The sequence below is a fragment of the Fluctibacter halophilus genome, from assembly GCF_020687825.1.
Taxonomy (GTDB): Bacteria; Pseudomonadota; Gammaproteobacteria; order Enterobacterales; family Alteromonadaceae; genus Fluctibacter; species Fluctibacter halophilus.
In genome coordinates, this window is record NZ_JAJEWP010000001.1 from 1,543,980 (window position 1) to 1,773,478 (window position 229,499).

The window sequence follows — 229,499 nt, forward strand, 5'->3', positions numbered from 1 at the left end:
GCTCAGGTAACCGCCATCAGCGGAGTTGAAGAAGCACAACAGCTAGCCGGCGCGCCCGATCTGATGTTGTTGGATTACCACCTGCATCACGGCCAGACCGGCGTTGAGGTTGCGGATGTGATCCGCCGGAAATTTAATTTACCGGTGCCCGGCATCCTCAACTCAGCGGATCGCACAGAATCGATCCGCAGTGCCGCGACCAATGCGGATCTGCATTATTTACCCAAACCCTTGAAACCCGCAGCATTTAAGCGCCTGTGTAAGCAATTGGCGTTAAGCGAAAACAACGCATATGCTGAATAAGTATCATCAGCCCAGGTAGGTCAACCATGTTATTGTCGCACATCATGACCACACGCCTGGTGACCGTCACCATGGACGATCGCCTGACGGTGGTCAAAGAAATCTTTGACAAAGCTTCCATTCACCACGTACTGGTTGTGGACGGTGAGGTGCTGACCGGGGTGATTTCCGATCGGGATCTGCTCAAGGCCATCAGCTATAACGTGACCAGCAAACAGGCGACGGCCAAGGATTTAGCCACATTGAACAAACGGGCACATCACATCATGACCCGAAATGTGATCACGCTGACCGCCAACGCGACCATTTTTGATGCCGTCAGTACCTTTAACCGACACACGATCTCGTGTATTCCGATCATTGACCGCCATTGTCACCCTATCGGCATCGTCAGCTGGCGGGACATCATGAAGGCGTTGGAAAAACTGCGTAAATCCAAACAGGCACCCGCCGTCTGACCCTAGCCGTCAAACGAATCAATCGCCTGATACAACTGACTGATGGCATGGCGTTCATGTTCGTGCAGGGCCGGATGCCAGATGTCAAAGATCAGAATATCCCGCTGCTCGTGACTGTCATTCCAGGCTTCGTGCTCGATGCTGTCATCAAACACCAGTAATCGTCCAGGTTGCCACTGACGGGTTTCATTGCCGACCCGCAAACGACAGCCACCTGGCACGGTAAGGGGCAGATGACAGATCAGCCGGGTGTTAAAAAAGCCATGATGGGGCGGAATATGCCCGCCGCCGACCAGACGAGAAAACAACACCATCGGATCCCTGCCCGGCACCTCGGCCAACGGCACTTTCGCCAATGCGCGCAAGGTGTGAGGGCAGCATTCCGCATACGGACTGACCGGTTGTCCGTCTTTGACCAGAAACAATGCCTGCCAGCGGTTGCTGTCTAGCAAACTATGCACATGCCCGGTCGGCCCCTGCTGGTGTTTTTGCATGTAAGGTTCAAAGCCATCGTCATCCACTAAACCTTGCAGCTCGGTGTGGATCAGCGGTGTGGATGCCATCAGCTCGTCTGCCCAGGCAAAATGGTCAGTGGGATAAAACTGCCGATGAGGCAATCCCGGGTAGTAGAAAGCCCTCGGCTTAGAGTGATAAATCTCCGCCTCTCCGCGCAACAATCGCAAGGCTTGCTGAAACCGGGGCAAGGTATTGGTGGCAGTGTCTATCGACGCATCAATATGCCGCACCATCGCTGCAGCAATACGCTGATACCGCTCAGAGACGCGCTGAATCGCTGCGCGCAGATCCGTGGGTAAATCACCTGGCTTGGGGCTGACTGCCAGCGCCGAGCGGTAACATTGCATGGCCAGACGAGGTTGATCGCAATCGTAATAGATGTCGCCTTTGAGGATCAGCACGGTCAGCTCGTGAGGTGACAGTGCCAGCGCGTCATCGAGTGCTTTTAGCGCTGCATCCGTGTCGCCGCAGCCTCGACAGGCAACCGCCAGTGACAGACACACCGCCACTGAGCGGGTTTGTTGCTGGTATTCTTCACTGATGGCAGTGCGCGCTGCCTGATAGTGCCCTTGCTGGAGCAATTGCACCACCTGGGGGGAAACGGACGTTGTCATTCAGGCCCTGAGATACGAAACCACATACAGGTGGTCGATTAAATCAGTAAAGCTGCCTTTCACCCACCCCGTTGGTCACGCCAAACCGTCAGTTGGCTGATTTGTCTTCCAATCACAGCGACTCAGGACGGTTCGTTGGCATCGGCGCCCATGGCTTGTTTGAACAGCACCCCCGCCTGGGTGCGGTTTATCACATTCAACTTGCGCAGAATGGCTGAGCCGTGTTGTTTAATGGTGGTCTCTTTGACGCCCAGTTCATAGGCAATCTGTTTGTTGAGCAAGCCGTCTGCCATCATCTTCAGCACCGTAAACTGGTGAGGGGTCAACTGGGCCAGTTTGCGGGCAAAATCCGCGCGCTGCTGTTCGTTGTCATCCACCGATGTCATGTCCATGTCGGCGGGCACCCACTGTTCTCCATCGAGTACCTGCTCAACCGCCGCTGCAATCGCCGGCAACGGCGTGGATTTAGGAATATACCCACTGGCACCCAGGGCAATGGCCCGATGGATCAGTTGTGGGCGCTCTTCAGCCGACACAATCACGACCAAAACATCGGGATAGGCATTGCGCAGTGTTGTCAGCCCAACCAAACCGTCGTTCCCCGGCATGTTCAAATCCAGGAAAATCAATTCAACATCCGGATGTTGGGCAAGCAGCGCTATGGTGTCCTGCAGGGAACAGGACTCGGCAATCTCAGCCGTGATCACCTGCCCGACCGCCTGTTTAAGGGCGATTCGGAACAAGGGGTGATCATCCGCTACGATGGCGCGCACAGAAGCTGTGGTCATAACCGCATTACCGCTCTAAGTGAGGTTGTCATCGTTGGCATAATACCATGGTTTTGACAAAAAAAAGGCGGCTTACGCCGCCTTCATGCTGGAGGTGGATCAGAAGGTATAACCCACTGTCACCTGGAACGTACGCGGATCGCCATAGTAGCCAATCAGGGTGTTATCGCCGCCCAATCCTGGCGTGTATTTGCTGATGTCGGTCGGATCAGTCGGATCCGGCGTGACGAACTGGTAACCACCGACCAGATACTCTTCATCAGTCAGGTTTTTGGCGTGCACACCCACCTGCCAATGGCCATCATCGCTGTACCAAACCGCACTTAGGTTCAGCAGTCCATAACCGTCCTGATTCAACAGGTTGTCCTGCTCAAACAGACTGTAGTCATCACGGTAGCTATAGTTGGCACTCAACACCATCTCACCGACCGACACATCAACCAGGTATTTGGCGGCAATGTTAGCGGTGTAATCCGGCGTATTGGAGATGGAGAAACGGTCAGCAATGTTGATTGGGCCATTCGCCGTTTGCTCAATGACTTCCTCAAACTCACCATCAATGAAGCCCAGTGCGATATCAAAGGTCAAATCATCGGTAGCCGCCCAGGTAATTTCTGCTTCAACCCCTTTGGCATTCGACTCACCCACGTTGCCCAGATATTGGTTCAGGTCTGTGGCACTGTCCCCCGGCAACACCGAAATGTACTGGCGGTCTTTGTGGTCGAGCTGGAACAGGGTAATGTTGGTGCGCAGACTGTCATTCCAGTCCGCCTTCAGACCCACTTCGAAGGAATCCACCACTTCCGGGTCAACCGCCGGCTCGTTTTCGGTTGCACGGGGATTGAAGGTACCGGATTTAAACCCTTGGCTGTAACTGGCGAACAACATCATGTCATTGTTGACCTGATATTCAACACCAATGCGCGGGGTCAGGCGACTCCAGCTCTTTTTGGCCGGTGCGTCCAGCACGCCATCACCATCGGTGTCGGTGCCCAGCACCTGAGGAACCAGTTGGCCGTCGGGACGGGTATAACCGGGCACCCAGCCGGACTCAGGATACACATTGTCGAAGATCAGACCGTTGTACACGGTTGCCTGCTTTTCTTCATCGGTATATCGCGCACCCAGGGTAAGACTGAGCTTGTCGGTAACGTCAAAAGACGCCTGCGCATAGGCAGCAATACTCTCACTGTTGTTGCAACCGGACACTTCACGGGTCAGGCCCGGCGTACCGAACGCAGCCCGTCCCAGGAAGCCCAGGATGGCTTCAAACTGACCGCAGGATTCGCCGTCGTAGTAATACAAACCGCTGACCAGCTTGAAGTTATCGCCCAGATAATTGGCCTGCAGTTCGTGAGTGGTATTTTCATCGTCATAGATGGCAGGTACGTCGAAAATATCAATCGCCGTGTTATCAAAGTCGATGTTGGTAGGCGAGTAGCTTTCCCGTGACGAACCAATGTATTTAAGGGTCAAATTATCGCTGACATCCCAGGATGCCAACAGGCTTATCCCTTCCAGTTCCACCTTGTTCCAGGTTGGCAAACTGGTGTAAGAATCAAACTTACTGTCTGGCACCGGCGCATCGGTCAACAGACTGGGCAACAACCGATAGCCGCCTTTGGCATTGGATTTATCGTCAGTTTTGTCCCATGCCAGACGGAAGAACAGGTCGTCACGGGGCGTGAATTCGAGGGTGATACGGGCAGCGGTAAGGTCTTTGTTGTAGTTTTCACGATCCTGACCGTCCAGTGCGGACTGCAAAAAGTCGCCATAACCATCACGATTCAGGTTGGCGTAACCAAACCCGACGTACAGGGTATCTTCTACCAGCGGGTACTGGCCGGTGACTTTCACGTTTTTCTGACCGTAATTGCCCACCGTCGCGCGCAACGTCAGGCTCGGGTCGCCGGACATGGGCTTGGTGACATATTTAACGGCACCACCGATGGTATTTTTACCGTACAGGGTGCCCTGAGGACCGCGCAGCACTTCAATGCGCTGAACATCCAGTAAGTCCAGTACCGCGCCCTGAGGACGGGCAACATAAACGTCATCAATGTAGATGCCCACACCCGGCTCGTAGCCCCACAACGGATCCTGCTGACCCACACCGCGAATGAAGGCGGTTAAGGTTGAGTTGGTACCACGGCTGGTTTGCAAGGTGGTGTTGGGTGAATACTGCGCCACTTCGGTGAGCACCGATGTGCCTACCTCTTCCAGTTTCGCTGCGCCCAAGGACGTGATCGCAACAGGCACTTCCTGCAGCGATTCAACACTTTTACGTGCGGTAACTTCGATACGCTCCAATCCTTTGGAAGGTTGGTCTGCAGCAGCATCGGTTTGCTGTGCCATGGCGTTTGAAGCAAAAGTCAGTGCCGAGGCCACGGCCAGTGCACAAGGGCGAATGTGGTAGGTACGTGCTTTCATAGTTATGTCCCTAGTTTTAACGATTATTGTTGTTTTTGTGTCTATCGCGGTCAGGAACTACTCTAATCGACTTTGTCACTGCCTGCCTCTGTACCATAGTACTATGGGCAAAAAACCGCGCTGAATGCATAGTTTGCGCTATCGTAATCTGGTGTGTTTGTCTGCGGTCACAGGCAATGGTGGGAAGCAATTCCCGCCGTGTATAACAACAAGGATTACACCATGCTCAGTTTAATTGGCTTAGTGGGCGGCCTGGCGCTGTTGATCGTTCTGACGATTCGCGGAATGAATCTGTTCATCGCTGCACCCCTTTGCGCACTGCTGGTCGCGTTGACCAGCGGACTGCCGGTTTTTATCGGCGACAACAATTTCGTAGAAACCTACATGCAAGGTTTCTCGGGCTTTATTGCCGCGTGGTTCTTCATGTTTTTGCTTGGCTCTTTGTTTGGCAAATTCATGGAAGACACCGGTGCGGCAGATGCAGTAGCACGCTGGATCATCGAACGCCTCGGACGACAGCACGCCGTCGTTGCAGTGGTTCTGGCCTGTGCCATTCTGACCTATGGTGGCGTCAGTGTGTTCGTGGTGGCCTTTTCGGTATATCCCATGGCACTGAGTCTGTTCAAAGATGCCAACCTGCCGCGCCGATTTATCCCCGCAGCCCTCGCGTTTGGCTCGGTGACCTTTACCATGACGTCCGCCGGTTCACCAGAAATCCAAAACTGGATCCCAATCAAATACCTGGGAACCTCGCCTTTTGCCGCCTGGGAAGTCAGTCTGGTGGTGGCCATCTTCATGGCATCCTTTGGCTATTGGTGGATGAAGCGCATGATCAATAAAGCGCTGGCCAATGGCGAACGATTTGACCACCGTGAGGAAGATCCGGAAATACCCGAGCGTGACCTGCCCCACCCCATTACCGGTATTATTCCGCTGTTGGTGGTGTTGTGTTTGTCGTTCCTGCTGCATGAGCAGTTGGCACAATTGGCCCTGATTGTTGCCCTTGGCGGCGGCGTCATCGCATTGATGGTGATCAACCGCCGCCATTTTCACAACATGCAGCGTGCCATCAGTGCGGGTACCACCGGCGCTCTGGTTGCGATCGGTAATACCGCCGCCGTGGTGGGATTCGGTACCATCGCCAAATCCACTGCCGCGTTTCAGGATGCGGTGACACTGATGACACAAATTCCCGGCAATGAATTGATCGGCGCTGCCATCGCTGTCAGCGTGATCGCCGGCCTGACCGGCTCCGCCTCCGGAGGACAAGCCATTGCTCTGCCTCTGGTGGGTCCGCACTACATGGATCAGGGTGTCGATCCGGAACAACTGCACCGCATCGTTTCTATTTCGTCCGGTGCGCTGGACTCGTTGCCACACAATGGCTACGTGGTAACCACCATCAGAGCCATCTGCCATGAAACCCATCAACGGGCCTATTGGGCCGTGGGTGCCCTGACCGTCGTCGTACCGGTGATGGGACTGGTAATGGCCATTGCCTTGTTTAACTGGTTCTAGGAGAGACCTCATGCGTCGAAGCCTTACTCTGATTTCCCTTGCCACTGTCGCCTCGTTTGCCCACGGTGGGTTGCCGTCGCTTAACCTCGACACCAACGCGCTCACGGTGTCAGGGCTGTCAAGCGGTGGCTACATGGCCAACCAGTTCCACATCGCCCACAGCGACTGGGTTGCCGGCGCCGGGCTGATTGCCTCCGGGGCATATTACTGCGGCCAGAATGACATCAAGGTGGCATTATCAGAATGTGTTAACCAGGCACCTGAGGACAGCGCATTAACCGCGCTCAACCAGCAAGTCGACGGGTTTGTTGCCGCCGGTCTGGTCGCCCCACTGTCGCACCTGAAAAACAGCCGGGTGTGGATCCTACACGGCACCGAGGACACCCGGGTTGCTGGTGCGGTGACCGAACGCCTGGTGCAGCAATACCAACAATGGGTAGACGCCGACAATCTGGTCTACATCAATGACAAGCCCTTTGCACATCACTTCCCGACCCTGACTAAGGGCGGCGACTGCGCGACATCCGCAGCGCCCTTTATCGGCCAATGTGATTACGACGCAGCTGGCGAGATGCTGTCTTTCCTGCTTGAGAAGGCCTCACCACCGTCAGGCCCGGCCACCGGCAAACTGTACACCATCGATCAACAACAGCGCGGCAAGGAAAGTGCCGAGAGCCTGGCCGATGAAGGGTTTGTGTATGTGCCCACCCAATGTGAAAAAGGCCAGGCCTGCCAGGTGCATGTCAGTTTTCACGGCTGCAACCAGAACGCCGAAGCGGTAAATGATACCTATGCAACCCAAACCGGCCTCAATCGTTGGGCCGACAGCAACAACCTTGTGGTGCTTTACCCGCAAACCAAAAAGTCTATGTTCATGCCCCTCAATCCCCAGGCCTGCTGGGACTGGTGGGGCTACACGGATGAGCACTACGCCACTCAAAAAGGTCAACAAATTCAAGCCGTTGCCAACATAGTCAACAGCTTAACTACGGATTAAGGATGCACATGCAAAACAAAACCATTCTGGTCACCGGCGGTGCCAATGGCATCGGTTTGGGGATTGCCCGCTACCTTGGCCAGCAGGGCCATCGCCTGATCATTGTCGATATCGACGAAAACGCTGCGCAGCAGGCTGCCGACGAATTAAAACAAGAAGGGATCAGTGCCATCGCCAAAGGGGTTGATGTGTGCGATGCCGAACAAATCGAAGCGCTACCCGCCGCACTGGGCGACTGGCAGGTCGATGTGTTGATCAACAACGCCGGTATCCAACACGTGTCACGACTGGAAGACTTTCCGGCCCAGACCTGGAAGCGATTGATTGATGTCATGCTGGTAGGCCCCGCCCTGCTCAGCAAAGCGTTCTTACCCGGCATGCGCGCACGTAACTTTGGGCGCATCATCAATGTGGGCTCTTTGCACTCTGTGGTCGCCTCGCCCTACAAGACCGCGTACGTTGCCGCCAAGCACGGCTTGCTTGGGTTTGCCAAAACCCTGGCACTGGAAACCGGTGATGTTAACGTGACGGTGAACACCCTGTGTCCCGCGTACGTAAAAACCCGCCTTGTTGAACAGCAAATCAAAGCGCAAGCGATCGAAAATGGCATCAGCGAAGAAGAGGTGATCAATAAAATCATGCTCGAACCGATGCCGAAAAAATCCTTTATCGACATTGAAGAACTGGCTGCCACCGCAGCATTTCTGATCTCTGATGCCGCCCGCAACATGACCGCACAAGCCCTGGTCATCGACGGAGGCTGGACAGCCCGCTAGCGCCCTGAGGCATGAACACGGAAGTTCATGACATTCAGCAATGGCCATGTTTATACTAGCGTCAGATTGCTCGAGCGAAGGACAAAATCCACCCATGTCATCAGCCTTACCCTTGCTGACCGTGCGTACCTGCACCCTTTTGTTACCCCAATGCACATGCCAGGAGCCCCTTGCCCATGCGCTATGAACATGTGGGACTGATTGGCAAACCTGCCCATCCGGGCGCCAATATCAGTTTGCAGGCCATCTTCGCGTACCTGCAGGATAAAGGCTGCAACGTATTGGTCGAAGATCGCATTGCCGGTGAGCTAAACGGTGGAAAATGCCAGCCAATGACACTGGATGCCATCGGTCAACAGGCGGATCTGGCCATCGTGGTAGGCGGTGACGGCAATATGCTCGGCGCGGCACGGGAACTGGCCCGGCATGATGTCGCCGTGGTCGGTGTTAACCGCGGGAATCTGGGCTTTCTAACCGACATTAACCCGGACGATTTTGCCCGCCAACTGGACCTTATCTTCGACGGCGAGTCGATGATCGAACAGCGCTTTATTCTGGAAGTGGATGTGCTGCGCGATGGCGCCGTCATGAGCACCAATTCGGCGGTGAATGAAGTGGTCCTCCACCACGGCAAAGTCGCGCACATGATGGAGTTTGAGGTCTACATTGACGAAAACTTCGTGTTCAGCCAACGCTCCGATGGGCTGATAGTCGCGACGCCGACCGGTTCGACGGCCTACTCCTTGTCGGGTGGCGGCCCTATCCTGACCCCCAACCTGGACGCCCTTGCATTGGTGCCGATGTTCCCCCACACCCTGAGCAGCCGCCCGATTGTGGTGGATGCCAACAGCCAGATCCGGATGAAAGTCTCGGCCGAAAATACTGACAACCTGCAGGTCAGCTGTGACAGCCACATTGTGCTGACCGTTCTGCCCGGTGATGAAGTCAGGATCCGCAAAAACCTTGACCGCCTGACCCTGATCCACCCGAAAGATTACAACTACTTCAACGTGTTACGCACAAAGCTGGGCTGGGGCTCGAAACTGTACTGAGATTGTCAAATACACCCGCTATCCGGGTTTAAAGAGACAATGGGTATTGCAGAGGCTGTTACAAACCCATTTGCAATCGTTCGCGTGTATCAATCTGTGCCGAGATACAGGCTGATAAAGGCCACAGAATCAACGACGCCATGAACAACAATGTTGGGCCACAGATTCTTTTTGAGCAACAGGTAGGTGAGTCCAAAAGCCACTGCAATCATGCCTGTCATAATGAAGCCGCGTATCCCTTGGTAACCGTAATGCCCGTACCCGAAAATAAGCGCCGGAACGACAATCGCGATTACCGTCGCCAGCCATGAATTGGGTAAGGCTTCCTGGATCCGCGCCACCAAATAACCACGGAAAAACATTTCTTCGCCAAACGCCGCGGATACCCAAATAATGGTCAACCACATCATCAATTTTGGCAGGTTATCTCTTACCTCTCCAAATCTCGCTTCTACTCCCTCGGATACCTCTAACAACACAGATATCTGGAAGTATTTAGCGATCAACATGACGGAGCCAACCGCAATTGCAAAGGCTAAAAACACCAACATTGCCTGGGGTAGTACCATAAGCTTTGACTTAATCCCCGGCAGCGGTTTTAAACCGTATTGAGCCCATGATTTACCACTGCGGCGCATGTACAGTGACAGCAAAATAAGGGTTGATATCAGCGTAATCGGACCCGCATATTTCCATGTCCACATTGTTATCAACGCTTTGCTGGCCAATGAAAAAACAACAAAGACCAGAATTTCGAGCACGACAAATGTACGACCTGATAACGTCATATAAAAAACCTCTCTGATGACTAAAAAGACAGGATGCAGGCGAGGCGCATCCCTGTTGACGCTCACTCGTGGGTTGACGGTGCCAGCATGTTCGACACCGCCTTTAGGCCCTTGCTGTTGGCAGGGCTAGCGCTTGATTAACAAGTAACTGGCAATACTTGACTGCAAAAGCACTAACACCCGCGTAATATGCATAGACAATGTCATCCCGATGACACCAACAAGGAAGGTGACGGGGAACCAATACCAATCGATATCGATCGCTAAATGTGGTGCAAACGCATGGATTATGGGGTCGACAACGGGCGTCACGATAAACGCCAATGACCCGATGAAGAGCAGACAAGACAAGGCAAAATATGTGGCACTCAACGGCAAGTGCAAAACACTGTAAAAAGCGGCTTTCCAGCCTTGAGGCGATTTCACTGTGCTTAACATAGTTTCCCAAGGTTTTCTGACCACTTTACCCAAACCGCTCGCCTGATTTGGCCGTCTCGGCATGCGCACTCCCAATAGGGTGTTGATCAATTGCCCCTCGATCAGCGCGAGGTAAGACTGTGACCGCAGGAACAAACTCAGCAAAGGCAAACCGACGACAACAACAGATAACACGACTGCGGGCAAACCAAACAGCACTGCCCAGGCGAAATACATAACGCTCAGTGGCAGTGAGACAAAAAAGTAACCCAACGCTTTGTAGTCTTTTACACAGAACAAGGGCTCAAAGAACCCATTGAATCTTGGTCTTTCAACGTCTTTACCATGCAAAAAGCGCTGGACCTCAGATTCCATCTGAATGTATTGGGCAGCAATGTCGGCGGGCTTTCCATAATCAGCAATAAGCGAATCTATCTGTGCTGATGCGTCGCCAGACAGGCCCTCGAGCAAATGGCTCTCCGCATCATATATTGCGTCTTGTATCAGCCCCGCGGGTTGACCCTGCAAGGCCGTTCTTAGTTCAGACAAATACGCCTGAATTTGTACGTGATGTTTAGTCATTGTTTTCACTCAAACCTACGATGTTATTCACTTGTTCCTGGGTCGCACGCCACGTCCTGAGCCATTGCTCAAATACCTTTTGACCCAAAGGCGAAATGCTAAAATATTTTCTTGGTGGCCCGCTGGCTGACAGTTTGACTTCACATTCAAGCAACCCCCGGGCGTGCAGGTTTCGCAGTACGGGATAGATAGCGCCTTGTTTGGCGTTTTTTTCTTGCTGTAAAGCCTTGGCAATTTCATAACCGTACATGGGCGCTTTTGAACGGCTGATAACAGCAAGTAGCATCAACGCAACCGTTCCGGCATTGAGCTCTTTTTGAAACTTTTTCGCTTGCTGCTCCAGCATGTCAGCATCATTGATGTGGTGAATTTTGTTCGTCATTGCCAATAGTATTCAGTTAACACTAGTGACACCTTAACACTAGTGATAACTGAACACTAGTTAGTTTCTCGTGCTAACACGTTTCTAAATGTAACAAGCTAAGGTGAACGCCCTGCTAGCGGCTCGAAACTGATGGGCGTGTTAAACGTTTAAGGGACTGCAGCGTCAGTTGTGGCGGTACTTGTGTCAGTGGTATGCGATACATAAAAGCAGCTACGTTTCATCAGGTGCGACTTTCTGATCGCGTATCATTGAAATGAGTGACTGAAGCGTTAAAACAACAACAAAATGACAGGCGCCTCTTTACAGCGCACAAAATATGTATATATTTACAGTTACTGTATATATCAACAGGATTCTGTATGTTAGCGCATTTGTCGGTTCGTGATTTTGCCATCGTAAAACACCTGGACATTGACCTCCAAACCGGGTTGACCACCATAACCGGTGAAACCGGTGCCGGTAAATCTATCGCCATTGATGCTCTGGGGCTGTGCCTTGGCGAGCGGGCTGAAGCGACCATGGTACGCAAAGGCGCCAGCAAAGCAGAGGTTGTCGCCACCTTCAACCTCACCGCCCTGCCCAATGCCAGACAATGGGTGAATAACCATGAACTGGACGATGGCGACGATGTGATCATACGCCGTATCATTTCCGCCGAAGGCCGCTCCAAAGCCTTTGTAAACGGGGTACCCGTGCCGTTACAACAGCTCAAAGGGCTTGGTGCCCTGCTCGTTAGTGTGCACGGCCAGCACGCCCATCATCAGTTGCTCAAAAGTGACCATCAGTTGCAATTGGTCGACCATGTCGCGGCGCACCCGGATAAACTCACCGCGGTCAGTGATACCTATCGGGCGTTACAAGCCGCCCAACGGGAGCTGGAACACCTGCAGGCATCACATCAACAACGGGCAGATCGTCGTCAGCTGCTGGAGTATCAGGTGCAGGAGCTGGACGCCTTCGCTTTGCAAGAAGACGAGTTCGCCCAGTTGGAAACCGAGCACCGCCGCCTGAGCCACAGCCAAACCCTGCTCGAACAGGCACAGATCAGCGCCTATCAGTTATACGAAGCCGACGAATTTAATGCCTTGGCTGCCGTGCAGAGCAGCCTGGACAAAATCAGCGATCTGCAGGAACACGACGCCAGTTTATCGCCGATTGTGTCGTTGCTGAATGAAGCCGCCATCAACATCGATGAAGCAGCGCAACAGTTGCGTCATTACGCAGATCACCTGGAAATCGATCCGATGCGAATGCAGCAGGTTGAAGCCCGTTATTCTCAGGCGATGGAATTTGCCCGCAAGCATCAGGTAGCACCGGAGCAGTTGTATGCATGCCATCAACAGTTGGTTGCCGAACTGGCGAGCTTGCAACAGGATGACGACGCCCTGACCCAACGTCAGCAAGATGTTGAACGACTAAAACTTGCCTATGTGGATGCCGCCAAAACCCTCAGTGAATCCCGTCGTCAGGCGGCCACAACCTTTGCCAACGAGGTACAAACGCTGGTTCGCACCATGAACATGCAGCAGGCGGCTTTCGAGGTCGCGGTAGACTTCTGCCCGGATCAATCCCCGGGCCTGCACGGTATGGACCGGGTTGCCTTTATGGTCACTACGAACGCCGGACAAGCTGCTGATCGGATGGAAAAAGTGGTCTCCGGTGGTGAGCTCTCACGCATTGGCCTGGCCATTCAGGTCATCACGTCCGATCAACAACAGGTCCCTTCGCTGATCTTCGATGAAGTCGATACCGGCATTTCCGGTGCGACCGCTTCGGTGGTCGGCAAGCTGCTAAGGCAATTGGGTGAGCAGGCACAAGTTTTGTGTGTCACCCACTTACCGCAAGTGGCAGCCTGTGGCCATCAACAAATGTTTGTTGCCAAGTTCAGTGACAGCGAGACGACCGAAACCCACATGATGACACTGGATGAAACGAAACGGGTTGAAGAGCTGGCCCGGCTGTTGGCCGGTGACAAATTGACCGACTCCGCGCTGGCCAACGCCAGGGAGTTACTGAACAACGGCTAAATCGGTTGAAGCCCGGCAGACAACAGGTTAGGATGCCTGCGGTCGGTTGCCGGGCTGAAGTATGCGCTCGCGGCATCGAACCTTTGTGGCATTTACCTGTCTATCCGTGAAGAATGTTCGTAGTTGATAAAATAACAATGAAGTTAAAAAATATTTGTCTCGCCCTTGTCCTGTCTGTTTCATTGTCTGGTTGCGCTGATTGGATCTACCGTATCGATATTCCCCAAGGCAATTTTCTGGATGAAAAAGACGTCAAGCAGCTGCGCATTGGCATGAACAAAGAGCAGGTGACCTATGTACTGGGTAACCCGGTGATCCAGGACAGTTTCGATCAGGACACCTGGTACTATGTGTATGAGATCAAGCGCGGGATGAGTAAGCGCGGCAAGGATTTCCGTAAAGAGCTGGTGATCTCCTTCGAAGATGGCGTGCTGACCCAGGTCACCGGTGATTTTGAATTGTCAGAAGACTTCAACACACCACTCGACCAATAACGACGATATTGCACAAAAAAGGCGCCTGTTGGCGCCTTTTTTAGTCCTCAGTTCAGTCACCGTATTGTGACAATACATCGTCAAGGAAGCTGCGTGCTGCATCGGTGTCGGTACGATAATTAAAATCGTTGCCCACACAGTTGCCGTTTTTGGCCCAGCCAAATGACGTTACCGCCACCACCATGTTGCTGTCTTTGAAAAAAGTCGGGCCGCCACTGTCACCGTAACAGGTACCGCCACCGATACCCGGGTTATTTGAAAACTTGGCGCTAGCCTCACCACTGCCACTCAGGTAGCTGTTTACTTCCAACAACCGCACAGTGCCGCGATAACGCTCATAGTCATTCATTTGAGTCGGTGGCAACGTGCCCTGACGGCCATAACCCACCGCGACAAAAGACTGACGGTCACGCCCGCGCAGGTTTTCCAGGAAGTCCATTGGTGGCAGGCTGGCGAAACCATTAGACGGATAATAGGGTTCTGACAGGATCACCACACCGATGTCATAGGTGGCTGGAAATTCACCATAGTCGGTCCAGTTTGGATGAGCAATCACCGTTTCAGTGGCCATCCACTCATTGTCAAACCACCCTTGCAAGCTCGGATAATCGCCAATCCCGGCCAATGCGTCATTGTTAAACCGTACGTAGGTCAAATCATTGGTGTTCCCGGCTTCTGACACACAGTGCGCTGCGGTCAACATCACCCGGGGAGCAATCATGGTACCGGTACAACTGAAAAAGCCGACCCCATTTTGAACAAACAGCAAGGTACCCACATTGGGGTGCTCATTTCCGTCGGGCTGGCCCCAGGTCACCGCTGTGGCATGGCCTGCCAGCAAACTCAACGCTCCAGCGAACATCAATCTGATCATGTTTTTCATGCTTTGTTCCCGTTTGTTGTTGGTTAAACTGCCTTAAAACCATAGACGGGAGGTAAGAAAACGCCAAACAATGACACAAGGAAGAGCGATAGAGGTGTCACAGCATCGTGACAGAGGGTAAAAAAAAAGCGCGGTAGCAACCGCGCCAAAAAAGTTAGGAAAGATACGTGAATGTTGTCTATGTCCGTCACAACAGTATCAACAGGGATCTCATCGCTTCACGGGGCAAATGAGGTGAAACATTCAACAGTTGAAATTACACAGTAAATCCACTGCTGACTCAACGGCATTGCGATCAACCCCCAAAATCACGGGATCAAACGCGTCATTCAGCGGTACAAATTTATCATTCCACAATACTGTGCATACATACAGCATTACTGTATGGTAGATATCGATATCATTCACGCAAACAGGAGCTAGCATGGCGATCGTGATCCAGTACGTTGTTGAACACAAAGGGGTAGAAAAATTGGTGACCACCGATAAAAAGGCAGCCGATCAATACGACAAGATGCTCGACATTGCAGACAACCTGGCCCAATACCTTGAAGCCAAGGGAATCAAACTTGACCCTCAGTCGATGGAAGAAATGACCGTGATGATGGCGAAGAATAAAACCGCCATCGGCAAGCTGTTCAAAGGCACCCCCGCCGAAACCCTGCTCAGCGACGACAGCGCTGAGGTCGTTGAGATGAAACAGGCATAAGCAGGTACTATTTGGGGGGTGTATCCCCCTATCCCCTGTCAGGCTTAAGCATTGAAGGTCGGTTGAGTGCCAGTAGTGGACATTTATGTCGGGTCGCCGACAGCGACCAGAGGGCGCAGTGCGACGCCCTCTGGACTCCCCGCAGCCCGTATCGCGAAAGACGTTCAACAGCTAGCCAGGCAAGGTGTCACCGCACCCAAAAATGAATCCCGCATCTTCGCTACTGCCTCGACCTCCTGTCTCGGCTGCCACCTTGCTGTTCTGGCTATCTGCTGAACTTCGCTAGAGCGGGCAGTAAGGCTCTGAATATGCAGTGGAGATGAGTGTTGGCTAAGTGCCAGTAGTGGACGGTGGTTAAAGCAAAAGTGAATGGGGGCTTTGCGTGAATAGCAGACTGTTAACGCCCTAATCAGCCGAGCCGCTGTTAGGCGTCGGCTGCATTTGATTGTTATGTTTCATTTTTAACCTTTGTACCAATTGTCATAAACCACAGTGACAAAAATGCGAATACAGCATATTTAGTAACCCGAATATAAAAGCCTGTTGGATTATTTTCCAAAGTGTACAAATTTCCACGACGCAAAAAAGATTCGTTTTCGAGTAACTCGATTAGGCTGCTGCAATTAAATATAACTAGTAGTAAACAGATTACTCTAACAAACCATATAGCGAAAACATTTGCTTCAATTAGGACTAAACCAAATCTCTTTTTCATATTCTCGTTCCTTAAGACTTCAATTCATCCTGAAACATAACGCCTCGCATAACGGGCTAATAAAGCTTGGCTATAATTGGTGAGGCACGAACCAAGCCAAGCTTTATTAGTCCATGCGTTAATGCGTTTGTTATATAGCATTGTACTCATGATTAAGTAACCCTAACTTTAAATCGTTGCACCAATTGCCACCTAATTTAAAGTTATCTCGAATTGTACCTTCATGAGTAAAGCCCAAAGCTTTTAGTAAATTAAATGACGGGGAATTACCTTCAGTGACAGTTGCGATCACTTTATGGAAGTTACATTGATTAAATGCATATTCAATAACGGCTATAGTTGACTCTTTGCCATACCCCTTGCCTTGAAATTTTGGACTTAGCAAGAAGCCAAGTTCAGCTTGTTGATATGGTTCCCACTCAGGATAAAAGCCAGTTACGCCAATTTTATTCCCAGTTGCTTGTTCAATGATTGTTAAAGTTAACCATTGATTTGAAGTCTTTCTCCATTCACCTAAGCGAGAATTAAATCGTTCATTTATTTCAGATTCGGTAAATGGATCGCTGACATATTTGAGTACATCGCTTGATTGATGAAGTTCCTCAAAAAGTTCCCAGTCATCTTTACTAATTGGTTTTAAAGTTAACCTTTGGGTTTCAATTTGCACTGGCTTTCCTTTGCTATATAACGCCCTAATCAGCCGAGCCGCTGTTAGGCGTCGGCTGCATTTGATTGTTATGTTTCATTTTTAACCTTTGTACCAATTGTCATAAACCACAGTGACAAAAATGCGAATACAGCATATTTAGTAACCCGAATATAAAAGCCTGTTGGATTATTTTCCAAAGTGTACAAATTTCCACGACGCAAAAAAGATTCGTTTTCGAGTAACTCGATTAGGCTGCTGCAATTAAATATAACTAGTAGTAAACAGATTACTCTAACAAACCATATAGCGAAAACATTTGCTTCAATTAGGACTAAACCAAATCTCTTTTTCATATTCTCGTTCCTTAAGACTTCAATTCATCCTGAAACATAACACTTTTATAAGGGGCCCGCGCAGTTTGCGGGTCCCTTGCCGCGCTTTTCAGCGGCAACTTGCTTGATGAACTTGTTATGTTTCATTTGTCGTCTTTGACCGGTCCTAGTAAGAGCGTCCAGAAATCACTGTTTAACCTCACGTATAGCCGAGGAAACTTCTTCTCTAATAATGGGTTAATTAGTATTAGCAACATGTCTTTAATACACCATAAAATCAACAAGCCACAGATTGCAAAAATGTAAAGAGGGTGACGCCTGTAGTCCGTGTATCCTGAGCTAAAAAGATGCCAAGACCACAAGCAACCTACTACTGCAAAAGCTATGATCAAAAGGTTAGTTAATATTTTTTTGTTCATATCCTTGTAGTCAATTTTCCTACTGAAACATAACAGTGTATTACTGCGAATTCACGGTATGCCCGTCTCAGAGACACTTCGATGTTCACAGTTTTGTATTAGTTAACCCAATACTAGCAATGGGTTAGCATGCATTGCTACTCTCACGTTGCCATCGAGATTTTGTGGAAAGTGAGAATCAAGGTTTATATAGGTCCCTGTAAATCTGTACTCCCTTAAAAATAGCGAGGCAATTCAAGTAGTTATTCACATCCAACCAGTTGAAAGCGAGAATTCCGCTGCGTGAAAGCGAGAATATTATTAGCAAATTTTCGGTTTTTCATTATAACTGTATATATATACACTTTTTTAGTGGGCGCAATTTTATGTCTGCGTTTATTGAATCAGTACGAGCAGCGTTGAGGACAAAACGTTACAGCCTACAGACAGAAAAATCCTATCTGGCATGGATTAGGAGCTTTATTCGATTTCATGACTTGAAGCACCCTACTGACCTATTCAATGAAGAAATTGAGCAGTTCCTCAGTCATCTAGCCATGAACAGACAAGTCAGTGCGGCAACACAAAACCAAGCCCTGTGTGCTCTCATTTTTATGTACAAGCACGTAGTCAAACGAGAAATTACAGGGTTGAAGTACTCATTCACAAAAAAGCCCAGAAGAATGCCAACTGTTTTGGACGTCCAAGAAGTCAGTACCATCATTGGATTTATGAAAGGCAAGTATCGACTGATTGCGGCGTTGCTATACGGGTCTGGCTTAAGGATCAATGAGGCTCTACGCCTCAGAATCAAAGATATCGATTTTACTAACAAAACCGTATTTGTGTTTCGTGGCAAAGGTGGAAAAGACAGGTACACCTTATTGCCCCAAAAGCTGGTCGAGCCAATCAAACAACAAATCGAAGTATCAAAGAAGGTTCATAAACGTGACCTTGAAGATGGGTTTGGTTTGACATCGCTGCCACCAAGTTTGATTAGAAAATATGGTAATGCGGCTAAAGATACCGCTTGGCAATATCTGTTTACTTCTTCCACTCGTTGCGAGCATCCTCATGACGGTTATGTTTGCCGGCATCATATTCACCAAACCGCATTCAGGAAAAATCTTCGCACGGCAGTTGTTGCAAGTGGTATTAACAAACGTGTCACTGCTCACACATTTAGGCATTCTTTTGCGACTCAGTTATTACTCGGTGGGACAGATATTAGAACAGTACAAGATTTACTTGGTCACAGTGATGTAAGAACGACTGAAATTTATACCCATGTCATTGGATCCCGTTTCAGCGGAACTGCAAGCCCCTTGGACAATCTCGCTTACTAGTTAGGCAGTCGTCAGCAAAGTTGTTCAACGATTCTGTCAATCGGCACCTTTAATCAGTTCTCAAAATTTGGGCTGGTCGGGTTTGGAAATCGTCAAGTGGACAAACCAGAAATTGAACGACCGCTAATTGCCTGAAGCAGACCATCACCAATGAATAAATCAATGTCTGCAATTCGCTCTTCTGCCTACCAGAGTACCCCTTTAGGCGGCCTTGTGCCTATATTGGACCGTGATTAACACTAAAGTGAATGGACGCTTTGGTTGAATAGCTGGCTTTTAACGCCCCTATAAGGAGCATTTGCTGGCCTGCGAAATTCGAGGTTCCGCATGCGAGGAGTTGTCCCAGTGAGCGCAGCGAGTGAGCTTGATCGCTTTGTTAGCTACCATGCGATGTTAAACACATCTTTTGCAAAGGCCAAAGAACGTAAAAATAAACAATGCCAGATATGCCGTTTACTAGGCCAATCATTGCAGGTAACTGTGTTTCAAAGTTAAGCGTTCCGGTTGTCGCAGGGGCAATTACGAACTTAGCTATCGCCATAAACTAGGCCAAAGCGCTCATTGTGAGTAGAAGAAAACCTAACAAAAATCTTTTAAATCCAATTTCACTGAATCGCGAAAAAAGACTAATTAAATATCGTAAAACAACTGCACTTGCCGCAAGCCCCAAAAGCATAGTGCCCGGAGAACCAACTATAATCGTCGTAATATAAATGAACTCGTTCTGAAAGAAATCTTGAAAGGCTAATGCGCATACAAAAGCCGTAACGACTGACAAGAACTGATACGCCTTAAGCTGTTTAATCTCCATGACTTTCCTTGTGGTAGATAACGCGTTTCTAAGGGAGCCGGAGCATTCCAGTGAGCGAAACGAGCGACTTAAGCAAATTGTTAGTGGGCAATGATAACATGAGCCTCCTTAGTAGAGCTTTCCGGGGGACCATAGCGTTTAGTTACATCTGCGCCCTTTGTGAATGGTGTCTCTTCTAAAATTGGCTTTACAACCAAAAATAGGCGATCTGCATCGGGCCCATACATGTATAGAAAGCCATCACTGCCATCTACTGCAATTTCATTGCCGTCATACTCACCTACACCTGATTTTGTTATTGCCTTTTCCAATTTATCTTCGAGAGCAAAAAGACGTGTGAGGTCTTTTGACCCATAGTTATAAAAGTGAACGATGACTGCTTGCTCTTGAGCAAAAACAGAAAAGCTAGCTGAGGTTAGTAGTATAAAAATCAGTAAAGAACGCACTTTATATCCCCTAACAGCGTATTTCTGCCATTTCGCGGTATGCCCGTTTCACCACCACTTCGACGTCCACAGCTATCTATTAATTATCCCAATAGTAGCAATGGGTTAGCATGCGTTGCTACTCTCGCGTTGCCGTCGAGATTCTGTGGAAAGTGAGTAGAATATCAGCAACGTCTAAAACGGCGTGATTGAATGTCTGCTCTTTGTTTGAAAACCGATCTGTCAAAGTTGAACTAATCAACGTCCACTACTCGCTCTTTATTCCCTTTCACATTACAGGTAGAGAGGTAGCTAAACCAACGTATCAAACGAAACGCTTACAACGTCCTTCCCTGCAAAAAGTTTCGTCGGAAAAATTTACAGGTTTTTAGACTTCTAATATTTTTTCCATATATATCAATATCTTAAAAATGGCCCAGCAATTGCTTATTAAATTATGTTTAACGCCGTCGTCCGGGTAGTCAACGGGTTAATTAATGGATTAGTGAAAAATTGAGAAGAGAGTAGTCGTTATGAATCTGTTTAAAAATGTAAAAGGCTTATTAGCTGCGGGCGTACTGGCTTTTGGCACACTGCCAGCACACGCTTCTATCATCACCCTCGACAGTGGATGGCAAAGTTTTTCGTTTGATGACGTTGGTTCTGCATGGAGCCAGACATTCGAATTCACCCTGACCGATACCGCTTGGTTCTCTGTCACTGACGCTTACCTGTCAGGTGATCAGTTTGAGTTCTTCGTTAACGGTGCTTATATCGGTGTTACTTCTGCACCTACCTCGCAAGGCGACCAAATCAGCAATAACTTTGATGGCGCTTTCGCTGATAGCCGTTGGAGTTCAGCGGAAATCATGCTGACTGCAGGCAGCTATGTGGTTTCAGGTTCAACCGTGCTGTCACCATACGGTTCTGGCGGCGCTGCCGTTCAACTGAGCAGCCAATCCATGGGCGGTCCGGTATTTACCGACCCTACGCGGGTTTCTGAACCCGGCACAGCCGCAATGTTGTTTTTGGCGGTAGCTGGCTTGTTCCTGCGCAACCGCAAGCACGCTGCGCGATAACATCGGGAAGCCCTCGGCACCTGAGCCCAGAGAAGGCTATTTGCCCTCTCCAAAATTAGTAAGAACATAAAAAAGCGCGGTACATGACCGCGCTTTTTTTGTTTTCGTTCCCAACCGCTGAATCAGTCTGCGCGCAGGTGATCGGCGACCAAAAAGGCCATTTCCAATACCTGATCCGCATTCAGACGGGGATCGCACTGGGTGCGGTAAGCCTCGGCCAAATCGTCATCGCTGATTTGATATGCGCCACCGGTACATTCGGTCACATGCTGACCAGTCATCTCCAAATGAATACCACCAGGGTGGGTTCCTTCGGCTCGGTGGGCAGCGAAGAACTGCTGTATTTCGCGCAAGATGTCGTCAAAGTTACGGGTTTTATACCCACTTGACGCCTTTTTGGTGTTGCCGTGCATGGGGTCGGAACTCCACACCACCTTGCGGCCTTCGGCTTTCACCCGGCGCAACAGACGTGGCAGATTGTCTTCCAGGTTATCGGCGCCCATGCGCGTGATCAGGGTCAGTCGCCCTGCTTCGTTATTCGGGTTGAGGGCATCAATCAGACGGATCAAGTCGTCGTCCTGCATGCTTGGCCCCACCTTGACACCAATCGGGTTGTGGATGCCGCGGAAGAATTCAACGTGGGCATGATCCAACTGACGGGTACGCTCACCAATCCAGACCATGTGCGCCGAACAGTTATACGGTTTACCGGTCAGGGTATCAATCCGGGTCAACGCCTGCTCATAATTGAGCAAAAGCGCTTCATGGCTGGTAAACAGGCTGGTTTCATGCAAGGTCGGGGTATTCTTGGCATTGATGCCGATCACGTCCATGAATGACAACGTATCCTGCAGGCGACGGGCCATGTCCTGGTAACGATCCTTGAGAGGATTGTTCTCCACAAATGCCATGTTCCAGCGATTCACCTGATGGAGATCCGCCAGGCCCCCCTGTGCGAACGCACGCAACAGGTTCAGCGTAGCCGCGCTGCGGTGATAGGCATCCAGCAGGCGATTCGGATCCGGGCGGCGCGCCGCTTCGGTGAATTCAAAACTGTTGATGATGTCGCCGCGATAACTTGGCAATGTAACCCCGTTAATGGTTTCAAGGTCTGAAGAGCGAGGCTTGGCATACTGGCCTGCCATGCGAGCGACCTTGGTGACCGGGCAACGGCCTGCAAAGGTCAGTACGATGGCCATTTGCAACAACACCTTAAAGGTGTCGCGAATTTTCGGCGCGTTAAACTCGCTAAACGACTCCGCGCAGTCTCCCCCTTGCAGCAAAAAACCGTTACCTTCCGCAACATCGCCCAGTTGACGAAACAGCTCTCGGGTTTCCTCGGCAAAAACCAACGGAGGATAACTCTTGAGGGTTGCTTCAACGTCGGCCAGGCGGGCCGGATCGTCATATTGAGGTTGTTGCAGGATTGGCTTACTACGCCAACTGTCTACTTGCCACTGGCTCACTGTGATTCCTTGTTCGAATGGGTTGAAATGGAGGAGTTTAAACGGCTTGTCGGCCGCACCTTGAACTTACGACCTTAACCGGCAAATTTCAACGCAATTTACGGCTTTTCTAGACTTGTTTGAAATAACCTATGCGCACAAACACCTTCGTGGGCAATAACATCACAGTCAAAGGCGCGGCTCAGGGTCTTTGCAGACATGACGTCGTGGGGCTCGCCACTGGCCAGTACTTGTCCATCACGCAGCACCAAAACCTTGTCAGCATAGGCCTCACACAGGCTTAAATCGTGATGACTGACGACCACCAGGTTGCCTTTTCCGGCCAGCCATTGCAGCAGGTGAAACAGTAAATGCTGATGACGAAAATCCAGTCCCAATGTGGGTTCATCCAGCAATACCAGTCCCTCACCGGCCATCAGTGCAGGCCAGATGGATAACAACACACGACACACATGCACGCGACGGGCTTCGCCGCCGGACAACTGATTTAATGGCCGGGCCAAAAATGGCCCTATCTCAGTGGCATCGAGCAAGGCTTCCGGCAAGGTATGGGATGAAAAGAACTGCAACGCATCGGCGGCGGTCAAGGCGAACACACTGGGCGGCTGCTGCAACAGCAGTGCGCGCTGACGGGCCAACTCGGACAGCGCATACCCATCGACATCCGTGCCGTTCCACAACACCCTTCCGTGACTGAGCGGCAGCAACCCCGCCATGCTGTGCAGTAAGGTGCTTTTACCGGCACCATTGGGGCCAATGACATGCACCATCTGGCCTGCCTGCCAGGTCATTGATAATGGCGCTAAGCGTGACGCGACTGCGGCCTCCTGCAGTTGTAAACCGTTCATCGTGCTTGTCCTGCCTGACGCATCAAGGCCCACAGGAACAACGGACCGCCCACCGTCGCAGTGATCATGGACACCGGTAATGTCAATGTCATCACTCCGGTAGACAACCAGCCCACCCATACCATCAACAGCGCGCCGCACAGCGCCGACATCGGCAGAATAATTCGGTTGTCATAACCGAGCCATTGACGCAAAAAATGAGGCACGAGCAGGCCGACAAACGCAATCGAGCCAGCGATCGAGACGGCAACGCCCACCAACACCGCACTGCACAACAACGCGGTGGCGCTGAAGCGGTGCACGTTGAGACCGGCCAGCTGCGCCTCTTTGCTCCCCAGGTATAACCAATTTAACGGTTTACCCTGCCCCAGCAAATAGCCCACACACAGCACCACCACCGGAAGGGCAATCGACAACACCGGCCAGTTGGCCTGATGCAGCGAGCCCATCAGCCAGAACAATAAGTTGCGCATGGATTCAGCATCTGAAAACAGGTGCAGCCAGGCCACAATGGCGCCGCACAAGGTGGAGATGGCGATACCAGCGAGGATCACTGTGTTGCCACCGTCAGGGGCACGACGGGCCAGGCGGTAGATCAGCAGGGTTGAGGTCATCGCGCCAACAAAACAAAACAGTGGTAGGCCGTATTGCAGGGCATGAAATGCCACGCCCTGACCAATCAACAGGTACAGGGCCGCACACAGGCTGGCGCCGCTGGTGATCCCGATAATGCCCGGATCGGCCAAGGGATTTCTGAGCAGCACTTGCAGCACCGCGCTGCTTAACGACAGCGCGGCCCCGACGATCAACGCGGTTAACAATTGCGGCAACCGCAATTCCAGCAGAATTTGCTGATCCAGCGCTGACAATGGCCAGCCATTAAGCCCCTGCAAAAGGGTAAACGTGGCACTGGCCAGCATCAACATCAGGGTTATGAACAGCAGCCGCGCGTGTGCTGTCACTGTTGTGCCTGGATGCGGTCCAACAACCCTTCGCTGGCCTGCTCAATCAAATCCAGCACATATTCGAAGCCCCGCTGGCCACCATAATAGGGATCGGGTACTTCAGCATCGGCATCACCGGTGAAGGCCAGAAACAGATCGACCTTGTGGTGCAAGTGTTCAGGACAAGCCGCGAGCAAATCTTCACGGTTGCTGTGGTCCATGGCAATGATGTAGTCAAACACTTCGAAGTCATTCGGATCGACACGGCGACACTGCACGCCGGAAAAGTCGTAGCCCCTCTGCTCGCCGACTTCACGGCTGCGAGCATCTGGCGGGCTACCAACGTGATAGCCAGCGGTACCGGCGGAATCGATGGTCAAGGTCATGCCACGTTGCCGGGCTTTGTGTCTGAACACGGCCTCTGCCGTCGGTGAGCGACAAATGTTTCCCAGGCACACAAACAACACGGCCGGTTGTTGAGCTGGCATAAAACCTCCTTCAGTGAATTAATGGGTGGCATTCTGCCATGAATGCCGTAAAAACCATGTTGTCGACCTGCGACCGGCCGACAAGACATGTTATTCTAACGGCCTGTCTTTCGTCGTCTAGCAAAAATAGGAACAGACTTTGAATTTATTGATGTTAAGCAGCTCCCGGGCCGGTACCGAAGACTACCTGGCTTCCGCCCGGCCGATGATTGAGCAGCACCTGGATGAGGTGCGTGATGTGGTCTTTATTCCCTATGCCGGTGTCACCCTGAACTGGGATGACTACACCGACAAGGTGCAACAGGCATTGCCTACGCTGAACATTACCGGCATTCATACCTACGCCGACCCGGTAGACGCGCTTCAAGACGCCAAGGCGGTATTGGTGGGCGGTGGCAACACCTTTCACCTGCTGCACACCCTGTATGAAAACAGTCTCATTGAGCCACTCAGGCAGCGTGTCGCTGACGGGCTTCCCTACGTTGGCTGGAGTGCCGGCTCTAACATCTGCGGGTTATCAATCCGTACCACCAATGACATGCCCATCATCGAACCGGCCAGCTTCACTGCATTGGCACTGGTACCGTTTCAGATCAACCCTCATTACAGTGACTATCAGCCGCCCGGGCACAATGGTGAAACCCGCGCCGAGCGGATTGCGGAATTCTGTGCGCTGAACCCAACCACCCCGGTAATTGGCATTCGCGAGGGCACAGGGCTATTGCGCAAGGGCAATACACTGCAACTGACCGGCCCGTTACCGGGTGTGGTGTTCAAAGGGACTGAGGTTTCTGAACTGTCGGCAGGTAGCAATCTGGACCACTACCTGACTGAAACGGCCTAAGCCCGCAACCAGTCGAGGTCGTTCAGATAGCTGGCGGCCTCGGCAGTACTACTGACATGGGGTACATGACCCAGACAAGGGGCAGGCAACAATTCATGTAATGTGTCGATGTTGTCCTGATGGTACAACATGGTCGGATCCACATCGTTGGCAATCCAGCCTGCCAGTGTCAGCCCATCCTGACGAATCGCTTCCGCGGTCAGTACCGCATGATTCAGACACCCCAGCTTCATGCCGACCACCATGATCACCGGCAATTGCCGTGCAATGGCCAGATCGGAAAGGTAGCCATTACCTGACAACGGCAGTCGCCAGCCACCGGCACCTTCAACCCAGACAATATCCGTTTGCAGCGCACACAGGGCATCCAATCCGTCCACCAAGGTCGGCATGTCAATCGTCACCCCCTGCCGTCTGGCGGCCAGGTGAGGCGCCACCGGATCGGCAAACGCAATGGGGTTAACCGCATCATAGGCCAGTTCCGGCTGACAATGGCGCTGCAAGCTCAGCGCATCGCTGTTGCGCAAGCCTTGGGGCGTTTGCTCGCATCCCGCTGACACCGGTTTATAACCGACACTGGTGATCCCTTGCGCTGCCGCGGCCTGCATCAATGCACAGGTAACCCAGGTTTTACCCGCATCGGTATCGGTACCGGTGATGAAATACGCTGTTGCCATGCCTAATCTGCCTTTTTAAACCGAAGTGCGGTGACGCAATAACTCAAAGGTAATCCCCGCTGTGTGCCATAACGGGCCTCATAAACAGAGGCCAGGCGGCGGAAGTCCTGTCGACTCATCGGTGCAGATCGCTGCACGGTGACCACATTTGCCCCCACGTCTTTGACCGAATGCAACAGTGAAAACAACGTGTCATGGTAGGTAACAAAACGTTGTTCAGTGGCGGATACACGTAGGCCCACATTCCTGGCGGCATTCAGCCAGCGTTGGAAAGAGAGAAAGCGATTGACCGGTGCCACCACGCCGAGCTGTTCGCAGCTGTCACGCAGCTCCTTAAAAGAGCCTTGGGTCATCATCGCATACACGCCACTGCCGCCGGCGCGCAGCACTCTTTGCGCCTGAGCCAGTACCACTTCAGGTTGTTGACACCATTGCAACGCCATACTGGAAAAGACACCGTCAAACTGGCCTTCTGCGAACGGCAGTTGCTCTGCATCGCCCCGCTGCCAATGTATGACGTCACTGCGCTGGCGAGCTACCGCCAGCATTCCGTCGGCCAAATCCACCCCGGTGACGAGATTGGCCTTGGTCAGTAACTCACAGGTTTCCCGGCCGGTGCCACACCCCACATCCAACACATGCTCCATTCCGCTTGGCAAGTGTGTCATCGCCCAGCGGGCAATGTCGTGTTGCACCTGGGCGACACCATCGTAGTGTTGTGCCGCGCGACTGAACTGCTCGGCAATGTGCTGTTTGCTCACATCCTCGGAATCACTCATCACAACTTGCGCAAAGGTCATAAGGGACTTCCTTTGGGCAAGGCCACCACCAGTGCATCAACCAGTGCTTCTATATCACGGGTCTGATGACTGGCTGACAGTGTAATGCGCAGACGCTCGGTGCCTTTGGGGACCGTTGGGCTACGCATCCCCACGACCCACAACCCCAGCTCGCGCAGACGGGCGCTGGCCTGCATGACGCGGTCGTTGCTGCCCAGCACCAGCGGCTGGATCGCACTACCTGATGGCATCAGTGACAGGTTGTGTTCGTCGGCAAGGTGGCGGAACAACGACACATTGCTGGCCAACTGCTGACGACGTTGTCGGGCATCGTCAGACTGGATACTGGCCAGCGTCGCCATCGCCTGGGCAGGCGGTATCGCGGTGGAGTAGACATAGTGGCGGGCAAAATTGATCAGGCTGTCAATCACCGTCTGGCTGCCTGCAATGAAGGCCCCGGCAGTGCCGATGGCTTTACCGAATGTCCCCATTACGACCGGCACGTCGGCCTGACTCAGGTTGTAAGCTTCCACCACCCCCAGGCCATTTTCACCCAGCACACCAAAGCCATGGGCATCATCCAGCATCAACCAGTGTTCATGGGCCTTGGCCAATGCCACCAGCTCATTCACCGGCGCTTCATCACCGTCCATACTGAACACCGATTCGCTGGCAATCAGGGTATCTTGCGGCGCTCCAGACAACCGTCGCTTCAGATCCGCCATGTCATTGTGGGCGAAGCGACTAAACTGGGCCTCACTCGACAAGGCGCCATCAATAAACGACGCATGCATGTATTTATCGGCCAGCAACAAACTGTCTTTGTGGCCCAGCACATGGCAAATCGCCTGATTGGCGGCACAGCCCGACCCGAACACCACCACCGCGTCGCGGTTCAGGGCACTGGCCAGATGCTGTTCGAGGGCATGATGGGCTTCGGTGTATCCACACACCAGGGCTGATGCGCCGCTCCCGGCGCCATACTGGCTCATGCCTTTCAACCAGGCTTCGAGCACCTCCGGCGACTGGCGCATGCCCAGATAGTCATTGCTGGCAAAATTCAGGTACGGGATGTTGTCCACGTACAGCAATGCCCCGGCACTGCTCTGCACACAATGGCGCTGACGCAATAAGCCGTCTGCAGCACGCTTGTCCAACGCGCTCTGAAGATGCGCAAAGGCCATGTTCAGTCCACGCTGGCCGGCACCGGTGTCACCGGCTTGCTGGCATCATAGAACAGCGCATCGTCATTGCGTTGTTCAATTTCTTCCAGCAATGCTGCTTCATGGGCCTCATCGGAATACTCGCGGGTTTTCTCGGTATTGATCCCCAGTTTACGGAACAGCACCACGTCTTCGTGGGTATCCGGGTTTGAGGTGGTGAGCAATTTACAGCCGTAGAAAATCGAATTTGCACCGGCCATGAAACACAGCGCCTGCATCTGTTCGTTCATCGCTTCACGGCCCGCCGACAAGCGTACGTGGGACTTGGGCATCATGATGCGGGCAACAGCAATGGTGCGAATGAATTCAAAGGGGTCCAGATCATCAATGTTGTCCAGCGGTGTACCCTGAACCTTAACCAACATGTTGATTGGTACACTTTCGGGGTGCCGCTCCAGGTTGGCTAACTGCAGCAACAAACCGGACCGGTCGTTGGCTTTTTCACCCATCCCAACGATACCGCCAGAGCAGACGTTCATGCCGGCATCCCTGACATTCTGCAGGGTATCCAGACGGTCCTGATAGGTGCGGGTGGTGATGATATCCCCGTAATAGTCAGGTGAAGTATCCAGGTTGTGGTTGTAGTAATCCAACCCTGCCTGCTTTAAGGCGACCGCCTGGTCACGGGTCAACATGCCCAGTGTCATACAGGTTTCCAGACCGAGCTTCTTCACCTCTCGCACCATTTCCAGTACGTAGGGCATGTCACGCTCTTTGGGGTTACGCCAGGCTGCGCCCATACAGAATCGGGTCGATCCGGTTTGTTTGGCTTCTTTGGCGCGCTCAATCACTTTGGCGACTTCAAGCAAGCGTTCTTTTTCCAGTCCGGTGTCGTAGCGTGCACTTTGCGGACAGTATTTGCAGTCTTCGGGACAGGCGCCGGTTTTGATCGACAACAATGTGCTGACCTGCACTTCATTGGGATTAAAATGTTGGCGATGGACGCTTTGTGCCTGGAACACCAAATCGTTAAACGGCATGGCAAACAATGCATTCACTTCTTCGAGCGTCCAGTCGTGACGGACGCTACCGTACTGTGTAGGGTTCACAGACATGTTGGGGGGATCCTTTACTTACTCTTAATGGTGGCTTAGTCTACGGGGCCTAACTCCATTGTCAATCAAAGCAGACCAGCAAACTTTACAAGTGAGCATTTTTTGAGCATACCTAGTGAACAACGCCTCGCCTTTGATCAGGCGCATATCTGGCATCCGTACACCTCAGCCATTAACCCACTGCCCTGCTATGAAGTGCGCCGGGCCGAAGGTGTCTACCTCGAACTGGCCGATGGCCGCCAATTGGTCGATGGCATGTCATCCTGGTGGGCAGCCATTCACGGCTACAATCACCCACGTCTGAACAAGGCCGTCTCAACACAATTGGAGGACATGGCCCACGTCATGTTTGGTGGCATTACCCATGCCCCCGCGATTGATTTGTGCGACCAACTACTCAACATGGCCCCCAGCGGACTCAACCGCGTGTTTCTGGCCGACTCAGGTTCGGTGTCGGTGGAAGTGGCGATGAAAATGGCGTTGCAGTATTGGGCCTGCCAGGGGGCACCTGAAAAACACCTGTTTGTGACCCCGCGTAACGGCTATCACGGCGATACGTTCGCCGCTATGTCAGTGTGTGATCCGGTCAACGGCATGCACAGTCTGTTTCAGAACGCCCTGCCCCAGCAGGTGTTCGCTCCCGCGCCGCAGACCCGATTCGACCAACCCTGGAATGAAGACGACATTGCACCGCTGGAAGAGTTGTTACAGGCCCATCAGCATCAGGTCGCGGCGGTTATCCTCGAGCCGATTGTACAGGGCGCCGGCGGCATGCGAATATACCACCCTGAGTACCTGCACCGCGCCCGGCAACTGTGCGATCAATACAACGCCCTGCTGATCTGTGATGAGATTGCCACCGGTTTTGGTCGTACCGGCAAGCTGTTTGCGTGTGAACATGCCAACATCAGCCCGGATATCCTGTGTGTCGGCAAAGCATTGACCGGTGGTTATATGACCCTGGCAGCCACCTTGTGCAGCGAAGATGTGGCGCTGGGTGTTTGTCAGGGACAACCCGGTGTGTTCATGCATGGCCCTACCTATATGGGAAATCCACTGGCTTGTGCGGTCGCGGGCGCGAGCCTGTCACTGATCAATCAGGGCGACTGGAAACACCAGGTCAGTGCCATTGAAGCGCAACTGCAACACTCCCTGCCCCGCTGTCTGACGCTGCCAGGGGTAGCGGATGTCCGGGTGCTGGGTGCGATCGGTGTGGTGGAGACCAAACAAGCGGTCGATGTGGCCGCGTTGCAGCGCCAGTTTGTTGACGCCGGCGTATGGATACGCCCGTTTGGTAAACTGGTGTACATCATGCCGCCCTACATCATCAAGCCTGAGCAGTTACAGCAGCTGTGTGACACTATTTACACGGTATTGAGCAAACTGTAAAAGCGATGTCAGGGTGCGGCTGTTCCAAGGGCCTGGATCCCATAGTAGATCCAGGTCAGGGCAACGGCCGACACCACCAGCAAAATGAACATGTTGACGCCGAGGAAATCCTGCTTTCTGCGACTACGTTGGCGCTTGAGCACAATCACCAATACCGAAATCGCCACACACACTGCCAGCAAAATCACCAGATAGCCACTGAGTCCCCCGACCCAGCCGGTGCGGCCTTCCATGCCCCAGAAGGTCTGCACACCAGAAATAAGTTCAGGCCGTGCATAGTGAAAGACCACCATGGCAACCACGAATACTACCCACGCGACAATATTGATCCCGACCACGAAGCGGTAGAATCCATCGTTGCTGCGCGGTGTTTGGCGTCTGTCGACACCGTCCCACTCAGGTTCTTCACTCATAATGTGCCTGTCCGACTGATTTTTACTTGTTTCTGCCTGTCAGCTAAGTAAGATTACACACCTTATTCAGATAGTCGAGTACGTTGCCTGGTTAGCAAGTTATGCCCAGCGTGCCGATAGCCGAAAAAATGTCGTCCGATTGCCGTATTTTGGTTTTCCCGAGTGGCCGTGCAACGGACCTGCTGTAGTGAAACGTGTGGAGAAAATTGATGGCCCATGCCCCTGTGGTTGATGTGTTGGCTGGCAAGTTCGCGATTGGCGAACAAGTCGAGGTAAAAGGATGGGTACGTACCCGTCGTGACAGTAAAGCAGGATTGTCGTTCGTTGCATTGCACGACGGCAGCTGCTTCGATCCTGTACAAGTCATTGCCTTGAATTCGCTGCCCAATTACGCCGACGTTCAGCGACTGACCACAGGGTGTTCACTGGCCGTTACCGGCACGGTGAAAGCGTCTCAGGGTCAGGGCCAGGCGGTGGAAATTGAAGCCACAGCCATTGAAGTACTGGGTTGGGTTGAAAACCCGGACACCTATCCGATGGCCGCCAAACGTCACAGCATCGAATATTTGCGCGAACACGCACACCTGCGCGCGCGCACCAATGTGATTGGCGCGGTTACTCGCGTTCGCAACTGCCTTTCCCAGGCCATTCATCGCTTCTTTCATGAGCGCGGTTACTTCTGGATCAGCACCCCGATCCTGACCGCCAGTGATACCGAAGGTGCCGGTGAAATGTTCCGTGTATCAACTCTGGACATGATGAACATTCCCAAAACCGAGCAAGGTGAGGTGGATTACAGCCAGGACTTTTTCGGCAAGGAAACCTACCTGACGGTATCCGGCCAGTTGAACGTTGAAACTTACTGTACAGCGATGTCCAAAGTGTACACGTTCGGCCCAACCTTCCGGGCCGAGAACTCCAACACCAGTCGCCATTTGGCCGAATTCTGGATGATCGAGCCGGAAGTGGCGTTTGCCGACCTGAACGACATTGCCGGCCTGGCAGAGGACATGCTGAAGTACGTGTTTAAAGCGGTGCTGGATGAGCGTGCCGACGACATGGCGTTTTTTGCCCAACGGATCAACAAAGACGCCATCAGCCGTCTGCAACAGGTTATCGAGCAAGATTTTGTGCGCATGGATTACACCGATGCCATCGACATCCTTAAAGCCAGCGGCAAACAATTTGAGTTCCCGGTGGAATGGGGTGTTGACCTGTCATCCGAGCATGAACGTTACCTGGCCGAAGAGCACGTGGGTGCACCCATCATCATGCAGAACTACCCCAAAGACATAAAAGCCTTCTACATGCGCATCAACGACGATGGCAAAACCGTTGCCGCCATGGATGTGCTGGCGCCCGGCATTGGCGAAATCATTGGTGGCTCCCAGCGTGAGGAACGCCTTGACGTGTTCGATCAACGTCTCGAAGACATGGGCCTGAACAAAGAAGACTATGCCTGGTACCGTGACTTGCGTCGCTACGGCACCGTGCCACATTCCGGTTTCGGCCTCGGTTTTGAGCGTCTGGTCGCTTACGTTACCGGCATGCAGAACGTGCGGGATGTGATCCCCTTCCCGCGAACACCGGGCAATGCAAACTACTAAGTGTTACGTTAGAAAACGTCGGCATCGCCGGCGTTTTTTTTGCCCGCACAAAGAGTGGGAAGGTCAGATGAATATTGTGTATGCTGTAAACATCGGTGGTTTCGGCGCACAAGGCTCGCAGTGAACATTCCTCAGACTCAGCCCGGCACATTAGACGCCTCTCGCATGGTGTGTAAAGAGTGCGGGCACACTGTTGACGTTCCGCCACTGGCACATAAACAACGCGCCCTGTGCCCTCATTGCCAGCACGTGCTGGTCAGCCACCACCTGCACAGCGAACAGCGCATGCTGGCCTTCGGCCTCGCCGGACTGGTACTGCTGGTACTGGCCATCCCCTTCGATTTCATCTTGTTCAGCAACCGCGGGCAGGAAAACACCATTCACGTGCTGTCCGGGGTGACGATCCTGCTGGAGCAAGGCAACCCGCTGCTGGCGCTGGTATTGTTTCTGGCCATCGTATTGTTACCCGCCGCCATTCTGGCCAGTCTGGTCGTGCTGCTGTGGCCCCGCAAACGTCCGTTGCCCGAGAGAGCCAGCAGCCTGTTGGTGCGTGTGGTTGAACGTTTGCTGCCCTGGAGCATGGCGGAAATTTTCGTGGTCGGGGTGCTGGTCAGTCTGATCAAGATCAGTGAGCTGGCGGAAGTGCACCTGGGGTTCTCGTTTTATGCCTATGTGGGTTTTACCCTTTGCGGTACATTGACCGTGATCCATCTGGACATTCTGCGCCTGCGACAACGGCTGGCCATCCCCCAGGTCACCACAACCATTAACCGTAGCCACAGTGTGCAAACCACCTGGGCGTTACTGCTAACTGCGTTGTTTCTGTATATTCCAGCCAATACCCTGCCAATCATGCATACCCGTGTACTGGGTCAGGACGAACCCAGCACCATTTTAGGCGGCGTTGTGACGTTGTGGAAAATGGGCTCATACCCGATTGCGCTGGTGATCTTCGTCGCCAGCGTGCTGGTGCCAATCGCAAAATTGATTGTTCTGGCGTGGTTGAATTACACTGTTCAAAATGGCAGCACTGGCTGGCAGCGAGAACGTATCCTCGGTTATCGCATCACAGAGTTCATTGGCCGTTGGTCGATGGTTGACGTGTTTGTGGTGGCGCTGTTGGTTAGTCTGGTGCAACTGGGGAACAGTATGAGTGTTTTACCCGGTCCGGCAGCGCTGGCATTCTGCGGCGTGGTGCTGTTTACTATGCTGGCGGCCAGAAGCTTTGATCAACGGCTCATTTTTAAAGGACATTCTCACCACGCATGACGGATCAGCAAACATCGCCCTCTCCCGCTATCGTACAAAACAGTCAATCCGTGTCCTGGGCATGGCTGGTGCCGATGGTCGCTCTGCTGATAGGTGCCTGGATGGTCTACTACCAGTGGTCAAAAACCGGACCGACAATCACGATTGAATTCCCTCGCGCGACCGGTATTGAGGTTGAAAAAACCAAGATAAAGACCCGCGACGTCGACATTGGCGTGGTGAAAAAAATCGAACTCAAGCCCGACCTGACCGGTGTCATTGTCAGCGCACAAATCGCCGCAAACGCTGAACACCTGTTACGGGAAGACAGCAATTTCTGGCTGGTAACGCCGCGGGTATCCCTCAGTGGTATTTCCGGCCTGAGCACGCTGTTGTCGGGCCCTTATATCGCAATGGAGCCGAGTGAAAGCGGCGTTGAGAGCTTTTCATTCAAGGCCCTTGAAGACCCGCCGGTAACGCCGAACGGTACGCCGGGCCTGCATGTGACCCTCAACAGCGATGACGAGTTTGCTTTTAAAGAAGGTGACCCGGTGATCTACAAAGGGTTGAAAGTGGGTGAATTTGAAGACATCTACTTTAACCTGGAAGAACGGGTGGTGTATTACAACGTGTTCATTGAAGCCCCCTACCACCGTCTGGTCACTGACACGACCAAATTCTGGAATATCAGCGGCGTACAGTTTGAACTGGAAGCGACCGGGCTCCGGGTGCAGACCGGTAGCCTGGAAACCCTGCTGACCAATGGCGTGACCTTCGGCGTCCCGGAAGGGCTGCCGCAGGGCAAGCAAATCACCCAACGGGCCTATTTCGATATCTTTCCCAGCTATGATGATGCGGTTAACCACCGCTTTAAGGCGGCTGCTCAGTATGTGCTGTTGATCGACGATACCGTGCGCGGTCTCAAGGTCGGCGCACCGGTAGAATACCGTGGGCTGGTCATCGGCGAAGTCAGAGACATCAACCCGGTGGGTAGCCAGGACGGCAACATCATGCACGATGGGTATGCCATTCCGGTGGTCATCGCCATTCAGCCCAGTCGCGTTGACCGGCCAGACAATGACGACGGTGTAAACCAGGTCAGAGATCAAATCAGCACCTGGGTATCACAAGGGCTGCGGGCCTCGTTAAAAATGGGCAATTTGCTGACCAGTGCCCTGTATGTCGATTTGCAACATTATGACGATGTCGAACCGGCGGAATTAGGCCAGTACAAAGGTTTTGAGACAATCCCCGTACGCCCCAATGATTTGGCCCAGATCACCGAGAAAGTCAGTGTGTTACTGGATAAAATGAACGCCCTGCCGTTACAACAGCTGACCGGCAGCATTGATCAGACCCTTGGTAGCGTTCAGCTGGCGCTGGAACAGTTAAGCAGCACTGCCGCACAGCTTGAAGGCGTGCTGGCTGAGGTCGAATCCGAGCAGTTGGCCGGCCAGTTGCGCCAAACCCTTGATGGTGTTCAGCAACTGACCAATGATTTAGCAAATGGTTCTGACAACCAGGAGTCGTTGATGCGAACGTTGGCTGAAATTCGCCAGACGTTCAAATCCCTGCAACCGCTGCTGCACAAACTGAACCAGGCGCCCAATCGCCTGATCTTTGATGGCGGAGACTCAACCATCCGCGAACCCCGAGGAAAATCCCCCAGTAAGGAAGACAATCCATGATGCTGCGCCGACTTGTAATGCTGTGCCTGGTGCTCCTGCTCAGCGGTTGCATGAGCCAACCCAGTGCACCGATGCGTTATTTTGTGCTCGACGAAGCACTCCCTCACGCAGAGTATGCCCGTACTCAGGAACACCATCGGCTGGTGCTGCAGCCATTGCGTCTGGCCAACTACTTGTCTCAGCCGAACCTGCCCATGCGACTGAGCTCTCATGAAGTGTACTATTCACCCAACCATAGCTGGGCAGAGCCCCTGTCGAAAGGCTTTGCCAAGGCGCTGTTACATGATTTAAACGCAGCAATGTCATCCCCCTGGGTTGCCCTTTCCTACCGCGATCCGGCTGCAGATAACGACACCGTGCAGTTGTTGGTGGAGCTGGATCACTTCGTTGCAACCGAAGACGGAAACTGCATCGTCGATGGCGTGTTCTGGTTGCAATCTGCGCAGGGAGACGTTTTGCTGAAACGAGGCTTCCACTACCAGGACGAGCTCGCTCAAGGCGGGTTTGATAACGCCATCACCCAATTACGTCAGTCCGTAACGCGACTGGCCCGCGACATCACCCTGGCCCTGGATCAGCAAACGGGTAACAATGATGGCCATTAAGCAATGGTTTATTGATTACATTCACACCGGCGTACACGCCCAGCAGGATGACGAGACGCGGCGCCAAATCACCGTCGCCAACCTGTTCTCGCTACTCGGCTGGTCAATCACCCTGGCCATGGGCGCCGCCGCCATCTGGCGTTACAACTACCCTCTGGCAGCCATACTGCTGACTGCCAGTGCCCTGTTCTATTCGTCACACTTTGTTTTCAAAATCAAACGGATCCATTCCCCCCACAAGATCTCCAGTAAACTCCTGCTGGGATGTTTACTGGTCCTGATGGTGTTTCTGATCTTCACCGGCGGACACCAGAAAACAGGGCCTTTGTGGATATATATCCTGCCCCCGGTGGTGTTCTTCTTTTCCGGATTGCGCAGAGGGGTCTATCTGTTGTCAGGCTTTGTGCTATTGATCGCTCTGCTGTTGTTCAGCCCGCTGGAAAATATTCTGCTGGTCAGTTACGCCATCGAGTTTAAAACCCGCTTTCTGTATTCCTTTCTGACCGTTTCTCTGTTGTTCGCGCTTTACGAATACTCCCGTCAACAGTCCTACCGTGACATACAGCGTCTGAGTCAGGAATTTGAACGCCAGGCCCGTCACGATCCACTCACCGACCTGCCCAATCGACGCGGCATGGTAGAGCACCTCGAATACGAATTCGAAAGGGCTAAACGTAGCCGACAAGACATGACCGTGATGTTGTGCGACATCGATTTTTTCAAGCGCATCAACGACAACTATGGCCACGATACTGGCGATCATATGCTGCAACAGATCGCTCGGGTATTTGAAAATGCACTGCGTGGGCAGGACATTGTGTCACGTTGGGGCGGCGAAGAGTTTCTGTTTCTGTTGCCCGAAACCAACGCCCATGATGCTTTTATCCTGGCAGAGAAAGTCCGCAAACGGGTTGCCAGCCACCTGTTTTCACATCAGAACGTGCAGCTCAATATGACCATCAGTATTGGCATATCGGAGGTCAGTCAGTCCGTGACCATTGATCAGGCGATTAATCTGGCCGATCATTTTCTCTACCAGGCCAAGACTGCAGGCCGTAACCGCACCATGCCCTGCAGCGAACACTTGTCACAGTAATACCCGCAAGCTCGTTGCGGCCTAGTAAACACTGCACTTTGTGAGACCCCATTCACTGTACCAAAGTGCTAAGGACAATATCTTTCCCACCTCCTACCCTTGATTAACATTTTATTAACAAGGGAGAGTCACGATGAAACGCTATTGCCGTTCATCCCTAGGGGCAGCCTGTTTACTGCTGGCCATAATTAGCGGAGCAACACATGCCGGTAGCTGGCAAAACAACCAAAGCCTTGGCGGTTTTAACCGCGTCCACATCTACACACCGGATACCACCTCAGCGATAGGTAACGGACGCGCACTGTTGGTCGTACTGCATGGCTGTACCCAGTCGATTGATGCCTTTCTCACTGCCAACCTGGAGGACGCTGCTGAGCAGTACGGCATGGTGATTGCTGTACCCGACGCTATGAATAAAGCCGGCTTTAGTTGCTGGTCTTACTGGCAAGGCACCAAGTCTCGTACAGCCGGGGACTACAAAAACCTCATTTCGCTGGCGACCACTCTGACCAATAATACCGGTTACAACATTGATGCTGATCAGGTTTATATCGCCGGACTTTCCTCCGGTGCGGCATTTGCCAATACTACTGCCTGCCTCGCGCCAGACGTTTTCGCGGGCATGGGGATCAGTGCAGGACCAAGCATCGGCACCAGCTCCAGTGGCGCCATCGGCACCTGCGAGTCTGCCAATGTCACCAGCCGCTGCCTGAGTTATGCGGGCAGCTACGCCAGTCACTTTGACAGCCAAATCGCGTCTATCGCCCATGGTGATGCCGACACCACGGTAGACACCTGCTACAACCGCCAGAATGCATCAGGGATGGCCGGTGTGTATGGCGTAACAGAGATACCCGGCAGCACGGTGCTGAACCAGGACGGCGGCAGCGCGGAGCAAATCCTGTGGCAGGACAGTCGGGTTTCCATGCTTTGGCTCAACGGCGTTGATCACGCCTGGTCCGGTGGCCAGGGCGCCAGCGGATCCTACATCAGTGGTACCGGCATCAACTATGCCAGTTACCTGGGACAGTTTTTTGCCGATAATAATCCGCGCGTGGATCGCAATCAGGCCCCGGCTATTGCTGGATTAAACGCATCGGAAAACAACAGCACCCTGACCATCAACGGCACGGTCAGCGATCCCGATGGACAGGTTGTGCAAGTGGACATCAACATCAGCGACACAATGGGCAATCACTGGGACTACTCAACCCAGTCATTCACCAACCAGACCTTCACTATCGTTACCGGCGCTTTGGCCGACGATTTGTACCAGGTTGACGCGTTTGCCACCGACGATAACGGCGCAATGTCGGCGCTGAGTACGACCTTTGCACGCATTGGACCACCGCCGCCAGCGACCGCACCACAGATGTCTGATGTGCTGGTCGCGGTCGATGGACAATGCGCCACCGTCAGTGGCTCGGTCATTGATGTGAATCAGGATCTGGTATCCGTCGACGTCACCTTCAGTACTGCAACCACAAGTGCGGACATTCAGGGGGCGCAATTCACGGCTCAGGCCTGTAACTTGCCGGGTGGCAGCCAGACTGCCGTGGTGACAGCCTCTGACGCGACCAATCTGAGCAGTGCAACTACCCTCAGCTTCGACATCGATGCGGGTCAGGTGGCGACCCTCGATCAGCACATCAGTGCGGGTCGATTGGATTACACGAATTATGCCAATTGTTACCTGGAATACAGCACCGCAGCATTCAAGCTCAATGAGATCACAGCCAGTGGCGGACTGTGCCAATGGCAGGACAATGATGCTTCCTGTGTTGGCCCGACTCAGAATTGCAGCACTGGCGGTGGCAGTGGTGGCGGAGGCTCCGGCGGCGGTACTCAACCGTGCGAAGCAATCGAAACCTACAACTACTACCATAAGACCGCAGGCCGCGCTTACAGCACTGGCAATCCCTACGCCCCGGACTACTTTGCCAACGGCAGTGATGAGGCTATGGCCGGTTCAACCTGGGGACTGACATCATTGTACTCCACTGATGACAGCACCTGGTATGTAGGAAGTTGTCCGCTTTGACGCAGACTTAATGAAAAAACACCATGGGTCGGCGCAGGCCGTCGATCCATGAAAATTTTCACGTTTAAGGCCCGAATTAAGCCATTTTTTTTTCGTTAAACCACTCTCTACACTGCACTCCTCGTTTAATCACTGGGGGTATGCAGTGCATACATTGGAATTCTTTCACGACGCGGTTTGCGGCTGGTGCTATTTGCAATCACCTCGCCTTCGAGAGGTGGTCACATCACTCGATGACAACATAACCGTCATTCACCGTAGCTTTGTATTACAGCGGAACCGTCAGGAAATGATTGCCCGCTTTGGTTCCATGGAACGGGCCAAATCCGACATTCTCGGCCATTGGCAGCAGTGTAAATTACACGCAGAACAGCCAGAACGTATCAATATCGACGGCATGCGCAAAGCCTCCTTCGAATACCCCAGTGGTTATGCAGCAGCGTTAGCCGCCAAAGCGGCGGAACACCTTGGTGGACAAAAAGGTCACTGGGACTATTTTGATCGGGTACAAACCGCTCACCTACGAGACAACCTCAACATCGCTAATCACACAGTGCTTGAGTGCCTGGCTGAAGACATGGGCCATAACCGCCTGCGGTTTCGTGAACTGATGCGCAGTGAGGCGGTGCGCGAAGCTGTCGACCAAGACAATGCCCGTGCCAAATCCATCGGTGTACTGACCATTCCATCAATACTGGTTAACGGTACGCGATTGATTTCCCAAACACTGACCAGCGAACAATTAACCGCTGTACTTACCCACCTATTCACCGAATCCCCGGCAGGAGAGCGCCATGAAACTGTTTAATCCCATTCTGTTAGGCCTTATTGTTTACTGCTCAGCAACCTCAGCGACAACCACGCCCGACGTCGGCAACAGTCCATGGGGTAAGAACGATGAACTCGGTCGCCTCAATATGATGACGGCCGAGGGACGTGCGACGCTGATGGCAAACACCGATTGGCAACAGGTTTACGATCTGGCGGTTGACTATTATGTCGGCATGCCCAGTTGGCAAGCTGCCGGCGACCCCCACTACCAGTTCTGGATGACACATACGCCCAACGGTGCCATCGTCGACAATGTTCTGCAACAAGGTACAGCCGTAAACCAACATGTCAGCTACAGTGGCAGTGCGTTTTCGATGTATACCCATACCGGTACGCATATCGACGCGTTAAGCCATTTTGGCTTGAACGGTAAGATCTATAACCACTTTTCAGCAGTGACGCACCTCGGTGACAAAGGGTGGCAGAAAGCTGGTGCAGAAACCCTGCCACCAATCATTGCCAGGGGTGTCCTGGTTGATATCCCAGCCAGCAAATCGCTAACCCAGTTACCCGACAACTACCGCATCTCAGCAGAAGATATAAAGACCGCACTGGCGAAGCAGAATACTCGTGTTCTAAACGGCGATGTCGTTTTGATACGCACCGGACGGATGCGTCAGTTCGAGCAGCCAAGCGTCTACATGAACAATGCGCCTGGGCTTGGGATGTCAGCGGCAAAATACCTTGCAGAAGAGGCGGGCGCGATGGTGCTTGGCGCTGACAATCTGAGTTTCGAAGCCTTCCCTGCTGAAATCAACGGAAACTATGTACCGGTGCACACCTACCTGCTTGCCCAAAAGGGCATTCCGATCATCGAGCTCGCGTACCTGGAGGAACTGGCTAAAGACAAAGTATACGAATTCGCCTTTGTCGCCGCATCGCTGAAACTGCGTGGTGCCGATGCGTCCCCTTTTCGGCCTATTGCGGTGCCGCTCACTCACTCAGGAGAATAACCATGGAATTACTGGAAGCCTTGCATTGGCGGTATGCCACCCGCACATTTCGCCGAGAGGTGGTCGACAACGAGACCGTTCAGGAGCTGTTGGAAACCATGCGACTGGCGCCGTCGTCCTACGGCCTGCAACCCTACCGTGTAATTGTGGTTGAGGATCATGCTCGACGTGCTTCTTTGCTGCCGCATCTCATGGGCCAGGACAAAGCTGTTGACTGCTCTCACCTGCTGGTCATCGCGACCCTAAACCACATTGATGAGGCATTTATTGAACGCTATTTTGAGCATGCCAACGATGTGCGTGGTCTCGACAACCCCATTCACCCGGGATTTATCCAGCATGTGAAAGACGCAATTCTGAGTCTATCCCCGACTCAACGACAGCGTTGGGCGGAACAGCAAGCCTATATTGCACTGGGTCAATTGACAACGGCCTGTGCATTACTCGGCATCGATGCCTGTCCGATGGGCGGCTTTGATCCAGCAGGGGTCGACAGGGTGTTAGGACTTGAAACGCAAGGTGTGCACAGCACTGTTTTATGTCCCATCGGCTACCGTCACGAAAGCGACACTGAAGCCACTTTACCCAAAGTGCGTATTCCGCTCGACGAATTCACCTGGAGCGTATCGTGACCTTCGCGCTACTGGCCTTCATCGCGGGGACACTGATTGCATTTCAGGCAAGCGTGAACAGCCAGTTGGGTGTGGTACTGAACAATCCCACGTTGGCCACCGCCGTGGTGTTTTGTCTTAGTGCAACGGTGTCAGTGTTGGCTGTTGGCGTCTCCGGCAGCGACATCCCCACCTTGCAACACCTTCGCAATGTGCCGTGGTTTTTATGGCTGGGTGGATTGATGAGTGCCTTAGGGGTGGGGTTGTTTTACTACCTCATCCCAAAGATGGGGGTTGGGTTAATGATGTCCTATGCCCTCACCGGTCAGCTTTTACTGGCCATGCTGGTCAGCCACTTCGGGTGGTTTGGCCTGCCCGTATTGCCATTATCACCAACCCGGATTGTCGGCCTGATGGCCATGATAACCGGCATTATTTTGATCAATCGGTAGCATCGTATGAACCACAAACTGCAACGTAACATCAACAACTTGCAAACTCTTTGGCATGCTTACGGGGCGTCCAGCCTGGGAAACCTGTTGCTTTCTCACCAATGGCCAAACAAAATATGGATGTCGGAACAGGCAAGAACCGATACACCAGCCACCCTGAGCCAATTGCTTACCTTACTCAAGCTGCACCCACAGCACGTGTTGAGTGTTTGGTGCCCGGAGGACAATAAAAACCTGACCAACGCCCTGCCACTGCAACCCCAAACACAATTAACGGCAATGGCACTATCACTGGACGAGCAGGCACAATCCGAGACTGAAACTATCGCCGTCAATTCAACAACGACATCACTGCAGCGGATGAGCAGTCCGCGCCAACAGTCGGACTGGTGCACGCTGTGCAGTGCAGGGTTTGGTTATCAGGTGTCTGTCCGCGCGATTACCAATGCATGTCGTCATCATAATGCTGAGCTACTTGCCCTGACAGACCACAGCATACCTGTCGCCACAGCACTGGTGCTGCGCACAGGGAAAACTCTGGGCATTCATCAAGTCGCGGTCCCGCCTGAACACCGGGGAAAAGGCTATGCTAAAACCTTGATGCAGCATATTGTATGGCAAGCCGCGCAACAATCCGTCAACCTGCTCGTTCTGCAGGCTTCTGATATGGGACGCTCGCTGTATCAGAGCATGGGGTTTGAATCACTGGCAACGATAAACCACTACTCGTTGTGACCCTCAGTGCACGGCGTTTTTTTTAAGGAGGTCCAATGCACCGAATATCGATAGAACAATGGCGTATGTTTATCGCTGTCGTTGATTGTGGAGGGTTTGCCCAGGCAGGCGATGCCCTGTATAAAACGCAATCTACTGTCAGTCACAGTGTACGCAAACTGGAACAAACCATTGGCAAAGGGCTGTTTGAAGTGCAGGGGCGTCGGGCGGTGCTAACCCCTTTCGGTGAAAGTTTGCTCCCTGCTGCCCGCGCATTAGTGTCTCAGGCCGATTCACTCGAACACGAGGCAATCTCCCATCGCCAGTCAGTGAACGCAACATTGTCGATCGCGATAGACAGTCTGTATCCCCGCCCCACGCTCTATGGCGCGCTGGCCCGTTTCAAAGACTGTTATCCTGACATTAATGTGCAAGTGCATGAAACCGTATTGTCCCGTACCGCTGAACTGCTTGAAGATGGCACCGTTGTTTTGGGGATAGCCAGTGCCATGCCCAAAAACGTGATCACTCAACTCATCACCACGGTCGATTTGATTGCCGTTGCGGCAGCAACGTCCCCGCTGCACAGCAACAGGCGGTTAACACTGCCTGATCTCGAGCAGGAATGTCAGGTAGTGATCCGAGACGCTGGACTGCGCGCCAACATGAACTCTGGTTGGTTGGGTAGTCACCGGCGGGTGACGGTGTCGAATGTTGCAGAACTCTCGCAAGCCCTCGCGCAGGGTATCGGTTTTGGTTGGCTTCCGGTGTGGGCTCAACAAGCGCAACCCCTTGTGGAGCCACTGCCACTCTCTCAGGGATTGATACGGACGGTTGCCTTGCAGCTCGGCATTCAAGAGCATATGGCTGATGATGAGCGTTTGATGCTGCTACAAAAATTGCTCCTGGAGCCTACCGATGGCCACAGCATGCGGTGAAACCGTTCAATCATGCAATCGAGCATTATCACGCATAGTTACTTCCTGAATCATCCGCTTTAAGTCGATATCAGGGGGGCAAATGATGCCCGCAACTGGGCCCCAAGTACCGAAGGCGCTATACCGATTTCCAATCCACGGCGTCCGCCGCTGACATAAAACGTTTCCAACTTGTTGGCACTGCTGTCGATATAACACGACATGTGTTTTTTCTGCCCCAGCGGACTGACACCGCCGAGGACATATCCTGTCATGCGCTCGACGTCTGCGGGGATTGCCATACTGGCCTTTTTGACACCCGCCGCTTTGGCAATCGCTTTCAGATCCAGGGTATGGGTCACCGGCACAATAGCCATCGCATACTGCTCGCCGGACAAGGCCACAATCAGGGTTTTAAATACTGTGTCAGGCGCCAGGTTAAGCTTGTCCGCAGCCTCCTGACCGTACGATGCGCCTTCGGAATCATGGTTGTATTCCAGCAACGTGTGGGGAAGTTTACGCTTTCTGAGCAAGGTCACTGCGGGCGTCATGAGCTCACTTTACTGTCATTGTCGTTGTACAGCATGGTAACGGGATAAATGCCAAATGTCAGCGGTACAACGTGCTTGCAAAGCAATGTTGGTTGATAAATGATAGCCGCCCCGATGTGCCCAATCATTTGCAAGGATCCGAATGTACATTCCCAGAAATCTGACCATGGACGGCGACGGTGTGGTCGCTGACTTTATCGCCGCGTATGGCTTTGGCATCATGGTGAGTAGCGATCTTGTGGCCACTCACCTACCCCTGCAATATGCACCATCAAAAGGAGAACTGGGCACCCTGTACGGTCATTTCGCCCGCGCGAATCCACACTGGAAAGCCCTTGATAGCGCCAAGGTACTGATCATCTTCAATGGCCCCCATGCGTACATTTCACCCCGCTGGTATGCCAACAAACCAGCGGTTCCGACCTGGAACTATGCGGCCGTTCATTGCACGGGAACGCTCTCGCTACTGGATGACGACAGCAATCATGATGCTATGAGCGCACTGATCAAACAGTACGAGCCGGAATTGCTCGACGATGCTGATATAATGCCTGCCGATTACCGCGACAAACTCAGCAAAGCGGTGGTCGGATTCAGCGTAGCGCTGGACAGTATCCAGGGCAAAGAGAAACTGGGCCAGCACCGTAAACCCGAAGACCAGAAAGGGGTCTTCGCAGCATTGCAGCAAAGCAATCACCTCGATGCAAAGGCACTGGCAGCGTATATGCAGCAGCGACAGATTGGGATTGGCCTGTAATCGCAGTTTCTGCCAAGTCCTTCCTCCTACGGGTTTAAATAAAAAAGCCCCGCTAAACAGCGGGGCTTTATAACCAATGAATCCGGCTTGAAGTACCGGGAGGGATTACGGAATACTTCCTGTATTCCGCCCTACGGGCCACCGCTTTCGCGGTGTTCCACAGCGTTCCCGAAGCTGTGCATGAACCTTAGGTTTCGAACCGTAGGGTCCGAACCAAATCCTCACCCTCCGGGTTTAAATAAAAAAGCCCCGCTAAACAGCGGGGCTTTATAACCAATGAATCCGGCTTGAAGTACCGGGAGGGATTACGGAATACTTCCTGTATTCCGCCCTACGGGCCACCGCTTTCGCGGTGTTCCACAGCGTTCCCGAAGCTGTGCATGAACCTTAGGTTTCGAACCGTAGGGTTCGAACCAAATCCTCACCCTCCGGGTTTAAATAAAAAAGCCCCGCTAAACAGCGGGGCTTTATAACCAATGAATCCGGCTTGAAGTACCGGGAGGGATTACGGAATACTTCCTGTATTCCGCCCTACGGGCCACCGCTTTCGCGGTGTTCCACAGCGTTCCCGACGCTGTGGTCGAACCGTAGGGTCCGAACCAAATCCTCACCCTCCGGGTTTAAATAAAAAAGCCCCGCTAAACAGCGGGGCTTTTTTATTTAAATATGGCGGAGAGGGAGGGATTCGAACCCTCGGTAGGCGTTAACCTACACACACTTTCCAGGCGTGCTCCTTCAGCCACTCAGACACCTCTCCGGAAAACAGCTTCGATGTTCGTCGAAGCGCGGCGTATATTAGGGAAATCCCTGCAGGGAATCAAGGGAAAAACCGCTTTCCCTGCCTATTTGCTGATTTTTACAGCAAATCAGGCATTTCCCTTCACTTTTAACTTATTTTGCGCCGAAAAATCCAACATACGGTTCAACGGGATAAGGGCTTTTTCCCGCAGCTGCGCATCGACAAATATCTCGTGGCCGCTGTTGTCGGTTAAGGCGTCATGAATGGCTACCAGCCCGTTCATCGCCATCCAGGGGCAATGGGCACAGCTTTTACACGTCGCGCCGTTACCACCGGTGGGGGCTTCCAGAAACGTTTTGCTCGGTTCCAGTTGCTGCATCTTGTAGAAGATACCGCGGTCAGTTGCGACAATGAATTTGTCATTCGGCATCGTACGCGACGCATTGATCAGTTGGGTCGTTGAACCCACCGCATCGGCCATATCCACCACACTGGCGGGTGATTCCGGATGCACCAGAATCGCAGCATCAGGATGCAGGTGTTTCATGTCAGACAACGCTTTGGCAGAGAATTCATCATGCACAATACATTCACCCTGCCACATCAACATGTCTGCACCGGTCTGCTTGGCAATGTAGTTGCCCAGATGGCGATCAGGACCCCAGATGATTTTCTCACCCATTGCATCCAGGTGCTCAACCACTTCCAACGCAATGCTGGACGTCACTACCCAATCGGCGCGGGCTTTCACCGCCGCTGAGGTGTTGGCATACACCACAACCGTATGGTCTGGGTGCGCATCACAAAATGCACTGAACTTATCAATCGGGCAGCCCAGATCCAAAGAACAGGTTGCTTCCAGTGTCGGCATCAACACGGTTTTTTCCGGGCTGAGGATCTTTGCTGTTTCCCCCATGAACCGCACGCCTGCAACGATCAACGTATCAGCATCACAATCACGCCCATAACGCGCCATTTCCAGCGAATCAGAAATACAGCCACCGGTTTCCTCAGCAAGGGCCTGGATTTCAGGATCGGTGTAATAGTGCGCGACCAGCGTCGCGTTGCGTGCTTTTAGCAATTGTTTAATGCGCTGAACATAGTCCTGCTTTTGCACGTCGCTCAGTGCGACAGGTTTGGCAGGAAACGGATATTCGATGGCATCGACACGTAACGTTTGAACCATGTGATTCTCTTTGGTTTACCCGGACTTCAGTAAAGGGGCGCAATTATACCTAAGCCGTCATCAAAATTACACATTTCACACAATAGACAAGGGTGGAACGCTGAAGTTGCGCGCTAAGGTGTCTGTACACGGCTTTGAAACACCATGCTCGGGTTACGAAGGCTGCATGGGATTGGTTGGTGTAACGTGCTGGATTACTCGTATCATCCTGATACTCGCCTTTCAAGCCGTCACTGCGTGCTCAACAGTATTCGGATATCTTTGCGTTTTTTGATCTTTCAGCAACCAACAGTTGCAACACGTCCCTGTGGCTGCTTTCCAGCCACATCGTCCACGATGTGTCGTTCAGTGCTCTCAGCGTAATTACCGATTACGCTTCGCTCGCCGCACTTCACCCAGGCATTTTTGTCGAACGAGCTGTTTCTCATCCTGCACGACGCTAGGATGATTCAATGAAATACAAAAGATACAAAAAACGAGGTATAAAAAAGATGGTGGGGTCAAACGCCGGTCGCCGAAGGCGATGTGCAGTGATAGGTAATCACTGTGCAAGGCGTTTACGCCAACACATGGATGTGTTGGCTGGGTGCGGTATCAGGGATGAGTTAATGCCGCGTTTGTCAAAGACACATCAACAACGTGCTGGATTACTCGTATCATCCTGATACTCGCCCTTCGGGCCATTGCTGCGCAATGTTAAAACGTGTTCCATACACGTTTTTCGAACGAGCTGTTTCTCATCCTGCACGACGCTAGGATGATTCAATGAAATACAAAAGATACAAAAAACGAGGTATAAAAAAGATGGTGGGTCGTGCTGGATTCGAACCAGCGACCAATTGATTAAAAGTCAACTGCTCTACCAACTGAGCTAACGACCCATCTAGATTGGACGTTGCGATTAGGGGAGAAAATGGTGGGTCGTGCTGGATTCGAACCAGCGACCAATTGATTAAAAGTCAACTGCTCTACCAACTGAGCTAACGACCCTTTTTCTCTTTCGTCCCTTGCGGCAACGGGCGCATATAATACTTATTTATCGAGGTCGTGCAACCTAAAAATTCCCTTTCTTTACGACTTTGTGACTGTTTGCTGCTTTTGTAGGCACCAACGCACAGCTTTTAACCGTTTATCACAATTTCGTAACCTGGCCATGACATTGCACGTCTGTTCATGGCCAGTATTACATCAGTCCGCCAGGCTCTTGAGACGCGCTTCAGCTAACTTACGCGACGCGGAATCCGGGTACTCAGCAATGACCTGTTCAAACAATTGTTTGGCGCGGGCCAGATTATTACGCTTTTGTGCCACAACACCGAGTTTAAACATGGCGTCAGGGCGCTTATTCGAATCAGCATAACCGTCAACCAATTGTCCAAACTGCTGTCCGGCGCCTGCCCAGTCCTGTTGATTAAACAACAGCTGGCCAAGCCAGTAATGGGCGTTGGGGGTGTAACTGCTGCCGGGATACTGCTGCAAGAACTGTTGAAAGGCGGGTACTGCCTCATTGTATTTCTTGTCACGCAAAATCAGATTCACGGCCGCATCATAGGCTGCTGTTTCATCGGGATGTTCAGCAGCGCCAACACCACTGTCGACCATCTGCGCATCATTCGCGACTGGCTGTGTCTCAGGAGCAGACGACGTAGCCGGCACATTCACTGCCGCACTGGCAGGTTGCGTCATGATGGCTTCAATACGTTTATCGATTTCCAGATACAGCTCGCGCTGACGTTCGAGGATTTGTTCGAGTTGATAGTTGTGAACTTCCAATGTGCCGCGCAATTCATTGACTTCATCCTGCATCATATCCAACTGTTGTTGAATACGGTGCTGAGCTTGTTCACGGCTCTCTATGATGCGTTCAATGGTTGCGATACGTTCATCGGCACTGACACCGTTCAGGTCCGTTACAGGCGCAGGAGCCGCATAAACTGCGGCTCCTGACATCATTAACAGACTGAACGCAAAACTGCGATAAGTCTTCATTCTACGGCTTATTGATAAACAAGCACGCCACGACGGTTTTTAGCGAATGCAGCTTCTGTGCTTCCCATAACCGCCGGTTTCTCTTCACCGTAAGACACTACGGAAATCTGTGAGGTGCTTACACCCGCGTTTTGCAGGTAAGTCGCAACGGCTTTGGCACGACGCTCACCCAACGCGATGTTGTATTCTGGCGTTCCACGGCTGTCACAGTGACCTTCAATCACAACAGACTGGCTGGGGTTCTTGATCAGGAAGTCTGCGTGCGCATCCAATACAGCCGTTGCATCAGAACGGATGTTGGAACGGTCGAACTCAAAGTAAACCACCTGGTTGTTTTGCAACGCATCCATGGCTTGCTGGCGTTGCTGTTCAGCAACTTCGCGCGCTTTCATCGCTTCTGCCTGAGCCGCTTGTTCAGCCTGCTCGCGAGCCATGCGGTCTTGCTCAGCTTGAGCAGCGGCAGCACGGTTTGCTTCCTCAGCAGAAATCTGGTCATCGTTAGTTGATGAACACGCCATCAGAGTGACCACAGGTAGTGCGATAAGCATGCCTTTAAACACTTTAGAAAGTTGCATCCTCTTTCATCCTTATAGTTATCGAAGTTCTATTCGGTTATTAACTTAGTTTATAGCAAAAACGGCGACCAACTTGGCGATTTTACCTGGCCGTTCGAGGCAGGCAACCGCGCTTTAAAACGTCCGTCCAGAGATACCAGCGACAATACCTGGGTCCCCTGGTGCAAAGTACTGTAAATGATCATGCTGCCATTGGGGGAAATACTGGGTGATTCATCCAGAAATGTGCGCGTCAGCACCAACATCCCACCAGACTCCATGTCTTGTTTAGCAATATGATAGTTGCCTCGTGTACGGTTGACCAAGACCATTTCTCGTCCGTCAGGGCTTACCGTAGCTCCAAGATTCATTTCTCCTTCAAAAGTCAGACGTCTGACTTTTCCACTTGCTAAATTTACGCGATAAATCTGCGCTTTACCACCCCGTTCTGAACTAAAAATCAAGCTCTTACCGTCAGGTGTCCATGCAGGCTCAGTATCAATTGCCCGGTTTTTTGTCACCCGACGCAATTGTTTAGACGCAATATCCATCACATAAATTTCAGGGTTGCCGTCTTTTGACAACACCATCGCCAACTGACGACCGTCCGGTGAGAACACCGGCGCACCGTTAATGCCTGGAAAATCGGTCATGCGCGTACGTTGCATGGTATAAATGTTCTGAATGTAGATTTGCGGCCTGCGGTTTTCAAAACTGACATACGCCAGTTGCTTTCCATCGGGTGACCAGGATGGCGACATCAATGGCTCTTTGGAACGCAGCAATACCGCTTCATTGGCGCCATCGTAATCCGCCACTACAAGCTGATAGGGAAATTCGTACTTTTCACGGTCACGCACAATGACATAGGCAATCTGGGTCAGAAAAGCCCCTCGCTCACCGGTGAGCTTTTCATACACCGTATCACTGATTTGATGGGCCTGATTGCGAAAACCGCGCTCACTGATCTCGGAGGTCCAGGCATCCAAAATGTGATCACGATTGGTGATCAGGCGGCCATTGCTAAGGATTTGTGTTTCCCCCCCGGTGATCTGCCCACGGATCACATCAATCAATTCCACTGACACTCGATATCGGCCAGGACCCGCTTCCTCAATACTGCCAACAACAACGGCTTCAACACCGGACGACGCCCAGGCGCTGTAATCCACTTCGCTGTCAGTACTGGGGTATTGGGGCATCATGGATGCATCCATCGGGTTGAACTTACCGCTGCGGGCCAAATCTGCAGAAACCACATTCGCAATACGTTCCGGCAGGATCCCCTGTCCCTTCCATTTAAACGGCACAACGGCAATGGGCCGCGCGCTGTCGATACCTTCGGTAATCACAATTTCCAGGGTCGCGCGTGCACTAAAGGACGCCCATCCCAGGCTGACTAATAACAAGGTGCGAAATAGTGTTTTCATGAGCCTCACAAATCAGGTTTAAACGTTACGTTTATGTCTTTTAATTCTTGGTAGACGTCGGGTTCCGACGACATGGGTAATTTTCCGGCTTTCAGGATCGCATTCTCGGTTGCACGACAGACATAAGGGTCGCCGCCCAACACTTTCACCTGTACGACAAACCCTGTGGTGGCGAGCTTGATGTTAACGCGGCAGGACTTGCCTCTCATACTGTCGTCCATCAACAAGCGGCTACTGATCGCCTGATAAATCAGCGCTCTGTATTTGTCTTTTTCTGACAACACATAACGTTGACGACGTTGGGCCTGCGCGGCACGTTCCTGCGCCATTTTCTCTTGCATGATGCGCTCTTGCTCTGCACGTTCACGGGCCTCTGCGGCCTTTTTCTGCGCTTCACGCTCACGCTTTTTGCGCTCAGCCTCTTCCCGCTGGCGTTGCTTTTCGGCTTCCTCACGTCGCTTCTGCTCGGCCTTTTTCCGCTCTGCTTCGCGCCGCTCTGCCTCTATCTTCTCGCGACGTTTTTTCTCTGCCGCTGCTTTTGCCCGAGCCTGTCGCTGACGCTCCTGTTCAGCCGCACGACGTTTGGCCTGCTCCTGACGCAGCACTTCTTGCCGGGCAGCTTCGATACTATCTCGACGTTTCTGCAATTGCTGTTCCACAACAGCCTGATCGACAGCAACGGCCTGGATCGGCTGAACGTCTGGTGCAGTGATTTCAGGCACGTGGGCAGGAAACTCGATACTGACCAGCAACATCCCGCCCAATGCCAGGTGCAGCGCAACCGACTTCCACACCGGAGACGTCAACATGCCGGTGGACAAATTAGTCTTCATCCGTCGCTGGCGTCTCTGTCATGAGGCCAACCGACGGTGCGCCAGCGCGTTGCAGGAATACCATCAGCTGCACCACATACTCATAGGGTACTTTTCCGTCGCCTTTTACCATCACTGGTGTGTCAGGATCATTCTTCAACTGAGCGGCTACAATCGCCGCCAAATCTACCGGCGACATCGGTTCGTCCTGGGTATCACCGACATTCAGGTAATACTGTCCGTCAGCATCCACCGATGCAATGATCGGTGGTTTGCTATCCTCTGACAACGCCTGCGCTTCTGCCTTGGGTAGTTCAACCTTTACCCCCTGCGTTACCAGTGGTGCTGTCACCATGAAGATGATCAGCAACACCAACATCACATCAATGTAAGGCACCACATTAATTTCAGAGACCGGACGGCGGCGTTTACGGGTATACATGGCGATCCACCCTTAGCTTTGCATCGTGTCACTGCGCTGCGACAGTGATTGGCGGTGCAGGATACTGGAGAATTCTTCCATGAAATTGCCGTAATGGTTTTCCAGCTTCTCCACCTGATGGCTGAAGCGGTTGTAAGCAATAACCGCCGGAATCGCTGCAAACAGACCCATCGCGGTGGCAATCAGCGCTTCGGCGATCCCCGGAGCAACCATTGCCAGTGTGGCTTGCTGCACCTCGCCCAATGCGATAAACGCGTTCATGATCCCCCACACCGTGCCAAACAAGCCGATGTACGGCGAAATGGAACCGGCGGTGGCCAGAAACGGTAAACGGTTTTCGAGACTGTCCACCTCACGGGATAACGCAATACGCATGGCTCTGTAAGTACCATCCATCACGGCATCGGCCGGCGTACTGGGGCTCTTACGCAAACGTACAAATTCCTTAAAACCCGCACAGAACAGACTGGCCATACCATGCACAGACTGCCGGGCAGACAACTCCTGATAGAGCCGATTCAGATCGACCCCTGACCAGAATTTGTCTTCAAATTTCTTCATTTCACTCTGCGCACCTTTGAGCACCTTGCTGCGCTGGAAAATAAACGCCCAGGACACAACCGAAGTGGCAAGCAATAACAACATTACCAGCTGCACTAGCAGACTGGCTTGCAGAAACAAGTCAATAAATGAGAGTTCAGACGACACGCGAGATTTCCCCTAAAATAGCAGCCGGAATACCCATCGGCCGCATGGCGGACAGGTTAACGCAAGCCACATGTATTTGCGCACTTACCAAACATTGATCGTTGGCATTTATAATTTTTTGATCGAACACGAGGCTTGCTCGCTTCAATTCTACTACCTGGCTTTCAATTCTCAACCGTTCATTGAAGCGGGCAGCACGATGGTTATCCATCCTGACCTGTTTGACGACAAAGCCGATGTTTTGTTCCAACAAGGTGTCCTGTTCGATACCCAGGTCGCGTAGCCATTCTGTGCGGGCCCGTTCCAGAAACTTGAGGTAATTGGCATAATACACAATACCGCCTGCGTCAGTATCTTCGTAATACACGCGCACAAAAAACTGATGAGTAGACACAGATTCTCCCGGATACAGTGCGTTCGGATCAGTCGTACAATCCCGATATACGCATAATTATGCTCTTATGTCCTTTACAACACGCCAGCAACAACAATCGACATGGCTAGCTTAGCATAGAATAATCAAGGTTTTAGCCCATATTCTAACCATCAAAGCGGTGTTTTGACGCAGATTTTTGCTGCCTTATCGCAAAATGCCTGTGCATGACTATTCAATAAACTGAATAGCCGATTAAGCAATTAGATCTTTTAACAAATGATAAACAATTGGAATATAAACAAACTTGTATATTATTGATTTTATGGCATTTTATTGATTTTCTTTCAGCAACCCCAAACTCATCCGACCTATTATGGATAAGTTTTTCTAATACTTAATAGCAAAATTTCTCAATTGTGCTCCGACCAGAAATCACTACAATAGCCAGCGTTTTCTGAGCACCGATAGATTTATCGACCAAGGCTGAGAAGCAGTTGTCAATTCTCCTGTTGACAGTTTTTGTTCCCTGGAATGAATTTTTTCCTTCCTTCAACACTTGTTGCTTTGCCCGCGTTTTACGCGGGCTTTTTTTTGCCTGCTGTTTCGTGTCAGTTGCTGTGGAGCGTTAGTCTTGCGGGGTATAATCAAGCCCAAAATGAATGAAAGCTCGCTGTGTGGCGATACGACCACGGGGGGTACGCTGTAAAAATCCCTGCTGGATCAGAAACGGTTCAATGACATCTTCAATGGTGTCCTTTTCCTCTCCGATGGCGGCTGCCAGGTTATCCAATCCGACCGGTCCGCCCATAAACTTGTCGATGATGGCCATCAACAATTTGCGATCCATGTAATCGAAGCCTTCCTTGTCAACATCGAGCATATCCAGCGCCAATGCCGCAATGTCATCACCGATTCGGCCATTCGCTCTGACTTCGGCATAATCCCGCACACGGCGCAACAACCGATTGGCGATACGCGGCGTGCCTCGCGCCCGACGGGCAATTTCTGCAGCACCTTGCTGATCCATGCTCAGATTCAGGTAATCGGCACTGCGCTGAATGATCTGGGTCAGATCCTTCACATTGTAGAATTCCAGTCGCTGGACGATGCCAAAGCGATCCCGCAATGGCGAGGTCAATGAGCCAGCGCGCGTAGTGGCGCCAACCAGCGTAAACGGCGGTAAATCGAGTTTAATAGAGCGCGCTGCGGGGCCTTCGCCAATCATAATATCCAGTTGATAGTCTTCCATGGCGGGGTACAACACCTCTTCTACCACCGGGCTCAAGCGGTGTATTTCGTCAATGAACAACACATCGTTGGCCTCCAGATTGGTCAGCAGCGCGGCCAAATCGCCAGCTTTCTCCAATACCGGACCGGAGGTAGTTTTAATGTTCACGCCCATTTCATTGGCAACGATATTGGCCAGTGTGGTTTTGCCCAATCCCGGCGGCCCAAAAATCAGCAAATGATCGAGTGCATCGTCGCGCTGCTTCGCAGCTTGGATAAAGATTTCCATTTGCTCACAGACATGATCCTGACCGGTGTAGTCGGCCAGCAATTTGGGCCGGATAGCACGGTCTATTATTTCATCTTCCTGGCTGGCAGAGGGTTGGATCAGACGATCAGCTTCAATCATGGGTGTTATTCAATCCAGTAGTAACCGTGTATTTTTATACAGTAATTTCGAAGCGCTGTACAGCGTTGCAGGTTAGCCTAACGAACGCAATGCTTCACGGATCAAGGTCTCGCTGGTCATGCCTTGCTGGTAGATCCCATTTAGCATCTTGCTGGCCTGTTGCGGCTTATACCCGAGGGCAACCAACGCACTGAGCGCCTCTTCTTTGCTGTCATTTGCCACCACCGTGGGCGAGCTGTCACCCGTAGGCTCAGCATCCACCCAGGTCGGCGCACCGGCACCCGCCTCACTCAATGCTTTCAGGCGGTCACGCATTTCCACCAACAACCGCTCGGCGGTTTTTTTGCCGACGCCAGGCAGCCTCACCAGTCCGGACACATCTTCGTGACTGACACATTGGATGAACTGCGCTGCCGACATACCAGACAAAATGGTTAATGCCAGTTTGGGTCCTACCCCGTTAACCTTGATCAGCTCACGAAACAAACTGCGCTCCGCTTTGTCGGCAAAACCAAACAGCAACTGTGCATCCTCGCGCACCACAAAATGGGTGTAGACTGTTGCCACCTGGCCGACATCCGGCAACTGATAAAAGCTGGTCATCGGCAGCTGGATTTCGTAGCCAACACCACCCGCATCGATCAGGATCTCAGGCGGTTGTTTTTCTAATAATGTACCGTGGATCAGTCCTATCATACTCTGCTACTCCTGCTGCAACGTCAGCGTCGTAATCGCCCGCGGACGGTTTTTCTCGCCTGACCCGCCATGCTGATCAGGCTTTGTCGCGTATGTCCATGACACAACGCAACGGCCAGTGCGTCTGCCGCATCTGCCTGGGGGGTAGCGGGCAATGACAATAAATGGGTGATCATGTGTTGTACCTGGGCTTTTTCAGCGCCCCCTTTTCCCACTACGGCTTGTTTGATTTGCCGCGCTGAATATTCCGACACCGGCAGATCATATTGGGTCGCAGCGACAATTGCCGCGCCCCGCGCCTGGCCGAGTTTCAGTGCTGAGTCAGGATTTTTGGCCATGAACACCTGTTCAATGGCAAATTCGGTCGGATTGAACTGTTCAATGATCTCTCTCACGCCGAGGAATATCTGACGCAAACGACCCGCCAGTTCATCACCGCTGACCCGGATACAACCGCTGCCCAGGTATTCAAAACGACTCCCCTGGCCTCGAATAACGCCATAGCCGGTAATTCGGGAGCCCGGATCAATGCCTAAAATGATGCTCAATCATTCTGTCCTATTGTTCGAGTTGTGCCAAAACATCGTCGCTGATATCCGCATTCGAGTACACTTCCTGCACATCATCGATGTCCTCCAACACATCCACCAAGGTCAACAATGTAGCGGCTTCGTCAGCATTGAGCGAGGCTTTGGTCGATGGCACCATAGTAACCTGAGCATGGACACAGTCAGCGCCAGCGCTGTCCAGTGCGTCCTTAACCGCGCCAAAGTCGGCAGGCGTGGTCAGTACCTGAACACCCTCGCTGTCCAACCTCACATCTTCTGCACCGGCTTCAAGCGCCACTTCCATCACATCCTCTTCACTGACCTCGGGGGCCATCTGGATAACACCACGCTTATCAAACAGGTAACTCACTGAACCATCCGTCCCGAGGTTACCACCGTGCTTGTTAAATGCATGACGTACTGCGCTAACGGTACGGTTGCGGTTGTCGGTCATGGTTTCCACCATCACCGCTGTACCGCCGGGCCCATAGCCTTCGTAGACCACGGTTTCCATATTGTCGCCATCGAGATTACCCGCCCCACGGGCAATGGCATTATCAATGGTATCGCGTTTCATGTTATTGGACAGGGCTTTGTCGACCGCTGCGCGCAAGCGGGGATTGGTGGACACATCCTCGCCGCCTTCACGGGCAGCCACGACCAACTCCCGGATCAGCTTAGTAAACACCTTGCCACGCTTGGCATCCTGAGCGGCTTTGCGGTGTTTGATATTGGCCCATTTACTGTGACCAGCCATTTACACCTCCAGTTAAGGTTGCGGGATAGACGGCACCCAGTGCTCAATCGCCCTGGCATTGGTATCTGACCAGCAGCGTTGCCGGGCTTCATCTTTGCCCAGCCACACATAGTCTGAATGCTCGGTCAGCACCGGCTCAAAAGGTCGAGGTACGCACAGAGTAAACAAATATTCAGTGTTGGTCACCGTACCGGGTGGGTATCGGTGCAACCATTGAGAGCGAATGGTGTACTGGCTGACGCTGCGACAGTCATGCAAGGCAAGCCCGCTGGCCTGGCAGTCCAGACCGGTTTCTTCCAACACTTCCCGTAGCGCGGTTTGGTGGGGATGTTCGTCGGCCTCCAGCGTACCGGTAACGGATTGCCAAAAAGCGGGATCATCCAAACGCTGCAGCAGTAACACCTGCCCGGCGGTGGTGTGGATCACCACCAGCACGGACTCAGGTCGTTTAAAACTCACTCGGCGTCTTTTTCGTCTTTGCTGACGGTACGGATGGCAAGTTCCTGTAACTGTTCCGGATTGGCAAATCCGGGAGCATCGGTCAACGGACACGCCGCGGTGGTTGTTTTCGGGAAGGCCATGACATCACGAATGGAGGTTGCACCGGTCATCAGCATCACCAGACGATCCAGGCCAAACGCCAGGCCGGCATGAGGTGGCGCACCGAACTTGAGTGCTTCGAGCAAAAAGCCAAACTTCACTTCAGCTTCCTCGTCTGAAATACCCAGTAAACGGAACACTGCTGCCTGCATGGCCGGTTCGTGGATACGCACCGAACCACCACCCAGCTCAACTCCGTTCAATACCATGTCATAGGCATTGGAAATCGCGTTGGCGGGATCGGCAGCCAGTTGCTCCGGGGTCATGTCGCGAGGCGCGGTGAACGGATGGTGCAACGCATAGAAACGGCCATCATCTTCTTCGAACATCGGGAAATCGACAACCCATAGAGGCTTCCAGTCGCCTTCCAACAGGTCCAGGTCTTCACCCAGCTTAAGGCGCAATGCCCCCAGCGCTTCAGACACAACGGTTGCGCTATCAGCACCAAATAACAGAATGTCACCGTCTTCGGCACCGGTGCGCTCAAGCAAGGCCATGGCGGCCGCGTCAGGCAGGAACTTCAGGATTGGTGATTGCAAGCCGTCCATACCGTCGGCCTTGGCATTCACTTTCAACCAAGCCAATCCTTTGGCTCCGTAAATACCGACAAACTTGCCATAATCGTCGATCTGCTTGCGGGACAGGCTGGCACCGCCGGGTACCTTGATCACAGCTACGCGGCCTTTGGGATCATTGGCCGGGCCGGCAAAGACTTTAAATTCAACGTCTTTCAGGATATCGGCCACATCGACCAGTTCGAGGGGATTACGCAGATCCGGTTTGTCACTGCCAAAACGGCGCATCGCTTCCGCGTACGTCATGCGCGGGAATTCACCCAGATCAACACCAAGCATTTTATTGAACAAATCCCGCGCCAAACCTTCAGTGATGGCCATCACACCGTCAGCATCCAGGAACGTGGTTTCCAAGTCAATTTGGGTGAACTCAGGCTGGCGATCGGCACGCAGGTCTTCATCACGGAAGCACTTGACGATCTGATAGTAACGATCCATGCCAGACATCATCAGCAACTGCTTAAACAGCTGCGGCGACTGGGGCAACGCAAAAAACTGACCTTTGTGGGTACGGCTTGGTACCAGATAATCCCGAGCACCTTCCGGTGTTGCTTTGGTCAGTATCGGTGTTTCAATGTCCAGGAACCCTTCCCCTTCGAGGTACTGCCGCACAGCACTGGTGACCCGGGCGCGGAATTTCAGCCGTTCGGTCATCAGCGGGCGACGCAGATCCAGATAGCGGTATTTCAAGCGCTGTTCTTCGGAGTTTTCCTGATTCCAATCCAATGGCAGTACTGCTGACGTGTTGAGTACCTTCAGACCTTTGCCCAGGATTTCGATCTCACCGGTAGACATGTCTTTATTCACCTGGCCTTCAGGACGCGCACGGACCAAACCGGTAATTTGTACACAGTATTCATGTCGTACCGCATTGGCAGCGTCAAACACATCGGCCAGATCAGGATCGTAAACGACCTGCACGATACCTTCACGATCACGCAGATCAAGGAAGATTACGCCTCCCAAATCACGTCGCTTGTTAACCCAGCCACATAATGTGACTTCCTGTCCGATATAAGTTGCGTCGATGTTGCCGCAATAATTTGTGCGCATGAAAAAACAGCCTCTGCATCGGGTCGTTGATGGCGATGGCGCGACCCTAGAATATGGTTAATAGAAAAGCCGCATAGTATAAACAAAACCGCTGCAATACCAAATAGCCCAACAGGGTTATTGATACCCACATGCTCAGAAAATAACCACTTCAGTACAGCTTGTAGCATCGCCGTGTCGCACAAAAGCGGGTTCCAAAGCGGCGGTGACAAAAACACCAGATAATTAGGTGCAATAATTCTTTTATGGATATTTTTTTACACGACCATACAGCGGATTCATTACTTTTTATTTTTCAATGCATTAGAGAATAACCAAGCCATCATGCGGTCATATTATTAGCCTTTAAACCAAAAAGCTTATGAGGTTTTAATTTTGCTAAGCTCAATTTCTTGAACTAAAGTCCAGCAGAACTACTAAGGTAAATAATTATAACTTCATGCGCTAAGTGGGTTTTCCCACAACAGGGCTCCTAGGGACGGTGTTGTCGTTCTGTTCTATCCCCGATGTTGAAGCCATAAAACGAAACGAAAACCGCAGTGCGTTTTTCGTGTGTATTGGACCAAAACAAGTAAGGATAACACCATGTCAGGACTCGTTTCGATGGCGCAGCAGTTCAGCGGACTTCCGATTAAGTCATTGATCGCCGCGCCCCTCAAAGCAGCCGCCGATGCCAATGGTATGATGGCTCGGACACAAACCCAATTTATGCTCAGTACCTGTTTCGAAAAAGGCAGCAGTGATACTGATCCTCTTAAACCGATCATGATCACGTTTACCGTGACCCGATCCATCATCAAGTCAGACGGTACCCCAGCCACACCACCGACGGCTGAAGTCACGTTCACCTTGCCGCTACTGACGATCATACCGCTCAACTCGTTGGCCGTTGACAATGTGACGGTAAATTTTGAAATGGAAGTGAAAAGCAGTACCTCGACTGACAATGAGACCAGCAGTGAACAGGAGACGGCAGCGAAGGCTGATATTACGGCCAAATACAACGCAGGCTTGTTCTCTGTTGAAGTGCACGGCTCCGTGTCCCACAACAGCAAAACGACGTCTTCAGAGAAACAGCATTACGAAGCGTCCAACCAGGCCAAATACGAGATCAATGTGCATGCCGGTCAACTGCCGTTACCCAAGGGTGTCACGACCATCATTGACGCCTTTACCAAAAACATTGACCCCATTATGTTGAAACCGGACGGTACTACCCCACCGCCTCCATAGCAAACAGGCGACGTGCAGCAGGCAAGGTGTGAAACACAGCGCCTGCTGTACGGGGCTCGCCACCCGATGGAATGCACTACGCTACCGGGCAGAGGAAAGCACCCACTATGATAAAGTTTCAAGCATTGATGCAGGCCATTCACCAGAGCATTCAGGCCGCCAGTAAGGCAGTGGAATCGGAGGGAATGCGCCACGTTGAGAGCTTTTTCGAAAAAGTAAAAACCGAAAAAGACTCAACCCAAGAGGATGACAAGGACAGCGCGTCGGCACCGTCAATTGGACGGGTTACCCATCGCCCCAAAATGGTCGCTATGGAGTTCCCACGACGCACTGCCGAGGGTGTTGAAACAGTGGTTGCTCATGTGCCACTGATCACTCTGACCCCAATCAGCACGGCCAAGGTCAAAGAAGTGAAATTCACTACTCACCTGGATATTGCCAACGATGACAACGGTGAAGATCTGCTGGTGACTTTTTCTCCCGGCGCACGGAAAAACCTGTTTGGTCGCAGCACAAACGGTGTCAAAACCACCAATACGATGTTGGAAATCACCCTTACCGGAGGAGAAACCCCGGAAGGACTGCAACAAGTCATTGATGGTTATGAACGGGCGCTACGGGCGCAGATCCCCGGATAACTGGCGTTTGCAACGAGATCCGCGATAAGGAGCCCTTACTATGGCTGACACACCTTCATCCAGCCACCTGGCGAAGCAATTTTCCGGCGTCCCGCTGAAAGCGCTGATGGGCGCGCCACTGAAAGCGGCCAGTGATGCCAATGGCATGTTGGCCCGTTCACAAACCCAGTTTTTACTCAGCACCTGCTTTGATGTTGATGAGAATAAACCGGGTTACATGATCCCCCGCATGATTAGCTTTACCCTGAGTCGACAGGTTCTGGCCAGCGACGGTAGTCATAAAACCACTGAATCGATGGATTTTGTCGTGCCGTTGATGGCGATCATCCCCATCAACTCGCTCGCTATAGAGACACTGAAGGTGTCTTTTGAAATGGATGTAAAAAGCACCACCGAATACAGCCAGGAATCATCACAAAGCCACAAGGATGCCAGCGATGATGATATTTCCCGTCCCTATCGTGGCCATCAATACAGCACCGAAGTTCACGGCAGCCTGCGTACCAGCGGGAAAGGAAAAACGTCATCGGCAGTGCGCTACGTCATAGAATTAACCGCAGGTCAGTTGCCGTTACCGAAAGGCATTACCACCATCCTTGATGTGTTCAGCAAGAACCTGACCCCCATCCCCAGTAAAACAGAGGACAGTCAATGAACATTCAGACCCAAATTCCTTGTCCCGATTGTGGCACACCGATACCGGTTGACGGTGCAATGTTGCTGACCGGCACCCGATTCAGTTGTCCAAACCCACAATGCCATTGTGCCATTGCCTTAAACAGCAACGACCGTCAGGTTGTCGCCAATGCCTTCGAGCAATTCAGCTACCTGCGAGAACGGGCCCAACACATGGCGTCCGGTCATTAACGTCTCGACGTTTGTCTTACGCAGACGCCGCTTCCTGTTTGAAGTCGGAAGATTGTAAGTCGTGTTTTTTCATCAGCTTATGCATGTCGGTCCGATTGCGACCCGCTAATTCAGCTGCGCGGGTGACGTTACCATCGGTCATTTTCAGCAATTTGAGCAAGTAGCTTTGTTCAAATGCATCGCGCGCCTCGGTCAATGTCGGCCAGCGCTGTTCTGACGAGGACAATGCCTGTTCAACCAGGTGCGCGGGGATCACTGCGGTTTGCGTGAGTGCCACACACTGTTCAACCACGTTAACCAGTTGACGCACATTACCCGGCCACGGGGCTGTGACCAGCAGTTGCATGGCATCATCGGAAAATTTGCTGACTTTAACGCCATGACGCTCTGCACTTTGCTGCAGCAGATGTCGGGCCAGCAACGGAATGTCTTCTGAGCGCTCGTGCAGACTTGGCAAGCTCAGGTTGACCACGTTCAGACGATAGTACAAGTCTTCGCGAAAATTCTGATTGGCCATTTCTTTGGCCAGGTCTTTGTGGGTAGCAGAGATAATCCGCACATTCACCGGGATCTGCTTAGAGCTACCCACCGGGCGGATTTTCTGCTCTTGTAAGGCCCGCAACAGCTTCACCTGCAGGGTGATGGGCATGTCACCAATTTCATCCAGAAATAAGGTGCCGCCATCGGCTTCACGGAACAAGCCCTGGTGCTCATGCACAGCCCCCGTAAATGCCCCTTTGGTATGGCCAAACAGTTCTGATTCGAGCAGGTTTTCCGGCAACGCGCCACAATTGATCGCCACAAACGGCTTGTCTGCCCGATCGCTGGCATTGTGCAGGGCATTGGCCAACAACTCCTTACCAGTTCCACTGGCTCCGGTGATGAGCACACTGACATCCCGTTGTGCGACGCGGTAGGCCTGGTCAAGCAACTGCTCCATTTCCAGCGAGCGAGTGATAATGTTCTGACACCAACTGCTGTTTTGCGTACCGCTGCTTTGACTCAAGGCACGGTCCAGCAGGGCACGCAAATTGTCATGATCAATCGGCTTGGTCAAAAAACCAAACACACCCCGTTGCGTGGCTTCAACCGCATCCTCAATGGTGCCGTGCGCCGTCATCAGGATGACCGGAATGTCTTTGCGCTGGGCCATGATTTCCTCAAACAGACTCAATCCGTCTAAACCCGGCATACGCAAGTCACTGAGCACGGCATCAAAAGTCTGCGTATTGAGGATTTTCAACGCCTCTTTGCCGTCCTGAGCAGAAACCACCTGATAACCTTCCCCTTCGAGACGTATTGTCATCAGGCGTAACAAGCTATCGTCGTCATCAACCAACAGGATCTTGGGCAAGGTTTGACTGTGTTTGCTCATGGCTCGATCCCCTCTCTTTTTTCCATCATGGATGCTTCAATTTTCAAAAACTGTTCGATTTGCGCTTGTTGCTGCTTCAGACGCTCTTCCTGTGCTGATAGTTTGCCCTTAAGCTCTTCGATTTCCCGGGACTGACGAGCGTTGATACGGGTCAAAATGGTCAGCGCGGATTCATATTCCAGTGATTCCTGACTGGTCGAATACACCAGCCCGTGAAAGAACCTCTGCCAATCCCCTGACAGACTCTGCAACAGACCGTCGAGTTGATTTTGTGCGCGCAGACGATCCTGGTAGGGCGTTCCCCTGCCCTGACTGAGCAACACTTTTTTCAATGTCAGCGCTGGGCTATCGCCCGACAGGCGTTCTATATGCTGCTTACGTTCACGCCAACTCAGCTCGTTGTTCTGAAACCAGAACGTCACCCAGTCCATCAACGCACATTGCTTGTCAGCGGCCACATCCACACATAAATGTTGCTCTGATACCTGCGTTGCCGGAGGCGTATTAAAGGTGCCAAAAGGTGATTGAAATGACGCACATCCTGACACTGCCAGTGTTGCTGCGCACAACCCTACAACACGCAATTTCATCGATATTCTCCATTGGCCGGCAAACAAACCCGGACACAAAAATCGGCCCCTTCAACTTCAACGATTTCGGCACTGCCGTGCATCATGCGGGCACAGTCAGCGACGATCGACAAGCCGAGGCCGGAACCCGTAACGCGGTCATTGCGACGATTTTCTCCGCGCTTGAACGGTTCAAAAAGCTGTTCCCATTGTTCTTTCGGCACGCGCTGACCACGGTTGCCAACATCCAGGACAACCATGTCACGTAACGCATACAGGTGAATATGAATCGGTCGACCGACGGACCCGTGCGCCAGGGCATTGGACAACAAATTGTCCAGAATACGCCGGTACAGATTCGGATCCACGTACACCCTGTCAAGCTCAATGTCCTGCTCCACCTGATGATCATTCTGCTGGATCGCTAATGCATTATCACTCAGTACGTCATTCACCAATGCACTGGGATCGATCTGTTGATACACAGGCTTGGCCTGCTGCAGCAACAGGTTGTAATCGAGTAATTGCTCAATCAGCAGATTGAGACGCTCCGTACTGTTGTTCAGTAATGACAGTACTTCCTGCTGTTGATTGTTCAATCGTCCAACCACCTGCTCACTTAACAACGAGCAGCCTTCTTTGATACTGGCCAGCGGCGTTTTCAGTTCATGGGATGCATGTCTGAGCAACGCGTGACGCAGGTGCTCCAGTTGGGTGAGACGGTCCGCCAACCAGTGCAGTTTATGCTCAAGTTCAATCAGCTCTTTGGGACCCGATTGAGAAATGCCCGGCAATGTTTCGTCCTGTCGGGCAATCGCACCGATCACGCGCTCGATTTTTGCTACCGGTGCAAGGATTAACTGGCTGGCAAAGACCATCAGTATCAGTGATACCGTCACCAGCAAGCCTGTTGACCATGCCTGGGTTTGTTGTACTGACGAGACATATTGCTGTTGTTGTTGAATACGGGTATCGAGTAACGAATCGACATCGTCCTGCAATGTGGACAAAGAACGACGGAACTCTGCCAGTTGCGCATCGAGTAACAATTCATCGCTGGGCTTTGGGTTGGCGATAAACCAATTCAGACGCTTATCAACGTCGATGCATACAGTCCGTTGTGGCAATTCCGTGCACACGCTGTCCAGTAGGGTGCGCAGACGATGAATCGACGTGGTGGCCAGCTCCACCAGTTCAGGCTTATTGAGCACAAAGTGTTGTCGAAGGACCCGTTCAATATCGATGGAGATCCCTTTGATGGTGCTGACATCGCGCACCATACCAACCGAAAACTGCGCTTCGCTGGCAGCAATTTCGCTCATTTTGCTCAACGTATTCTGGCTGTGCCATAGCAATACGCCCAACGGCACCAATGCCAGCATAAAGCTGCCTAGCGTGAGTTGTCTTAACGAACCAATACGCACCCGGATCCCTCTTTTGCTCATCCGTGCCAACGTCGACAATGCCCCCTGCAGTGACATTGCACGCTTGCTACGCCGAATAAGGCCATGATAGCGCAAATGAGAGGAAGGCGTCGTCACAAGAATACCGCCGGGCGAACTCAGAATGCCCGCTGTGTAATGAGATCAGAGTCGGAAACTTCGTCAATGCTCAATTTGCCGTCTCCGTTTTTATCGATTTTACCAAAAACCGCGAGCAGATTCGGATCAGCAACCGCTTCCTTAATACTGATGAAGCCGTCTTTGTCCTGATCCAAACCGGAAAAGCTGATGGTGGGTGCAGCAGTTGCAGGCATAGCCACACCAGCGCTCAGTAGTACGGCATAGTGTAAACCCCTTTGCATGATTCTCTCCCTGCATTGACCCAGGCGCATTGCGCCAGAAAAAAAATAGGCATCCCTGCCAAAGTTGGTGTCACTCATAATGAGTAGCCCCAGGGACAGCACGTTAGTTGCAAACGCCATCGCAGCCAATAACAAAACCGTTATTTGTGTTGTCCACTGTGAAGCCCGCTATCCATAAACCTTAGGAACCAGAAAGGTTGGGTTCACAACAACCCCTATTACACGTCCCGTGCCACAATTATATTTTCCTTTTATTTCAAAAGGTTAAATTGATTTATTGGGGGAAATGAGAAAAACACAAGGCATAAACCGCGATTCACCCGCAATAATGTACCCAATAACAGACATCAACAAGCGTGATTATAAAATATTTATACAAATCAATACGTTAAAAAGTATCTATTTTGCGACACCTTATGGTGGGAACGTCTTATTTTGGCGACAGTGCTATGGTTTTGCGGCCAGTTTGCTTTGAATGTAGGCGCTGTGTGGGACATACAATAAATCAGCGATTTTGCGGATCAGGTGTTCTTCCAGCGGGGCCAGGTGCGCATCAGCATAGGCAATGTGCCAGAGGCTTTCGAGAATGGCGCGTTTCTGATCACCATCACAGTGTTGATTAATCACACGGGTAAACTGAACGAAATCAGCCGCGTGTGCCGCTTCTTTCTGCGCCATCGAAATAAGGGTTTCCAGTTCATCAGCCGCCAAGGCTGTGTGCTGTTGCAAACGCTGACGGCATACCGACCATTCCTGTTCGTGCTGCTCATCGTCGGCTCTGAGGATTTCAAACAATAAACAAGCCGTTGCAACATCCACGGAATGCCCTTTGTTGTGCTCCGATGTATCGGACAACTGTTGTTGAAACCAATCTGCCAATTGTTTGAACATAGTAAAAACCCTCCTCGCCTTGTAAACATGATGGCTTGTGGGGGAAAACGCAACCGAAGCAGCGACCAGCGCGCGATAAAACGCGGGCGGTTACGGTACGGTTTCCACAGCCATGCTTTGCAGGCTGGAAGTAACCTGTTTAGCAGCCTGCCACGCGCTTTGCACCGATGCGCCTAAGCTCCAGTCACCGGCGGCAATAAGTCGCTGCTGCTGACTGACAAGAATGCCGGGAGGTTGCTCCGTAGAAAGGGGACGAGCCAGACGCCACAGATGCCGGTAATGATGCAACACTGACGGAACAGGCTGTTGGCAGATATCCGTTAACGCCTCCAGTCCGGCGCGGATAAGGCCTCCCTCGTCCAAATCCACATGTTGCTGACTGAATTCGTGATTGAAATACAGCGTCCATACATTGCCATCACCATCGCGCCCAGGCTTGTCGCTGTTATTGACCAAACACTGAAGTACCGGGTGCTTTGCCCTGACCAATGGGCCTGGTAACGACAGCGGAGCATCGAAAGCAAGGGCCAGAGCCCAACACGCTTGCCATTGCTGCTCCCCAACAAACATGCCAGGGGCATTGTCATGCAATAAGGCATGGGTCTGTGGCCAGGGCGCGGTGCAAACAACAGCGTCGAAGACACCGTATTTGTTGTGATCGTCATCCCACAGCAACCAACCACTGTCTAACGGTTGAAGATGAGACACTCTGACACCGGTGTGCAATTGGATCCCCTGAGTCAATGATTTGCACACCTGATTCATGGCAGGAACAAACACATACTGGGGTACGTCTCGGTCCGCCTTAAAGCCGTTGGCATCCCAGGTCAGCGGTTTAGCAGGCCAAGACTGGGCCAGTCCCTGGTCACACCATAGCTGCATCTGGTGATTAAAGTCCGCATCGGTGGCCGGCACGACCGGCGCCCCCATGTCCACGCTTCCCCACGACAAACGTTTGTGGGTACAACGGCCACCACGGCCTCTGGACTTTTCAAACAGTACAACCTGATGGCCTTGTGCGTTGGCTTGATGGGCACATAAACTGCCGGTCATCCCGGCACCAATGATGGCAATTTTCATTCAGCTTCCCAGACTAATCAGCAATGGCCTGTATACGGGCTACCGCGCAATGCGATCACCTTCATCTGTGGTGATTGCACCGCATCAAAACGCACTACACAAAGATTGACGGTTAAATTCCGGTAATATTATTTACCTTTCCAAGGTATTCAGTTATGCTCATATCCAGTTCCCGAGTCGTGCCCTACACAAGGCACTTTGAGACAAGGATGTCGTTTTTTCTCGGAACTCAGATAGGCGAACCCGGCGGTAACGGTTTTACTTCAAAATCTCCCTGCCACTCGCCGTTCTCCAGATACCAATCCAGATACATCGCCAATACCTGATGCTCTGAAGGCCCCTGGTGGTCTTTCAACCAACGATGCAAACGGATGACCTGAAACAGCATATCCCCTTTAACTTCCGGGCTAAGCTCGGGTGCTTCAATCGCGGTCATCACTTTATGCAGCATCAGATATGCCAGTCTCGGCATCCGAGTGCGAGTCTCCTCATCCGCATTTCGCAATAGGGTATCGAACAGGTGATTGACCACAGTCGCCGGCGACAGCCCGTTTGTGGTTGCTTGTCGCTGCAGCGCCAGGCGATTCAGGCGCTCGGTATTGAGCAGCAAGTCCAGAACATAGCCGGCCAGTGATTCCGCTGCGCTGTCTGGATCAAACACCACCCCGGTGCGCCCATGGAAGCTTTCCCGGTCACGAGACTCACCGTAGGCTTTGGGCGGGATCAATGCGGATATGTGCGCCGGTAACTGCAGATAATCAGGCGTCAGCAGTGCCAGTAGTGCGTTCATTGCCTCGACCTGACGCGCCGGTTGAACGGCCTTTTGTTGTGGTGCCGGTTGCCCCGGAGCGGGCTTGACCCAGTATCCATATTCAACGCCGCCGATCAGTTTTGCGACTGCCGCAATCTGGTAGCGGCTCAGCAGGTAAATCGGCGCAAGCCGCTCCTCCAGTGAAGACAGCGACTGCTCCGGCGGCAGCGCATTCAGTCCGAATCGACGCAATGCGATTTCACGCACACGGTTCAAGTGCTGCAATTCGGCCACTGGTGCTGCACCATTGTCCCACAAGTGACCATGAGGATTAGCCGCGCCCGCTGGACGCGCATCGGGGTCGGAAATAAAGCGATACCCCTGTGACAGAGTCTGTGCAATCTGCTGTTCCAGGTATTGGGCCTCATTCAGAGCGGGTGGCAAATCCTGATAACCGTAAGCAATCACACGCTTGTCCCATGCACCAATTCCCAAATCGTAGGCCTCATCCAACAGGATCCGGCCATCGTCAATACGCAGTTTCGGGTGAGGATAGTCCATGACTGATGCGCGGTTTTGTTCGCTGGCGGCGAAGTTATGGGCAATCCCCAAGGTATGCCCCACTTCGTGAGCTGACAACTGGCGGATACGGTTTAATGCCATCTGTTGTTGCGCTTCGGTGGACTGGTTGCCATCGACAAACGGGCTGGTCAGCCCCAGCGCAATAAGGTAGTCCTGGCGCACCCGCAGCGAACCGAGAGTGACATGACCTTTGATGATTTCTCCGCTACGGGGGTCGATAACCGAACTGCCGTAGGACCAGCCCCGGGTGGCACGGTGAACCCATTGGATGACGTTATAGCGCACATCCATCGGGTCGGCATCATCAGGTAGCACCTTGACCACAAACGCCCCTTTGTACCCTATCGCCTCAAAGGCCTGGTCCCACCAGCGGGCGCCATCTAACAGCGCGGTTCTGACTGGCTCAGGAACACCCGGGTCGAGGTAGTACACGATAGGTTCAACCGGCGCACTGATCTCAGCTTCTGGATTTTGCTTGCGCAAGCGGTGACGGGGAATAAAACGCACATCCATGCTGTCCTCCAGAGGAACTGCATAATCCTTATAACCCAGTGCCCAATAACCAGACATCGGATGGAACGCGCGAGGCTGATAGCCGTCATCCGGCAGGCGTACAAAGGAATGATGCATGTGCACAGTCAGGCTGTCCGGTGATGGCGCCACCTGTTTCACATATTCGCCGGCTTTGCTGCCACCGAAGGTGATCAGCGCTTCCAATTCTGTGTTGTCGACAAACGCCTTGGTGCGCGCTAAAAACACACCGCTGCGGGTAGGGTCGGGTTTAAAATTGCCTTGCTTGGTTGCGTCCAGTTGAGTAGCAACACCGTGAATATCTGACAGCAAAAAAGCCGTGTAGTCGACCAGCAACGCACCGCCTGATTCCGCCACAATCGGCAGACCGGCGATGACTGAAGACGCAAAGGCTTCGTCGATACTGGCCCGTTCAGCGGCATTGTCGGACACCGCACGGTAGTGGGTGTTTTTCTGACGGAGAAGAACATTGGCGCCAAACCGTTCAAACTGAACGATGCGGGTTTCACCCAACTGGCCCCGGTCGAGCCCGATATCGTTGGACCCCAAACCTCGGGGTAAACTGCTCTGAAACAAGAGTGGCGTGTCCAGTGCGTCGATATGTAAATACACCTTGCCATCGGACGGGTTGTAATACAGATCAATGAATCCCTGCTGCTCAGTCAGTGCATTCTGCTGGGCAAATTCACTCACCGTAGGTAGCGCCAACGCGACGCTACTGATGAACCATAAAACAACGCCAACCCATCGGCTCATGTGACTTTCCTCGTGTGTTTTTTTGCCAATTTAGCAGAAGAAGTCGTTCCAGATCACGTCAAATTGCATACAATTCTTGATAGAGCTGTTGAAAACAAGGCAACACCCTGTCCGCCAAATGGGCATAGGATACGTCCTTATGACCGTATAACCAGGCGGCCATGTTGGCATTCTTGGCAGCCGCCAGATCGTAGTAATAGTCACCAATGTAAACAATCTCCTGACAGGGGATCTGCCAGCGTCTGGCAATCTGCAGCAGCGCCTGGGGATGAGGTTTGGGTAATGCGTCTTCGCGGGTCAGCACACAATCAATTGGCACACTGCAGCCAGCCATTTTTGTTGCTGTCGCCTGGCGGTTATTGCGGGTGACAATCGCCACAGGAATATCACGCTGACGCAATAACGACAGTACATCATCAGCAAAGGGCATCCAGTGGGCTTGCTGCGCATCCAGCAGTTCATGGCGGGCAATTTCAGCCGTCGCAGCACTGCGCTGTGGCTCAGCAAGACTGGCAACGTAATGCAGGATATCCTGCCCCTGCGGGCATCCGACCGCCGCTCGCATCGCGGCGAAATCTAACGATGACTGCACCAGTGTTCCGTCTAAATCAAATATATAGCCTCGCATGCCCCTCTCCGCTCTCCGTATTTACCCTTGCCTTTTTGCCTACCAATGAGTACTTTGTGCAGCACTTTTCAGGATCAAATCTCAACGGTTAAAACAACAGGAATTACCATGCTTAGTGAGCAACAACTCGCCACCATGCTGCAATTGCAGGACAAGATGAACAAAAAAGTAAATCCTGCCTGGCTGACCGCCGGTTATCAGTATTTACGTGCAGCGATGATCGAGTCTGTTGAAGGCATCGAGCATCATGGCTGGAAATGGTGGAAAGCTCAACACAAAGACCTGCCACAACTGCAAATGGAACTGGTCGACATCTGGCACTTCGCGCTATCCGCGATCATCATCGATTTTGACGGTGACATTCAGCGCTCTGCTGACACCATTGCCGACGAGTTAGCCAAGGGTACTGACATTGTCACTTTTGATGGTCAGAACTATGACTTCAGCCAACAGACCCTGTTGGACAACCTAGAACTGATGGCCGGACTTTGTGCAGCGAAACGCTTCAGCGTTCCGTTGTTTATGCATATCGTTACGCAGGCAGACATGAACGCCGACAGCCTGTTCCAACAATATGTTGGAAAGAACGTGCTCAACTTCTTCCGTCAGGATCACGGTTATAAGGACGGTAGCTACATCAAAATCTGGCACGGCCGGGAAGACAACGAACATCTGGTCGAAGTGCTCAATAGCCTGGACAGTGGCAGCAGCGATTACTCCCAGGCCGTATATGATGGCCTGCAGGCGCGCTACCCTGAATAACCAACGCTGTGTACACAGATGCTTTTTCGCCACTGCACTGGTAGGATAAAATCCAGTGCAGCGGGTCCCAGACCCGTCTAGCAAGGATGCCAACCCGGAGACGTACAATGCAATGCTGGCAACGATTGGGCATTTCACCGACCCAAGACAAAACACTGATTGAAAAAGCCTACCGGGATGCCCTGGCGGGTATTGATGCGCTGCAACACCCTCAAGACATCGATGCCTTGGTTCAGGCCCGCGATGAGGCACTGGTGCAGGCCGATGCTTTGTCGCAGACCAAAGCCACAGCAGATAACACGACCACACAATCGAAACGCTGGACCCTGAACCTTGTCGTCTGGGGTGCCGTCGTCGTCAGTCTCGGCTTTATCATGTTTCGCTTTTCCAGCCATGTCAGTGAAACGGTGGCCGGAAGGGATACCGTCGACCCGGCCCTGGCACAACAACGGCAAGCCTGCAACAGTCTGGAATTGCCGGTCCCGGGAGATGCACTGGATAGCTGCATAGCACTGGCTGACAGCGGTGACGTTGACGCCCAAAAACGGCTTGCCTGGCTGTACACCCAGGAAGGCGAAACCCAGGACTGGCAACAAGTGTTTGACTGGCTGCAAAAAGCCAAACACCATGACAAGCTTTCTCGCCTGATCTCAAGCGTACTGCTGTTTGTCAAAGGGGAATCCGAAGAAGACAAAGTGGCTGGCGAGCAAGGTATCATGCAACTGAGTCACGAGGGTTTTGCGCCAGCGGATGCCTATCTTGGTGTCATGTACTTTCTGGATCGTAACACCCAACCGCGCTTCGCCAACCCGTTATGGATGCTGGAAAAAGCCCATGATGCTGACCCGTCGCTGGTGACCGTGTTTGAACTGGTCAGGATCTATTCCAACGGTTTTGCCGGGCCCGCCAATCTGGACAAGGCACGCCAGGTTTTACAACAAGCGGCAAAACGAACCTATCCTGACAATGCTAATGATGTGGCATGGTTTCTTGCCACCATGGATCGCAACCCATTGACCCCCCCTGAGTACCCACTGACATTGATCAAACCCGTGATTGAGTCGCCCGAATACGCAGACAACTTTGCCTACGTTGATACGCTGGCCGCAGCCTATGCAGCAACCGGAGAATTCGACAAAGCCGAGCAAATCCAGCATCGCGCTATCGCGCTGCTCAAAGAGGCAGGGGAAGATGAGCAGTGGTATGCCGATCAGTCAGAAACCTTCACCGAGCGACTGAGCCAATATCAGAATGGTGAGCGCCCTGTGTACTATCATTTTGAACTCGACAGGGACGAGTTTTTCGATAACCTCAAGGGCAATATCGAAAACTGGTTGCTGGACAAGCTGGGCGACCAGGGCTAGGTTGAGATTGCGTCCGACGCTGTTTTTGCGTAGTTTTAACAGACCTTGTTAATGAGGACAGCATGATGGGCACCGTGGCCGATAAAGACAGCTTTTCCAGCCTGCGCGAGTTTTATCCCTATTACCTGCAGGAACATAAGAATAAAACCTGCCGCCGACTGCACGTTGTCGGTAGCTTTCTTGTGCTTGGCATTCTTGCCTATGCGCTGGCAACCCAACAGTACGTTTATCTGTGGCTGATGCCGCTGGCCGGATACGGCTTCGCCTGGGTGGGGCATTTCTTCTTTGAAAAGAACAAGCCGGCGACCTTCAAATACCCCTTGTACTCCTTTGTGTGCGACTGGATCATGCTCAAAGACATTTTGCTCCGTAAAGTTCCCTGGTAGAACGGCACCAACGTCTTCTGCGCTATACTCAGCTTTATTGTTGTCATCGCCCTGAACAGGGTTCACAAGGAGCAGTGAATGAGCGCATTGCAAGCTCTACCATCATTTGTGTTGGCGTTGTTCTTTGTCGCCCTCGCAGCATGCAGCACAAAACCGCTGGAACATATCACCCAGTCAAATCTGGCCCCATCCCCCACATCCGCGTTACACGGCCGTTTTTTTGGTACTACCACACTCCTGATCAGCGACGGTGAAACCCACATCATGGTGGATGGCTTTTTCACCCGGCACAGTAAGTGGCACACCGTCATCAATGGCATCCAATCCGATCGCTGGCACATCGCCCAAGGGCTGCTAAAGGGCAAGGTGACAACCCTTGACTGGTTGCTGATCTCCCATGCCCATTTCGATCATGCGCTGGATGCAGACAATACCGCGACCATGACCAATGCGACAGTGATAGGTTCACAGCAATCCCTGCAACACATAACCCGTGCCCCAACACGACAGATGCAGCCTCACTTTCCGCTACACGACAGCAAATTCGATATTTACAGTTTTGATTCCGGTCATATCCAGAAGAAACCTTTCTCTCAATGGATTGAAAACACTTACGTTTGGGCTGCTCGAGGCAGTGCATTTGCCGACCCGGGAACCGTGTACAGTTTCCTGCTGACGCACCCTCAAGGTAACCTCCTGATCGTTCCCAGTGCGCGTTTTCCGGACACAATCAAACTCCCCGTTGCCGCGGATACCGTGTTTCTGGGCATTGGATTAGTCGGTAAACTTGAAGATTCAGACATCGAAGAATTATGGCAACATGCTGTCGTCAATACCTGCGCCAGGCAGGTCATTCCCATTCACTGGGACGACTTTACCCATCCTATTGCGCCGAATATTCCGCCAACTCAGCCGCCGTTTGATGACCTCGCGCACACCTTCAAAATCCTGCAGCAACTGTCTGAACGGGATGGCATCCCGATCATCTTTCCCCCCGCCTATCGACCATTTGCTGTTATCCCGGAGACAAAGCCTTTCTCCTCGTCCGACAACGTTTGTCTGCAGGTTCAAAGGCAAGATAAAATGACCAACGCTGAAACATAAGCGCGGTATTAACGGCGCAGCCTGGCCAACTGATCGATGATGGCTTGTGCTACATCTGCGGATGAGAAGCAGTTCTGGCCGGTAATAATGCGCTCTAACGCTTGTACGTGGAGGGTTATCCGGGCGCCATATTTTGGCCCCAATTGATCATCAGTTTGCCACGCCCCGTCCATCTGATCCCCCGGTTTGCTACCTAAACTGACAGTCCCAATACCGATTCAGGAACAACAATGAAAAACAATCGAAATGCTATGGCATGGTCAGGGCTGATGGTCGCAATCGGCCTGAGTGTGGCGGGTTACTTTGTCAGCCAAACCTTGTACAAATCAAAAATTGCGGTCAATGTGGCAGAAGTAAAAGGCCTGGCGGAGCGCACTGTACGCGCCACTCAAGCCATCTGGAAACTGGACTTCACCGTCAGTGCCGATGCCACGACCCCACTGGAAGGGCTGTACAGAGAAGCCGAAGCCCGCCAACAGGCGATCCGGGACTATCTGCTGCAAGCAGGGTTCACCAGCTCAGACATCACCATTGGCGTCATCGACTATGCCGTGCGGGAATACCGCAACAACAATCAGGTGCTGGTTGAACGGCAACACAGCCTGACCGGGTCGCTGGAAGTCAATTCAGCTGACGTGGGCCGTGTTGCCGATGTACGGGCGGGGGTAAACAGCCTGATTGCCAAAGGGATCCCCCTGAACAATCATGCACCCCGCTATCTGTTCACGGCATTAAACGCCATCAAGCCGGACATGCTCAGAGAAGCCACCCAAAATGCACGTATTGCCGCTAATGAGTTCGCCAGCATGGCTGACGTCAAGGTGGGTGGCATTCAACATGCCCGCCAGGGCAACTTCAGTATCCGCGATACCGGGGAACAATACGGCGATGACCGCAAAATTGAAAAAGACGTGCGGGTTGTTACCAGTATCACCTTCTACATGACAGAGTAATTGCGCCTAAAGTTGTTCAGGCTGTGGTCGATAACACCGATAACGGGAGGATTGTGCATGGACATTGTGCACCAACTCACATCGGTCGACCACGACTACCTGCAACAGCGCCAACAAACGGTGACAGCTTCTGCTGCCGGTTCGCCTGCGCTGTCGTCATCGTCGACACCCGCTCCTGTTGCATTGACCTACACGCCGGAACAACAGGTGAAGCTGCGCCTGATAGCATCACTGCATGAGGAGGCTTCCCCCGCCTTGCACCATGCTCTGTTAAACGCCCTCGCGGATACGCTTCAGGAAACCACCCTGTCCGCTCCCGAACGACAAGCAGACCCCAGTGCGATGGTACGGGTAAAAGAACACCTGTATGAATACGAAAAGTTACACTACAGCACACAACTTGAAGCGCGGCACAGTGATGGGCAGGAACACAGCCTATCCCTGTCGTTAACCTTTGAACGGGAACTGATGTACTCGCGGGAATTGACCATGAGCCTGGCGGCGTTCAAAGATCCGCTGATCGTGAATCTCGGCCACAACAGTGCATTGTTTGGTCCAGGCCAGACACGGTTTGATCTGGATGCTGATGGCATCGACGAACAGCTACCGAGGCTAAACCGAGACGTGTGGTATCTTGCCCGGGACAACAACAATAACGGTTTCATCGACAATGGCAGCGAGCTGTTTGGCGCCCTGAGTGGCGACGGTTTTGCCGAGCTCGGCACCTTGGACAGTGATAACAACGGCCTGGTCGATCAGCGTGATAGCCAGTTTAACACCCTAAAACTGTGGCGCAGCCAGGCGCCATTGAGGTCGTTAGATGATGCCGGGATCAGTGCAATTTCCACCCATGCAACATCCACCCCGTTTACCTTTACCGATCAATCAGCAAACCCACTGGCGGCATTGCGCAAAACCGCGGTATTCATTACCGATGACTTGCAATTGGGCGGGGTTCATCAGGTGGACTTTGTCGTATAACGCGCCAACAGCTTAACCGCGGACGGAATATCCATCGGTTTGTGGAACAGGAACCCCTGACCGTATCGGGCCCCCAGGGCGAGCACAATGTCCCGCTGCACGGTATCTTCAATCCCCTCAACCACCACTTCCATATTCAACGAGTTGGCCAGGGAGATGATCGCGGTGGTGATCGACTGTGACGTTTCCGACTGTTCCAGCGTGCTGACAAAAGAGCGATCAATTTTGACCACATCAATGGGTAACTGATGCAGGTAACTCAACGAAGAATACCCGGTGCCGAAATCATCCAGGATCACCCGCTGACCGGTTTTTTTCACCTCATGGAGGATGAAATTCGCTTTGCCCAGATGATTGATCAATGCCCTCTCGGTGATTTCTATGTTCAGCGCGCCGGGGGGAATACGGTGCTTTTTCAACGTTGCAGTGAAAAAATTCAGAAAGTCTTCCGCGGCGATGGAGTTACTCGACAGATTGATATTGAGGTACGGCAGTGGCTGCATTGACGGCAACCAGCTGGCCAACAACTCGCAGGCTTTTACCAGCATAAAACGGTCGATATCAATGATTTGCCCCGACTTTTCAGCGATTTCGATGAAATCTGCCGGACTCACCACCCCCTTGCTTGGATGGGCCCAACGGATCAGGGTTTCAAACCCGACCACAGCCTGGGTATCCAGATTAACGATCGGCTGCAAGTAACATTCAAATTGATCTGCTTTTATCGCTTCGGCCAACTCCTGCTCAATGATCAAGGTGTCTTTGACGTGTTGATCGGTGATCTGATGATGAAACACAAAGCAACCTTTGCCCTGCTGTTTGGCCTGATACATGGCGTCATCGGCACAGCGCAACATGTCGGAAGGCAACAAGGTGTCAGTGACAAACTCATTGGCATGTACGATACCGATGGACGTGGATGCCGGCACGCGGTATTCCCCTGCCGGTAAAGAACCGCCCAACGCCTCTATGATGCGGGTCGACAATTGGGCGGCACCGCTCATGTCTTCCACATCTTCCAGCAGGATAGCAAATTCGTCGCCACCGAAGCGGGCCAGGGTGTCTTCCTTGCGCAGGCATTGTTTGACGGTCTCACCCACGGACTTGAGCAGCTTATCGCCTACGTGATGGCCATAGGTATCGTTCACCAGTTTGAACCTGTCCAGATCCAGGAACAGAATGCAGGTCAGCTTCTGCGCCCGACGGGCATCTTTTTCCAGCGCATGGCTGAGTCGGTCAATAAACAGCGCCCGATTTGGCAGCCCGGTCAACTCGTCATGCAACGCCAGATGTTGCAATAAGGTTTCGTCGTTCTTGCGTTTGATGGCAATGCTGATTTTCTGCGCCACATAGCACAGCGCTTCCTGGGATTTTTCCGAGAATGGGGCTCGTCGCCGGGTATTTTGCACCACCACCACACCGCGGATCTGGTTATCGATCATCAGCGGTACCCCCATCCAGGCATAGGGCAACGCACTGTTGCCAGATATCCCCCAGCGGTCGGCGAGTTGCCCCAGCGTCTCAACATCATACAGCTGTGGGTGCTGCTCGGCGAACACCGTTTGCGCCAGCCGTTGGGTCAACGTCTGTTCGGCAATACAATGCTCAAAGGTGTGGCCGGCATCAGGCGCATAAGAATAAGGGCAGATGAAATGCTCACCGTTGTCGTCAGACTGGACGATGTACATTGAATCGGATGGAATGAGATCCGACAGAATGTGGTGCAACTTGATGTAAAAATCGTTCAAATCGGCCGACAAATGCACCAGCTCGGTAATATCGAACAAGGCCTTCTGCAGACGCTTCACATCCTCCAGCGCGTGAATGGTGGTTTCCAGTTTCCTTACGTTCTGCAAGCTTGCATACTTGCTGGCAATCACCGACGCGATGGCCTGTAACGTAGACACGTGATGAGGTGTATAGAAACCCTGTTGGGAATGCTCGGAATCGATCACCCCGACCAACTGCCCTTCAAACAGGATTGGTACGGCAAGCTCCGACTGACGTTGTTTGTCATCCACAATATAGTCAGACTCTCCCGACAGATCGTCAACCAGGACAGTCGTTTTTGAGGCCGCACAGCGCCCGACAATACCCTCTCCGATGTCGAGTAAGATGGGATCAAGTATGATTTTACCGTTGGGGTTTTTGTCACCATAGGCAGCGGTTTGCACCAGCTTGCCGGTGTTTTCGTCATACAGGTAAACGATGCAATCCTCAAACCCCAATTGGCCGATCACGCGCTCGGTCAGAAACCATGCGATGTCTTCAATGGAATGCATTTCCAGGGTTGAGGTGACAAACTGGATCAGCGCACCGAGGTATTGGTTGGATTGGGTGAGTGACTCAAGGGTCGGTGCCTGGGGCGCGTAATGCCCGGAGCTAAGCAGATTGGTTAACCGCTCAGTGGTCATGACAATGGCCTCTTAGCAAAAGACCAAGGTGTTCGATGTTTCCTCAATGCATCCACGAGTTATGCCCCATTACGCACTACACAAAGCAAAACATCCGATGTTCAGGGAAGTGGTTAGCTGTTGGACCTACCTTTGAGCATATCTATAACGATGGAATGTCGCAACTCCACTGATGCAAAAACCCACACTGAGGTCGGTTTCCCAGCTGACCTCGTATCACAGCCGTAACTCTCAACAGCGGTTCAGCGGACCTGCCATCGCCCATGCACGCCACCAATGACTGCCGTCAATAGGGCCACCAGCAAGCCAGTTGATAGGGTCAGCTGGACAGGTATTGTCACCGCATCAAACCCGTTGCCTAGCTCCAGGTATTGCTGATCCAGTAATATCAGCGCCAACAAAAAACCCAGCACTCCCAGTGCCGCGCCCAACATAGCGTCCAGCATAGCCTGTCCTCGCCGAAGGGTGATCGGATTGGATTGTGGATGATAAGTCGCCACCGACAGTCGCCAGGCCCCGATCACGCCCACAATGAAAAACCCGGCGAGCAGTACCACCCACCAACCCATACGCTCGGTTGATATACCCGGTGTGCCATACGCATAGAATTGCTCAACGCTGGCCACTTGCACCGCACGTCCCAGTTTGTGACTGAACACTTGCTGAAGATGGCGGTGCATATTGGCGGACAGCTGAGGCAAGTACAAAGCCTGAATACCTCCCTGCCCTAACGCAGTTTGTAACGGTACAACCGGCCCCCACAACTCGTTGTCAAAATGGGGATAGCTGGCACTGAACACGCCAACGACTTGCCAGTGCTGATCGGCAATGGTGTAACGATGTCCGATGGCCGATTGCGGGACGTCTTGTAACACCTGTTGCCCCACCACCAATTCCCGCGCCTGGGGATCGAACCAGCGTCCGGACAACAGTTTTACACCGTGCAACTCGCGGGCAATCGCAGGCACACCGCGCAACATCAGCGTTGGTGTTGACGAAGCCATTGGCTCAGCAGCCAGCTCGGTAACCGTTTCTGCAGATATGGGCATCTGCGGCGCCAGGTGATACAGGTAGTCCAGCAGGGTTTGTGTGTCAGATGGGCTGAATTGACTGTCCGCTTCCGCGCTTGCCCCATCCTCAGTGACAATGCTCAGACCATTGTCGAGCGGGATCGGCAGCGCTTTGTTGAGCCCTTTGATCACAGCCAGTTGGAATGACAGCACAAACCCCATCAGGATGCACCACAAGATGATCCCCAGCGTGGACGGTTGCCACACACGGCTCCACCTTCCGGACGTATCCATTGCTTCCCGGTAATTTTCCCTGTTCATCGATGTCTCCTGTACTGCACCCTGGTTGATCAAGATTGGAATTTGAGCGCATCAATGGGCTCAAGGTTGGCGGCCTTAAATGCCGGTGTGAAACCGAACAGCACGCCAATCACTACCGAAAATCCCATTGAAAACAGCACGATCCAAACCGGAATGACCGGACTGGGAAATTGAGCAAAAAAGGCGATGAGTTCAGACAGTACATACCCCAGTGCAATACCCGTCACGCCGCCATACAACGACAGGATCACCGCTTCGAGCAAAAACTGTAGCAATAACATTTTGCGCGGCGCGCCGAGCGCCTTGGCAATACCGATTTCACGGGTCCGTTCGGTCACCGACATGATCATGGTGTTCATGATCCCGATGCCGCCGACAATCATTGAAATGCTCACGATGCCACCGAGAACAATGGTGATGGTTTGGGTGATGCTCTTAAACGAGTCCATGAACTGATCGGCGGTCAGGATCTCGAAATCATCCTCTTCGCCCTTTTTCAGACCGTGGTTTTTGCGCAACAACATGCGGATCCGTTGCTGCACTGCCTGCATTTTTTCCATGTCCAGCACTTGCATCTGAAACCAGAAAGACGGAGAGATTTCAAATTCGGTCAGGCTGATGGCGGTATTGAAAGGGATCAGGATCAGATCATCCTGGTTCATACCCAGATTTTTGCCCCGTTTGTCCAACACCCCGATGATCCGGAACCACTCGTTTTCAATTTGCAGGTATTCCCCGGTGGGATCGTCCGGTAGGGCTAAATCCTTGACCACCTGATGGCCGACCACCGCCACTTTTCGACGATATGCGTCGTCGGCCGTGGTAATAAAGCGCCCCTTGTCCGGATAGCGTAAAAACAGCTCCTTCCAGGTCGCCGTTGTACCCCGAACATCGGTGTTGATGACTTTGCCCTGGTAGCCAGCCTGGGCACTGTAACGACCCACCACAGTAATTTCCGGGGTGATGGCATCGATGCCCTGAACGTTGTCACGAATAATGTCCAGATCACTGGCGCGCAAAGTTGCGTACTTGCCACGTAGCTGGGCCTGGTAATCAAATACCGGCTGAATGGTCAGCGAGTTGGCGCCAAAGCCTTCGAACTGTCCGCTCACCTTGCTACTGAAGCCCTGGATCACCGAGACGACGGCGATCATGGCGCCGACGCTGACCGCAATGCCCAGCGATGACAGCAAACTGCGCAGCGCATAGGCGTTGATCGAGCGTACTGCGGTGAACAGGGTATCCATGTACATAGCGGTCATTACACCACCCTCCCATCTTGCAATGTGATCATCCGTTGACTGTGGCGCGCAACCTGATCTTCATGGGTGATCACGATCAGGCTGTTGCCGTCTTTATGCAGCTGTTCAAACAACTCCAGGATCATTGCCGAGTTCTCTGAATCAAGGTTACCGGTCGGCTCGTCCGCCAGGATCAACTCCGGTTTCTTGACCAACGCCCTGGCAATGGCCACCCGTTGCTGTTGTCCGCCCGACAGCTGACAGGGCAGATTGCGCGCCTTGTCACCCAACCCAACCCGCTCCAGTGCTTCCATCGCGATGGCTTTTCGCGCTCCCCGAGGGGTTTGGTTGTACATCAGCGGCGTCATGACATTTTCCAGTGCCGAGAGCTTGGGAAACAACGAGTAGTTCTGGAAAATAAAGCCGATAAAGCGCAATCGCATGTCCGACAACTGTTCCTGGGAATACGCCTGATACACATCGGTGCCCTTAAACCGGTAAGCGCCGCCGCTGGCCCTGTCGAGACAGCCGATCAGGTTCATCAGGGTTGATTTGCCCGAGCCTGATGGCCCGACCATCGACACGTACTCGCCCTGATAAACCGTCAGTGACAGATCATCCAGCACTTTTTGGGCGATTTCACCGTTGTCATAGACCTTGTCGATGTGCTGCAGTTGAACCAGCGGCAAGGCCCGTGTGATATCAAATCCCATTGGTGGTTACCCGCGCGCCGTCATACAGGTTTTTGAGGGTCTTGTAGGGACCGGTGACGTACACATCACCGACCTTCAGACCGTCATTGACCACCTGAAACTCCTCGTTGGCATCCCCCAGCACCACCTCACGCTGGGCCACCTTGTCGCCATCAAGCACAAAGATGGTTCCGATATCCGACGCCATGTCCGACGCGTACAGGATCGCCTGGATAGGAATACTCATTTGCGCTTCAAAGCGTTGATAGGTGATTTCTGCACGCAGGGTCATGTCCGACTTGATGTGTGTGATCGGCTCTTCCAGTGCAGCCACCACTTTGTATTTGAGCGGCTTGTTGGCCTGTTTAGGCTCAGCCAGCAAACTGATCCGCTCAATGGTGGCACGGTACGCCTTGTCCGGTTCAGCAATCACCGTGATCTGGGTGGCCAGGCCCTCTTTGACGTGGGTAATGTCATTTTCATCCACGTACAGGTTGGCGTATACCTGATTGGTGTCGACCAGTTTGACCAGCTCCGAACCGGCAACATTGCTGACCCCGGCGATGGCCGTTTCACCAATCTTGATCGGAATATTCACCACCAACCCATCAATGGGGCTGCGAATGATGGTTTTGTTGAGGTTCTCTGCCGATTCATTGAGGCGATACTCAATCAGCAGCGCCTCTTTTTTGGCAATCTCGATGTTGATTTTGGAAATCGACAGATCCTGCTCCAGGATGTCCAGGCTCTCCTCGCTGACCAGTTGCTTGTCGACCAGCTGACGACGGTTCTCCACCTGCTCGCGGAGCTTCTGGTATTCCACGATAGAGCGCTCAATCGACAAGCGCTTGATGCTCAGGTTAGCGCGCTGCTGTTCAACGTTGGCTTGCAGGGTCGATGAGTCCAGCTCCAGGATCGGTTGTCCCTGGGCGACACGCTCACCTTCCTGCACCAGGATCGATTTGACCCGCCCGGTCAGCTCAGAGCGCAGGATGATTTCCTGTGCATAACCTAGCTTGCCCGAGGCAAGTATGGTCTTGTTAAACTGTCCCACATCCACCTGGGAGGTTTCGATGTTGTAGACGTCGTTGTTTTGCTGTCCCCGATTGAACAGAAAGACCCCAGCTATCACGCTGGCCACAACTGCCAGACGCGCATAGCGATTATTCAGTATGGCCGGTTTCATAGCAGTATCACTCCCGCCCAGATGCCGTAAATGATCAGAAACGGCAAAAAGGTCACCAGTAAGGATTTTGGCAATGCCACGTCAGCGGTTTTGGCAAACATCAGCGCAATGATCACCAGACTCCACAACAACGTGACATCCAGACTATTGAGCATCGTCGCCCAGGGACTGTCGGCGCTGTGATGAAAAAACAGGTTGTTGAGCGACGCCAGATTGACCCCTTCGATGGACATGTAACGCAGGTCCTGATCGGAGAAGTAAAACAGCGTGATCAGCATCAACAGGGTGGTCGGCAACGTCGACCACGACGAAATGGCAAACCAGTGGGTAATATTGAGACGACTCTTCTTGACCCAATTGGTCGCGATGGACATATACACCGAGCGGATCAACAACAGGATGCAAATCGCCAGTGAGCCGGAGAACAGGTTCACATAGAACATCATGTCGGCTGACAGGGTCGCCATGTTTTCTTCCATCGCTTCCCGGGTCATGTGCTCGTTGTCGTCCAGTGCATTGGTGATCATCTGCTCTTTGAGCCAGCTAAAGTCGACGTTGTCGTAGTACTTGCCCCACAACAGGGCGAACACCACCAGCAACATCAGTAACGGCAGCAGGCTGGCCCGTCGGCGGTTGATGATATTGTCCACTTCGGCCTGAGGTGCCACCAACACATTGAGTGCGGTATTAACCAATTGCATCATCCTGTCCTCCATGGCGGGCGATGATTTTTGCTTTGCGGATCTGGTGCAGACCCAGCAACACAAAAAACACGAAATTGATGTAGATCGGTGTCCACAGCGACACCATCACCGAATTGGAATTACCGATCAGAAAGTACATCACCACATTGATCACGAACGAGATCGCTAAGCCGGTAACACCGATGATCAGAAAAGTATTGTTGTTTTTCATAACGTGCCTGTTCCTTTTTCGTTGTCTGAAGTGGCCTCGCCTAACCCGCCGAGGTCGCCTACGTAGTTATCAATGTTCAAATCTGCACCGCTCAACAGCTGTGCAATGCGTTGCGGAGCAATCTGCTGCTGCAGATAACCCGACAGTAAGTAAGAAAAAATGATTTCCTGGTTTAAATCGAAGCCCAGTCGGTTGTGGCACAGGTGCAGCAAGCTGATCACCCGCAGGGCGGTCTGGTTGGTGACCACACCGTTGTCGTCGCGCACGATCAGATGATTAAACCGTGGCAGCAGCGACTCGAACAAAGCGCAATACACCTCACCTACCCCATCTGGCAGCATTCGGGCACTGTCCTTGTAGCTGGTCTTGGTATCCAGAAAGTGATGAAACTTCGGTGCCGAACGCTGTGCATTGTCGGCACATTGCTGCAAGGTCTGTTCATCGATGTCGAAGAAACGCACCCACTGCTGACGCACAAAGTACAGCAGGTAGTAGCTGTCCTCGTCGGTCAGCGCGGATGACAGCAATAAATCCGACAGCAGCAATCGGGCGAACAACTTCAGTACCTGACTGGAAGGGTTGTGCTTGAAAAGGGCCAGTACGCCACGACAAAACGCATCGTTAAACGCCAGGTTGTGGGCGAACGTGGTCTGCGACTCATACAATTCAGGATCTTCGTTGTGCCATTCCACACTGAAATCCCCCGACGGTCGGGTCGCAGCCGGATCCGCCCCCATGCGCTGATGTAAACGCACCGAGTACTCCCCCAGCTCATTCTTCAGACCCATCCGTGCCATATGGCTGTCGCGATACTCCTGACTCAGTTGGGCCAGATACTCCTCGGCCAGCGCGGACAGGGATGCTTCATCGCCCCGGATCTTAAGGTAAATGTGGTACCCACCTTCGGAATAGCGCATAAAATCGAGACTGACACTGGCCGCCTGCCGGTGTTCAGCCAGCTTACTGATCAGATGGCTTAGCACATGGTCTCCGGCTGGCTCCGGCGTATCACCGGTGTAGGTCGCATAGTAAAAGCGAAACACCAGGTAAGGCTGTTGTAAGGTCAACTCAGTCATGGGTCCCCCGGCTTTTGTCGACTAAAAAGCAGATGCAGGCAGGAAACTCCGACACCTTACCGGTTTGCAGGTAATCCGAGACTTCATCGTCAAAGAAATTGCACGAATGATACACCTCAAAACCCAGCAGCGGCGCCGCTGTCAGCATGGTGGTCAGCATGACGCCCGCATCAAAATTGGTGTAACGGTACGCGGTGTTCAGGTATTTGCTCTCTACCCGGTCGAAGGCTTCATTGATGATCACCGCACCTACCGCACCTTGGGGTATGTCAATGTTGCGATCATGCAGCTTTTGCAGCATTGCTTCCGCGCCCAGTTGGCTATCCACAAATACCTGTTCGAGGCTGCCATTGGGGTTGTAGTTGTAGACCCCTTGTTGCAGACCGGGAATGTCAAATGCGGCCAGGTACAAGGTCTGCGACGCCATGCTGCCGGCAGAGGGTGAAATGCGGAAACCCACATCCCAGTCATTCATGATCTCTTCCACGTGCCGCCCGCTACACAACATCAATAGTTCTTCAACCCGACGCTGGGTGGTGCGGTCTTGGATAACCGGGGTGTCGTTACCCGCCACATGGCGTGCATAGGGCGTGGCGAAACAGTCCGGCAACATGTCAATCTTGTCGATGGCAAACACCGGGCGGTTTTTCACCGTTTTATAGGCACCTGACACGGTTTTTTTGTTGTTGTCGCTGTAATGCTGCTGATGGCCTTTGGGCACGATCTGGTAAGGCTTGTGGTTGGTGTTTTCATGATAGAACCAGCTTAACGGTGCCTGTTTGGTGACCCCGGTCGCGATCACCAGATTGTTGTCCAGGGCTTCGTTCCGTTCAGGAAAGCAATGAGAACACTCAAATTGCTTGTAGATCGGGTGTTTGACGAATTCCAGGCTGTCCACGTCCATCACTTCAACGGTGTCGGTAATGGTGATCGGAATGAATTTGGTCAGTAGCGCCCACAGATAATGGGTTAAGCGCTGGGCCGCGATATTGATCGCCGCAGGGCCAAACTGATGGTCCTCGGTGTGATTGATCAACTTGTTGGCGATGTCCGCACATTCCGTGCAGGCGGAAATGTCAAAATCAACCGCCGGGCCAATCTGGATAAACCGATCACTCAGCGCGCCGTTGATCATCCACGACCCTGCAGCTTTCACTTCATCACTGAGGTTCATCACCTGCTCCGCGGTGGCCTCATTGAACAGGCTCAGGGTCAGGTTATAAGCGCCTTTGGCCAGTGCGCCAGAAGCCAGATAGCGGTCCAGTGGCTGATGCACGATATCAACCGTAAATGTCTCGTCACTCATGTGACTGGCTACGTCCGGATGCAACAGACTATCGGTGGTGGTGACAACGGTAATATGACCCAACCCCAGAGCTTTCAGGTTAGGGAGTAACAGGCCCACAAACTGGCTGTCGGTCAGGATCAACAAGCGGCTGTTTTGCAGTTTTTCCAGGCTTTCAAACCGGTTGACCGTGGTTTCGGTCACATCCACATAACGGCTGAAAAACTGCAGGGTGGAGGCATATTTACGCGCCACCTCGGGGGTGAGGCTGACGTTTGCATAGTCGCCGTTTTCGATCACACCTTTTAAGTACAGCAAGGAGATGGCTTCATCGATGATGTGGGGTGAAAACTGACTCAACAAACCTTTGATTTCATCGGTGTTGCGACGGCCATCCAGCAGCGGGATCAGGTGCGGCATCAGCAGCTCGACAGAGCGCCCTTTGAACACCGTTTCTGTGTGCCCGCCAAGGACCAGAAACAGGTTGTTATTGGCATAGAATTTCAGGTAGTCCTCTGACATTTTCGGGATGTAAGGCACCTTCATTTGTGGATCATTGGCCATCGTTTGTGAGAGTGAAGAATGGGCAGCCATGATGTTCTCCTGTTGGGTAAAAAGGTTGATTAAGCAAACGCGTGTGACGGTTGGGCAGGCCCAGCCGGTGCAGTGGGTTCAAGCACCATGTCAAAACCCGCATCAGTAGCACCGGTCTGATCCATCAGGTAGTGACAGATGGTGAACGACAGCTGTGCTTCTTTGTTGACGTCAACGCCGATACGGTTATTCAGCATGTGCAGCAAATTGGGCAAGATGACCAATGACGTAAACGGCGCCACACGGATCTGGCTGAGGCTGGCATATTTATCCTGCTGGCCCTGCACATGGTCGGTGAAATCCGACGTCAGCAGGCCCGCGGCCTCATTGTCTCGGGCTTTGCGGATGATCCGTTGCAAACTGGCAATCCAGCGCCGCCTAATATCACCAAGCGCAGGATCCCTGGCTTCAAACGGCGCGGAGGTGCCCGGCGCAGCAAACACTGCACTTAGCTGGGCTTTGTTGGCCTGGTAGCGGGCCAGTAACCGGGCGCCTAAATCTGGCTGGAACGGCGCTAACTGGTCACGCCAGAAACGGGCATACCCGTTTAATACCGTGACCACTTCCTCGGCGCTGAAGCCCAGCGTCATGACCGTTTCATGGATCAGCCACAGCGCCACATACTCGGCTTTCACACCGCCACGCTGGCTCACCTCCAGGATGTCCAGTGCCAGTGCAGAACTGTCCATAAAGTGCTGCTCAATGTCTGGCATCAATGCGACGCCACCGTACTTGCTGTATTCCGGCTGGTACGTGTCGGCTTCAATCCGGTCCAGCTGCACGGCCGCCCCTTCTGCCTGCGCTGCCTGCCAGTGTGCACTGGCCGTGCGCAGGGCATCATCAAGCTGCGCTTTACAGGCGAGATCGGGGCATAACACCCGCACCCGCAGATGGAAGCCGTTGTCGTGATAACGGATAAAGAAGTAAGGTGCGCCGTCAATGCGCTGTTGTGCGTCGGCAAAAAACGGCTTAACCACCCCATCAAGGTAATTGCGTACGCCGTCTTCAAATACGCTAACGGACAAAGTGGGCTCAAATTTGAAGAACACCTTCAGGTATAACCAGGTTTGATCAGACACGTTTTTGCTCCCAGTAGGTGATGGCCTGCTGAGCTTTTTGTTGCGCGACCACCCGATCGGTGGCCTCACGGCAGGCATGGTGTTGATAGATAAAGGCGGCGAAGCTGATCTCATCAAGCATCGAGATCCCCAGCCGGTTGTAGTTCTGGTGCATGATAGTCAGCCCCTGCATGGCAAGGATCTCCCAGCTTTGCTGGCTGAGTGGTGTGGCAGCCAGAATAGCGGCAATTTGCGCGATAGCCTGTTCGAACAATCGCCCCAGCTCAGCATCGATGTTGCGCACGGCAGCGATGGCGCTGTCGCGCTGATCAACCACGGCATTGAAGAAAGCCACATTGGCCTGGTAGTACGCGAAGCTGTCGGACAAATCCTGACGGGTAATGCCAAACAGGGCTGACCAGGTCTGCATCACGTACATACCCAGAGCAGCTTTTTCCGTACAGCAGTGACTGATCAGTGACAGGCTCTCCAGCGCAAACAGATTGCTGATGGTGGCCCGGTCACGGTAGTCATCCACCCGCTGCAAAATGGCTGTGCACAAGGCTGAATCAATACTGAGGATTGATTGCACCGCCTGGAAACAGGTTTCACTGCCGTACACCACCTCTTCGCCGGTATCGAACATCGGTCCGAATAAGAAGGTACCCGGTGGGTGCAGGTTGGCCTCACCGGTTTTGTGGCGCAGGCGTTCCATCATGGGGGTCAGGACCATCTCGCCGCTGAAGCAGACCGGGTTGTGCACGGTGTAATCGTCAATGATAGCCCGCAGTGCAGCCTCCACTTGGTGCATCTGTGCCTCCCGGGTGACCCAGAATTGCAACCGCAGATGGTTGCCCCCCTGCGAGTAGCGCAGCCAGGTGAAATGGCTTACGTCGGCCGTCCCCTGGACGAAATCCTGCAACCGCGGGATCAAGGTGCGAATGATGGCATCACCGGCATGGTCGTATTCCAGCTCATCGACATCACGCTTGAAATACAACAGGCCAACCAGCCAGCGACCATGTCGGTTCAGATCAACTTGCATACGCCACCTGCCGATTAAATTCGATTTGCAGTTCAGCGGCCACACCTGACTCGCCATGGGTGACAAAGCTGCTACTGACGCTGGGCAAAGCTTCTTCAAACTGAATCGAATTGACCGTACCTTTGGCCAGCAAGCGAGCCAGATCTTTGACCGTAAAGATGTTTTCGAAGTCGAAATAGATAGGCTTATGACCAATCTTGTTCTGACTGAAAATGTTATCCGTCGGACTGCCCGCTTCCCGTTTGATGCGAATAAAGCACTCACGGGGCAAGCCCTGGGCCTTGTGCCACAAATACAGGGTCTTAAACAGCTGATAGGGCGGCGTGGTACTTTTCAGCTCAGGAAAGGCATCAATGTCCACACACCAGGTTTCACGTTGGATCACCAGGTTCCCAACCTGCAGACGGGGGTAATGACGCACCCGTTGCGGTTGCTCGGTGGTGGTGACAAACGGCAGGATATTTTCCCTGAATTCAATCGGCTTAACCCGCTCGGCGTGATAGCCATAGGGTGTCGAGTCGAGGAACAGACGATGATAAGCCGGCAAAGCCATACCGTGGAAAAAGCCCATGTAAAGCGGTGTGAATGCCTGGCCGTTGGCAGAAAACTGCAGGGCATCCTTTTCCGGGCAATGACGGATACTGATGTCATTGGCTGACAACACCTGCTCCGGTCCAACACTGGCTTTTTCGCCAGGCAGCTCCACCAGGGTCTGGGTGGTCAGGGGGTGAACCTGGGCATTGTGGTTGAGGGTCGACAGCACTTCTTTAAATTCACCGCCCTCGGCACAGGATAACTGCGCCACCCGCGCCTGGATCTGATCACTCAGCCCATGGTTTTCATACAGCTGACAATAGCGGGTGAAGAACCGTCCATAGCCCGGCAGGGTGTAATTGAGTACCACGTTGAAGTCACCGGCCTGCAATTGCTCCAGGGAGTCTGCCGTGACCTGCAGGTGCAAGGTCACCGACTTGTCTGCCACGTCGGTCAGGCGGTTGTGAAACTCCCTGACCATCCGTTGCATGGAGGCCTTGTTGATGGAGCACACTTTGCTGTCACCGGACTGGTCGATTTCATCCAGCAAGCGCTGCATGTAGGCCAGGCTTTTGTCGTTAACCAACGCCGCTTTTTTGTACACGTCGCGGTCTTCGTAGTTGCCTCCGAAAATCGCATTGGAGAACAACTGGCATAAATCGTTGATGTCGTCGCACGTGCCCCCTTCGCCAAAGGTATTGACGAAAATGTCCTTGAACATCACGTGATTGAGGCCACCTTCATCCCGGTTGTAAATACAATCCAGGAACAGACTGACGTCTTCGGCAATGCTCTGGTAGAACTTCTGCCCCAACCGGAACTGGCCGGATTCACTGTAAGTGTCCTCGATAAACACGTTGTCGCTGTCGGCAATGCGGTACTTGGGCCCGAGGATACCGTTGACGATTTGCAGCGCTTCTTTGGCAAAACGCTTGCGTTTGAACAGTTCCAGTTCAGCGAACTGACGCTCGATATCAAGCAACTTGCTAAGGCTGGCGATCAGGGCATCCACCTCATCGGACACCTTGTCCGGCATCTGGGTAATCAGCTGACTCAGGCGGGCCTGTTGATCGGTATTGATATCGAATTCGCGGATCAGCATACCCGAACGGATCAGGCTCTCCAGCAGCCCTTCGACCTCAGCGGGTGCCACCTCCCCTGCCATTCCGGACTCACACACGGCGCTGACCAGATCGGGCATCAGATAGTGGCGCTGATGCTCATAGGCATGCGCAACCGCGGCAATGATCGGCACCACAGCACCTTTACGGAAACGGGTATAGGGTGGAAAGCCACCCACTTCCCGGGGTTGCAGAAACTTGGCCTGGTTTTGTTCAAACGACAAGGTCTGGTTCAGGCGTACCGGCACATGACGCAGCACCGCCGGGTGTTCGCTGATGGCCTTGTTCAGGCGATCCACCACCATGTGATTCAGAAACGCCTTGGTTTTGTTGTGACCAGGCTGGTAGTCCACATCCACCACCACGTCCTGCTGCTCGTCAAACTGGCCCAATGCAATCGGCCCGAAACGTCCAAACGGGCTGGTTTTGGTGGCCATACGCATCAGGTAGCGGCTGACCGTCAGCGCGGTCTGACGTTGCTGTTTCTTCCACTTACCCGGCTCGGTACTCAGCAACCGCTCGACCTGGCCGGTGAAAGATGGCTGTGCCACCTGCAGGGTCTTGAGAAAGTCGCTGTCAGAGGAATGGCTCTGCAGGTTACAACAAGCCTGCTCGTGTTCCTCCTCAAACACGCCTTCGGCTGCACTCTGATACCGGCCGAGCTTGCGGATACGGGCACAAAATTGCAGAACCTGACGACGGTCACGCTGGCTAAGCACGTTAAGGGTTTCCAACTCGGTGCTTTTGGGCAGCTTGAGGTTGTATAGCGCCCGCTTAATGGCCACCAGCGAGGATTTTGTCTCGCCGTCATGACGACCGATTTCATCAAACAGCAACTGCTCACACACCGGCCCTTTGTTTTCGTGCAGCCACGTCAGGGTGTCATGGTAGCGATCCAGCCACTGGGTGGTCTGTTTCAGTTTCAACTGCTGCACAACGTTTTGTGCTTTTCCCGCCAGTCTGAACAGGACATAAGGTGATGGTTTCCACATGAGAGTACCGTCCTTAAAAGTAGTAGGAGGGTGAGCCATGCATGCTCACCATGAGGTTGAAAACGAATTTGAACAGCTCGACAAAAATCACCAGGATGTAGGCGCCGGTCCATGCAAAAGAGACGATGGAGTAGATCACGTACTTGACCTTGATAAAGGGATCGTCGGACAACTGTTGCTGCAACGTCAGATCCGGCGCCACGTCTTTGCCGAACAGCGATTTCACGCTGTTTTTCAGGTAGCGAAAGGCGTCCCGTCTGAGGTTGGGTTTCTCCAGCCAGTCGGCCAGGATCCAGTAGCCGTCCATGCGGATCACGAAGGGGTTCAGGCTGACGATGAAGGACGACAGAGAAATCCCCGAATAGGCCAGCGCCACGGTACTGGCGATGCCGGGTTCCAGCACATAGAACAGCCACATCGCCACGCCGAAGAACACGATGTCCACCATCGGTCCGGCAAAGGACACGAACATGCGCTTGTACTTGTCGCTGATCACATAGCTGTCAGTGGTTTCGGTGAAAAAGATCGGCAGACAGCCCCATAACAGCCCAACCCCAAAGCCCTGGGTTCGAGCCCCAGCCATCCGACAGGCCAAGGCATGGGCCAGCTCATGGGTGGACAATTCGACCAGGTAGATGATCGGCAACAGCAGCAAAAACACATCCTGGTAGGAAAACGTCATCTGCTTGATGGGCGACAGCAAACCGCCCCCCTCAGGAATGGTGAACAAGCCAATGATCCCCATCACGAAAAAGCCCAGAAACAAGCCTTTGGTCAGCGGATTGAGCCACCAGGCTTTGTACTCAATGATGGCGTCCAGTAACTCGTCGGCATTGAACACCGAGCTGTACACCCCGAGGCGTTCACGCTTATTACTCTTGTCCGGACGTTTGCCGTCGTCTACCCAGGTGTCATCCGCAATCAGGCGGTTGTTAAAGCACAGGGTCAGGAAGCTGAGCAGTTTTTCCTTGCTGAAATTAAACCCGAAGTCTTCGTTGATGACCTTCTGTAGCTGTTTGACGGTGTAGTCACCGGTCAACAGCTCCAACACCTTGACGCCACTGGCGCCGGTCATGATGTAAAAGCTGTTGCTGTTGTCTTTCACCACATAGCGGGCATTGTTACGCCCGGCATCGCCTTCGCTGTAGCGCGAGATGGCGATGCCTTCCGCCGCTCTGGGCCGGTAGGCCTCCAGATCAATGTCATCCACAGAAATGGCCGGATTAAGCGTGGTCATGGGATGCCTCCGGTGCGGGACAGTAATGACCAATCACAAACCCATTCAGCACGCTGCCGTTGAAACCATCCAATCCCAACCAGCTCTCCACCTTACCCTGCACCAGACTACCGGTTGCACAGCAGGCAAGACCCAGAGACGCACCCGACAGGTACATACGTTGGATTTGCACGCCATCTTCGAGCAGCATGTAACGATAGCCACGTTCGCCATAACGCTCGGTGCTGGCTTTGATGGAACCGACTTGCAATAGCAAGACCGGTGACTCGATAAACTCGGCCTGGAAACAATACTGCTTGAGAAAATCATCGATATTGTGCCGCGATTCGGCGCGGATCAGTTTCAGGCTGTGACTGAATTCATCGTACAGATAGGCACCTGGAGCAACACCGGTGACATTTTTGATCAACAGCACCAACCGGCAACAGGTCACGTGGCCGTTCCACTGGCTAAGTGTTTGGTGTGGCAAGGCACCCGGCGTACTCGCCTTCTCGCTGCTGTCAATCGGATACGCGAGTTTGAGAAAGTGTGACAGCTCGGTGATGTCCAGCGGCTTGTCGGCGTATTTGCGGGTACTGCGACGGGTCAGAAAGGTATCCAGGCAATTCATTCCCGGTACCTCTGCCTGTGTCACTGCCGGTAACGCAACCTCGTCGAGGATCCGTTCGTCGGTATAGATGTCATAAATCCATGCCACTGCGTCTTGGGTGGTCAGTTCGGCATCGCTGTAGAACTGGCTGCCGTGACGAAAATTTTTGGTGTTTTCATGCAGGTACATACCCGGATTTGCTTGATGTTCGTCTTGTAAAAAGAAGTTGTCCATGGGCTCGTCCTCACTTGCTGGCGCGTTGTGCCGCCGGCGCAGAATGGCGGCGGGTGAATGCATCAAATGCCTGGCCGGTCGCCTGACTGCCAAAGTGGCAGGTGCGGCACCATTCCATTGGCGGAACAAACTCGCGATCTTCAGCCATGTACAGGGTGTCGAGGTTGACTTCACGACCCATGGCGATAGGCGGGTTTTGACCAAAAATGAACCGTGTGACTTCTTCGTACAGGTAGCTGACGGTCATTTCCTGAATGCTGGGTAGGTTGCCTTTGAATTCAAATCCGCGGTTGTTATTCAGAAAATGCTGCTTGGCCTCGATGCTGTCGTGCTGCTTGGTGTGAGACGCCAGTCGGTCAGTCAGGCACTGATAGCAAGCCGTGACGCCGGGAATGATGGTCGGCCCCAAGGTGATCTTATGGGCAAAGTTGTTAACCTGCGTCCAGGGCATTTCCAGCCGCACTGCCAGGGCATTAATGTCCAATAACAGTTGCGGAAAGCTGCGACCGGTGGCGACCACCAGAAAATCATGATGCTGCACATGGGGTGCGGCACCATAGACATCAAACACATGGGGTAGCACGCTCAGGCTCAGACTCTGGCTGTCCAGCCCTTCCAACTGCTCAATCAAGGCAATGTCAGTGTCCAGGACCGGGCACACGGTGAGGTGTCCGATGGGCAGTGACATCATCATGCCGGCAGCTTTCACGCCCACCTGCCCTGACACGATCATCATCACATTGCAATTGCGCGACAACTCGAGGTTGGCCGGGTTTTTCTGTTTCAGTTTTTCCCGCCATTGATCGCGGGCATCGATATAATTCTGTTCAATCATGGCTGCTGCTCCTTAGGCAAACGGTTGAGGCCAGGGGTTGAGTTTCTCCAGGGGCTGAACGTCAAACCCAAGGTTGGCCGGGGTGCTGTACAGCCGCGGCGTCTTGCTGTATTTCATGTTGTAATTGGTGGTCAACGGCATCAGTTGCGGGATGATCACCCGCACCACGTACAGGCCGATTTCCTGTAACTGAGGGATGGTCATGTCCGCCACGATGAGATCCAGGTTGTACCGGTGACAACGTTCAATCAGCTCCTGCAGCATGTGATGTTCGTCCCTGACATCGATACTGGCGGTATCTTCCAGCGCAATGGAGTCTGGATTTTTCATCAGAAAATCAAACACATGCTCGTTTTTCTTGTCACCGTAGAAGACCGCACCATCGGTCAGGCGGGTAAACGACGCAAAGTCGTTGGGATCAAACAATTTGGGTTTACGCACCAGGTGCTCCAGCGCGGTGCGGGAAGAACAGGCTTCGTCCATCACCCGGATCATGGCGTCTTCCATGTTGAAGCGGGTCGCCGCCATCACCAGCAGATTCAGATCGCTGTTCGGGGCTTTTTGCAGTGCATAGACCGTGGGCAGGCCATAGTCCATGGTGGCATCGTAAAAGGTTTGCTCAATGCCGGACGCCTGGATGCTGTGCAAACGTTGCCAGAATTCAGGGTTGGTACAGCCGCTGTAGTCGATTTGTTTGAGCGGCAGGCTTTGCAACCAGGTAATTGACAGCGCATCCCGCTCCATCACTTCAAGGGCGCCGGATACCACTGCTCGCTCATAGTTGCCGGCAATGGCACTGCCGGTGGAAATCGGCACGGTGAACGCCTCGGCACTGTAAGAAAAGGGCGTGCTGATGTACACGCTGGAAAACGGTACCCATACGTCCTTGCCTGCGGTCAGTGAATAGCATTTGTACCAACGCATGTTCTGATCACGGCGGGGCCGGAAATGAGAACCAGCCGGATTGGCATATTCCTCATCACTACCGATGGGAAAGCTATCCAGATCAACCGCCTTATCGCCCAGCTCATCGGCGGTGGTCACCACCACCTTGCTGCTGTCATAAGAAATGTTGCAGTAGCGCTCCAGTGCCTCACAGATGGCTTTGGCTTTGGCATACTCGCGGGTGGTTGATGAACCGGACCCGGCCATCGGCAAACCGTCCTGGTTCTGCAGTTCGATGTGCGGCAGGGCTTTATCCAAGGCACTGAGCATGGAGGTATACACCAACACTTCAGGGTTGCCTCCTTCCAGGCGGATTTCATTGGGTGGTGCGATTAATCCGGTCCGGGCACCGATCAGGTGCGCGGTCCGTTGTAAGATTTCGTCAGCTGACAAGTACCCGTTTTTCATGTGCGTGACTCCGGTCGAATGATTAGGAATAGAAGACTTCTTTCGGGGTGCGGCTCCAGCGGGAGCACACAGGACAATTGGGGTTTTTCAGGGTGTTGGACAAAGGTGCCCACTCCCCCGCAGCCAGACTGAAGCAACCACCCTGGCGCAACAGTGAATCAGGCGCCCACAAAGAAGCGATCAGGGATGCAATCTGTTGAGACTGCTGTTGTGGCGATTGCGCGGATGGCGCGGTCAACGCAAACGAAAAGCTGAAATACTGGGTTTGCGCTTTGGCACACGCCAGACAAGCAGTCTGGTTAAACAACACCAGGGGGCCAACCAAGGTGTCGTTTGCATTGGCAGTAACATGCAACAATGGCAACGTTTCGCGCTGCAGCTGTTTGTTCAGTTCCAGGCAACGGGACGAGATAAACGTGTCCGAGATAGCGATAACCAGAGGATTGTCATCGTCCTCAAGGGTGTCAGATACGCCGTCTTTGCTGGCCTGTTCGATAGTCATAGTGCGCAGTTGCACCCCGCGCGCCTTCAGCGCGTCAAGGGATGCCAGACAGGCAATGGTGTCATCGACGATAGATACGTTACCGTCGATGACGAGAATCAGTACGTTGGTTGCTGCCAGCTGCGTGTTTGTGTCGTTTACCGTTTGCATGTTGTATTCCTGCATTTGCTTGTGTTTGTTTTGTCATGAAGACAAGATCGATTTCTGCTCACCATGAGAGTGACCTCCCATCCCAAATCAAATCATTGGTGCCCTGCAGTTAGACCAATGGTGAAAGCATCGGATCGCTACATGATCCCCTGCCCAATCGACCCAGTGACTAATAGCTACCGATTACTTCAATGCTGCACTGCTGCACAGACAGCTGAAGCAGCACGCGCATGACGCACTTGAGGTACCGGCACTGGAAGCTGAACTCGAACTACTGGCAGAAGACACCGCGGCGGCGAAAGCTGACGCATTCAGACGCTCATCCAGCTCATCTGCAAACAAATCCAAATCATCTGATTTCAATTCGCCCAGGTTCGGTTGTTCAACGGCTTTTTCACTATTAGATTTCATGACGTTGACCAATTAGTTGGCAGCGATTGACGCTGAGCACAGGCAGCTGAAGCTACATGCACAGGACGCACTGGACGTTCCGCCACAAGATGCTGAACTGATACAGGTGGATGAAGACACGGTGCCCGCCACAGCGGCGGCATTCATGCGGTCATCAAGCTCATCCGCAAACAGATCCAGATCAACAGATTCCTGGGTTTGGTTCAGTTGGTTGTTTTGTTCATTTTTCATGATGTATTTCCTTCAATAATTGATTAAATGTTGTTTACTGCAGGGCTGAGGTAGCGGTACACGCACAAGCGATACAACCGAAGCTACACAGGCAACCCGAAGTACTGAATGACGTTCCTGAACCCAGCGTTGATGCACAACCGGCAACGGCGGCAGTGGCGTTGAGTTTGGGATCCAACTCTGAGGCAAACAGGTCAAGCTCATCGCTTGCTTCCAGGTTGGTATCATTTACAGACACAGTGTTGTTTTGATCTTTCATATAAATTCCTATTTCATTTACAGTGAAAGTTGATTTATAAACGTGTTTTAAAGCTGTATTTTTCCACCTCCAAATTGTGTTTACCGGTACATCAACAGGCTTCACCCGCAGGCTTTTTCGTTAGGTGAATATTTCATCCTATCGCCATTCAATTGCATCGCTATGCAATTGCTTTATCGAGTAAATCGATATCCTTTATTTGTGTGCCAGCACAACAGCGCGGGCTGACTGGGTGTTACCTGTTGCGCAACCGGAATAACAAAGTTGTATGTATCGAAAGTTGCGTTTCCTCGTAAAAGGCAGGTTCAGTAAACACCGTTTTTGACATTCAGGTATGAGGTAAAAAAGAGGCTTGCGTGAGTAAGGTGCAGGCAGATTATTAGGTTGCTCCCTCACACAAAATCTGTTTATTATTGGTGTTAGGAAAGTGTTATGTCCCTTTAAACCGTGGGCTTGAGGGGAGACATTTCAAATGAGAAAATGATGCCTGATTCAACCAGCAACAAAAGGCCAGCCATGCAGGTTGGCGATTATTTTATTTACCCGGAACTGTCCGTGTTGCAAACCGAATCCGGTGATGTCATTGAAATGGAATGCATGGCCATCGACGTGCTCAGTTACATGGCCAGTCGCTGCGGTGAAGTGATATCTATCGATGAGCTGATGGAGCAGGTCTGGACCGGTAAAATAGTCACCCATAGCACTGTCAGACGGATCATTAGTTTAATCAGAAAAGCCTTTAATGATGACGTAAAGTCGCCCAACTACATCCAGAACATCCCTAAAAGGGGATATGTTCTTATCGCGCAAGTTACCCATTTAACCGAAACCAATAGCCGCGCGAAAACCAATAAGGTAGATATACCTACCTTACATAAACATCCGTCGTCAGTATCACCACCGCCGGTGGAAGGTGAGCGTCCCCGTTGGCGTCAACAACATCTGGCCTTTGTGATCACACTGGTGGCCATCGCCTGCCTGGCGCTGCTGCTATTTACTACCCCGGTGCAATGGCAAACCGAACGGGACGTTACGCCGGTGATCAGTGTCAAAGGCGCCGAGAAGGACGTTGATTATTCCGAAACGCTGGGAAAAATGCTGTATGCCCATAAAGGCGAAGGTGATCCCTATTGGCAGCTATTCAGCTTTGACAACGCCAACAACCTGTCCCGACAGCTCACCACCGGGCCTTATGACAGCACCCGGCCGCAGTTTTCACCCGACGGCAGCAAAATTGCTTTTTTACGCGCGCAAACCAGCCAGTTTTCGATCATCGTTGCATCACTGAGCGCCGAGGGTGAGCTGACAGAGATGGACGCGGTGTACGACTCCCCGCTGCCGATTGGCAATATCATCTGGAATGAATACGGTGACAGCTTGATTTTCACCGCTACCGATGAGCGCTACATGTATTCGGTGTTCAGTCTCAACCTGAAAGACGGTTCGGTGAACCGTTTGACCCTGCCGGCCACCAACAGCGGCGGCGATTACTTGGTGGCGCTCAGCACCGACAAACAATATCTCGCCGTGGCGCGCCTGGCCGGCAATGAAACTGAAATCATCGGTTACCGTTTGGAAGGGTTTTCGCCCGCCTTTTTCAAAAAGGTTAATGCGATCGTCAAATCGTTGAGTTGGCATCAACAAGGGTTGCTTTACCTGAAAGGCAACACCATTTTCAGCATTGCCGAAGAGTATGACTGGGAAGAACGGGTCTGGCATGAAGGCAATAACCTGATCAGCCAGTTCCGCGCGGTCGGCGGACGGGTGTTTGCCATTCAGGGCGATCTGAGCAACAGTGAGATACGCCAGTTTACCAACCCCTACATGCAGCAAGACCTGAACAGCGATGATCTCACCATCAGCTCGCCACAACGGGACTTTTCCGGTGCCTATTCCCACACCAGTGAGCGCATCTACTTTTTGTCCCACCGCAGTGGCTTGCGGCAAATTTGGCAATGGGACGCTCAAACCGGCTATCAACAGTTGACCGACCTTAGCAACTACCAACAAATCGACAATCTGCAAGCCGCTTATCACGGTGAGTATCTGACCGGTACCATTGGCCGCCAACTGTTTATCCTTGATGTGCAAGACCGGAAACTAGACTACCTGTCACCGGACAACCACTATGTATCCCGTCCGGTCTGGTCGCTGGATGGCCAGTACATTTACTACATCAATCAATACTTGGGTGAACACGAACTGTGGCGAGTGAATACCCAAACGGGTCAGGTGACACGGTTGGATAAAAACATGACATCCATCCTGCCCTACAAAGGGGACGATGTGTTTATCGGTCACGACAACCAAGCGGCATTTATCTATACCCTCAGCAGCGGTGAACGGGACATGATTGACCACAACATCCCCCTGCAGATGAACGTGTCCTGGCAGCGCGTCAATCAGCATTTGTACTGGACACAACGCTCGGCCAGCGGCACCGACCTGATGCGCCTGGACTTGGCCACTCTGGACATCGAGCAACAACAAGCACCGGTGAGCGGTTTAAACCATCGCTTTTCAATAAAGCCGGATGAGTCACACATCCTGTTTAACGTCTCTTCAGCGCCACAAACCAATGTGGTAGAACTGCATTAGGTCAGCTGGAAACAGCTTATGTCTCCAACTGACCTGATGAGAGTTTCGTAGCGCTATAACGGCTTCATACAGCAATACCGGTGCTACTGGCCCTTGTCATTACCCGGACGGTCTTCAAAATCGGGGAAAATGCACTCAGGGAATGGGTGACAGATCATGGTGTGATCACGGGTCGGATCAACGGTGTTCAACGTTTCACTGTCAGACGTTTTAGCCTGAGAAAAGGACACGGAACCCGCCAGCATCATCACGCCAACCCACGCCAGTTTTTTGCTCATTTTTGTCATGTTCATCGTCATTTCTCCAGTTGTTCTTGATGGTTATCACACGATCCGATGCACAGGACAGTTAGCGCAAACAGGAGCATGTAACCGTTATTGGTGTTACCGCGCTGTTGCAGCCTTCACTGCGCTAGCGGTGATTTAAATCTGGTTCAGGCCAGGCAGAAAGTAAACGCTCGGCGAGTGAGGTCTTTGTTATATTGTTGCAGCGTGATTTTTTACCATATTTTTCATGTAGTTAACTTTAAATTTAAAAGTGTTAGGTCTGTGTGATTTGGTCAAATCACCGCAAAACAGTGGCACCTTCATGACAATTGTCATCCAAGGTCATGACGTTTGTGACTGCGATTACAATCGCTAACCCGCAATACTGCAGTCTCAATCCAACAGCACAGTGGGACTGCCCCAATGACAACAACCCCGTTATCCCTTGAACAGCAGCGCAATCAGTTCAAACAAAGCCGCTTCATCGCGATGCCGTTGGCAGGTACGCTGGTGTGGGCACTGATCGGACTCAGCGCGCCCTTTATGGATGCCATCGCCCAGACCTGGAGCTTGTATCTGGGCACGGGTGCCATCTTTTACCTTGGCGCAGGCCTGTCGTACCTGACCGGCGAGCGCTTTTTCGCCAAAGAGCGCAAAAATACCGACTTTGACAGGCTGTTTTTTGTCGGCATGATAATGTCACTGATGGTGTTTGCCATTGCCCTGCCCGTCGCCGCCATCGATCACACCACCGTCCCTCTCAGTCTGGGGATCCTGACCGGGCTGATGTGGATGCCGTTATCCTGGGCGATTGAACATTGGGTGGGTTACTTTCACACCACACTCCGCACACTGGGGATCGTCGTGGTCTGGTATGCCTTTCCCGATGCCCGTGTCGAAGCCATAAGCGCGGTCATTGTCTCGGTGTATGCGGTTTCTTTGGTGGTGTTGGAGCGCCGCTATCGCCAGGTTAATCAGGCACGCAGCGGTTCCCCCCAACAACCCATCGTCACGGCAAATCCGTCATGAACCCGGTCGCACTGGTGGCCGTTTATGTGTTGCTCAGTGAAGGGCTGTTTGCCCTGTTCCCTAACGCCATGGGGGGTGGTTATTCACCCATCGACATCGTTGCGATTGCAGGTATAGTGGTGCTGGCAGTGACTGTATGCTGGGCTTCGGTCGCGCACCGATGCTGTTTGGATTTAACAAGGATTAAGACAAGCGATGACAAACACGATGACCATCCCGTTGCTGGCTGAAGGACGCAAAAAGAAGTGGTCATACAGCTCACTGGTGTTTTCGCTGTTTTACTTCGTGCCGTTGTTTGCTGCGCCGCTACCTGACTCCGTAGCACTGCTGACAATACTGGCAGGCTACGTACTGTTCATTGCCCTGTATGTGACGAGCATCCATCAGCCATTGCAGCGCCTGCCCTATTGGGTCGTTGCATTGCTGCTGCTGGCCACCCTGAACAGTATCAACACCCACGGTGGTGCGGTGATGTTTGGCTACATCGCCTTTATCGTGGGCTACTACTACCGGGTAAGGACCGCTGTGTTATTGACCGCCCTGATGGCCGCGGTGGTGATTACCATCCAGATGACTGCCTATGCTGATCAGGTTGTCTTCGCCACCATTGCCACAGCCAATATGCTGGTGCTGATTGGCTTTGGCATGATGGAACGCAAGGAAACCCTGCACCAACTGCGCGAAGCCCGTCATGCGGCGTCGATGGGAACTCTGAGTGCCATTGCCGAGCGGGAGCGCATTGGTCGCGACCTGCACGATGTCGCTGGACATGCCCTGAGCAGCATTTCACTCAAGGCACAGTTAGCCGACAAATTGCTGGAAAAAGGCCGCATTGACGAGGCTCGTGCAGAAGCCCGTGCCCTGGCACAGTTGTCCCAGTCACTGCTCAGTGAAATCCGTCAGACCGTCAGTGGCATCAAACAACTTTCTCTGCATGAAGAGATTGAAAAAGCATTGGCCAAATTGCGTGAAAATGGTTTTGAAGTCAGCGCCGAGGTAGACCATGACGCGGTCAGTGCGCTGTCAGTGTTGCAGGAAACCCACCTGGCCCTGATCATCAAAGAAGGGGTTACCAATGTGCTGCGCCACAGTCGCGGCAAACAGGTGACCCTGACACTGCACGCCGAACACGGGCAACTTCTGCTGACAATAACCGATGATGGTAAGACCTACACGGTGCAGGAAGGGAATGGTCTGAGCGGGATCCGCGAGCGTGCGGCGCTGATCAACGCTGACATTGCATTCGACTGGGGGCAACAAACCCGACTCAATATTTCACTGCCGATGGAGCGTAGCGTTATATGACCACACTGTTGATCGTTGAAGACCAGGCCCTGGTGCGTGACGCCATTGCCGCACTGCTCGATCTGGAAGACGGCTTTACGGTGGTTGGCAAGTGTGCCAACGGCAAACAAGCATTGACCTGGTTGCGCGAACAGCCTGTACCAGACATCGTCCTGACAGACATCGAAATGCCGCAAATGTCAGGCCTGGAGCTGGTACAACACATCGCCAAGCAGGGGCTGCCCTGCATCAGCGTGTTTATGACCACCTTCGCCAAACCCGGCTACATCAAGCGCGCCATGGCCCTTGGCGCCAAAGGCTTTATCCTCAAAGAAGCCGACAGTGACTATCTGATCAGCGCCCTGCAACGTATCTCAGGCGGACAACGTGTCATCGACCCGGAGCTCGCACTGATGGCGCTGGATGACACCAACCCGTTGTCTGACAAAGAACAACAGGCTCTTAAGCTGGCCAGCGACGGACTCAAAACCAATGACATCGCACAGCAGTTGTTCTTATCCCAGGGCACGGTACGCAACTACCTGTCAGAAGCGATCAGCAAACTGGATGCCACCAACCGGGTGGATGCCGCCCGCATCGCCCGCCAGAAAGGCTGGTTGTAGCGCACCTCGAGCCGACGATTCGCTGGCGTTCACTCGGTTCACGGCATTTCAAACCGAAAAAATGTTTTCAGTCGCGATTCTTTTTTAGCCCGCAATGCGTCTTATGCATATAGACCTATGTTGCGGAGAGAATAAATGCTGACTTACCAACGGTTTTCACCGGTATTTCCCCACGGAAAGTTAACCGAAGTGTTTGATAACATTTGGTTCATTCAAGGAAGTTGGGATATGCCCGTGGTACTTAAACCACGCATATCGCGCTCAATGGTGGTGATCCGCTGTGAGGACGGGGCGTTGACCCTGATCAATAGCATGCGCCTGTCAGAGGAAGCCTTGTCCGAGTTGGAGGCACTGGGACCGATCAAGCATGTTATCCGGCTGGCCGCCATGCATGGCGCCGACGATAGATTTTACAAAGCTCGCTACAATGCCAAGGTTTATGCGCTGGCAGGCACCGGCTATCATAAGGGGCTGTCGGCGAACGTTGACGATAAAACCACTTACTTTCAGCCCGATATCTGGTTTGACGAGGACACGCCGCTACCGGTCGGGGAGGCATACACCTGGGTGATGAGAAGCAGTAAGCTTGCCGAGGCCTGTATCCTGTTAAAGCGAGACCGTGGCATTTTATTGTCCGGAGATATGCTGCATAACACCCCCCAACCTGATGCTTTCACCAATCTGCGGGCAAGGCTGATGATGCGGGTATGTGGCCTGACAAAAGCCTGTAATGTTGGGGTCGGATGGTGGATGATGAATCAACCCAGTGGTGATGAACTACGAGCCATCCTGTCACTACCATTCCAACACGTATTGCCCGTCCATGGTGAACCGGTCATCGGTAATGCAAAAGCGCGCTATCGTGATGCCATTGAAACCTATGCAGCAAAGGCGGACGCCAAAAATTGGCATTCCCCGCTCAAATCGCCAACCTGCTGAACAAGGAGATAAGGGTGAAAAACCTTAAACAACCCAACACCATTCGCCATGAGCAGGACTTTGTCGATCTGTTGGCAGAAGTTAGGCCCACGCTTCATCGCTATTGCACCCGACTAACCGGCTCGGTTTTTGATGGTGAAGACTTGGTACAGCAGGTCCTCACCAAAGCATTTGACCGTCTGCATGACAGTCTGCCAATCACAAACCCGCAAAGCTGGCTGTTTACAATTGCCCATAACAGCCTGATTGATCAACACCGTGCCAGACAAGCCCGTCCGGAAGGGCATCTCGCCGAAGCGCAAAACATGCCTGAAACGCCTTTGCAGCAAGGGCTCGATGATCTGGATTGGCTGATGTCACTGCCGCCTATGCAACGCAGTGTGCTGGTACTCAACAATGGTTTTGGTTACAGCGCAAAACAATGCGCCGAGCTGTGTCACACAACAGAAGTCGCCATAAAGTCCGCTCTCGCTCGGGCCAGACAGCACCTCAAGGCTTACCAACCCGCAAGTAAAGCCCCTGCGCTGTCATCCGCTGACGATGTGCGACTGCGTTTGTATACCGACCTTTTCAATCAACGTGAGTTTGACGCCCTGTTGGCGCTGACGCTGGACGAAGTCAAACTGGATATGGTGGCCAAAGCCCAGATGTCAGGCCGAGAAGACATTCGTTTCTATTTTAACAACTACAACGGCCTGGACACCTGGCACGCTGAACCCGGCAGAGTGAATGGACAACCGGCCATGCTGATGTTTGAACCACAGGTAAGCCGGACACAGCCCCAATACGTGGTGTTGGTTGAACACGAAGGGGAAGCGCTGAAACGCATACAGGACTTCCGTTATGCTCGCTACGTAATGGATTCCGCTGACTGGCAACCGTTGAATGCACTCACACAGGAGTCCCTGACATGACCAACGTCTCTTCACCCCGCCTTCAGATGGCTGCGGAAGTCGGCCTTGTGCTGTGCGCATTTTTTGGCACTCGATTTGCCCTGCGCCTGTTGGATATAAGTTACAGCGGTCCGATCGGTACCGTTGTTGCACTGGGCGCCATTTACTTGCTGTATCGCTATCGTACAGGACTGTTTAGCCCCATTGGCCTGAGAACACACCCAGGGGCAGGCCCTGCGGCTTTGAGCATTGTGCTCACCGTCGCCGTGACAATCCTGCTGGCAACGGTGATATTGCCTTACCTAAAAACCCTCACAGGATATGTGCCCTCCGATGCGCCTGGTCGGTTTGACTACATCAAAGGCAACGCTACGGCTTTGGTCCTCAGTGTGGTGGGCATCGCCTGGTTTGCCGCCGCATTTGGCGAAGAAGTGCTTTTCCGCGGCTTTCTGATGACCCGGTTAGCTGTCCTTCTGGGCGACTCCTTTACTGCCAGAAGTGTAGCTGTGGCAGGACAGGCACTGTTGTTCGCTATGCTACACGGTTCGGTGTTGGCCAATCAGTTGTTTGCAGGCCTGATCGCCCTCGCCTACGGCATCATTTACTTTACTCTGGCGAAACGTTCTTTGTGGCCATTGATCGTCGCTCATGCCATTCCGGATACGATTTCGTTTATCCAGATGTACGCTGCCCAGCGCTAACGGATTACGAAACTGACCGGCACTCAGATGACATAGATCAGACAACCAAGGCCTGGTGAACATGCTGCATCGTCTTGCGTAGCTCGGTGGTCACCCAGTGGCGCAAATTACAGATATCCGGCCGCTGGGCTTTTTCTTCGGGGCAGACAAAGTAGTAGCCGTATTTCATTTTTACCGCCCGACCCACTTGTTTGAACAGCTGCATATTGAGCATATCCAGCTCCACCAGACTTGCGCGGGCAATGGCAATACCCTGCCCGGCCGCTGTGGCCTGAAGGGTAATGTCTGAACGACTGAAGCCCTGATCTGCACGTCCGTCAGGCACCGCCAGCCCCTGAGTGCGCAGCCAGCCTCGCCAGGAACTCTCATCATTGCCCTGCTCTGTGACCAGATCCAGTAACCACGGATACTGCTGCAAGCGCTCTGGGTGGGCAATGATGTCTCGATCGGTCACCAGTGCATTGCTGGCAACAGGAAACACCCACTCATCACAAATGTACGTCATGTGCAGGCCAGGCACCTCGGTATCGGTCAGGCGAATCGCGGTATCGATGCCCTCGTAACGCAGATCGAGAATATTGTCATCCGTAAGCACCGACAGTGGTTGATCGGGATAGGCCTGATTGTAGTCACCGAGCTTTGGCAGCAACCATTTGGTTGCCAGCGAGGAGATAGTCGTCACGCTCAGCGGGCTGTCGACGGAGGCGCTGAGACGTTCAAAGGCACTGGCAATCTCGGCCAGGTTCAGGCGCGTATGATGATACAGCTTTTCGCCCAATGGCGTGATCTTCAGGTGCCGGGTGGAGCGTTCAATCAGGGTAACACCGGCAATCCCCTCAAGCTGCTTAATGCGGTGACTCACCGCACTTTGGGTCAGATTCAGATGTAATGCAGCACGGCTGAAACTGCCTTTGTCGACGACGGCGTGAAAAACCTGCAAGCAGGTTAAGGTTGCTGGGTGCAGTGACAAATTCGCTCCATTTATCTCATTTACTAATAACTAGATAAAATATTATCACTTGTTTTGCGTCTTGTACGCGGTAATTTATCGCCATTATTTTTGACTGGCGATGCGCCTGCCAACAACCAGAAAAAGGGATAGTAATGAGGTTTACCCTGAAGCAACAGACTGTATTTGAAATCACCATTGTGCTGGGTGTGATGCTACTGGTGAAAGACGTCAGTGATCGACTCGCGCTCATTGGCGCGGGCTCCATCGCCATGTGGTGTGGCATCATTGTGGCCACGCTATTTATGAGAAAACACAATATAACCTGGCGCCAGCGCGGTCTTGCCCTGCCCGAGAACAAACGCGCCTGGCTGAAAGCCTTTGGCTACGCGCTGGTGATCATCGTCGCCTCACTGGTATTTATGGGCGGCATCTTGCCACTGATCACCAATGCACTGGGACTGACCATCCCGGAAAGCTCCACAGACCGGTTTGAATTTTTCCTCGGCAACGTCTGGCTGTTTTTGGCTTACCTTGTGGTTGTGATTTGGCTCGGTGCAGCCCTCGGTGAAGAACTGTTGATGCGCGGCTTTTTACTTAACAGCCTGCTCACCCTGTTCGGCGACAACAAAGCGGGTATTGCTGCCGCCATTACTGTGCATGCGCTAATCTTCGGCCTGCTGCATATATCCCAGGGTATTCCAGGCATTATCGGCACCGGTGTCGTGGCGGTTATTCTGGGGTCAGTGTACCTGTACACCAAGCGCCAGCTTTTCCCATTGATCCTCGCCCATGGTTTGATCAACTCCATCAGCCTGACAGCCTATTTTGTGACTGACGGAAAGCTAACCTGAAGTGACAAAACCCCGTTTGCATGATTCACTGCACTAAAAAAGGCCCTGTTCAGGGCCTTTTTTGATCGTGAGGCGATATCTAGCCTGCACACTTCTTGCCACGACAAGGCTTGTCGTTCCCACCACCATCGGCGGCGGTGACCGTCACTTGTTGCCACGGCGTCCAGGCTGAGCCGCCTGAGGTGTTGACCGCCCGCACGCGGTAGCGGAAGGAGCCTTCGCCACTCAAATCCACATAGCTTTGGGTTTCCGCATCCAATACAGCAACCACTTGCAGCGACTGCCAGCGGCCATTTTTATGCTGCTTTTCCCGCTCAACTTCAAAGCCGGTTTCATTGTCACTGGCATCCGTCCAGCTTAGACTCGCGGTGCCGTCCTGACCATCAACGACTTGTAGGTTTTGCGGTGCCGCAGGTGGTGTGACCGGGGGCGGCGCAGCGTCGGTGGTGGCGCAGGCCGCAGCCGATGCAACCGTGACATTGCCACTGATATCCCGTGCGCTCACCGCATAGCAGTACTCAGTTTGCGGCTGTAAATTGCTGGCCGTGTAGGTGGCACTGGACTGCCAGGAGCTGTCAACACATCCTTGGCCATCAGCACTACAGCTGAAATGGTAGCTGACCGTACCGCCCTGATCATCCACCGCGGTTACCGCCGTCATGGTGATGTCATAGGGGCCTGTGGCGACCGGCAACTGGGCGAAGCTCATGGGGTTCGGATCCGGCGGCGTGGTGTCGGCCACACCAACGGTCACCTGGCCATTCAGGTAGTAGTGGCCCTGACTACCGTAATCAGAGGCATAGATACCCTCACTGCCGAACACCTCCAGCACATACAGCCCCTGTGCCAGCGTGGTACTCAATACGACATTGGTTTCGTAATCATCGGTAGCCTCGGCGATCAGGGCGCCGCTGGCATCGTACAGACGCAAACCAATATCCAGATTGGCACCACGACGGGTGCTGCGGGTAAAGGCATCCCACGCCGGTGTGGCGCGAAATTCCGCCGGGCCACTGCCGGCACTGAACTGGAACCAGTCACTGTCACTGATCTGTACAGTGCCTTTGTTGTCTGTCAGTGTATTGCCCGGATCCAGCTCACGGTTTGACGCGCTGAACTGACCGTTTGCATCCAGCACCAGTGCCACCGGCGTAGCGCTTGTTCCTTCACTGTCGGCGCTATCGCCCAGCTTGCCGGTGATAATGGCAATATCATCCTGGAGCTGGTTGGCATCGGGATATTCGCCGCGGCTCCATTGGGTGACGTTTTTCGCGTAACCGACACCCATGATCGGTGCCCAGCTGGACGGCTCATTGTCGGCGCCCAAACCGCGGAAATAACTCACCGTAGAGGTACCGTCGTGACTCAGACCAAAGTTGTGGCCCATTTCATGGGAGCCCGCTTCAGCCATGTAAGTTGATGCGCCACTGCCAAGGCGGTTGTAGTACACCAACGCGGGTTGATAATAGGTATAGTTGCTACGCCCCCAGACACCCACATAGGCCACACCACCCGCGCCCTGGCTGGGCATGGCGTTACCGTTGGCATCGGTGTCTTTGGTAAACAACAGCCAGCCGGTGTTCGGCCCGAAGCTGCTCGGCGCCTCGGTGGTCACGTTAACGTCAAAGGCAGCAAAATCATCGGCAATACGGGTCCAGATTTCATGAATACGCGCACGTTCAGTGGCATTAAAGTCAAAGGGATTACCGTCCAGATCATAGGGCTCGGCATCATAGCTGGCACCGCCACCCCAGGCCCGTTGGCTAATAAGGCCGCCGTTAAAATCGAGGAAAATGGTGTTGGATGAACCGGGATTGCTGTGCAAGCGGAATACATCCACCGGCGGCAGTGTGGCCTCGGCAGTATCCGCGCTGGCATCGATGGGCTCCACCAACCCTTCTTCGATGTAGAACAGCTCACCGCTGTCATCCACATCCATCAGCAACAGGTCGATGGCAGGGATCCCCAACGACGACAGCTTGGACAATACGTGTTCCTGAATGCGCGGCGGCAATTTGCTCAGGTTTTGCTTCAGTCGCCCTTCGGGCATGTTTTCCAGTGCCTGAGGCGGCAGGCTGGCAGGTGCGCCATTGCCCTGGTTGGCGAATACAAGGTTGCTGGCAGAGACGCCCATACAACCCACAAGCAGTGCCAATCTGGCGTGTTTAAACGATTTCATTCAGTGCTCCAAATTAATACAGCAAGGTCATTTGGAACGGAACGACAGTCAGCCATGCCCTCAAGACAGGCTTCCCGGCAATCCCGCTATCATAGCGCCAAGCGCCTTAGACCGGTGACTTTGCGCCCCACCCTTTCGAATGGTTTGCCAATACCACGTTGTGTGATGGCTAAAGCCTAACAGAGGAAAAACCGTTGTCGGGTATGTGTGGGTTGAGGTTTGTGTGCGGGGCAATACCTAGTTGCAAAACGGCGACACTTTTTACCTTGCGAGTCAAAAGTGTGAGACAGCCTTGCAGAAAAGACTGTCTCACATTGTCCACTGATTACGACGGCGACTGTTGCGCCATGTGATGCCAGTGGTCCGGATGCTGAACCCAGCGGTACTTAGACCGGTTCCACACACTCATGGTCGGCTCAGGAAACTCCGGATCGCTGAAACAGCCCATACCTATGCCGGTCATGCCGGCGAAGATCTGTGGTTTCATCATCACCGTGGCACCGCAACTGGGACAAAAGTACAGGGTATTCTGGTTGCCATTGCTGACCTCAAACTGATACGTGTGGCTGGTGCCGCTGATGTCCACGACCTGCGGATCGCTGAAATAGGTAATGGCCCCAAACGGCGTTCCACTTCTACGCTGACAGTTTTTACAATTACACACCAGAGATACCGCAGGATCGCCCGCAACGGTGACCCGTAGCTGACCACACAGACAGCGGGCTTCTCGTTGGATCGGTGTTTTCATGGTCATTCTCCTAGTGTTGGTCAAAGCGCGACTTGGCGGGAGATGCGCTGATGATATCAGGCGCCACGTGACGACGAGGACGCAGGATGTTGAGCGGCACAAGCTTGGAAACCCGGGCCTGATACTCTCGGTAGGTATCGCCAAATTGTCGGATCAGATCCCGCTCCTCGAAATAAATACCGATGAACACATATACCGTCCAGATAGCCGCCAATAGCAGGTGTCCTGTGGTCATGTGTGGTGTTGACCACATCACCATCAATACCCCCACATACATCGGGTGACGGGAATATTTGTACAGAGCAGGCGTAGAAAATTGATCGTCGCTTGCCTGCAGCCCTCTGAATTCAAACCAGGCTTGCTGCAGGCCAAACAAACGCCAATGACTGATCATAAAGGTTGCCCACAATACCAATCCGCCGCCGACAAGAAACGACACCACCATTGCCACTTTCGCAACACCGTCGACGGACCAGATCACGCCTGGCTGTGGCTGCCAACCAATGTACATCCAGCACAATATGAGACAGGTACCCAGCACAAACGTACTACGCTCTGCACTGGCCGGGATCACACGCATCAGCAACTGTTTGATCCCCAACCGCGCCATCACACTGTGATGCACGGAGAAGGCCAGCAGCAAGATAACATTGCTTAGCCAAGGCGCTACAGCCGGAACCGAGAACACAACCGCGCCGTCGTCCACGGTTTTGAACTGGCTCAGCAACGGCACCCACTCTGCGAGAAATCCCGCGCCCAGAAACAACACCAGGTAGGTAAAGGTTGCCAGGAAAAACAGATAGGTAGCAACGCTGTACCCAAGTTTAAAGAACTTCATGATGATCTCCTCAAGTCATGGTTAATGTGGCCACCTTGAACGACAGCCTTGATATGACGCACCGGATTGCCGTGCTCTCGCGCCATTTGTTCAATTTGCGCAAACATTCGCGACTGCACGTCTATCGGGTGAGTAACCGGCCCCATGTGCCCTACCCCGTCGATGACGTTGACTCGCGCCTGAGCAAACTGCAGTGCAACAACCTCAGTCATGCGCCTGGCATGGGCGTTGGTGTGTTGCCCCACCAACAGCGAAAATGGGCCGGTATACCGCACCGTACTCAGCAGCCCTTCGGGCTGGTTGTAATAAGCCTCAATAAAATCCTGATAAACAACCGGCGCGTAGCGCGCCAGTGAGACACGCACCCGCTGTGGCAGTTGCTGCCAGACGTCAGCTCCGTGCCAGAAATTCACAAAAGTTTCCATGCCCACCTCTGCGTGGGTTTCTTTTACCAACGCTGCCAGGGCAAGCAGATCTGCGAGCAACTCCAGATCATGTGCTTCCCCCTTGTCTTTCAGTAACACTGGGGTGACCGGTTCGAACAAGGTGACACTGTTGATCCGCTCGGGGATGACGCGCAGAATTTCCAGCGCGACTGATGCGCCGAAGGAGTGCGCGAGTAAATGCACCTGCCCGGCCAGGGAATCAATGGTTTCCAGGACCGGCACAGCCCGCTGGCTGAGTGTTGATTCATAGTCAATGCGTTGCGTGTCTTGCTCGCCATAACCTTGCAGGGTCGGTGCAACGACGCGGCGTTTGCCGCCGGCCAACTGACTCAACGGCGCCCAGATTCCCCCATTACTGGCCGAACCGTGGATTGCGACAACCGGGCTGGCTGCGCAATGGGGCGGAACGATAGGTGAAGTTTGCATATCAATGTTCCCTGTCGGGCTTGCTTCGATACGCTAATTATTCCAACTGAGCGCGGGTTTTCTTGCAGAAAGTCTGGGGAATTATGTAGAAATTTGGGGAAAAACGGGTTACAGGCTCAGCCGTGAAAAAGAAGATTGCAACAAGGTGCGGATTTTGCCAGCGCCAAAGGGCAGTGCCTTAAAAAAATAGCCACTGTCGATGTGCGGATGACGTTGCCGGGCCCGTGCAACCCACTTGGTTGCAGACGCCATGTCCTTGTTCATTTCAAACAGTGCGGCAGCCAACAAGTCCATCACCGCAATGGCTTCCGGTTGCAAAGCGGCTTTTTCGGCCCAGAAACAGGCATTTTCAATATCCTCGTCGGCCAAATAGGAAAACGCGCGTATACCGTAAAACCCGTACAAAAACGGATCGATGGGACTTAGCGACACGGCCTGGGCTGAATGATCATAGGAGCGTTGTTCGCTGCGAGTCATTAGGGTTGCCAAACCACAGGCATAGTATCCGTGGGCGTAATTGGGGTTCAGGGTCGTCGCCCGCTCCAGCCAGGCAATGCTGTTGTCGGTCTCCCCCTTCAGCCAATAGGTGCGCCCCATGACAAAATTGGCCAAGGGATCCAACCGATCCAATTCAATACTCTTCTGGGCACTGTCAATGGACGCGTTCATCGACGCCTGCCGGTCGACCCCAGCGTACTGGTTAAAGGCGTTCTGAAACTCGGCGGCTGACAGCCCGGCATGGGCCCTGGCAAATCGGGGTTCCAGTTGTACCGCCCGTTTAAACAACGCGGTGGCTTTTTGATTGTCGAGTGGCGTGAAACGATATAAGTGCATGGTTGCCAGGTGGTAGGCCTCCCAGGCATCCAGGTTTTCAACCGCTTTGAGCTGAGCCAGATGGGCCTCATTGTCTGAGATTTGCAGCTCAAGGACACCGATGAGGGTTTTGGTCAGCTCGTTACGGGACTGGTTGATATCGTCCCGCCCGACCGTGGTGCCATCGGCATACAGTACTGCCCCTGTCTGGGTATCAGTCAACTCATAATGCAGTGTCATCGTGGTTGCGGTCAGGGTGATAAAACCGGACAGGCAATAGCGTACATCGGTCAACTTGCACAGATCATTGAGGCTTGTGTGGCCCTGGGCAACCAGAAATGCACTGGAACGGGAGATCACTTTTAACCAGCGCAGCCGCGACAAACCGGTGATCAGATCATGGGCCAGACCTTGGGGCAAAATTGATGGTTCACTGTTGGCGGACAACGCAAACGGCAGCACAATGATTGACGGGCGTTGATCATCACTGCCCAGCTTCACGGCGCTATCCATATTGGGGGCAGCAATTTGCGTGCTGGTCGGTTGTGCATCGATGTGGCCGACGAACCTGAAGCCAATGCCATGTACCGTTTTGATCAACCGCTGACGTTTTCCATCATCGCCCACCGCCTGACGGGCACTTTTGATGCGACTGGAAATAGCCGCATCCGACATCACCCTGCCGTTCCAAACACCGTCAACAAGATCCTGTTTGGTCACCACTTTGTGACGGTTCTCGATCAGGGTATGCAACACCGCAAACACCTGCCGCTCAACCTTGATTGGAATGCCGTTTTTACACAGCTGGTAATTGTCGGTGTCGAGCCGGTATTGCTCAAAAGTCACGATCATAAGTATGCGTAGCCGCAATGTTAGTGAAAATCACTGTCTGATGATTATCCAGACTTATTGAGCCTAATCAGCATTGAAGAAAAATACAACAGCCACAAGGTTTTACGTCAGGGACACGAGCGCTAGTGCCCGTCAATACAGGGAGCTAGTCATCGCGGCAGGAAGCCATTTCGCAACGGGACTCAGTCAGGGCTTGTACAAAATAGGCTAGCTGGTGCTGCTCGGCGTAATCATTAAACGCGTGCATCAACAAATCAAAATGCTTCGAGCCTTTGGCAATCGCAAAATACGCATTGACGTCATGCAACTTGCTGGCGGTTATCTCCGCAGGAAACACGATGCCGTTTTGTTGTTTAATGTGCAGCACATTCGACTGGTAGGAAATCAGCGCATCGCTGCGCCCTTTCATGAACAACTGAAGGGCAGCCTCGGCGGTGGGCAAATCGATAAATCGGTAGTTTTGCTCTATCAGTTGGTTCCGCGTGCCGTCGTAATCAAATCCCCGGATTGCGGCAATGGTGGTGACCTCTTTGACATTACCGTGACGATAGAGGTTGATCACCAGTTGCTTGAGCGGCGGCTCAACAAATGCTACATGTGGCTTGAGTGCTCTGGTGTGTTTAACATTGACGGTAAAATCGACCTCGGCATGTTCTACCAGACGGTACATTCGTATCGGTAACGCACACACCACTTCAAGCTTGATGTTGTAATCGGAGAGTACCTTGCGCGCAACGTCGATGTTCTCGCCCACGCACTGCCCGGTGCTCTTATTGATGTAAGCACTTGGAGGAAACAGTGATGCGCCCAGTGTCACCGTTTGTTGCTCGGCAAACGCCTGCGACATCATTGACAGCAAACAAACACACACAATACTCAAACGCTTTTTCATCGGCTATGGCGGTAAACAAAAAGATCAGGGTTATTAGCTATAGTTGAACACGGCGGTTTTGGTTCAATTTTCACGGGGCATACCGGTAAAAACTACTCTTCTGGCGGATCAATACCCAGCTTTGCCATTACGAGGTCAGTGATATTCGATCGCTCTTCCGCAAAAAGCAGGACATCCAACCCTGCCGCCCCAGAGCTGAACACAAATTGGAATCCGTGCGCTTCGGCAACATCCCGAATCGCCTCTCCAACTTTTTCTACGGCAGGTGCAAGGAGCTGATTACGCTTTTTCAATAGTGCGGCCTCGGCTTCAACTTTAAATGTCTGAATATTCTCCTGAAGACTTTGCAACTCACGCTCTTTGTCAGCCCTTGCAGCCTCATTCATGGATGCGGCATTATTTTTAAAATCTGCGGCCTTGGCTTGAAACGCTTCGTATTTGTACTGGAGCTGCCTCTGCAGCTGCCCTTCATATTCCTTGAGTTGAGATTCTATCACCCTGGCTTCAGGCAAACGCGAGAGAATGTATTCCGCGTTGGTGTAGCCAATCTTGAGGTTGTGGGCGTGGAGGGTAAAAGAGAACACGATGGTCAACAGCGCGAGTGCACGATTTTTATTCACTTTTCTAATTTCCCTACTGAATTGTCGGGCCTGACTGACACAGGCTTTAACCACACTATAGACCGATTATCAGAAAAGGATTTGCAATAGGGCCGAAAAGTTTTGCGCGGCAGCCCACCTGAGTCAGAACGCCCGCGTATTTATGACCGGCTATTCTCCCGTTTCTCTTGGCAATTCGTACACAGCAGGCAACAAAAAGGTTAACGTTGAACGGATGACATTCTCAGAACCACTTGCTAACCTTCCGGGCACATGAAGCGCTACCGACATACCACCTTTGCCTGACAATACCCACTGTTTAAACTGCGACACAATACTCCCCCATGGTGCAAAATTCTGTGCTGGGTGTGGACAAAGTACAACCCCCACAGAACGGTCCTTCTCAGGGTTCGTCAGACAATCAATTCATGAATTCCTGGATATCGATGGAAGGTTCGCTTTTACACTCAGGACGTTGTTCCTCAAACCAGGCCTGGCGGCATATGAGATCAGCCAGGGCAAACGAGTAAGGTACACGCCAGCGCTACGCCTCTACCTGGTCGCCAGCCTTCTGTTCTTTCTGATTTTTGCCAGCTTCCAAAACATCTACGCTGCCAACTCAGCGGTCGACGTGTATTCGCGTGCGATGCTGGTGCTGTTCCCCCTCTATGCGTTGTTGATTAACTGTTTTTTTTGGAAGAGTTTTTACCTGGCTAATTTGGTGTTTTCGATGCACATACACAGCGTTGCATACGCAGTGCTAATGATCATTGGTCCGTTGGAGGCGATGGAGTCTAAGAGTGAAATGTTTGTTTTCATTCAGGCCATTCCCGCCACCTACTTTGCCTGGTATTTACTAAAAGCATTCAAGGTTATGTTCCGAGAGCCATGGTGGAAAACCATCATCAAGACCATGGGCGTATATTTCATCTACATGGCGGCCATGGGTGTCGTATTTGACGTTGTGCTGAGCTGATGACACAGAGCAAATTCGTAGCTGTCGCTATGCGACAATGTCCAAGGTAATGCTACCCACGGAATGCTTATTGAGATTTGGGGAAAAGAGAGAAGTTGGTCGGTGTGAGAGGATTTGAACCTCCGCCCCCTGACACCCCATGACTAGCAATAAAAAAGCATTTTGTATATTTTTCATATAGTTACACTATGATTTTATAATCATAAAGCAATGAAAAAGTTGAATCTCCGTTTAAACTGGAAAATTAGGAAAATCAGTAACCTAGAGCTTATAGTCACAGTATCAACTACTGTATAAAGGTGTAGACTATAAAAGTATTACTACCTCTTGAAAGGCCAAGGTTATTGACTACTTGGCCAGTGTAGTTGTATGAATTCTATCCAATCCCAAATACTGAAAAAGAGACTTATAGGACTATACAGAATACACGCGACTGCCGATAGCAAGAAAACACCTATAACCCATGGGTACAAAACTTCCTGCCACCTGTGTTCAATTGGCTTGAAAAAATCATTCTTCAACCACCACATGAACATCAATGCGGGCATGGCAAAAAGAGTACTCCCGACCAAAAAGATAGCTAATCCAACTTGGCCCACATGAAGATATGCATATAGTGAGAAACCTGTAACAAACAGCCAGCATCCCAAAAGAAAACTTGAAGGCAGCTTTAAGACAAATCGGACTTTACGAATGGCAGTATTGATTGTTTCAATATGTTCTTGATTGCGCCAAAAATAATACATCGCAGAAGCGGTCACAAAAAAGAATATAGCTAATAGACTAGTAAGCTTCTGAGCAATTAGGCTGTCTAACCTCAAAATACTATCTAAGCCTTCTACACTGTCTTTTGCCTTTATTAATTGTTGAACTGGCTCCCAAACATATATTTGCGCAGACAAATAGCCCGTTACTAAGATTAGTAATGAAATGCCTAACCTATAGAACCACTTAAAGCGCTCCCAAAATGCTACAGCGACCTTAACTGTTTGATTATGAAAATTCATCAATCGCCAAACCCACAATCCATACCTATGGATAAATTAAATTATGCTTAGCATACAAGAATTGCGCAACACCGTGAGAGTTCACCAACCCATGAAAAAATATTGAGTACCAATTATTTGGAGTTTCAAATTTTCTATCATATTTAGATAGTGCGCTGTCTAAGCAGCGTTCAAAGTCTGCTAAAGAAGCTAAATGTTCATCTGGTAAAGTGTGAATGCTCAAACTTGGATCTTTAACGAGCGAATCCCATTGCCCCTCTAACCAACCAATTAACCCTGAAGGTAATATGACTTTTTCTGCATGAAACTTGATACTTTCAATTTCAGGGTGATTAGGCACTACAAACTTAATTTTAATTTTTGCCATTGGAAATGTTGGATCTTGAGATATTTCACAAGATATAAGCCTTTGATTCAAAACATTGTCATAATACGGATGTAATACTCTCTTGTTCCCATCCTTAAAGTTAGTGCGTCTTTTTACATTGCAATCGCAAGCGGGCACTAAATTTTTTGAATAAACAGCAAATTCTGGGTAATCCTCTTTTGGAAATAAATGATCTAGTGTTCCAGTGCCCAAAGAGCCGCACATTGGACAAACAATAGGTGATGATTTTCTTAGATCTTCTATAAACTTTAAGTCTTTCGGTGGCGACTTGTAGTTCTTCTTTAAACCATCCGCCAGAACGTCGGATATGTTGACTGGCGCAACGTTGAACGCATTGCCACTATTTGTGTGATAATTCAGATATCCATTGAGAATATTTTGCAACTCGTTTTTTAGATAAGGGTAACTAGTTTCACCTAAGAGGTCGTTGTTGGAATTTTCTGTAGTTTTTTGACTATCGTCTGTTGTTGGTAGAGGAAGCTTTTTCAAAACTAAGCCTCCATCATACGTTTTAATCGCATCAAGGCTGATAGTGATATCTCATTACCAAACTGTTGCTCTACCTCAGCGAATTTTTTGCCTTTTACTTTATCGTAGAGTTTTTCTGATAGCCGTATTTCAGTATCTTCTTGAAAAACAAACTGAGAAATAGAATCTACGGTTGCACCGAATGTTGGAAGTCTTGGTCTGTCGGCGACAACTCTATCTTCTAACATCGACAAAACTACAACCTGTTCATTTGGCACTTCACGTACAAAATATGCGGAATGTGTTGCGATAAGGGCTTGAGATCCAGTTTTTTCAAGCAGGAAGTCAAGTAGTCCGATAAAATCCACAATCATGTTTGGGTGCATATGTGTTTCAGGCTCATCCATCATGACAAACGTGCCATTTTCTATATACAGGCACGACAACAACGCGAACTTTACAAAAGTTAATTGCCCGCTGCTCAACGGATAGAAGCTTTCTCCCTTCTTAACTTTCGGATCACGTGCAGAATCAACATTAGCCCACCAATTGAGAGTATCCTGTTCTCCGCCTCCATGCAGAAAACGCTCTAATGAAAGAAATCTGTCAGATTTTAACTGTACGCATACTTCTTTCGGATCTAATCCTGTTTCGGCCAGCGCTTTTAAAAACAGCTCTACACGAGAATTCCCACCGATTTCATCGGAACTTCTGGCTAGCTGTACCAAGCAATCCCCTACGTTGTGGGTGCCTTTTCGCGTAAGCACTAATCGCCGATAGAACAGTTTTTGTGTTGCTTTATTCTCTGGCGGGAAGGTGTTGGACGTTTCTCCTGGTGTTGCAATAGCAATAATGCGATTTATTTTGGGCCGACGTCCCTCGCTATCTACAAGAGACAATCCCTTGTCCTTGCGTTGCAGTGCACCTCTGCAAAATGCTTTTAATGATTCACTTTTCCCAACGCCATTCTTACCAATCACTACACAGATTCTTTTGGGCACAATACTGTCGTGATTGTATCGAAGTGCCAATTGATGAGGTTCATTGAAACCTTCAAGCTGAAACTTCAGGTCGAGCGAGCTTGAAATACCAACCTCAGTTTGCAGTTCCTCTCCAGCTAAAATACTACCTGCGTTATGAAAGGCGAAATATGGTTCAGAATTTCGCATAAAACCAAGTTTAAACACTTCAGTATCAATGGCTTTTTTTACCCACTTTGCATCTGTATCTTTATATTGAGAAAGATCATTTACTGAGCGTAAAAATAGCTCGCTTCCATCACGCCCAAACTCGCCGTAAAGGTCTCTGTAGCTTTGCATGTCAGGTAACAATGTAAAAAAAGGAGGAAGACCTTCTTGGTCGACGACCTCATTGTTAGACTTTTTCAGGTGTTCTGATAACGTTTCTTTTTGTTCATAAAATAGAAGTTCCTCTTTCTCTTCCATTTTATCAGGAGCCATAAAACCAATTAACATCGAGCCTTCCATTGGCTTATGTTTTTCAGATATACAAACCTTGAATTCACACCTGATTTTATACCCGAAGTCGTTCCACGACGTTTCCGCAGGTGAAATTATGACTTGCCCAGGTAATGGCACGTGTTCAGCTGTTTTATTCAGGCTAAATAAAACTTGAAGCAGTTCCATATAGCTTCCTTGTTTGTATTTGTCTTAATTGACTAGTGAGGATGAAATCGTTTGTGCTAACCAATTTTGAAGTAATTTAGCTTTATCAATTTGCGCATTAAGTGATTCACAAATTTCAAACAATTCATCTATTTTGGCTACTATCCTTTGCTGTTCAAACAGAGGAGGCAAAGGACAAAGCAGGTTATTCACAGCATCCTTAGTGATAGTTTGCGTCGATGTACCATTCGCAAAGCTTTTGACATAATCGTAATTGCCATTCAAGTATTTAAATATGTATTTACTATTTGCAAGTGAAACCCTAAGTAGAAACAGATTCATAGCCAAAGACATTGGTTGGCCTCTATCGTCCACATAAAATGTAGAACCAGGATCACCAATTTTGTTCATAATTATGTCATTAGGGTAAAGCTTCGACTTCTCAAGGAAGTGATACGCCTTTTCAGAAATGTACTTATACTCCGAATAGTTTTTCTTACTAAAATTTGTCGTTCTTAGCATTATTGCAAAATCTTTTTGATCTAAAAGCTGAACATTCTCTTTTAATATTTTGTAACCACCGTTGGCGTGATAATCACTAATTGTTTCAAGGACGTCTCCAACTCTGCACCAGATCCAACCATTTGGAAGCTCATATGGGAGTTCAGATTTAGCGATTGGAGTTAGCGCTTTCTGCCTCTTAATTTTCTTATCTTTTATTAATTGCTCTTTCTCAGCTGCTATTCGTTCTAGCAGTTTTGAAGCGGGTTCGTCGTTAGGGTCTTGTTTCACCAGTTTTCCCATCACTGCAAGTTGCAGGACGGTTTGTTTTAACTGGTCGATGCTGTCTTCGGTTGTGAATAGTGTGTCGAAGTGTTCGCTGATCCGCTCCCAGCTTTCATTTAATTCATCAGCGTCTTTGGCATTGGTAAGTGTCGACAGTAGTGTTTCCACAAGTGTTTTGTGCGCTTCGAAACTCGCTTCGGTTTGTGATTCGAGTTGATCGCAAATTCCCATCAACTCTTTGACCTTCGTCGCTATTCGAACTTGCTCTTCACGCGGTGGAACAGGAAAAGTCAAAGGGTTTAATTTTTCTAGTGATATGTTCGCAATATTAGTAGTTTGACTTGCACTTCCAATTAAGGTTTCTCTAGCATATGGAGTCCTTAAGAATAGCATCACATAATCAGGTAATAGTTTTCTTGGCCTGAGTACACTCAAGAAACCGCCAAAGCTCGAATTAATAGGAATAAAGTCTGCGAAAGCTACTTTGCCCACTAACTCCCTACTATTAGCCATAGACATTACAATGTCATTTTTTAAGAGATATTGGTCATCTCTCTTTACAAATGATTTATTAACATATATCAGGTCATCCCAATCAATAACGTCCTGAACATTAGCAGTCCTTAGACATGCAATGTTATCCTCGTTTGAGTCACTTTCCTTAGCGCTGGCAGGAAAAGTAATACCTCTTACAATGTCAACGACATTTCCAAGTCGCTCAAATTTCCATGTTTTGGGAATATCAAAAGGAAAATCGTCTATTGATATTGATTCTAGCTTCTTAGCTTTTTTCAGCTTTTTCTCTTTTATTAGCCGTATTTTTTCTTCTTCTATCTGCTCAAGCAATATTTGAACGGGTTCTTCTGTTGTATATTGAGGAACCAACTTCCCTCGAACTGCCAATTCAAGAATCAACTCTCTAAGTTTCTTAATCCCATATAACTCAAGCTTATTGGAAGTCCCCCTACCCGATGCTGACTTTCGTTTTATCGCCGTCGTCCAAATATCCAGGTTTTCAGTAATAACGCTTTCAACTGACATTAGCAGTCGCCCTCGCCGTTTGACGATAGTGCCGCTGCAAGAATACCTTTAAGTTGACTGCGCAACTCTTGAATTTCACCTTGTTGACTTTGATATTGTTGCAATAATTCATCGGGGTCGTGGCTTATCTGTTCGCCCACGTGTGGGTTCTTGATATCCAAATTGAAGTTACGCTCGATGACTTCACTGATGGGAACTTTCCAAGCTTGCTCGTTTTCAACACGGCTGGCAAATCCGTCTTCTTCATTGCCCCACCAATCCATTTCAGCCTGAAATTCTTCAAACTTCATTGGCTTGGTTTTGGAATAGTTTTTCACGCCTTCAGGGTACGGATGCTCATAAAACCAAATGTCTTTGGTAGGTTGTCCTTTAGTAAAGAACAGCAGGTTGGTTTTAATGCTGGTATACGGGTTAAACACGCCATTAGGTAAACGCACAATCGTGTGAAGGTTACATTCTTCCGTCAGTAGCTTTTTGATCTTGGTTTTAACGCCCTCACCGAACAAAGTGCCATCAGGCAATACAACCGCCGCACGACCACCATCCTTTAATACTTCGATAATCAACTGCAAGAACAAGTCGGCTGTTTCACGGGTTTGCATCTCAGACGGGAAGTTTTTCTCAATACCGTCTTCTTCAGTGCCGCCAAACGGCGGGTTGGTGACAATGACATCAAAATCAGCTTCCCAGCTCGATAAGGGTCTGTTTAATGTATTGTCGTGCTTGATTTGCACCGGTACTTCAATGCCGTGCAGCATCATATTGGTGGTTGCCAGTAAGTGCGGTAACTGCTTCTTTTCAACACCGTGAATTTGTTTTTGCAGCGTCTGATGGTCACTACCAGTTTTCACATAGTTGGTTTTAATGTGATCAACACTACACGCCAGAAATCCGCCTGTGCCGCAAGCTGGGTCAAATACTTGTTCCCCAAGTTTGGGGTCTACCCGATTCACCATAAAGCGTGTCACGGCCCGTGGTGTGTAGAATTCCCCAGCATTTCCTGCGCTTTGCAGATCACGCAGGATCTGCTCGTAAATATCACCGAATAAGTGGCGTTCTTTGGAATCGGTGAAGTCGACTTCGTTTAGTTTGTTGATGACCTGACGCAGCAGTGTGCCGTTTTTCATGTAGTTAAAGGCATCACTGAAGGCTTCACGTACCACAAACCCTCGTGGGTTCTTGTCAATTGGCGCTGTCAGGTTTTTCAGAGTGGGAAACAAATCGTCATTGATAAACTCTAGCAACTCGTCACCGGTAATGCCCTGGTCATCGGCGGCCCAGTTGCGCCACAAATACTTTTCAGGAATGGGCTCACGATAATCATCTATTTCAAGCTCAAGCTCTTCTTCCTGTGCATCAAATATTTTGAGGAAAAGCAGCCAGGACATTTGGCCTAATCGCTGGGCATCGCCATCAACTCCTGCGTCTTTACGCATAATGTCCTGAATGGATTTAATGACTGTACTAACTGACATAAAAACTCTCTTATTTTTATTTGGTTTAGGCCGTGAATGCGCTACGCACTTTTATCGGTTGTGCTGTATATGGCCTGTTCTAATTCTGTGATTGCCTGGTCGTATTCTTTACGACCACCAAAGCCACCTTTGACAATTTCCTTAACCGAGCCGATGTCCGTAAACGGTTGTACTTTGATGGTGTCAAACTTTTCGACTTCCAGTACGCCAGTGTCGGCATATTTGTCCAGAAGCTTATCCAACACCAGCTGGGCCTGCTCCGAATACTTGGTGAAGTAGTTGCGCTTTTTAACGTTGTTAGCACGTTCTTTACGCGTTAGAGGTGGCTGGTCAAATGCAACATGGCAAATCATGTCAAACGGGTCGATGCCTTCGCCTACTTCCTGTTCAAGTGCTTCCCAGATGATGCCTTCGCCTGCCAGTTCATCGATGATGGTTTGCTTTCTTTCGCTGGCATTCCACTTACGAATAAAGTCATCCAACGAGGCAAATTGCTGAGATAAGGTTTTGCGGGTGTAGTCTTTAAATGACTCAGTAACCAACTTACCGTCTGTATCATAATACTGGACACGCTCGGCCACTTTACTCACTGTTACGCCATTAACATGGTACTTTCGGACCTCACCACCTTCATCATCACCGCCCGTTGTCCAGTCGCCTTCATCGATGGGGCCAGAATCATCAGGGAAGCCATCTGGTTCATCATGTCCTCGCCCGTCTTCATTATCGTTATCTGTGTCAACGATAATTTCGTCAAAACCTGAATCAGGATCATTAATGTCATCCGGTTTGGTTTGGATGATTTTCTCTGGAATGCCGTCAAAGCGCTCATCAGCAAACAGTTCGGTGGCCTTTTTGAAATCTAAAATGGTAAACCAGAGTTTGCCGTAGCGGTCATCGATGCGGGTACCACGACCAATGATTTGTTTGAACTTGGTCATGGACTGAATATTCTGGTCCAGCACCACCAGCTTACAAGTTTTGGCGTCGACACCAGTAGTCATTAGTTCTGAGGTCGTTGCGATCACAGGATAGGCTTTTTTGGGGTTAATGAAGTTATCCAGTTGAGCCTTACCCACTTCATCATCGCCGGTGATTTTCATCACGTACTTGTCGTTCTTCGCCACCTGCTCTGAGTTACAGTTAACCAGTGCGCGGCGCATACGTTCTGCATGGTGGATGTCGTTACAAAACACAATGGTTTTGGCCATTGTGTCGGTGCGCTTAAGGTAGTTGGTAATGGTTTGCGCTACCAACTGCGTGCGCTCATCAATGACCATAGTGCGGTCAAAGTCTTTTTGGTTGTAGACACGGTCCTCGATTTCATTGCCGTGTTTGTCTACCTGCCCCTTGGTTGGGCGCCAGCCCTGTAGGTCAACATCGATGTCCACTCGCACCACTTTGTATGGTGCAAGAAAACCATCCTCTATGCCTTCTTTAAGCGAGTACATATAAACCGGGGCACCGAAATAATCGATGTTGCTGACTTCATCCGTTTCTTTGGGCGTTGCGGTTAAGCCAATCTGTGTTGCTGCACTGAAGTACTCAAGGATTTCGCGCCACGCGCTGTCTTCAGCGGCACTTCCGCGGTGACACTCGTCAATGATGATCAGGTCAAAGAAGTCTGGGTCGACCTGTTTATAGGCTTTTTGTTGCTCTTCTGGCCCTGTCAACGCCTGATATAACGCAAGGTGGACTTCATAGGCAGGGTCAATCTTTCTGCCTGTGATCTTCGTCATTGCCTGCCCGAAGGGCTGGAAGTCGTTTATACGTGTTTGGTCAACCAATACGTTACGGTCAGCCAGGAATAAGATGCGCTTCTTTGCTTTGGCTTTCCAAAGACGCCAGATGATTTGAAATGCTGTATAGGTTTTACCCGTACCGGTTGCCATGACCAGCAATATGCGATCATTGCCAGCGGATACCGCTTCGACGGTTTTATTGATGGCCTGCAGTTGATAGTAACGCGGGGATTTACCGCTACCATCGTCATAATAATCCTGGGTCACGATGGGCAACTGAGTTTCAGTAAAGCCTTTATATGCAGAGTACTTTGCCCAAAGCTCGGCTGGTGAAGGGAAATCATCGAGTGAAATTTCCGACTCTAGCTGATTTGGATTGGTTTTGTCATGAAAAATGAAGCCGTCGCCGTTGCTGGCAAACACAAACGGCACATCCAGTAATCGGGCATAGTCTAAGCCTTGCTGAAGACCTTTACCCACTTCATGCTTATTGGCTTTTGCTTCTATGACTGCCAATGGTATCGATGGTTTGTGGTAAAGAACGATGTCAGCTGATTTTACCGTTTTTCGCGCTGCCGCCATACCGCGCACAATCACCTTACCGTCGCGCAGCTTCACTTCCTGGCGGATCTGGGTCATATCATCCCAGCCGGCTTTTTTAACCGCAGGCAACAAAAACTTGGTGATGATGTCGGTTTCTGATAACGCTTTTTTATTGATTGGCGACATGACTTAATCCGTTAATTGTTGTCGAAACTTTTTTTGATCAGAGGTTTCGCTTTTTCTAGGTCATCTGTGTCTCTTATGACAACTTCAAGATCACCTGTTCCCCAGTGGCCTTTGTTAGTGACATCTCGTGTAAATCCTTTTTCCAATTCCATTTCAGATGGGTTTAGCTTTAAATACATCACTAACCGCTCATCTTTTTTCTGCGGTAATACGTGAAAACTAGCAAAATTCTTTATGCGCTTAAACGCCGTATATAACTTGAGTTCTTTACGCTGTGCATCATCACCCAGAGATGCGCAAAAGTCACACGCTTGTTCATATAGCTCAATTAATCGTTCACTCGCCATTTCTAAAGCAACCTCATGGCTCTTGTCTGATTGCTTAGATACCTGAGCTTTCGATGGCGGTTCTGCTGTGGAGGGTTCAGTAAATTTCGTAATTGATTTTTGCGCCGACTTTAACTGACTTACCGTTTGTGAGTTGATCAATTCGAGCAACAGCAAATCATCACCAAAGTACTTGTATCTCATTAGCTCGATATTTCTATCGATCTGCTTTATTGCATGCTCGTCATATTTGTTGAAATCGCTTGCGATACAGATTAACCGAGAGCCACTCCACTCAATATCTTCTGCGGCTTTGTTACCCAACATTTTCATCACCAACAATTGAAAATCTGCGGTATGATCAAGAAGCCAATCTAAGTAAAACAAGCCCTGATTAATAACATTTTCGTTGGAATGACGTTTGTATTCGACGATCACTGGGCAACCGTTCTCATCTATGCCTAAACTGTCGATCCGACCGCTTGTTATGGCATATTCTGAAGCAAGAAAACGCACGCCTAGGGTCGCTTCCATATTGTTTTCAATGACTTTTTGGAGTTCTTTCTCTAGCTTTGCGAACTGGGAAATCAATTCAATAATCGGTTCACCAATACCTCCTAGTTTAAACAGCTTTACATCACTCATTACTTGTCCTTGTCATGCTTTTTACCCCTCCAAACTAGCATAGCCTTCCGAGTACTATCCTAATATCGAGTAGACTCTAACCAATCTAACAATTTGGCGTGTGAAATATACGAAAATCAACAGAGTAGCGGTTTTTTATCTAGTGATATATTGTTTACGTATACTTTTCAAACAGGGAGCGTTGTCGTGCGATTAGTCATTCTCGTTATTGTTTTACTAATACAAGGCTGTGTAGTGAAAGTCGGAGATCATACACCTCGCGTTAAGACAATTGTGAGTAGTTTTGCGGCCACTAACGCTTCGAAACTAAGAACCTACCAACTTGTGCCTAGCCAACAAGGCGTATCTGAACATGATCTGCAATTCTTGGAGTTTTCCAAATATATACATAGATTAATGAAGCTGAATGGTTATACATCCGCCAATCCAGAAGAAATACCGCAGATTGTCATATTCGTCGGTTACGGAATAGGCGAACCAGAAGAATCATATAGCACTTACAGCATGCCGATACTTGGCGCCACTCCAACAGGAAACTATTCATTAATAACGCAATCGACAAGTACAGGAAGCACGACTTACTCTAATTCAACAATATCGCAACAAACTTCACTGGGTATTACTGGTTTCATACCTCATGTGCGGAAAACAGTTACTTATGCCAAGCATCTCGAACTGTATGCTGTAGATGTTTCAGCTTACCTAGAATCTAGTAAAATTATTCCTGTTTGGGAGACGAAGGTTGTCAGCACAGGACGCCCTTGGGATTTGAGAAACATTTTTCCCTATCTCGTTGCAGCTTCTAGCAAGTACTTAGCAAAAGGAAGTGGGAAAAGCGTTGAGGTGGTCGTAAGAGAGGACAACCTCGTGAAGAGATACGTAGAAGGTTTAGAGTCGTCTATACCTAATTGAAGATTGTTCATTCTGGCCAGTATGAGAGAGTGAGCAGCGGTATTCGCAGTATAATTTGAGCCATAGGTAATCGCTCAAATAGCAATGAACGACAAATCTTGGATGATTTGGCTGGTCAATGCGCCATGGATGGCATTGAAAAAAGTACGCTATGGATCCTTTTTTAGTGCGAGGATTTACTCCGGGCATCCTGCCCTCCGGCCTTCGGCCCGTTGCTTCGCAACGTTCAATTTCGTTCCAGACGAAATAGTACTCCGCACATCCTGTGCTCCGCCCTACGGGCCATCGTCGCAAAGCTCCGATGTTCCAAAACGCTCCCGGCGTTTTGGTGAACTCCGACTTCTCGCTCAACGATGACCGCTCACGCGCTCATGTCTCCGGTAATACTACCAGTAGTGGATGCTTGTAAAATTGGGGAAAGAAGAGAGATTGGTCGGTGTGAGAGGGTGAAGAGCGGTATTCGCAGAATAATTTGAGCAATAGGTAATTGCTCAAATAGCAATGAACGACAAATCGTGGATGATTTGGCTGGTCAATGCGCCATGGATGGCATTGAAAAAAGTGCGCTATGGATGTTTATTTAGTGAGAGGATTTACTCCGGGCATCCTGCCCTCCGGCCTTCGGCCCGTTGCTTCGCAACGTTCAATTTCGTTCCAGACGAATTAGTACTCCGCACATCCTGTGCTCCGCCCTACGGGCCATCGTCGCAAAGCTCCGATGTTCCAAAACGCTCCCGGCGTTTTGGTGAACCTCGACGTGGCCGCTTCGCGTCCATGTCGGAGGTAATGCTACCTGCGGAAATTCTTATTAAGATTTGGGGAAAAGAGAGAAGTTGGTCGGTGTGAGAGTTTTACTCCGCACATCCTGTGCTCCGCCCTACGGGCCATCGTCGCACGGCTCCGATGTTCCAAAACGCTCCCGGCGTTTTGGTGAACCTCGACGTGACCGCTCACGCGCTCATGTCTCCGGTAATACTACCAGTAGTGGATGTTTGTAAAATTGGGGAAAGAAGAGAGATTGGTCGGTGTGAGAGGATTTGAACCTCCGACCCCTGACACCCCATGACAGTGCGCTACCAGGCTGCGCTACACACCGACCGAAAGAGGCGACAAGGATACTGATTTTTTGCCGCTTTGCAATCGCAAATCGTCTCCTTTTGTGCCGTTTGCTGGTTGTTTGTGCAATTTCGTCAACCCTCAGGCCGATTTTTCTGCGCTGGCCCGTCGTGGCGTGGTGCCGCGCCATCCCTTGAACGCTTTGATGAACGCGCTGGCGTCGCTGTAGCCGAGACGTTCGGCAACCGTGGAGACCGACTCACCGCTGTCCAGTGCGTCCTCGGCCAGACGGCAAAGCACCTGTTGTTTGAGTGCGGCAAAGGTGGTGTGTTGCTGTTTTAGTTGACGACACAGGGTACGCTGCGACAGGTGCATACGCTCGGCTACCGCCGCCCTGTCCAGGTTGGGCTGTTCGCGCAGCAATCGGATGACTTTATCTCGGGCAGAGATGTCTGACAGCGCCGCCAGATCCGCATTGAGAATGGCAACCATACTGTTGGCCACCACCCCGTTGGCGTGTTGCAGTGCCCCGGATAAACGCTGGCGGTCGAAGATCAGCGCATTGCAACTCTGCCCGTCCCGCACCGGTTGTCCGGCAAGCCGTTGCAGCTTTTCGACAACCTGCGGTTCGGCCCGGTAATCCAGACTCATCTGCACAAGGGGCGTTTGCCCTTCACTGATCTGTGCGGCGATACTGGCAATGCTGGCCAATACCGCTTCCACCCGCACCGCCCGGGCCACCTGATAATGGGGGATATACACCAACGCGGTATGCGCTCCCTCATGACTAACGGTGATTTCGCCGCCCTCACCCACCAGCGGATAATAACGCTGTACGTAGTGCAGCGCCTGACCCAGGGTGTCCAGGCTGAGCAACAGATGGCCCAGGGTCCCCAGATCGGTGGGTTTAAGCTGGGCGCCGAAATCCACCCCCAAACTTGGGCCAAGGGCATCCGCCAGCGCCCCCCAGGCACGGTCCTGATCAACCAGCAATACCCGCTGGTTATGGCTTTGATTGACAGTCATATCAAACCCGGCCTGCTGGGCAAAGCGCAGCAATGCAGCGGCATAATACGCAGTAACGGTTTTCATCGATGGCACAAATTAACCATAAAGTCGCCACATATTAACCGTGACCGTGGGCGTTGCCAACGTACAATGTTAATTCTTTGTTAGCAGTTGAGAACCACACACATGGCAACATGCCCTTACGCATTGATCGGCGCCGGCCCGATGGGACTGGCCACGGCCCGCCAGTTGAGCAAACACGACATCCCCTTCGAAGGGTTTGAGCTGCACGCCAGCGTGGGCGGATTGTGGGACATCAAAAACCCCCATAGCACCATGTACGAAAGTGCGCACCTGATCTCGTCCAAGCGCATGACCGAGTTCAGCGAATTTCCGATGGCTGACACCGTGCCCATGTACCCCAGTCACCGTGATGTGTGCCAGTACTTTAACGACTATGCCGATACCTTCGGGCTGCGCAAGCACTACCGCTTCAGCACCCGCGTGACCGATGTACGTCCCCTCGACAACGGCAACTGGCAGGTCAGCTGGCAAGACGATGAGGGTGAGCACAGCGGCGAGTATGCCGGCGTTCTGATCGCCAACGGCAATCTGCACACCCCCAACCAACCGGCCCTGCCCGGTCAGTTTGACGGTGAGCTGATGCACGCCAATGCCTATCGCCATGCGCGGATTTTCGAGGGTAAGCGGGTGCTGATTGTTGGCTGTGGTAACAGTGCCTGTGACATCGCGGTAGATGCAGTGCACTATGCCGACAGCGTTGATTTGAGCGTGCGCCGGGGCTACTACTTCCTGCCCAAGTTTGTGCTCGGCCGCCCCATCGACACCCTCGGCGGTGCCGTCAAGCTGCCACGTAAACTGAAGCAGCTGATCGACGGGTTCATCATCAAATGTCTGGTTGGCAAACCCAGCGACTACGGGCTACCAGACCCGGATTACAAGCTGTACGAGTCGCACCCGGTGATCAACTCGCTGGCGCTGCACCACATGGGGCACGGCGATATCCAGCCCCGTGGTGATATTCAGTCAGTTGACGGCAAGACCGTTACCTTCAGTGATGGTAGTCAGGCAGACTATGATCTGATCCTGCAGGCCACCGGCTACAAACTCGATTTCCCGTTTATCGACAAGCAAACCCTCAACTGGGGCGAGCATGCGCCGGACTTATACCTGAACATTTTTCACCCTCATCATGACAATCTGTTTGTGATGGGCATGATTGAGGCCACCGGCCTGGGCTGGCAGGGCCGCGCCGATCAGGCTGAACTGGTGGCGCTGTACCTCAAAGCCCAGCAACAGAACAACCAGTCATTGCTCAACTGGTTCAATCAACAGCGTCAGGCCAATCACCTGGATACCAGTGGCGGTATGGACTACCTGCCGCTGGCGCGAATGGCCTACTATGTGCAGAAAGACGCTTATCTTGAAGCGTTGCATTCACGAATTTCACACCTGAAACAGGAACTTCAGCATGCTGGATGAGGTAACCATCCGCTTTGATCCCAACGCCCAGTTGGTCCTCAACATCATGCTGGCGTTGATGATGTTCGGCGTGGCCCTGACCCTGCAGGTGCGCGATTTCACCCGAGTGGTGCGCAAACCCGCCGCGCCGGTGATTGGCCTCATCTGTCAGTTTGTGTTGCTGCCCGCCCTGACCTGCGCCCTCACGATGGCCCTAGAGGTTCCCGCCAGTATGGCGCTGGGCATGATGTTGGTGGCTGCCTGTCCCGGTGGCAGTTTCTCCAATCTGATCACCTTTATCGCACGGGGCAACGTGGCTACCTCGGTGACCATGACCGCGGTATCGAGCCTGGCCGCGGTGATACTGACGCCGCTCAATTTCGCTTTTTATGCCTGGCTAAACCCGGCCACCCGCGCCTTGCTGACCGACATCGCCCTGTCGCCCTGGCAGGTGCTGTCACTGGTGTTTCTGGTGCTTGGCGTACCGCTGCTGATCGGCATGTGGGTCGGCCATAAATTCCCTCAATTTGCCAGCCGTTCGGAAACCCCGATGCGACGGATTTCGCTGGGCCTGTTCGCGCTGTTGGTAGGGCTGGCCTTTGCCAACAACATGAGCCTGTTCACCCAGCACTGGCACCATTTTGTCGGCTATGTCATCGCACAAAATGCCATCGCCCTGCTGCTCGGCTACGGCGCTGCGCGACTGGCAAGGCTGAAACAAAATGATGTACGGGCCCTGACCTTTGAGGTGGGAATCCAGAATTCCGGTCTTGGCCTGGTGCTGATGTTCACCTTTATGCCCGATCTGGGTGGCGCGATGATCATCACCGCCTTCTGGGGCGTGTGGCACCTGGTGTCCGGCGGTTCTCTGGCCTGGCTGTGGAGCCGTCGCCCCCACCCGGCAGGAGACAGCGCATGAAACGAATCCTGGTCACTGGCGCCGGCGGCTACATCGGACAACAACTGGCCTCGGCGCTGAGTCAGAATCCTGATTGTGCGGTATACGGGGTGGATATCCGTCCTCCCGCCGGCCTGCAGACCTTTCAATGCACCACCATGGACATTCGTGATCCGGCACTGATCGATTTGGTCGGTAACCTTAACATCACCCACATCGTGCACCTGGCATCGATTGTCAATCCCGGCCAGGATGAAGCGCTGGAATACGACATCGACGTCAACGGTACCCAAAACGTGCTGGCCGCCTGTAGGGCGCACAAGGTTGAACACCTGACCGTTACCTCCAGTGGCGCCGCCTACGGCTATCATGCCGATAACCCCGAGTGGCTGACCGAGCAACACCCGCTACGCGGTAACGAGGCCTTTTCCTATTCCCGGCACAAACGCATGGTGGAAGACATGCTCAACCACTTCAGCCAGCAGCAGGACACCACCGGGGTATTGATCATGCGCCCCTGTACCGTGCTGGGCAGTAATACCCAAAACCGCATTACCGCGCTGTTTCGAGCCAAACGGCTGCTGGCAGTCGGCCAGTCCCGTTCGCCGTTTGTGTTTATCTGGGATCAGGATGTGGTCGGTGCGCTCAAAAGTGGCGTGCTGAACAACAAAACCGGCGCCTACAACCTGGCCGGTGATGGCGCGCTGGATGTCAACGATCTGGCCCGTATCACCCAAAAACCGGTACTACGAGTCCCGAAAGCCCTGTTAAGCGGTGTGTTGTGGCTGGGTAAGCGACTGGGGCTGAGCCAGGCCGGCCCGGAACAAATCATGTTTTTGCAGTACCGTCCGGTGCTGTGCAACCACAAATTGAAAACCGAGTTCGGCTACACGCCGCAGAAAAGCTCGCGGGAAGCGTTTGAGCATTTCTATTTTGGTGCGCAGCGATGAATGGCCATGTGATCATCACCGGTGCCGCCAGCGGCATCGGCTGGGCGCTGGCACAGGTTTACTGGCAACAGGGTTATCACCTGCACCTGATTGACCGCGATGGTGAACGGCTTTTAGCCCGTCAGCAAGCTTACCGCGAGCGTATGGAGGTCTATCCGCTCGACTTGCTCGATGACGGCGCCTGCGACACGTTCTGCCAACAATTTCTGGCCCGTGACCTGCCTCTGGCCCGGCTGATCAATAACGCCGGGATCACCCACCGTTCCAAAGCCAGCCTCACCGAGCTGACGGTGTTTGACCGGGTCATGCAACTGAACTGGCATGTGCCGGTACTGCTGACCCAGCGCTTGTTGCCCGCACTGCAACAGGCCAAAGGTAAGGTGATCACCCTGGGCAGCATGGCGTCACTGATGCCGGTGCCTGGCCGTGCCGCCTACTGCGCCAGCAAAGCCGCAGTATCCCAGCATTTTGAAACCTGGCGGCCGGAGCTACGCCATCTGGGCATTGGCCTGTTGATGGTCTACCCCAGCTTCGTCAATACCGACATCGAGCAAAATGCCCTCGGCCAGCACGGTGACGGCGCATCCCATCCCCGTTCCACCATCGGCAAAGCCATCACCGCCGATGACATGGCCGCTGCCATCTACCGCGCCGACCAGCAAAATGTACGACGCTGGTTAAGCCCGGTGCTGTCCCCCCGTGTGGGGCTGTGGTTGTGGCGCATCTTCCCCCGCCTGTTTGAACGCTTAAGCTGGCAACGGTTTCGCGGGGAATGGTCATGAGTTGGGAATGGATTTTGTTCGGGGTGTTTATCTGGTTCAGCTTCAGCACCGAAGTGGCGACCGGCTTTGGCAGCATCATCATCGCCCTGGCCTTGGGAGCGCTGTTCCTGCCCATCGGCGACATGTTGCCGGTACTGGTAACCCTCAACAGTGTGATGAACCTGGTGATCCTGTCCAAGCTGTACCGGGACATTCACCAACCCACATTACTTAAACGCATATTGCCGTTGATGCTGGGTGGCATGGCGATTGGCATTGTGGCGGTGCCTTATTTGCCCGAGCGGGAAATGAAGATCGGTTTTGCCCTGTTGGTGCTGTGGTTCGCCGGCCGCTCGTTGTGGCAGTCTTACCGGCCCTCGTCCCCCTCAACGGCGAAACGTGGCAGCACTGGCTGGATTGGTCTTGCCGGGGTGACCCATGGCCTGTACGCCTCCGGTGGTCCGCTGCTGGTGCTCGGGCTGGCCTCAACAACCCTCGACAAAGCCCGCTTTCGTGCCACGTTGCTGGCCACCTGGTGCACGCTAAACCTGTGTTACACCGCATACTTTGCCATCAATGGCCAGTTGCTTGACCACGCCAGCCACATCGTGGCGATGCTACCGGTGCTGGGGTTGGCGGCGCTATGCGGGCACTGGTTACATCACAGGGTCAATGAACAGCAGTTTAAAACCCTGGTGTTCTGGGTGTTGTTGATGTGCGGCGCGATCATGCTGTTCAACGCCGCAAGATAGGGTATCAGGGGTTTTTGTCGTCGGCCGAGATGCGGCTGGCGATCGCCCCATCCTGATCTTTGTACTTGGCATCCACCCGCGCGTTATAAGGCTTGGCAGCCGGGCCAGACAGTGTTTCAAAACTCAGCGCGCCAATTTTCATTTTCGGGCGCAGCGCCAAGGGCAGTTTGCCGGAATTGAAAAACTCCAGCACGATATTGCCAGACCAACCGGGGTCAATCCGATGGGCAGTCACGTGCACCATCAGGCCCAATCGAGCCAGTGACGAACGGCCATCCAGCCAGCCAACCATGTGATCGGGCAAGGTCACCGACTCCAGCGTTACCGCCAGGGCCAGCTCACCGGGGTGCAAAAAGAACGCTTTACCATCGGGCAGAATGATCTCTTCACTCATCACTGAATTAAGCTGCTCCTGTACCTCTGCTTTAGGACCACTCAGGTCAATGTACGGCGCGGCGTGATCCTGAAACACACGGAATTTGTTGCCCAGACGGATGTCCACCGTCAGGCCACTGATGTCTTCTTCACTGGGTGCCGGGTTAATGGCGATGGTGCCTTCTTTGAGGTACTTAACAATGTCGGTGTCACATAAGCGCATGATCGGTTCAACTCGGTTGCAGCGGGACTGTGGGGCGTAAGTGCGGCCAATTATTACCCCGCACCATAAGAAGTCAACGTTTTTCCATCAGATCAATGCCCAGATCGTCGCCCAGCCCCAAATCCAGCGCCAGTGTCCGGCTGACCTGCCGGGCACAGTCACGATACGCCTGACTGACAGGATGATCAGGTTGGCTGACCAACAGCGGCGTGCCACCGTCGGCATGTTCGCGCACACTGATGTCCAGTGGCAATTGCCCGACACAGGCCACCCCTTCCCGCTCGGCCAGCGACATGCCGCCGTGCTGGCTGAAAATGGCGTGTTTGTCGCCACAGGACGGGCACTGGAAATAACTCATGTTTTCGACAATCCCCAACACCGGAATGTTGACCTTATTGAACATTGCGATGCCTTTGCGGGCATCGGCCAGCGCCAGATCCTGCGGGGTGGTCACAATCAATGCACCGGTGACCGGAATTTGCTGCGCCAGGGTCAACTGAATATCGCCGGTGCCGGGTGGCAGGTCCACCAGCAGGTAATCCAGCGCCGGCCACAGGGTGTCCTGCGCCAGTTGCTGCAACGCACGGCTGGCCATCGGCCCGCGCCAGATAGACGCCTTATCGGGGGGCACCAGATAACCAATGGAATTGGCCACTACCCCATGGCGGGACAGTGGGTGCAGATGCTTGCCGTCGTCACTGCCGGGATGGTCGTCCGGGTTGCCCAGCATGATCGGCACCGACGGTCCGTAAATGTCGGCATCCAGAATGCCAACCCGCGCCCCTTCCTGCATCAGCGCGAAGGCCAGGTTGACACAGGTGGCCGACTTACCCACACCGCCTTTGCCAGAGCCCACCGCAATCACATTGCGTACCCGGTTGAGACGCTTATGCTGGGTCTGCTTGGCCTGTATATCGGTCTCAATCGTCAGTGGCGCGGTTATCCCCGCCTGGGCGGCCTGCTGCTGCACCTGAGGGTGAAGGGTCTGGGCTGCGAACGGCAAACGCACGGTAATGCCATCACCGTGTTGCTGACAACACGCGACAGCCTCCTGTTCGGTGATGGCGAAGGTAGTGGCAAGGATCTCGGCCAAAGGCCCGAGGCTATTGTCTTTGTTGGATCGGGAAAAAATCACCGGCGGTCACCTAAAATGTCATAAATGCTGATGCAAAATGGGCCCAGTTCGGCTACCATTTGCGTCCTTTTTTTAACCGTATAACATCACACAGGGTTCCATGACTCAGCAGCAACGCAAAATTCTGGTTACCAGCGCCTTACCCTATGCTAATGGCTCCATTCACCTGGGCCATTTATTAGAGCACATTCAAACAGATATCTGGGCGAGATTCCAACGAATGCGCGGTCACCAGTGTTACAGCGTGTGCGCCGACGATGCCCATGGCACCCCGGTCATGCTCAAAGCCCAGGAGCTGGGGATCACACCGGAAGAGATGGTGTCCCGCACCCGTGCCGAGCATCATCAGGATCTGCTGGATTTCCACGTAGAGTACGACAACTACTACGTGACCCACTCGGAAGAAAACCGCGAACTGTGTGAAGACATCTACAACAAGCTGGATGCCGCCGGGTATATTTCCAAACGCACCATCAGCCAGCTGTTTGACCCGGAAAAGCAAATGTTCCTGCCAGACCGGTTCGTCAAAGGTACCTGCCCCAGCTGCGGCGCGGAAGATCAGAACGGTGACAGCTGTGATGTGTGCAGCGCGACCTACAGCCCGACCGAAATGAAAAACCCACGTTCGGTGGTTTCCGGTGCGACACCGGTGCTGAAAGACTCCGAACACTTCTTCTTCGACCTGCCCAAATTTGAAGGCATGCTCAAAGACTGGCTGACCAGCGGCGCCCTGCAAGGCGAAATTGCCAACAAGCTGCAGGAGTGGTTTGAAGAAGGCCTGCAACAATGGGACATCAGCCGTGACGCACCCTATTTCGGTTTCGAGATCCCCGGCGCGCCGAACAAATTTTTCTACGTATGGGTGGATGCGCCGGTAGGCTACATGGCCAGCTTCAAGCATTTCTGTAATGCCAACAACGTTGATTTTGATGCGTTCTGGAAAGCCGACTCCGATGCCGAGCTGTACCACTTCATCGGCAAAGACATTACCTATTTCCATTGCCTGTTCTGGCCAGCGATGCTCGAAGGCGCAGGTCTGCGTAAGCCCACCGGGGTTAACGTGCACGGGTTTGTCACCGTCAACGGTGCCAAGATGTCCAAGTCACGCGGTACCTTCATCAAAGGCCGCACCTACCTTGAGCACCTGAACCCGGAATACCTGCGCTACTACTTCGCCGCCAAACTGGGCGCTGGTGTAACCGACATCGACCTTAATTTCGATGATTTCGTACAGAAGGTTAACTCTGATCTGGTCGGCAAAGTGGTCAACATCGCCAGCCGCTGCGCCGGTTTTATCAGCAAACGCTTTGACGGCACCCTGTCTGAAGATATCGCCGAGCCTGCCCTGCTGGCCGAATTCCAACAGGCCGCAGACGGTATTGCCGAGGCCTTCGAGAAGCGTCAGTACAACCGTGCGGTGCGCGACATCATGGCGCTGGCGGATAAAGCCAACCAGTACATCGATGCCCAGGCACCCTGGGTCACCATCAAAGACGACGACAAACAAAAACTGACCCACGATGTGTGTTCATTGGGGATCAATCTGTTCCGCATTCTGATGGTGTACCTCAAGCCAGTGCTGCCCAAGCTGGCCGAGCAAGCCGAAGGCTTCCTCAACGACACGCTGAACTGGGACAGTGCCCAGCAGGTACTGACCGGACACGGTATCAATAAATTCAAGGCCCTGATGCAGCGGGTCGACAGCGACAAAGTGAACGCCATGATCGAAGATTCCAAGGAAAACCTGGAGCCAACCTCCAGCATTGATCCCAACAGCCCGTTGGCCAAAGACCCCATCGGCGAAACGATCGCCTTTGATGACTTTGCCAAAGTCGATTTGCGCATCGCCAGGATTGCCAAGGCGGAACACGTCGAAGGCGCAGACAAACTGCTGCGTCTGCAACTGGATCTGGGCGGCGAAACCCGTCAGGTTTTCGCCGGGATTAAATCCGCTTATGCCCCGGAAGATCTGGAAGGCAAGCTGACCGTAATGGTGGCCAACCTGGCACCACGCAAAATGCGCTTTGGCCTGTCAGAAGGCATGGTGTTGGCAGCTGGCCCCGGAGGCAAAGACTTGTGGATCATGGAGCCCCATGAAGGCGCCCAGCCGGGAATGAAGGTTAAGTGATCGTATCCGCTACAAAAAAAGGCGCCTGGAAGGCGCCTTTTTTATTTGCTACCTGCGTCGGTTATTTCACTTTCATGATCCCAACCAACACACAAATCACGCCGCCGGCCATTCCGGCCCAGGCTTCAATGGGTGTGTCGCCATCGAAGGTGCGCGACAACTGGGCACTGGCCGAGTCATACACGTCATAACCCCACATAGCCAGCGCCACACCAACGATGATCAAAACGATGCCGATGATTTTATTGTTCATTATTATTGTGCTCCAAATTGCGTAACGCTAACCACGGTATACTCAGCCTCGCTGTAACGCAAGCGTGATACATACCAACTCGGCATTCACTGTTTAATTTGTAACCTGTGTCCCGATTTGGCTGCCGTTCACCCCGTCACGGTTGCGCCTTGCATTTTGTTGCACTACAAATCAAACATTACCTTGGGGCGTAACGGACGACACCCTGTCGCGACCACTGTTACCCTGAAGGAGCCCTATGAACCTGTTTGCCTTGCTGTGCGGCGTCATCATTGCAGCCGCGATTGTAAAAGGACTGCATCACTGTCCCGGTGAACGTGCCACCCGACTGTATGCTGCGCTGTTAGCAACCTTTCCTTTGTATTACTGGGCCTTTGCGCTGTACGCCGGTGACAGCATGGTGCTGTTGGATGAAATGGTCATCGGCATCGGTTTTTTCGCCCTTGCCTATGTGGCGATCACGTTACGAAAGCTGGACGGCCTGATCATTCTTGCTTGCGGGTTTATTGTGCATGGCGTGTACGATTTGATCCATCCCACCTTGTTTGTGAATCCCGGTACGCCACTGTGGTGGCCGGAGTTCTGCGCCGCGGTGGACACAGCCATCGGTGTATATTTACTGCATTGGGCCATCACCGCCACCGACAAACACATGGCGTAAACGCACAAAAAAAGGCGCCGTAGCGCCTTTTTGCTGCTGTGCCTGATCAACGACTGATTAGCGCGCCGATTTTGCTCATCAAATCTTTGCTGGTGCGCTCCATCTGGGCAATCATTTCCAACAGTTTGTGATCCAGGTTGTCGCCGGCTTTGTTCAGCACCGCGCGGGCATGTTCCACCAGTTTATGCTGGGCTTGTTCCATGCCGCGCAGGTCGGCATCACCGGCTTTCTTGGCACCGAAACTTTGCGCCCAACGAACCAACTCAGATTGGGCCGGGTCGATAATCGCGTTAGGATTGCGTTCGCCATTACCCACCACGCCGTCATACACCAGGCGCTTAATGTCCATGTTTTCAACCTGGGCACTGACCAGTGCGGTGCGACCGGCGGTACGACCAATGGTTTTGGCCATGGACGTTGACATGCCAATCACCTCACTGACCTTGTCTTTGACTTCACTGGTTTTTTCTACCAACACCCGTGACTGGGAAGACACTTCGTTGATGTTGGATTCGATATTACGGGTTCCCTCTTCGATCTTTTCCACCAGGTTATTGATTTCCTGGGTGGACTCAGAGGAACGCATGGCCAGATTACGCACTTCCTCAGCAACCACGGCGAAGCCACGACCACTCTCACCCGCCCGCGCGGCTTCGATGGCGGCGTTCAGGGCCAGCAAGTTGGTCTGTTCAGCAATGGAATTAATCACGCCGACGAAACTGCTGATGCTGCTGGCCAGGCCAGACAGTTCTCCGGCATGCTTCACACCAGTGGCAGCAATCTGATCGATATTGGTCAGGCCCTGTACCGCCTCATCCAGCATCCCAGACGAACCGGTGAACAGCTCTGACGCCGCTTCTACGCGCTCACTTTCGCTGTTTAGCTGCGCAGTTGTGTGGCTGAGTGAGTCTTTGATCTGACTGAACAGCTGTTGACCATCCAGCATCATTTCACTGACAATTTGGTATTCGGATTGCTCGGTATCCTGTTGCGAGGCATGTGCTTTTGCTTCGCTGAGCTGCCCTTCCAACTCCTGTATGCGGGCCTGTAAGGCTTTGTTGTCTTCCCCCAACTCACGAATTTTGCGTTGGTCTTCTTCGTTGACTTTGTTCCACCACATGGTTCTGTTCCCAGTTACAGATAAAAACGAGTAATGCCAAATGTGACTTGGCGCGTGTTAAACCCTGTTGCATTGGTGTTGTTTATTCTGAGCATATTCTGATCGCAAACGTTGCTAGCTGGCGCAGTGAGCCCGATCAAAAAACGACAACATTGTTAAGCACGCTCTAGAGTTATCGACCATTTTTGAAATTACAGCAAACTTTTTTTCAGCCCGGGTGGCTCTGTTCGCGCATGCTGGCACCCACGGCAGAGAAGTTTGGCTTGGGCCGCCATTTGGGGCGAACAAGGGACAAGGGCCTGACACGCTTCTTGGCCACAATCAGGTATGACGAAGCTAACAGGGGTAAATAGCGTTTACACCACAACTGCCAGCGCCCCTCGATGGGGATCTTGCGTTCGAAAAACAGTTCGGAAAATACCAGCGGATGGGTTTCGAGCACTTCAAATCCGAGCAAATTCAGCCAATCTTTAAGCCGTACACTGCTGAAAAAACGCGCGTCATGGAGGATCTGGCGAGGATTAACCGGCAGGTACTTCAACAAACCGGCCAGACTGAACGGGTTAAATCCACTGATCACCAAATAGCCGTTGGGCAATAATACCCGCTCTGCCTCACGCAGGATTTGATGGGGATCCTGGGCAAAGTCCAGCTCATGGGCCAGTAGTACCGCATCCACACTGCGTTTCTGCAGTGGAAATTCACTGGCATTGCCTACTGCTGATACATAGGGTGCAGGCTCATCGGCCATGCGGATGACCTGTTTGATGGGACAACCTTTGACGGTCACCTGACAGCTCAAATCCCCAACGCACAGCAAGTAATAGCCGAACATCTGGCGGCAAATGTCACTCAGCGCCAGCTCGGTCGCCTGACGAAGCTGATCGCCAGCAGGCAATTCCTGCCACTGTCGGGGATAGCGAGGTCGTTTTCCAAGTAACGCAGGTTTCATTGATGTACCGGGTTTGGTTGCGGTCCGAGTGTCGAATTCTTATAGTACAGCAACTACGTTTGTTCACAACGGCAAGGCGATGACCCAAGCGATTCACATCACCCCTATCCCCGCATTCAATGATAATTACATCTGGTGTTTGCACACTGATAAAGACGCGGTGGTTGTCGACCCGGGAGATCCGGACGCGGTGGAAACTTTTTTGCAGCGCCGGGGACTGGTATTGTCAGGGATCCTGATCACCCATCATCATTGGGATCATACCGATGGCCTGCCGGCCTTGGGTCAGCGTTGGCCGGATGCGCCTGTGTTTGGCCCGGATAACCCGACCATTGATGGCATTACCCACACGGTTGGCGACGGTGACACTGTCACATTGGCGGGTTTATCGTTGTCTCTGGATGTCATTGCCGTACCCGGACACACCCTGGATCACATCGCTTATGTTTCAGATCTCGGTGTTTTTTGCGGCGATACTCTGTTCAGTGCCGGCTGTGGCCGATTGTTTGAAGGAACGGCGCAACAAATGCATGATTCTTTGCAGCGCCTGATGCAACTCAACGACGACATGGCGGTCTATTGTACCCACGAGTACACCGCCGCCAATGTCCGGTTTGCATTAATGGTCGAGCCGCAAAACGCTGATTTACAGGCCTTTTCCCGTTGGGTTTCAGACCAGCGGGCGAAGCCGGCACCGACCTTGCCCTCGACCATCGGCCGTGAGAAGCGGATCAATCCGTTCGTGCGCGTCACCCAGCCGACCGTGCTGGACAGTGTCAAACAGCATTGTCAGTTGGCAGATGAGGCACCGGCATCGGTGTTTGCCGCGCTTAGAAAGTGGAAAGATACTGCATAAAACGTACAATAGCGGTCAATAGACCAATAACAATAACGGGAACACTATGAGAATCTGGATGTGCCTTACGGCCGTCAGCCTGTTAAGCGGTTGTCAGTTAACGCCGCAACAAGCCGATATCGAGCGACAGCAAGAACATGAGCATCAGGTCGCTGCGACGGTCACCGCACAATGCCACCCGGGGGCTACAGACACCCCTCCACCGTCAGAACGACCCGATGACTACCTGACCTGTGACAACGTACATGAGGGCACCATACCGGTTTCCCACCCCGTTGAAGAGGTTGAAGTCGCGATAGAAACGGCGCCCCCTGTGCCCCTTGAAATCGTTGATGTGTGGGAGCGAGTCCGCCAGCAGTTAACCTTTGCGGTGCCCGACAACCGACGGGTGAATGTTCAGCGAGACTGGTATTTGCGTCACCCCGATTACATGCAGCGGGTGGCCAAACGTGCCCGCCCGTTCATGCACCTGATTGTTGAGATGCTGGAACAGGAGAACATGCCACTGGAGCTGGCCCTGCTGCCTATCGTCGAAAGTGCCTTCGATCCCTTTGCTTACTCCCATGGTCGCGCAGCGGGCATGTGGCAATTTATCCCCGGCACCGGCAAACGCTTCGGCATGAAGCAGACCTGGTGGTATGACGGCCGTCGGGATGTGATTGCATCCACCGAAGGCGCCATCGCCTACCTGCGCTACCTGCTCAACATGTTCGACGGTAATTGGTTACACGCCCTGGCCGCATACAACAGTGGCGAAGGACGGGTCCTGCGGGCAATCCGTAAAAACAAGCGAGCGGGCAAGGATACCGATTTCTGGTCACTGGATTTACCCCGCGAAACCCGTGCCTATGTGCCCAAGCTGTTGGCATTGAGCGACATTCTGGCCAACCATGAGAAGTATGCCTTTGCCTGGCCACACATCGACAACCAGCCGGTCGTGGCTACAGTGGACATTGGCAGCCAGTTGGATCTGGCATTGGCCGCCGACATGGCCGGCCTGACACTCAAAGAGCTGCACGCGCTGAATCCGGGCTTCAACCGCTGGGCCACCGATCCCGACGGCCCTCACCGACTGCTGGTACCCCTGGATAGGGTGAGCCGGTTCAATGACGCGCTGGCCAAAACGGACAAACAACAGCGACTCAACTGGGTACGTCACAAGGTGCGCAATGGCGACAGCCTGTTAAAGCTGGCCAAGGAATATCACACCACGGTGGATGTGATTCAGCAGGTCAATGAAATGCGCGGCAACATGATCCGGGTCGGCGATCACTTGCTGGTGCCGGTGGCACTCAAATCCCTCGACAGCTATGCCCTGTCCCAAGAGCAGCGCCTGGCCGCCACCCAAAGCACGTCGCATGGCCGTCACAAACTGACCCACCGGGTTGTCAGCGGTGACACCATGTGGGATCTGAGTCGCGAATTTAACGTTGGCGTACGGGAACTGGCGCGCTGGAACGGCATGGCCCCAACCGACCCGTTACACCCGGGAAAAACCCTGGTGATCTGGGTCGACAAGGTCAGTGATGCCCAGCGAGACAACGCCGTGATGCGCAGCCTGACCTACACCGTCAGACGTGGCGATTCACTGGCCCGTATCGCCGGGAAATTTAACGTACGGGTAAGCGATATTCAGCGCTGGAATCAGATTGACCCGAAAAAGTACTTACAGCCCGGCCAGAAGCTTAAACTGTACGTTGATGTAACCCGGACCTGATCACCTCAACATGCTGCGCTTCAATCGCCAGAACCTGAATAACAGCCACGAAGGACCGTGGCTGCTGCTTGACCTAGTGATGCTGGGTCTGTTGGTGATCAACCTACTGTGGCTTATTCTGGACATGCTGTACGCCAGTCGTGCAATCTATGACACCCTGGCGATCCATTGGCCGGCTTTCGTCGATGCCTACCAGCCCATTCATGACAATTTTGCCCTTATTGATTTGATTTTTATCGGCATCTTTCTGAGTGAATTCTGTTTACGCTGGGTAGTGTCCATCGTGCGCAAAGAATACCTGCGCTGGTATTTTTTCCCGTTTATCCATTGGTACGATCTGGTGGGCTGTATTCCGGCCAGTGGCGCCCGTATCTTCCGCTTTTTGCGCATATTCTCGATCCTGTATCGCTTGCACAAATACCAGATCATTGATTTACGCAGCACCCGACTGTTCCGCTTCATGGCGTTTTACTACGACGTATTCGTCGAAGAACTCAGCGATCGCATCGTAGTGAAAGTGCTCAGCGATGCGCAAAAAGACATCGCCTCCGGCTCACCGCTGTTGGAAGACATCACCCGCCAGGTGCTCGCGCCCCGGCAACGGATCCTGTGTGAATGGCTGGCGGCCATGATGGAGCATATGGGTTCGTCAATAGCCGACGCCGAGCACGGCGCAACGGTGCGTGAACACGTGCAATCGAGCGTGGGCAAGGCGGTCCGCGACAACCCCAACATCAGCACCCTGAAGCTGGTGCCGGTACTGGGCGGTACCATCGAACGTACCCTTGAGTCCAGCGTAACTGACATCGTCACCCAGTCCCTGATCAACCTGCTCAAAGATGTGACGCCGGATAAAATTGAACATTTCATCGACAACGGCCTGAACCGCTTCACGACCGAAGAGCAGGCCCTGGAAGATGAAGTGCTGTTGGTGGTGAATGAGTGTCTGGAGCTGCTCAAATCCCATGTCTCGACCCAGCGCTGGAAAAGCGCGTTTGAAACACAAAACTGATCAGGGATGTGCCACGGTGTCGTGCACCGGCACCATATCAAAATCCTGCAACAACCCGTTTAACACGCCACTTTGCTGCAAACGCGCAAAGGCTTGTTCCAGCGCCTTGATGGCGTCGGGGTTAGAATCGCGGTTGACGGCATAAAACAGATCCAGCCTGGCCACCTGCTCCCCCCGTTGCAAGGTAGCAATGTCTTCTGGGTATTCCCGTTTCAGTCGCTGAACCATGTTTTCCGCCATAAAGCCCTGTTCGGCTCTGCCGCGCACCAGCATACCCAGCGCCTGCTCCGCTTTGGTCACGTACACTGCTGAGCGTTCATGCAGCAGCTGCTGCTCAGCCAGACGTTCAATCAAGCCGCCATCGCGCAGGATCACCTGTCGCAACGGCCGCCCCTCAACAGACGCCGCCTTGGGGCTGTACCAGGCAAACACTTCAATGCCATGAAGCGGACCTATCCAGTGAAAGTCGTTATCCCGCGCCTGGTTCCTGGCGGTAGAAAACACCATACTGTTAGGCTGTTCAGTGGCAAACCGGATCGCCCGTGGCCAGGGCAATAATGACAGGGTGTAGGTATGTCCGGCTTCACGCATCATGGCGTCAATCAATGCCACGGCAAAACCGTCATACCCATCATTGGCAGCATAGCTGTAAGGGGGGAAATGTTCGGTGTAGAGTTTCCAGTGTTGCGCACACGCAGCCATGGACCAGCACAGCATGATCGCCACACCCCACACGCGTATTGTCCAACGGCTGAACAAAAACTACACCCCAACAATCATCGGATTGTTAGAGTGTATACCAGTTCCTGATCAAAGGACTAATTTAGGCCTCAGGCTTTGCGCCAGGTCGTCCCCTGAGGACCATCCTCCAGGACCACGCCCATTGCCGTTAACGCGTCTCTTGCCTCATCCGCGGCGGCCCAGTCTTTGTTGGCCCGTGCGTTGTTGCGTTTTTCGATTAACGCTTCAACCTGCGCGGCTTCATCGCTGTCGCCCTGTAAAAACTGTGCGGGGCTTTGCTGAAGCAGGCCCAGCACACAGCCGAGGTACAGCAGAATGCCAGCAAGCCGGGCCGCGGTTTCGGTTTCTTGTGCCTGTTTGGCACGGTTCAAGTCCCGGGCCAAATCAAACAACACAGAAAACGCTTCCGGCGTGTTGAAATCGTCATCCATCGCGGCATTGAAACGGGTCAGGTACTCCCCCATGTCACCAAGGGCCACGTCCGCAGGCACAACATCGCGCAGCGCCGTGTATAAGCGCTCTAGCGCAGCACGGGACTGACGGATATTGTCTTCGCTGTAATTCAGCTGACTACGGTAGTGGGCCGACATCAGGAAGTAACGGATGGTCTCGGCATCGTACACCTTCAACACATCACGCAGGGTGAAGAAGTTGCCCAGCGATTTGGACATCTTCTCCTGATTGACCTGCACCATTCCGGTGTGCACCCAGTAGTTAACATAGGGCGTGTCAAAGGCACAGCACGACTGCGCCACTTCATTTTCATGGTGCGGGAATATCAGATCAGAACCGCCGCCGTGGATGTCAAAGTGAACCCCCAGGTGCTTGCTGTTCATGGCGGAACACTCGATGTGCCAGCCTGGGCGACCATTGCCCCAGGGAGACTCCCAATAAGGCTCATCCGGCTTGGCAGATTTCCACAGCACAAAATCCAGCGCATCGCGCTTATCCTGAGAGGTCTCGACCCGGGCGCCAGCATTCAGTTGCTCCAGATCCTGGCGGCTGAGTTTGCCATAGGCGTCATAGGAGCTGACATCAAACAGCACATCACCGCTATCAGCCTGGTAGGCGTGTCCCTTGTCCATCAGGCGTTGAATCACGTCGATGATCTCCGCCATGTGGGTGGTTACCCGCGGCTCAATGTCAGGCTCGAGCAAGTTAATCGCGGCAAAATCTTCATGCATCATGGCGATGGTACGCGCGGTCAGCTGATCGGTGGTTTCCCCGTTCTGATTGGCGCGCTGAATGATTTTGTCATCCACATCGGTGATGTTACGCACATAGTTGACCGCATAACCCCGGTGACGCAGGTAGCGCACCATGGTGTCAAAACTCAGATAGGTACGCGCGTGCCCCATGTGACAGACGTCATACACCGTGATACCACACACATACAAACCCACTTTGCCTTCTTCAATTGGCGTAAACGGGATTTTGGTGTGTGTCAGGGTGTTGTAGATCTGTAACATGGTATCTTTTTCCTTAAATGAATACGTCGACTGCACAATGCAGCAGCGTGGGATTCTAGCACTGCCCTGCCGTGACTTAAATATGTCTTCACAATTGAGCACGCCACAGGCTGCACAATGGCAGTGGGATCGGTTACACTGCGCCCTTATATTTCTTCGTATCAAGGACACTACCCATGGTTACTCTCATTACCAACTACGGTGATATCACCCTGAAGCTGTTTGCCGACAAGGCGCCCAAGACTGTCGAAAACTTTCTGCAGTATGCCCGCGATGGTTTTTACGACAACACCATTTTCCACCGCGTCATTGACGGGTTTATGGTTCAGGGTGGTGGTTTCGCACCGGGTATGGAGCAAAAGCCCACCCGTGATCCGATTGCCAATGAAGCCAACAACGGCGTGTCCAACGCAACCGGCACCATCGCCATGGCGCGTACCAATGATCCACACTCCGCCACCGCCCAGTTTTTTATCAACGTGAATGACAATACCTTCCTGGATTTTCGCAGTGAAAGCATGGATGGCTGGGGCTATTGCGCCTTCGGAGAAGTGACTGACGGGATGGACGTGGTCAACAAGATAAAAGACGTACGCACCGGCAGCGCCGGTTTCCATCAGGACGTACCGGTGGAAGACGTGATCATCGAGCGCGTTGAAATCAGCGAATAAGTCAACCTGACGGGCGCCCGCCGTGGCGCCCTTTTGATGATACCCAGCATGCCATACACACTGTTCATTTCCGATTTGCACCTGAGTTCCGATCGTGAAGACATCACCGCCTGTTTTGACGCCTTTGTGCACAGCGACGAAGCCCGTCAGGCAGAAGCGCTGTACATTCTCGGCGATCTGTTTGAATACTGGGTCGGAGATGATGACGACACGCCTTTTCAGCGCCATATTGCTGCATTGATCAAACGCCTGGCCGACACCATGCCGGTGTACTTTATTCATGGCAATCGCGACTTCATGATTGGCCAGCGCTATGCCCGCCAAAGCGGCATGACACTGCTGCCGGAGCAACAGGTGATTGATTTGTACGGCACACCGACCCTGATCTGTCATGGTGATGAGTGGTGTACCGATGACGTTGAGTACCAACAATACCGGGCCCGGATCAGAGACGGTTGGCTATCCAAGGTATTGCGATGCCTGCCATTGTTTGTGCGCCGCTGGCTGGGCAACCGTATTCGTCAAAAAAGTCTGGCCCGCCAACAACACAATCCGCTGGACATCATGATCATGGACGTCACCCCCGAGGCCGTAGCCACTGATCTGCGCCGTCACCAGGTAACCCAGACCATCCATGGTCATACCCACCGACCGGCGGTTCACCGTTTCGAGCTGGATGGAAAGCCGGCAGTACGTGTGGTGCTGGGCGATTGGTACGAACAAGGCAGTGTGTTGCGGGTCGATAACACCGGATTCGCACTGCAAAGTCGCCCATTTGTCACAAACTGACTGGCTGTTCAGGTATTCTTAGACGCCCGTCGTTCTGTCATCATTCCTCAATAAATCTGACACTTAGCCGCCATCTACACGTCATGGTTCTGTCAGCCCGTGGTCATATTGGCTCTCTACCCTTGAGGCGATTTTTTTGTGGCACTGCCACCTTAATCGCGACTCAATCAACGGGAATCCACTATGAAACTACAACGGATGGTCAGCAGCTCATTAGCGCTGGCCGTATCAACGTCACTTTATGCTGGCGTGTTACCAGAACACCAATCCAATAACGACTGGTACACCGAGGCTCAAACCCACATCGCCGCCAAACTGGACACCAATAACCAGTTCAAGGCCAAAAATGTGATCCTTTTCGTCGGCGATGGTATGGGTATCTCCACCCTGACTGCCGCACGTATTTTGCAGGGACAGCAAAATGGCCATAACGGTGAGGAGAACCTGCTCAGCTTTGAACAGTTCCCCCATACCGCACTGGTAAAAACCTACAACGTTGATGCGCAGACACCGGACTCTGCCGGCACCATGACCGCAATGATGTCAGGCCTGAAAACCGACGTGGGTGTGATTGGCGTTGACGAAGACATTCAACGGGGCAACTGCGCGACCGTAGCCGGCAATGAAGTGACCACGGCGTTGGAACTGGCCGAGATCCGTGGTTTGTCGACCGGCATCATTTCAACCGCACGTATTACCCATGCCACACCGGCTGCAACCTATGCAAAGTCGGCTGACCGCAACTGGGAAGACATCTCCGACATGCCACAGGATGCCGTTGATGGTGGCTGCGTGGACATTGCCGACCAGTTGGTGAACTTCGAAACCTACCTTGAGCAGCGCATGCCTGGCGTTGACGTCAATGGCATTGAAGTGGCCTTTGGTGGCGGTCGACGCCATTTTCTGCCCAAAGACGCAGCCTATAACAGTGCTGATGCCGCGAGCAGCGTTGAAGGGGATCGTACCGATAACCGCGACCTGACCGCAGAGTGGCAGGAACGCTATCCGACCGGCACCTATGTAATGGACCAGGCAGGTTTTGATGCCATTGACCCAGACACCACCTCCCATGCTTTCGGCCTGTTTAATGAGTCCCATATGCAATACGAAGCCGACCGCGCCAACGATATCGCCGGTGAACCCTCGTTGAGCGAAATGACCGAAAAAGCCATCGACATTCTGGATAACAACAATAACGGCTTTTTCCTGATGGTGGAGTCTGGTCGCATCGACCACGGTCACCATGCCGGCAGCGCCTACGGCGCATTGACTGACACCATCGAGCTGTCTAATGCGGTGGCCAAAGCGGCGGCAATGACCGACCCCAGTGAGACGCTGATCCTGGTAACCGCTGACCATGGTCACGTGTTCACCATCGCCGGTTACCCCAAGCGCGGCAATCCGATCCTTGGCAAAGTGGTTTCGGTAGGTAGCGAAGAACCCAGCCTGGCCGCCGACGGTATGCCCTACACCACCCTGGGTTACACCAACGGTCTGGGTTATCGGGATTTGGGCGACGAAACCAATGCCGATGCCAGCTATGCCGACGCCCCCAACACCGGACGTATGGATTTAAGCGGTGTCGACACCACTACCAGCGGCTATCACCAGGAAGCCTTGGTACCGATGGGCTCTGAGTCACATTCCGGTGAAGACATTTCACTGCACGCCATGGGCCCCGGTGCTCAGCTGGCACAAGGTGTGGTGGAGCAAAGCACCGTCTACCACCTGATCAATCAAGCCCTCGGTCTGGTCGAAGAATAAGGATAACGTCATGAAACATGCAACATTGAATAAGCTTTTTGTCGGCCTGTCCCTGGCCTTGTCTCTGACGGCCTGTTCCGGCGACGATGGTGACACAGGTCCTGCGGGTGCCAACGGCAGCCCCGGTACCAACGCACTCATCGACCAAACTGCCCTGGCGGTGGGTAACGAAAACTGCCCCAACGGTGGTTTGCAAATCGATTCCGGGCTAGATAGCAACGCCGATGGCGTGCTGGGCAGCAGTGAAATCACTGAAACCCAGTACCTGTGTACTCCAGGGATTACCCAGGTGACCGCCGCGCAAATCCGCAACAACACCAGCAACCCCTGGTACAGCGACGCAGCACAGCAGGTGGAAGCCGCCAAAGATCGCTGGATGGAGGCCACCCAGGGCGCTACTGCCGCGACAGCACGTGCGGCCACGGCAGCAGCGGCAAAAGCCGCGGCCAGCAAAGGGGCGGCCAAAAATGTGATCCTGTTCGTGGGTGATGGGATGGGGATTTCCACCGTCACGGCGGCACGCATTCTGGCTGGCCAAATGCAAGGCCTGCAGGGTGAAGAGTATCAGCTTAGCTTTGAGAAATTCCCTTTCGCCGGTCTGGCCAAAACCTACAACGTTGACGCCCAGACCCCTGACTCCGCCGGTACCATGACCGCGATGATGAGCGGCGTGAAAACCGACGTCGGGGTGATTGGCGTGGATGCGGACATTGAGCGCGGTGAGTGTAGCACCGTGGCCGGAAATGAACTGGTGACCAGCCTTGAGCTGGCGGAAATTGCCGGTAAGTCTACCGGTATCATCTCGACTGCACGGATCACCCATGCCACACCGGCAGCGACGTACGCCAAGTCAGCCGATCGCAACTGGGAAGACATCTCCGACATGCCTCAAGAAGCGATTGACGCCGGCTGTACCGACATCGCGGCTCAACTGGTCAACTTCGAAGCCAACCTTGAAGCGCGCTATGACGGTCTGGACGTGGATGGCATTGAAGTGGTGATGGGCGGTGGTCGTCGTCACTTCCTGCCCAAAGACGCCGCGTTCAACAGTAACGATGCCGTCTCCAGCGTGGAAGGTGATCGCACCGACAACCGGGACCTGACCGCAGAATGGCAGGCAACTTACCCGAATGGCCAGTACGTGTACGACCAGGCCAGCTTCAATGCGCTGGATCTCGACAACGTAGAACGGGTATTCGGTTTGTTCAACGAGTCGCACATGCAGTATGAAGCGGACCGCGCCAATGATGTGGCTGGCGAGCCATCACTGACTGAGATGACCGAAGCCGCAATCAGTGTGCTGGACAACAACGATGAAGGCTTCTTCCTGATGGTGGAATCGGGTCGTATCGACCATGGCCATCACGCCGGCAGTGCTTACGGCGCCCTGACAGACACCATCGAGTTTGCCAGTGCGATTGAAAAAGCGGCGCAGATGACCAACAGCGAAGACACCCTGATCATTGTCACCGCTGACCATGGCCACGTGTTCACCATTGCCGGATACCCCAAGCGGGGCAACCCCATTCTGGGCAAAGTGGTCGGTGTTGGCAGTGATGAGCCCAGCCTGGCCGCCGACGGTATGCCCTACACCACCCTGGGTTACACCAATGGCCTGGGTTATCGCAATCTGGGGGATGAAACCAATGCCGATGCCAGCTACGCAGCAGACCCGGTCAGCGGGCGGATGGATTTGACCGGTGTGGACACCACCACCCCTGGCTATCACCAGGAAGCCCTGGTGCCACTGTCCAGCGAAACCCATTCCGGTGAAGACGTGGGGATTTTTGCCCAGGGACCCGGTTCGTTCATGGTCAATGGCACCAATGAGCAGAACATGCTGTTCCACATCATCAATCACAGCGCCAACCTGGTCGAAAAGGCCGACGCGGCACTGCAATAACACCGTCAGAAAAACAGGCACCGAGATCGGTGCCTGTTTTGTTGTATCTGGAGAACCCCATGAAACACTGTGTCATTTTACTGCTCAGCCTGTTGCCGCTCGCCGCCAACGCGCTGTGCCAATCGTCCACATTGATGGCCACCTATGAAATCGAACGTCAGCACGGTACCCAACCGCCCACCTTGGATACCCTGGTATTGGTCCGCCATGGCGATAACGTGCTGCATATCCACCCGAATGCGGGGCTCAGTGAAGGCTTCCACCGCACCGCCACCGGTGCCATTCAGGTGATCCGTCACTTTGATCAACACCAGCGCAGCATTGAATATGCCCCGAACGAAAAAGTGCACGGACGCCAGGAAGCGGATTGGTCTTTACGCTACCAATTGATCAGCAATGATTTACTCAATCACTTGCCCGTCAATGAAACCCAGGGGCAAGGCTGTGAACGCCAGCAAATCCGCCAACGAGTAACCGACAGCGAGCGCACAACGCTGCACTGGCAACCTGAACAGCAACGGATGTCTGCACTGTCGGTGGTACGTGAGAATTATCGTGAACGCTGGACCCTGAAAGCTGTCAGCACCGATGCGCAGGCCATTCAGCAGGCTTTCGAACAACGGCTGGGCTATCAGACTACCGACTATGCCGATATCGGTGATGATCATACCGATCCGTTTTTACTCAGGATGGTTAATCTGGGCTTTATCGAAGCCGGTGCCTCCGGATTTTATAATGCCGATGGCAAGGCGTTGGAAGGGCATCACCAGCACTGATGCTTATAAGGCTCAGAGAGTGGTCGGAACGCCGGAATGGAATTTAAAATCGCTGTCCGGCGCACTGATCAATTCAGCTTCAACCTGGCCAAACAGTGCAACGCGCGCAGTGATGTCCTCACCGGCAATGTCCTGGGCAAGACTGAGGTAGTCCTGATAGTGGCGGGCTTCGGAGCGCAGTAACGAAACATAGAAGTCACCCAGGCGTTTGTCCACGTGCGGCGCCAGTGCGGCAAACCGCTCGCAGGAGCGCGCCTCGATGTACGCGCCACAAATGAGCTTATCCACCAGGGTCTGGGGTTCATGGGTTTTGACGTGCCGTAACAACCCTTTGGCGTAGCGGCTGGAGGTTATGTTTTGATAGGCAATGCCGTACTCGTGCATGATTTCCAGCACCTGATAAAAGTGATGCAGCTCTTCTTTGATCAACAGCACCATCTTATCGATAAGCTCCTGGCTGTATGGCTTGTCTGCTTTGGGGATCATCGACTTGTTGAGGCGGTTTTTCTCGACCAGTGAACGCCAATCGCCCTCCTGGCGATAAGTGTAGTCTTCGAACGGCTTCAGCCACTGCAGCAATGCCTGCCCACTGTCTGCATCCACCGCATACTTGCGGATCAGGTACATGGCAGACTGGGCCGCTTTAAGCTCACAAACCAAATGATCAATCAATACCACGGGCAAGCGATCGGGCTTTACCGCTTCATCCAGCCACGCCTGCGGTGTGCGGCAGTGAAGAAACTGGTGAATGGGCGCTATCAGAGAATTGATGTGATCGGACATAAAGCTGGATTCCGCGCTGGCAATTAATGACTCCGCCGCTTGGGTGTCGGCGTAACGGGGGCGTATTTTGCCATGTTTGTGTGCATTCGCCCAGTGACAGCGCAAGGGTTAGCGCATCGCGCAATAAAACTGTTGATCTTTTCACCAACCTGCAACACACTGCTTGTTAACGAGTTGTTAACACAGCTCATCGACGTGGTAGTGAGCCATCCAAGGAGTACGCTTTATGATTCTGAGTCACCTGCTGGGTATCTATACCCATCCCAAAGAAGAATGGCAAAGCATCGATGAAAAACACGAAAGTTATACCCAGAGCCTGAGTCACATCGCCATCATCGCCCTGATCCCGGCGCTGGTCAGTTATTACGCCAGTGCACATCTGGGCTGGAGCATTGGTGCAGGCGACCTGATCAAGCTGTCGTCTGAAACCGCCCTCACCTTGTCAGTAGGCATGTATTTCGGGCTGCTGGCAGGGGTGGTGGCTTTGGCCGTCATGATCCACGAGCTGGCCAAGATTTTTGACACCCAACCTACCTATACCCAATCACTGGAACTGGCAGCCTACACCGCTACACCGCTGTTCATGGTTGGTTTCGCCGCCTTCTATCCAGCGCTGTGGTTCGTGATGATGATCGGTTTTGTGGGCCTGAGTTACTCGATTTACCTGCTCTATTCCGGTGTGCCCATTCTGATGCACATTCCTGAAGACAAAGGCTTTATCTATGCCAGCTCGGTGGTAACCTGTGGCCTGATCCTGCTGGTTATCCTAATGGTCAGTTCTATCATTGTGTGGAGCTGGATTGGTGAACCGGTATTTGTTCACTAGTACTGTTACGACCACTAAAAAGGCCGCTGAGTAGCGGCCTTTTTTCTTACGCGATGCTTGTGAATTACAAGCCGTCAGCGTTTTCAGACAGGTACTTGGCAACACCTTCCGGGCTGGCATCCATACCTTTCTGACCGTTTTGCCAACCAGCAGGACACACTTCACCGTGCTCCTGGTGGAACGCCAACGCGTCAACCATGCGCAGCATTTCGTCAACGTTACGGCCCAGTGGCAAATCGTTGACGACCTGGTGACGCACCATGCCTTCTTCGTCGATCAGGAAAGAACCACGGAAGGCAACGCCTGCATCAGGATGCTCAACGTCATAGGCCTGACAGATTTCGTGCTTCACGTCAGCAACCAGGGTGTAGTTGACCGGGCCGATACCACCGTCGTTCACGGCAGTGTTACGCCATGCGTTGTGGCTGAACTGAGAATCGATGGAAACACCGATCACTTCAACACCACGCTTCTTGAATTCTTCAAAACGCTTATCAAACGCGATCAGTTCTGAAGGACATACAAAGGTAAAGTCCAACGGATAAAAGAAAACGACCGCTTTTTTGCCTTTAATGGCATCGCTTAATGTGAATTCATCGACGATTTCTCCGTTGCCCAATACAGCAGCGGCAGTGAAATCAGGCGCAGGACGTCCAACTAATACACTCATTATTTTCTCCCATTATTGTCTTAAAGGCTGAGCGAGTTGAGGGGCGCGACAACAGCGCGCCCCTTTATCGCCTTGGATATGGGTACGGACTGAAAAAAACCAATGATTTCACTCAACTTTTTTTGCAGGTCCCCGATGCAGCACAAAATGCCTCTACTCGTCCATCAACAAGAAACGTTTTTTGCTTGCGTTATGTACAAATAACAATTATTATCATTTGCACTATTAGAGGAGTTTAGCTGAATGTACGTTTGTTTGTGCCATGGCATTACCGACCGCGCCATCAAGAAAGCTGTCACCGAACAAGGTGTCGGCAGCGTGCGTGAGCTCAAAGAGCAACTCGGTGTTGGCAGCCAGTGTGGCCGCTGTGTGCAAATGGCCCAACAGATCATCGACACCACCATTATCGATGAATCCTTGTTCAAAGAAGTCAGTTAATCCTCAACGTTAAAGACAAAAAAAGCGCCTTAAAGGCGCTTTTTTCGTTTCTAACCGTGTGTTTATTCACTGTCCTGCGCGGCTGCTTCGTCGGAAGCGTACTTTTGCGCCGTTTCTTTGATCAGCGGCTGCAGTTCACCCTGCTGGAACATTTCCAGAATGATGTCACAGCCACCCACAAGCTCGCCATCTACCCACAGTTGTGGGAAGGTTGGCCAGTTGGCAAACTTTGGTAGCTCAGCACGGATGTCAGGGTTCTGCAAAATATCAACATAAGCAAACTGTTCGCCGCACGCCATCAACGCCTGTGACGCCTGGCTGGAAAAACCGCAACTTGGCAGTTTGGGTGACCCTTTCATGTAGATCAGAATAGGGTTCTCGGCAATCTGCTGCTTGATTTTATCGACCGTTTCCATAAATCGGGATTCTCTTGGTTAACCGTGGTGAAAAGATGGTGCCAAGTGTACCTTTTTCAAGGGCCGAAACCAACGGAAGTCGCCTCGGGTGCCCACAAATGCCGGGCACCGGCAACAAATTTCCAAGAATGTCACGCTGGCACCTTGAGAAAATTTTCAGTGCTCCCATATAGTTAATGCAAAAGGGTACTAAAAAAACCCGACCGGGAGCCTTTCATCCCGGCTTTTTGTCGTCTAGCATTTGAGGCCTGACCCGCTTGATAGGTCTAATGCATCAACTAACGGAGATACAACATGGCTTTTGAACTACCTGCGCTGCCTTACGAGAAAAACGCTCTGGAGCCGCACATTTCTGCAGAGACCCTTGAATACCACTACGGTAAGCACCACGCGACCTACGTGACCAAGCTCAACGGCCTGGTTGAAGGCACCGACATGGAAAACATGAGCCTGGAAGATATCGTTAAGAATTCCGACGGTGGTGTGTTCAACAATGCTGCACAAATCTGGAACCACACCTTCTACTGGCACAGCCTGAGCCCCAACGGTGGTGGCCAGCCAAGTGGTGCTTTGGCCGATGCGATCAATGCCAAGTGGGGTTCTTTCGACGATTTTAAGGCCGCTTTCAACGACAAAGCGGTCAACAACTTCGGCTCCAGCTGGACCTGGCTGGTAAAAACGGCGGATGGCAGCCTGGATATCGTAAACACCAGCAATGCTGCGACCCCATTGACTGACGCCGGCGTCACCCCGCTGATGACAGTTGACCTGTGGGAACACGCCTACTACATTGATTACCGTAACCTGCGTCCTAAGTACCTGGAAGGTTTCTGGGCATTGGTTAACTGGGACTTCGCCGCGCAAAACTTCGCCGGCTAGTCTCCTTTACGCCTGAGAAAACGCCCTCCTGTGAGGGCGTTTTTTTTGTCTTTTTTCAGCGTGTTGGGTGATTTCCCCTTGTCCCCAGCGCAATTCATCGCAAATCATCACCCATTATCAACTTTTATTCTAAATCTCCTGCACATAGGTGAAAAAAACTGTCTAACCTTAGTAGTGACTCTCCCACGTTTTTCTCTTCAGGAGTGTGAAATGGGTATTTTTGAACACTATCAACAACGTTATGAGGCGCACAAAGAAGAAGAATACAGCATTCAGGAATTCCTCGACATTTGTAAGCAGGATCCCAGCGCCTATGCCAATGCTGCAGAACGACTACTGGAGGCCATTGGTAAACCCGAAATGGTCGACACCTCACAAAATCCGACCCTTAGCCGGATATTTTCCAACCGGGTAATTGCCCGCTACCCAGCATTCAATGACTTCTATGGCATGGAAGAGTCCATCGAACAGATTGTGTCCTACTTGCGTCATGCTGCGCAGGGATTGGAAGAGAAAAAACAAATTCTGTACCTGCTCGGCCCGGTGGGTGGCGGTAAGTCTTCGCTGGCGGAGAAGCTCAAAGAGCTGATGCAGAAAGTACCGATCTATGTGCTCAAGGGCTCACCGGTCAATGACCATCCCTTCAGCCTGTTTGACGCCAACGAAGATGGCGCCATTCTGGAAAAAGAATACGGTATTCCGCGCCGGTACCTGAAAACCATCATGTCGCCCTGGGCACGCAAACGCCTGCATGAATTTAACGGTGATATCAGCAAGTTCCGGGTGGTGAAACTCTATCCTTCGGTGTTGGATCAACTGGGCATTGCCAAAACCGAACCCGGCGATGAAAACAATCAGGATATTTCCGCACTGGTGGGCAAAGTCGACATTCGTCGCCTCGAAGAATTTGCCCAGAATGACCCCGATGCCTACAGCTACTCTGGTTCGCTGTGCAAAGCCAACCAAGGCCTGATGGAGTTTGTCGAGATGTTCAAAGCACCCATCAAGGTGCTACACCCGCTGCTTACCGCGACCCAGGAAGGTAACTACAACCCCACCGAAGGCTTCTCTGCCCTGCCCTTCGATGGTTTGATCCTGGCCCATTCCAATGAGTCGGAATGGCAAAGTTTCCGCAACAATAAGAACAACGAGGCGTTTCTCGATCGTGTCTATATCGTTAAAGTCCCCTATTGCTTACGGGTAACCGAAGAGATCCACATTTATGAGAAACTGCTGCAAAGCAGTGAGCTCAGCGGTGCGCCCTGCGCACCCGATACCCTGGAGTCGCTGGCACAGTTTTCGGTCCTGTCACGTCTGAAGGAGCCAGAAAACTCGAGCATTTACTCTAAGATGCGGGTCTATAATGGCGAAAGCCTCAAAGACACCGATCCCAAAGCCAAGTCCTATCAGGAATACCGAGATTACGCCGGTGTGGATGAGGGCATGAATGGCCTGTCGACCCGCTTTGCGTTCAAAATCCTGTCTCGGGTGTTTAACTTCGATCACCAGGAAGTGGCTGCCAACCCTGTTCACCTGTTTTATGTGCTGGAACAGCAGATTGAACGTGAGCAATTCCCCTCCGAATTGGCGGACCGCTACAAGGAACACCTGAAAGGCTATCTGATCCCCAAATATGTGGAGTTTATTGGTAAAGAAATCCAGACCGCCTATCTGGAAAGCTACTCCGAATACGGTCAGAACCTGTTTGACCGTTATGTGACCTATGCCGACTTCTGGATCCAGGATCAGGAATACCGCGATCCGGAAACAGGTCAACTGTTTGATCGCGAAGCGCTTAATGGTGAACTGGAGAAAATTGAGAAGCCTGCCGGGATCAGTAATCCGAAAGATTTCCGCAACGAAATCGTTAACTTTGTGCTTCGTGCCCGGGCCAACAATAAAGGCAAAAACCCTGCCTGGACCAGCTACGAGAAGCTGCGCACAGTGATCGAGAAGAAAATGTTCTCTAATACCGAAGACTTGCTGCCGGTCATTTCTTTCAATGCCAAAGGCTCTGCTGAGGATCAGAAAAAACACGACGACTTCGTCAAACGCATGACCGAGAAAGGCTATACCAAGAAACAAGTACGACTGTTGTGTGAATGGTACCTGCGGGTACGAAAGTCATCGTAATCCGATGAGAGGCTAGCAGTATGGCTCACTTTATCGATCGGCGTTTAAACACCAAAGGCAAAAGCACTGTCAATCGGCAGCGCTTTTTGCGCCGCTATAAACAGCAAATCAAAGATGCGGTATCGGATGCCATCAGCAAGCGCAGTGTCACCGATGTGGATACCGGCGAGCAAATCAGCATTCCCACCCGCGACATTTCCGAACCCATATTCCACACCGGCAAAGGTGGCAAACGGGAAATGGTTCACCCTGGCAACGATCAGTTTGCCAAGGGAGATAAAATTAAGCGCCCGGAAGGTGGTGGTCAGGGACAAGGCAGCGGAGATGGAGACGCCAGTGACAGCGGCGAAGGCGAAGACGATTTTGTGTTTCAGATCTCCAAGGACGAATACCTGGATTTGCTGTTTGAAGACTTGGCCCTGCCCAACCTGAAAAAAAATCAGCTCGACAAAATGGTTCAGTACCAGACCTACCGTGCCGGCTATCAGACCGACGGTGTACCCAGCAACCTCGATATCGTGCGTTCGCTGAAAGGCTCCATGGCACGGCGTATTGCCCTGACCAGCGGCAAGAAAAAGAAACTGGCGGAACTGGAAGCCAAGCTTGAAGAACTGCGCAACGATACCCACGAGCACCCGCTGGAAATCGACGAGCTGGAAGCCGAAATTGCTGAGCTGAAACGTCGCATCAAAGCGGTGCCGTTTATCGATACCTTTGACCTTCGCTTTCGCAATTACGAAAAGCGTGCGGTACCGACCAGCAAGGCGGTCATGTTCTGTCTGATGGACGTGTCCGGCTCTATGGATCAGGCCACCAAAGACATGGCCAAACGCTTCTATATCCTGTTGTACCTGTTTTTAACCCGTACCTATAAAAACGTCGAAGTGATCTACATTCGTCACCATACCCAGGCCAAAGAAGTTGATGAGCAGGAGTTTTTCTACAGCCAGGAAACGGGCGGCACCATTGTGTCCAGTGCCCTGCACCTGATGCACGACATCATCAAACAACGCTTTCCTTCTGACCAATGGAATATCTATGCCGCGCAGGCCTCCGATGGTGACAACTGGGCCGACGATTCTCCCCAGTGCAGTCAGTTGTTGCATCAACAACTCCTGCCGCTGGTCCGCTATTACGCGTACATCGAGATCACCGAACGCCAGCACCAAAGCCTGTGGCGGGAATACCTCAAACTCAAGGAGATGCATGACAACTTCGCCATGAAGCACATTCGCGCCGTGGAAGACATCTATCCGGTATTCAGGGAGCTGTTTCAGAAAAGCCTCGAACGGCAACGACAAGGAGCTGCATGATGGGTGCTAAAAAAAAGCCAGCAGTGCTGAGTGACGGCCCTGACTGGACATTCGATCTGCTTGAACAGTACGAAAAAGAGATTGACCGGGTGGCCAAACACTACCGCCTGGACACCTATCGCAACCAGATTGAAGTGATCACCGCAGAACAGATGATGGATGCCTACGCCAGCGTGGGCATGCCAATCCATTATGCCCACTGGTCCTATGGCAAGAAATTCATCTCTACCGAGCAACACTACCGTCGCGGCCAAATGGGCCTTGCTTACGAAATCGTGATCAATTCCGATCCCTGTATCGCCTACCTGATGGAAGAAAATACCATCACCATGCAGGCACTGGTGATGGCCCATGCCTGCTATGGGCATAACTCGTTTTTCAAAAACAATTACCTGTTTAAAACCTGGACCGATGCCGGTTCCATCATCGACTACCTGGTGTTTGCCAAAAATTACGTCGCCAAGTGTGAGCAAAAACATGGGGTCAGCGAGGTGGAAGCCATCATGGACTCCTGTCACGCCCTGATGAACTACGGTGTTGACCGCTACAAACGGCCCCAGAAAATATCCTTGCAGGAAGAACGGGAGCGCCAGGAAGAGCGTGAACGCTACCTGCAGTCTCAGGTTAATGACTTGTGGCGCACCCTGCCGGAAATTCAGAAATCAACCGAACACAGCCGCAAGCGTTTTCCACCCGAGCCACAGGAGAATGTGCTGTATTTCATCGAAAAGAATGCGCCGCTGCTGGAGCCCTGGCAACGGGAACTGGTGCGCATCGTGCGCAAAATTTCCCAGTACTTCTATCCGCAAAAGCAAACCCAGGTAATGAACGAGGGTTGGGCCTGTTTCTGGCACTACCACATTCTCAATCACCTGTATGACGAGGGCCGTGTTACCGATCGTTTTATCATGGAGTTTTTGCACAGCCATACCAATGTAGTGTCTCAGCAGGACTACAACAGCCCTTATTACAACGGCATCAACCCCTACGCCCTGGGTTACAGCATGTTTATGGACATCAAACGGGTCTGTGAAGCCCCCACCGACGAGGATAAATACTGGTTGCCTGACGTGGCCGGCAGTGACTGGCTGGATACCGTGCACTTCGCGATGCAGAACTTCAAGGACGAAAGCTTTATCAGCCAGTTTCTGTCACCCAAAGTGATGCGCGATTTTCGCCTGTTTGCCATCGACGATGACGACGAGCAGGCGTTCTTAAATGTTTCAGCCATCCATGATGAACAGGGTTATCGGCATATTCGCGAAACCTTATCTGCCCAATACAACCTGAGTAACCTTGAACCCAATATTCAGGTCTACGACGTCGATGTCAGGGGCAACCGCTCCCTCACCTTACGCTACATCCCGCACAATCGCATTCCGCTGGCAGACAGTCACAACGAAGTCCTCAAACACCTGCATCGCTTGTGGGGATTCGGGGTCAAGCTGGAACAGGAGAATGCCGATGGCTCGATTGAGCTGATTGGCCAGTGTCCGGATATTGATTAACTGTCCGTTGCTCGCTTCTGCGCGCATTCGCGGGGTAAATCACGTCCTTTGCGCAGCCGAGGACAGCAGCATAAGGTTCTGATAGGCTGGATAAAAATCCCCTCTTTCAGGAACCGAATTGACATGGCGAAACACAAATTACTGCTCTCACTGGCAATAATAGCGACGTGCTTTTTTTCACCCCTGGCCAGCGCATCACAGGACTTTAAAGGGCCATCCCCGTGGCCGGAGATCCGTAAAGCCCGCATCAACCAATTGTTACCGGCAGCGATGACCCGCGCCGGGATGGATGCATGGCTGGTGATCTGTCGGGAAAACAACAACGATCCCCTCGCCGCCCATGTGGGCTGTGAAAACGCCGGCCAGACAGCGGTTTTTCTGTTTTATCGCAAAGACAGCGCCTTTCACACCGTGGCCTTTTCGCCGCTCGGCGAAGCAAAAGCCCTGTCCGAGCAGGGCCTGTTGCAGCAGGTAATACCGGTCGAACGCAGTGGTTCGGCGATCGAACAGGCCGCGGCGTTTATTAAACCGCTGGACTTGGGCAGCATCGCCATCAATACATCGCCAACCAATGCACAGGCTGATGGCCTGAGTCATACGCAGTATCAGGCACTGACCCAAGCCCTTGGCCCGTTGATGAGCAATCGGCTAACCTCAGCCACGGATCTGGTGTTCCACTGGCTATCCGTCAAGCTCCCTGAAGAAGTGGCCATCATGCGCCAGGCCGCAGCGCTGACCGCCCAGTGGCAAATTGAAGCCTATCAACAGGTGATCCCCGGCGTGACCACTGACGCCGACGTTGCGCGGTTTCTGAAACAAAAAATGGCTCAGGCGGGCGTTAGCGATGCCTGGGCGCCGGATCAAAACCCCAATGTTAATTCAGGCGCGGATCGCGGCCATGCACACCCAACCAACAAAATCATACAACCGGGTGACGTGATCCAGACAGACTTTGGCATCCGCGTGTTCGACCGCTGGGTGACTGATATCCAACGCTTTGCCTACGTGTTAAAGCCTGGAGAAACCCAACCACCTGAGCATATCGCCAACTACTGGACACAAGCAAAACGCGGTCGCGAAGCGGCGTTTGATGCCATGAAACCGGGGGTCAGAGGGATAGATGTGGATGCGGCACAACGGGCGGTACTGGCCAGCAATGGCTCCATCCCGGTGATGTGGAGTACCGGACATCCGGTTGGCTATGAAGCCCATGATACCGGTCCCAACCTGGGCGGTGCCCGGGCCGTCAGTGTTCGCCCCGCCGCCACCAAACAATTGGCCACAGGCATGACCTTTGCGTTTGATGGCTTTTATAGCTGGCATCTGGATGACGGCCAGACCAAAACCATCTCGGTTGAAGAAATGGTGGTGATAAACGATACCGGTGCGGAGTATCTTATTCCGCCCCAACAGGCACTGGTATTGATCCGTGCGGATTAACCCCACAATCGCAGGCATTGGGCGTATTCAACCTTGCCAATAAAAAGCTGCTGGCGTAGGTTACCCGCACATTTCAATCAAGGAAGAACACCATGAAACGATTTCTTTTGGCGCTACCACTGTTGTTTAGCACCACCAGTGGGGCGCTGACACTCGAGCAGCACCCACAGGTTAGCCGGGTAAACAGCTGTTTCAGCGGAATGACTGCCAGTTTCGAGCGTTGGGTCAGCACGATGGAGAAACGCAAACCCGGTTTTGATCGCAGCCGTTTTCCGTTCACCCAGGCTCAATTTGATGCCTACAAAGATACACTGGACTGTGAAACCTTTGTGTATCAGGTCGATGGCATCGCGATCACCGGCTGGCAGGTATCCCCAAAACAAGCCTCCCAAGACAAGCCATTACCCGCGGTGATCTACAACCGTGGTGGTAATGGTCGCTATGGCCAATGGGTGTTTGGCAGTGTGATGCACTCGCTGATGCCTCTGGCCGAAGCCGGTTACGCAGTCATTGCCACCAATCTGCGTCCTGATCCCCGTGACATGAAGCACTACGTTGCCAATGGTGACTATGACGAGTTTGGCGGCGCAGAGCATCAGGATGTGTTAGCGCTCTGGTCTATTGTGCAGTCCTGGTCCGGCGTTGATGCGGATCGAACCGGCACGGTCGGCAGCAGTCGCGGCGCGATGCAAAGTTTTATGCTGGCGCGGGATGTCCCGTCGTTAAAAACCCTGGTTTCGATCAGCGGTGCCACCGACATCAGTGCGATTGCCAAGGCCCGTCCTAAATTCAAGAAAATGCTGCAACGTCGAATTCCCGACTTTGAGCAATCTCCCAACACAGCACTGAACAAGCGCTCTGCGGTAACCTGGGTTGATCAACTGCCAAAACCCTTGCCCGTGCTGCTTATCCACGCCAAAGACGATGATCGGGTCCCCTTTGACACCGCCGTTGCCATGACACAGGCGTTAACGGCCCACGGTCAGCCCCATCAGTTAATGGCGTTTGAGGACGGTGGCCATAATCTGGGTAAACATCGTGACGACGCGCAACAGGCAATATTGGCCTGGCTGGCCGAGTACCTGTAAGAGCTGACTGGCCCGAAAGGGGCGAGAAAAACGGTCGCATATACCAACAAAAAAGGGCGCTGATGCGCCCTTTTTCATCGCTTACCCGATAACACTATAGTGCGGCTGCCAGGCGAGTGCCCTGATCAATTGCCCGTTTGGCGTCCAGCTCAGCAGCCACATCCGCGCCTCCGATCAGATCAAAGGGTGTTGTCAGGCCATCCGCCAGTTCACGCAATGGCTCCTGACCGGCGCAAATCACCACATTATCAACCGGTAAACAACGGATTTCACCATCGTACTGAATGTGCAGGCCATCATCGTCAATGCGCACGTATTCAACCCCCGGCAACATGGTGACACCTTTGGCCAGCAAACCGGCACGGTGCGCCCAACCGGTGGTTTTACCCAGGCCCGCGCCCACTTTGGTGGACTTACGTTGTAGCAGGAAGATCTCCCGCGGTGAAGGCTCCGGCTGAGGCGTCATGCCCTCAATACCGCCACGGGCAGTGAACGTCATATCAATGCCCCATTCACGCATGAACGCAGGAATGTCCTGACTTGGGGTCTCCTTGCCATGGCTCAGGTATTCACTGACATCAAAGCCAATACCACCAGCGCCAATCACCGCGACCCGTTGACCAACAGGTGCCTTGTCGCGTATTACATCCAGGTAGCTGAGCACTTTCGGATGATCAATGCCCGGAATGGCCGGGGTACGCGGCGTAATACCGGTCGCAATCAACACATGATCATAGCCCCCTTCATTCAACTGCTGGGCAGTGACGCGGGTGTTAAGCCGGACATCGACCCGATGCAGGTCTAACTGCCGGGCGAAATAACGCAGGGTTTCGTTGAATTCTTCTTTGCCCGGGATCTGTTTGGCAATATTAAACTGCCCACCAATCTCACCGCTGGCTTCAAATAAGGTCACGGTGTGACCTCGCTGGGCCAGGGTAACCGCACTGGCGAGTCCCGCAGGTCCGGCGCCTACCACTGCAATGTGTTTGGGTGTGGTAGTCGGCTGAATCACCAGCTCGGTTTCATGACAAGCCCGAGGGTTGACCAGACAACTGGTCATCTTGCCGTTAAACACATGATCCAGACAGGCCTGATTACAGCCGATACAGGTATTGATTTCATCCGCCCGGCCTTGCTCTGCTTTTTCGACAAACGCAGGGTCGGCCAGAAAAGGCCGCGCCATCGATACCATGTCAGCATCACCACGGGCCAATACCTGCTCCGCCACTTCCGGGGTATTGATCCGGTTTGAGGTGATCACCGGTACCGACAACGCTTGCCGGAATTTGGCCGTGACCCAGGTGAATGCCGCGCGCGGTACTTTGGTGGCGATCGTCGGGATACGGGCTTCGTGCCAGCCAATACCGGTATTGATAATGGTTGCGCCGGCCTTTTCAATCGCCTGGCCGAGTTCAATCACTTCCTCGGCGGTTGAGCCGCCTTCGACCAGATCCAGCATCGACAAGCGATAGATAATGATGAAGTGTTCACCGACGGCTTCACGCACCCGTCGCACCACTTCAATCGGCAAGCGAATACGGTTTTGATAATCCCCACCCCACTCGTCATCCCGATGGTTAGTACGCTGGGCAATAAACTGATTGAGGAAGTAGCCCTCTGATCCCATGATTTCGACGCCATCATAACCGGCCCGTTGCGCCTGGGTTGCAGCAAACACGAAATCATCGATCTGCTTTTCAATCTCGTCACCGCTCAGTGCCCGGGGTTTATACGGGTTAATTGGCGCCTGAATGGCAGACGGCGCGACCGGGTGTGGGTTGTAGGCATAGCGGCCAGTATGCAGGATCTGCAAACAAATCTTGCCGTCATGGGCGTGCACCGCATCGGTCACTTCTTTGTGTTCAGCCACCGCTTTATCGCTGTCGAGACGGCGGGTAACCGGGTGGGTCGCACCTTCGTCATTCGGACCAATGCCGCCGGTCACAATCAGCCCAACGCCGCCTTTGGCCCGTTCGGCATAGTAGGCCGCCATGCGCTTATGGCCATTGGGCGCCTCTTCAAGGCCGGTGTGCATGGAGCCCATCAACACGCGGTTTTTCAAGGTGGTGAAGCCCAGATCCAACGGCTGGAAAAGGTGCGGATACACTGTGTGTCCCTGGGGAGATGTCGACATCTTATGACTCCTCTTTGTTCTCAGCCTGACGGGCTGCTGCGCTGCTCATCAAGCTGGATTTATTCAATAGTGGGGCGTACTCAGGCATACGCTTTTGTTGCTGTGCCGCCATGGCTTCCTGAATGTCCGGCATCTGGAACATGCCAGATTGCCAGGTTGCCATGTAGGTCAAGCTGTCAGAAACGGAGTGGTCGCGGCTGTAGTTGAGCATTTCCTTACACCCGGAAACCGCCATCGGGGAATTGGCTGCAATGGCACCGGCAATGGCCATGACACCTTCAAGCATTGCCTGTTGAGACGCAAATACCTGATTGACAAAACCATGCTGCAACGCTTCTTTGGCACCGAAGTTGCGACCGGTATACGCCAGCTCTCGCACCAGTCCCTGGGGCAGCAAATGGGGCAATCGCTGCAGTGTACCGACATCGGCGGTCATGCCAATCTGGGTTTCCTTGATGGTGAAGAACGCGTCTTCAGTGCAGTAACGACTGTCACAGGCACACAACATATCCACCGCGCCACCGATGGCACCACCGTGCACCGCCGCCAACACAGGGATACGCACGTCTTCCAGCGCATTAAAGCTGTCCTGCAGCTCCAACACACTGCGGCGCATACGCTCGGCACGACGGGCCGGTTCGCCTTTAAAATCAGCGCCCATCTGGGCAAACACCGCCAGATCCATGCCGGCACTGAAGTGCTTGCCGGTGGAGGAAATCACAATCACCCGGGCCAATGCATGGTGGTCAATCGCCCGCACTACGCGGGGCAACTCCTGCCAGAAAGCCGGCCCCATGCTGTTCAGCGCTTCTGGACGGTTCAGCACGATATGCGCAATGTCCTGCTGAACAGACAGTTCGAGGCTTTCATAACGACAGTCGCGAGGATCTTGCATGGGGTTCTCCTGTGATAAAACGCATGGCAACGGCGCCACTCCTTAAAACTAGACAACGTCAAGATAAAAGCAAATGTTGACGGTGTCAAGATATGTGCTAGGGTGTGGCCATGAACCAGACGAAATCCAAATATCACCATGGCGACCTGCGCCAGAGCCTGATTGAAGCGGCTTCCCGTATGATTAACGAGGAAGGGATTGAAGGTTTGTCGTTGCGTAAGCTGGCTGACCGAGTCGGCGTGTCCAGAACCGCGCCCTATCACCACTTTGCCGATAAGAATGCGTTGCTGTGCGCGATTGCCGCCGAGGGCTTCAGACGCTGGCACAACGAAGCCCAGCGTATTCTGTCACAAACCGATCTGCCACCTCACACCCGTTATCGCCAGTTTGCCCAGGGCTACATCCACTACGCAACCCGTTATCCTGAGCTGTACGACCTGATGTTCGGTCGTACCATCTGGAAACAGGCATCTGCCACCGAAGACCTCAAAGCCGTCGCCTACCCCAGTTTTCAGCACCAGGTGGACATCACACGACAATGGCAAGCCGAGGGGCTGCTGCCCAACTCACTGGACAGTTTGCGACTGGCCCAGGTCACCTGGGGCACCCTGCATGGATTGGCCCGCTTGGTCATTGATGGCATTTATGCCGACAGCAGCCACATTGACGAGATGGTCGATACCCTGGTGGATCTGGTGTGTCCGCCAGTAAAATCCTTACGCTGACAGCATCGGTAGTCCCTGCTTTGTGTCCGTTCAATCTCGCCTTTTACCCATTGCTACTGCAGCCAGCAATAAAACAACCAAAACCAGACATTCCCCTGTTCCTTCAGGAACCTCAGTGTCAGCCAACCTACGTCAAAGGCACCACTCGCTTCACCGCAAGGCTTGAACAGCCCGGACAACTACTGAAGCTGCTCGAGGAAGGTGCAAACGACCTGGATGACGAACTGCTGTGGCAATACATCACACTGCCAGAAGGGCTCATTTCTCCCCCTGAAACAATGCAAGCACTGCTATTTGAGGTCCAACTCCACATTGACGGCAGCTGTGCCATTGTTGCCTTCGCACATGACCGCGATGAAATGTACATCTGTGACCCGCTGACATGGAACGAAAAAACGGGGCTGCACCAACACCGGATTTAGTGCCCAGTTCAGGCTTAACAGGGATTGGCGCAGCAGAAGCTAACTGTGTTCACAGCAACAGAAGTGATCCAAATCCTGGCTACCAGCATATAGAACTGGGTTTATCTGAGGAGGATTACCATGACGGCAGCAGCCATTGCGACAAACGAACCACACATTCAGCGCAGTCAATCTGCGGTTCGCACAGCCACCAGCCACACTTCTCAGGACGTTGTTTTCTCCACAGGCACCGACTTTACCCTTCGCAACCTGCTGCCCAGTTCCAGCGCGTTTTTCGGTATACCTCAGGATCAGCGTATAGATACCAGCGTCACCTCATTGCTCGATCATCAAACCCCTGAGGCTGTGATCACCGAATTGAAGCTGGCGCTGCGCAAGGAAATTCCCTGGCGCGGCATTGTTGCGTTCAACACCCCCTCAGGCACGGTATGGAAAGATACCTTTGTGCGCCCGATGTTTCGCAAAGACCGCATGATTGGGGCCCAATGGTTGCTATCATCACCGGACGACGATGTGCTCAACAATGCCAGAGCGGTGTATCAGGGATCGGTTAAAACCTCAATGACAAGCGCGATTGCCATCGCCACTGTCCTGGCGCTGCTGATTGCCGCGGTGTTTTTCGTTGACTGGCTGTCTGTTGCATTTATTGTTGCCGCCCTTGTTTGCGGGTACTGGGCTCGTCAGCACTTACCCCTGTTTGACAATCAAAACAGTGGCGAACGGGACGCGGAACACTTCCCCCTGCAACGTAGTGTGTATGCAACATCGCAGGCCACCGCAGTGCTGGACTACGAGCTTGCCCTGAAAGAAGGTGCGCTCTATGCGGCCATGTCACGGATTGATGCAGGTACAGATGATTTGGCAGAAGCACTGGGGGAAACCAAACATAATGCGGAGCAACTGGCCAGTGCCGCGGAGCAGTTGTCAGCATCTGCGGAGCAGGTGTCGACCGCCTCCCATCAAATGACGCAGGCCATGGATGAAATCAGTTCGTCTACTGAGGCCTCGTCCCTGGCCACGAAAGAAACGCGGGAGAAAATCAACGCTTCCGCCAATCTGGTTGATGAAGCGTCCGACAGCATGAGCTCGTTGGCAGACTACATCAAACACAGTGCCGAAGCGACGCAAACTCTTGTTGAGAAAAGCGAGTCAGCCCGTCAGTTCAGCCAGAAGATTGACAAAATCGCCGAACAAACCAACTTGTTGGCCCTAAACGCCGCGATTGAAGCAGCAAGGGCTGGCGAAAGTGGTCGGGGTTTCTCTGTGGTCGCCGATGAAGTCAGAGCCTTATCACAAAGCACACAGGATGCCGTGGATGAAATCGAGGAGACCATTACCGCCATCGCTGAATCGATCAAAGCCTGGCAAGATGAAATGCTCAATCAGGTAGAAACCGCCGAAAAATGTAGCGATTATGCCGATCGCTCGAAAAAAGAAATGGTGCAGATGCGTAAGGACGTGTCCGAAATCACCGAACAAATGGAGCAAATCGCAGCGGCGTCCACCGAAACCCAACAGGCGCTGACAGAGGTCAATCAGGCCATACAGGAAAGCAAAGATGCGACCCGGGAAATCAGTAAACTGTCTGCTCAAACCTTCGAAAACGTGAACAGCGTGGGCCATCGTATCCGCGAATTCCGTTCCATTACCTCGGCATTTGAGGACGACGATTAAACCGAATTCAGAACGGTTTTCGGGCGTCTTAACTCGTCCGTCGTTCGCCACAGATGGGGTGCTCAGTCCTCGAGGTGGCAGGGCTACCCCTTTCTCCTCAACCACTGAGGCAACGCCGCGATGCCTTGCAACACTGAACCAAGCAGCAGTGCAATCATGGCTGCCATGGTCCAGCTACGATCAATATCGTAGGCAGCGGGTTCCGTCACAAAGGCCACCAACAACAAAGGCAATGCCGTAACCTGTAGCAACGCCCCCATGTGTTGGAATTTTTGCAGGCCGGGATCACTACTGGGCGAAATACATACCGCCATCAGGTTGATCAGACTGCCAAGCAGCAGGTAAATGTGTGACGCACGGAACATCATTCGTTGCCCTTCGTCTCCGGCATAGGCTTCTGGAAACACCTGTTTCATGTAAAAACCGGTAACCAGAAACAACACCAGAAATAGTCCGCCGGCAACGGCTTGAATGCGTCTCATCACTGCGCTCCCTGAACACTGGTCTCTTTTGTAGCAGACCCACCATCACGATGCTCAAACGCGTCCAGTGCTTGCTGCATACGCTGCACCTGCTGTGACGTAAAGCTTTGCTTGCTCACCCCCAGATAGACCGGCGTCTGACTGACAATCAGCGGGTGTCGGCGCAAGGCGTCATAGCGGGGATCCTGGCTGGCCATATGTTCAAAATAGCGCCGCTCGATAAAAAAACCGTCCAACCGCTCCCTGACCAGTAAATCAATGTACACATCAATTTCATGAAAGGTCGAGAAATGCCGCTTAAACGCTTGATTTTCTGTCATTTTACGCGCGAAGTCCTGGCCGAGGTAAATACCGCGTTGCACCCCCAGTTGCAGGTCAGACAATTCGATATCATCAAAACTGTTGATCGGCTTGCGGACGTTGGGTGCAGTGACAAGAATGATTTTTTCAATGTGGGTCGGCCCGACAAACGACAAGAAGGTCTCTCGCTGCGGCAAGCGGGTTAAGGTGAACATCATGTCGATATCACCGGCCTCAATCAATGCCAGCGCGCGGCCGAAAGGTAACTCGACATACTTTGCCGCGCAATCGATGGCTGACAACAGCGCCTGGCCGCGCTGAATGTCCAATCCCTGCCATTCACCGTCATTAAAATAGGTATAGGGAGGAAACTCCACAACCCTGACGGTTTTCTCACACGGGGAGTCTGCCCAGCTTTGACTGGTTACCCACAATAGAGCCACCAACACGGTCCACTTCATGTCTGTCGACCACCGCTTCGCACAGATCGGAATCCTGCCACATTCATCTTATGGTTAGGTTAGCTGATGCCACCCACAAACACCATGATTATTGGCACATCCTGACTACTCCATCGGCGCGTTTTTGCGTTCTGTAGCCGGTAAATCCAGCGCAATCTCTTTTAACCGGTAGGTCAGATCACGGATCGGAAATGGTCGCTTGTTGGCAAGCACAATCACGGTCAGATTGTCATCCGTGTAACGATGCAGGTTGGCCAGAAAGCCATTCATCGACCCGCCATGGCGGGTCAACGTACCAGGGGTCGGGTGTTCACTGCCGCGCTGATAGGGTTGGATACGAAAGCCGTACCCATAGTTGCCCCGCTCGGCACTGGCGGGCGTAAATAACGCCTGTTGACTGGCTTTGCTCAGAAACGCCTCATCCGCTAATGCCTGTTCCCAGCGGTATAAATCATCAAGGGTGCTGTAGATATCCCCGGAGCCCAGCGCATAAGACATGATGTTTTCGTCATGCCGGGTACCAAACCAACCACTGCGATAGCCGTTGGCGCGCAAAGGCAATCGACTGTCATGGCGTTCGACACCGGTACTGGTCAAACCTAACGGCTGAGCGATGTAGCGGGCAATCAGACTGACGTAGTCCTGACCGGTAACGTTTTCGGCCGCAATCGCCGCCAGATGATAATTGAGGTTTGAATAGCGGTATTGCTGGCCCGGCGCAAAGTCAGGCGTAGCGGTGTTGATGATAGCCAGAATGTCTTGCGAAGACACCCCTTTGTCCTCGAACGTCACTAAACGTTCCAGATGGCTTGGCAGTCCAGTTTGGTGCTTGAGCAAATAATGCAGGGTAAGGCCTTCGGCGATGGCCGGTGCGAGATCAGGTATGTAGTCTAGCAGCGGCGCATGCAGATCGATGCGATTGTCCTGTGCCAGACGCAGGATCAGTACGGCGGTAAACGACTTGGTCAGCGAGCCGATCAGAAATGGCGTGTCGACGGAATTGGCGCGCTCACTGTCAAGATCCGCCAGTCCATACGCCTTGCGTAACAACACATTGCCTTGGTGAACGACCAGCACAGCGCCACGAAAATCGTGCTCTGCCACGGCCAGTTGAACCTGCTGGTCAAGTCGCTGGGCTTTGCTTTCCTGAGCCTCACAAACCGAATAAATCTGCACCGACACCACCCATAGTAATGCCGCGAGTCGTCTTCTTATCATCCCTGCCTCACACGTCGGTAAAACAGTAACCTAACGGACCCACAAATCAGCGCAAGGCCCTATGGGTTCAGTCACGTAAAACAAGCGATAAAACGGCCTGTCAGGGACGGGACTATTGATCGCTACGGATCATGTCGGCGGCTTTCTCGGCAATCATAATGCACGGCGCATTGGTGTTACCACCAATCAGGGTTGGCATGACCGACGCATCGACCACACGAAGACCACTGACACCCTTGACCCGCAATTGGGGGTCGACCACCGTCTCCGGATCACTCACCTGCCCCATTCGACAGGTGCCGACCGGGTGATAGATGGTTTCGGCCCGCTTGCGCACGAAGGCCAGAATGTCATCATCGGTCTCAGCATCCGGTCCCGGACCAATTTCCCAGCCCTGATAGGGCTCAAACGCGGGCGAGCGGAGGATTTCGCGGGCTTTACGGACACCGTCTACCATGACTTTCTGATCATCCGGATGGCTCAGATAACGGGGATCAATGTAAGCCGGTACGCTGGGATCAGCACTTTGCAGTCGAATTTCACCACGGCTTTTGGGGTATAGGCAGCAAACATGCACACCATAGCCATAGCCAAATGCCGTTGAGCGGCCATGATTGAGCAGGATCGCAGGTAAAAAGTGGTATTGAATGTCTGCCAACGCGCCGGCATGACGGGTTTTCACAAAACCGCCGGCTTCGGCAATGTTGGAGCTGAAAGGGCCACTGCGCTTAAACAGATAGTCAAACGCGGCTTTTATGTACATCGGCAGAGCACCCAGCGCGACGGCATAGCCTTTTTTGGCCTTGCAACGGTACTGAACGATGGCATCGAGGTGATCCTGCAGGTTTTGCCCGACACCCGGCAAGTCCACCACCGGTTCAATACCGTGCGCTTTGAGATGCTCGGCAGGGCCGATACCACTGAGCATCAGCAACTGAGGCGAATTGATCGCGCCGCCACACAGCAGCACTTCCTTAAATGCCGACAACTCGCGGAACACACCGTTTTCGGTCACTCTGACACCGGTTGCAACGCCGTCTGTGATCAACACCTTTTCAACCAGTGTATCGGTCATTACGGTCAGATTTGACCGTGACAGCACAGGCTTGAGGTAGGCTTTCGCCGCCGAACAGCGCTGGCCATTGTGCTGGGTAACCTGATAAAAACCCACACCTTCCCGATCGGGGCCGTTGAAGTCCTCAACCGCCTTTTCACCTGCCTGCTGGGCAGCCTCAAGGAACACCGTTGATAATTCGTTCTGATGACGCAGGTCTTCGACACTCAGAGGCCCATTACCACCATGCCATTCATTTTCACCGTGCTGCTGACGCTCGGACTTCTTGAAGTAGGGTAAAACATCGTTCCAGCCCCATCCAGTGGCGCCCAGAGAGGCCCATTGATCATAATCCTGTTGAGCGCCACGAATGTAACACATGGCATTGATGGAACTTGAACCGCCCAAGGTCTTGCCCCGGGGCCACCACAGTTCGCGGCCGTCAAGCTCCTGCTGCGGCGCAGTGGTATAGTCCCAGTTAACATGGCCTACCCGCGGCAACAGCGACAAACCGAAAGGAATATGGATAAACGGATGGCGATCACGGCCACCGGCTTCAATCAAACAAACCTGAACTTTCGGATCTTCCGACAAACGGGCAGCTAAGGTTGCCCCCGATGAGCCGGCGCCGACCACGATGTAATCAAAGGTTGCCAATGAACGGTTTTGCATGGATTGTCTCAACATCTGTCCAACAGACCAACAGCATCCCTTGCCGACACGCCTGCTCTATGCCCGACACTACCTGTCGGACCAAGCACCAGAACTCATCTGATGTCATACCAGTTGAGTGTACAAAAAAAATCCGCCACTGGGAATCAATCCCGCAAGCTATTGTCACCCGAAGATTGTTGTGCTTGACTGTCTAACCAGACTGACACTAACACGGCCCCCCTGCAATGCCCGACTCCTGGCCTCTGTGGCTAAAGCGCATATTGGCAAAATGGTTTATCCGTCGGGGTAAACTTGCCCATGTCGATTACACGGCGGATGAAATTACCGCGCTGATAAAACCGCACTTCCCGGCCCACTTCAACTTTGCAGTCCCTTCGGGGACAGGCCAGTTGACGTTGATGGACTGTGACATTGCGATGCACACCGGTGATCAGCACATCGACGTGCAGATGTTCGCTGCGGTGGATATCCGGGTCATGAACACGGATGTGTATCGTGCCCATATCATCGCCCATTTGCGGGCTAAACCCCATTATATCAGTGATCAACACAGTGTCGCCCTGCACAGTCTGGATGTGGCCGATATCCGCCTGGTCAATGACAGCTACAGCCTGGTGCGTGATACCACTGACCTGCTCAGTCAATTTGTGCCCAAGCCTTTGCAAAACCTGGTCGGTGGAACGGTGAAAACAGCGCTGGGACTGTTAACCGGCGGTGGTTCGGATACGCTGCTACGCTACCTTGAACTGTACCTCAGCGGCAGTAAACAACGCATTCTGGATTATCATCGCCCGCAGTTAGAACGATTGATTGATGACGTGATGCAGGACAACACCCTGTCCTACGCCCTTGACCCCGAGGACTGGGAAGAGCGTCTGTTCATTGAGCATGGCGAATCGGTGGTTGTTGAAGACGGTGTTCTGCGCTTTCGGTTTGCACCGGTTTGACGTAATGCATGACTTTGCTGGAAAAGCGCGCCTTAAACCCTTTATTGACCGCAATCGGTGAACAGGAATCGGTTTTTTGCGCCAGCGTAATGACCACGTCGGCGTTCCCATCCACACTGGTTTTGAAATACTGACGCAGATACACCCCAGGAGAGAAATCAAACCCGGCGGCCCTGAAAAAGCGCAAATCCTGTGCATTGTCCACCATGCTGCGGCTGAACTCGATACAGTGTTCCTGTTGATAAAACGGGATCCCATTCAATGTGGTCGGAGTCAGATAGTCGTAATGCAAACTGCCGGCATTATCTTCCAGTCGCTCTGCATGTACCGCCAGCAACAAGTCCTCATGCTGATAACCGGTCACACTGATGGCAAAAGGTTGGTGCTCAAACAAGCTGGTATAGTGGTGCTCACCAAGCCCGTTAAACTGGCCGGGCACGGGCAACTGAATGCCGACGCCGTGATTGACCGCAATCCGTTCTGGCGACGTGTCCAGATAATCGAAGGGTGTGGGGGTATCGGGTGGCTGGGCGAGTGCCGTCGTTAACCACAGTCCACCAAGCAAAGGCAGCAACCGCAAGAGCAACTCCGAAACAAGGATTCAGGCCAAGCCTACCCCAACCAACCTGAACTTGCACTGACTGGACTGTAACGAAATGTATGAAAAACAATACCCTGTTATTTAAACAGCCGGTGTTGTTCGGGCTCTTCATGGAACGGCTCATCATCCACAATCGACAGATGGTCCCGTCGCACGTTTTCCCCGATGTCTTCGATGTTCAATGAGGGATCATCAATACAGCGCTCCAGCATATCCAGCGACTCGACGAAGTAGTCAGACATTTTCTCCAGCGATTTGACGTGTTTACTGCAACACACCAGCCCGACGTTGGCCACACCGTCATAGGTTATCAGCGTAATGTTGACGCCACCGCCAGGGGTCATGGTACTGATCGGATAACACGCCAACAGCTTGGCATCTTTCAGGTAACGGGTTTCCGTCGGGCCCGGCACATTGGAAATCAGAATATTGGCAATCGGCTTCACCCAATCGGATATCCGCAACCATTCAAACAGCAGCGCAAATGACTGGATCACGATGGTATAAGCACTGAACGCAGTAGGCCGGGAACGCTTGGCGGCGCGTTTCACAATGCGGTGATTTTCGATGATCTGACGCAAACGCAGATAGGGATCGGTTTTACCGTGTGCCAGCCTGACCGGCACGATAGCAATCTTGTTACCGCCCACCTGTTCACCGGGTTTGCGCAGGTTGATCGGCATATTGGTGTACAGCGCTTTATCAAAACGATGACCAAAGTCGCGCAGAAACCGGTGCACGCCAATGTCAAAACAACACAACAGAATTTCATTGGCAGACGCGCGGGCCCGTTTGCTGAGGCGCTTTATACGGGCAAAATCGAGATCCACCGTGCTCACCACCCGCCCCTTTTTTACCTGCCCGGTCAGTAAGGTCTTGGTGCCCGAAAACGGGATCGGCATGTAATGCTGGTTGATATACAGTAACTTGAGCAATAAGCGGAAGAAAATCCACACCAGGTCGACGGTCACCAGCACCATCATCAGCAAACCGCCGAACACTGACTTGAGCAGACCCGGCTTGGGGCGCTGGCGGCGCTTGCGCTCAGTGGCCCACACCGGTACAAACCCTTCGGTTTGGGGTTCCGGCAGATACCCTGCCTGAAACCAGCGGATCAAGGTCGCACCATCGCCGTACATATGATGCACTTTGGCGTAAATCACAAAGGTATTGGACTTGCCGTCTTCAATAAAATGAAACTGCCACAGCGGCTTGTCCCGGTCGAGCCAGACTTCGTGCAGCCCGGCGATGTACTGGTGCAAGGCGAACTTGTCGTGCAAATCATCAATTCGGTGGTACTGAACATGGTATTCCATGTCCATTTTTTGCACCGGAACCAATTTCAGCGGGTAACCCAGAAAGGCTTTTACCCGACAGTTAAACGGTGAATTGGCGCTGGCGAAGTTTTGCATTTCCAGATAAAGGTCGTGCACATAGGCGTCCGCAGAATTTTCGGGCTTCTCCAACAGTTGCAGACTGGCAACGTGTTTGGGGTTGTCCTGGGACTCAGTGATCCAGAACGTCTTATCCAGAAAGCTGATTTTCTTGCTCAATGTCCAATCCCTTTTACTTAACTAAATATGCTCACGCCACCGTGTAGATGGCGACTTGGTTTATGCTTCCAGTTCCCGCCACACATCAGCCACAGCTAACGACTGACCGGCAATCGCATCTTGCAGGTGGTGTAACTCGCCTTCGGGCAACCGCATGTGCGGCAAAATGGCAAACAGAATACTCGCCAATGCGCGGTACACCTGGATCTCATCTTGTGTGTTTTGTCCCTTCAATGCAGCGTAGCTGGCCGATTGGGTATAGACCAACCCAATCAGTTCCATCATCTGCTGACACTGTGCCCGTGATACATCAAGCTGCCCCTGGGCGGCAAACCCTTCCAGCAACCCCAGAATACAACGCTCCTGCTGAGCAAGTTGCTGGCGAAAGGGTTTGGCCAGTGCCGGGTACTTATCCAACAGGTCTGCGGGGTTATGAAATAAAAACTGGAACAGCTGCCCTTTTTCAAGCAACAAATACAGAAAGTAAAAAAAGTCTTCCAGACTGAGGGGGTGACGGTCCGCAGCGCGCAACAATTTGCTCATTTGTTCGCTGTACAACTCATACAGCGCAGACACAATGACTTCTTTGCCTTTGAAGTGGTAGTAGAGATTGCCCGGACTGATGTCCAGTTCAAGGGCGATATCGACACTGCTGACATTAGCCTCCCCGTGCTGATTAAACAGCGCAAGTGAGGTCACCAAAATCCGTTCTGCCGTCTTCATAATAGTTGTCGATAACTGGCATGAATAAACGTATCATTTCACATTGTGTACACTTTGTACAAGGTCTTGAATTAACTCATTGCAAGGGGCAAGGACGATGATACGAGTGCTGTTCAACAAGAAAGGTGGTGTGGGTAAATCAAGCCTCGCTGTAAACCTTGCCGCCATTGCGGCCAGTCGGGGCAAGCGAACACTGTTGGTGGATTTGGACACCCAGTGCAACAGCACGGCCTACCTGAATGCCCTGCAACCTGAGGGTGACAGTACCATCGCAGACCTGTTTGAACAGACCATCACCTTCCACCTGCATCGCCGCAAAGCCAAAGAGTTCTGTCACACCACCAGCATCAAGCACCTGGACATTATTCCCGGCAGTCAGCGCCTCAGTGAGCTGGAAAGTGAACTGGACAGCCGCCACAAAATTTACAAACTGCGTGAGGCATTGGCAGACATGGCCGACGATTATGATCACATCTACATTGATACTGCGCCGGCATTAAACTTCTACAGCATGTCAGCATTGATCGCTGCTCAGCGCTGCCTGATCCCGATTGATTGTGATGATTTCGCCCGCCAGGGACTGTACGCCCTGCAGCAGAAAATTGCCGAAATTCGTGAAGACCATAATCCGCAACTGGCGGTTGAAGGGATCATTGCCAACCAGTTTATGCAACAGGCCAATTTGCCCCGCCAAATCATTGATGAATTAATTGAGGAAGGTTATCCGGTGATACCGCACTACGTGAATCAGTCGGTGAAAATGCGCGAATCCCATCAGGCCAAGCAGCCACTGATTGCGTTAGCACCCCGTCATAAACTGACCCAGAGCCTGGTGGCGATTTACGACCATCTCAATCCATAGCAGCGCGACAGGTCAGCAAAGCGGCTTACACCGGTTGAACAGGACGGGATCAGACCAGGTACAGCTGCCCAAAGCCCGCCAACATGCCCAGCACAGCGCCCACCACGATAAGCTTCCACTCGTCGGCCTGATACGCCGGGCGCAACACGCCTTCAAACTCTTCCGGGCTCAGTGCCTGCATACGTTCGCACAAATCGTCACCGACCATCAGCGCCGAGTTGGCATATTCATGGGCATACTGGAGGTATTTGTCCGAGCTATTGAAGATTTGCTCAACCGCCATCTTTTTCATTCGGAAGTAGCTCTCGGAGCCAACCCCCAGCGCAAAATACGGCTGTGCGATCGCCACATACCGTTCAATGGCATCGTTAACATGCAGTTCAATCAGTTCCAGCAGTTGTGCCGAGCCCGAGCCGTGCAACACAATGTCGGTGATGTTTTTCGAGTTGATCAGCTTTTGCTCAATGATGTCTGAATAGACCCGGGACACTTCTTTCTGACGCTTGAGGAACATGCCCTGGAATGTCAGTCCGCCAAACTTGATCGGCCGTTTGGGTTCAAAAATGATTTTGATCGCAATCCAGTTGGTGGCATAGCCAACCACCAGACCGCCCAGTGGCAGCACCCACCAGATGGGGTTGAAATACCACACCACCATGGTGATCAAACCAAACAAGGCGCCGAAATACAGCCCGGAACGCTCGATAAACGGAAATTCTTTCTCGCCGGCGGTCAGGAAGATCTCGTTGATCAGCTCCGGTTCGTTGGTCAGGTGATTAACCACCAGCTCTTTAATATCCAGAATTTCATCGACGTTGTGTTTGAAATCGTCGACCATTTTGTGCACCACATTGGGTACGTCCGCTTCGATGCGCTTGTACACCAGGTTCTTACCCTGCACCGGCATGGCGGCCCACAATTGGGGTGCAGACTCTTCCATGACATCATTCACCACCTTTCTCAGCACCTGTTTGAGGCGACGATCGATGGATTGGGTCAACATCACCGGGTCCAGTCGACTGGCCAGCTCCTGCACACTGAGTAACTTACCCAGCACCAGTTCAACCTCAATTTCGGCCATTTCCCGGCGCTTCATCGGGATCAGACCCTGCCAACCGAAAATGGGGCGGATGCCAACAAACTCGATGGGATAAAACATCATCTTTACCGCCAGATAATTGGTCGACCAGCCGACAATGGCACTGACCAGCGGGATTGACAGCAGGGTGAGATTAGCGAGGATCCAGTCCATAGTGTTGGTTGTACAGCCTTTCGTTATCATTGTTGTCGACAAGGTACACTGCAGTCAGGCTAACCAGCCACATTAGAATGGTCAATCTAATTTACCGATTTTTTGAGACATTCCTGATAGACTGTGGTCTAACCTGTTAGTACTGCCGGTTTTCACGGCCTGCGCTGGATCAAAGCAGTGGTTAAAACCTGACCGGAAAACCCGTTTTAGGTAGTAATTTCTAAGTTTTTGCATTATTTAGGTAATGTAGCAGTAAACCCGGAATTGAGAGACGGTTATGTCTGATCGAAGCCGCCTGGCGGCGTTGGAACGCAGTATCCAACATGCGAGCAATTATCAGGAATACGTGGACGCTTGTCTGGCCCACGATGCCTTGTCTGGGGCGGCGGAATGGAAGGCCAAAGATATTTGTCGGGACTATGACTACCGACTGATTCGTAAACGTGTACAGCGTATCAAGCTGTCCCGCTCCCGTGGAGACATCCACGGCCTGATGTCGATCTTGCACGAGGGCCTGCACGGTAACCTCGGTAACATCTCCAACCCGACGTTGAATCATCAGGCCAAAATCGGCACCAAAACCCTGATTGAAGAATTCATTGACCAGGTCTGTGCGTCATTGGATGCCATCTATGAAGCCGATGAGAAAGAAGTCGATTTTTACGAGAAACTGTCGTTTTTTGAGGAAACCGCCCACGCCTTCGGCCGCAGCTGCCTGATGCTCAGTGGCGGTGCCGGACTGGGTTTCTTCCATGCCGGCGTGGTCAAATCGCTGGTCGAGCACGATGCCCTGCCAGAAGTGATTTCAGGCGCCAGTGCCGGTTCGATCATCGCCTCGTTGATCGGCACCCGTACTGACGATGAACTGCGCGAATCGCTGGCACCGGAAAGTATTTACGAGAAGTTCAGCCACTGGAAAATCTGGCAAGGGTTTGGCCGCAACAGTTTGCTGGATGCCACCAACCTCGAAAATGCCCTGATCGAACTGTTTGATCTGATGACTTTCGAGGAAGCCTACAAAAAGACCGGCCGCCACATTACCGTGACGGTATCACCGTCGGACCTGCACCAGTTCAGTCGACTGTTGAATGCCAAAACCTCACCCAATGCGGTGATCACCCAGGCGGTGCGCGCTTCATGCGCAATACCGTTGGTGTTTGCGCCGGTACAACTGAAAGCCAAAACCGCCAGTGGCGATATCGTACCCTACATCCCCAACCGCCGTTTTGTGGACGGGTCACTGATGGCTGACATGCCCTTCCAGCGTCTGGCACGCCTGTACGGTGTGAACCACAGTATTGTCAGCCAGACCAACCCGCTGGCGGTACCGTTTCTGTCCCGTGACAAGAAACACAGCAACGGTATTGGCGCGATTACCTGGCGCCACATTACCAATCTGGCCAAAGTTAACAGCATCTACGCCTTTGATATGATGGAGAGCCTGGTGTCCAACAAGGGCGCGAAACTGGGTATCCACAAAATCCGTTCGGTGATCGACCAACAGTACGTGGGCGATATCAACATTCTTCCCGCACGGGGATTTGGCAATGTGAAACACATTTTCTCCAACCCGTCGGAAAAAAGCATCACCAAACTGGTCAACAATGCTGAGCGCGCCAGTTGGTCTAAGCTGGACAACATCAAGCGCAGTACCCGCATCAGTAAGACCCTGCGTTGTTACCTCAAGCGACTCAAAGAGCGCGAAGCGCGTATTCTCAGCGGCCACCGGGGCCCCGGACTGGAACTGGTCAGCTAACAACTGTGGGTTGAAGGACACCCTTCAACCTGCTTTTCAATTAAAAAAACCATCCTTAAACGCTTTTTACGATTAACCCCATTCACTTTCTTCCTTTTACCCCTCCCGTTGCAAGGCGCAAGATAGCATCATGGTAATCGCATTGGCGCACCTGCCTGAGAGTTTGACCTCTGTATGTGGGTTTGTGCTGGATAAAACGCGATGTTCTTCTAACGTTTAGGGGGCGACTTGTCACCTGAACCATTGCACAAAGGACGAAACGCTATGACTGACAAACCCTCCCCTTCAACCGGCAAGTGTCCGGTAATGCACGGCGGACACACCACCAGCGGGAAAAGCCCGATGGATTGGTGGCCAAATGCCCTCAACCTCGACATCCTGCATCAGCATGACCGCAAGACCAATCCGATGGATGACGACTTTGATTATGCCCGCGCCTTCCAGTCCCTGGACCTGGAAGCCGTGAAACAGGATTTAAAAGCCCTGATGACCGACAGCCAGTCCTGGTGGCCGGCCGATTGGGGACACTACGGTGGCCTGATGATCCGCATGGCGTGGCACGCAGCAGGTTCTTATCGTATCGCCGATGGGCGCGGTGGTGGCGGCACCGGCAACCAGCGCTTTGCCCCACTCAACAGTTGGCCGGACAATGCCAACCTGGACAAAGCCCGTCGTCTGTTGTGGCCGGTGAAAAAGAAATACGGCAACAAACTGTCGTGGGCGGACTTGATGATCCTGGCGGGCAACATGGCCTATGAGTCCATGGGCCTCAAAACCTTTGGCTTTGCCGGTGGACGGGAAGACATCTGGCACCCCGAAAAAGACACCTACTGGGGCTCAGAAAAAGAATGGCTGGCTGAAAGCACTCAGCGCTATGCACAGGAGCAGCGCGATTCATTGGAAAACCCACTGGCCGCGGTACAAATGGGCCTGATCTACGTCAACCCTGAGGGCGTGGACGGCAAGCCGGATCCACTGCGCACCGCCCAGGACGTGCGCGAGACCTTCGCACGCATGGCGATGAACGATGAAGAAACCGTTGCCCTTACCGCCGGTGGCCACACAGTGGGAAAATGTCACGGTAATGGCGACGCGGGCGCCCTTGGCCCTGAACCCGAGGCAGCCGATGTGCATGAACAGGGGTTTGGCTGGACCAACCCCAACGGCAAAGGCAATGGCAGCGATACGGTGACCAGCGGCATTGAAGGAGCCTGGACTACCCACCCCACCCGCTGGGACAACGGCTATTTCGACATGTTGTTCAACCATGAGTGGGAACTGAAGAAAAGTCCGGCCGGCGCCTGGCAATGGGAGCCGGTGGACATCCAGGAGCAAGACCGCCCGGTGGATGTCGCTGACCCGTCACAGCGCCACAACCCTATCATGACAGACGCCGACATGGCGATGATCAAGGACCCTGAATACCGCAAGATTGCCGAGCGTTTTCACCAAGACCCGGCGTATTTTTCTGAGGTGTTTGCCCGCGCCTGGTTCAAGCTGACCCACCGTGATCTCGGCCCCAAGAGCCGCTATCTGGGACCGGATGTGCCCGCTGAGGATCTGATCTGGCAGGACCCGGTACCCGCCGTTGACTACAGCCTTGATGAGCAGGAAATCAATGCCCTGAAATCTCAGTTATTGAATTGTGGCGTCAGCCCGCAGGCCTTGATTGCAACCGCCTGGGACAGCGCGCGCACATTCCGCAGCTCAGACTATAGAGGGGGCGCCAATGGCGCGCGCATTCGCCTGGCCCCGCAAAAAGACTGGCCCGGCAATGAACCCGAGCGTTTACATCGGGTGCTGAGTGCGTTGGCCAACGTGCAGTCAGGCCTGGGTAAACCGGTCAGTATGGCTGATCTGATTGTGCTGGCAGGTAGCGCGGCAATAGAGCAGGCGGCAAAAAACGCCGGCATCGACATTACCGTCCCCTTTACCCCCGGTCGTGGCGACGCCACTGAGGCAATGACCGATGCAGAATCCTTTGCACCACTGGAACCCATCCATGATGGTTTTCGTAACTGGCTGAAAAAAGACTACCCGGTCAGTGCAGAAGAGCTGCTACTCGACCGGGCGCAACTGATGGGGCTGACGGCCCGTGAAATGACCGTGCTGGTCGGTGGCATGCGTGTGCTGGGCACCAATCATGGTGATACCGCTCATGGCGTGTTTACCGATTCGGTTGGCACGCTGAGCAATGACTTTTTCGTCAACCTGACCGACATGCGCTTTCGTTGGCAACCCACCAGTGATGGCCTTTACAGCATCATTGACCGTGACACCGGTCAGCAACAATGGACCGCCACGCGGGTCGATTTGGTATTCGGCTCCAACTCGGTGCTGCGCGCCTATGCAGAAGTGTATGCCCAGGATGACGGCAAACAAAAGTTCGTCAGGGACTTTGTCGCTGCCTGGTGCAAGGTCATGGATGCCGACCGGTTTGATGTTAACTAAACCTGCAAAAACGCCCTCAGTTGAGGGCGTTTTTTTTAATCGTCAGCGTAACCACTGCCGATGGCCCGAAATGGCAGCTCCAGTTCAAGTTCCGGTACCTGCAACCCTACCCAGGCAGGAAAGGTATTGCTGTTTGGGCCCGGAAACAAGGTGTATTCATCGGCCCAGGGGTATCGTTCTACCGCGTCCATCACTTTGGGGATCAGGTGGCGGGCTTTTTCACCGGTTATCGACAATACTTTTTCCGGTTTCGAGCCGTACCAGTAGCGATCCGGCGTGGCCGTCTGATAGCTGTACAGTGCGGGCTGTCCCCGCCTGACCCGCCAGCCAACCACTTCAAACACGGTGTATTCAGAGGCATTCTGTGGCTTGACCGCAATCCAGCTATGCACAGCAAACCAGCCACGCCAACTGAATGCATCGGCGGCATACACTTCAATCACGGCATCCGAATAAATACCCGGATCCGGCGCAATGCCAGCGGGTTGACGACTGGCAGTTCGCCAGTTGTTGTTGCTGCTGCAGGCTGTTAACAGGATCACACAGCCAATCAAAATGGCGCGCTTCAACATCCACGACCTCCTTCGGTGTTCTGTACTGATCATACGTCAATCCCCACCCCTTGGGTCTGAAAAACACCGCCACCAACCGCAGGCGGTCGGGCATTCATCGGATTTCCCCAGACATTGATTGAAACACATCTTGCTGTCAGTTGACGTTGATCATTACCCTTAAGCAGATACACTGGGACAGGTCATGGAACATGGCGTTTTAGCCACGCTGTCGGAGCGAGATTAACCAACATCGATACAGCATGCAGAACCGTTTAGTGTCATACAGCCAGTTAGGCATTATCCCTGCGGCCAGTTTCGCAACCCTCGACTTTGCGTTACTGATGCCTGACCCAGCCCTTCGCCGCTGGGTCCAGTGTCTGTGGTCTTCACCCACAGCCAACAACCCGACAATGCTTGAAGAAAAATTCTATGCCGATGGCGGCTCCAGCCTGACCTTTACCATTACGCCCTGGGGCGCACACGCCCACTACTATCATCAAACCCGCACCAGTAAGCAAACCTGGGACATGTCTGTGAGCCGTATCAGCGTGCGCTTCCGCCCGGGCGCAGCGGCAGCCTTACTGGGGCTGGATGTGGGTGAGCTGGCCAACATTGACATTGACCTGGCTTCGATGCCGTTGCGCCAAAAGGTAGGACTGACTGCGCTGCTCGATACCTTGCCAGAACTGAGCCAGCATACCCGGTTGGAGGCAGTGCAAGACTGGTTGATTGCGCTCAGCCGGGATCAACAACCGCCCAGTCCAAAGTGGCGCTTGCTGCTTGAGCATGCCGCCACACACCTCATCGCACCACAGGAGCTGGCCGCAGAGCATGGCGTCAGTCGCCGCTCGCTGGAGCGCTATGCGCGCAAACAACTGGGGTTTACGCCTAATCAATTACACGGCTTCGCGCAAATTCGCCAAGCCCGTCAACGTCTGATCACCACCACCGACAGCCTGGCGGATATCGCGCTGGCCTGTGGCTACTACGATCAGGCCCATTTTACCAATGCGTTTCGCCAGCAAACGTTGGAAACCCCATTGCATTATCGGCGCCGCAAAGTGTCGCAAATTTCCAATCAATAATCCGCCTGCGCTTTTACGATGGTCCCAGTTCATTACAGGAGACCCTCATGCAAGCAAGACTTTCACAATCATCGCTGTATCAGCAGTGCCCCCGCGTGCTCGAGCATTTGTCGGGACTCGGCGAAGTGCCCGCCGAAGTCGCATTGCCATCATCCCTGCTCCACCTTGTTAAACTGCGCGCCTCCCAGCTTAACCAATGTGGCTTTTGTCAGCACATGCACGCCAATGAAGCCCGTCAGGATGGCGAGCAGCAGGGGCGTCTGGACGTGTTGCCGGCGTGGCGAGAGGTGGATGTATTCAGCCCCGAAGAGCGGGCGGCACTGGCATGGACAGAAGCCCTGACCCGGATCAGCGACCAAACCATCAGCGACCACCTTTATCAGCAAGCCCACAACGCGTTCGGCGATAGCGGCCTGATAGAACTGACCAGCGTCATTTTACAGATCAACAGTTGGAACAGAATTTCGGTGGCCTTTCGCTTTCAGCCAGACATTGCACAATAGGAGAGACAAACGATGTCAGCAACGAAAACGGGAAAACGTAATACCTTGGGGATCATCTCAAGCCTCGCATTCTTCTTCGGAAGCATGCTGTTTTTGCCTCAGTTCGGCCAGTACGCCATCATTGGTGTGTGGTTGTTTATGGGTGGTTCTGGGTTAATGTTCATTGATACGCTTAAACGTCAACCTGCTGAGCTATAACCGTCAGGAAGAAAACTGACAATGCGTTCATCAAGGGCCGGAAACCGGCCCTTTGTGATGGTAACCATCGCAGAAAAAACGTATTGTACCGATGACAATAGAGGCTAGCTCTCGACCGCTAAGACTCATCTAGATTTTCAAATCCCTCTATTACTACAAAACACTCATCGTCAATGGCAGCACTCTCCCAATCTACTTCTATGCTGACAGGGAATCCAAAATACGGATGGTAGTGCGTTTCCACCTGATGGGCTTTTTGAATGGCGGTTGCAGCGATGGCAAAAACATCGTCTATCAGTACCGCCTCATACGGCAAACTTTCGTCTGAGGCCGTAATGGTTGTTCCAAGTTGATCAATCTCTACACGGTAACGATTGACCGACATACAACCTGTTATCATCTCATAGCGGTAAGCCTGTGGTTGGTTTAACTGCCAGAGGTGCGCATGATGTTCATATTCCGCGCTAAGTTGTTGCTGCCGATTTAAGGCATACCCCACAACCAGGGCGCCCACTAACAACAGCATTGTCATCAGTAGTGTGACGATGGTCGATGTGTGACGGGCGTTAAATACCATCTACTCGAGCTCTGGGCTACCGCTTACAACCAGCGCCGAACACGTCGCTGGTAGTCCCGATAGGCATCACCGAACTGTTCTGCCATGAAGCGCTCTTCCGGCCTGATCTGAAATCGCTGCAAATACACCACAAAAAGCGGGATCAATGCCGCCGACGCCGGATTCCATAACCAGATGGCCCAGCCTATCAGCGCCAGCACAAACCCCACATACATGGGATTGCGGGTGTAACGGTAAACGCCCTTGATCACTAACGTAGAAGTTTGTGAAGGGTCCCGCGGGTCGACGGTGGTGCCCTCCGAACGAAACGCCAATACGCCGGCCACAACAACCCCGAATGCCACCAGCCAGCAAAAAATCGCCAGCCAGAAACCCCAGCTGGGTTGTGCATACTGCGGTAATGGCCAGGTTTCGGCGTCCCACATCAGCCAGCCAAACACCCCCAACAACGCCAATGGCGGGATTTTAAGTTCTAATCGGTTCATGGTTGTTCCTCGCTACCACTGGCGACGTCACGCTCAATCAGCTCACCGGGCTCACAATTCAATGCATCACACAACGCAATCAGGGTTGAGAATCGTATCGCCTTGGCTTTGCCGGTTTTCAAAATCGACAAGTTGGCCAGCGATATGCCAACCCGTTCGGACAGCTCGGTCAGGGTGATACGTCGCTCCAGCAACAATCTGTCGAGGTTGATACGGATGGTGGATGGCATTGTCTTCCTCTGCTTTCGTTACACTGCCAGCATATCCACAAAGGTTCGTCCCTTCAAGCTAAATTTATCGAATATCAATAAATATATATTGACAATCAATAAACATCACCCTAGCCTGACACCGATACTTAGCCAAAGGAGCTGCCATGTATTCACTGTTAATGGGCGTCGTCGCCGTCGCATTTATCCTGTTCGTTACCCTGACCAGTTATCGTCTCGGTGTGCGCAAAACCGAAAATCCGCGCTTGACCGCGATGGTGGGTTTCGTGCTGAGCTTTTTTCCTCCCCTGGCCCTGATTTACCTGGCCGTATTGCTGTTCAAAGAGGATACCGGTATCGTCTGATACCGTTTACCGTTATTGAAAGCGTCATCCAATCCCTGCGGAGGTCATCATGTCATCCTGTTGCGCACCATCGGCTGAAGATCAACAACAACGTCGATTGCTTTGGACCGTGCTGGTACTGAACGGCGGAATGTTTTTTGTCGAGTTTGTCGCGGGTTGGCTGGCCCAGTCCAGTGGCCTGATGGCCGATTCGCTCGACATGCTGGCCGATGCCTTTGTGTATGGCCTGAGCCTGTATGCCGTGGGTAAAGCCGCCCATTTCAAGGCCCGTGCGGCACTGGTAAACGGTTCATTGCAATGGGCACTCGGCGCACTGATCCTGATAGACATCGCCCACAAGATACTCACCGGCGCTCAGCCCGACGTCAGCATCATGATCAGCATCGCAGTGTTGGCGCTGGTGGTGAATGTCGCCTGTTTTGGGCTGCTGTGGCGTCATCGCAAGGGCGATATCAATATGCGCGCCAGCTGGATTTGCTCACGCAATGACATGCTGGCCAATGCCGGAGTGCTGGTATCAGCCGGGATCGTCAGCTATACCGGTCAGGCCTGGGCGGACTGGCTGATTGGTTGTCTTATCGCACTGACCATTCTGGTCTCTGCCACGCGCATCATTCGGGATGCCCGGGCCGAGAAAGTGTCTTCTTGTTGCGGTTAAAAAGGGTTCAGCGTGTACCCTTGCTGCTGCAACAGGGCATGGGCCGTCATGGCAGAGAGTGACAACGTCACCTGGGGCAACAGATTATCGCGGTCTACCTGATAATACGTGGCGGACTGTCCACACACCCGAATGCTGACCCCTTGCGCGGCAAGCGCATCAAGCAATGCGACATTGCCATTGTCAGCATCAAACCGGGCGCGATAAGCCGCGTTGCTGAGCAGGTCCTGTGACGCCTTGCCATGCACCACCAGTGCAAGATGAATATTCTCAGCCGGAATACCGTTGGCAACGTGCATATTGAGAAACCGCGCCAGCGATACAAACTTGCGATTTACCTCACCCGGCTTGGCGGCTTCAGCCACATCAAACGCAACCTTAAACACCGCCTGTGCGGGCAACGCCTCGGCACCCTTGACCGGGGCATGGGGCCCGAAATCTTTCAACAGCGGGCCGGTGGCAAAATCATCTGCCAGGCCCCCAGCCGACATCATCAATAACCCAAAAAACAGTCCCGTTTTCATGCTGCTCTGCCTTTGCTAAAACCCCAGTATTGACTCAATGCATCCAACCACGCAAGCCCTGTGACTGCCAACGCACCGGGAAGTGAAATCCAGTCTATACTCAGTCCAGTTCAGGAGATCGCCCATGCAAGAGCTTGCCCGCCCCGCCAACGCTGTTGTTAAAACCAGTTTTTACGGCATTGTTTCCATGCTGATCCTGGCTCTGGCCATCAGTGGTTTCAGCTATACCTACTTCCATCCAATGATCACCCGTGGGTTTACTCACACCAACCCGTTTATTCACTGGCATGCGGTTTCGGCCGTGTTATGGCTGTTGCTGTATTGCGTGCAAACCCACCTGATCGCCAATCACCAACCCAGACTGCACATGTCATTGGGTATGTTCGGTGTTGGTGTGGCGGTATTGTTCTGGTTTACTGGCTTGGCAACGGCCACACAAGCGGCCCACTATGCCGTAAATTCCGGCGACCCGGAGCTGCTGGCCTTCATGGAAGCCCTGCACATTGCCCCCACGGTGGACTTGATCGCCTTTGCCTTGTTTGTCGGCTTTGCGGTGCGCTTACGCCGCCGTGGGGATATCCACAAACGGCTGATGTTTCTGGCCAGCTGTGTGTTTGTACCACCGTCAACCTTTCGGTTTATTCAGTGGTTTACACAAGGACCTCCCAGCGAAGCCCAGGGAATGTTTATCCCCCTGGTAACCACCGCGTTCCTGCTGGCCGGGCCGGTATACGACAAGTTATCCCAAGGCCATGCACACAAGGTGTATTGGTACGCACTGCCCTATTGGGTGTGTATGGCAGCGGGGATCCCGCTGGCCACCGAAACCCGTTTCTGGGCCCCGGTGGTTCACTGGATTGGCAGTTTCTGAGTCGCGGCGGTTACTCAGCCGACTGCTCCACTACCCGCTTGCGTAGGGCCTCAAGATCCGGGGCGTCAGGGTAGCGCTGCTGATAATCGGCGAACGCCTTACGTGCTTTGTCCTGATGGCCATGTTCGACCAACCCCGTGATCAGGCGGCTTTCATACACCGGGTGCTGGAAATGCCGGGCAATGGCTTCCATCAATCCCAGCTCACGGGCTTTTTCACTGGCCGGTGCCATGGCGTAGGCATAAAAGCCATACAGGGCCAGATAATTGAGATCATACCGTTCAGGCGCCTTGGCCAGCGCGATATCCAGGTGCACTGACCCGCCCTGACGGGTCTGGTCAATGAGTGCCATGGTCGCTTCATCACGAAACGGCTCCCGTGGCTTGGGCGAGCCCCCCAACGCAATCAGAAATGCTTCGGCCGCGGCCGGTACCGAGGACGGGTTTTGTGCCGTGATCAGGTGCCCATCAGCGGCGACAAACGGCAGCATGGGGACATTGTGCACGAATACACCACCGTTGGCTTTGAGCCGATCTTCAATCATAAACGGAAAACGATCCAGGGTTTCGGCACTGAAGGCATGCTCTTCGGCATTGGTGAAGCTATTCACCTGTTTGTTGGCCACCAGATATGTACCGTCCTTTAAACGAATATCGGCAATCGCGGCCGGGCCATGGCACACCGCAGCCATGGGCATTTGCGCATTGGCAAACTGGCTGAGCAGCGATTGGGTAGCGGGGTCTGACGGCAAATCGAACATGGCGCCGTCACCACCGACAATGAACACACCATGGTAGTCACTGGCTTGCACCTGTGTCACAGATAAGGTGTTGTTTAGCTGTTCGAGGGCGAGAGACTTAAAACGCTGAATATACGGCAAGGCGTCTTTGTTGTCCTTCACCAACACCGCGCCCCCCTGCGGGGTCAGAATATCGATGGCGACACCATTGTCGTGCAGGATCAGATAGGCCTGTGCCAACTCCTCCAGATCGTAGCTAAGTTCGGGGCGACTCTCGTTGCCATAACCGGAAATGAGCATGCCAACGCGGATTTCCTGCGCCTGCAGCGAGGCACTGGTTAACCACAGTGCGAACACGGTAAACAGAAATTGTCTCATTGAATAACCCTTGTGTTGTAAAAGACAGGGCTACTTTAACCGTCTGAATGTCAAGGGTTTGTGAAGTGGATATGCAGTGAAAAGGTTTTTTCCTGATGACTAACCTGTACACCCCAGTCAAATTGCTCACAAATGCGCTCAAGGAGGAACAAGCCCTGCCCCAGTCCGGTACTTTTATCACTTTTGATTGAGGGTGCGAGCACATCCCCCACCGGCAGACTGTCTACCGGATTGGTAAAGGTCAGGGTATCGTCTCGCAGGGTGATGACGAGTGCTTTTTGCGCTGCATGATGAACGGCATTGTCCAGCACGTTAGCCAGCAAGATGCGCAGCAGATTACGATTGCAACTAACCCGATAATCGGGCGCAACGTCCAGTTCAATGCGGAAGGTATCATCGGTTGACAGGGTGGCATGATTAACAATCTCGTGTTCAATCTCGGCCACCAGCAACACCGATTCCGCGTGCAGTGATTCAGCCCGCGCCAACGCGAGCAACCCGTGCAGATTATGCTGCAGTTGTTCGACCGCCTGACGGTGCTTTTCAAGCTCATCGGCAGGCACCCCGTCAAGGTTAGCCAATTTCTGATGCAACATTTTCAACACCGTGATCGGCGTGCGCAGTTCATGGCTGACATCGCGGGTGAAGCGTGACTCGCGGTCAAAGGCCTGCTGCAACTCGTTGTAGTGACTGGTGATGACGTCACTCAGGTAATTGATCTCGACAACGGTGCGGTCGTGTTGTAACTGCAACGCCTGGTCGCCCTGATGCTCTCTTACCTGTCGGGAGATCCCCGCCAGCGGAACCACCAACGTTTTACTCAAATAGTGGGCGACCCACAGCGCGGCCAGTGCAACCAGGCCGACAATGGCCGCGAACCAAGGCAATAACCGTGGCAGATAGTCCCGCGATACTTCATAACGGGCGATATTGGCGGCCAGGATCCAGCGTTTGTCATCCAGCTGCAGGGTTCGGACGTGCAGGGTTTCTTCATCGCTGAGGGGAAACTCAATTCGGGAGGGAGACGCCTGATGCATCTGTTGAACCTTGTCGGGCAGTTGATCCCAACTGGCGTAGAGGCGCATGAAGGGCAGCCGGGGTTGTGCCACGGAGCCCTGTTGTTGATAGGTGTGTTCGATAAAGGTCGCTTCGTCGGCAACCAGGCGGTTAAACACGTTGTCTTCCACCACCCAGGCATAGCCCTGCAACACCACAATAAAGGCCACACTCAGGATGACACTGAAGGTAACCACCAGCCGCCGTACCAAGGCTCTGATTGAAATACCGGTTTGCATATCAGGCCTCCAGCCTGAAGCCGATGCCATGAATGGTTTTTAGCATGGCTGTGGCATAGGGTTTGTCCAGCGCCTGACGCAAGGTGTAGATGTGCGAGCGCAGCACATCACTGTCGGGAAAGTCATCACCCCACACCTGATTGATCAGTTGCTGTCGGCTGACAGCATTGGGATAAGCCTGCGCCAATGCGCACAATATCGCAAAGTCAGTACTGCTGAGGGGCAGCACATCACCGGCCCGGCTCGCCCATTGCTGCTTGTCATTCACCACCAGCTCACCGATCACCCGTTGTTGCGCGCCATGCAACTGCTGCCGACGGCCCAGCGCCCGACAACGCAGCGCCAGCTCCACCTGCTCGAACGGTTTGGTCAAATAATCATCAGCCCCCGCTGCAAAGCCATCACTTTTATCACTCAGGCTATCTCTGGCGGTCAGCAGCAACACCGGCGGTATGGGGTCACACTGTGCTTTGATGTGCTGGCACACAGTGACGCCGCTGATATCCGGCAGCATCACATCCAGCACGATGACATCATAGGCATGGCGGGTGGCCAGGCGCAGTCCATCATGGCCCGTTTCGGCATAGTCCACCGTCATGCCCTGCTGCTCAAGGAAATCATAGATCTCGGTGGCAATCGCCCGGGAGTCTTCGATCAGCAGTACGGAAAGTTTGTCCATCAATGTCTCGCTAGCGGTTTTCAATCGCTGCCAGGGCAGCGTCCAGCTCAATGTCTTGTCCTGATGTTAGCGCAGCTTGGTTTTTTTCGATAATGATATCCGGTACCACGCCGCCCACCGTTGTATCGCCACTGGGACGCACCAACAAGCGGGTGGCCACATAGGCCCGCAACTGGGAGTGAGGTAAATTGAACAAGTTGCCCTGTGCGGTCTGGTTGGCGTAGCCGCCGGTGGTCTGGCCGATCAGCGTGGCAAAGCCGTTATCCTGCAAGGTGGTGGCAAACACAATCGCAGCAGAATAGCTCAGCGGACTGACCAATAACCAGGTGTTCCCGCCAAAGCGCCTGCCATTTGCCATGGGCTCCAGCGTCTCATTCCAGGGCTGGCGGATAATGTCGCCGATATCCCCTTTGTGATCCAGCCACCCACGGTTGTCCGGATTGAGCTTTTCTTTCACTGACGACACCATACTGAATGGCTTATTGGCCAGGTAACGGGACAGATAGGCCGGCGCATCGGTGTTGCCGCCGGTGTTATCACGGATGTCCACAATCAGGTGCTGAAGTTGATCATCTTGCACACTGGTAAAGGTCTGGTCGATAAAGGTCTCGAACTGATCCGGATCAGTATCGAAACTGCCGATGTACAGATAACCCACACCGGGCTTCAGCCGTTTGTAGTAGTGCTCAGCATTGCCTTGGGCACCGGCATCATCGCTTAACTGCCAGTTGTCGCCGGACCGGACCATCAGTGTTGTAGCGCCCTGTTCGTTCGCCAGTTCCAGCGCAAACTCATCAATAAAGCCAAACACCGACCACAGCATGGGTGCGAAGCGTGCCGCCACGGTATGCTCCCTGAGCAGGCGCGTTTCACCGCCGACATAACGCTGCGCGGTGTCCATCAGGGTCTCACTGTCTACGCCATTGATCGACAGTACCCGAGTGCCGGCAGCAATGTGCTGCTCACCTTGCTGATACGCGTGTTTAATGAACAGGCCGAACGGCGTGCGTTCGAGGTGAAAAGGAAATCCCTGCGCACCGTCACCGACAAGGGCGTTGTATTCCTGATACGGCCAGATCAGAAAACTGTGACCATCATTGAAATGGTGGGACAGCTGCCCGACCAGGCGAAAAAACGCGACCCGGGTCATCGGCCCGTCGATCTGCTGTTTCAGTTCAGTGGCGGCAGCCTGCACATCAGCAAGACGGGTGTAGCCGGAAAGATCCGGGTGTCGCAGCAATACGCCTTCTACCAGCGCATCGATATCCGCCCGTAGCTGATCTGCGGGGATCATCTTATTGACCAACGACGGGTCATCCAATGGCGGGAAAATGTCCAGATGGGAACGGGTACAGCCACTTAGCTGCACCAAACACACCATCAGCAATATCAAACGGTACATAACAACTTCTCCAGTCAGGTTACCGGCAGAAGATTGCCACACCGAATGTGAAGGAATTGTCGAGACGGTGACTCAGTTGGACGTAAGGTGTTCCCTTTTGTCGGCCAGAAATGCCTGGCCGTCAGCCGATAAACAGCGGTTCGACAGGTAATATTTACCCCGGCCGTGATGCAACAGCCAGCCTTTTTCAGTGGCTTGGATACGATCGATATCTGTCCACAGCAACTGGCTGTCCACCTGCAACGACTGAGTGCGGACCCCCTGCTCATCAAGGGTCAGGGTAAGATCGTGATTGGCGGCCTTGCTGATCATCTGGCGGAACAGCCACCACGACTTGTCAAACCGCACGCTCAGGGCATCCACAATCCCCAACGCAACAAAGAAAGTGCCCAAATAGCCTGACAGTTCCGGTGGATAGTAAAGCCCTACGCCGATCACCACGAAAATCAGACTTTTCAGGTAGCGACGACCCCGTTGGGTGGTATCCACGGATTGATCATAGGTTTCACTGAAATGGCTTTTATCCAGCGTATAGGTGGTTGTGTAGTGAAAAGGGGATGTCATCAACGCGGCTACGGTGGCTCAAAAAAGCGTAGGATAACAACTGCCCGCCCAAGGACAAAGCATTTCTGGTTGCTGTGCCCCTTGTGTGTCTACTCGACTTTGCCCTTGTTGCGCCAGTACATGTAACGGGTGGAGTATCCCCAGGCACCGATGGTCAGCAGCGCATAGATTGACACAATAAACACCAGTTGCTGGGGTTGATGCACGTATTCGTAGTAGAAGATAAACACGGTACCGGCCAGCAAACACAAAAATGCCAGTGCGGTAACGACTTTCGACGAGCGGGTTAAATGGCGTATTTTGTAATTGGCGAAGGCCATCAAGGATGACACCACCAAAAACGTCACACTGCCGAACTCCAGGATCACCTGTAAACTGCCCGCCAATACCAGAATGAAGGCCAACAGTGACATGCTGACGATGGCAAACACCGGGATCCGATTCACCCGGCGGGCCAGCAACGGCGGGAAATACCCGTCCTGGGCAATCACCGCCATTTGTCGTGACGCGCCGAACACCGTGCCACTGATGGCGCTGCTGGTCGCCAGCAATGCCCCCAGGATCACCAAGTCTGTTCCCCAATGCCCTAATACATGGGACGCACCGGCCGCCAATGCGTATTCTTTGTTGTGAATAATGTCCTCAAACGGGATCGCCAGGATGGCGCCAAACGCCATCACCACATAGATCAGGATTGCCAGACCGATGGCAGAGTAAATGGCGATGGGAATGTTGCGCTCTGGCCTGTCCATTTCGTCAACCGCATTGATCACCAGTTGGAACCCCTCAAATGCGACAAAGGTGATCGATGCCAGAATAAACACCGACAGCACATTCACGGAAGGCTGCGCCTCAAACAGCACTGGCAATGAGGTATTGGCGTTGTTGATCAGAACAAAGGAGATAATGGCCAGGATCACCAGTTTGGTATACACCATCAAATCTTCAATCTTGCCCATCCCCTTAACACTCCACAGATTGATAACCGTGAACAGCAGGATGACCCCTCCGGCCACGCCCTTACGCACCCACTCGTTGTCACCAAAGGCGAACCCGCTGATGGCATAGGACGAAAAGGTATAGGCGTACAATGCCATTGTGCTGATGTAACCGAAAATCACCCACCAGCCGATCAATGAGGCCGCAAAGGGTGAAGCAGGAAAGGTCTTTTTGAAAAACGAATAGGTGGCGCCCTCATCCTGGTAATACACACCGAGCTTGATATAGGAGTACGCCGCAAATGCCGCCAGAATGCCACCAATCAGGATCACCAGCGGGGTGAACACCCCGACCATTGACACCGACACACCGAGGATGGTGAAGATACCGCCCCCCACCATGCCGCCAAGGGCGATGGCGATCAGTTCCGGTACGCCTAAGTCCCTGCCCCGTTCGCGATGGCACGAGTCATCATCACGTTGAATAAAACCCACCCGTTCTCCCCGTGAAAATCAACGATTCACAACATCAATAAGTATTGGTCCTGATAGTGACTGAGTCGCGGACAGGTTGTAAAGGATCGAGATCAAAGGATCAGCGAATAGCGGTTGCCTCGATTGTCTAACGATTGCCCCAGCATCACGACTAAACATCACCCGCTTTGGGCAAGGTATGGCAGGATCTCAGACACTAGCACGCGCAGCGGCACAAACTGTTGCCGTGAATTGAACGCATTGCCAGTGAAAGCCGCCACCACATTCATCGCGGGTATTACCACGATGAAGTTGCCGCCATTGCCGTGGGCATAGATCAGCCTTGTTGGCGCATCATTTACCGGTACATCCATGATCCACCACAACATACCGTAGCGTTCTTTACGTTCCGGGACCCGGCTGTGGGGCGCAGTGATCTGCGCAATCCAGTCAGGACTGATAATCTGCTGACTGCCCCAGCGTCCACGATTCAACACCAATACGCCTAATTTATGCATGTCATTAAGGCCAATCTTCAGGTGTCCCCCGGTGTCTGTGCCCCCTTCCGGCGTCTGAGCCCAGCTTACATTGTTAATTCCCAGCGGCGTAAACAACGTTTCTTGTGCGTATACGGGAATGCTTTTTTGCTGGAGTCCTGCCAATACCTGGCCAGCTGCAATAACATTACCGGTGCAATAACTGAAATGCTCACCCGGTACATGAGAAATGGGCAATGATGACCAGAATTTCAGCCAGTCGCCGGTCTGGTACATCTTGTCCTCATGACCCACAGAGGCTTGAATCCAATCGTCACAAGCCAACCCCGATTGCATGGTAAGCGCATCCCGCAGCGTGATTGATTGCTTGAGCGCACTGTATTGGGATAGCCCGGTCAGTCTGTCTGCAAGCAGCGTGTGCATCGGCGTGTCCAGTAACGCAGGCGTCGGATATTCGTCCCGATGGCTAAACAACAATGCAGTGATGCTCTTAGTAGCAGATCGAATGTCCACCGGACGATTGACCGCCTGCGGTGTTTTTGATGCCAATAGCACCGTCACAGGTTCCCTACCAACCGATACCTTGGCTCCCAACACGTGAGGATAGTCAGCGCCGGACAAGGCGTGTTCAAGCTCGGCTAACGACGAACCCGCCATTGCCTGTGGTATAAAATTCAACATCATGATGATCACTGCCGTTACACGCATTGCCACTTTCCTACAACCAAGTCCATTATCCATGGGACGCTTTAGTATGGGCAAAGGTTTAAACGCCCCCACAGGAATAACACTCTTCATCAACCATAACCGGCATCTGTAAAGCGCTTTTCACACCAATTACGGTGCTGTTGGCATAAAGACCGCACAAAAGGTTTCTACATGGGGTAGTCTTGATCATACCTGCTATTCATCGCCGAAAAGGACGTCCTATGGCTCATTTCACATCGCGACGTAACCCCGTCAATCCCCTAACACGCGGAGCTTTTCACCTGAGCTACCGTCAGATGGCCGCCATTGCCATGGTGTTCGTGTTGGTTGCCTGCTCGGATGAACCGCCTGCCGTTCGCTACGGCAAGCCAACCCCCATGCAGGTTAACGGATCCCCCCTGGAAAGCCTGTGCGCGATTCAAACGGCCTTTTTACAGCTTAAAACCCCGCTTGAGGAAAGCATCAGCCGAGTGCCGGCCTGGGAAGAAACGCCGATGTTTGCCGCCACCACCCGCTACCCTGAATTTCATTCAGTGAAACTGGCACCGCACGCACTGGCGTTTGTGCAGCAGCATTCTGTGCCGGAATTGGTGGCAAGCCTATCACCCCTTGCTCTTGCGCAAGATACCAGTAAACAGGCATTGACTCTGCTGGCCGGTATTCCCTTTGCCAGCAAAAACGATAAACGACGTCATACCGGCTCAATGGCAGATGCACTGATGACCCGCCAACGCGATGCAAACAAAAGCTGGCAACAACAGGTAGGTGGTATTGTCGGTACAGCAGGCCCGTTGTATGCGGGTAAGTTTTTCCATCACCTATTGACGGATTTGGAGCAGACAGACTACCAGCAAACACTGGAGTACCATATCCGGGTTATCGCCGATGAATTTAGAGCGCTGCCCTACTCCCCATTGTCGCTGGACGGGCAAGGCAATCACATCATCAACCCTAAGACGATGGATTTTATCAACCGCTTTCGCGCAGACCCTCTGGCCACTGCGGCAACCCTGCCGCTGGTCAAAGGTCACAGCGGCAGCAAGCAACTTACCCAGCCAGAGGTGGTGATGCTGCTACTGACCGGGGCCGAACACCATGCCGTCATCAACGCTTTTCTCAATAAGACGCCTGAAGCTGACGTGATGGCGCTGCGCGCACACTATCAACAAGCTGCAGTAAGCGTCTGTGATGGCGTATTCAGCCATGGGCCAATGGCAATGTAACAATGCGGGAGTACCTGTTACACGGTCAACTCACTGTCTGCAAGGCCCTTGCCTCTTGGCAGCGTGGCACCTTGAATAAACACTGACTCAGCACTGAAGGAATCAACGTGCTGCTTGTTGATCACATACGAGCGGTGCAGGCGCAAAAAAGTATCGGGTAATTTGTCGAGGGTCTCTTTGAGCGACGCATAAACGGTTTTGTGTTCGCCGTTTTTAAGGTGGTATTTGACGTAATTACCCATCCCCTCAACGAACAAAATTTCGTTGCACGGGATCCGGTAAAAACGCTTGTTGGCTTTGACCGTCACCGAACCCGACAGCGCCTCCGGCTCTTGTGCGGGTTCACTGTGGCGCTCAACCACAGAAATGTACAGCTGGAACATTCTGATCGCACCGATCAGCAACACCGTCGTATTGATCAACAAACAACTTCTGAACCAACCGGCGAAGGACACGCTGAAATGCTCCGCCGGTGCCACCATCAGGTTCTGGTAGAAAAACACACTGATGAACATCTGCAGACACCCGGCAAACCCGATCAATAACAAATAACCGAGCAAAAACGCCGGGTATCGGCGGGCCAGTAAAAAGCGCGGGATCAGTAAATACAGCATGCCATATACCGCCATGATACGGACCGGCATAAGAATAAATTCCAGATAGAATGACGCAAATAATCCGCCGCTTGAACGCACCCAGGTGAGGCTGAAAAGAACGTAATACGCTGTCCAGAAAACGATGTGCGTCAGTATGCGGGACCCGAAAAGGTAAACATGTCCCTGTTCGGGGTCCCAACGAAAAACATTGACCACGATAAATCCTGATTCCACATAGTATGACCAGAGTTTCGCATAAAACCTGCCGTGACGGTAAAGCAAATCGCTAGTATCTGAGCCGAACCTTCAGGGATCTACGATGAACCTGAAAGTCACGAATCATTTTGAAAAAAGGAACAAAGACGATGATGAAAACGGCGGTTTTAGTCCTGACTGCATTGTTACCTGTGCTGCTCACAAGCACAACGGCACACTCTCAAACCAGCGACGACACACAAGACCGGCGGGCCCGCTGGCATGCCACGTTTGAACCTGCCACCCCCACCGGGCGGACAGTGACTTCGTTAATGCCTGAATCAGGCTTAACGCAGGCAGGCATGGCCGTCGGAGACATCTTGTTGGCGGTTGACGGTGAGGTGATCAGAAACGGCGACCAATGGTGGGACATCACATACAATCTGCGCGCCGACACCCCGGTTTCCTTAACCTATAAGCGTGGCACCACGTTGCATGACGCCACCATCCGATTCGCGCCGGTTGAGAAAGAACACTATGAAAACTTACAGGTTGAATATGGCTTTTTGCGCTCAGACTACAACCTGCGTCAGCGCTATATCATCACCTTACCAAAGCAACCCATTCCACAACCGCAACCGGCGATCTTTGTGGTCGGCGGACTGAGCTGCTCCAGTATTGAAATCCTGCCCGGTCGAACGTCCAACTTTATCCGTACCTTACGGGATCTGGTCATCGGTTCTGGCATGCTGGTGATGCGCATAGAAAAGCCAGGGGTCGGTGACAGCGAGGGCCGATGCTCGGAAACCGACTTTACCACTGAGCTGAATGGCTATGAGGTGGCACTCAAACAACTGCTTGCCGATCCGCGGGTTGATCGACAACGGGTGATTGTATTCGGCTCCAGCATGGGCAGTGCGCTGGCCCCTTATCTGGCCAACAAGTATGCCCTGAATGGCATCATTGCCGATGGCACGTTTTACCGCTCCTGGTTTGAGCACATGTTGGAAATCGAGCGGCGTATTCTCGCCATGCAAGGCAATGATCAGGCGACCATCTCGGCTAAAATGAATCAGGCCTACATTCCGCTGTATTACAAGATGTTGATCAATAAGCAGACCTATGCCGAGATCATCGACGAAAATCCGCTGCTCGCCACCTACAATTACCATGGTGCTGACACCATGTACGGTCGACCGATGGCGTTCTATCACCAGATGCAGGATTTCGATGTGGCTGGCGCCTGGTCACAAGTCTCAATACCCACACGGATTCGTTGGGGCACCAACGATTGGATCATGTCGGAATACGACATTGATATGCTGCACCACGAATTGTCACAAAAACAAGGACTGGATGTGCAGGTAGAAAAATTCGATGGGATGGATCACTGGTACACCATCCATGACTCACCGGCGACGTCCTTCCTCGGACAGCCGGGCCAATGGGATGAGCGCATCAGCCAACAACTGATAGACTGGGCAAAACAGTTGAACAAACAAACCAATCCCAGATGGTCGTCTGACTAAATGGTCCTTACACCAAAACAGGAGTTAACCGCAGTGAATGCACGTTTTTGCTTTGTTTTTTTCTGTGCGATGAGTTGGCTATCGGGGGTAGCGCAGACCAGCGCGTCAACTGAGCAACTCGATACCCTGGAAGCCCAGCTGAAAAGTTACGACCAGCTGGCCGATACCTCGGTAATGGTGGTGGGCACGTTGCATTTTTCCGCCTCCGTGCTGACCAAGGACAATCAGGATGCACTACAAGCCCTGGTTACACGGCTCGCCGACTACAAACCCACCAAAGTCGTACTGGAGTGGGAACCCAGGCAGCAAGCCATGGTGGACGAACAATACGCAGCCTACCTTAATGGCGCGTTCAGCATCAGCCAACGGCACAACGAGGTTTATCAACTGGGCTTTCGCCTGGCCAAACATGTTGGTCTTAAACGTCTACACCTGTTTGACGATCAGACGCCCTTTGACGGCACCCTGAACGGTTTTACTTTCGATGTGCTAAGCGATTATGCCAAGGCCCACGACAAAGGGTTCTATGACCGTCACGAGGCGCAACTTATTGAAACCTTTGAGCACAATGAAGCGCTGCTGACTGGTTTGAACCTGTACCAGCAAATCGCACTGAGAAACTCGTCCAGAGCACAGCACATCAACGCCCAGCGCATACACCTGTATGAAAACCGTATTGGTATTCAGGACAGCTGGCTGGGTCCGGACTGGCTGGGACGCTGGTACCGTCGAAACGTGCGCATGTCGAGCAATGTACTGGCCTTGGCTGAACCGGGCGACCGTATCCTGATCATTGTCGGTGACAATCACAAGTGGACGCTGGATTATCTGTTTGAACAAATTCCGGAGTTTACGGTTGACTCCAGTTGGCAGTGGTTGAAGGAGTGAGTCATCAAATGACCGGAAAGTGGACCGTTAACCACATCTGGGTTCAGGGGGCTGGTTTGTGCCAGTAATGGACGGTGACCCAAGTAAGTTTGCTACGAAGAATCGTCATCCTCGCGAAGGCGAGGACCTCCCACATTACCTGACTCACACGAATCAACACGGTTTTGGTTAGTCATCGACCCAATGGAGATTGCGGCCTTCGCCGCAATGACGGTAGCTTCTATCAACGCTTCCAAGGTCCACTACTCGCTCTACGCGCTCATATGCAGCTACGAAGAATCGTCATCCCGGCGAAGGCCGGGACCTCCTCGCATGTTATCGAGGAAGCAAACGGCGTAACAACACGTCCCTGTGGGTGGGTTCCAGCCGGTACTTTCGGCGTCTCTGTTTTTGTATCATCCAACCTAATACTGAGTAAGTCAGTACGTTGCAGACACGACTTGAAAACGTAGGCGTAACCCATCCCTGGTAACGCACCCAGCCGGTACTTTGTGCTTTCGGCATCCTGCCCTCAGCAAAAGTCCAGGTCGGGCATCCACTGCCCTCCCGTTCACCACTCAATGAGCTGCACGTTTTCGCTCATTGCGGGCGTGGTTCACCCTGTCGCGTCGTTGCGCGCCTTTCGGCGTGACGTAGTTTGCGGGTCTCGGAAATATCAACGTAACAACACGTCCCTGTGGGTGGGTTCCAGCCACATCATCCATGATGTGTCGTGCAGCACTCTCGCCGTAATTACCTATTACGGCTCGCTCGCTTCGCTCACCGTGCTTTACCCTTGCGCTAATCGCAGGGCCAGAGCATTGGAATGTCGTCTGCTTAGTCAGACAGCCTGACTCACCTTGCGCTACCTAAAGTGTCGTTGAAGTAGTCAGACAGTCAACTTCACCTTGCGCTAATCGCAGGGCCAGAGCGCCCTGTCGATTAGCACCCAATAACAAAAAAGCGCCCTGGGGCGCTTTGCAGTGTGGCTTTCCTAAAAGCACAAATCCGGTTCCGTCCGGTACTTCTTCTGCCTGTTGGTTCGGCGAGTTTACTGCGACGTTTTGTTAGTGCCAGTCGTCGACTTGCGGGTACGCGAGGTCGTTGACGCTGGCTTTTTCGCGCTGGTGGTCGACTTACTCGAGCTGGTTTTGCTGGTCGTCGATTTGCGCGTGGTCGCTTTGGTCGTACTCGCCTTGGTCGCCGTCGATTTGGTCGTCGCCTTGGCGGTTTTAGCAGCAGTCACCTTGCTTGCAGCCGCTTTGGCCGCTTTTTCCTCGGCCGCTTTTTTCTCTGCCAGTGTGGCTACCACTTCAATCAGGGCATCAACCTTGGCAGACAAAATGTCCAGGTTTTGTTCACGGGTACTTCCGTTAAACCCTAACTTGGCTTTCAGTGCAGCAATTTTATCTTCAATCATGGCCGGTACCTTGAGTTTTTCCAGCAGGGCTGATTCAACCTTCTCGCCACGGCTGATGAGCGATTGCAGCAGCTCCAGTCCGTTCTCATACAAGGCATCGGTTTTATCCGCAGCGATATCGCGAGAGTGCTCAACGGCGCCGGCGCCTGCGCGCAGGGTTTGACGACCCATGTCTTCGATTTTCTTGGTGGATTTCATACGATGCTCCTATGAATAAGAGGGGGAAACGGGCGAGTGGCCAATAGGCAAGCAGCGCCATGATGGCGCTGCTAACAGGTCTTACTTGGCAGCCAGCTTAGCAACAGCGTCAGTCAACGCGTCGATTTTGGCAGACAGCTCTTCAACTTTCTCGTCGGCGCTAGGCTTGTCCAGGCCCAACTTAGCGCGTACTTCGGCAACACGCTCTTCAACGTTGGTTTTGGCTTTGATTTTGTCTTTGGCTTCAGTTTCCAGCTTTTCGCCTTTAACAACCAGCTCGTCAAACAATTTGGTCGCTTCAGCGCTCAGCTTTTCATAGCGGCCTTGTGCTTCGTCGAAGCTCTTGCCGTAGGCGCCCAGGCCTGCCAACCAGATTTTACGAGCGAAGTCTTCAGCTTCAGATACTTTACCTTTGATTTGGTCTAACTTAGTCATGATGTGATCCTCATTTGGTGATTGATGACTAGGTTAGTGATGTAAATTAGAAACCGCATACTAAAACGGCATTTTTTTGAAAAGAATTTTTAACCATTTGAAATCAATAGAAAAATAAAAGGCGGCCTGAATGCCGCCTGAGGGTATGTTTGCGCACTGCGCTTAATCTACCAGGTCCTTGGGCATGTCACCGCGAATATCATTCCACACTTCGCCACTCTCGATACCGTAGGCACGGATGACTTTCGGCACCTGTTCGAAATTGCCGTCTTTGGCCAGGTTAATCAACGCCTGGTAATACTTGCGGGCAATGTCACGGGCACGTTGATTGGAGAAGTAGTAGCCACCGATGCGTGAGTACAAACCACGGAATCCGTTCATCATCAGCACGAACACTTTGTTGCCTGAAGCCATCGCCAGGTCATGGGTCACCCGATAATCATATTCGGCAAACGCCTTACCGTCTTCAGGAATGTCTTCATGGTCCTTGAGAATGTCGATAACCGCTTCAGGGTTGTAGCGCACCGCCGCGCGGATAAACACTGCGCTGACGTTGGTACGAGCGGCCAACAAGTGGTCGACCAACTCGGAAATGCCTTCCTGGTCGAGACGGGCCAGCGTTTCCAGGATGTTCAAGCCGGAGGTTTCCCAGAAATTATTCACTTTGGTCGGTTTGCCATGCTGGATTGTCAGCCAACCGTCGCGGGCAAGTCGTTGTAACACTTCACGCAGAGTGGTACGGGTGACGCCAATCAGTTCGGACAGCTCCCGTTCTGCGGGCAATATGGTGCCAGGAGGAAAACGTCCGCTCCAGATCGATTCGACAATGTACTCCTCAGCGAAACCTGCTGGACTCTGGGCCTTGTATATCATGCAACCGCTCACTCTCAACGTTGTTGTTATTATTTGCAGTAACTGATTGTACCAGATGATATTTGTCGGGAACAACGAAACTTTAACAACTTGTAAACTGGTTAAAATGGCTTAGCCTTACAACAAGGGCTTGCCTTGCGCCCGATATATCATCAATTAGTCGCTAAGCGGCAGATTTACCTTGCTTTTTCAGCGGGTTATTCGTAAAACAACGCTACCTAAATCAAGTAATGACTGACAAGGACACACGCCGATGCAGCTCTCAATGACGCAGGCCATCTATAAAAACTTTCTTGGTCACGCTCCGGAATGGTACAAAAACGTCATCGTTGCCTTTCTGTTGATCAATCCGCTGATCTTCATGATCAACCCGTATGTGTCGGGCTGGCTACTGGTGCTGGAGTTCATTTTCACCCTGGCCATGGCGCTGAAGTGTTATCCGCTGCAGCCAGGTGGTCTGTTATTGATTCAGGCTCTGATCATAGGCATGACCAGCCCTGAACACATGTACCATGAAATCAAAACCAACATCAGTGTGGTATTACTGCTGGTGTTCATGGTGGCGGGTATCTACTTCATGAAGGAGTTGTTGCTGTATCTGTTCACCAAATTGCTGATCAGCGTGCGCAACAAACGGGCCTTGTCCTTGTCCTTCATTGCCGCGTCAGCCTTTCTGTCAGCCTTCCTCGACGCACTGACCGTGATTGCCGTCATCATCGCCGTGGGTATGGGCTTCTACAGCATTTACCACAAAGTGGCCTCCGGCAAAGACTTTCACCATGAACACGATCATTCCAGTGATGACGATGTTGAACAGCCTTCCCGTGATGATCTCGACAATTTTCGCGCCTTTCTGCGTAACCTGATGATGCACAGTGCCATTGGTACGGCGCTGGGCGGCGTAATGACCATGGTGGGTGAACCGCAAAACCTGATCATCGCCGAAAAGGCGTCATGGGACTTTGTTGAATTCTTTATGCGCATGTCCCCTATCACCATTCCGGTGTTTTTCGCCGGACTGCTGACCGCATACGTGGTAGAGAGATTCCGCTGGTTCAGCTACGGTGCAGAATTACCCCACGTGGTACGTGACATTCTGGTCGACTACGCCACCCACATGGATAAGGCGCGCAGTAAACGTGACAACGCCCGCTTGTTGTTCCAGGCCCTGATCGGTGTCTGGCTGGTGATTGGCCTGGCGTTTCACATGGCCGAAGTCGGTCTGATCGGATTGTCGGTTATCGTCCTTGCCACCAGTACCAGCGGGGTTATCGAAGAACATGCACTGGGCAAAGCGTTTGAGGAAGCCCTGCCCTTCACATCGCTGCTGTGCGTCTTTTTCGGCGTTGTGGCCGTGATCATCGACCAGGGGCTGTTCCAGCCGGTGATCCATTGGGTACTGAGCTTTGAAGGCAAAACCCAGCTGGTGATGTTCTATCTGGCCAACGGCCTATTGTCGATGGTCAGCGACAACGTTTTTGTCGGCTCGGTGTACATTACCGAAGTCTACGATGCCCTTAAACAGGGCGACATTACCCGCGATCAATTTGATCTGCTGGCCGTTGCCATCAATACCGGTACCAACCTGCCCAGTGTGGCCACACCGAACGGTCAGGCAGCCTTCCTGTTCCTGCTCACATCAGCCATTGCGCCACTGCTACGCCTGTCCTACGGCACCATGGTGTACATGGCGTTGCCATTCACCGTGGTTTTAACCCTGGTCGGCCTGGCAGCAACCTATTACGGCTTGCACGACCTGACCGATGTGCTGTACAACCTGCACTTGATTGAGCACCACAGTGCAGCTGCGGCTGCCGAAGCGGCTGCCCATTAATCGCTGACGCCGCCCCCGGGGCGGCGCGTTGTAACGAAAAGGAACAAAACGATGTTTGGACTCGACCGCCTTGGTGCCCTCGCCGATAGTAAGCACGCCTGGGGCTGGCTGTTTTTTTCTGCGCTGGGCCTGGAGCTGACCGCCCTGTACTTCCAATATGGCATGGGCCTAGAGCCCTGTATCATGTGCATTTACCAACGGACTGCGGTATTTGGCGTCATGCTGGCCGGACTGGTACCGTGGTTAGCAAACAACTTCATCACCCGCGTCGTGGGTTTCGTCACCTGGGGCGTTTCCGCCATCTGGGGACTGTTGATTGCCATCGAACACGTGGACATTCAAACCGCCACCAACCCATTCTTTGCTTCGTGTGAGATCGTGCCTAATTTCCCGGCCTTCATGCCATTGCACGAATGGGTGCCACAAATGTTTGCCGCCACCGGCGATTGCGGCGACATTGACTGGCAATTCCTGACCTTGAGCATGCCCCAGTGGATGATTGTGATTTTTGCCATCTATTCGGCATTGTTTGGCGGCGTTTTGCTGTCACGGCTATTGGTGCGCAAAGCCCTGTAATCCGAATACTACACCCATGAAAAAGCCCGCAATTGATAGCGGGCTTTTTTATGCTGCTCGGTCACTTATACGGACTATTCGATGTCTTCCAGGGGCCATAAGGCGATATAGTCCTCGAAATGTTCGAGGTCAACCTGCGCCTCACTGACGGTCTTGCCACGCACCGACATGCCGGCTTTGTGCATGGCCGATTTCTTGCCCTTGTTCAACAGTGGATGCCATGACGGTAACCCCCTGCCCTCGTGCAAGCGCCGATAGCTGCAACTGGGCGGCATAAAGAAAATGTCTTTCAGGTTGTCCTTGGTCAGGGTGACACAATCTGGTACCAACGCTGAACGCTCAGCGTAGCGTGTGCAACTGCACTTTTTGGTGTCCAGCAGGGCACAGACAATGTTGGTGTAGTGGATCTGTTCGCCCTCTGTAATGTGATCGGTGGGGGCCAGTTCATCGGCTCCTTCATCATCAATAAACTTGTGCAAACAACACTTGGCACAACCGTCACAGATGGCTTCCCATTCCTGGGTGGTCATCTGTTCGAGGGTTTTATGTTCCCAGAATCGCTCGGTCATCTCCGGCCCTCCTGTGTAGTGACGTGGGTATCGATGTGGAAGTGCCCCTCCAGGGTCAGGCGCAGTGCGTCACCGTCCTGCAACGGACCCACGCCTTTGGGGGTGCCCGTCATTACCACATCGCCGGGTAACAGCGTAAACTGCTGACTGATATCACTGAGCAGATGGGGCATGTCAAACAGCATTAGCCGGCTGTCGCCCTGTTGTCGCACACTGCCATTGACCTGCAATGAAAACCCCAGCCCCTGCTGCCAGTCACACTGCGCTATGGGAACGAAAAAGCTGAGCGGGCAGGCACCATCGAAGGCTTTGGCGCGCTCCCAGGGTAACTGTTTTTCTTTCAGTTGCTGCTGCACACTGCGCAGGGTCAGATCAAGACCCAGCCCAATCCCCCACACTGCCGCCATGGCCTCTTCAGGCCGGGCATTGCACAAGGGTTTTGCGATCAGCAATGCCAATTCCAACTCGTTGTGACAGGGCCCGTGACCGACTGGAACACTGAAAGGCTGCTGCACTGCTACGGCACTGGTAGCAGGCTTCATAAACAGCACCGGCTGGTCGGGCGTCGCGTTGTTTAGCTCGGCAATGTGATCCGCGTAATTACGCCCCACACAGACGATTTTGCCCACTGGCAATGGCAGCGGCTGCCCCTGACTATCGCGGTGTTGATACATCATGCACCCTGCCGGATCTTTTCGGCCAGGTAACTCACCGAAACCCCGAAGTACTGGGAACGATTCCACTTCATCAGGGTATGAAAATTGTTGTACACCAGATAAATCCGCCCCTCAGGGCCATCAGGCATGATCAGCGACGCTTTCAGTTCCACCGCCGGTAATGGCGCACCGTTGTAGCGTGTCACACCAATGGCCTGCCAATCCGTCAGTGGTTTCATCTTGTCCTGGTTTAATCCAGCCAGCGATGCATCAAAGTCTTCAGGGACTTTCACCTGACGTCCCCAGGTGTAGTCCTCGTTCCAGCCTTCAGAAGCGAGGTAGTTGGCGATGGACGCAAACACATCGGCCGGTGTCGACCATATGTCCTTTCTGCCATCCTGATCGTAATCGACCGCATAATGCATAAACGAGGTCGGCATGAACTGGGTCTGGCCCATGGCCCCTGCCCAGGAACCTGTCATGTCATCGACAGAGCGATGCCCTTCATCAACAATGCGCAGGGCCGCCAGCCATTGCTGTTTGAAAAAAGCCTCCCGGCGACCATCAAATGCCAGGGTTGCCAGGGATGAAAACAACGGAAAGTTGCCCTGAATTTTGCCAAAGTTACTCTCGTTGCCCCACAGCGCCACAATAAACCGTGGCTGGACGCCATACGCTTTGCCAATCGTGGTCAGTAGCTCCCGGTGTTGTTGCCACTGCTGTCGGGCCGCATTAACCTTCCAATCCGGTACCCGGGTTTTCAGGTAGCGATCCAGGGTCAGTCGGGTTTCCGGTTGGTTTTTGTCCGCTTTCACCGCCCGATGAATGTAATGAATGTCCACCAGCACGGCGTCGATTGTTGCGGGTGAAATCCCCTGTTCTATTGCCGTTTGGGTGAGCTGGTTCACGTAGCTGTCAAACCCTTCAGGGTCTGGTTGTTGGGCGATACTGTGCACAGAAGCGCCCAACAATACCATGGCCAGCAGCAGCGCCCTCACGATTGCTCTCCGCTGTTTTGCGCCCTGAAGGCCTTGAGCAGATTTTCCTTCGGTGGCGGAAGTTGCAGGTAGTAACCCGGTGACACCAGCGCTTCGCGTAATTTCTGCTTGTCCACCTGGGCAAGTTTTTCCCGTTTATCCAGCGGAATAAGCATGACAAAACGGGGCGTACCAAAAGTCTCCATCAGTGCTTTGGGCACGGCTGAAAAATCGTCGCGCTTGGGCACGTACAAATAGGTTTCGTCTTTTTTCGGACTGCTGTAAACCGCAACCAACATGATCAGTGTTTTCCTCTCAATACATTGCCTAAAATGTCGTTCAGACCGTCCTCCAACAGCGGCTTGCGCCAGCTATTGAGTAGGTCCGGTGTCAGTCCCATCATGCGGGTTTCATCCTGGTCGAACCAACACCATTTCAATAACTGGCCAATCTGCTTTTTAGAACCCATGACTTCGACCGGTACCTGATGCTGCTCGGCCACACGTAAACACACCTGACGAATATCGCCGGCAATGCGCTTGTAGCCCGGGTATTCAACTAACCGCTCGACCGGCGGCGGAAACTGCTCCGGGGGCGTATTGCGGCATTCATCGACCAGCGCCAGCAACGTGTCGCCGTGCTTGCGGATCTCCTGTGGTGTGATCCCCGAAATTGCCGCTAAACCGCCTTTGTTGGTGGGCAGACGCCGCGCGATCTCGACCAGATTGTGTTCGCGGATGACGAAATTGAGTGCCATATCCCGTTGCCGGGCGACATTCAATCGCCACTTTGCAAGGTGCTGCAATGCAAACAGATTGCGCCCCCGCAATTGCCAGTTGTTCTTGATCCCCAGATACGCCAGTTCAGGGGGCATGGCGGTGCGTTTTTTGTCGCACAGGTGAGCCATTTCGGCAAACACCCAATCCAACTTACCGGCGGCGGTCACCCGCGCTTTCAGTTCAGGGTATAACTGGTACAGATACCACACGTCATAGGCGGCATAATCACACTGTTGTTCGGACAGTGGACGGGCCAACCAATCAGTACGGGACTCGCCTTTATCGACCTGAATGCCGAGCATCGCTTCGACCAGATTGGCATATCCCAACGTCGCTCCCATGCCTGCCAGGCAGGCGGCAAACTGGGTATCGAAGATGGGTGCGGGGGTCACGCCCAACGCATGCCAGAAGGTCTCAAGATCCTCGGAACAGGAGTGCAGCACCTTGACCACCGTGGGATCGACGAGCAATGCAACCAATGGCTCAAAATCGTCGATATCCAGCGGATCGACCAGTACCAGCTGTTCACCGTCATACAGTTGAATGAGACCCAACTGGGGGTACAGGGTTCGCGTGCGGACAAACTCGGTGTCCACAGCAATTGCGTCTTTGTGACTGGCCTTTTGACAATAGTCGGCAAGCGCCGCATTGGAACGAATGAAGGTATATTGCATCATGAATAAAAAAGCCGGCAATTGCCGGCTTGAGTCCTGTGGTTAGTCCCGTAAAGCCTTACGCAGGATCTTACCAACATTTGTCTTCGGAAGCTCGTCCCTAAACTCAACAAATTTAGGGACCTTGTATCCGGTCAGGTGTTGGCGACAATGTTCGATCAGCGCCTCTTCGCTCAGCGCGTCACTCTTACGCACAGCAAACAGCTTCACCACTTCACCGGAACTGGGATGCGGCACACCAATGGCTGCCACTTCAACCACCAATTCGTGCATGGCTGCCACTTCTTCCACTTCGTTGGGGAACACGTTAAAGCCGGACACCAGGATCATGTCTTTCTTGCGATCGACAATGTAGAAATAACCCTGATCATCTGCCTTAGCAATGTCACCGGTGGCCAACCAGCCGTCCTGCAGAATTTCATCCGTGGCTTCCTGACGATTCAGATAGCCTTTCATTACCTGCGGGCCTCGCACGTACATCTCGCCCGGTTCGCCCATGGCCACTTCATTGCCATCGTCGTCGCACAGCTTAATTTCGGTCGACGGTACCGGCATCCCGATAGAACCACGATACTTATCCAACGTCGGCGGATTCACTGTAACGACCGGTGAGCATTCGGTCAGGCCGTAGCCTTCCAATAACACCTTGCCGGTGACTTGCTCCCATCGTTCAGCAACCGGGCGCTGCACCGCCATACCACCACCCAAGGCAAACTTGAAGTTGCGGAAGTTTAATTCCTCGAATCCCGGGGTGTTCAACAGGCCGTTGAACAACGTGTTAACGCCGGTGATGACCGTAAACGGGTGTTCACCGAGGGTTTTGACAAACCCCGGCATATCGCGCGGATTGGTGATCAACAGACTCGGACAGCCGAATTTCACGAAGGTCAGACAGTTCGCCAGCAGTGCAAAGATGTGGTAGAGCGGCAACGCGGTTACCACCAACTCTTTGCCGGGCTCGATCACGGTTTCCAGAATGCCGGAGACCTGTTCAAGGTTGGCGACCATGTTGCGGTGGGTCAGCATGGCCCCTTTTGATACACCCGTTGTACCACCGGTGTATTGTAAAAACGCCAAATCACTGCCAACCAGTTCTGGCCGGCTGTAGGACAGTTTCGCGCCGCCCGCGACACAATCATTGAAACGCACCGCGCCGGGCAGCGAAAACGCCGGGACCATCTTCTTGATGTATTTGACCGCAAAATTGACCAGCCAGCGTTTGGGTGCAGGTAACATGTCTCCCAACTGGGTCAGGATCACCTGCTTGACGCCGGTGTCGTTGATCACGTCGGCCAGCGTACAGGCGAAGTTTTCAACGATGATGATGGCCTTGGCACCGGAGTCATTCAATTGATGCTTGAGCTCTCTGGCGGTGTACAGCGGATTAACATTCACCACCGTCATGCCCGCACGCAGGATACCGAACAATGCGACCGGGTACTGCAAGATATTTGGCATCATGATCGCAACAGGATCGCCTTTTTTCAGCCCATTTCCCTGCAAGTAAGCGGCAAATTGCTTAGACAGCTGATCAAGTTCGGAAAACGTGATTTCGTGGCCCATATTAATGAACGCCACATTGTCAGCGTACTTTTCCACGGACTGTTCGAAGATGTCTACCAGGGATGGGTAATGGTCAGGATCAATTTCAGGCGCCACTCTAGGGTCATAGTGCTCGAGCCAAATTTTTTCCACGGTGCCTCCACGGGCTAATTTGTTATTGGTTTGGTTCCTTGCTGTTCACACCAGACAACTGGTCAGGCCTGAACAATAGTGGCTGCAAGTCTACCCAAAGGATCTCAGGATTTAAACATCTGTTTAACACTTCAGGTTGCAACTTTTCACTGGTTATTCAAAAAGTAGATGATTTGCTCCGCAACGTCTAGGGGCGCTTCCAGGTGCAGGTGATGTCCCCCCGGACACGTTGTGCGGGTTAACGACTTGACCCATCCCTGGCGACGTTCGGCATTGGCTTTGACCTTTTCAAACCCTTGCTCGCCGTGGATAAGGAGCATCGGACAGGCAATGCCGTTTAAGATGGCCTCGGCCTGCTCTTCCGTCAGACGCAAACTGGAGATGGTGCGCAGGCGTCGATCAGTTCGCCAGCTAAGCTGCCCTTCACGTTCTTCAATATTGCGCTCAACAAGAATACGCGCCGCCTCTCGGCCCATATCACCTGCTAATGCGCGAGCCCGCACGGCTGATTCAAAGTCTTCGGGATGCTTGGCTTCCCGATGAGCCATCGACAAGCGGCTCTCGATGGAACGGCGCAGCTGATCGGTGCTGGTTGACGCATGCTCGGTGAGCGGGCCAAACGCCTCTATGCTGATCAGGCATTTTACCCGCTCTGGGAAAACAGCCGCATAAATACTGCCTAAAATGCCCCCCATGGAATGGCCCAGCAAGATAACGTCAGACCACCCCTGCTCCACCACACAGGCGTGAATGTCCTGCACGAAATCCATCTGGTGATAATGGGCGTCAGGACTTCGATGACTGGACATGCCATGGCCCGGCAGATCCAGTGCCACCACACAATAGTCCTCCAGCATCGGCGCCAGGTGCGTGAATGTCGCGGCATTGTCCAGCCAACCGTGCAGCGCCAGGACCAGAGGCTTGTCAGTTTGTCCGAATTGAATACCGGTTATTGTCAGGTGCGGCAGCGCGATACGAATGTCCTGCATGAATCTCCTTGAAGCGAAAAAGCGGCAATCACTTGCCGCTTTTCTACCATCATTTGCCGCCTGACGGCAAACTTGTGTCATCGTGCCGACTTATTTGGCCTGCGGTTTGGGGGGCTTGGCAGGCGGTGTTGACGGCCCGGTCGGCCCGGTGGGGCGTGAATGAATGATGATCCGCGGTGGAAATGCCCGATAAGGCCAACCGTAATAGGGGTAATAAGGCCACATGTTCAGGCTTTCGACGCGCACCGCCTTTTTGTCGGTCCACAAATGGTAGCCTGATGCTTCAACGGTAGGGAACACATAAGGGTGCTCACCGACCATGCCCTGCTCAACGCCCTGGGCCACGCCCAATACGGTGATTGCCCGGCCCTGCTCATACACCATCGGATCAAGGAAGCCCTTCACGTAAACACGAAAGCGTCCCTGGCTGTCATTACTGGTCATGGGACGACCATAATTGCGCAGCGGGTAGTGCAGGATTTCCAGTTGAGTGCGCTCCGGTAGGTTTGTAACACTGGCGATCACGCCCCCCCAACGCACCTGTTTACCGGTTGTTTCCTGTGGGTGACCGGCGACTTCAGCATAGGACAGCAGCGGAGCATTGTCCGCCGTCTGAATACTGTCAGGAAAGCTTGCACAGCCCGACAGCAGCACAATACCGGCAACCAACAACAAACGTAACGACATAAGACACTCCAGCGAGGTGGGAATTGATTTTAGTATGCTCAGTGTAACTGAATCGACGCTGAATTGAAGGTGTCAGGGTCAGGCGTAGGTGTCAACACCGAGCAGGCGTTGCAACTCTTCCCGTTTGTCTTCTCTGGCCAAGGTCGTGTAGGCCTCCAATGCTCGCTGCGCCTTGGGTTGGCGAGCCTCACTGCTGATCTGTGGTTCATTGGATTGCTGCTGTGCCAGTAACACGCCACGGGCAAACGCGCTGGGGTCACGTTGCCGTTGGGGTGCGTCAGAGACCGCGTCAGTGCCCTGTGAAGGTTGTGCAATGTCACGGGTACGTGGCACATCCCGCTGCACCAACGGTGCTTGCGTGCCTAACCCAACATTGGAAAGTGAATTATCGATATCCACCGAACGTGTCTGCCCCTGTTTAATTACATCATGGGCGGCGAGCAGAACATCGAAGCCAACGCCTGTACACCGCCATTACTGCGAAATTAACGCAAAAATCGTTCCACTATTTGAAGACTATTCCCGACCAGGCAGCTTCTTCCAGGTCACCTTGTCACGCAGATAAACCGGTTGAATATCACGTGCCATAGCACCCTGCCCGGCGGCCAGCGCAGCGTTGGCAAACGGCAGCATATAGCGTGCATCCGGGTACAACACGTCACTGACACCCCCCAGTTCCGCCAATACCGGATAAGCAGCCCAACCGGTGCCCGCTTTGGCCACTGTGACATCCTGCAATTGCTGCAGTGCCATGTCCGGCGGCAAAACTGCTTCTTCGCCGACCAGTGTCATCACACCATCATTACACTCAAATTGACCAAAGTAGACCTCGTCCATGCGCGCATCGATGGCAACCGCCACCCGTTGTGCGCCGGTTTGGCTATACACCTGCTGGGCCATTGCGGACAAGGTCGACACACCGGCCACCGGCAAACCGGTCCCCAGGGCCAACCCCTGGATCATACCCGTGGCAATACGAACCCCGGTAAAACTGCCCGGACCGCGCCCGAACGCCAGCCCGTCCAGTTCGGCCAGGGTTACGCCGGCCTCAGACAACACTGACTCAACCATTGGTAACAGGCGCTGGCTGTGCTGCTGCGGGGTCAGGGCGAATGCGCCTGACACCTGGTCATCATAGTGCAACGCAACAGAGCAGGCTTCGGTGGCGGTATCAATCGCTAGTAGTTTCATTGTTCTTTCCTTCCTCGCGCAAATCGCGCAAAAACTGCAATGCGGTGTCCAGCGTGCGGGTGCGGTGCATCGGCGGCAGGCTGGCTACAAAGGTTTTACCGTAATCACGGGTGATCAGACGGTTGTCACAAATCACCAAAACGCCTTTATCCGTCGCGTCACGGATCAACCGCCCTGCGCCCTGCTTCAGCGTGATCACGGCCTGGGGGATCTGTAGCTGGCCAAACGGGTTGCCCCCCTGTCGCCGACAGTCTTCAATGCGTGCCTGCAGCAACGGATCATCCGGTGACGCAAACGGCAGCTTATCAATCATCACACAGGTCAGTGCATCGCCACGCACATCGACCCCTTCCCAAAATGCCCCGGTACCCAGCAACACCGCATGAGGGTCGGCGAGGTATTCCTCCAGCAATGCCCGTTTGGTGGTGGTACCCTGCACCAGAATGGTGTTGGTTACCCGCTCCCGCAAACGTTCCGCGACCAAACGCAACATGGCGTGGCTGGTAAACAGCAAGAAGCAACGACCATCACTGGCTTTAACCAGTTGCGCGGCAATATCAAGCAAGGTTGCCGCCATCTCACGACTGTTGGGTTCCGGCAAATAGCGGGGCACACACAGAATCGCCTGTTGCGGATAGTCGAACGGACTGTCCAGCGCCAGCGTCTGCGCATCATATAAGCCCATCTGGCGCTGAAAATGATCAAACCCCTCACCCACTTTGAGGGTAGCTGAAGTAAATATCCAACTGCATTTGGCTGCCTTGACGTTGGCGGCAAACTTGTCGGCGATGCTCAATGGCGTGAGGTGCAGCGTGATATGCCGTAAGGTGGTTTCATACCACAAGCTGACGCCGGTCTGCTGGGTGTCTGTCAGTGTCGCCAGACGCTGCTGAATTTCAACGATACGATCGTACACCGTGTCGAGTTCTTTATCCCTTCCAAGGTGAATCTTGATCACTTCGTAGAGCACCTTCAAGGCACTTTCCAGCATCTCCAGTTGCTTCTGTATCACCGGTTCCTGGCATTTTTGCCGCCAGTTGCCGCGCTCTCCCTGTTCACCGAATTGAAGGCGTAGATCGGACGCAGCCACCTTACACTTTTCCGCCGCGCGCTGCAGTTGCTGGGCGTCCTTTAGCACTGTGCGGTACAGCAGTTCGATGTCTTTGGCGAGATCATGGATCTGACGGGTAGACAGCGCTTCTCCGAAATACTCGCTGGCAACATCGGGTATTTGGTGCGCTTCGTCGAAAATGATCACGTCCGCTTCAGGAATCAACTCACCAAAGCCGGTGTCCTTAAGGGCCATATCGGCAAAAAACAGGTGGTGATTGACCACCACCATGTCAGCATCCAGTGCGTTGCGGCGGGCTTTGACCAGATAACAGTCTTCGTAATCCGGGCAGTCTTTGCCCAGACAGTTGTCAATGGTCGAGGTGACAAACGGCAACACCTTGGCATCCTCTGCCAGGGTGGTCAATTCACCGATATCGCCGCTTTTAGTCGAGGTTGACCAGGCTTTGACTTCCGACAGTTCATCCAATACCTCGTCATTGACTAACGTACTGTTGCCGCCGTGCATCGCCAGACGATGCAGACACAGGTAGTTCGATCGCCCTTTCAGCAAGGCGACATGGGCACGGCTACCCAGGGCCTTTTTCAGTACCGGCACATCCCGATGGAACAACTGCTCCTGTAGGTTCTTGGTACCGGTAGAGACAATCACCTTGTCGCCACTTAGCAGCGCCGGGGCGAGGTAAGCAAAGGTTTTGCCGGTACCTGTGCCGGCCTCCACAATCAGGCTTTGCTGCGCTTCAATGGCTTTTTCCACTGCCAGCGCCATGTCAGTCTGGGCTTGACGGGGGGTAAAACCGGCAATGTTTTCGGCCAGTTGGCCGGTGGCGGCAAAAAGGTCCGCGACCTTGGACATAGCGTGCTCTATGTGACAGAAAAGTGCCGCGATTATGCCAAAAATCAAACCGCTTTTCAGTCCTTTACGGGATAATTTTTCGAGACCTGAATAATTCGCAAACTGTATATTTTTCGTCCAAACAGGACCTAAAACACTTGGCTTGGCCTATCACTTTCATCTAAGGTAGTAACAAAATTTTAACCTTGTCATTGCCCCGACAGGCGAAAACATACCCGGGCAAACCGTTGTTCTGATGGGAGTCGAGTACCGTGAAACACCTGCTAAATTTGGGCATCATCCTGGCAATTCTGTGGCTGGTTATGTCAGGTCACTTCACCCCCCTGCTGATGTCGCTGGGGTTGTTGTCAGTGGTTATCTGTCTGTTCATTGCCCACCGTATGGATGTGGTAGACGGACACAGCCACCCGGTTCATATGAGCTTCAAACTGATACGTTTCTGGTTGTGGCTGGGGTGGCAGATCATCTTGGCCAACATTGACGTTGCCGCGCGTATTCTGGGCTTTAAACCGATCAAGCCACAGCTCATTGCCGTGCCGCTGTCGGATGAAGGTGAACTGCACCATACCATTTATGCCAACAGCATTACCCTTACACCGGGTTCGGCCAGTGTTCACATGCTCGATGATCACCTTATCGTTCATACCATCAGCGCCGAAGGCGCCGACGAGTTGCTGCAAGGCGACATGGCCAAACGCATTCCTACCGATCGCCAAGGAGCAAACAACGCATGATCACTCTGTTTAGTGCCGGGGCCATCGCCGTCATGGTCACCATGGCGCTGGCCGTTGCACGCGCCATTGCAGGCCCGACCATTTTTGATCGTATTCTGGCCGTCAACATGTTTGGCACCAAGGCTGTGCTGTTAATTGCTCTGTTCGCATTTATCTCCGGACGCATGGATGTACTCGACATTGCCCTGCTCTACTCCCTGTTGAATTTCGTCGGTGTGATTGCCGCGTTGCGTCTGGTGCAGCGCGGTAAAGGGTTTGCTGACGAACATGAGGACCGCGCATGAACTGGATAGATATCATCACCGGCATCTTTATCAGCATTGGCTGCGTGTTCGGCATCATCGGCGGGATTGGTATGCACCGGTTACCGGACTTTTACAGCCGACTGCATGCCGGCGGCCTGACCGACACCCTGTGCAGTTTTATGATCCTGTGTGGTCTGGCACTGCAAGCCGGGCTCACCCTGGCCGCCGCAAAACTGTTACTGATATTTCTGTTCCTGTTTTTTACCAGTCCGACAGCGTCTTACTCACTGGCCACCAATGCCTGGCAATACGGTCTTCGTCCGCAAGGCACGCCAAGCCAGCCACGTACATCTGATGGAGGGCAGATAGAATGATAAGCCTCGTCATTGATATCGTATTGTTGTTGTTCCTGGTCGTCATGGCTTTTGCCATTTTGCGAATGCACCACCTGCTGGCTGTCGCCATGCTGTTCGGATTGTACAGCCTGTTGGTCGCCGGGGTGTTTACTGTGCTTGATGCGCCGGATGTCGCCTTCACAGAAGCGGCTGTGGGCACCGGTATTTCCACGGTACTGATGCTGGCCACGCTCGCAGCGACCCGTTCAACCCATGAGCGACGACGTAAAGGCGTTGCCTGGATGCCGCTGTGTATATGCATCGCAACCGGCGCACTGCTGATCTACGGCATTCATAACATGCCCAACCTGGGCGATCCCACTGCGCCCCAGCACACCGAAGTTGCAAAACGGTTTATTGAGTCCGGTCAGGCCGAAACCGGGGTTCCGAACCTGGTGACAGCGGTACTGGCCAGCTATCGGGGATTCGACACCCTGGGCGAAGTCACCGTGGTATTCACCGCAGGTATTGGTGTCATGCTATTGCTGGTGCGCCGCGAGAAACCACGTATCCGAGGAGAGCAGCATGACGCAAAATAGTATTCTGCGCACCATTGCCAAGTTCCTGCTGCCGATCATCCTGCTGTATGCGTTTTATGTACAGTTCCATGGTGACTACAGCCCCGGCGGCGGCTTTCAGGCGGGGGTGATTTTCAGTTCAGCGTTTTTATTGTACGCCCTGGTGTTTGGCCTCGATGCCGCCGCCAAGGTAATGCCCGATTGGGTGCTCAGCACCGTGGCCTGCCTTGGCGTGCTGTTGTATGCCGGCACCGGCATCGCAGGGATGGTATTCGGGGGCGAATTTCTGAACTACTCGACCCTGGCCAGTGAGCCGGTGGCGGGTCAACACCTGGGGATCATTTTGATAGAGCTTGGGGTAGGGCTGACCGTGGCGTCAGTCATGTTGATCATCTTTTTCACTTTTGCCAGGAGGATCCGCACCCAATGACGGACTACATTCTGGGACACATCAACTACTGGATCATCGTTTTGTTGATGATGATCGGCCTGTACACCATGATGAGCATGCCCAACCTGGTCAAGAAAATGGCTGGCATGAGCGTGTTCCAAACCGGGGTCATTTTGTTGTACATCAGTCTCGGCAAAGTCGAGGGCGGCACCGCGCCGATCATCGATGACGGCTATGTACTGTATGCCAACCCGTTGCCTCAGGTACTGATGCTGACCGCCATCGTGGTTGGCGTTGCCACTACCGCGTTGGGATTTGCCCTGATCGTGCGCATCAAGGAGGCCTACGGCACCCTTGAAGAAGATGAAATTGCAGCCATGGATGATAGCGAATGACCTCAACATTGTTTACTGATCATCTTGCCGCCTGGCTGGTCATCTTGCCGCTGCTGTGTGCACCGGTAATGGTGCTACTCAACCGTTCCAAGCTGGTGTGGCTACTCAATCTGGTGGTTAGCGCAAGCTGCCTGATCATCGCCTTACACATCTTGTGGGATGTTTCCACCGGTACCGTTATCCACTACGCCATGGGCGGATGGACGCCACCATGGGGCATCGAATATCGAATAGACGGTCTGAATGCCCTGGTGGCGGTGATTGTTTCCGCCATGGCTACCGCCTGTGCCGTGTATGCCCGCAAGAGTGTCGAGCAGGAGATTTCCGTTCATGTACACGGCCTGTTTTATGCCGCTTTTCAGTTGTGCTTCCTCGGTTTGCTGGGGATTGCGCTGACCGGTGATATCTTCAACCTGTTTGTGTTCCTGGAAATTTCCTCGCTGGCCTCTTATGCCCTGATCGCCATGGGTCGCAACCGCAAAGCCCTCAACAGTGCCTTTCATTATCTGATCCTCGGTACCTTGGGCGCGACCTTTTTCCTGATTGGTGTCGGGCTGGCCTTTGCCGCCACCGGTACCCTCAACATGGCAGACATGGCGTTGTCTCTGCAGGACGCCGCAAACACCCCGCTGCTGCTGACCGCGTTCGCGTTGATTGTCGTCGGAGTGGCCCTCAAAGCGGCCATTTATCCGCTGCATTTATGGCTACCCGGCGCATACGCCTATGCCCCTTCCGTGGTCAGTGTGTTTCTCGCTGCAACGGCAACCAAAGTAGCCATTTATGTGTTAATCCGCTGTCTGTTCAGCGTGTTTGAACCTGACTACATGCTGGACACCTTTTTGCCGGACATTCTGGTGGTATTGGGTGGTGTCGCCATCCTGTATGGCTCGCTGCGCGCCATCTATCAGGAAGGCATGAAGAAAATGCTGGCCTACTCCAGTGTGGCCCAGATTGGCTACATGGTGATGGGCATAGGTTTTCTCAGCGCCGCCGGCCTGACCGCCAGTTTGCTGCACATGTTCAATCATGCGCTGATGAAAGGTGCCATGTTCATGGCCGTCGGACTGTTTGTGTACCGGGTCAACACCGCCACCTTCGACAACCTCAAAGGCATGGGCCGTGAGATGCCCTACACCTTCTTTGCCATGGTATTGGCGGCCCTCAGTCTGGTAGGCGTGCCAGGTACAGTGGGCTTCGTCAGCAAGTGGCAGCTGTTGCAGGCGGCGCTCGAAAACCGCCACTGGGGTATGGTGATGATCATCTTGCTCGGCTCTCTGATGGCGGCGATTTACGTGTGGAAGCTGATCGAAGTACTGTACTTCCAGCAACCGGAAAAGCTGCGTGTCCAAGGGGTGAGTTCAGGCTCCGAACGCATTGGTCGCTCTCCCGCCGGGATGGTCATTGCCTTATGGGTAATGGCGTTGGGTTGCGTGTATTTTGGCTTGGATACCGACTTATCACTGCACAGCGCTCAGTATGCTGTGACTGAATTACTACAGGGGCGAGGTAACTGATGGATGATGCGCTGTTGTTGCTGCTGACCATGGTGTTGCCCTTATTGGGCGCCATCGTCATCAGTCGTCTGGGCCGCTGGCCGAACATTCGCGAACTGGCCGGCGTGCTGGTTGCCGTGGCGTTGTTTGCCGTGGTACTCAATCTGTATATCGATTTCAGGCTGGGTATGACAGCCTCGATAGTACTGGCAGAACCCTTTGACGGATTACCACTGGCATTCAGCCTGAACACCCTTGGATTGCTGTTCGCTCTGGTGGCCAGTGGTTTGTGGATTGTTACAACCATTTATGCCATCGGCTACATGCGTGCCCACCATGAAGGGCACCAAACGCGCTTTTTCGCGTTTTTTGCCGTCTCCATTGCCGCGGTCATGGCGATCAGTTTCTCTGACAATCTGTTTACCCTGTTCGTCTTTTATGAGTTGCTGACCCTGGCAACCTATCCGCTGGTGACCCATTCCGGCACACCGGAAGCGCGCCGTAGTGGCCGCATATACCTGACCGTGCTAATGGGCTCTTCCATAGGACTGTTCCTGTTTGGTTTGTTGATTGTCTGGTCGCTGACCGGCAGTCTGACCTTCACACCCGAGGGGATCCTCAAGGGGCACATTGACGATGTCTGGGTCGCACCGCTGTACCTGCTGTTCGTGTTTGGTATCGGTAAAGCGGCAGTGATGCCGATGCACAAATGGCTGCCTGCGGCGATGGTTGCGCCGACACCGGTCAGTGCGTTGTTGCATGCTGTGGCTGTGGTTAAGGCCGGGGTTTTCACCCTGCTGAAAGTCACCCTTTTTATTTTCGGTCCTGGGCTGTTGTCTGACAGTGGCGCAGTGCAATGGCTGATCTGGTTGCCGGTGTTTACCATCCTGATGGCGTCATTGATTGCCATGACCCGCGATAATCTCAAAGAACGGCTGGCCTATTCTACCATCAGCCAACTGAGCTACATCGTGTTGGGCACCCTGCTGGCCAACGAAGCCGGGCTGTTCGGAGCGAGTCTGCACATAGTGATGCACGCGTTTGCCAAAATCGCACTGTTTTTCGCGGCGGGCGCCATTCTGGTAGCGGCGCATAAAACCCGGGTCAGTGAATTGGACGGGCTGGGCGTTGCCATGCCAATCACCTTTGGCGTGTTCATGATAGGCGCCCTCAGTATCATCGGACTGCCCCCCTTTGGCGGCATGTGGAGTAAATGGTACCTGGCACAAGGCACACTGGATTTTGCCGGACCACCGCTGGCGCAATATGTGTTGCTGGGCACCTTGATGGTCAGCTCGCTGCTGAACATCGCGTATTTGCTGGAAATCCCGTTTCGGGGATTCTTCAAAAAAGCGCCAGCCGACGATGGTCACCATGGCGGCGAAGCGCCGCTGCCCTGCCTGGTCGGTCTGGTACTGCCAGCAGCCTTTTGCGTGTACCTGTTCTTTTCACCTGAACCGTTTTTTGACCTGCTGCAAGCCGGTGCCAGCAGTGTGGAGGTGCCATGACCCCGAATACTGATCCGAACGAAAAGCCGGGCTTTTTTGACAAGCCCAGCAACGTGGCGTGGATCCTGCGCATTTTCTACGCCTTGTGCATTCTGCTGTTTGTGACGGATTTTGTGGTTCACCGTCACATTTACACCTCGTGGGAAGAAATTCCTGCGTTCTACGCCTTGTATGGTTTTGTGGCCTGTGTCGTGCTGGTACTCATTGCCAAGCAGATGCGCCATGTACTGATGCGCAGCGAAACCTACTACGATAAAGACACGGAGGAAGAATCACATGTGGATCGTTGATCTTCCGCCATTTCTGCCATTTTTCATCGGCGCCATCATTGCCCTGTTGTTGCCACCGAAGTTGCGTCCGGTGTTCATGCTGCTGATCCCGGTGTGGGGCGGACTGAACCTGTTTTTCACCCACAGTCTGAGCCAGGGTGTTAACTGGCAGTTGATGGGCTTCACCCTGGAGCTGATGAACGTTGACAAGCTCAGCGTGATGTTCGGCTACCTGTTCCATATCGCCGCGTTCCTGGCTTTACTGTTTGCCTTACACGTCAAGGACCCATTGCAACAAATTGCCAGTCTGCTGTATGCGGGCAGTGCATTGGGGGCGGTATTCAGTGGTGACCTGCTGTCACTGTTCCTGTTCTGGGAATTGCTGGCGTTGACCTCCGTATGGCTGGTACTGGCCCGCCGTACCGACCGCGCAACCCGCGCGGCCATGCGTTACCTGCTGCTACAGGTATTGTCCGGCGTACTGTTGCTGGCAGGCGCGTTGCTGCACTATCGGGATACCGGCAGTCTGTCGTTCGACCACATTGGTTTGTCGTCGGTCGCGTCCTGGTTACTGTTCATTGCTTTTGGGATCAAGGCGGCGTTCCCCGGCCTGCACACCTGGCTAACGGATGCCTACCCTGAAGCCACGGCCACCGGCACGGTGTTTCTGTCGGCCTTTACCACCAAAGTGGCGATCTTTGCGCTGGCACGGTGTTTTGCCGGGACAGAGTTGTTGATTTACATCGGTGCGGCCATGACGTGCTTCCCGATTTTCTACGCGGTGATCGAAAACGATTTGCGCAAAGTGTTGGCCTATAGCCTGATCAACCAGCTCGGTTTCATGGTCTGCGGTATCGGCATCGGTACCGCGCTGGCACTCAACGGCGCCGTTGCGCACGCCTTCAATGACGTCATTTTCAAGGGCTTACTGTTCATGACCATGGGTGCCGTTCTGCACCGGGTCGGGCATGTGCTGGGCTCCGATCTGGGCGGTCTGCACAAGACCATGCCGCGCACCACGATGTTTTGTATTGTCGGCGCAGCCTCAATTTCGGCCTTCCCATTGTTCAGCGGTTTTGTCAGTAAGAGCATGGTCATGGCGGCATTGATTGAACAGGGGCATGACATTTTGTGGTTGATGCTGTTGTTTGCCTCTGCCGGTGTGTTCCACCATGCAGGGATCAAGATTCCGTTCTTCGCCTTCTTTGCCCACGACAGTGGCCTGCGCCCCAAAGAAGCGCCGCTGAATATGCAACTTGCCATGTTTGGCGCAGCGGTATTGTGTATTGCCATCGGCTCAAATCCCCAATGGCTGTATCAGTTGCTGCCGTGGGAAAACAGTTATGTGCCTTACGACCTGACACACACCTTAACCCAGTTGCAACTGCTGTTCTTCAGTGCGCTGGCGTTTGTGTGGCTCAATAAACAAGGCATGTACCCGCCCGAGCTGCGCAGTGTCAACCTCGACATGGAGTGGTTTTACCGGCGCCTGTTGCCGGCGACGGCTACCCGGGTGCGGGGCGTCGTCAGCACCCTGTGGTGTGGGCTGCGGGATTGGGTGATGGATCACTGGCATGCGATGCCGCAAATGTCACCGTCCTCCTCCTATTCAGCCGCACAACTGACCCGGCGTATGGCGGCGGTACTGGCAATCCTGCTGTTGCTCAGTTACCTCAGCCTGCCTTAAGGACACTTTTTAGCAAAAGGGCGCACAAAAAGTGCGCCTTTTTTGTTGAGGAATTTTTCAAACCCCTTACAATCCCCCGCACCTGCGACCCGCACATCCCCTGCTCATGTTAGACATAGTTTTGATCGCGTTAGCCGTACTGGCTCTTCTGGGGGTCGTCCTTGAAGAAGTCATTCACGTTAACAAAGCGAAAGTCACGTTATTCTTTGGCACCCTGTCGTGGTTGCTGATGTTCATGTTCGCCGGCTCCGAACAGGCCACAGAATCGGTTAATCACCACCTGCGTGAAAACCTCACGGAAATCTCAACGTTATGGCTGTTTCTGGTTGCGGCGATGACTTTTGTCGCCTATCTGAACAAGAAAGGCCTGATAGAGAGCCTGTTGCACCGGGTGATGCCAAGCGCCATCTCTGAGCGACGTCTGCTGTTTTTCACCGCGATGTTCAGTTTTCTGTTTTCGTCATTGGCCGACAATATCACCGCCACACTGGTTTCCATTGCCTTGATCATGTCGTTGAGTCTGCCGCCCAACAAAACCATGCGTTTTGCGGTACTGGTGGTGTTTGCAGTGAATTCCGGCGGTGTGGCACTGATCACCGGTGACGTCACCACGCTGATGATTTTCCTGGCCGGAAAAGTCAGTATCCTGACCTTGTTCTGGTTGTCATTACCGGCGCTGTTCGCGGTATTGTTACTGGCCTCCCTGCTGAGTGTTGGCATGAGCGGTAAAGTGCGGATCAAGAAGCAACCCCGCCCTATTCGCCCGCTGGACGGGATGATTGCGCTGATCTTCTTGTGCACCATTTTGTTCACCATCACCGCTAACGTGCTGTTCCAGGTGCCACCGGTGCTGAGTTTCCTGGCTGGCCTGAGTGTGATGTTTCTGGTCGCGCATTTCTTCGGCGAACGGGACGACAACGACCCCATTCTGGACTACATCCGCTACATTGAGTTTGATACCTTGCTGTTCTTCCTCGGCATCTTGCTGTTGGTCGGCTCCCTGGAGCAAATCCATGCACTGGACTTCCTGGTTAACCTGTATGCCCATATGCCGCCGGTGATCGCCAACTTTGTCATGGGCGTGGCGTCCGCCGCGGTCGACAATGTGCCATTGACCGCAGCGCTGCTGAAAACCGATATTCACATGAACCTGACAGATTGGTTATCACTGACCTATGCCGTCGGTGTGGGTGGTTCGCTGCTGGTGATTGGCTCTGCAGCGGGGATCGTGGCGATGAGTAAAGTACAAGGGCTGAGTTTCGCCCGCTACGCCAAATACAGCCTGTTATTGTTGTTAGCATACACCGCCGGTTACGCGTTGGTCTTTATGCTCGGCAATGCGCTGCAACGGGGGATTCTGTAATCCCTCATCGGCGGGCGAGGTAGTCGCCCACATGCTGACAGGCAATGTCGAGCAGACGTTGCCGCGCAGCCTGGCTGGCCCAGGCGTTATGCGGGGTGATCAGCAGGTTATCGCCGCGGTATCGCAGCAGCGGATGATCCGCGGCTGGCGGCTCCTGACTCAGCACATCCAGCCCTGCCCCGCCAATGGTTCCGCTGGCAAGGGCATCTGCCAGCGCCAACTCGTCAATCAACCCGCCACGAGCGGTGTTAATCAGCACGGCACTGGGCTTCATGCGCTGCAAGCGCTGTGCATTGATCAACTGCCTTGTCTGCTCACTCAACAGACAATGCAAGCTGACAATGTCCGCCTCCGGTAGCAACGTATCGAGGGCTTCTCGGCCGTCGCTGACAGGCTGTCCGGGCCTGGCGGCAATACTGACTTTCATATCAAACGCCCGAGCCAGCCTGGCCACCTCCTGCCCCAGCTCGCCATAACCAACAATCACCAGGTGTTTGTCGTTCAAATCGCGCAGAGGCTCGTCCATCAGGCAGAATTGTTCGGCCCGGCTCCATTGCCCGGTGTCTACCGCGCGCTGGTAATGACGGTAGCGACGCATCAGGTTTAACATCAGCATCAGGGTATGCTGGGCGACACTGGCGGTACCATAACCTTCGACGTTACGCACCGTAATGCCACCGTTCAGGGCCGCATCAACATCCACGTTGTTGGTACCGGTCGCCAGTACGCCGATGTACTCCAGTTGTGAAGCTGCCTCTATGGTGGCTGCATCCAGTACCACTTTATTGGATAGCACCACCTGGGCTCCATCGATGCGTGACATCACCTGTTCTGGCGCTGTTGCATCAAAGCATTGCCAGCGGACAGGCAGGCGTTGTAACGCTGCCATATTCAAATCATCACCCAGGGTTGCCATGTCGAGCAGGACACCATTTAACGCTTGAGTCACGTGATTACTCCTTGATCAAAACCCGGTATGCCCAGGGTGCAAATGAGAGCGGATCGCCACAGCTAAGGGAGATTGGCTGAGCACTGAAAGCATCCCGATAATCCCCACAATACAAATCATGCTGACTGGTCATGGTCAGGTTGTCTGGACTGAAGTTGATCAGTACCAGTACACCGCCGTTAGCGTTGTGGCGAACAAAACTGAACACCCGGTGTCCACTGTCGTTGGTCACTTGCTGCATACGTGCGCCCCAGGCACCATTGTGCAGTGCCGAGTAGCGCTTTTTGAGGTGTATTAAGTGTGTATACAACTCGCCCACCCAGTGGGTTTGCCAGTCTATCGGATCCCGCTCAAAAAAAGCCAGCCGCCTGGGATTGCCGGCCTCCTGACCGTTATAGATCAACGGCATCCCCTCGCCCAGCACCGACAACACGATAGCGCCTGGTAAC

Annotated in this window: 228 protein-coding genes, 4 tRNA genes and 1 riboswitch (2 of these 233 cut by a window edge); of the genes, 99 read left to right on the top strand and 133 right to left on the bottom strand. The window is 52.9% G+C overall.

The annotated features are described in order from the left end of the window. Both LJ739_RS07315 and LJ739_RS07320 read left to right on the top strand, forming a co-directional pair. A protein-coding gene (locus LJ739_RS07315) for a PAS domain-containing hybrid sensor histidine kinase/response regulator (protein WP_229158645.1) crosses the window boundary here: on the top strand, positions 1 to 303 show its final stretch. 3,090 nt of this gene lie to the left of the window's left edge; 303 of the gene's 3,393 nt are visible here — the last part of the coding sequence; its start codon lies off the left edge, out of view; its stop codon occupies positions 301 to 303. Positions 304 to 329: 26 nt separating this feature from the next. After that, positions 330 to 761 (top strand): CBS domain-containing protein, encoded by a 432-nt coding sequence (locus LJ739_RS07320; RefSeq protein ID WP_229158647.1) that lies wholly within the window; start codon positions 330 to 332, stop codon positions 759 to 761. 2 nt (positions 762 to 763) lie between these two features. On the opposite strand, the gene LJ739_RS07325 is transcribed toward LJ739_RS07320, so the two are convergent. The 3 genes from LJ739_RS07325 to LJ739_RS07335 all read right to left on the bottom strand — a co-directional run bounded on the left by LJ739_RS07325 (position 764) and on the right by LJ739_RS07335 (position 5,109). After that, entirely contained in the window at positions 764 to 1,891 is a 1,128-nt protein-coding gene (locus tag LJ739_RS07325; RefSeq protein WP_229158649.1) for an aspartyl/asparaginyl beta-hydroxylase domain-containing protein, read from the bottom strand. A 122-nt stretch (positions 1,892 to 2,013) separates the two neighbouring features. Beyond that, entirely contained in the window at positions 2,014 to 2,679 is a 666-nt protein-coding gene (locus LJ739_RS07330) for a response regulator (protein ID WP_229158658.1), read from the bottom strand. Positions 2,680 to 2,778: 99 nt separating this feature from the next. Continuing rightward, positions 2,779 to 5,109: a TonB-dependent receptor gene (locus tag LJ739_RS07335; RefSeq protein WP_229158660.1), complete on the bottom strand. Its 2,331-nt coding sequence runs from the start codon at positions 5,107 to 5,109 to the stop codon at positions 2,779 to 2,781. Positions 5,110 to 5,331: 222 nt separating this feature from the next. Here LJ739_RS07335 and LJ739_RS07340 point away from each other — a divergent pair, with 222 nt between their 5' ends. From LJ739_RS07340 to nadK, 4 genes are all read left to right on the top strand, one after another. Further along, on the top strand, positions 5,332 to 6,627 hold the full coding sequence (locus LJ739_RS07340) for a GntP family permease (RefSeq protein WP_229158661.1): 1,296 nt from the start codon (positions 5,332 to 5,334) through the stop codon (positions 6,625 to 6,627). Between the two features lie 10 nt (positions 6,628 to 6,637). After that, positions 6,638 to 7,624, top strand: coding sequence for an extracellular catalytic domain type 2 short-chain-length polyhydroxyalkanoate depolymerase (locus tag LJ739_RS07345; protein WP_229158663.1), 987 nt, complete (start codon positions 6,638 to 6,640; stop codon positions 7,622 to 7,624). Positions 7,625 to 7,632: 8 nt separating this feature from the next. Next, a complete protein-coding gene (locus tag LJ739_RS07350) occupies positions 7,633 to 8,400 on the top strand; it encodes a 3-hydroxybutyrate dehydrogenase (RefSeq protein WP_229158665.1) in 768 nt (255 codons plus the stop codon). Between the two features lie 176 nt (positions 8,401 to 8,576). After that, positions 8,577 to 9,452 (top strand): NAD(+) kinase, encoded by an 876-nt coding sequence (gene nadK / locus LJ739_RS07355; RefSeq protein ID WP_229158667.1) that lies wholly within the window; start codon positions 8,577 to 8,579, stop codon positions 9,450 to 9,452. Positions 9,453 to 9,541: 89 nt separating this feature from the next. Here the strand turns inward: nadK and LJ739_RS07360 are convergent, their stop codons facing one another. The 3 genes from LJ739_RS07360 to LJ739_RS07370 form a co-directional block, all read right to left on the bottom strand. Next, positions 9,542 to 10,240 (bottom strand): CPBP family intramembrane glutamic endopeptidase, encoded by a 699-nt coding sequence (locus LJ739_RS07360; protein WP_229158669.1) that lies wholly within the window; start codon positions 10,238 to 10,240, stop codon positions 9,542 to 9,544. A 126-nt stretch (positions 10,241 to 10,366) separates the two neighbouring features. Next, positions 10,367 to 11,239 carry a sensor domain-containing protein gene (locus LJ739_RS07365; RefSeq protein WP_229158678.1) on the bottom strand — a complete coding sequence of 291 codons (873 nt, stop codon included), beginning with the start codon at positions 11,237 to 11,239 and terminating at the stop codon, positions 10,367 to 10,369. Beyond that, a complete protein-coding gene (locus LJ739_RS07370; protein WP_229158680.1) occupies positions 11,232 to 11,621 on the bottom strand; it encodes a PadR family transcriptional regulator in 390 nt (129 codons plus the stop codon). Before LJ739_RS07370 ends, LJ739_RS07365 begins: the two co-directional genes overlap by 8 nt. 362 nt (positions 11,622 to 11,983) lie before the next feature. Between LJ739_RS07370 and recN the strand changes: the two genes are divergently transcribed. After that, complete coding sequence (recN, locus tag LJ739_RS07375; protein WP_229158682.1) at positions 11,984 to 13,651, top strand: DNA repair protein RecN; 1,668 nt, start codon at positions 11,984 to 11,986, stop codon at positions 13,649 to 13,651. A 137-nt stretch (positions 13,652 to 13,788) separates the two neighbouring features. Next, the gene (locus LJ739_RS07380; protein WP_229158684.1) at positions 13,789 to 14,145 is read left to right on the top strand and encodes an outer membrane protein assembly factor BamE; all 357 of its coding nucleotides are present in this window, start codon (positions 13,789 to 13,791) and stop codon (positions 14,143 to 14,145) included. 52 nt (positions 14,146 to 14,197) lie between these two features. Here LJ739_RS07380 and LJ739_RS07385 read toward each other — a convergent pair whose 3' ends face one another. Further along, a complete protein-coding gene (locus LJ739_RS07385; RefSeq protein ID WP_229158686.1) occupies positions 14,198 to 15,028 on the bottom strand; it encodes a S1 family peptidase in 831 nt (276 codons plus the stop codon). A 424-nt stretch (positions 15,029 to 15,452) separates the two neighbouring features. Between LJ739_RS07385 and LJ739_RS07390 the strand changes: the two genes are divergently transcribed. Further along, positions 15,453 to 15,737: a YebG family protein gene (locus tag LJ739_RS07390; protein WP_229158694.1), complete on the top strand. Its 285-nt coding sequence runs from the start codon at positions 15,453 to 15,455 to the stop codon at positions 15,735 to 15,737. A gap of 845 nt (positions 15,738 to 16,582) precedes the next feature. On the opposite strand, the gene LJ739_RS07395 is transcribed toward LJ739_RS07390, so the two are convergent. Continuing rightward, positions 16,583 to 17,119: a GNAT family N-acetyltransferase gene (locus tag LJ739_RS07395; protein WP_229158696.1), complete on the bottom strand. Its 537-nt coding sequence runs from the start codon at positions 17,117 to 17,119 to the stop codon at positions 16,583 to 16,585. Positions 17,120 to 18,217: 1,098 nt separating this feature from the next. Here LJ739_RS07395 and LJ739_RS07400 point away from each other — a divergent pair. Further along, a complete protein-coding gene (locus LJ739_RS07400; protein ID WP_229158698.1) occupies positions 18,218 to 19,177 on the top strand; it encodes an integron integrase in 960 nt (319 codons plus the stop codon). 544 nt (positions 19,178 to 19,721) lie between these two features. Here LJ739_RS07400 and LJ739_RS07405 read toward each other — a convergent pair. Continuing rightward, complete coding sequence (locus LJ739_RS07405) at positions 19,722 to 19,988, bottom strand: hypothetical protein (RefSeq protein WP_229158700.1); 267 nt, start codon at positions 19,986 to 19,988, stop codon at positions 19,722 to 19,724. 80 nt (positions 19,989 to 20,068) lie between these two features. Next, positions 20,069 to 20,434: a hypothetical protein gene (locus tag LJ739_RS07410; RefSeq protein ID WP_229158702.1), complete on the bottom strand. Its 366-nt coding sequence runs from the start codon at positions 20,432 to 20,434 to the stop codon at positions 20,069 to 20,071. 512 nt (positions 20,435 to 20,946) lie between these two features. On the opposite strand from LJ739_RS07410, the gene LJ739_RS07415 reads away from it, so the two are divergent. Continuing rightward, on the top strand, positions 20,947 to 21,492 hold the full coding sequence (locus LJ739_RS07415; protein ID WP_229158704.1) for a PEP-CTERM sorting domain-containing protein: 546 nt from the start codon (positions 20,947 to 20,949) through the stop codon (positions 21,490 to 21,492). 122 nt (positions 21,493 to 21,614) lie between these two features. Here LJ739_RS07415 and LJ739_RS07420 read toward each other — a convergent pair whose 3' ends face one another. The 4 genes from LJ739_RS07420 to LJ739_RS07435 form a co-directional block, all read right to left on the bottom strand. After that, the gene (locus LJ739_RS07420) at positions 21,615 to 22,958 is read right to left on the bottom strand and encodes a class II 3-deoxy-7-phosphoheptulonate synthase (RefSeq protein WP_229158705.1); all 1,344 of its coding nucleotides are present in this window, start codon (positions 22,956 to 22,958) and stop codon (positions 21,615 to 21,617) included. 98 nt (positions 22,959 to 23,056) lie between these two features. Beyond that, entirely contained in the window at positions 23,057 to 23,806 is a 750-nt protein-coding gene (locus LJ739_RS07425; protein WP_229158707.1) for an ATP-binding cassette domain-containing protein, read from the bottom strand. Next, positions 23,803 to 24,768 (bottom strand): FecCD family ABC transporter permease, encoded by a 966-nt coding sequence (locus tag LJ739_RS07430; RefSeq protein WP_229158709.1) that lies wholly within the window; start codon positions 24,766 to 24,768, stop codon positions 23,803 to 23,805. Before LJ739_RS07430 ends, LJ739_RS07425 begins: the two co-directional genes overlap by 4 nt. Next, the gene (locus LJ739_RS07435; RefSeq protein WP_229158711.1) at positions 24,765 to 25,238 is read right to left on the bottom strand and encodes a low molecular weight protein-tyrosine-phosphatase; all 474 of its coding nucleotides are present in this window, start codon (positions 25,236 to 25,238) and stop codon (positions 24,765 to 24,767) included. The genes LJ739_RS07430 and LJ739_RS07435 overlap by 4 nt, the downstream gene beginning before the upstream one ends. Positions 25,239 to 25,377: 139 nt before the next feature. Between LJ739_RS07435 and pepE the strand changes: the two genes are divergently transcribed. Continuing rightward, the gene (pepE, locus tag LJ739_RS07440; RefSeq protein WP_229158714.1) at positions 25,378 to 26,082 is read left to right on the top strand and encodes a dipeptidase PepE; all 705 of its coding nucleotides are present in this window, start codon (positions 25,378 to 25,380) and stop codon (positions 26,080 to 26,082) included. Here the strand turns inward: pepE and bioD are convergent. The 4 genes from bioD to bioB are packed head-to-tail and all read right to left on the bottom strand — an operon-like array spanning position 26,079 to position 29,816. Beyond that, positions 26,079 to 26,759, bottom strand: coding sequence for a dethiobiotin synthase (bioD, locus tag LJ739_RS07445; RefSeq protein WP_229158716.1), 681 nt, complete (start codon positions 26,757 to 26,759; stop codon positions 26,079 to 26,081). The two genes, pepE and bioD, sit on opposite strands and share 4 nt — an antisense overlap. 2 nt (positions 26,760 to 26,761) lie before the next feature. Next, complete coding sequence (locus tag LJ739_RS07450) at positions 26,762 to 27,559, bottom strand: methyltransferase domain-containing protein (RefSeq protein WP_229158718.1); 798 nt, start codon at positions 27,557 to 27,559, stop codon at positions 26,762 to 26,764. After that, positions 27,556 to 28,722 carry an aminotransferase class I/II-fold pyridoxal phosphate-dependent enzyme gene (locus LJ739_RS07455; protein ID WP_229158720.1) on the bottom strand — a complete coding sequence of 389 codons (1,167 nt, stop codon included), beginning with the start codon at positions 28,720 to 28,722 and terminating at the stop codon, positions 27,556 to 27,558. Before LJ739_RS07455 ends, LJ739_RS07450 begins: the two co-directional genes overlap by 4 nt. A gap of 2 nt (positions 28,723 to 28,724) precedes the next feature. Next, entirely contained in the window at positions 28,725 to 29,816 is a 1,092-nt protein-coding gene (gene bioB / locus LJ739_RS07460) for a biotin synthase BioB (RefSeq protein ID WP_229158722.1), read from the bottom strand. Positions 29,817 to 29,918: 102 nt separating this feature from the next. Here bioB and bioA point away from each other — a divergent pair, with 102 nt between their 5' ends. Further along, positions 29,919 to 31,205 carry an adenosylmethionine--8-amino-7-oxononanoate transaminase gene (gene bioA / locus LJ739_RS07465; protein WP_229158724.1) on the top strand — a complete coding sequence of 429 codons (1,287 nt, stop codon included), beginning with the start codon at positions 29,919 to 29,921 and terminating at the stop codon, positions 31,203 to 31,205. An 8-nt stretch (positions 31,206 to 31,213) separates the two neighbouring features. Here the strand turns inward: bioA and LJ739_RS07470 are convergent, their stop codons facing one another. Further along, entirely contained in the window at positions 31,214 to 31,618 is a 405-nt protein-coding gene (locus tag LJ739_RS07470; protein WP_229158726.1) for a hypothetical protein, read from the bottom strand. 209 nt (positions 31,619 to 31,827) lie between these two features. Here LJ739_RS07470 and asnS point away from each other — a divergent pair, with 209 nt between their 5' ends. The 12 genes from asnS (at position 31,828) to LJ739_RS07530 (ending at position 44,402) form a co-directional block, all read left to right on the top strand. Next, the gene (gene asnS, locus LJ739_RS07475) at positions 31,828 to 33,225 is read left to right on the top strand and encodes an asparagine--tRNA ligase (protein ID WP_229158728.1); all 1,398 of its coding nucleotides are present in this window, start codon (positions 31,828 to 31,830) and stop codon (positions 33,223 to 33,225) included. 120 nt (positions 33,226 to 33,345) lie between these two features. After that, positions 33,346 to 34,494 carry a paraquat-inducible protein A gene (locus tag LJ739_RS07480; RefSeq protein WP_229158730.1) on the top strand — a complete coding sequence of 383 codons (1,149 nt, stop codon included), beginning with the start codon at positions 33,346 to 33,348 and terminating at the stop codon, positions 34,492 to 34,494. Beyond that, positions 34,491 to 36,161 (top strand): intermembrane transport protein PqiB, encoded by a 1,671-nt coding sequence (pqiB, locus tag LJ739_RS07485; RefSeq protein ID WP_229158732.1) that lies wholly within the window; start codon positions 34,491 to 34,493, stop codon positions 36,159 to 36,161. Before LJ739_RS07480 ends, pqiB begins: the two co-directional genes overlap by 4 nt. Beyond that, positions 36,158 to 36,766, top strand: coding sequence for a PqiC family protein (locus LJ739_RS07490; RefSeq protein WP_229158734.1), 609 nt, complete (start codon positions 36,158 to 36,160; stop codon positions 36,764 to 36,766). Before pqiB ends, LJ739_RS07490 begins: the two co-directional genes overlap by 4 nt. Continuing rightward, a complete protein-coding gene (locus LJ739_RS07495; RefSeq protein WP_229158735.1) occupies positions 36,756 to 37,862 on the top strand; it encodes a GGDEF domain-containing protein in 1,107 nt (368 codons plus the stop codon). The genes LJ739_RS07490 and LJ739_RS07495 overlap by 11 nt, the downstream gene beginning before the upstream one ends. A 133-nt stretch (positions 37,863 to 37,995) precedes the next feature. Beyond that, positions 37,996 to 39,903 (top strand): extracellular catalytic domain type 1 short-chain-length polyhydroxyalkanoate depolymerase, encoded by a 1,908-nt coding sequence (locus LJ739_RS07500; RefSeq protein WP_229158737.1) that lies wholly within the window; start codon positions 37,996 to 37,998, stop codon positions 39,901 to 39,903. Between the two features lie 145 nt (positions 39,904 to 40,048). Beyond that, positions 40,049 to 40,711 carry a DsbA family oxidoreductase gene (locus tag LJ739_RS07505; protein ID WP_229158740.1) on the top strand — a complete coding sequence of 221 codons (663 nt, stop codon included), beginning with the start codon at positions 40,049 to 40,051 and terminating at the stop codon, positions 40,709 to 40,711. Further along, the gene (locus tag LJ739_RS07510; protein WP_229158742.1) at positions 40,698 to 41,687 is read left to right on the top strand and encodes a cyclase family protein; all 990 of its coding nucleotides are present in this window, start codon (positions 40,698 to 40,700) and stop codon (positions 41,685 to 41,687) included. The genes LJ739_RS07505 and LJ739_RS07510 overlap by 14 nt, the downstream gene beginning before the upstream one ends. A 2-nt stretch (positions 41,688 to 41,689) precedes the next feature. Continuing rightward, positions 41,690 to 42,319, top strand: a complete 630-nt coding sequence (locus LJ739_RS07515; RefSeq protein ID WP_229158744.1) for an NAD(P)H-dependent oxidoreductase — start codon at positions 41,690 to 41,692, stop codon at positions 42,317 to 42,319. Continuing rightward, a complete protein-coding gene (locus LJ739_RS07520; protein WP_229158746.1) occupies positions 42,316 to 42,750 on the top strand; it encodes a DMT family transporter in 435 nt (144 codons plus the stop codon). Before LJ739_RS07515 ends, LJ739_RS07520 begins: the two co-directional genes overlap by 4 nt. A 6-nt stretch (positions 42,751 to 42,756) precedes the next feature. After that, positions 42,757 to 43,485 carry a GNAT family N-acetyltransferase gene (locus LJ739_RS07525; protein WP_229158748.1) on the top strand — a complete coding sequence of 243 codons (729 nt, stop codon included), beginning with the start codon at positions 42,757 to 42,759 and terminating at the stop codon, positions 43,483 to 43,485. A gap of 35 nt (positions 43,486 to 43,520) precedes the next feature. After that, positions 43,521 to 44,402 (top strand): LysR family transcriptional regulator, encoded by an 882-nt coding sequence (locus tag LJ739_RS07530; RefSeq protein ID WP_229158750.1) that lies wholly within the window; start codon positions 43,521 to 43,523, stop codon positions 44,400 to 44,402. 59 nt (positions 44,403 to 44,461) lie between these two features. Here the strand turns inward: LJ739_RS07530 and ybaK are convergent, their stop codons facing one another. Beyond that, on the bottom strand, positions 44,462 to 44,932 hold the full coding sequence (gene ybaK / locus LJ739_RS07535; RefSeq protein WP_229158757.1) for a Cys-tRNA(Pro) deacylase: 471 nt from the start codon (positions 44,930 to 44,932) through the stop codon (positions 44,462 to 44,464). Between the two features lie 142 nt (positions 44,933 to 45,074). Between ybaK and LJ739_RS07540 the strand changes: the two genes are divergently transcribed. Further along, positions 45,075 to 45,689 (top strand): FMN-binding negative transcriptional regulator, encoded by a 615-nt coding sequence (locus tag LJ739_RS07540; protein WP_229158758.1) that lies wholly within the window; start codon positions 45,075 to 45,077, stop codon positions 45,687 to 45,689. Between the two features lie 667 nt (positions 45,690 to 46,356). On the opposite strand, the gene LJ739_RS07545 is transcribed toward LJ739_RS07540, so the two are convergent. The 17 genes from LJ739_RS07545 to aspS all read right to left on the bottom strand — a co-directional run bounded on the left by LJ739_RS07545 (position 46,357) and on the right by aspS (position 59,790). Continuing rightward, positions 46,357 to 46,446: transfer RNA gene (locus LJ739_RS07545), tRNA-Ser, on the bottom strand. A 109-nt stretch (positions 46,447 to 46,555) separates the two neighbouring features. Then, complete coding sequence (nadA, locus tag LJ739_RS07550; protein WP_229158760.1) at positions 46,556 to 47,614, bottom strand: quinolinate synthase NadA; 1,059 nt, start codon at positions 47,612 to 47,614, stop codon at positions 46,556 to 46,558. A gap of 805 nt (positions 47,615 to 48,419) precedes the next feature. Further along, positions 48,420 to 48,495, bottom strand: a tRNA-Lys gene (locus tag LJ739_RS07555). A 33-nt stretch (positions 48,496 to 48,528) separates the two neighbouring features. Next, positions 48,529 to 48,604: transfer RNA gene (locus LJ739_RS07560), tRNA-Lys, on the bottom strand. 198 nt (positions 48,605 to 48,802) lie between these two features. Then, a complete protein-coding gene (gene ybgF, locus LJ739_RS07565) occupies positions 48,803 to 49,603 on the bottom strand; it encodes a tol-pal system protein YbgF (RefSeq protein WP_229158762.1) in 801 nt (266 codons plus the stop codon). Between the two features lie 8 nt (positions 49,604 to 49,611). Continuing rightward, positions 49,612 to 50,178 carry a peptidoglycan-associated lipoprotein Pal gene (gene pal, locus LJ739_RS07570; protein ID WP_229158764.1) on the bottom strand — a complete coding sequence of 189 codons (567 nt, stop codon included), beginning with the start codon at positions 50,176 to 50,178 and terminating at the stop codon, positions 49,612 to 49,614. Positions 50,179 to 50,228: 50 nt separating this feature from the next. Continuing rightward, entirely contained in the window at positions 50,229 to 51,587 is a 1,359-nt protein-coding gene (gene tolB / locus LJ739_RS07575; RefSeq protein ID WP_229158765.1) for a Tol-Pal system beta propeller repeat protein TolB, read from the bottom strand. A 5-nt stretch (positions 51,588 to 51,592) separates the two neighbouring features. Beyond that, positions 51,593 to 52,420, bottom strand: coding sequence for a cell envelope integrity protein TolA (gene tolA, locus LJ739_RS07580; RefSeq protein ID WP_229158767.1), 828 nt, complete (start codon positions 52,418 to 52,420; stop codon positions 51,593 to 51,595). Then, positions 52,410 to 52,841 (bottom strand): protein TolR, encoded by a 432-nt coding sequence (gene tolR, locus LJ739_RS07585; protein ID WP_229158770.1) that lies wholly within the window; start codon positions 52,839 to 52,841, stop codon positions 52,410 to 52,412. The genes tolA and tolR overlap by 11 nt, the downstream gene beginning before the upstream one ends. Before the next feature lie 12 nt (positions 52,842 to 52,853). Continuing rightward, on the bottom strand, positions 52,854 to 53,549 hold the full coding sequence (gene tolQ / locus LJ739_RS07590; protein ID WP_229158771.1) for a protein TolQ: 696 nt from the start codon (positions 53,547 to 53,549) through the stop codon (positions 52,854 to 52,856). Next, complete coding sequence (ybgC, locus tag LJ739_RS07595; protein ID WP_229158773.1) at positions 53,539 to 53,922, bottom strand: tol-pal system-associated acyl-CoA thioesterase; 384 nt, start codon at positions 53,920 to 53,922, stop codon at positions 53,539 to 53,541. The genes tolQ and ybgC overlap by 11 nt, the downstream gene beginning before the upstream one ends. Positions 53,923 to 54,550: 628 nt before the next feature. Beyond that, positions 54,551 to 55,561: a Holliday junction branch migration DNA helicase RuvB gene (gene ruvB, locus LJ739_RS07600; protein WP_229158775.1), complete on the bottom strand. Its 1,011-nt coding sequence runs from the start codon at positions 55,559 to 55,561 to the stop codon at positions 54,551 to 54,553. Positions 55,562 to 55,633: 72 nt separating this feature from the next. Further along, positions 55,634 to 56,257 carry a Holliday junction branch migration protein RuvA gene (ruvA, locus tag LJ739_RS07605; RefSeq protein ID WP_229158778.1) on the bottom strand — a complete coding sequence of 208 codons (624 nt, stop codon included), beginning with the start codon at positions 56,255 to 56,257 and terminating at the stop codon, positions 55,634 to 55,636. A 23-nt stretch (positions 56,258 to 56,280) separates the two neighbouring features. Next, on the bottom strand, positions 56,281 to 56,805 hold the full coding sequence (gene ruvC / locus LJ739_RS07610) for a crossover junction endodeoxyribonuclease RuvC (RefSeq protein ID WP_229158781.1): 525 nt from the start codon (positions 56,803 to 56,805) through the stop codon (positions 56,281 to 56,283). Positions 56,806 to 56,815: 10 nt separating this feature from the next. Continuing rightward, positions 56,816 to 57,562: a YebC/PmpR family DNA-binding transcriptional regulator gene (locus LJ739_RS07615; protein ID WP_229158783.1), complete on the bottom strand. Its 747-nt coding sequence runs from the start codon at positions 57,560 to 57,562 to the stop codon at positions 56,816 to 56,818. A gap of 12 nt (positions 57,563 to 57,574) precedes the next feature. Further along, positions 57,575 to 58,021, bottom strand: coding sequence for a dihydroneopterin triphosphate diphosphatase (gene nudB, locus LJ739_RS07620; protein ID WP_229158785.1), 447 nt, complete (start codon positions 58,019 to 58,021; stop codon positions 57,575 to 57,577). Beyond that, entirely contained in the window at positions 58,018 to 59,790 is a 1,773-nt protein-coding gene (gene aspS, locus LJ739_RS07625) for an aspartate--tRNA ligase (RefSeq protein WP_229158787.1), read from the bottom strand. The genes nudB and aspS overlap by 4 nt, the downstream gene beginning before the upstream one ends. 585 nt (positions 59,791 to 60,375) lie before the next feature. On the opposite strand from aspS, the gene LJ739_RS07630 reads away from it, so the two are divergent. From LJ739_RS07630 to LJ739_RS07645, 4 genes are all read left to right on the top strand, one after another. Next, positions 60,376 to 61,023 carry a DUF2589 domain-containing protein gene (locus tag LJ739_RS07630; protein ID WP_229158789.1) on the top strand — a complete coding sequence of 216 codons (648 nt, stop codon included), beginning with the start codon at positions 60,376 to 60,378 and terminating at the stop codon, positions 61,021 to 61,023. Between the two features lie 107 nt (positions 61,024 to 61,130). Continuing rightward, positions 61,131 to 61,661: a DUF2589 domain-containing protein gene (locus LJ739_RS07635; RefSeq protein WP_229158791.1), complete on the top strand. Its 531-nt coding sequence runs from the start codon at positions 61,131 to 61,133 to the stop codon at positions 61,659 to 61,661. Between the two features lie 40 nt (positions 61,662 to 61,701). Continuing rightward, positions 61,702 to 62,316 carry a DUF2589 domain-containing protein gene (locus tag LJ739_RS07640; RefSeq protein ID WP_229158793.1) on the top strand — a complete coding sequence of 205 codons (615 nt, stop codon included), beginning with the start codon at positions 61,702 to 61,704 and terminating at the stop codon, positions 62,314 to 62,316. Then, the gene (locus LJ739_RS07645) at positions 62,313 to 62,528 is read left to right on the top strand and encodes a hypothetical protein (RefSeq protein ID WP_229158795.1); all 216 of its coding nucleotides are present in this window, start codon (positions 62,313 to 62,315) and stop codon (positions 62,526 to 62,528) included. The genes LJ739_RS07640 and LJ739_RS07645 overlap by 4 nt, the downstream gene beginning before the upstream one ends. 16 nt (positions 62,529 to 62,544) lie before the next feature. On the opposite strand, the gene LJ739_RS07650 is transcribed toward LJ739_RS07645, so the two are convergent. The 8 genes from LJ739_RS07650 to LJ739_RS07685 all read right to left on the bottom strand — a co-directional run bounded on the left by LJ739_RS07650 (position 62,545) and on the right by LJ739_RS07685 (position 71,495). After that, entirely contained in the window at positions 62,545 to 63,903 is a 1,359-nt protein-coding gene (locus tag LJ739_RS07650; protein ID WP_229158797.1) for a sigma 54-interacting transcriptional regulator, read from the bottom strand. Continuing rightward, a complete protein-coding gene (locus tag LJ739_RS07655) occupies positions 63,900 to 64,493 on the bottom strand; it encodes a hypothetical protein (RefSeq protein WP_229158799.1) in 594 nt (197 codons plus the stop codon). Before LJ739_RS07655 ends, LJ739_RS07650 begins: the two co-directional genes overlap by 4 nt. Further along, the gene (locus LJ739_RS07660; protein ID WP_229159475.1) at positions 64,490 to 65,896 is read right to left on the bottom strand and encodes a sensor histidine kinase; all 1,407 of its coding nucleotides are present in this window, start codon (positions 65,894 to 65,896) and stop codon (positions 64,490 to 64,492) included. The genes LJ739_RS07655 and LJ739_RS07660 overlap by 4 nt, the downstream gene beginning before the upstream one ends. Before the next feature lie 137 nt (positions 65,897 to 66,033). Then, on the bottom strand, positions 66,034 to 66,276 hold the full coding sequence (locus LJ739_RS07665) for an EF-hand domain-containing protein (protein WP_229158800.1): 243 nt from the start codon (positions 66,274 to 66,276) through the stop codon (positions 66,034 to 66,036). A gap of 447 nt (positions 66,277 to 66,723) precedes the next feature. Next, positions 66,724 to 67,167 carry a tellurite resistance TerB family protein gene (locus tag LJ739_RS07670; RefSeq protein ID WP_229158802.1) on the bottom strand — a complete coding sequence of 148 codons (444 nt, stop codon included), beginning with the start codon at positions 67,165 to 67,167 and terminating at the stop codon, positions 66,724 to 66,726. A gap of 90 nt (positions 67,168 to 67,257) precedes the next feature. Then, a complete protein-coding gene (locus LJ739_RS07675; protein WP_229158804.1) occupies positions 67,258 to 68,247 on the bottom strand; it encodes an NAD(P)/FAD-dependent oxidoreductase in 990 nt (329 codons plus the stop codon). A 229-nt stretch (positions 68,248 to 68,476) separates the two neighbouring features. Continuing rightward, positions 68,477 to 70,867: a zinc-dependent metalloprotease gene (locus LJ739_RS07680; RefSeq protein ID WP_229158806.1), complete on the bottom strand. Its 2,391-nt coding sequence runs from the start codon at positions 70,865 to 70,867 to the stop codon at positions 68,477 to 68,479. Positions 70,868 to 70,925: 58 nt separating this feature from the next. Further along, positions 70,926 to 71,495 (bottom strand): HAD family hydrolase, encoded by a 570-nt coding sequence (locus tag LJ739_RS07685; protein ID WP_229158808.1) that lies wholly within the window; start codon positions 71,493 to 71,495, stop codon positions 70,926 to 70,928. A gap of 108 nt (positions 71,496 to 71,603) precedes the next feature. Between LJ739_RS07685 and LJ739_RS07690 the strand changes: the two genes are divergently transcribed. The 4 genes from LJ739_RS07690 to LJ739_RS07705 all read left to right on the top strand — a co-directional run bounded on the left by LJ739_RS07690 (position 71,604) and on the right by LJ739_RS07705 (position 75,111). Beyond that, a complete protein-coding gene (locus LJ739_RS07690; protein ID WP_229158811.1) occupies positions 71,604 to 72,257 on the top strand; it encodes a dUTP diphosphatase in 654 nt (217 codons plus the stop codon). A 107-nt stretch (positions 72,258 to 72,364) separates the two neighbouring features. Further along, positions 72,365 to 73,621, top strand: a complete 1,257-nt coding sequence (locus tag LJ739_RS07695; RefSeq protein WP_229158813.1) for an SEL1-like repeat protein — start codon at positions 72,365 to 72,367, stop codon at positions 73,619 to 73,621. Between the two features lie 62 nt (positions 73,622 to 73,683). Continuing rightward, positions 73,684 to 74,007 (top strand): DUF962 domain-containing protein, encoded by a 324-nt coding sequence (locus LJ739_RS07700; protein WP_229158815.1) that lies wholly within the window; start codon positions 73,684 to 73,686, stop codon positions 74,005 to 74,007. A 78-nt stretch (positions 74,008 to 74,085) separates the two neighbouring features. Further along, the gene (locus LJ739_RS07705) at positions 74,086 to 75,111 is read left to right on the top strand and encodes an MBL fold metallo-hydrolase (protein ID WP_229158817.1); all 1,026 of its coding nucleotides are present in this window, start codon (positions 74,086 to 74,088) and stop codon (positions 75,109 to 75,111) included. Positions 75,112 to 75,119: 8 nt separating this feature from the next. Here the strand turns inward: LJ739_RS07705 and LJ739_RS07710 are convergent, their stop codons facing one another. Further along, positions 75,120 to 75,284, bottom strand: coding sequence for a hypothetical protein (locus LJ739_RS07710; RefSeq protein ID WP_229158819.1), 165 nt, complete (start codon positions 75,282 to 75,284; stop codon positions 75,120 to 75,122). Between the two features lie 57 nt (positions 75,285 to 75,341). Here LJ739_RS07710 and LJ739_RS07715 point away from each other — a divergent pair, with 57 nt between their 5' ends. Together LJ739_RS07715 and LJ739_RS07720 are read left to right on the top strand one after the other, a co-directional pair. Continuing rightward, positions 75,342 to 76,064, top strand: coding sequence for an SIMPL domain-containing protein (locus LJ739_RS07715; RefSeq protein WP_229158821.1), 723 nt, complete (start codon positions 75,342 to 75,344; stop codon positions 76,062 to 76,064). 57 nt (positions 76,065 to 76,121) lie between these two features. Beyond that, positions 76,122 to 77,045 (top strand): hypothetical protein, encoded by a 924-nt coding sequence (locus LJ739_RS07720; RefSeq protein WP_229158823.1) that lies wholly within the window; start codon positions 76,122 to 76,124, stop codon positions 77,043 to 77,045. Here the strand turns inward: LJ739_RS07720 and LJ739_RS07725 are convergent. The 20 genes from LJ739_RS07725 to LJ739_RS07820 all read right to left on the bottom strand — a co-directional run bounded on the left by LJ739_RS07725 (position 77,024) and on the right by LJ739_RS07820 (position 98,330). Beyond that, the gene (locus tag LJ739_RS07725; protein WP_229158825.1) at positions 77,024 to 79,459 is read right to left on the bottom strand and encodes an EAL domain-containing protein; all 2,436 of its coding nucleotides are present in this window, start codon (positions 79,457 to 79,459) and stop codon (positions 77,024 to 77,026) included. The genes LJ739_RS07720 and LJ739_RS07725 overlap by 22 nt on opposite strands. A 242-nt stretch (positions 79,460 to 79,701) precedes the next feature. Further along, entirely contained in the window at positions 79,702 to 80,790 is a 1,089-nt protein-coding gene (locus LJ739_RS07730) for an ABC transporter permease (protein ID WP_229158827.1), read from the bottom strand. Between the two features lie 29 nt (positions 80,791 to 80,819). Continuing rightward, positions 80,820 to 82,052: an ABC transporter permease gene (locus LJ739_RS07735; RefSeq protein WP_229158829.1), complete on the bottom strand. Its 1,233-nt coding sequence runs from the start codon at positions 82,050 to 82,052 to the stop codon at positions 80,820 to 80,822. Continuing rightward, positions 82,052 to 82,744 carry an ABC transporter ATP-binding protein gene (locus tag LJ739_RS07740; protein WP_229158831.1) on the bottom strand — a complete coding sequence of 231 codons (693 nt, stop codon included), beginning with the start codon at positions 82,742 to 82,744 and terminating at the stop codon, positions 82,052 to 82,054. Before LJ739_RS07740 ends, LJ739_RS07735 begins: the two co-directional genes overlap by 1 nt. Beyond that, positions 82,734 to 83,909, bottom strand: coding sequence for an efflux RND transporter periplasmic adaptor subunit (locus LJ739_RS07745; RefSeq protein WP_229158834.1), 1,176 nt, complete (start codon positions 83,907 to 83,909; stop codon positions 82,734 to 82,736). The genes LJ739_RS07740 and LJ739_RS07745 overlap by 11 nt, the downstream gene beginning before the upstream one ends. Beyond that, a complete protein-coding gene (locus LJ739_RS07750; protein ID WP_229158836.1) occupies positions 83,906 to 84,613 on the bottom strand; it encodes a YIP1 family protein in 708 nt (235 codons plus the stop codon). Before LJ739_RS07750 ends, LJ739_RS07745 begins: the two co-directional genes overlap by 4 nt. Beyond that, positions 84,597 to 84,824, bottom strand: a complete 228-nt coding sequence (locus LJ739_RS07755; protein WP_229158838.1) for a hypothetical protein — start codon at positions 84,822 to 84,824, stop codon at positions 84,597 to 84,599. The genes LJ739_RS07750 and LJ739_RS07755 overlap by 17 nt, the downstream gene beginning before the upstream one ends. Then, positions 84,821 to 85,900 carry a lantibiotic dehydratase C-terminal domain-containing protein gene (locus tag LJ739_RS07760; RefSeq protein WP_229158841.1) on the bottom strand — a complete coding sequence of 360 codons (1,080 nt, stop codon included), beginning with the start codon at positions 85,898 to 85,900 and terminating at the stop codon, positions 84,821 to 84,823. Before LJ739_RS07760 ends, LJ739_RS07755 begins: the two co-directional genes overlap by 4 nt. After that, the gene (locus LJ739_RS07765) at positions 85,893 to 87,779 is read right to left on the bottom strand and encodes a nitroreductase family protein (protein WP_229158843.1); all 1,887 of its coding nucleotides are present in this window, start codon (positions 87,777 to 87,779) and stop codon (positions 85,893 to 85,895) included. The genes LJ739_RS07760 and LJ739_RS07765 overlap by 8 nt, the downstream gene beginning before the upstream one ends. 29 nt (positions 87,780 to 87,808) lie before the next feature. Next, positions 87,809 to 88,858, bottom strand: a complete 1,050-nt coding sequence (locus LJ739_RS07770) for a thiopeptide-type bacteriocin biosynthesis protein (protein WP_229158845.1) — start codon at positions 88,856 to 88,858, stop codon at positions 87,809 to 87,811. Further along, positions 88,851 to 89,882, bottom strand: a complete 1,032-nt coding sequence (locus LJ739_RS07775; RefSeq protein WP_229158847.1) for a lantibiotic dehydratase C-terminal domain-containing protein — start codon at positions 89,880 to 89,882, stop codon at positions 88,851 to 88,853. The genes LJ739_RS07770 and LJ739_RS07775 overlap by 8 nt, the downstream gene beginning before the upstream one ends. Then, positions 89,872 to 92,529 (bottom strand): lantibiotic dehydratase, encoded by a 2,658-nt coding sequence (locus tag LJ739_RS07780; RefSeq protein WP_229158849.1) that lies wholly within the window; start codon positions 92,527 to 92,529, stop codon positions 89,872 to 89,874. Before LJ739_RS07780 ends, LJ739_RS07775 begins: the two co-directional genes overlap by 11 nt. Positions 92,530 to 92,542: 13 nt before the next feature. After that, on the bottom strand, positions 92,543 to 93,766 hold the full coding sequence (locus tag LJ739_RS07785) for a M50 family metallopeptidase (protein WP_229158851.1): 1,224 nt from the start codon (positions 93,764 to 93,766) through the stop codon (positions 92,543 to 92,545). Then, the gene (locus LJ739_RS07790; RefSeq protein WP_229158853.1) at positions 93,753 to 94,589 is read right to left on the bottom strand and encodes a SagB/ThcOx family dehydrogenase; all 837 of its coding nucleotides are present in this window, start codon (positions 94,587 to 94,589) and stop codon (positions 93,753 to 93,755) included. Before LJ739_RS07790 ends, LJ739_RS07785 begins: the two co-directional genes overlap by 14 nt. A 10-nt stretch (positions 94,590 to 94,599) precedes the next feature. Further along, a complete protein-coding gene (locus LJ739_RS07795; protein ID WP_229158855.1) occupies positions 94,600 to 95,424 on the bottom strand; it encodes a hypothetical protein in 825 nt (274 codons plus the stop codon). A gap of 12 nt (positions 95,425 to 95,436) precedes the next feature. Next, complete coding sequence (locus LJ739_RS07800) at positions 95,437 to 96,777, bottom strand: YcaO-like family protein (protein WP_229158857.1); 1,341 nt, start codon at positions 96,775 to 96,777, stop codon at positions 95,437 to 95,439. 22 nt (positions 96,778 to 96,799) lie between these two features. Further along, the gene (locus LJ739_RS07805) at positions 96,800 to 97,429 is read right to left on the bottom strand and encodes a hypothetical protein (RefSeq protein ID WP_229158859.1); all 630 of its coding nucleotides are present in this window, start codon (positions 97,427 to 97,429) and stop codon (positions 96,800 to 96,802) included. A gap of 183 nt (positions 97,430 to 97,612) precedes the next feature. Next, the gene (locus LJ739_RS07810) at positions 97,613 to 97,840 is read right to left on the bottom strand and encodes a hypothetical protein (protein WP_229158861.1); all 228 of its coding nucleotides are present in this window, start codon (positions 97,838 to 97,840) and stop codon (positions 97,613 to 97,615) included. A gap of 12 nt (positions 97,841 to 97,852) precedes the next feature. Beyond that, positions 97,853 to 98,071 (bottom strand): hypothetical protein, encoded by a 219-nt coding sequence (locus LJ739_RS07815; protein WP_229158863.1) that lies wholly within the window; start codon positions 98,069 to 98,071, stop codon positions 97,853 to 97,855. 34 nt (positions 98,072 to 98,105) lie between these two features. Then, on the bottom strand, positions 98,106 to 98,330 hold the full coding sequence (locus tag LJ739_RS07820) for a hypothetical protein (protein WP_229158865.1): 225 nt from the start codon (positions 98,328 to 98,330) through the stop codon (positions 98,106 to 98,108). Between the two features lie 483 nt (positions 98,331 to 98,813). On the opposite strand from LJ739_RS07820, the gene LJ739_RS07825 reads away from it, so the two are divergent. Then, positions 98,814 to 100,928, top strand: coding sequence for a winged helix-turn-helix domain-containing protein (locus LJ739_RS07825; protein ID WP_229158866.1), 2,115 nt, complete (start codon positions 98,814 to 98,816; stop codon positions 100,926 to 100,928). Positions 100,929 to 101,011: 83 nt separating this feature from the next. Here LJ739_RS07825 and LJ739_RS07830 read toward each other — a convergent pair whose 3' ends face one another. Next, positions 101,012 to 101,221 carry a hypothetical protein gene (locus tag LJ739_RS07830; RefSeq protein WP_229158868.1) on the bottom strand — a complete coding sequence of 70 codons (210 nt, stop codon included), beginning with the start codon at positions 101,219 to 101,221 and terminating at the stop codon, positions 101,012 to 101,014. Between the two features lie 396 nt (positions 101,222 to 101,617). On the opposite strand from LJ739_RS07830, the gene LJ739_RS07835 reads away from it, so the two are divergent. The 7 genes from LJ739_RS07835 to LJ739_RS07865 all read left to right on the top strand — a co-directional run bounded on the left by LJ739_RS07835 (position 101,618) and on the right by LJ739_RS07865 (position 106,663). Next, entirely contained in the window at positions 101,618 to 102,223 is a 606-nt protein-coding gene (locus tag LJ739_RS07835) for a DUF7010 family protein (protein ID WP_229158871.1), read from the top strand. Further along, entirely contained in the window at positions 102,220 to 102,453 is a 234-nt protein-coding gene (locus LJ739_RS07840; RefSeq protein ID WP_229158873.1) for a hypothetical protein, read from the top strand. The genes LJ739_RS07835 and LJ739_RS07840 overlap by 4 nt, the downstream gene beginning before the upstream one ends. Further along, positions 102,419 to 103,528 carry a sensor histidine kinase gene (locus LJ739_RS07845; RefSeq protein WP_229158875.1) on the top strand — a complete coding sequence of 370 codons (1,110 nt, stop codon included), beginning with the start codon at positions 102,419 to 102,421 and terminating at the stop codon, positions 103,526 to 103,528. The genes LJ739_RS07840 and LJ739_RS07845 overlap by 35 nt, the downstream gene beginning before the upstream one ends. Next, on the top strand, positions 103,525 to 104,130 hold the full coding sequence (locus tag LJ739_RS07850) for a response regulator transcription factor (RefSeq protein WP_229158877.1): 606 nt from the start codon (positions 103,525 to 103,527) through the stop codon (positions 104,128 to 104,130). Before LJ739_RS07845 ends, LJ739_RS07850 begins: the two co-directional genes overlap by 4 nt. Positions 104,131 to 104,265: 135 nt before the next feature. After that, complete coding sequence (locus LJ739_RS07855; RefSeq protein ID WP_229158879.1) at positions 104,266 to 105,069, top strand: MBL fold metallo-hydrolase; 804 nt, start codon at positions 104,266 to 104,268, stop codon at positions 105,067 to 105,069. A gap of 14 nt (positions 105,070 to 105,083) precedes the next feature. Beyond that, positions 105,084 to 105,983, top strand: a complete 900-nt coding sequence (locus tag LJ739_RS07860) for an RNA polymerase sigma factor (protein WP_229158881.1) — start codon at positions 105,084 to 105,086, stop codon at positions 105,981 to 105,983. Beyond that, positions 105,980 to 106,663, top strand: coding sequence for a CPBP family intramembrane glutamic endopeptidase (locus LJ739_RS07865; protein WP_229158884.1), 684 nt, complete (start codon positions 105,980 to 105,982; stop codon positions 106,661 to 106,663). Before LJ739_RS07860 ends, LJ739_RS07865 begins: the two co-directional genes overlap by 4 nt. 37 nt (positions 106,664 to 106,700) lie before the next feature. Here LJ739_RS07865 and LJ739_RS07870 read toward each other — a convergent pair whose 3' ends face one another. After that, complete coding sequence (locus tag LJ739_RS07870) at positions 106,701 to 107,633, bottom strand: LysR substrate-binding domain-containing protein (protein WP_229158886.1); 933 nt, start codon at positions 107,631 to 107,633, stop codon at positions 106,701 to 106,703. 134 nt (positions 107,634 to 107,767) lie between these two features. On the opposite strand from LJ739_RS07870, the gene LJ739_RS07875 reads away from it, so the two are divergent. Further along, positions 107,768 to 108,466, top strand: coding sequence for a CPBP family intramembrane glutamic endopeptidase (locus LJ739_RS07875; RefSeq protein WP_229158888.1), 699 nt, complete (start codon positions 107,768 to 107,770; stop codon positions 108,464 to 108,466). A 79-nt stretch (positions 108,467 to 108,545) separates the two neighbouring features. Here LJ739_RS07875 and LJ739_RS07880 read toward each other — a convergent pair whose 3' ends face one another. The 7 genes from LJ739_RS07880 to LJ739_RS07910 form a co-directional block, all read right to left on the bottom strand. Then, positions 108,546 to 110,645, bottom strand: a complete 2,100-nt coding sequence (locus LJ739_RS07880; RefSeq protein ID WP_229158891.1) for a fibronectin type III domain-containing protein — start codon at positions 110,643 to 110,645, stop codon at positions 108,546 to 108,548. A gap of 73 nt (positions 110,646 to 110,718) precedes the next feature. Continuing rightward, positions 110,719 to 110,804: riboswitch (cyclic di-GMP riboswitch) on the bottom strand. A 166-nt stretch (positions 110,805 to 110,970) separates the two neighbouring features. After that, a complete protein-coding gene (locus LJ739_RS07885) occupies positions 110,971 to 111,393 on the bottom strand; it encodes a GFA family protein (RefSeq protein ID WP_229158893.1) in 423 nt (140 codons plus the stop codon). A 10-nt stretch (positions 111,394 to 111,403) separates the two neighbouring features. Next, a complete protein-coding gene (locus tag LJ739_RS07890; RefSeq protein WP_229158895.1) occupies positions 111,404 to 112,231 on the bottom strand; it encodes a methyltransferase family protein in 828 nt (275 codons plus the stop codon). Further along, the gene (locus tag LJ739_RS07895; RefSeq protein WP_229158897.1) at positions 112,228 to 113,103 is read right to left on the bottom strand and encodes an alpha/beta fold hydrolase; all 876 of its coding nucleotides are present in this window, start codon (positions 113,101 to 113,103) and stop codon (positions 112,228 to 112,230) included. Before LJ739_RS07895 ends, LJ739_RS07890 begins: the two co-directional genes overlap by 4 nt. A gap of 108 nt (positions 113,104 to 113,211) precedes the next feature. Then, positions 113,212 to 114,768, bottom strand: a complete 1,557-nt coding sequence (locus LJ739_RS07900; protein ID WP_229158903.1) for a winged helix-turn-helix domain-containing tetratricopeptide repeat protein — start codon at positions 114,766 to 114,768, stop codon at positions 113,212 to 113,214. A gap of 145 nt (positions 114,769 to 114,913) precedes the next feature. Continuing rightward, the gene (locus LJ739_RS07905; protein WP_229158905.1) at positions 114,914 to 115,660 is read right to left on the bottom strand and encodes a substrate-binding periplasmic protein; all 747 of its coding nucleotides are present in this window, start codon (positions 115,658 to 115,660) and stop codon (positions 114,914 to 114,916) included. Between the two features lie 92 nt (positions 115,661 to 115,752). Beyond that, positions 115,753 to 116,280: an OmpH family outer membrane protein gene (locus LJ739_RS07910; protein ID WP_229158907.1), complete on the bottom strand. Its 528-nt coding sequence runs from the start codon at positions 116,278 to 116,280 to the stop codon at positions 115,753 to 115,755. Between the two features lie 277 nt (positions 116,281 to 116,557). Between LJ739_RS07910 and LJ739_RS07915 the strand changes: the two genes are divergently transcribed. Further along, positions 116,558 to 117,235: a DUF3667 domain-containing protein gene (locus LJ739_RS07915; protein WP_267494176.1), complete on the top strand. Its 678-nt coding sequence runs from the start codon at positions 116,558 to 116,560 to the stop codon at positions 117,233 to 117,235. A 341-nt stretch (positions 117,236 to 117,576) separates the two neighbouring features. Here LJ739_RS07915 and LJ739_RS07920 read toward each other — a convergent pair whose 3' ends face one another. From LJ739_RS07920 to LJ739_RS07950, 7 genes are read right to left on the bottom strand one after another with little or no spacing between them, the layout of a single operon-like run. Further along, positions 117,577 to 118,242: a hypothetical protein gene (locus LJ739_RS07920; protein WP_229158911.1), complete on the bottom strand. Its 666-nt coding sequence runs from the start codon at positions 118,240 to 118,242 to the stop codon at positions 117,577 to 117,579. A gap of 25 nt (positions 118,243 to 118,267) precedes the next feature. After that, a complete protein-coding gene (locus tag LJ739_RS07925; protein ID WP_229158914.1) occupies positions 118,268 to 119,119 on the bottom strand; it encodes a hypothetical protein in 852 nt (283 codons plus the stop codon). 2 nt (positions 119,120 to 119,121) lie between these two features. Then, positions 119,122 to 120,744, bottom strand: a complete 1,623-nt coding sequence (locus LJ739_RS07930; RefSeq protein ID WP_229158916.1) for an AAA family ATPase — start codon at positions 120,742 to 120,744, stop codon at positions 119,122 to 119,124. Between the two features lie 24 nt (positions 120,745 to 120,768). Beyond that, positions 120,769 to 122,550 carry a restriction endonuclease subunit S gene (locus LJ739_RS07935; RefSeq protein ID WP_229158918.1) on the bottom strand — a complete coding sequence of 594 codons (1,782 nt, stop codon included), beginning with the start codon at positions 122,548 to 122,550 and terminating at the stop codon, positions 120,769 to 120,771. Continuing rightward, positions 122,550 to 124,025: an N-6 DNA methylase gene (locus LJ739_RS07940; protein ID WP_229158920.1), complete on the bottom strand. Its 1,476-nt coding sequence runs from the start codon at positions 124,023 to 124,025 to the stop codon at positions 122,550 to 122,552. The genes LJ739_RS07935 and LJ739_RS07940 overlap by 1 nt, the downstream gene beginning before the upstream one ends. Positions 124,026 to 124,066: 41 nt before the next feature. Further along, the gene (hsdR, locus tag LJ739_RS07945) at positions 124,067 to 126,496 is read right to left on the bottom strand and encodes an EcoAI/FtnUII family type I restriction enzme subunit R (RefSeq protein ID WP_229158922.1); all 2,430 of its coding nucleotides are present in this window, start codon (positions 126,494 to 126,496) and stop codon (positions 124,067 to 124,069) included. Between the two features lie 11 nt (positions 126,497 to 126,507). Next, on the bottom strand, positions 126,508 to 127,467 hold the full coding sequence (locus LJ739_RS07950) for an endonuclease NucS domain-containing protein (RefSeq protein ID WP_229158925.1): 960 nt from the start codon (positions 127,465 to 127,467) through the stop codon (positions 126,508 to 126,510). 186 nt (positions 127,468 to 127,653) lie between these two features. Between LJ739_RS07950 and LJ739_RS07955 the strand changes: the two genes are divergently transcribed. Beyond that, entirely contained in the window at positions 127,654 to 128,379 is a 726-nt protein-coding gene (locus tag LJ739_RS07955) for a DUF4136 domain-containing protein (protein ID WP_229158927.1), read from the top strand. A gap of 1,019 nt (positions 128,380 to 129,398) precedes the next feature. Here the strand turns inward: LJ739_RS07955 and LJ739_RS07960 are convergent. Together LJ739_RS07960 and LJ739_RS07965 are read right to left on the bottom strand one after the other, a co-directional pair. Continuing rightward, positions 129,399 to 129,475, bottom strand: a tRNA-Pro gene (locus LJ739_RS07960). 101 nt (positions 129,476 to 129,576) lie between these two features. Beyond that, positions 129,577 to 130,527 (bottom strand): AraC family transcriptional regulator, encoded by a 951-nt coding sequence (locus LJ739_RS07965; protein WP_229158934.1) that lies wholly within the window; start codon positions 130,525 to 130,527, stop codon positions 129,577 to 129,579. 102 nt (positions 130,528 to 130,629) lie between these two features. On the opposite strand from LJ739_RS07965, the gene LJ739_RS07970 reads away from it, so the two are divergent. Genes LJ739_RS07970 through LJ739_RS07990 form a run of 5 tightly spaced genes read left to right on the top strand, consistent with a single transcriptional unit; the run spans position 130,630 to position 135,286 of the window. Continuing rightward, positions 130,630 to 131,946, top strand: coding sequence for a flavin-containing monooxygenase (locus LJ739_RS07970; RefSeq protein ID WP_229158936.1), 1,317 nt, complete (start codon positions 130,630 to 130,632; stop codon positions 131,944 to 131,946). Continuing rightward, the gene (locus LJ739_RS07975; RefSeq protein WP_229158939.1) at positions 131,936 to 132,844 is read left to right on the top strand and encodes a bile acid:sodium symporter family protein; all 909 of its coding nucleotides are present in this window, start codon (positions 131,936 to 131,938) and stop codon (positions 132,842 to 132,844) included. The genes LJ739_RS07970 and LJ739_RS07975 overlap by 11 nt, the downstream gene beginning before the upstream one ends. Next, positions 132,841 to 133,773 (top strand): SDR family oxidoreductase, encoded by a 933-nt coding sequence (locus LJ739_RS07980; protein WP_229158941.1) that lies wholly within the window; start codon positions 132,841 to 132,843, stop codon positions 133,771 to 133,773. The genes LJ739_RS07975 and LJ739_RS07980 overlap by 4 nt, the downstream gene beginning before the upstream one ends. Then, positions 133,770 to 134,555 (top strand): SDR family NAD(P)-dependent oxidoreductase, encoded by a 786-nt coding sequence (locus LJ739_RS07985; protein WP_229158953.1) that lies wholly within the window; start codon positions 133,770 to 133,772, stop codon positions 134,553 to 134,555. Before LJ739_RS07980 ends, LJ739_RS07985 begins: the two co-directional genes overlap by 4 nt. Further along, complete coding sequence (locus LJ739_RS07990) at positions 134,552 to 135,286, top strand: sulfite exporter TauE/SafE family protein (RefSeq protein WP_229158955.1); 735 nt, start codon at positions 134,552 to 134,554, stop codon at positions 135,284 to 135,286. The genes LJ739_RS07985 and LJ739_RS07990 overlap by 4 nt, the downstream gene beginning before the upstream one ends. Before the next feature lie 4 nt (positions 135,287 to 135,290). Here LJ739_RS07990 and dcd read toward each other — a convergent pair whose 3' ends face one another. Continuing rightward, entirely contained in the window at positions 135,291 to 135,884 is a 594-nt protein-coding gene (dcd, locus tag LJ739_RS07995) for a dCTP deaminase (RefSeq protein ID WP_229158957.1), read from the bottom strand. 73 nt (positions 135,885 to 135,957) lie between these two features. Beyond that, a complete protein-coding gene (gene apbC / locus LJ739_RS08000; RefSeq protein WP_229158959.1) occupies positions 135,958 to 137,019 on the bottom strand; it encodes an iron-sulfur cluster carrier protein ApbC in 1,062 nt (353 codons plus the stop codon). Positions 137,020 to 137,119: 100 nt separating this feature from the next. Here apbC and metG point away from each other — a divergent pair, with 100 nt between their 5' ends. After that, positions 137,120 to 139,147 carry a methionine--tRNA ligase gene (gene metG, locus LJ739_RS08005; RefSeq protein WP_229158962.1) on the top strand — a complete coding sequence of 676 codons (2,028 nt, stop codon included), beginning with the start codon at positions 137,120 to 137,122 and terminating at the stop codon, positions 139,145 to 139,147. A 61-nt stretch (positions 139,148 to 139,208) separates the two neighbouring features. Here metG and LJ739_RS08010 read toward each other — a convergent pair whose 3' ends face one another. Continuing rightward, positions 139,209 to 139,400: a DUF3185 family protein gene (locus LJ739_RS08010; protein ID WP_229158964.1), complete on the bottom strand. Its 192-nt coding sequence runs from the start codon at positions 139,398 to 139,400 to the stop codon at positions 139,209 to 139,211. Between the two features lie 238 nt (positions 139,401 to 139,638). Between LJ739_RS08010 and LJ739_RS08015 the strand changes: the two genes are divergently transcribed. After that, positions 139,639 to 140,061 (top strand): hypothetical protein, encoded by a 423-nt coding sequence (locus tag LJ739_RS08015; RefSeq protein ID WP_229158966.1) that lies wholly within the window; start codon positions 139,639 to 139,641, stop codon positions 140,059 to 140,061. 46 nt (positions 140,062 to 140,107) lie between these two features. Here the strand turns inward: LJ739_RS08015 and LJ739_RS08020 are convergent, their stop codons facing one another. Next, positions 140,108 to 141,181: a methyl-accepting chemotaxis protein gene (locus tag LJ739_RS08020; RefSeq protein ID WP_229158968.1), complete on the bottom strand. Its 1,074-nt coding sequence runs from the start codon at positions 141,179 to 141,181 to the stop codon at positions 140,108 to 140,110. A 208-nt stretch (positions 141,182 to 141,389) separates the two neighbouring features. Then, on the bottom strand, positions 141,390 to 142,133 hold the full coding sequence (locus LJ739_RS08025; protein ID WP_229158970.1) for a methyltransferase domain-containing protein: 744 nt from the start codon (positions 142,131 to 142,133) through the stop codon (positions 141,390 to 141,392). Between the two features lie 79 nt (positions 142,134 to 142,212). Here LJ739_RS08025 and gloB point away from each other — a divergent pair, with 79 nt between their 5' ends. The 3 genes from gloB to LJ739_RS08040 are packed head-to-tail and all read left to right on the top strand — an operon-like array spanning position 142,213 to position 145,718. After that, positions 142,213 to 142,989 (top strand): hydroxyacylglutathione hydrolase, encoded by a 777-nt coding sequence (gene gloB / locus LJ739_RS08030; RefSeq protein ID WP_229158972.1) that lies wholly within the window; start codon positions 142,213 to 142,215, stop codon positions 142,987 to 142,989. A gap of 46 nt (positions 142,990 to 143,035) precedes the next feature. Continuing rightward, on the top strand, positions 143,036 to 144,706 hold the full coding sequence (locus LJ739_RS08035) for a lytic transglycosylase (protein WP_229158974.1): 1,671 nt from the start codon (positions 143,036 to 143,038) through the stop codon (positions 144,704 to 144,706). Between the two features lie 10 nt (positions 144,707 to 144,716). Beyond that, positions 144,717 to 145,718 carry an ion transporter gene (locus LJ739_RS08040; protein ID WP_229158976.1) on the top strand — a complete coding sequence of 334 codons (1,002 nt, stop codon included), beginning with the start codon at positions 144,717 to 144,719 and terminating at the stop codon, positions 145,716 to 145,718. Here the strand turns inward: LJ739_RS08040 and LJ739_RS08045 are convergent, their stop codons facing one another. After that, the gene (locus tag LJ739_RS08045; protein ID WP_229158978.1) at positions 145,719 to 146,435 is read right to left on the bottom strand and encodes a substrate-binding periplasmic protein; all 717 of its coding nucleotides are present in this window, start codon (positions 146,433 to 146,435) and stop codon (positions 145,719 to 145,721) included. It abuts the gene before it with no gap. Between the two features lie 113 nt (positions 146,436 to 146,548). Further along, the gene (cysS, locus tag LJ739_RS08050) at positions 146,549 to 147,928 is read right to left on the bottom strand and encodes a cysteine--tRNA ligase (RefSeq protein WP_229158980.1); all 1,380 of its coding nucleotides are present in this window, start codon (positions 147,926 to 147,928) and stop codon (positions 146,549 to 146,551) included. A 176-nt stretch (positions 147,929 to 148,104) separates the two neighbouring features. On the opposite strand from cysS, the gene LJ739_RS08055 reads away from it, so the two are divergent. The 5 genes from LJ739_RS08055 (at position 148,105) to LJ739_RS08075 (ending at position 153,831) form a co-directional block, all read left to right on the top strand. Beyond that, positions 148,105 to 148,599 carry a peptidylprolyl isomerase gene (locus LJ739_RS08055; RefSeq protein ID WP_229158982.1) on the top strand — a complete coding sequence of 165 codons (495 nt, stop codon included), beginning with the start codon at positions 148,105 to 148,107 and terminating at the stop codon, positions 148,597 to 148,599. 48 nt (positions 148,600 to 148,647) lie between these two features. Next, a complete protein-coding gene (gene lpxH / locus LJ739_RS08060; RefSeq protein WP_229158991.1) occupies positions 148,648 to 149,388 on the top strand; it encodes a UDP-2,3-diacylglucosamine diphosphatase in 741 nt (246 codons plus the stop codon). Between the two features lie 183 nt (positions 149,389 to 149,571). Then, on the top strand, positions 149,572 to 151,152 hold the full coding sequence (locus tag LJ739_RS08065; protein WP_229158993.1) for an alkaline phosphatase: 1,581 nt from the start codon (positions 149,572 to 149,574) through the stop codon (positions 151,150 to 151,152). A 10-nt stretch (positions 151,153 to 151,162) separates the two neighbouring features. Further along, entirely contained in the window at positions 151,163 to 153,055 is a 1,893-nt protein-coding gene (locus tag LJ739_RS08070; RefSeq protein WP_229158995.1) for an alkaline phosphatase, read from the top strand. A gap of 59 nt (positions 153,056 to 153,114) precedes the next feature. Beyond that, entirely contained in the window at positions 153,115 to 153,831 is a 717-nt protein-coding gene (locus LJ739_RS08075) for a hypothetical protein (RefSeq protein ID WP_229158997.1), read from the top strand. 12 nt (positions 153,832 to 153,843) lie between these two features. Here LJ739_RS08075 and miaE read toward each other — a convergent pair whose 3' ends face one another. Beyond that, positions 153,844 to 154,614, bottom strand: a complete 771-nt coding sequence (gene miaE / locus LJ739_RS08080) for a tRNA isopentenyl-2-thiomethyl-A-37 hydroxylase MiaE (RefSeq protein WP_229158999.1) — start codon at positions 154,612 to 154,614, stop codon at positions 153,844 to 153,846. Positions 154,615 to 154,840: 226 nt separating this feature from the next. On the opposite strand from miaE, the gene LJ739_RS08085 reads away from it, so the two are divergent. Next, a complete protein-coding gene (locus tag LJ739_RS08085) occupies positions 154,841 to 155,440 on the top strand; it encodes a Yip1 family protein (protein WP_229159001.1) in 600 nt (199 codons plus the stop codon). A gap of 64 nt (positions 155,441 to 155,504) precedes the next feature. Here the strand turns inward: LJ739_RS08085 and LJ739_RS08090 are convergent, their stop codons facing one another. Then, positions 155,505 to 156,110, bottom strand: coding sequence for a peroxiredoxin (locus LJ739_RS08090; protein ID WP_229159003.1), 606 nt, complete (start codon positions 156,108 to 156,110; stop codon positions 155,505 to 155,507). A gap of 243 nt (positions 156,111 to 156,353) precedes the next feature. On the opposite strand from LJ739_RS08090, the gene LJ739_RS08095 reads away from it, so the two are divergent. After that, complete coding sequence (locus LJ739_RS08095; RefSeq protein ID WP_229159004.1) at positions 156,354 to 156,548, top strand: bacterioferritin-associated ferredoxin; 195 nt, start codon at positions 156,354 to 156,356, stop codon at positions 156,546 to 156,548. Between the two features lie 62 nt (positions 156,549 to 156,610). Here the strand turns inward: LJ739_RS08095 and LJ739_RS08100 are convergent, their stop codons facing one another. Next, on the bottom strand, positions 156,611 to 156,964 hold the full coding sequence (locus LJ739_RS08100; RefSeq protein WP_229159006.1) for a Grx4 family monothiol glutaredoxin: 354 nt from the start codon (positions 156,962 to 156,964) through the stop codon (positions 156,611 to 156,613). A gap of 294 nt (positions 156,965 to 157,258) precedes the next feature. Here LJ739_RS08100 and LJ739_RS08105 point away from each other — a divergent pair, with 294 nt between their 5' ends. From LJ739_RS08105 to LJ739_RS08130, 6 genes are all read left to right on the top strand, one after another. Then, entirely contained in the window at positions 157,259 to 157,843 is a 585-nt protein-coding gene (locus tag LJ739_RS08105) for a Fe-Mn family superoxide dismutase (protein ID WP_229159008.1), read from the top strand. A gap of 210 nt (positions 157,844 to 158,053) precedes the next feature. Further along, positions 158,054 to 159,976, top strand: a complete 1,923-nt coding sequence (locus LJ739_RS08110; protein ID WP_229159010.1) for a PrkA family serine protein kinase — start codon at positions 158,054 to 158,056, stop codon at positions 159,974 to 159,976. A gap of 20 nt (positions 159,977 to 159,996) precedes the next feature. Beyond that, entirely contained in the window at positions 159,997 to 161,289 is a 1,293-nt protein-coding gene (locus LJ739_RS08115; RefSeq protein ID WP_229159012.1) for a YeaH/YhbH family protein, read from the top strand. Beyond that, complete coding sequence (locus LJ739_RS08120) at positions 161,286 to 162,797, top strand: SpoVR family protein (protein WP_229159014.1); 1,512 nt, start codon at positions 161,286 to 161,288, stop codon at positions 162,795 to 162,797. Before LJ739_RS08115 ends, LJ739_RS08120 begins: the two co-directional genes overlap by 4 nt. A gap of 123 nt (positions 162,798 to 162,920) precedes the next feature. After that, positions 162,921 to 164,237: a M24 family metallopeptidase gene (locus LJ739_RS08125; protein ID WP_229159016.1), complete on the top strand. Its 1,317-nt coding sequence runs from the start codon at positions 162,921 to 162,923 to the stop codon at positions 164,235 to 164,237. Between the two features lie 92 nt (positions 164,238 to 164,329). After that, positions 164,330 to 165,325, top strand: a complete 996-nt coding sequence (locus LJ739_RS08130; RefSeq protein WP_229159018.1) for an alpha/beta hydrolase family protein — start codon at positions 164,330 to 164,332, stop codon at positions 165,323 to 165,325. Between the two features lie 94 nt (positions 165,326 to 165,419). Here the strand turns inward: LJ739_RS08130 and LJ739_RS08135 are convergent, their stop codons facing one another. Next, positions 165,420 to 167,459 (bottom strand): NADPH-dependent 2,4-dienoyl-CoA reductase, encoded by a 2,040-nt coding sequence (locus tag LJ739_RS08135; protein WP_229159020.1) that lies wholly within the window; start codon positions 167,457 to 167,459, stop codon positions 165,420 to 165,422. Between the two features lies 1 nt (position 167,460). After that, entirely contained in the window at positions 167,461 to 168,354 is an 894-nt protein-coding gene (locus LJ739_RS08140; protein ID WP_229159022.1) for a crotonase/enoyl-CoA hydratase family protein, read from the bottom strand. A 110-nt stretch (positions 168,355 to 168,464) separates the two neighbouring features. On the opposite strand from LJ739_RS08140, the gene LJ739_RS08145 reads away from it, so the two are divergent. From LJ739_RS08145 to LJ739_RS08155, 3 genes are all read left to right on the top strand, one after another. Continuing rightward, positions 168,465 to 169,079 carry a TetR/AcrR family transcriptional regulator gene (locus LJ739_RS08145; RefSeq protein ID WP_229159024.1) on the top strand — a complete coding sequence of 205 codons (615 nt, stop codon included), beginning with the start codon at positions 168,465 to 168,467 and terminating at the stop codon, positions 169,077 to 169,079. Beyond that, on the top strand, positions 169,052 to 169,501 hold the full coding sequence (locus LJ739_RS08150) for a hypothetical protein (RefSeq protein ID WP_229159027.1): 450 nt from the start codon (positions 169,052 to 169,054) through the stop codon (positions 169,499 to 169,501). Before LJ739_RS08145 ends, LJ739_RS08150 begins: the two co-directional genes overlap by 28 nt. 120 nt (positions 169,502 to 169,621) lie before the next feature. Further along, complete coding sequence (locus tag LJ739_RS08155; protein ID WP_229159035.1) at positions 169,622 to 171,175, top strand: methyl-accepting chemotaxis protein; 1,554 nt, start codon at positions 169,622 to 169,624, stop codon at positions 171,173 to 171,175. A gap of 83 nt (positions 171,176 to 171,258) precedes the next feature. Here the strand turns inward: LJ739_RS08155 and LJ739_RS08160 are convergent, their stop codons facing one another. The 4 genes from LJ739_RS08160 to LJ739_RS08175 form a co-directional block, all read right to left on the bottom strand. After that, a complete protein-coding gene (locus LJ739_RS08160) occupies positions 171,259 to 171,657 on the bottom strand; it encodes a hypothetical protein (protein WP_229159037.1) in 399 nt (132 codons plus the stop codon). Next, on the bottom strand, positions 171,657 to 172,418 hold the full coding sequence (locus LJ739_RS08165; protein WP_229159039.1) for a substrate-binding periplasmic protein: 762 nt from the start codon (positions 172,416 to 172,418) through the stop codon (positions 171,657 to 171,659). The genes LJ739_RS08160 and LJ739_RS08165 overlap by 1 nt, the downstream gene beginning before the upstream one ends. Before the next feature lie 105 nt (positions 172,419 to 172,523). Then, a complete protein-coding gene (locus LJ739_RS08170; protein WP_229159041.1) occupies positions 172,524 to 173,636 on the bottom strand; it encodes a serine hydrolase domain-containing protein in 1,113 nt (370 codons plus the stop codon). Positions 173,637 to 173,748: 112 nt separating this feature from the next. Continuing rightward, on the bottom strand, positions 173,749 to 175,362 hold the full coding sequence (locus LJ739_RS08175) for a GMC family oxidoreductase (protein WP_229159042.1): 1,614 nt from the start codon (positions 175,360 to 175,362) through the stop codon (positions 173,749 to 173,751). Positions 175,363 to 175,589: 227 nt separating this feature from the next. On the opposite strand from LJ739_RS08175, the gene LJ739_RS08180 reads away from it, so the two are divergent. Further along, positions 175,590 to 176,312, top strand: a complete 723-nt coding sequence (locus LJ739_RS08180; protein ID WP_229159044.1) for a hypothetical protein — start codon at positions 175,590 to 175,592, stop codon at positions 176,310 to 176,312. Here the strand turns inward: LJ739_RS08180 and LJ739_RS08185 are convergent. From LJ739_RS08185 to LJ739_RS08195, 3 genes are all read right to left on the bottom strand, one after another. Then, entirely contained in the window at positions 176,245 to 176,892 is a 648-nt protein-coding gene (locus LJ739_RS08185; RefSeq protein WP_229159046.1) for a hypothetical protein, read from the bottom strand. The genes LJ739_RS08180 and LJ739_RS08185 overlap by 68 nt on opposite strands. Positions 176,893 to 176,990: 98 nt before the next feature. Continuing rightward, entirely contained in the window at positions 176,991 to 178,466 is a 1,476-nt protein-coding gene (locus tag LJ739_RS08190; RefSeq protein WP_229159048.1) for a wax ester/triacylglycerol synthase domain-containing protein, read from the bottom strand. A gap of 60 nt (positions 178,467 to 178,526) precedes the next feature. Continuing rightward, complete coding sequence (locus LJ739_RS08195) at positions 178,527 to 179,189, bottom strand: TetR/AcrR family transcriptional regulator (RefSeq protein ID WP_229159050.1); 663 nt, start codon at positions 179,187 to 179,189, stop codon at positions 178,527 to 178,529. A 97-nt stretch (positions 179,190 to 179,286) separates the two neighbouring features. Between LJ739_RS08195 and LJ739_RS08200 the strand changes: the two genes are divergently transcribed. Continuing rightward, positions 179,287 to 180,051 (top strand): ParA family protein, encoded by a 765-nt coding sequence (locus LJ739_RS08200; protein WP_229159052.1) that lies wholly within the window; start codon positions 179,287 to 179,289, stop codon positions 180,049 to 180,051. A gap of 49 nt (positions 180,052 to 180,100) precedes the next feature. Here the strand turns inward: LJ739_RS08200 and LJ739_RS08205 are convergent, their stop codons facing one another. Then, the gene (locus LJ739_RS08205) at positions 180,101 to 181,303 is read right to left on the bottom strand and encodes a DUF445 domain-containing protein (RefSeq protein ID WP_229159054.1); all 1,203 of its coding nucleotides are present in this window, start codon (positions 181,301 to 181,303) and stop codon (positions 180,101 to 180,103) included. Between the two features lie 277 nt (positions 181,304 to 181,580). On the opposite strand from LJ739_RS08205, the gene LJ739_RS08210 reads away from it, so the two are divergent. Then, positions 181,581 to 183,059, top strand: a complete 1,479-nt coding sequence (locus LJ739_RS08210) for a DUF3336 domain-containing protein (protein WP_229159062.1) — start codon at positions 181,581 to 181,583, stop codon at positions 183,057 to 183,059. Between the two features lie 264 nt (positions 183,060 to 183,323). Continuing rightward, positions 183,324 to 185,510 (top strand): catalase/peroxidase HPI, encoded by a 2,187-nt coding sequence (gene katG, locus LJ739_RS08215; RefSeq protein ID WP_229159071.1) that lies wholly within the window; start codon positions 183,324 to 183,326, stop codon positions 185,508 to 185,510. Positions 185,511 to 185,545: 35 nt separating this feature from the next. On the opposite strand, the gene LJ739_RS08220 is transcribed toward katG, so the two are convergent. Continuing rightward, positions 185,546 to 186,082: a DUF3750 domain-containing protein gene (locus LJ739_RS08220; protein ID WP_229159073.1), complete on the bottom strand. Its 537-nt coding sequence runs from the start codon at positions 186,080 to 186,082 to the stop codon at positions 185,546 to 185,548. Between the two features lie 242 nt (positions 186,083 to 186,324). Between LJ739_RS08220 and LJ739_RS08225 the strand changes: the two genes are divergently transcribed. From LJ739_RS08225 to LJ739_RS08235, 3 genes are read left to right on the top strand one after another with little or no spacing between them, the layout of a single operon-like run. Next, positions 186,325 to 187,149 (top strand): helix-turn-helix domain-containing protein, encoded by an 825-nt coding sequence (locus LJ739_RS08225; protein ID WP_229159075.1) that lies wholly within the window; start codon positions 186,325 to 186,327, stop codon positions 187,147 to 187,149. Positions 187,150 to 187,196: 47 nt separating this feature from the next. After that, entirely contained in the window at positions 187,197 to 187,652 is a 456-nt protein-coding gene (locus LJ739_RS08230; protein WP_229159077.1) for a carboxymuconolactone decarboxylase family protein, read from the top strand. A 12-nt stretch (positions 187,653 to 187,664) separates the two neighbouring features. Further along, complete coding sequence (locus LJ739_RS08235) at positions 187,665 to 187,850, top strand: YrhK family protein (protein WP_229159079.1); 186 nt, start codon at positions 187,665 to 187,667, stop codon at positions 187,848 to 187,850. Between the two features lie 118 nt (positions 187,851 to 187,968). On the opposite strand, the gene LJ739_RS08240 is transcribed toward LJ739_RS08235, so the two are convergent. From LJ739_RS08240 to LJ739_RS08250, 3 genes are read right to left on the bottom strand one after another with little or no spacing between them, the layout of a single operon-like run. Continuing rightward, a complete protein-coding gene (locus LJ739_RS08240) occupies positions 187,969 to 188,427 on the bottom strand; it encodes a DUF6174 domain-containing protein (protein WP_229159081.1) in 459 nt (152 codons plus the stop codon). Positions 188,428 to 188,450: 23 nt separating this feature from the next. Beyond that, positions 188,451 to 188,912, bottom strand: coding sequence for a methyltransferase family protein (locus LJ739_RS08245; RefSeq protein ID WP_229159083.1), 462 nt, complete (start codon positions 188,910 to 188,912; stop codon positions 188,451 to 188,453). Then, entirely contained in the window at positions 188,909 to 189,142 is a 234-nt protein-coding gene (locus tag LJ739_RS08250) for a helix-turn-helix domain-containing protein (RefSeq protein WP_229159085.1), read from the bottom strand. The genes LJ739_RS08245 and LJ739_RS08250 overlap by 4 nt, the downstream gene beginning before the upstream one ends. 146 nt (positions 189,143 to 189,288) lie before the next feature. Here LJ739_RS08250 and LJ739_RS08255 point away from each other — a divergent pair, with 146 nt between their 5' ends. Both LJ739_RS08255 and LJ739_RS08260 read left to right on the top strand, forming a co-directional pair. After that, the gene (locus tag LJ739_RS08255; RefSeq protein WP_229159087.1) at positions 189,289 to 189,486 is read left to right on the top strand and encodes a hypothetical protein; all 198 of its coding nucleotides are present in this window, start codon (positions 189,289 to 189,291) and stop codon (positions 189,484 to 189,486) included. A 49-nt stretch (positions 189,487 to 189,535) separates the two neighbouring features. Next, positions 189,536 to 190,144 (top strand): cation diffusion facilitator family transporter, encoded by a 609-nt coding sequence (locus LJ739_RS08260; protein ID WP_229159089.1) that lies wholly within the window; start codon positions 189,536 to 189,538, stop codon positions 190,142 to 190,144. Here the strand turns inward: LJ739_RS08260 and LJ739_RS08265 are convergent. Continuing rightward, the gene (locus tag LJ739_RS08265; protein WP_229159091.1) at positions 190,141 to 190,668 is read right to left on the bottom strand and encodes a DsrE family protein; all 528 of its coding nucleotides are present in this window, start codon (positions 190,666 to 190,668) and stop codon (positions 190,141 to 190,143) included. The genes LJ739_RS08260 and LJ739_RS08265 overlap by 4 nt on opposite strands. A 124-nt stretch (positions 190,669 to 190,792) precedes the next feature. Between LJ739_RS08265 and LJ739_RS08270 the strand changes: the two genes are divergently transcribed. After that, positions 190,793 to 191,539 (top strand): hypothetical protein, encoded by a 747-nt coding sequence (locus LJ739_RS08270; protein ID WP_229159094.1) that lies wholly within the window; start codon positions 190,793 to 190,795, stop codon positions 191,537 to 191,539. Positions 191,540 to 191,549: 10 nt separating this feature from the next. Here LJ739_RS08270 and LJ739_RS08275 read toward each other — a convergent pair whose 3' ends face one another. The 7 genes from LJ739_RS08275 to LJ739_RS08305 all read right to left on the bottom strand — a co-directional run bounded on the left by LJ739_RS08275 (position 191,550) and on the right by LJ739_RS08305 (position 199,213). After that, positions 191,550 to 192,656, bottom strand: coding sequence for a type 1 glutamine amidotransferase domain-containing protein (locus LJ739_RS08275; RefSeq protein WP_229159096.1), 1,107 nt, complete (start codon positions 192,654 to 192,656; stop codon positions 191,550 to 191,552). Between the two features lie 50 nt (positions 192,657 to 192,706). Next, positions 192,707 to 193,951 carry a sensor histidine kinase gene (locus LJ739_RS08280; RefSeq protein ID WP_229159098.1) on the bottom strand — a complete coding sequence of 415 codons (1,245 nt, stop codon included), beginning with the start codon at positions 193,949 to 193,951 and terminating at the stop codon, positions 192,707 to 192,709. Position 193,952: 1 nt separating this feature from the next. Next, the gene (locus LJ739_RS08285) at positions 193,953 to 194,681 is read right to left on the bottom strand and encodes a response regulator transcription factor (RefSeq protein WP_229159100.1); all 729 of its coding nucleotides are present in this window, start codon (positions 194,679 to 194,681) and stop codon (positions 193,953 to 193,955) included. Then, the gene (locus tag LJ739_RS08290) at positions 194,641 to 196,032 is read right to left on the bottom strand and encodes a S41 family peptidase (protein WP_229159102.1); all 1,392 of its coding nucleotides are present in this window, start codon (positions 196,030 to 196,032) and stop codon (positions 194,641 to 194,643) included. The genes LJ739_RS08285 and LJ739_RS08290 overlap by 41 nt, the downstream gene beginning before the upstream one ends. Positions 196,033 to 196,104: 72 nt before the next feature. Then, on the bottom strand, positions 196,105 to 196,596 hold the full coding sequence (locus LJ739_RS08295; protein WP_229159105.1) for a YcxB family protein: 492 nt from the start codon (positions 196,594 to 196,596) through the stop codon (positions 196,105 to 196,107). Between the two features lie 89 nt (positions 196,597 to 196,685). Beyond that, positions 196,686 to 198,029, bottom strand: a complete 1,344-nt coding sequence (locus LJ739_RS08300; protein WP_229159107.1) for an APC family permease — start codon at positions 198,027 to 198,029, stop codon at positions 196,686 to 196,688. Between the two features lie 158 nt (positions 198,030 to 198,187). Further along, positions 198,188 to 199,213: a serine hydrolase domain-containing protein gene (locus LJ739_RS08305; RefSeq protein ID WP_229159109.1), complete on the bottom strand. Its 1,026-nt coding sequence runs from the start codon at positions 199,211 to 199,213 to the stop codon at positions 198,188 to 198,190. A gap of 221 nt (positions 199,214 to 199,434) precedes the next feature. Between LJ739_RS08305 and LJ739_RS08310 the strand changes: the two genes are divergently transcribed. After that, positions 199,435 to 200,436: a hypothetical protein gene (locus tag LJ739_RS08310; protein WP_229159111.1), complete on the top strand. Its 1,002-nt coding sequence runs from the start codon at positions 199,435 to 199,437 to the stop codon at positions 200,434 to 200,436. A 17-nt stretch (positions 200,437 to 200,453) separates the two neighbouring features. On the opposite strand, the gene LJ739_RS08315 is transcribed toward LJ739_RS08310, so the two are convergent. Further along, a complete protein-coding gene (locus LJ739_RS08315; RefSeq protein ID WP_229159113.1) occupies positions 200,454 to 201,080 on the bottom strand; it encodes a LytR/AlgR family response regulator transcription factor in 627 nt (208 codons plus the stop codon). Between the two features lie 317 nt (positions 201,081 to 201,397). Between LJ739_RS08315 and LJ739_RS08320 the strand changes: the two genes are divergently transcribed. Together LJ739_RS08320 and LJ739_RS08325 are read left to right on the top strand one after the other, a co-directional pair. Further along, on the top strand, positions 201,398 to 202,756 hold the full coding sequence (locus LJ739_RS08320; RefSeq protein WP_229159115.1) for a PDZ domain-containing protein: 1,359 nt from the start codon (positions 201,398 to 201,400) through the stop codon (positions 202,754 to 202,756). 33 nt (positions 202,757 to 202,789) lie between these two features. Then, positions 202,790 to 203,644, top strand: a complete 855-nt coding sequence (locus LJ739_RS08325; RefSeq protein ID WP_229159117.1) for a DUF5694 domain-containing protein — start codon at positions 202,790 to 202,792, stop codon at positions 203,642 to 203,644. Between the two features lie 1,030 nt (positions 203,645 to 204,674). On the opposite strand, the gene LJ739_RS08330 is transcribed toward LJ739_RS08325, so the two are convergent. The 3 genes from LJ739_RS08330 to fadR all read right to left on the bottom strand — a co-directional run bounded on the left by LJ739_RS08330 (position 204,675) and on the right by fadR (position 206,549). Beyond that, on the bottom strand, positions 204,675 to 205,241 hold the full coding sequence (locus LJ739_RS08330) for a hypothetical protein (protein ID WP_229159119.1): 567 nt from the start codon (positions 205,239 to 205,241) through the stop codon (positions 204,675 to 204,677). Positions 205,242 to 205,322: 81 nt separating this feature from the next. Then, positions 205,323 to 205,676 (bottom strand): phasin-related domain-containing protein, encoded by a 354-nt coding sequence (locus LJ739_RS08335; RefSeq protein WP_229159121.1) that lies wholly within the window; start codon positions 205,674 to 205,676, stop codon positions 205,323 to 205,325. A 162-nt stretch (positions 205,677 to 205,838) separates the two neighbouring features. Beyond that, entirely contained in the window at positions 205,839 to 206,549 is a 711-nt protein-coding gene (gene fadR, locus LJ739_RS08340) for a fatty acid metabolism transcriptional regulator FadR (protein WP_229159123.1), read from the bottom strand. Positions 206,550 to 206,802: 253 nt separating this feature from the next. On the opposite strand from fadR, the gene nhaB reads away from it, so the two are divergent. Both nhaB and dsbB read left to right on the top strand, forming a co-directional pair. Beyond that, positions 206,803 to 208,383, top strand: coding sequence for a sodium/proton antiporter NhaB (nhaB, locus tag LJ739_RS08345; protein WP_229159126.1), 1,581 nt, complete (start codon positions 206,803 to 206,805; stop codon positions 208,381 to 208,383). 51 nt (positions 208,384 to 208,434) lie between these two features. Next, positions 208,435 to 208,959, top strand: a complete 525-nt coding sequence (gene dsbB / locus LJ739_RS08350) for a disulfide bond formation protein DsbB (protein WP_229159128.1) — start codon at positions 208,435 to 208,437, stop codon at positions 208,957 to 208,959. A 74-nt stretch (positions 208,960 to 209,033) separates the two neighbouring features. On the opposite strand, the gene LJ739_RS08355 is transcribed toward dsbB, so the two are convergent. The 11 genes from LJ739_RS08355 to LJ739_RS08405 form a co-directional block, all read right to left on the bottom strand. Continuing rightward, positions 209,034 to 209,528, bottom strand: coding sequence for a YcgN family cysteine cluster protein (locus tag LJ739_RS08355; protein WP_229159130.1), 495 nt, complete (start codon positions 209,526 to 209,528; stop codon positions 209,034 to 209,036). Continuing rightward, entirely contained in the window at positions 209,525 to 210,205 is a 681-nt protein-coding gene (locus LJ739_RS08360) for a fumarylacetoacetate hydrolase family protein (protein ID WP_324254901.1), read from the bottom strand. Before LJ739_RS08360 ends, LJ739_RS08355 begins: the two co-directional genes overlap by 4 nt. Continuing rightward, the gene (locus tag LJ739_RS08365) at positions 210,202 to 211,161 is read right to left on the bottom strand and encodes a lytic murein transglycosylase (RefSeq protein ID WP_229159480.1); all 960 of its coding nucleotides are present in this window, start codon (positions 211,159 to 211,161) and stop codon (positions 210,202 to 210,204) included. The genes LJ739_RS08360 and LJ739_RS08365 overlap by 4 nt, the downstream gene beginning before the upstream one ends. A gap of 17 nt (positions 211,162 to 211,178) precedes the next feature. Next, complete coding sequence (locus tag LJ739_RS08370) at positions 211,179 to 211,460, bottom strand: YcgL domain-containing protein (protein WP_229159132.1); 282 nt, start codon at positions 211,458 to 211,460, stop codon at positions 211,179 to 211,181. Between the two features lie 2 nt (positions 211,461 to 211,462). After that, a complete protein-coding gene (rnd, locus tag LJ739_RS08375) occupies positions 211,463 to 212,614 on the bottom strand; it encodes a ribonuclease D (protein ID WP_407646764.1) in 1,152 nt (383 codons plus the stop codon). 42 nt (positions 212,615 to 212,656) lie between these two features. Next, complete coding sequence (gene fadD / locus LJ739_RS08380; RefSeq protein WP_229159136.1) at positions 212,657 to 214,309, bottom strand: long-chain-fatty-acid--CoA ligase FadD; 1,653 nt, start codon at positions 214,307 to 214,309, stop codon at positions 212,657 to 212,659. A 146-nt stretch (positions 214,310 to 214,455) separates the two neighbouring features. After that, on the bottom strand, positions 214,456 to 215,298 hold the full coding sequence (locus tag LJ739_RS08385; protein ID WP_229159138.1) for an alpha/beta fold hydrolase: 843 nt from the start codon (positions 215,296 to 215,298) through the stop codon (positions 214,456 to 214,458). Positions 215,299 to 215,388: 90 nt separating this feature from the next. Further along, complete coding sequence (locus LJ739_RS08390) at positions 215,389 to 215,985, bottom strand: Slp family lipoprotein (protein WP_229159140.1); 597 nt, start codon at positions 215,983 to 215,985, stop codon at positions 215,389 to 215,391. Positions 215,986 to 216,063: 78 nt separating this feature from the next. Next, the gene (locus LJ739_RS08395) at positions 216,064 to 216,384 is read right to left on the bottom strand and encodes a hypothetical protein (RefSeq protein ID WP_229159142.1); all 321 of its coding nucleotides are present in this window, start codon (positions 216,382 to 216,384) and stop codon (positions 216,064 to 216,066) included. A gap of 117 nt (positions 216,385 to 216,501) precedes the next feature. Continuing rightward, on the bottom strand, positions 216,502 to 217,176 hold the full coding sequence (gene tsaB, locus LJ739_RS08400; protein WP_229159144.1) for a tRNA (adenosine(37)-N6)-threonylcarbamoyltransferase complex dimerization subunit type 1 TsaB: 675 nt from the start codon (positions 217,174 to 217,176) through the stop codon (positions 216,502 to 216,504). Continuing rightward, positions 217,157 to 219,103 carry an ATP-dependent DNA helicase gene (locus LJ739_RS08405; protein WP_229159146.1) on the bottom strand — a complete coding sequence of 649 codons (1,947 nt, stop codon included), beginning with the start codon at positions 219,101 to 219,103 and terminating at the stop codon, positions 217,157 to 217,159. Before LJ739_RS08405 ends, tsaB begins: the two co-directional genes overlap by 20 nt. A 251-nt stretch (positions 219,104 to 219,354) precedes the next feature. Here LJ739_RS08405 and LJ739_RS08410 point away from each other — a divergent pair, with 251 nt between their 5' ends. From LJ739_RS08410 to nhaD, 11 genes are all read left to right on the top strand, one after another. After that, positions 219,355 to 219,837, top strand: a complete 483-nt coding sequence (locus tag LJ739_RS08410; RefSeq protein WP_229159148.1) for a Na+/H+ antiporter subunit E — start codon at positions 219,355 to 219,357, stop codon at positions 219,835 to 219,837. Then, a complete protein-coding gene (locus LJ739_RS08415) occupies positions 219,834 to 220,121 on the top strand; it encodes a monovalent cation/H+ antiporter complex subunit F (protein ID WP_229159150.1) in 288 nt (95 codons plus the stop codon). Before LJ739_RS08410 ends, LJ739_RS08415 begins: the two co-directional genes overlap by 4 nt. Beyond that, positions 220,118 to 220,456 (top strand): monovalent cation/H(+) antiporter subunit G, encoded by a 339-nt coding sequence (mnhG, locus tag LJ739_RS08420; protein WP_229159152.1) that lies wholly within the window; start codon positions 220,118 to 220,120, stop codon positions 220,454 to 220,456. Before LJ739_RS08415 ends, mnhG begins: the two co-directional genes overlap by 4 nt. After that, on the top strand, positions 220,453 to 221,016 hold the full coding sequence (locus LJ739_RS08425; RefSeq protein WP_229159154.1) for a DUF4040 domain-containing protein: 564 nt from the start codon (positions 220,453 to 220,455) through the stop codon (positions 221,014 to 221,016). Before mnhG ends, LJ739_RS08425 begins: the two co-directional genes overlap by 4 nt. Next, positions 221,003 to 221,425 carry a Na(+)/H(+) antiporter subunit B gene (locus LJ739_RS08430; RefSeq protein WP_229159157.1) on the top strand — a complete coding sequence of 141 codons (423 nt, stop codon included), beginning with the start codon at positions 221,003 to 221,005 and terminating at the stop codon, positions 221,423 to 221,425. Before LJ739_RS08425 ends, LJ739_RS08430 begins: the two co-directional genes overlap by 14 nt. After that, on the top strand, positions 221,422 to 221,781 hold the full coding sequence (locus LJ739_RS08435; RefSeq protein WP_229159160.1) for a cation:proton antiporter subunit C: 360 nt from the start codon (positions 221,422 to 221,424) through the stop codon (positions 221,779 to 221,781). Before LJ739_RS08430 ends, LJ739_RS08435 begins: the two co-directional genes overlap by 4 nt. Then, positions 221,778 to 223,295, top strand: coding sequence for a monovalent cation/H+ antiporter subunit D family protein (locus LJ739_RS08440; protein WP_229159162.1), 1,518 nt, complete (start codon positions 221,778 to 221,780; stop codon positions 223,293 to 223,295). Before LJ739_RS08435 ends, LJ739_RS08440 begins: the two co-directional genes overlap by 4 nt. After that, complete coding sequence (locus LJ739_RS08445; protein ID WP_229159191.1) at positions 223,295 to 224,782, top strand: proton-conducting transporter transmembrane domain-containing protein; 1,488 nt, start codon at positions 223,295 to 223,297, stop codon at positions 224,780 to 224,782. Before LJ739_RS08440 ends, LJ739_RS08445 begins: the two co-directional genes overlap by 1 nt. Beyond that, entirely contained in the window at positions 224,779 to 225,072 is a 294-nt protein-coding gene (locus LJ739_RS08450) for a hypothetical protein (protein ID WP_229159193.1), read from the top strand. Before LJ739_RS08445 ends, LJ739_RS08450 begins: the two co-directional genes overlap by 4 nt. After that, entirely contained in the window at positions 225,059 to 226,738 is a 1,680-nt protein-coding gene (locus tag LJ739_RS08455) for a Na(+)/H(+) antiporter subunit D (RefSeq protein WP_229159195.1), read from the top strand. Before LJ739_RS08450 ends, LJ739_RS08455 begins: the two co-directional genes overlap by 14 nt. A 106-nt stretch (positions 226,739 to 226,844) precedes the next feature. Then, entirely contained in the window at positions 226,845 to 228,101 is a 1,257-nt protein-coding gene (nhaD, locus tag LJ739_RS08460; protein ID WP_229159197.1) for a sodium:proton antiporter NhaD, read from the top strand. A gap of 4 nt (positions 228,102 to 228,105) precedes the next feature. Here nhaD and LJ739_RS08465 read toward each other — a convergent pair whose 3' ends face one another. Continuing rightward, positions 228,106 to 229,050 carry a D-2-hydroxyacid dehydrogenase gene (locus tag LJ739_RS08465; RefSeq protein ID WP_229159199.1) on the bottom strand — a complete coding sequence of 315 codons (945 nt, stop codon included), beginning with the start codon at positions 229,048 to 229,050 and terminating at the stop codon, positions 228,106 to 228,108. A gap of 4 nt (positions 229,051 to 229,054) precedes the next feature. Next, on the bottom strand, positions 229,055 to 229,499 hold the end of the coding sequence (locus LJ739_RS08470) for an alpha-amylase family glycosyl hydrolase (protein ID WP_229159202.1). It continues 863 nt past the right edge of the window; 445 of the gene's 1,308 nt are visible here — the last part of the coding sequence; its start codon lies off the right edge, out of view; the stop codon is at positions 229,055 to 229,057.

What these genes read in the sequence shown, in the direction of transcription:
- tsaB (WP_229159144.1), bottom strand. Translation starts at nt 217,176, where the DNA reads ATGAAACTACTAGCGATTGATACCGCCACCGAAGCCTGCTCTGTTGCG.
- LJ739_RS08335 (WP_229159121.1), bottom strand. Translation starts at nt 205,676, where the DNA reads ATGACTAAGTTAGACCAAATCAAAGGTAAAGTATCTGAAGCTGAAGAC.
- LJ739_RS07990 (WP_229158955.1), top strand. Translation starts at nt 134,552, where the DNA reads ATGAGTTGGGAATGGATTTTGTTCGGGGTGTTTATCTGGTTCAGCTTC.
- LJ739_RS08055 (WP_229158982.1), top strand. Translation starts at nt 148,105, where the DNA reads ATGGTTACTCTCATTACCAACTACGGTGATATCACCCTGAAGCTGTTT.
- LJ739_RS08070 (WP_229158995.1), top strand. Translation starts at nt 151,163, where the DNA reads ATGAAACATGCAACATTGAATAAGCTTTTTGTCGGCCTGTCCCTGGCC.
- LJ739_RS08330 (WP_229159119.1), bottom strand. Translation starts at nt 205,241, where the DNA reads ATGAAATCCACCAAGAAAATCGAAGACATGGGTCGTCAAACCCTGCGC.
- LJ739_RS07515 (WP_229158744.1), top strand. Translation starts at nt 41,690, where the DNA reads ATGGAATTACTGGAAGCCTTGCATTGGCGGTATGCCACCCGCACATTT.
- LJ739_RS08450 (WP_229159193.1), top strand. Translation starts at nt 224,779, where the DNA reads ATGACCCCGAATACTGATCCGAACGAAAAGCCGGGCTTTTTTGACAAG.
- LJ739_RS07405 (WP_229158700.1), bottom strand. Translation starts at nt 19,988, where the DNA reads ATGGAGATTAAACAGCTTAAGGCGTATCAGTTCTTGTCAGTCGTTACG.
- LJ739_RS08415 (WP_229159150.1), top strand. Translation starts at nt 219,834, where the DNA reads ATGATCACTCTGTTTAGTGCCGGGGCCATCGCCGTCATGGTCACCATG.
- LJ739_RS08025 (WP_229158970.1), bottom strand. Translation starts at nt 142,133, where the DNA reads ATGAAACCTGCGTTACTTGGAAAACGACCTCGCTATCCCCGACAGTGG.
- LJ739_RS08170 (WP_229159041.1), bottom strand. Translation starts at nt 173,636, where the DNA reads ATGATAAGAAGACGACTCGCGGCATTACTATGGGTGGTGTCGGTGCAG.
- LJ739_RS07905 (WP_229158905.1), bottom strand. Translation starts at nt 115,660, where the DNA reads ATGAAAAAGCGTTTGAGTATTGTGTGTGTTTGTTTGCTGTCAATGATG.
- LJ739_RS07495 (WP_229158735.1), top strand. Translation starts at nt 36,756, where the DNA reads ATGGCCATTAAGCAATGGTTTATTGATTACATTCACACCGGCGTACAC.
- LJ739_RS07690 (WP_229158811.1), top strand. Translation starts at nt 71,604, where the DNA reads ATGCTTAGTGAGCAACAACTCGCCACCATGCTGCAATTGCAGGACAAG.
- LJ739_RS07655 (WP_229158799.1), bottom strand. Translation starts at nt 64,493, where the DNA reads ATGAAATTGCGTGTTGTAGGGTTGTGCGCAGCAACACTGGCAGTGTCA.
- LJ739_RS07965 (WP_229158934.1), bottom strand. Translation starts at nt 130,527, where the DNA reads ATGAAAACCGTTACTGCGTATTATGCCGCTGCATTGCTGCGCTTTGCC.
- LJ739_RS07490 (WP_229158734.1), top strand. Translation starts at nt 36,158, where the DNA reads ATGATGCTGCGCCGACTTGTAATGCTGTGCCTGGTGCTCCTGCTCAGC.
- LJ739_RS07820 (WP_229158865.1), bottom strand. Translation starts at nt 98,330, where the DNA reads ATGAAAGATCAAAACAACACTGTGTCTGTAAATGATACCAACCTGGAA.
- LJ739_RS08175 (WP_229159042.1), bottom strand. Translation starts at nt 175,362, where the DNA reads ATGCAAAACCGTTCATTGGCAACCTTTGATTACATCGTGGTCGGCGCC.
- LJ739_RS08260 (WP_229159089.1), top strand. Translation starts at nt 189,536, where the DNA reads ATGTCATCCTGTTGCGCACCATCGGCTGAAGATCAACAACAACGTCGA.
- LJ739_RS07705 (WP_229158817.1), top strand. Translation starts at nt 74,086, where the DNA reads ATGAGCGCATTGCAAGCTCTACCATCATTTGTGTTGGCGTTGTTCTTT.
- LJ739_RS07340 (WP_229158661.1), top strand. Translation starts at nt 5,332, where the DNA reads ATGCTCAGTTTAATTGGCTTAGTGGGCGGCCTGGCGCTGTTGATCGTT.
- LJ739_RS08250 (WP_229159085.1), bottom strand. Translation starts at nt 189,142, where the DNA reads ATGCCATCCACCATCCGTATCAACCTCGACAGATTGTTGCTGGAGCGA.
- LJ739_RS07685 (WP_229158808.1), bottom strand. Translation starts at nt 71,495, where the DNA reads ATGCGAGGCTATATATTTGATTTAGACGGAACACTGGTGCAGTCATCG.
- LJ739_RS07895 (WP_229158897.1), bottom strand. Translation starts at nt 113,103, where the DNA reads ATGCAAACTTCACCTATCGTTCCGCCCCATTGCGCAGCCAGCCCGGTT.
- LJ739_RS08085 (WP_229159001.1), top strand. Translation starts at nt 154,841, where the DNA reads ATGATTCTGAGTCACCTGCTGGGTATCTATACCCATCCCAAAGAAGAA.
- LJ739_RS07805 (WP_229158859.1), bottom strand. Translation starts at nt 97,429, where the DNA reads ATGCAAACGGTAAACGACACAAACACGCAGCTGGCAGCAACCAACGTA.
- LJ739_RS08210 (WP_229159062.1), top strand. Translation starts at nt 181,581, where the DNA reads ATGTCTGATCGAAGCCGCCTGGCGGCGTTGGAACGCAGTATCCAACAT.
- LJ739_RS08155 (WP_229159035.1), top strand. Translation starts at nt 169,622, where the DNA reads ATGACGGCAGCAGCCATTGCGACAAACGAACCACACATTCAGCGCAGT.
- LJ739_RS07650 (WP_229158797.1), bottom strand. Translation starts at nt 63,903, where the DNA reads ATGAGCAAACACAGTCAAACCTTGCCCAAGATCCTGTTGGTTGATGAC.
- LJ739_RS08115 (WP_229159012.1), top strand. Translation starts at nt 159,997, where the DNA reads ATGGCTCACTTTATCGATCGGCGTTTAAACACCAAAGGCAAAAGCACT.
- LJ739_RS07365 (WP_229158678.1), bottom strand. Translation starts at nt 11,239, where the DNA reads ATGACTAAACATCACGTACAAATTCAGGCGTATTTGTCTGAACTAAGA.
- LJ739_RS07745 (WP_229158834.1), bottom strand. Translation starts at nt 83,909, where the DNA reads ATGAAACCGGCCATACTGAATAATCGCTATGCGCGTCTGGCAGTTGTG.
- LJ739_RS07810 (WP_229158861.1), bottom strand. Translation starts at nt 97,840, where the DNA reads ATGAAATCTAATAGTGAAAAAGCCGTTGAACAACCGAACCTGGGCGAA.
- LJ739_RS08195 (WP_229159050.1), bottom strand. Translation starts at nt 179,189, where the DNA reads ATGAAGACGGCAGAACGGATTTTGGTGACCTCACTTGCGCTGTTTAAT.
- LJ739_RS07730 (WP_229158827.1), bottom strand. Translation starts at nt 80,790, where the DNA reads ATGAACAGGGAAAATTACCGGGAAGCAATGGATACGTCCGGAAGGTGG.
- LJ739_RS08035 (WP_229158974.1), top strand. Translation starts at nt 143,036, where the DNA reads ATGAGAATCTGGATGTGCCTTACGGCCGTCAGCCTGTTAAGCGGTTGT.
- LJ739_RS08310 (WP_229159111.1), top strand. Translation starts at nt 199,435, where the DNA reads ATGGCTCATTTCACATCGCGACGTAACCCCGTCAATCCCCTAACACGC.
- LJ739_RS07435 (WP_229158711.1), bottom strand. Translation starts at nt 25,238, where the DNA reads ATGCCAGCTCAACAACCGGCCGTGTTGTTTGTGTGCCTGGGAAACATT.
- LJ739_RS08090 (WP_229159003.1), bottom strand. Translation starts at nt 156,110, where the DNA reads ATGAGTGTATTAGTTGGACGTCCTGCGCCTGATTTCACTGCCGCTGCT.
- LJ739_RS07645 (WP_229158795.1), top strand. Translation starts at nt 62,313, where the DNA reads ATGAACATTCAGACCCAAATTCCTTGTCCCGATTGTGGCACACCGATA.
- LJ739_RS07415 (WP_229158704.1), top strand. Translation starts at nt 20,947, where the DNA reads ATGAATCTGTTTAAAAATGTAAAAGGCTTATTAGCTGCGGGCGTACTG.
- LJ739_RS08105 (WP_229159008.1), top strand. Translation starts at nt 157,259, where the DNA reads ATGGCTTTTGAACTACCTGCGCTGCCTTACGAGAAAAACGCTCTGGAG.
- LJ739_RS08435 (WP_229159160.1), top strand. Translation starts at nt 221,422, where the DNA reads ATGACGGACTACATTCTGGGACACATCAACTACTGGATCATCGTTTTG.
- mnhG (WP_229159152.1), top strand. Translation starts at nt 220,118, where the DNA reads ATGAACTGGATAGATATCATCACCGGCATCTTTATCAGCATTGGCTGC.
- LJ739_RS07325 (WP_229158649.1), bottom strand. Translation starts at nt 1,891, where the DNA reads ATGACAACGTCCGTTTCCCCCCAGGTGGTGCAATTGCTCCAGCAAGGG.
- LJ739_RS07725 (WP_229158825.1), bottom strand. Translation starts at nt 79,459, where the DNA reads ATGACCACTGAGCGGTTAACCAATCTGCTTAGCTCCGGGCATTACGCG.
- LJ739_RS08365 (WP_229159480.1), bottom strand. Translation starts at nt 211,161, where the DNA reads ATGGTATTGTTGGGCGCTTCTGTGCACAGTATCGCCCAACAACCAGAC.
- LJ739_RS07775 (WP_229158847.1), bottom strand. Translation starts at nt 89,882, where the DNA reads ATGCAAGTTGATCTGAACCGACATGGTCGCTGGCTGGTTGGCCTGTTG.
- LJ739_RS07320 (WP_229158647.1), top strand. Translation starts at nt 330, where the DNA reads ATGTTATTGTCGCACATCATGACCACACGCCTGGTGACCGTCACCATG.
- LJ739_RS07850 (WP_229158877.1), top strand. Translation starts at nt 103,525, where the DNA reads ATGACCACACTGTTGATCGTTGAAGACCAGGCCCTGGTGCGTGACGCC.
- LJ739_RS08290 (WP_229159102.1), bottom strand. Translation starts at nt 196,032, where the DNA reads ATGTACCGTTTGATATTGCTGATGGTGTGTTTGGTGCAGCTAAGTGGC.
- LJ739_RS07790 (WP_229158853.1), bottom strand. Translation starts at nt 94,589, where the DNA reads ATGGACAACTTCTTTTTACAAGACGAACATCAAGCAAATCCGGGTATG.
- LJ739_RS07755 (WP_229158838.1), bottom strand. Translation starts at nt 84,824, where the DNA reads ATGAAAAACAACAATACTTTTCTGATCATCGGTGTTACCGGCTTAGCG.
- LJ739_RS08245 (WP_229159083.1), bottom strand. Translation starts at nt 188,912, where the DNA reads ATGAACCGATTAGAACTTAAAATCCCGCCATTGGCGTTGTTGGGGGTG.
- LJ739_RS07780 (WP_229158849.1), bottom strand. Translation starts at nt 92,529, where the DNA reads ATGTGGAAACCATCACCTTATGTCCTGTTCAGACTGGCGGGAAAAGCA.
- LJ739_RS07700 (WP_229158815.1), top strand. Translation starts at nt 73,684, where the DNA reads ATGATGGGCACCGTGGCCGATAAAGACAGCTTTTCCAGCCTGCGCGAG.
- LJ739_RS07635 (WP_229158791.1), top strand. Translation starts at nt 61,131, where the DNA reads ATGATAAAGTTTCAAGCATTGATGCAGGCCATTCACCAGAGCATTCAG.
- LJ739_RS08010 (WP_229158964.1), bottom strand. Translation starts at nt 139,400, where the DNA reads ATGAACAATAAAATCATCGGCATCGTTTTGATCATCGTTGGTGTGGCG.
- LJ739_RS07980 (WP_229158941.1), top strand. Translation starts at nt 132,841, where the DNA reads ATGAAACGAATCCTGGTCACTGGCGCCGGCGGCTACATCGGACAACAA.
- LJ739_RS07470 (WP_229158726.1), bottom strand. Translation starts at nt 31,618, where the DNA reads ATGAGTGAAGAACCTGAGTGGGACGGTGTCGACAGACGCCAAACACCG.
- LJ739_RS08110 (WP_229159010.1), top strand. Translation starts at nt 158,054, where the DNA reads ATGGGTATTTTTGAACACTATCAACAACGTTATGAGGCGCACAAAGAA.
- LJ739_RS07675 (WP_229158804.1), bottom strand. Translation starts at nt 68,247, where the DNA reads ATGAAAATTGCCATCATTGGTGCCGGGATGACCGGCAGTTTATGTGCC.
- LJ739_RS08235 (WP_229159079.1), top strand. Translation starts at nt 187,665, where the DNA reads ATGTCAGCAACGAAAACGGGAAAACGTAATACCTTGGGGATCATCTCA.
- LJ739_RS08295 (WP_229159105.1), bottom strand. Translation starts at nt 196,596, where the DNA reads ATGACATCCCCTTTTCACTACACAACCACCTATACGCTGGATAAAAGC.
- LJ739_RS07615 (WP_229158783.1), bottom strand. Translation starts at nt 57,562, where the DNA reads ATGGCTGGTCACAGTAAATGGGCCAATATCAAACACCGCAAAGCCGCT.
- ruvA (WP_229158778.1), bottom strand. Translation starts at nt 56,257, where the DNA reads ATGATAGGACTGATCCACGGTACATTATTAGAAAAACAACCGCCTGAG.
- LJ739_RS08370 (WP_229159132.1), bottom strand. Translation starts at nt 211,460, where the DNA reads ATGTTGGTTGCGGTTTACAGCAGTCCGAAAAAAGACGAAACCTATTTG.
- LJ739_RS08445 (WP_229159191.1), top strand. Translation starts at nt 223,295, where the DNA reads ATGGATGATGCGCTGTTGTTGCTGCTGACCATGGTGTTGCCCTTATTG.
- LJ739_RS08230 (WP_229159077.1), top strand. Translation starts at nt 187,197, where the DNA reads ATGCAAGCAAGACTTTCACAATCATCGCTGTATCAGCAGTGCCCCCGC.
- nhaB (WP_229159126.1), top strand. Translation starts at nt 206,803, where the DNA reads ATGCAGCTCTCAATGACGCAGGCCATCTATAAAAACTTTCTTGGTCAC.
- tolB (WP_229158765.1), bottom strand. Translation starts at nt 51,587, where the DNA reads ATGAAAACACTATTTCGCACCTTGTTATTAGTCAGCCTGGGATGGGCG.
- LJ739_RS08270 (WP_229159094.1), top strand. Translation starts at nt 190,793, where the DNA reads ATGCAAGAGCTTGCCCGCCCCGCCAACGCTGTTGTTAAAACCAGTTTT.
- LJ739_RS08040 (WP_229158976.1), top strand. Translation starts at nt 144,717, where the DNA reads ATGCTGCGCTTCAATCGCCAGAACCTGAATAACAGCCACGAAGGACCG.
- tolA (WP_229158767.1), bottom strand. Translation starts at nt 52,420, where the DNA reads ATGAAGACTAATTTGTCCACCGGCATGTTGACGTCTCCGGTGTGGAAG.
- LJ739_RS07880 (WP_229158891.1), bottom strand. Translation starts at nt 110,645, where the DNA reads ATGAAATCGTTTAAACACGCCAGATTGGCACTGCTTGTGGGTTGTATG.
- LJ739_RS07840 (WP_229158873.1), top strand. Translation starts at nt 102,220, where the DNA reads ATGAACCCGGTCGCACTGGTGGCCGTTTATGTGTTGCTCAGTGAAGGG.
- LJ739_RS07875 (WP_229158888.1), top strand. Translation starts at nt 107,768, where the DNA reads ATGAGGTTTACCCTGAAGCAACAGACTGTATTTGAAATCACCATTGTG.
- LJ739_RS08255 (WP_229159087.1), top strand. Translation starts at nt 189,289, where the DNA reads ATGTATTCACTGTTAATGGGCGTCGTCGCCGTCGCATTTATCCTGTTC.
- dcd (WP_229158957.1), bottom strand. Translation starts at nt 135,884, where the DNA reads ATGCGCTTATGTGACACCGACATTGTTAAGTACCTCAAAGAAGGCACC.
- LJ739_RS07785 (WP_229158851.1), bottom strand. Translation starts at nt 93,766, where the DNA reads ATGACCACGCTTAATCCGGCCATTTCTGTGGATGACATTGATCTGGAG.
- recN (WP_229158682.1), top strand. Translation starts at nt 11,984, where the DNA reads ATGTTAGCGCATTTGTCGGTTCGTGATTTTGCCATCGTAAAACACCTG.
- LJ739_RS08305 (WP_229159109.1), bottom strand. Translation starts at nt 199,213, where the DNA reads ATGCGTGTAACGGCAGTGATCATCATGATGTTGAATTTTATACCACAG.
- LJ739_RS08095 (WP_229159004.1), top strand. Translation starts at nt 156,354, where the DNA reads ATGTACGTTTGTTTGTGCCATGGCATTACCGACCGCGCCATCAAGAAA.
- aspS (WP_229158787.1), bottom strand. Translation starts at nt 59,790, where the DNA reads ATGCGCACAAATTATTGCGGCAACATCGACGCAACTTATATCGGACAG.
- tolR (WP_229158770.1), bottom strand. Translation starts at nt 52,841, where the DNA reads ATGTATACCCGTAAACGCCGCCGTCCGGTCTCTGAAATTAATGTGGTG.
- LJ739_RS07855 (WP_229158879.1), top strand. Translation starts at nt 104,266, where the DNA reads ATGCTGACTTACCAACGGTTTTCACCGGTATTTCCCCACGGAAAGTTA.
- LJ739_RS07540 (WP_229158758.1), top strand. Translation starts at nt 45,075, where the DNA reads ATGTACATTCCCAGAAATCTGACCATGGACGGCGACGGTGTGGTCGCT.
- LJ739_RS07845 (WP_229158875.1), top strand. Translation starts at nt 102,419, where the DNA reads ATGACAAACACGATGACCATCCCGTTGCTGGCTGAAGGACGCAAAAAG.
- LJ739_RS07985 (WP_229158953.1), top strand. Translation starts at nt 133,770, where the DNA reads ATGAATGGCCATGTGATCATCACCGGTGCCGCCAGCGGCATCGGCTGG.
- LJ739_RS07450 (WP_229158718.1), bottom strand. Translation starts at nt 27,559, where the DNA reads ATGACCTTTGCGCAAGTTGTGATGAGTGATTCCGAGGATGTGAGCAAA.
- LJ739_RS07715 (WP_229158821.1), top strand. Translation starts at nt 75,342, where the DNA reads ATGAAAAACAATCGAAATGCTATGGCATGGTCAGGGCTGATGGTCGCA.
- LJ739_RS07385 (WP_229158686.1), bottom strand. Translation starts at nt 15,028, where the DNA reads ATGAAAAACATGATCAGATTGATGTTCGCTGGAGCGTTGAGTTTGCTG.
- LJ739_RS07345 (WP_229158663.1), top strand. Translation starts at nt 6,638, where the DNA reads ATGCGTCGAAGCCTTACTCTGATTTCCCTTGCCACTGTCGCCTCGTTT.
- LJ739_RS07530 (WP_229158750.1), top strand. Translation starts at nt 43,521, where the DNA reads ATGCACCGAATATCGATAGAACAATGGCGTATGTTTATCGCTGTCGTT.
- LJ739_RS07750 (WP_229158836.1), bottom strand. Translation starts at nt 84,613, where the DNA reads ATGATGCAATTGGTTAATACCGCACTCAATGTGTTGGTGGCACCTCAG.
- LJ739_RS07500 (WP_229158737.1), top strand. Translation starts at nt 37,996, where the DNA reads ATGAAACGCTATTGCCGTTCATCCCTAGGGGCAGCCTGTTTACTGCTG.
- katG (WP_229159071.1), top strand. Translation starts at nt 183,324, where the DNA reads ATGACTGACAAACCCTCCCCTTCAACCGGCAAGTGTCCGGTAATGCAC.
- LJ739_RS07360 (WP_229158669.1), bottom strand. Translation starts at nt 10,240, where the DNA reads ATGACGTTATCAGGTCGTACATTTGTCGTGCTCGAAATTCTGGTCTTT.
- LJ739_RS08145 (WP_229159024.1), top strand. Translation starts at nt 168,465, where the DNA reads ATGAACCAGACGAAATCCAAATATCACCATGGCGACCTGCGCCAGAGC.
- LJ739_RS07800 (WP_229158857.1), bottom strand. Translation starts at nt 96,777, where the DNA reads ATGAAAAACGGGTACTTGTCAGCTGACGAAATCTTACAACGGACCGCG.
- LJ739_RS08280 (WP_229159098.1), bottom strand. Translation starts at nt 193,951, where the DNA reads ATGCAAACCGGTATTTCAATCAGAGCCTTGGTACGGCGGCTGGTGGTT.
- LJ739_RS07710 (WP_229158819.1), bottom strand. Translation starts at nt 75,284, where the DNA reads ATGGACGGGGCGTGGCAAACTGATGATCAATTGGGGCCAAAATATGGC.
- LJ739_RS07665 (WP_229158800.1), bottom strand. Translation starts at nt 66,276, where the DNA reads ATGCAAAGGGGTTTACACTATGCCGTACTACTGAGCGCTGGTGTGGCT.
- LJ739_RS08425 (WP_229159154.1), top strand. Translation starts at nt 220,453, where the DNA reads ATGATAAGCCTCGTCATTGATATCGTATTGTTGTTGTTCCTGGTCGTC.
- lpxH (WP_229158991.1), top strand. Translation starts at nt 148,648, where the DNA reads ATGCCATACACACTGTTCATTTCCGATTTGCACCTGAGTTCCGATCGT.
- LJ739_RS08160 (WP_229159037.1), bottom strand. Translation starts at nt 171,657, where the DNA reads ATGAGACGCATTCAAGCCGTTGCCGGCGGACTATTTCTGGTGTTGTTT.
- ruvB (WP_229158775.1), bottom strand. Translation starts at nt 55,561, where the DNA reads ATGATTGAAGCTGATCGTCTGATCCAACCCTCTGCCAGCCAGGAAGAT.
- LJ739_RS08065 (WP_229158993.1), top strand. Translation starts at nt 149,572, where the DNA reads ATGAAACTACAACGGATGGTCAGCAGCTCATTAGCGCTGGCCGTATCA.
- pal (WP_229158764.1), bottom strand. Translation starts at nt 50,178, where the DNA reads ATGCAACTTTCTAAAGTGTTTAAAGGCATGCTTATCGCACTACCTGTG.
- LJ739_RS08015 (WP_229158966.1), top strand. Translation starts at nt 139,639, where the DNA reads ATGAACCTGTTTGCCTTGCTGTGCGGCGTCATCATTGCAGCCGCGATT.
- asnS (WP_229158728.1), top strand. Translation starts at nt 31,828, where the DNA reads ATGGCCCATGCCCCTGTGGTTGATGTGTTGGCTGGCAAGTTCGCGATT.
- LJ739_RS08440 (WP_229159162.1), top strand. Translation starts at nt 221,778, where the DNA reads ATGACCTCAACATTGTTTACTGATCATCTTGCCGCCTGGCTGGTCATC.
- LJ739_RS07825 (WP_229158866.1), top strand. Translation starts at nt 98,814, where the DNA reads ATGCCTGATTCAACCAGCAACAAAAGGCCAGCCATGCAGGTTGGCGAT.
- LJ739_RS08130 (WP_229159018.1), top strand. Translation starts at nt 164,330, where the DNA reads ATGAAACGATTTCTTTTGGCGCTACCACTGTTGTTTAGCACCACCAGT.
- LJ739_RS08405 (WP_229159146.1), bottom strand. Translation starts at nt 219,103, where the DNA reads ATGTCCAAGGTCGCGGACCTTTTTGCCGCCACCGGCCAACTGGCCGAA.
- LJ739_RS08140 (WP_229159022.1), bottom strand. Translation starts at nt 168,354, where the DNA reads ATGCAAGATCCTCGCGACTGTCGTTATGAAAGCCTCGAACTGTCTGTT.
- LJ739_RS08020 (WP_229158968.1), bottom strand. Translation starts at nt 141,181, where the DNA reads ATGTGGTGGAACAAAGTCAACGAAGAAGACCAACGCAAAATTCGTGAG.
- LJ739_RS08360 (WP_324254901.1), bottom strand. Translation starts at nt 210,205, where the DNA reads ATGATGTATCAACACCGCGATAGTCAGGGGCAGCCGCTGCCATTGCCA.
- LJ739_RS08120 (WP_229159014.1), top strand. Translation starts at nt 161,286, where the DNA reads ATGATGGGTGCTAAAAAAAAGCCAGCAGTGCTGAGTGACGGCCCTGAC.
- nhaD (WP_229159197.1), top strand. Translation starts at nt 226,845, where the DNA reads ATGTTAGACATAGTTTTGATCGCGTTAGCCGTACTGGCTCTTCTGGGG.
- LJ739_RS08200 (WP_229159052.1), top strand. Translation starts at nt 179,287, where the DNA reads ATGATACGAGTGCTGTTCAACAAGAAAGGTGGTGTGGGTAAATCAAGC.
- LJ739_RS07760 (WP_229158841.1), bottom strand. Translation starts at nt 85,900, where the DNA reads ATGACTGAGTTGACCTTACAACAGCCTTACCTGGTGTTTCGCTTTTAC.
- LJ739_RS08205 (WP_229159054.1), bottom strand. Translation starts at nt 181,303, where the DNA reads ATGGACTGGATCCTCGCTAATCTCACCCTGCTGTCAATCCCGCTGGTC.
- hsdR (WP_229158922.1), bottom strand. Translation starts at nt 126,496, where the DNA reads ATGTCGCCAATCAATAAAAAAGCGTTATCAGAAACCGACATCATCACC.
- LJ739_RS07865 (WP_229158884.1), top strand. Translation starts at nt 105,980, where the DNA reads ATGACCAACGTCTCTTCACCCCGCCTTCAGATGGCTGCGGAAGTCGGC.
- LJ739_RS08390 (WP_229159140.1), bottom strand. Translation starts at nt 215,985, where the DNA reads ATGTCGTTACGTTTGTTGTTGGTTGCCGGTATTGTGCTGCTGTCGGGC.
- LJ739_RS07970 (WP_229158936.1), top strand. Translation starts at nt 130,630, where the DNA reads ATGGCAACATGCCCTTACGCATTGATCGGCGCCGGCCCGATGGGACTG.
- LJ739_RS07830 (WP_229158868.1), bottom strand. Translation starts at nt 101,221, where the DNA reads ATGAACATGACAAAAATGAGCAAAAAACTGGCGTGGGTTGGCGTGATG.
- LJ739_RS07400 (WP_229158698.1), top strand. Translation starts at nt 18,218, where the DNA reads ATGTCTGCGTTTATTGAATCAGTACGAGCAGCGTTGAGGACAAAACGT.
- LJ739_RS07640 (WP_229158793.1), top strand. Translation starts at nt 61,702, where the DNA reads ATGGCTGACACACCTTCATCCAGCCACCTGGCGAAGCAATTTTCCGGC.
- metG (WP_229158962.1), top strand. Translation starts at nt 137,120, where the DNA reads ATGACTCAGCAGCAACGCAAAATTCTGGTTACCAGCGCCTTACCCTAT.
- LJ739_RS07920 (WP_229158911.1), bottom strand. Translation starts at nt 118,242, where the DNA reads ATGAATTTTCATAATCAAACAGTTAAGGTCGCTGTAGCATTTTGGGAG.
- LJ739_RS08100 (WP_229159006.1), bottom strand. Translation starts at nt 156,964, where the DNA reads ATGGAAACGGTCGATAAAATCAAGCAGCAGATTGCCGAGAACCCTATT.
- LJ739_RS07370 (WP_229158680.1), bottom strand. Translation starts at nt 11,621, where the DNA reads ATGACGAACAAAATTCACCACATCAATGATGCTGACATGCTGGAGCAG.
- nadA (WP_229158760.1), bottom strand. Translation starts at nt 47,614, where the DNA reads ATGGTTCAAACGTTACGTGTCGATGCCATCGAATATCCGTTTCCTGCC.
- LJ739_RS08265 (WP_229159091.1), bottom strand. Translation starts at nt 190,668, where the DNA reads ATGAAAACGGGACTGTTTTTTGGGTTATTGATGATGTCGGCTGGGGGC.
- LJ739_RS07330 (WP_229158658.1), bottom strand. Translation starts at nt 2,679, where the DNA reads ATGACCACAGCTTCTGTGCGCGCCATCGTAGCGGATGATCACCCCTTG.
- LJ739_RS08045 (WP_229158978.1), bottom strand. Translation starts at nt 146,435, where the DNA reads ATGCTGTGCTGGTCCATGGCTGCGTGTGCGCAACACTGGAAACTCTAC.
- LJ739_RS07455 (WP_229158720.1), bottom strand. Translation starts at nt 28,722, where the DNA reads ATGGCCTTTGCGCATCTTCAGAGCGCGTTGGACAAGCGTGCTGCAGAC.
- fadR (WP_229159123.1), bottom strand. Translation starts at nt 206,549, where the DNA reads ATGATATACAAGGCCCAGAGTCCAGCAGGTTTCGCTGAGGAGTACATT.
- LJ739_RS07350 (WP_229158665.1), top strand. Translation starts at nt 7,633, where the DNA reads ATGCAAAACAAAACCATTCTGGTCACCGGCGGTGCCAATGGCATCGGT.
- LJ739_RS07885 (WP_229158893.1), bottom strand. Translation starts at nt 111,393, where the DNA reads ATGAAAACACCGATCCAACGAGAAGCCCGCTGTCTGTGTGGTCAGCTA.
- miaE (WP_229158999.1), bottom strand. Translation starts at nt 154,614, where the DNA reads ATGTCCGATCACATCAATTCTCTGATAGCGCCCATTCACCAGTTTCTT.
- LJ739_RS07680 (WP_229158806.1), bottom strand. Translation starts at nt 70,867, where the DNA reads ATGAGCCGATGGGTTGGCGTTGTTTTATGGTTCATCAGTAGCGTCGCG.
- bioB (WP_229158722.1), bottom strand. Translation starts at nt 29,816, where the DNA reads ATGTCTGTGAACCCTACACAGTACGGTAGCGTCCGTCACGACTGGACG.
- cysS (WP_229158980.1), bottom strand. Translation starts at nt 147,928, where the DNA reads ATGTTACAGATCTACAACACCCTGACACACACCAAAATCCCGTTTACG.
- LJ739_RS07735 (WP_229158829.1), bottom strand. Translation starts at nt 82,052, where the DNA reads ATGACCGCTATGTACATGGATACCCTGTTCACCGCAGTACGCTCGATC.
- LJ739_RS07670 (WP_229158802.1), bottom strand. Translation starts at nt 67,167, where the DNA reads ATGTTCAAACAATTGGCAGATTGGTTTCAACAACAGTTGTCCGATACA.
- LJ739_RS07815 (WP_229158863.1), bottom strand. Translation starts at nt 98,071, where the DNA reads ATGAAAAATGAACAAAACAACCAACTGAACCAAACCCAGGAATCTGTT.
- LJ739_RS07765 (WP_229158843.1), bottom strand. Translation starts at nt 87,779, where the DNA reads ATGGCTGCCCATTCTTCACTCTCACAAACGATGGCCAATGATCCACAA.
- LJ739_RS08220 (WP_229159073.1), bottom strand. Translation starts at nt 186,082, where the DNA reads ATGTTGAAGCGCGCCATTTTGATTGGCTGTGTGATCCTGTTAACAGCC.
- LJ739_RS07380 (WP_229158684.1), top strand. Translation starts at nt 13,789, where the DNA reads ATGAAGTTAAAAAATATTTGTCTCGCCCTTGTCCTGTCTGTTTCATTG.
- LJ739_RS08275 (WP_229159096.1), bottom strand. Translation starts at nt 192,656, where the DNA reads ATGAGACAATTTCTGTTTACCGTGTTCGCACTGTGGTTAACCAGTGCC.
- LJ739_RS08240 (WP_229159081.1), bottom strand. Translation starts at nt 188,427, where the DNA reads ATGGTATTTAACGCCCGTCACACATCGACCATCGTCACACTACTGATG.
- LJ739_RS08455 (WP_229159195.1), top strand. Translation starts at nt 225,059, where the DNA reads ATGTGGATCGTTGATCTTCCGCCATTTCTGCCATTTTTCATCGGCGCC.
- LJ739_RS07890 (WP_229158895.1), bottom strand. Translation starts at nt 112,231, where the DNA reads ATGAAGTTCTTTAAACTTGGGTACAGCGTTGCTACCTATCTGTTTTTC.
- LJ739_RS07950 (WP_229158925.1), bottom strand. Translation starts at nt 127,467, where the DNA reads ATGAGTGATGTAAAGCTGTTTAAACTAGGAGGTATTGGTGAACCGATT.
- LJ739_RS08385 (WP_229159138.1), bottom strand. Translation starts at nt 215,298, where the DNA reads ATGCAGGACATTCGTATCGCGCTGCCGCACCTGACAATAACCGGTATT.
- LJ739_RS08225 (WP_229159075.1), top strand. Translation starts at nt 186,325, where the DNA reads ATGCAGAACCGTTTAGTGTCATACAGCCAGTTAGGCATTATCCCTGCG.
- LJ739_RS08315 (WP_229159113.1), bottom strand. Translation starts at nt 201,080, where the DNA reads ATGCCGGTCCGTATCATGGCGGTATATGGCATGCTGTATTTACTGATC.
- LJ739_RS08355 (WP_229159130.1), bottom strand. Translation starts at nt 209,528, where the DNA reads ATGACCGAGCGATTCTGGGAACATAAAACCCTCGAACAGATGACCACC.
- LJ739_RS07740 (WP_229158831.1), bottom strand. Translation starts at nt 82,744, where the DNA reads ATGGGATTTGATATCACACGGGCCTTGCCGCTGGTTCAACTGCAGCAC.
- LJ739_RS07935 (WP_229158918.1), bottom strand. Translation starts at nt 122,550, where the DNA reads ATGTCAGTTGAAAGCGTTATTACTGAAAACCTGGATATTTGGACGACG.
- LJ739_RS07930 (WP_229158916.1), bottom strand. Translation starts at nt 120,744, where the DNA reads ATGGAACTGCTTCAAGTTTTATTTAGCCTGAATAAAACAGCTGAACAC.
- LJ739_RS07900 (WP_229158903.1), bottom strand. Translation starts at nt 114,768, where the DNA reads ATGATCGTGACTTTTGAGCAATACCGGCTCGACACCGACAATTACCAG.
- ybaK (WP_229158757.1), bottom strand. Translation starts at nt 44,932, where the DNA reads ATGACGCCCGCAGTGACCTTGCTCAGAAAGCGTAAACTTCCCCACACG.
- LJ739_RS08430 (WP_229159157.1), top strand. Translation starts at nt 221,003, where the DNA reads ATGACGCAAAATAGTATTCTGCGCACCATTGCCAAGTTCCTGCTGCCG.
- LJ739_RS08075 (WP_229158997.1), top strand. Translation starts at nt 153,115, where the DNA reads ATGAAACACTGTGTCATTTTACTGCTCAGCCTGTTGCCGCTCGCCGCC.
- LJ739_RS08135 (WP_229159020.1), bottom strand. Translation starts at nt 167,459, where the DNA reads ATGTCGACATCTCCCCAGGGACACACAGTGTATCCGCACCTTTTCCAG.
- LJ739_RS07975 (WP_229158939.1), top strand. Translation starts at nt 131,936, where the DNA reads ATGCTGGATGAGGTAACCATCCGCTTTGATCCCAACGCCCAGTTGGTC.
- LJ739_RS07835 (WP_229158871.1), top strand. Translation starts at nt 101,618, where the DNA reads ATGACAACAACCCCGTTATCCCTTGAACAGCAGCGCAATCAGTTCAAA.
- pqiB (WP_229158732.1), top strand. Translation starts at nt 34,491, where the DNA reads ATGACGGATCAGCAAACATCGCCCTCTCCCGCTATCGTACAAAACAGT.
- LJ739_RS07390 (WP_229158694.1), top strand. Translation starts at nt 15,453, where the DNA reads ATGGCGATCGTGATCCAGTACGTTGTTGAACACAAAGGGGTAGAAAAA.
- LJ739_RS07720 (WP_229158823.1), top strand. Translation starts at nt 76,122, where the DNA reads ATGGACATTGTGCACCAACTCACATCGGTCGACCACGACTACCTGCAA.
- bioD (WP_229158716.1), bottom strand. Translation starts at nt 26,759, where the DNA reads ATGGCAACAGCGTATTTCATCACCGGTACCGATACCGATGCGGGTAAA.
- dsbB (WP_229159128.1), top strand. Translation starts at nt 208,435, where the DNA reads ATGTTTGGACTCGACCGCCTTGGTGCCCTCGCCGATAGTAAGCACGCC.
- LJ739_RS08125 (WP_229159016.1), top strand. Translation starts at nt 162,921, where the DNA reads ATGGCGAAACACAAATTACTGCTCTCACTGGCAATAATAGCGACGTGC.
- LJ739_RS07525 (WP_229158748.1), top strand. Translation starts at nt 42,757, where the DNA reads ATGAACCACAAACTGCAACGTAACATCAACAACTTGCAAACTCTTTGG.
- LJ739_RS07795 (WP_229158855.1), bottom strand. Translation starts at nt 95,424, where the DNA reads ATGATTGAACAGAATTATATCGATGCCCGCGATCAATGGCGGGAAAAA.
- LJ739_RS07695 (WP_229158813.1), top strand. Translation starts at nt 72,365, where the DNA reads ATGCAATGCTGGCAACGATTGGGCATTTCACCGACCCAAGACAAAACA.
- rnd (WP_407646764.1), bottom strand. Translation starts at nt 212,614, where the DNA reads ATGCAATATACCTTCATTCGTTCCAATGCGGCGCTTGCCGACTATTGT.
- LJ739_RS07425 (WP_229158707.1), bottom strand. Translation starts at nt 23,806, where the DNA reads ATGAACGGTTTACAACTGCAGGAGGCCGCAGTCGCGTCACGCTTAGCG.
- LJ739_RS07510 (WP_229158742.1), top strand. Translation starts at nt 40,698, where the DNA reads ATGAAACTGTTTAATCCCATTCTGTTAGGCCTTATTGTTTACTGCTCA.
- LJ739_RS07940 (WP_229158920.1), bottom strand. Translation starts at nt 124,025, where the DNA reads ATGTCAGTTAGTACAGTCATTAAATCCATTCAGGACATTATGCGTAAA.
- gloB (WP_229158972.1), top strand. Translation starts at nt 142,213, where the DNA reads ATGACCCAAGCGATTCACATCACCCCTATCCCCGCATTCAATGATAAT.
- LJ739_RS08320 (WP_229159115.1), top strand. Translation starts at nt 201,398, where the DNA reads ATGATGAAAACGGCGGTTTTAGTCCTGACTGCATTGTTACCTGTGCTG.
- LJ739_RS08180 (WP_229159044.1), top strand. Translation starts at nt 175,590, where the DNA reads ATGCCCGACTCCTGGCCTCTGTGGCTAAAGCGCATATTGGCAAAATGG.
- LJ739_RS07335 (WP_229158660.1), bottom strand. Translation starts at nt 5,109, where the DNA reads ATGAAAGCACGTACCTACCACATTCGCCCTTGTGCACTGGCCGTGGCC.
- LJ739_RS07630 (WP_229158789.1), top strand. Translation starts at nt 60,376, where the DNA reads ATGTCAGGACTCGTTTCGATGGCGCAGCAGTTCAGCGGACTTCCGATT.
- ybgF (WP_229158762.1), bottom strand. Translation starts at nt 49,603, where the DNA reads ATGAAGACTTATCGCAGTTTTGCGTTCAGTCTGTTAATGATGTCAGGA.
- nadK (WP_229158667.1), top strand. Translation starts at nt 8,577, where the DNA reads ATGCGCTATGAACATGTGGGACTGATTGGCAAACCTGCCCATCCGGGC.
- LJ739_RS08165 (WP_229159039.1), bottom strand. Translation starts at nt 172,418, where the DNA reads ATGAAGTGGACCGTGTTGGTGGCTCTATTGTGGGTAACCAGTCAAAGC.